207 protein-coding genes, 1 tRNA gene, 1 other RNA gene and 2 pseudogenes are annotated in these 230066 nt (G+C 62.4%); 101 read left to right on the top strand and 110 right to left on the bottom strand.

Annotated elements, in window-relative coordinates; translation table 11 throughout:
• Positions 1-229 precede the first annotated feature (229 nt).
• A complete protein-coding gene (locus tag VH564_RS17000; RefSeq protein WP_423341039.1) occupies positions 230-1576 on the top strand; it encodes an LLM class flavin-dependent oxidoreductase in 1347 nt (448 codons plus the stop codon).
• An 82-nt stretch (positions 1577-1658) separates the two neighbouring features.
• Positions 1659-2201 (top strand): carboxymuconolactone decarboxylase family protein, encoded by a 543-nt coding sequence (locus VH564_RS16995; protein WP_423341038.1) that lies wholly within the window; start codon positions 1659-1661, stop codon positions 2199-2201.
• A gap of 9 nt (positions 2202-2210) precedes the next feature.
• Here VH564_RS16995 and VH564_RS16990 read toward each other — a convergent pair whose 3' ends face one another.
• The gene (locus tag VH564_RS16990; RefSeq protein WP_423341037.1) at positions 2211-2639 is read right to left on the bottom strand and encodes an OsmC family protein; all 429 of its coding nucleotides are present in this window, start codon (positions 2637-2639) and stop codon (positions 2211-2213) included.
• Positions 2640-2796: 157 nt separating this feature from the next.
• Between VH564_RS16990 and VH564_RS16985 the strand changes: the two genes are divergently transcribed.
• The gene (locus tag VH564_RS16985; RefSeq protein ID WP_423341036.1) at positions 2797-4062 is read left to right on the top strand and encodes a glycerate kinase type-2 family protein; all 1266 of its coding nucleotides are present in this window, start codon (positions 2797-2799) and stop codon (positions 4060-4062) included.
• A gap of 563 nt (positions 4063-4625) precedes the next feature.
• A complete protein-coding gene (gene ggt / locus VH564_RS16980; protein ID WP_423341035.1) occupies positions 4626-6371 on the top strand; it encodes a gamma-glutamyltransferase in 1746 nt (581 codons plus the stop codon).
• Positions 6372-6460: 89 nt separating this feature from the next.
• On the opposite strand, the gene VH564_RS16975 is transcribed toward ggt, so the two are convergent.
• Positions 6461-7222 carry an SDR family NAD(P)-dependent oxidoreductase gene (locus tag VH564_RS16975; RefSeq protein ID WP_423341034.1) on the bottom strand — a complete coding sequence of 254 codons (762 nt, stop codon included), beginning with the start codon at positions 7220-7222 and terminating at the stop codon, positions 6461-6463.
• A gap of 98 nt (positions 7223-7320) precedes the next feature.
• On the opposite strand from VH564_RS16975, the gene VH564_RS16970 reads away from it, so the two are divergent.
• The 3 genes from VH564_RS16970 to VH564_RS16960 all read left to right on the top strand — a co-directional run bounded on the left by VH564_RS16970 (position 7321) and on the right by VH564_RS16960 (position 11669).
• Positions 7321-8214, top strand: a complete 894-nt coding sequence (locus tag VH564_RS16970) for a LysR family transcriptional regulator (protein ID WP_423341033.1) — start codon at positions 7321-7323, stop codon at positions 8212-8214.
• A gap of 353 nt (positions 8215-8567) precedes the next feature.
• Positions 8568-10016: an MFS transporter gene (locus VH564_RS16965; protein ID WP_423341032.1), complete on the top strand. Its 1449-nt coding sequence runs from the start codon at positions 8568-8570 to the stop codon at positions 10014-10016.
• A gap of 84 nt (positions 10017-10100) precedes the next feature.
• Positions 10101-11669 (top strand): VOC family protein, encoded by a 1569-nt coding sequence (locus VH564_RS16960; protein ID WP_423341031.1) that lies wholly within the window; start codon positions 10101-10103, stop codon positions 11667-11669.
• Between the two features lie 344 nt (positions 11670-12013).
• Here VH564_RS16960 and VH564_RS16955 read toward each other — a convergent pair whose 3' ends face one another.
• From VH564_RS16955 to VH564_RS16940, 4 genes are all read right to left on the bottom strand, one after another.
• Positions 12014-13045 carry a hydroxyacid dehydrogenase gene (locus VH564_RS16955; RefSeq protein WP_423341030.1) on the bottom strand — a complete coding sequence of 344 codons (1032 nt, stop codon included), beginning with the start codon at positions 13043-13045 and terminating at the stop codon, positions 12014-12016.
• Between the two features lie 126 nt (positions 13046-13171).
• Complete coding sequence (locus tag VH564_RS16950; protein WP_423341029.1) at positions 13172-14449, bottom strand: L-fuconate dehydratase; 1278 nt, start codon at positions 14447-14449, stop codon at positions 13172-13174.
• A gap of 222 nt (positions 14450-14671) precedes the next feature.
• The gene (locus VH564_RS16945; RefSeq protein WP_423341028.1) at positions 14672-15058 is read right to left on the bottom strand and encodes a hypothetical protein; all 387 of its coding nucleotides are present in this window, start codon (positions 15056-15058) and stop codon (positions 14672-14674) included.
• Positions 15059-15282: 224 nt separating this feature from the next.
• Positions 15283-15666, bottom strand: a complete 384-nt coding sequence (locus VH564_RS16940) for a DUF427 domain-containing protein (RefSeq protein ID WP_423341027.1) — start codon at positions 15664-15666, stop codon at positions 15283-15285.
• A 211-nt stretch (positions 15667-15877) separates the two neighbouring features.
• On the opposite strand from VH564_RS16940, the gene VH564_RS16935 reads away from it, so the two are divergent.
• Positions 15878-16189, top strand: a complete 312-nt coding sequence (locus VH564_RS16935) for a hypothetical protein (protein WP_423341026.1) — start codon at positions 15878-15880, stop codon at positions 16187-16189.
• A gap of 4 nt (positions 16190-16193) precedes the next feature.
• On the opposite strand, the gene VH564_RS16930 is transcribed toward VH564_RS16935, so the two are convergent.
• Positions 16194-16397: a hypothetical protein gene (locus VH564_RS16930; RefSeq protein WP_423341025.1), complete on the bottom strand. Its 204-nt coding sequence runs from the start codon at positions 16395-16397 to the stop codon at positions 16194-16196.
• 322 nt (positions 16398-16719) lie between these two features.
• On the opposite strand from VH564_RS16930, the gene VH564_RS16925 reads away from it, so the two are divergent.
• From VH564_RS16925 to VH564_RS16905, 5 genes are all read left to right on the top strand, one after another.
• Positions 16720-17625: a hypothetical protein gene (locus VH564_RS16925; protein WP_423341024.1), complete on the top strand. Its 906-nt coding sequence runs from the start codon at positions 16720-16722 to the stop codon at positions 17623-17625.
• A gap of 134 nt (positions 17626-17759) precedes the next feature.
• Complete coding sequence (locus VH564_RS16920; protein WP_423341023.1) at positions 17760-18272, top strand: (2Fe-2S)-binding protein; 513 nt, start codon at positions 17760-17762, stop codon at positions 18270-18272.
• Positions 18269-19285, top strand: coding sequence for an FAD binding domain-containing protein (locus VH564_RS16915; protein ID WP_423341022.1), 1017 nt, complete (start codon positions 18269-18271; stop codon positions 19283-19285). Before VH564_RS16920 ends, VH564_RS16915 begins: the two co-directional genes overlap by 4 nt.
• Complete coding sequence (locus VH564_RS16910; RefSeq protein WP_423341021.1) at positions 19282-21549, top strand: xanthine dehydrogenase family protein molybdopterin-binding subunit; 2268 nt, start codon at positions 19282-19284, stop codon at positions 21547-21549. Before VH564_RS16915 ends, VH564_RS16910 begins: the two co-directional genes overlap by 4 nt.
• A gap of 10 nt (positions 21550-21559) precedes the next feature.
• A complete protein-coding gene (locus VH564_RS16905; RefSeq protein WP_423341020.1) occupies positions 21560-22663 on the top strand; it encodes a catalase family protein in 1104 nt (367 codons plus the stop codon).
• Here VH564_RS16905 and VH564_RS16900 read toward each other — a convergent pair.
• The 4 genes from VH564_RS16900 to VH564_RS16885 all read right to left on the bottom strand — a co-directional run bounded on the left by VH564_RS16900 (position 22660) and on the right by VH564_RS16885 (position 26348).
• The gene (locus VH564_RS16900) at positions 22660-23946 is read right to left on the bottom strand and encodes a DUF763 domain-containing protein (RefSeq protein WP_423341019.1); all 1287 of its coding nucleotides are present in this window, start codon (positions 23944-23946) and stop codon (positions 22660-22662) included. The two genes, VH564_RS16905 and VH564_RS16900, sit on opposite strands and share 4 nt — an antisense overlap.
• Before the next feature lie 59 nt (positions 23947-24005).
• The gene (locus tag VH564_RS16895) at positions 24006-24503 is read right to left on the bottom strand and encodes a GAF domain-containing protein (RefSeq protein WP_423341018.1); all 498 of its coding nucleotides are present in this window, start codon (positions 24501-24503) and stop codon (positions 24006-24008) included.
• A 149-nt stretch (positions 24504-24652) separates the two neighbouring features.
• Positions 24653-25753 (bottom strand): hypothetical protein, encoded by a 1101-nt coding sequence (locus tag VH564_RS16890; RefSeq protein WP_423341017.1) that lies wholly within the window; start codon positions 25751-25753, stop codon positions 24653-24655.
• A 124-nt stretch (positions 25754-25877) separates the two neighbouring features.
• The gene (locus VH564_RS16885) at positions 25878-26348 is read right to left on the bottom strand and encodes an NUDIX hydrolase (protein ID WP_423341016.1); all 471 of its coding nucleotides are present in this window, start codon (positions 26346-26348) and stop codon (positions 25878-25880) included.
• 178 nt (positions 26349-26526) lie between these two features.
• On the opposite strand from VH564_RS16885, the gene VH564_RS16880 reads away from it, so the two are divergent.
• Complete coding sequence (locus VH564_RS16880; RefSeq protein ID WP_423341015.1) at positions 26527-29781, top strand: GH36-type glycosyl hydrolase domain-containing protein; 3255 nt, start codon at positions 26527-26529, stop codon at positions 29779-29781.
• 99 nt (positions 29782-29880) lie between these two features.
• On the opposite strand, the gene glmM is transcribed toward VH564_RS16880, so the two are convergent.
• From glmM to ybgC, 10 genes are all read right to left on the bottom strand, one after another.
• Positions 29881-31233, bottom strand: a complete 1353-nt coding sequence (glmM, locus tag VH564_RS16875) for a phosphoglucosamine mutase (protein ID WP_423341014.1) — start codon at positions 31231-31233, stop codon at positions 29881-29883.
• Between the two features lie 206 nt (positions 31234-31439).
• Positions 31440-33383, bottom strand: coding sequence for an ATP-dependent zinc metalloprotease FtsH (gene ftsH, locus VH564_RS16870; RefSeq protein WP_423341013.1), 1944 nt, complete (start codon positions 33381-33383; stop codon positions 31440-31442).
• A 127-nt stretch (positions 33384-33510) separates the two neighbouring features.
• Positions 33511-34821, bottom strand: coding sequence for a tRNA lysidine(34) synthetase TilS (tilS, locus tag VH564_RS16865; protein WP_423341012.1), 1311 nt, complete (start codon positions 34819-34821; stop codon positions 33511-33513).
• 11 nt (positions 34822-34832) lie between these two features.
• Positions 34833-35828, bottom strand: a complete 996-nt coding sequence (gene ybgF / locus VH564_RS16860; protein WP_423341011.1) for a tol-pal system protein YbgF — start codon at positions 35826-35828, stop codon at positions 34833-34835.
• Between the two features lie 176 nt (positions 35829-36004).
• On the bottom strand, positions 36005-36544 hold the full coding sequence (pal, locus tag VH564_RS16855; RefSeq protein ID WP_423341010.1) for a peptidoglycan-associated lipoprotein Pal: 540 nt from the start codon (positions 36542-36544) through the stop codon (positions 36005-36007).
• A gap of 155 nt (positions 36545-36699) precedes the next feature.
• Positions 36700-38007: a Tol-Pal system beta propeller repeat protein TolB gene (tolB, locus tag VH564_RS16850; RefSeq protein ID WP_423341009.1), complete on the bottom strand. Its 1308-nt coding sequence runs from the start codon at positions 38005-38007 to the stop codon at positions 36700-36702.
• A gap of 21 nt (positions 38008-38028) precedes the next feature.
• Positions 38029-39228 carry a hypothetical protein gene (locus tag VH564_RS16845; RefSeq protein ID WP_423341008.1) on the bottom strand — a complete coding sequence of 400 codons (1200 nt, stop codon included), beginning with the start codon at positions 39226-39228 and terminating at the stop codon, positions 38029-38031.
• Between the two features lie 9 nt (positions 39229-39237).
• A complete protein-coding gene (gene tolR / locus VH564_RS16840; protein WP_423341007.1) occupies positions 39238-39702 on the bottom strand; it encodes a protein TolR in 465 nt (154 codons plus the stop codon).
• A gap of 21 nt (positions 39703-39723) precedes the next feature.
• Positions 39724-40443: a protein TolQ gene (gene tolQ, locus VH564_RS16835; protein ID WP_423341006.1), complete on the bottom strand. Its 720-nt coding sequence runs from the start codon at positions 40441-40443 to the stop codon at positions 39724-39726.
• 374 nt (positions 40444-40817) lie between these two features.
• Entirely contained in the window at positions 40818-41270 is a 453-nt protein-coding gene (ybgC, locus tag VH564_RS16830) for a tol-pal system-associated acyl-CoA thioesterase (protein ID WP_423341005.1), read from the bottom strand.
• 131 nt (positions 41271-41401) lie between these two features.
• Here ybgC and VH564_RS16825 point away from each other — a divergent pair, with 131 nt between their 5' ends.
• From VH564_RS16825 to VH564_RS16815, 3 genes are read left to right on the top strand one after another with little or no spacing between them, the layout of a single operon-like run.
• A complete protein-coding gene (locus tag VH564_RS16825) occupies positions 41402-42622 on the top strand; it encodes an NAD-dependent epimerase/dehydratase family protein (protein WP_423341004.1) in 1221 nt (406 codons plus the stop codon).
• On the top strand, positions 42619-43467 hold the full coding sequence (locus VH564_RS16820; protein WP_423341003.1) for a glycosyltransferase: 849 nt from the start codon (positions 42619-42621) through the stop codon (positions 43465-43467). The genes VH564_RS16825 and VH564_RS16820 overlap by 4 nt, the downstream gene beginning before the upstream one ends.
• Complete coding sequence (locus VH564_RS16815; RefSeq protein ID WP_423341002.1) at positions 43464-44393, top strand: NAD-dependent epimerase/dehydratase family protein; 930 nt, start codon at positions 43464-43466, stop codon at positions 44391-44393. Before VH564_RS16820 ends, VH564_RS16815 begins: the two co-directional genes overlap by 4 nt.
• A 31-nt stretch (positions 44394-44424) precedes the next feature.
• Here VH564_RS16815 and VH564_RS16810 read toward each other — a convergent pair whose 3' ends face one another.
• From VH564_RS16810 to ruvC, 7 genes are all read right to left on the bottom strand, one after another.
• Entirely contained in the window at positions 44425-44754 is a 330-nt protein-coding gene (locus VH564_RS16810; RefSeq protein ID WP_423341001.1) for a hypothetical protein, read from the bottom strand.
• Positions 44751-44969: a DUF2945 domain-containing protein gene (locus tag VH564_RS16805; RefSeq protein ID WP_423341000.1), complete on the bottom strand. Its 219-nt coding sequence runs from the start codon at positions 44967-44969 to the stop codon at positions 44751-44753. The genes VH564_RS16810 and VH564_RS16805 overlap by 4 nt, the downstream gene beginning before the upstream one ends.
• Positions 44970-45033: 64 nt before the next feature.
• Positions 45034-46074, bottom strand: coding sequence for a Holliday junction branch migration DNA helicase RuvB (gene ruvB, locus VH564_RS16800; protein ID WP_423340999.1), 1041 nt, complete (start codon positions 46072-46074; stop codon positions 45034-45036).
• Complete coding sequence (locus tag VH564_RS16795) at positions 46071-46475, bottom strand: PIN domain-containing protein (RefSeq protein ID WP_423340998.1); 405 nt, start codon at positions 46473-46475, stop codon at positions 46071-46073. The genes ruvB and VH564_RS16795 overlap by 4 nt, the downstream gene beginning before the upstream one ends.
• Positions 46472-46759, bottom strand: a complete 288-nt coding sequence (locus VH564_RS16790) for an AbrB/MazE/SpoVT family DNA-binding domain-containing protein (RefSeq protein WP_423340997.1) — start codon at positions 46757-46759, stop codon at positions 46472-46474. Before VH564_RS16790 ends, VH564_RS16795 begins: the two co-directional genes overlap by 4 nt.
• Positions 46760-46832: 73 nt before the next feature.
• On the bottom strand, positions 46833-47447 hold the full coding sequence (gene ruvA / locus VH564_RS16785) for a Holliday junction branch migration protein RuvA (protein ID WP_423340996.1): 615 nt from the start codon (positions 47445-47447) through the stop codon (positions 46833-46835).
• Positions 47448-47486: 39 nt separating this feature from the next.
• Positions 47487-48002, bottom strand: coding sequence for a crossover junction endodeoxyribonuclease RuvC (gene ruvC, locus VH564_RS16780; protein WP_423340995.1), 516 nt, complete (start codon positions 48000-48002; stop codon positions 47487-47489).
• 235 nt (positions 48003-48237) lie between these two features.
• On the opposite strand from ruvC, the gene VH564_RS16775 reads away from it, so the two are divergent.
• Positions 48238-50550, top strand: a complete 2313-nt coding sequence (locus tag VH564_RS16775) for a methyl-accepting chemotaxis protein (protein ID WP_423340994.1) — start codon at positions 48238-48240, stop codon at positions 50548-50550.
• Between the two features lie 334 nt (positions 50551-50884).
• Complete coding sequence (locus VH564_RS16770; RefSeq protein WP_423340993.1) at positions 50885-52948, top strand: FUSC family protein; 2064 nt, start codon at positions 50885-50887, stop codon at positions 52946-52948.
• Between the two features lie 133 nt (positions 52949-53081).
• Here the strand turns inward: VH564_RS16770 and VH564_RS16765 are convergent, their stop codons facing one another.
• Positions 53082-53828 carry a YebC/PmpR family DNA-binding transcriptional regulator gene (locus VH564_RS16765; protein WP_423340992.1) on the bottom strand — a complete coding sequence of 249 codons (747 nt, stop codon included), beginning with the start codon at positions 53826-53828 and terminating at the stop codon, positions 53082-53084.
• Between the two features lie 158 nt (positions 53829-53986).
• Between VH564_RS16765 and VH564_RS16760 the strand changes: the two genes are divergently transcribed.
• The gene (locus VH564_RS16760) at positions 53987-54490 is read left to right on the top strand and encodes a pyridoxamine 5'-phosphate oxidase family protein (RefSeq protein ID WP_423340991.1); all 504 of its coding nucleotides are present in this window, start codon (positions 53987-53989) and stop codon (positions 54488-54490) included.
• Positions 54491-54563: 73 nt separating this feature from the next.
• Here the strand turns inward: VH564_RS16760 and VH564_RS16755 are convergent, their stop codons facing one another.
• The 8 genes from VH564_RS16755 to VH564_RS16720 form a co-directional block, all read right to left on the bottom strand.
• On the bottom strand, positions 54564-55388 hold the full coding sequence (locus tag VH564_RS16755) for a TIGR00282 family metallophosphoesterase (RefSeq protein ID WP_423340990.1): 825 nt from the start codon (positions 55386-55388) through the stop codon (positions 54564-54566).
• The gene (locus VH564_RS16750) at positions 55385-55978 is read right to left on the bottom strand and encodes a 5-formyltetrahydrofolate cyclo-ligase (protein WP_423340989.1); all 594 of its coding nucleotides are present in this window, start codon (positions 55976-55978) and stop codon (positions 55385-55387) included. Before VH564_RS16750 ends, VH564_RS16755 begins: the two co-directional genes overlap by 4 nt.
• 26 nt (positions 55979-56004) lie before the next feature.
• Complete coding sequence (locus tag VH564_RS16745; RefSeq protein ID WP_423340988.1) at positions 56005-56673, bottom strand: HAD-IA family hydrolase; 669 nt, start codon at positions 56671-56673, stop codon at positions 56005-56007.
• Positions 56674-56822: 149 nt separating this feature from the next.
• Positions 56823-58202, bottom strand: coding sequence for a virulence factor (locus VH564_RS16740; RefSeq protein WP_423340987.1), 1380 nt, complete (start codon positions 58200-58202; stop codon positions 56823-56825).
• Positions 58199-60808, bottom strand: a complete 2610-nt coding sequence (mprF, locus tag VH564_RS16735) for a bifunctional lysylphosphatidylglycerol flippase/synthetase MprF (protein WP_423340986.1) — start codon at positions 60806-60808, stop codon at positions 58199-58201. Before mprF ends, VH564_RS16740 begins: the two co-directional genes overlap by 4 nt.
• 254 nt (positions 60809-61062) lie before the next feature.
• Positions 61063-61221, bottom strand: a non-coding RNA gene (ssrS, locus tag VH564_RS16730) — 6S RNA.
• 66 nt (positions 61222-61287) lie between these two features.
• Positions 61288-61665: a cell division protein ZapA gene (locus tag VH564_RS16725; protein ID WP_423340985.1), complete on the bottom strand. Its 378-nt coding sequence runs from the start codon at positions 61663-61665 to the stop codon at positions 61288-61290.
• Positions 61666-61717: 52 nt separating this feature from the next.
• Positions 61718-61993 (bottom strand): DUF4164 domain-containing protein, encoded by a 276-nt coding sequence (locus VH564_RS16720; protein ID WP_111222393.1) that lies wholly within the window; start codon positions 61991-61993, stop codon positions 61718-61720.
• Positions 61994-62382: 389 nt separating this feature from the next.
• Between VH564_RS16720 and tkt the strand changes: the two genes are divergently transcribed.
• The 5 genes from tkt (at position 62383) to VH564_RS16695 (ending at position 70430) form a co-directional block, all read left to right on the top strand.
• Complete coding sequence (gene tkt, locus VH564_RS16715) at positions 62383-64365, top strand: transketolase (protein ID WP_423340984.1); 1983 nt, start codon at positions 62383-62385, stop codon at positions 64363-64365.
• 74 nt (positions 64366-64439) lie between these two features.
• On the top strand, positions 64440-65450 hold the full coding sequence (gene gap / locus VH564_RS16710; protein WP_423340983.1) for a type I glyceraldehyde-3-phosphate dehydrogenase: 1011 nt from the start codon (positions 64440-64442) through the stop codon (positions 65448-65450).
• Between the two features lie 641 nt (positions 65451-66091).
• Entirely contained in the window at positions 66092-67942 is a 1851-nt protein-coding gene (locus VH564_RS16705; protein WP_423340982.1) for a potassium/proton antiporter, read from the top strand.
• 73 nt (positions 67943-68015) lie between these two features.
• Positions 68016-69218, top strand: a complete 1203-nt coding sequence (locus VH564_RS16700) for a phosphoglycerate kinase (protein ID WP_423340981.1) — start codon at positions 68016-68018, stop codon at positions 69216-69218.
• A gap of 315 nt (positions 69219-69533) precedes the next feature.
• Positions 69534-70430, top strand: coding sequence for a fructose bisphosphate aldolase (locus VH564_RS16695; protein WP_423340980.1), 897 nt, complete (start codon positions 69534-69536; stop codon positions 70428-70430).
• A 67-nt stretch (positions 70431-70497) separates the two neighbouring features.
• Here VH564_RS16695 and VH564_RS16690 read toward each other — a convergent pair whose 3' ends face one another.
• Complete coding sequence (locus tag VH564_RS16690) at positions 70498-70659, bottom strand: hypothetical protein (RefSeq protein WP_423340979.1); 162 nt, start codon at positions 70657-70659, stop codon at positions 70498-70500.
• Between the two features lie 157 nt (positions 70660-70816).
• Between VH564_RS16690 and VH564_RS16685 the strand changes: the two genes are divergently transcribed.
• The 3 genes from VH564_RS16685 (at position 70817) to VH564_RS16675 (ending at position 73185) form a co-directional block, all read left to right on the top strand.
• The gene (locus tag VH564_RS16685) at positions 70817-72094 is read left to right on the top strand and encodes an MFS transporter (RefSeq protein WP_423340978.1); all 1278 of its coding nucleotides are present in this window, start codon (positions 70817-70819) and stop codon (positions 72092-72094) included.
• Positions 72095-72106: 12 nt separating this feature from the next.
• The gene (locus tag VH564_RS16680; RefSeq protein WP_423340977.1) at positions 72107-72298 is read left to right on the top strand and encodes a DUF1192 domain-containing protein; all 192 of its coding nucleotides are present in this window, start codon (positions 72107-72109) and stop codon (positions 72296-72298) included.
• Between the two features lie 374 nt (positions 72299-72672).
• Positions 72673-73185, top strand: a complete 513-nt coding sequence (locus VH564_RS16675) for a DUF1465 family protein (RefSeq protein ID WP_423340976.1) — start codon at positions 72673-72675, stop codon at positions 73183-73185.
• 156 nt (positions 73186-73341) lie between these two features.
• On the opposite strand, the gene rpmE is transcribed toward VH564_RS16675, so the two are convergent.
• Positions 73342-73563 carry a 50S ribosomal protein L31 gene (gene rpmE / locus VH564_RS16670; protein WP_423340975.1) on the bottom strand — a complete coding sequence of 74 codons (222 nt, stop codon included), beginning with the start codon at positions 73561-73563 and terminating at the stop codon, positions 73342-73344.
• 192 nt (positions 73564-73755) lie between these two features.
• Between rpmE and VH564_RS16665 the strand changes: the two genes are divergently transcribed.
• Complete coding sequence (locus tag VH564_RS16665) at positions 73756-75558, top strand: ABC transporter transmembrane domain-containing protein (protein WP_423340974.1); 1803 nt, start codon at positions 73756-73758, stop codon at positions 75556-75558.
• A gap of 194 nt (positions 75559-75752) precedes the next feature.
• On the top strand, positions 75753-75941 hold the full coding sequence (locus VH564_RS16660) for a YegP family protein (protein WP_423340973.1): 189 nt from the start codon (positions 75753-75755) through the stop codon (positions 75939-75941).
• An 86-nt stretch (positions 75942-76027) separates the two neighbouring features.
• On the opposite strand, the gene VH564_RS16655 is transcribed toward VH564_RS16660, so the two are convergent.
• The 15 genes and pseudogenes from VH564_RS16655 to VH564_RS16585 form a co-directional block, all read right to left on the bottom strand.
• Positions 76028-77059, bottom strand: a complete 1032-nt coding sequence (locus VH564_RS16655; protein ID WP_423340972.1) for a peptidoglycan -binding protein — start codon at positions 77057-77059, stop codon at positions 76028-76030.
• A gap of 3 nt (positions 77060-77062) precedes the next feature.
• Positions 77063-78103, bottom strand: a complete 1041-nt coding sequence (locus tag VH564_RS16650; RefSeq protein ID WP_423340971.1) for a MotA/TolQ/ExbB proton channel family protein — start codon at positions 78101-78103, stop codon at positions 77063-77065.
• 133 nt (positions 78104-78236) lie between these two features.
• Positions 78237-79037: an inositol monophosphatase family protein gene (locus VH564_RS16645; protein ID WP_423340970.1), complete on the bottom strand. Its 801-nt coding sequence runs from the start codon at positions 79035-79037 to the stop codon at positions 78237-78239.
• Between the two features lie 226 nt (positions 79038-79263).
• Positions 79264-80358 carry a protein-glutamate methylesterase/protein-glutamine glutaminase gene (locus VH564_RS16640; RefSeq protein WP_423340969.1) on the bottom strand — a complete coding sequence of 365 codons (1095 nt, stop codon included), beginning with the start codon at positions 80356-80358 and terminating at the stop codon, positions 79264-79266.
• A gap of 15 nt (positions 80359-80373) precedes the next feature.
• Entirely contained in the window at positions 80374-81228 is an 855-nt protein-coding gene (locus VH564_RS16635; protein ID WP_423340968.1) for a CheR family methyltransferase, read from the bottom strand.
• An 11-nt stretch (positions 81229-81239) separates the two neighbouring features.
• Positions 81240-81734, bottom strand: a complete 495-nt coding sequence (locus VH564_RS16630) for a chemotaxis protein CheW (protein WP_423340967.1) — start codon at positions 81732-81734, stop codon at positions 81240-81242.
• Positions 81731-83533: a methyl-accepting chemotaxis protein gene (locus VH564_RS16625; protein ID WP_423340966.1), complete on the bottom strand. Its 1803-nt coding sequence runs from the start codon at positions 83531-83533 to the stop codon at positions 81731-81733. Before VH564_RS16625 ends, VH564_RS16630 begins: the two co-directional genes overlap by 4 nt.
• Before the next feature lie 140 nt (positions 83534-83673).
• On the bottom strand, positions 83674-85749 hold the full coding sequence (locus tag VH564_RS16620) for a HAMP domain-containing methyl-accepting chemotaxis protein (RefSeq protein ID WP_423340965.1): 2076 nt from the start codon (positions 85747-85749) through the stop codon (positions 83674-83676).
• Positions 85750-85944: 195 nt separating this feature from the next.
• A pseudogene (locus tag VH564_RS16615) lies at positions 85945-87297 on the bottom strand (methyl-accepting chemotaxis protein); the annotation flags it as partial.
• Positions 87298-87426: 129 nt separating this feature from the next.
• Positions 87427-87819: pseudogene (locus tag VH564_RS16610) on the bottom strand (MCP four helix bundle domain-containing protein); the annotation flags it as partial.
• Between the two features lie 589 nt (positions 87820-88408).
• Positions 88409-90103, bottom strand: coding sequence for a methyl-accepting chemotaxis protein (locus VH564_RS16605; protein WP_423340964.1), 1695 nt, complete (start codon positions 90101-90103; stop codon positions 88409-88411).
• A gap of 34 nt (positions 90104-90137) precedes the next feature.
• Positions 90138-90635 carry a chemotaxis protein CheW gene (locus tag VH564_RS16600; protein ID WP_423340963.1) on the bottom strand — a complete coding sequence of 166 codons (498 nt, stop codon included), beginning with the start codon at positions 90633-90635 and terminating at the stop codon, positions 90138-90140.
• Complete coding sequence (locus tag VH564_RS16595; protein ID WP_423340962.1) at positions 90632-92704, bottom strand: chemotaxis protein CheA; 2073 nt, start codon at positions 92702-92704, stop codon at positions 90632-90634. Before VH564_RS16595 ends, VH564_RS16600 begins: the two co-directional genes overlap by 4 nt.
• Positions 92701-93069: a response regulator gene (locus tag VH564_RS16590; protein ID WP_111222370.1), complete on the bottom strand. Its 369-nt coding sequence runs from the start codon at positions 93067-93069 to the stop codon at positions 92701-92703. The genes VH564_RS16595 and VH564_RS16590 overlap by 4 nt, the downstream gene beginning before the upstream one ends.
• Positions 93066-93395: a hypothetical protein gene (locus VH564_RS16585; protein ID WP_423340961.1), complete on the bottom strand. Its 330-nt coding sequence runs from the start codon at positions 93393-93395 to the stop codon at positions 93066-93068. Before VH564_RS16585 ends, VH564_RS16590 begins: the two co-directional genes overlap by 4 nt.
• A 351-nt stretch (positions 93396-93746) precedes the next feature.
• Here VH564_RS16585 and VH564_RS16580 point away from each other — a divergent pair, with 351 nt between their 5' ends.
• Positions 93747-95489: a chemotaxis protein gene (locus tag VH564_RS16580; RefSeq protein ID WP_423340960.1), complete on the top strand. Its 1743-nt coding sequence runs from the start codon at positions 93747-93749 to the stop codon at positions 95487-95489.
• A 16-nt stretch (positions 95490-95505) separates the two neighbouring features.
• On the opposite strand, the gene VH564_RS16575 is transcribed toward VH564_RS16580, so the two are convergent.
• The 3 genes from VH564_RS16575 to VH564_RS16565 form a co-directional block, all read right to left on the bottom strand.
• Positions 95506-96651 carry a tetratricopeptide repeat protein gene (locus VH564_RS16575; RefSeq protein ID WP_423340959.1) on the bottom strand — a complete coding sequence of 382 codons (1146 nt, stop codon included), beginning with the start codon at positions 96649-96651 and terminating at the stop codon, positions 95506-95508.
• 9 nt (positions 96652-96660) lie between these two features.
• Positions 96661-97314 (bottom strand): thiamine phosphate synthase, encoded by a 654-nt coding sequence (locus VH564_RS16570; protein WP_423340958.1) that lies wholly within the window; start codon positions 97312-97314, stop codon positions 96661-96663.
• 367 nt (positions 97315-97681) lie between these two features.
• Positions 97682-97855, bottom strand: coding sequence for a YdcH family protein (locus tag VH564_RS16565; RefSeq protein ID WP_142830648.1), 174 nt, complete (start codon positions 97853-97855; stop codon positions 97682-97684).
• Between the two features lie 232 nt (positions 97856-98087).
• Here VH564_RS16565 and VH564_RS16560 point away from each other — a divergent pair, with 232 nt between their 5' ends.
• The 6 genes from VH564_RS16560 to VH564_RS16535 all read left to right on the top strand — a co-directional run bounded on the left by VH564_RS16560 (position 98088) and on the right by VH564_RS16535 (position 101975).
• Positions 98088-98291 carry a YdcH family protein gene (locus VH564_RS16560; protein ID WP_423340957.1) on the top strand — a complete coding sequence of 68 codons (204 nt, stop codon included), beginning with the start codon at positions 98088-98090 and terminating at the stop codon, positions 98289-98291.
• Between the two features lie 14 nt (positions 98292-98305).
• The gene (gene purE / locus VH564_RS16555; RefSeq protein ID WP_423340956.1) at positions 98306-98800 is read left to right on the top strand and encodes a 5-(carboxyamino)imidazole ribonucleotide mutase; all 495 of its coding nucleotides are present in this window, start codon (positions 98306-98308) and stop codon (positions 98798-98800) included.
• On the top strand, positions 98797-99852 hold the full coding sequence (locus VH564_RS16550) for a 5-(carboxyamino)imidazole ribonucleotide synthase (RefSeq protein WP_423340955.1): 1056 nt from the start codon (positions 98797-98799) through the stop codon (positions 99850-99852). Before purE ends, VH564_RS16550 begins: the two co-directional genes overlap by 4 nt.
• A gap of 170 nt (positions 99853-100022) precedes the next feature.
• Positions 100023-100148: a type B 50S ribosomal protein L36 gene (gene ykgO / locus VH564_RS16545; protein ID WP_037069952.1), complete on the top strand. Its 126-nt coding sequence runs from the start codon at positions 100023-100025 to the stop codon at positions 100146-100148.
• A gap of 124 nt (positions 100149-100272) precedes the next feature.
• A complete protein-coding gene (locus tag VH564_RS16540) occupies positions 100273-100878 on the top strand; it encodes a hypothetical protein (protein ID WP_423341091.1) in 606 nt (201 codons plus the stop codon).
• 83 nt (positions 100879-100961) lie between these two features.
• Entirely contained in the window at positions 100962-101975 is a 1014-nt protein-coding gene (locus tag VH564_RS16535; protein WP_423340954.1) for an alpha/beta fold hydrolase, read from the top strand.
• Here the strand turns inward: VH564_RS16535 and VH564_RS16530 are convergent.
• Positions 101972-102904, bottom strand: a complete 933-nt coding sequence (locus tag VH564_RS16530; protein WP_423340953.1) for a LysR substrate-binding domain-containing protein — start codon at positions 102902-102904, stop codon at positions 101972-101974. The two genes, VH564_RS16535 and VH564_RS16530, sit on opposite strands and share 4 nt — an antisense overlap.
• 126 nt (positions 102905-103030) lie before the next feature.
• Here VH564_RS16530 and VH564_RS16525 point away from each other — a divergent pair, with 126 nt between their 5' ends.
• Positions 103031-103603 (top strand): DUF4865 family protein, encoded by a 573-nt coding sequence (locus tag VH564_RS16525; RefSeq protein ID WP_423340952.1) that lies wholly within the window; start codon positions 103031-103033, stop codon positions 103601-103603.
• A 112-nt stretch (positions 103604-103715) separates the two neighbouring features.
• Positions 103716-104684, top strand: coding sequence for a threonine ammonia-lyase (locus VH564_RS16520; protein WP_423340951.1), 969 nt, complete (start codon positions 103716-103718; stop codon positions 104682-104684).
• A 361-nt stretch (positions 104685-105045) separates the two neighbouring features.
• On the opposite strand, the gene VH564_RS16515 is transcribed toward VH564_RS16520, so the two are convergent.
• The 4 genes from VH564_RS16515 to VH564_RS16500 all read right to left on the bottom strand — a co-directional run bounded on the left by VH564_RS16515 (position 105046) and on the right by VH564_RS16500 (position 109246).
• Positions 105046-106371: a PQQ-dependent sugar dehydrogenase gene (locus VH564_RS16515; RefSeq protein ID WP_423341090.1), complete on the bottom strand. Its 1326-nt coding sequence runs from the start codon at positions 106369-106371 to the stop codon at positions 105046-105048.
• A gap of 11 nt (positions 106372-106382) precedes the next feature.
• Positions 106383-106829 (bottom strand): DUF2231 domain-containing protein, encoded by a 447-nt coding sequence (locus tag VH564_RS16510; protein WP_423340950.1) that lies wholly within the window; start codon positions 106827-106829, stop codon positions 106383-106385.
• Positions 106830-107245: 416 nt separating this feature from the next.
• Positions 107246-107620 carry an outer membrane lipoprotein Omp10 gene (omp10, locus tag VH564_RS16505; RefSeq protein ID WP_423340949.1) on the bottom strand — a complete coding sequence of 125 codons (375 nt, stop codon included), beginning with the start codon at positions 107618-107620 and terminating at the stop codon, positions 107246-107248.
• Between the two features lie 174 nt (positions 107621-107794).
• Positions 107795-109246 carry a homospermidine synthase gene (locus VH564_RS16500; protein WP_423340948.1) on the bottom strand — a complete coding sequence of 484 codons (1452 nt, stop codon included), beginning with the start codon at positions 109244-109246 and terminating at the stop codon, positions 107795-107797.
• Positions 109247-109483: 237 nt separating this feature from the next.
• On the opposite strand from VH564_RS16500, the gene VH564_RS16495 reads away from it, so the two are divergent.
• Both VH564_RS16495 and VH564_RS16490 read left to right on the top strand, forming a co-directional pair.
• Complete coding sequence (locus VH564_RS16495; RefSeq protein ID WP_423340947.1) at positions 109484-109768, top strand: CopG family ribbon-helix-helix protein; 285 nt, start codon at positions 109484-109486, stop codon at positions 109766-109768.
• Positions 109765-110058, top strand: coding sequence for a type II toxin-antitoxin system RelE/ParE family toxin (locus VH564_RS16490; RefSeq protein WP_423340946.1), 294 nt, complete (start codon positions 109765-109767; stop codon positions 110056-110058). Before VH564_RS16495 ends, VH564_RS16490 begins: the two co-directional genes overlap by 4 nt.
• Positions 110059-110060: 2 nt before the next feature.
• Here VH564_RS16490 and VH564_RS16485 read toward each other — a convergent pair whose 3' ends face one another.
• From VH564_RS16485 to VH564_RS16470, 4 genes are all read right to left on the bottom strand, one after another.
• Positions 110061-110345: a YciI family protein gene (locus tag VH564_RS16485; RefSeq protein ID WP_423340945.1), complete on the bottom strand. Its 285-nt coding sequence runs from the start codon at positions 110343-110345 to the stop codon at positions 110061-110063.
• A 139-nt stretch (positions 110346-110484) separates the two neighbouring features.
• The gene (locus VH564_RS16480; RefSeq protein WP_423340944.1) at positions 110485-111129 is read right to left on the bottom strand and encodes an aminotransferase class IV family protein; all 645 of its coding nucleotides are present in this window, start codon (positions 111127-111129) and stop codon (positions 110485-110487) included.
• The gene (locus VH564_RS16475; RefSeq protein ID WP_423340943.1) at positions 111114-112271 is read right to left on the bottom strand and encodes an aminodeoxychorismate synthase component I; all 1158 of its coding nucleotides are present in this window, start codon (positions 112269-112271) and stop codon (positions 111114-111116) included. Before VH564_RS16475 ends, VH564_RS16480 begins: the two co-directional genes overlap by 16 nt.
• A 17-nt stretch (positions 112272-112288) precedes the next feature.
• A complete protein-coding gene (locus VH564_RS16470; RefSeq protein WP_423340942.1) occupies positions 112289-114145 on the bottom strand; it encodes a M3 family oligoendopeptidase in 1857 nt (618 codons plus the stop codon).
• 214 nt (positions 114146-114359) lie between these two features.
• On the opposite strand from VH564_RS16470, the gene VH564_RS16465 reads away from it, so the two are divergent.
• Positions 114360-115940, top strand: a complete 1581-nt coding sequence (locus tag VH564_RS16465; RefSeq protein WP_423340941.1) for a sigma-54-dependent transcriptional regulator — start codon at positions 114360-114362, stop codon at positions 115938-115940.
• Positions 115941-116115: 175 nt separating this feature from the next.
• On the top strand, positions 116116-118068 hold the full coding sequence (locus VH564_RS16460) for a DUF882 domain-containing protein (protein ID WP_423340940.1): 1953 nt from the start codon (positions 116116-116118) through the stop codon (positions 118066-118068).
• Between the two features lie 110 nt (positions 118069-118178).
• Here the strand turns inward: VH564_RS16460 and VH564_RS16455 are convergent, their stop codons facing one another.
• The 3 genes from VH564_RS16455 to VH564_RS16445 form a co-directional block, all read right to left on the bottom strand.
• On the bottom strand, positions 118179-118433 hold the full coding sequence (locus tag VH564_RS16455) for a DUF2312 domain-containing protein (RefSeq protein ID WP_111222345.1): 255 nt from the start codon (positions 118431-118433) through the stop codon (positions 118179-118181).
• Between the two features lie 165 nt (positions 118434-118598).
• Positions 118599-118904, bottom strand: coding sequence for a DUF1244 domain-containing protein (locus VH564_RS16450; protein ID WP_423340939.1), 306 nt, complete (start codon positions 118902-118904; stop codon positions 118599-118601).
• 10 nt (positions 118905-118914) lie between these two features.
• Entirely contained in the window at positions 118915-119703 is a 789-nt protein-coding gene (locus tag VH564_RS16445; RefSeq protein WP_423340938.1) for an N-formylglutamate amidohydrolase, read from the bottom strand.
• A gap of 198 nt (positions 119704-119901) precedes the next feature.
• Between VH564_RS16445 and VH564_RS16440 the strand changes: the two genes are divergently transcribed.
• The 4 genes from VH564_RS16440 to hemH all read left to right on the top strand — a co-directional run bounded on the left by VH564_RS16440 (position 119902) and on the right by hemH (position 125217).
• Complete coding sequence (locus VH564_RS16440; protein WP_423340937.1) at positions 119902-120387, top strand: DUF1036 domain-containing protein; 486 nt, start codon at positions 119902-119904, stop codon at positions 120385-120387.
• Positions 120387-121826: a pyruvate kinase gene (gene pyk, locus VH564_RS16435; RefSeq protein WP_423340936.1), complete on the top strand. Its 1440-nt coding sequence runs from the start codon at positions 120387-120389 to the stop codon at positions 121824-121826. Before VH564_RS16440 ends, pyk begins: the two co-directional genes overlap by 1 nt.
• A 209-nt stretch (positions 121827-122035) precedes the next feature.
• Positions 122036-124057, top strand: coding sequence for a 5'-nucleotidase C-terminal domain-containing protein (locus tag VH564_RS16430; protein WP_423340935.1), 2022 nt, complete (start codon positions 122036-122038; stop codon positions 124055-124057).
• A 125-nt stretch (positions 124058-124182) separates the two neighbouring features.
• Positions 124183-125217, top strand: a complete 1035-nt coding sequence (hemH, locus tag VH564_RS16425; RefSeq protein WP_423340934.1) for a ferrochelatase — start codon at positions 124183-124185, stop codon at positions 125215-125217.
• A gap of 6 nt (positions 125218-125223) precedes the next feature.
• On the opposite strand, the gene queE is transcribed toward hemH, so the two are convergent.
• The 3 genes from queE to queC are packed head-to-tail and all read right to left on the bottom strand — an operon-like array spanning position 125224 to position 127029.
• On the bottom strand, positions 125224-125964 hold the full coding sequence (queE, locus tag VH564_RS16420) for a 7-carboxy-7-deazaguanine synthase QueE (protein WP_423340933.1): 741 nt from the start codon (positions 125962-125964) through the stop codon (positions 125224-125226).
• Entirely contained in the window at positions 125961-126317 is a 357-nt protein-coding gene (queD, locus tag VH564_RS16415; RefSeq protein ID WP_423340932.1) for a 6-carboxytetrahydropterin synthase QueD, read from the bottom strand. The genes queE and queD overlap by 4 nt, the downstream gene beginning before the upstream one ends.
• Positions 126318-126321: 4 nt before the next feature.
• The gene (gene queC, locus VH564_RS16410) at positions 126322-127029 is read right to left on the bottom strand and encodes a 7-cyano-7-deazaguanine synthase QueC (RefSeq protein ID WP_423340931.1); all 708 of its coding nucleotides are present in this window, start codon (positions 127027-127029) and stop codon (positions 126322-126324) included.
• Between the two features lie 190 nt (positions 127030-127219).
• Between queC and VH564_RS16405 the strand changes: the two genes are divergently transcribed.
• Positions 127220-128239: an SPFH domain-containing protein gene (locus VH564_RS16405; protein WP_423340930.1), complete on the top strand. Its 1020-nt coding sequence runs from the start codon at positions 127220-127222 to the stop codon at positions 128237-128239.
• A 3-nt stretch (positions 128240-128242) separates the two neighbouring features.
• A complete protein-coding gene (locus VH564_RS16400) occupies positions 128243-128701 on the top strand; it encodes an NfeD family protein (protein ID WP_423340929.1) in 459 nt (152 codons plus the stop codon).
• Here VH564_RS16400 and VH564_RS16395 read toward each other — a convergent pair whose 3' ends face one another.
• Positions 128702-129697 carry a KpsF/GutQ family sugar-phosphate isomerase gene (locus VH564_RS16395; RefSeq protein WP_423340928.1) on the bottom strand — a complete coding sequence of 332 codons (996 nt, stop codon included), beginning with the start codon at positions 129695-129697 and terminating at the stop codon, positions 128702-128704. It lies immediately after the preceding gene.
• A gap of 170 nt (positions 129698-129867) precedes the next feature.
• Here VH564_RS16395 and VH564_RS16390 point away from each other — a divergent pair, with 170 nt between their 5' ends.
• Positions 129868-131382 carry an outer membrane beta-barrel protein gene (locus VH564_RS16390; RefSeq protein WP_423340927.1) on the top strand — a complete coding sequence of 505 codons (1515 nt, stop codon included), beginning with the start codon at positions 129868-129870 and terminating at the stop codon, positions 131380-131382.
• Positions 131383-131436: 54 nt separating this feature from the next.
• Here the strand turns inward: VH564_RS16390 and galU are convergent, their stop codons facing one another.
• The gene (gene galU / locus VH564_RS16385) at positions 131437-132324 is read right to left on the bottom strand and encodes a UTP--glucose-1-phosphate uridylyltransferase GalU (protein ID WP_423340926.1); all 888 of its coding nucleotides are present in this window, start codon (positions 132322-132324) and stop codon (positions 131437-131439) included.
• Between the two features lie 199 nt (positions 132325-132523).
• On the opposite strand from galU, the gene VH564_RS16380 reads away from it, so the two are divergent.
• Together VH564_RS16380 and VH564_RS16375 are read left to right on the top strand one after the other, a co-directional pair.
• Complete coding sequence (locus VH564_RS16380) at positions 132524-133747, top strand: lytic murein transglycosylase (RefSeq protein WP_423340925.1); 1224 nt, start codon at positions 132524-132526, stop codon at positions 133745-133747.
• A 28-nt stretch (positions 133748-133775) separates the two neighbouring features.
• Positions 133776-135005, top strand: coding sequence for a DUF459 domain-containing protein (locus VH564_RS16375; RefSeq protein WP_423340924.1), 1230 nt, complete (start codon positions 133776-133778; stop codon positions 135003-135005).
• 73 nt (positions 135006-135078) lie between these two features.
• Here VH564_RS16375 and VH564_RS16370 read toward each other — a convergent pair whose 3' ends face one another.
• From VH564_RS16370 to gltB, 5 genes are all read right to left on the bottom strand, one after another.
• Positions 135079-135651, bottom strand: a complete 573-nt coding sequence (locus tag VH564_RS16370; protein WP_423340923.1) for a nucleoside 2-deoxyribosyltransferase — start codon at positions 135649-135651, stop codon at positions 135079-135081.
• A gap of 72 nt (positions 135652-135723) precedes the next feature.
• Positions 135724-137178 (bottom strand): glutamate synthase subunit beta, encoded by a 1455-nt coding sequence (locus VH564_RS16365; RefSeq protein ID WP_423340922.1) that lies wholly within the window; start codon positions 137176-137178, stop codon positions 135724-135726.
• Positions 137179-137210: 32 nt separating this feature from the next.
• Positions 137211-137606, bottom strand: a complete 396-nt coding sequence (locus tag VH564_RS16360; RefSeq protein WP_423340921.1) for a PIN domain-containing protein — start codon at positions 137604-137606, stop codon at positions 137211-137213.
• A 2-nt stretch (positions 137607-137608) separates the two neighbouring features.
• A complete protein-coding gene (locus VH564_RS16355) occupies positions 137609-137863 on the bottom strand; it encodes an antitoxin (RefSeq protein ID WP_423340920.1) in 255 nt (84 codons plus the stop codon).
• Between the two features lie 61 nt (positions 137864-137924).
• Entirely contained in the window at positions 137925-142649 is a 4725-nt protein-coding gene (gene gltB / locus VH564_RS16350; protein ID WP_423340919.1) for a glutamate synthase large subunit, read from the bottom strand.
• 523 nt (positions 142650-143172) lie between these two features.
• On the opposite strand from gltB, the gene VH564_RS16345 reads away from it, so the two are divergent.
• The gene (locus tag VH564_RS16345; RefSeq protein WP_423340918.1) at positions 143173-144219 is read left to right on the top strand and encodes a threonine aldolase family protein; all 1047 of its coding nucleotides are present in this window, start codon (positions 143173-143175) and stop codon (positions 144217-144219) included.
• A gap of 33 nt (positions 144220-144252) precedes the next feature.
• Here the strand turns inward: VH564_RS16345 and VH564_RS16340 are convergent, their stop codons facing one another.
• Positions 144253-145110, bottom strand: coding sequence for a LysR substrate-binding domain-containing protein (locus VH564_RS16340; protein WP_423340917.1), 858 nt, complete (start codon positions 145108-145110; stop codon positions 144253-144255).
• Between the two features lie 97 nt (positions 145111-145207).
• On the opposite strand from VH564_RS16340, the gene VH564_RS16335 reads away from it, so the two are divergent.
• Entirely contained in the window at positions 145208-146242 is a 1035-nt protein-coding gene (locus VH564_RS16335) for a bile acid:sodium symporter family protein (RefSeq protein ID WP_423340916.1), read from the top strand.
• A gap of 79 nt (positions 146243-146321) precedes the next feature.
• Here VH564_RS16335 and VH564_RS16330 read toward each other — a convergent pair whose 3' ends face one another.
• Positions 146322-146786, bottom strand: coding sequence for an Hsp20 family protein (locus tag VH564_RS16330; RefSeq protein ID WP_423340915.1), 465 nt, complete (start codon positions 146784-146786; stop codon positions 146322-146324).
• Between the two features lie 391 nt (positions 146787-147177).
• On the opposite strand from VH564_RS16330, the gene VH564_RS16325 reads away from it, so the two are divergent.
• Positions 147178-148155, top strand: coding sequence for an alpha/beta fold hydrolase (locus VH564_RS16325; RefSeq protein ID WP_423340914.1), 978 nt, complete (start codon positions 147178-147180; stop codon positions 148153-148155).
• 17 nt (positions 148156-148172) lie between these two features.
• Here the strand turns inward: VH564_RS16325 and hisN are convergent, their stop codons facing one another.
• Together hisN and VH564_RS16315 are read right to left on the bottom strand one after the other, a co-directional pair.
• Complete coding sequence (hisN, locus tag VH564_RS16320; RefSeq protein ID WP_423340913.1) at positions 148173-148946, bottom strand: histidinol-phosphatase; 774 nt, start codon at positions 148944-148946, stop codon at positions 148173-148175.
• Positions 148947-149193: 247 nt separating this feature from the next.
• Positions 149194-150078, bottom strand: coding sequence for an N-formylglutamate amidohydrolase (locus tag VH564_RS16315; RefSeq protein WP_423340912.1), 885 nt, complete (start codon positions 150076-150078; stop codon positions 149194-149196).
• A gap of 183 nt (positions 150079-150261) precedes the next feature.
• Here VH564_RS16315 and cpdR1 point away from each other — a divergent pair, with 183 nt between their 5' ends.
• From cpdR1 to VH564_RS16285, 6 genes are all read left to right on the top strand, one after another.
• Positions 150262-150624 (top strand): response regulator CpdR1, encoded by a 363-nt coding sequence (gene cpdR1 / locus VH564_RS16310; protein ID WP_111162680.1) that lies wholly within the window; start codon positions 150262-150264, stop codon positions 150622-150624.
• A gap of 83 nt (positions 150625-150707) precedes the next feature.
• Positions 150708-150782, top strand: a tRNA-Val gene (locus tag VH564_RS16305).
• 759 nt (positions 150783-151541) lie between these two features.
• Entirely contained in the window at positions 151542-153914 is a 2373-nt protein-coding gene (locus VH564_RS16300; RefSeq protein ID WP_423340911.1) for a beta strand repeat-containing protein, read from the top strand.
• A 205-nt stretch (positions 153915-154119) separates the two neighbouring features.
• The gene (locus VH564_RS16295; RefSeq protein WP_423340910.1) at positions 154120-156165 is read left to right on the top strand and encodes a glycosyl transferase; all 2046 of its coding nucleotides are present in this window, start codon (positions 154120-154122) and stop codon (positions 156163-156165) included.
• A 99-nt stretch (positions 156166-156264) separates the two neighbouring features.
• Complete coding sequence (locus VH564_RS16290) at positions 156265-157041, top strand: hypothetical protein (RefSeq protein WP_423340909.1); 777 nt, start codon at positions 156265-156267, stop codon at positions 157039-157041.
• A gap of 181 nt (positions 157042-157222) precedes the next feature.
• On the top strand, positions 157223-157471 hold the full coding sequence (locus VH564_RS16285) for a hypothetical protein (protein WP_423340908.1): 249 nt from the start codon (positions 157223-157225) through the stop codon (positions 157469-157471).
• A 68-nt stretch (positions 157472-157539) separates the two neighbouring features.
• Here VH564_RS16285 and VH564_RS16280 read toward each other — a convergent pair whose 3' ends face one another.
• A complete protein-coding gene (locus VH564_RS16280; protein WP_423340907.1) occupies positions 157540-157851 on the bottom strand; it encodes a hypothetical protein in 312 nt (103 codons plus the stop codon).
• Between the two features lie 357 nt (positions 157852-158208).
• Here VH564_RS16280 and VH564_RS16275 point away from each other — a divergent pair, with 357 nt between their 5' ends.
• From VH564_RS16275 to VH564_RS16265, 3 genes are all read left to right on the top strand, one after another.
• Entirely contained in the window at positions 158209-158451 is a 243-nt protein-coding gene (locus VH564_RS16275) for a hypothetical protein (protein WP_423340906.1), read from the top strand.
• 10 nt (positions 158452-158461) lie between these two features.
• Positions 158462-158677 carry a hypothetical protein gene (locus VH564_RS16270; protein ID WP_423340905.1) on the top strand — a complete coding sequence of 72 codons (216 nt, stop codon included), beginning with the start codon at positions 158462-158464 and terminating at the stop codon, positions 158675-158677.
• A gap of 183 nt (positions 158678-158860) precedes the next feature.
• Positions 158861-159340 carry a hypothetical protein gene (locus VH564_RS16265; protein ID WP_423340904.1) on the top strand — a complete coding sequence of 160 codons (480 nt, stop codon included), beginning with the start codon at positions 158861-158863 and terminating at the stop codon, positions 159338-159340.
• 27 nt (positions 159341-159367) lie between these two features.
• Here the strand turns inward: VH564_RS16265 and VH564_RS16260 are convergent, their stop codons facing one another.
• Positions 159368-159607 carry a hypothetical protein gene (locus tag VH564_RS16260; RefSeq protein ID WP_423340903.1) on the bottom strand — a complete coding sequence of 80 codons (240 nt, stop codon included), beginning with the start codon at positions 159605-159607 and terminating at the stop codon, positions 159368-159370.
• 320 nt (positions 159608-159927) lie between these two features.
• Here VH564_RS16260 and VH564_RS16255 point away from each other — a divergent pair, with 320 nt between their 5' ends.
• The 15 genes from VH564_RS16255 to VH564_RS16185 all read left to right on the top strand — a co-directional run bounded on the left by VH564_RS16255 (position 159928) and on the right by VH564_RS16185 (position 183045).
• Positions 159928-161022 carry a DUF475 domain-containing protein gene (locus tag VH564_RS16255; protein ID WP_423340902.1) on the top strand — a complete coding sequence of 365 codons (1095 nt, stop codon included), beginning with the start codon at positions 159928-159930 and terminating at the stop codon, positions 161020-161022.
• 255 nt (positions 161023-161277) lie between these two features.
• Positions 161278-162705 carry a mannose-1-phosphate guanylyltransferase/mannose-6-phosphate isomerase gene (locus tag VH564_RS16250; protein WP_423340901.1) on the top strand — a complete coding sequence of 476 codons (1428 nt, stop codon included), beginning with the start codon at positions 161278-161280 and terminating at the stop codon, positions 162703-162705.
• Positions 162706-162854: 149 nt separating this feature from the next.
• Positions 162855-166175: a DUF2126 domain-containing protein gene (locus VH564_RS16245; protein WP_423340900.1), complete on the top strand. Its 3321-nt coding sequence runs from the start codon at positions 162855-162857 to the stop codon at positions 166173-166175.
• A gap of 12 nt (positions 166176-166187) precedes the next feature.
• Positions 166188-168605 carry a circularly permuted type 2 ATP-grasp protein gene (locus tag VH564_RS16240; protein WP_423340899.1) on the top strand — a complete coding sequence of 806 codons (2418 nt, stop codon included), beginning with the start codon at positions 166188-166190 and terminating at the stop codon, positions 168603-168605.
• 3 nt (positions 168606-168608) lie between these two features.
• Positions 168609-169487 carry a transglutaminase family protein gene (locus tag VH564_RS16235; protein WP_423340898.1) on the top strand — a complete coding sequence of 293 codons (879 nt, stop codon included), beginning with the start codon at positions 168609-168611 and terminating at the stop codon, positions 169485-169487.
• Between the two features lie 119 nt (positions 169488-169606).
• Positions 169607-170833 carry a pilus assembly protein TadG-related protein gene (locus VH564_RS16230; protein WP_423340897.1) on the top strand — a complete coding sequence of 409 codons (1227 nt, stop codon included), beginning with the start codon at positions 169607-169609 and terminating at the stop codon, positions 170831-170833.
• A 284-nt stretch (positions 170834-171117) separates the two neighbouring features.
• Positions 171118-173577 (top strand): glycogen/starch/alpha-glucan phosphorylase, encoded by a 2460-nt coding sequence (locus VH564_RS16225; RefSeq protein WP_423340896.1) that lies wholly within the window; start codon positions 171118-171120, stop codon positions 173575-173577.
• Positions 173577-175784, top strand: a complete 2208-nt coding sequence (gene glgB / locus VH564_RS16220; protein ID WP_423340895.1) for a 1,4-alpha-glucan branching protein GlgB — start codon at positions 173577-173579, stop codon at positions 175782-175784. Before VH564_RS16225 ends, glgB begins: the two co-directional genes overlap by 1 nt.
• Before the next feature lie 21 nt (positions 175785-175805).
• Positions 175806-177068, top strand: coding sequence for a glucose-1-phosphate adenylyltransferase (gene glgC, locus VH564_RS16215; protein ID WP_423340894.1), 1263 nt, complete (start codon positions 175806-175808; stop codon positions 177066-177068).
• Between the two features lie 4 nt (positions 177069-177072).
• Positions 177073-178515 carry a glycogen synthase GlgA gene (glgA, locus tag VH564_RS16210; protein ID WP_423340893.1) on the top strand — a complete coding sequence of 481 codons (1443 nt, stop codon included), beginning with the start codon at positions 177073-177075 and terminating at the stop codon, positions 178513-178515.
• Positions 178516-178519: 4 nt separating this feature from the next.
• A complete protein-coding gene (locus VH564_RS16205; protein ID WP_423340892.1) occupies positions 178520-180151 on the top strand; it encodes an alpha-D-glucose phosphate-specific phosphoglucomutase in 1632 nt (543 codons plus the stop codon).
• Positions 180152-180159: 8 nt separating this feature from the next.
• Positions 180160-182127 (top strand): glycogen debranching protein GlgX, encoded by a 1968-nt coding sequence (gene glgX / locus VH564_RS16200; RefSeq protein WP_423340891.1) that lies wholly within the window; start codon positions 180160-180162, stop codon positions 182125-182127.
• A gap of 75 nt (positions 182128-182202) precedes the next feature.
• Positions 182203-182694, top strand: a complete 492-nt coding sequence (locus VH564_RS16195) for a MaoC family dehydratase (RefSeq protein ID WP_423340890.1) — start codon at positions 182203-182205, stop codon at positions 182692-182694.
• Entirely contained in the window at positions 182687-182923 is a 237-nt protein-coding gene (locus tag VH564_RS16190) for a hypothetical protein (RefSeq protein WP_423340889.1), read from the top strand. Before VH564_RS16195 ends, VH564_RS16190 begins: the two co-directional genes overlap by 8 nt.
• Positions 182920-183045 (top strand): hypothetical protein, encoded by a 126-nt coding sequence (locus VH564_RS16185; protein WP_423340888.1) that lies wholly within the window; start codon positions 182920-182922, stop codon positions 183043-183045. The genes VH564_RS16190 and VH564_RS16185 overlap by 4 nt, the downstream gene beginning before the upstream one ends.
• A 12-nt stretch (positions 183046-183057) precedes the next feature.
• Here the strand turns inward: VH564_RS16185 and VH564_RS16180 are convergent, their stop codons facing one another.
• From VH564_RS16180 to VH564_RS16145, 8 genes are all read right to left on the bottom strand, one after another.
• Positions 183058-183468, bottom strand: a complete 411-nt coding sequence (locus VH564_RS16180; RefSeq protein ID WP_423340887.1) for a GFA family protein — start codon at positions 183466-183468, stop codon at positions 183058-183060.
• Between the two features lie 17 nt (positions 183469-183485).
• Positions 183486-183965: an SRPBCC family protein gene (locus VH564_RS16175; protein ID WP_423340886.1), complete on the bottom strand. Its 480-nt coding sequence runs from the start codon at positions 183963-183965 to the stop codon at positions 183486-183488.
• Positions 183962-184291, bottom strand: coding sequence for an ArsR/SmtB family transcription factor (locus VH564_RS16170; RefSeq protein WP_423340885.1), 330 nt, complete (start codon positions 184289-184291; stop codon positions 183962-183964). The genes VH564_RS16175 and VH564_RS16170 overlap by 4 nt, the downstream gene beginning before the upstream one ends.
• A gap of 155 nt (positions 184292-184446) precedes the next feature.
• The gene (locus VH564_RS16165; protein WP_423340884.1) at positions 184447-184995 is read right to left on the bottom strand and encodes a sarcosine oxidase subunit gamma; all 549 of its coding nucleotides are present in this window, start codon (positions 184993-184995) and stop codon (positions 184447-184449) included.
• Positions 184988-187981, bottom strand: coding sequence for a sarcosine oxidase subunit alpha (locus tag VH564_RS16160; RefSeq protein WP_423340883.1), 2994 nt, complete (start codon positions 187979-187981; stop codon positions 184988-184990). Before VH564_RS16160 ends, VH564_RS16165 begins: the two co-directional genes overlap by 8 nt.
• Complete coding sequence (locus tag VH564_RS16155) at positions 187978-188319, bottom strand: sarcosine oxidase subunit delta (RefSeq protein ID WP_423340882.1); 342 nt, start codon at positions 188317-188319, stop codon at positions 187978-187980. Before VH564_RS16155 ends, VH564_RS16160 begins: the two co-directional genes overlap by 4 nt.
• Positions 188320-188554: 235 nt before the next feature.
• Positions 188555-189808, bottom strand: coding sequence for a sarcosine oxidase subunit beta family protein (locus VH564_RS16150; RefSeq protein WP_423340881.1), 1254 nt, complete (start codon positions 189806-189808; stop codon positions 188555-188557).
• Between the two features lie 298 nt (positions 189809-190106).
• Positions 190107-190982, bottom strand: coding sequence for a helix-turn-helix domain-containing protein (locus tag VH564_RS16145; RefSeq protein WP_423340880.1), 876 nt, complete (start codon positions 190980-190982; stop codon positions 190107-190109).
• Between the two features lie 107 nt (positions 190983-191089).
• Between VH564_RS16145 and VH564_RS16140 the strand changes: the two genes are divergently transcribed.
• Complete coding sequence (locus VH564_RS16140) at positions 191090-191863, top strand: SDR family oxidoreductase (RefSeq protein WP_423340879.1); 774 nt, start codon at positions 191090-191092, stop codon at positions 191861-191863.
• A gap of 191 nt (positions 191864-192054) precedes the next feature.
• Here the strand turns inward: VH564_RS16140 and VH564_RS16135 are convergent, their stop codons facing one another.
• Positions 192055-193641, bottom strand: coding sequence for an adenylate/guanylate cyclase domain-containing protein (locus tag VH564_RS16135; RefSeq protein ID WP_423340878.1), 1587 nt, complete (start codon positions 193639-193641; stop codon positions 192055-192057).
• 111 nt (positions 193642-193752) lie between these two features.
• On the bottom strand, positions 193753-194298 hold the full coding sequence (locus tag VH564_RS16130; RefSeq protein WP_423340877.1) for a Pycsar system effector family protein: 546 nt from the start codon (positions 194296-194298) through the stop codon (positions 193753-193755).
• A gap of 218 nt (positions 194299-194516) precedes the next feature.
• On the opposite strand from VH564_RS16130, the gene rpsU reads away from it, so the two are divergent.
• The 3 genes from rpsU (at position 194517) to VH564_RS16115 (ending at position 197012) form a co-directional block, all read left to right on the top strand.
• A complete protein-coding gene (rpsU, locus tag VH564_RS16125; RefSeq protein WP_423341089.1) occupies positions 194517-194777 on the top strand; it encodes a 30S ribosomal protein S21 in 261 nt (86 codons plus the stop codon).
• Between the two features lie 190 nt (positions 194778-194967).
• Entirely contained in the window at positions 194968-195774 is an 807-nt protein-coding gene (locus VH564_RS16120; protein WP_423340876.1) for a tetratricopeptide repeat protein, read from the top strand.
• 110 nt (positions 195775-195884) lie between these two features.
• Positions 195885-197012 carry an NAD(P)/FAD-dependent oxidoreductase gene (locus VH564_RS16115; protein ID WP_423340875.1) on the top strand — a complete coding sequence of 376 codons (1128 nt, stop codon included), beginning with the start codon at positions 195885-195887 and terminating at the stop codon, positions 197010-197012.
• A gap of 56 nt (positions 197013-197068) precedes the next feature.
• Here VH564_RS16115 and VH564_RS16110 read toward each other — a convergent pair whose 3' ends face one another.
• From VH564_RS16110 to VH564_RS16095, 4 genes are all read right to left on the bottom strand, one after another.
• Complete coding sequence (locus tag VH564_RS16110) at positions 197069-197293, bottom strand: aa3-type cytochrome c oxidase subunit IV (RefSeq protein WP_423340874.1); 225 nt, start codon at positions 197291-197293, stop codon at positions 197069-197071.
• Positions 197294-197447: 154 nt separating this feature from the next.
• Positions 197448-198224, bottom strand: a complete 777-nt coding sequence (locus tag VH564_RS16105) for an N-acyl amino acid synthase FeeM domain-containing protein (protein ID WP_423340873.1) — start codon at positions 198222-198224, stop codon at positions 197448-197450.
• A 177-nt stretch (positions 198225-198401) separates the two neighbouring features.
• Positions 198402-200714 (bottom strand): putative bifunctional diguanylate cyclase/phosphodiesterase, encoded by a 2313-nt coding sequence (locus tag VH564_RS16100; RefSeq protein WP_423340872.1) that lies wholly within the window; start codon positions 200712-200714, stop codon positions 198402-198404.
• A gap of 182 nt (positions 200715-200896) precedes the next feature.
• Positions 200897-202000, bottom strand: coding sequence for a TRAP transporter substrate-binding protein (locus VH564_RS16095; RefSeq protein WP_423340871.1), 1104 nt, complete (start codon positions 201998-202000; stop codon positions 200897-200899).
• A 193-nt stretch (positions 202001-202193) separates the two neighbouring features.
• Here VH564_RS16095 and VH564_RS16090 point away from each other — a divergent pair, with 193 nt between their 5' ends.
• Entirely contained in the window at positions 202194-202949 is a 756-nt protein-coding gene (locus tag VH564_RS16090; RefSeq protein ID WP_423340870.1) for a gamma-glutamyl-gamma-aminobutyrate hydrolase family protein, read from the top strand.
• A gap of 7 nt (positions 202950-202956) precedes the next feature.
• On the opposite strand, the gene VH564_RS16085 is transcribed toward VH564_RS16090, so the two are convergent.
• From VH564_RS16085 to VH564_RS16075, 3 genes are all read right to left on the bottom strand, one after another.
• Positions 202957-203916 (bottom strand): 2-hydroxyacid dehydrogenase, encoded by a 960-nt coding sequence (locus VH564_RS16085; protein ID WP_423340869.1) that lies wholly within the window; start codon positions 203914-203916, stop codon positions 202957-202959.
• Positions 203917-203935: 19 nt separating this feature from the next.
• The gene (locus VH564_RS16080) at positions 203936-204958 is read right to left on the bottom strand and encodes a LacI family DNA-binding transcriptional regulator (protein WP_423340868.1); all 1023 of its coding nucleotides are present in this window, start codon (positions 204956-204958) and stop codon (positions 203936-203938) included.
• A gap of 91 nt (positions 204959-205049) precedes the next feature.
• Complete coding sequence (locus VH564_RS16075) at positions 205050-205565, bottom strand: MarR family winged helix-turn-helix transcriptional regulator (RefSeq protein WP_423340867.1); 516 nt, start codon at positions 205563-205565, stop codon at positions 205050-205052.
• Between the two features lie 84 nt (positions 205566-205649).
• Between VH564_RS16075 and VH564_RS16070 the strand changes: the two genes are divergently transcribed.
• From VH564_RS16070 to VH564_RS16050, 5 genes are all read left to right on the top strand, one after another.
• A complete protein-coding gene (locus VH564_RS16070) occupies positions 205650-206441 on the top strand; it encodes a creatininase family protein (protein WP_423340866.1) in 792 nt (263 codons plus the stop codon).
• A 71-nt stretch (positions 206442-206512) separates the two neighbouring features.
• Positions 206513-206782: a type II toxin-antitoxin system prevent-host-death family antitoxin gene (locus VH564_RS16065; RefSeq protein WP_423340865.1), complete on the top strand. Its 270-nt coding sequence runs from the start codon at positions 206513-206515 to the stop codon at positions 206780-206782.
• A complete protein-coding gene (locus VH564_RS16060; protein WP_423340864.1) occupies positions 206779-207168 on the top strand; it encodes a type II toxin-antitoxin system VapC family toxin in 390 nt (129 codons plus the stop codon). Before VH564_RS16065 ends, VH564_RS16060 begins: the two co-directional genes overlap by 4 nt.
• A gap of 112 nt (positions 207169-207280) precedes the next feature.
• On the top strand, positions 207281-208399 hold the full coding sequence (locus tag VH564_RS16055) for a CobW family GTP-binding protein (RefSeq protein ID WP_423340863.1): 1119 nt from the start codon (positions 207281-207283) through the stop codon (positions 208397-208399).
• A complete protein-coding gene (locus VH564_RS16050; protein ID WP_423340862.1) occupies positions 208399-209388 on the top strand; it encodes a WD40 repeat domain-containing protein in 990 nt (329 codons plus the stop codon). Before VH564_RS16055 ends, VH564_RS16050 begins: the two co-directional genes overlap by 1 nt.
• 607 nt (positions 209389-209995) lie before the next feature.
• Here VH564_RS16050 and VH564_RS16045 read toward each other — a convergent pair.
• Positions 209996-210586, bottom strand: coding sequence for a GNAT family N-acetyltransferase (locus VH564_RS16045; protein WP_423340861.1), 591 nt, complete (start codon positions 210584-210586; stop codon positions 209996-209998).
• 96 nt (positions 210587-210682) lie between these two features.
• Complete coding sequence (gene odc2 / locus VH564_RS16040) at positions 210683-211816, bottom strand: ornithine/lysine decarboxylase (protein WP_423340860.1); 1134 nt, start codon at positions 211814-211816, stop codon at positions 210683-210685.
• A gap of 551 nt (positions 211817-212367) precedes the next feature.
• On the opposite strand from odc2, the gene VH564_RS16035 reads away from it, so the two are divergent.
• The 5 genes from VH564_RS16035 to VH564_RS16015 all read left to right on the top strand — a co-directional run bounded on the left by VH564_RS16035 (position 212368) and on the right by VH564_RS16015 (position 215643).
• A complete protein-coding gene (locus VH564_RS16035) occupies positions 212368-212589 on the top strand; it encodes a hypothetical protein (RefSeq protein ID WP_423340859.1) in 222 nt (73 codons plus the stop codon).
• Complete coding sequence (locus tag VH564_RS16030; protein WP_423340858.1) at positions 212586-212915, top strand: type II toxin-antitoxin system PemK/MazF family toxin; 330 nt, start codon at positions 212586-212588, stop codon at positions 212913-212915. The genes VH564_RS16035 and VH564_RS16030 overlap by 4 nt, the downstream gene beginning before the upstream one ends.
• Positions 212916-212936: 21 nt before the next feature.
• Positions 212937-213830 carry a LysR family transcriptional regulator gene (locus VH564_RS16025; protein ID WP_423340857.1) on the top strand — a complete coding sequence of 298 codons (894 nt, stop codon included), beginning with the start codon at positions 212937-212939 and terminating at the stop codon, positions 213828-213830.
• 92 nt (positions 213831-213922) lie between these two features.
• Entirely contained in the window at positions 213923-214567 is a 645-nt protein-coding gene (locus tag VH564_RS16020; RefSeq protein WP_423340856.1) for a DUF1007 family protein, read from the top strand.
• On the top strand, positions 214561-215643 hold the full coding sequence (locus VH564_RS16015) for a nickel/cobalt transporter (RefSeq protein WP_423340855.1): 1083 nt from the start codon (positions 214561-214563) through the stop codon (positions 215641-215643). Before VH564_RS16020 ends, VH564_RS16015 begins: the two co-directional genes overlap by 7 nt.
• A gap of 5 nt (positions 215644-215648) precedes the next feature.
• Here VH564_RS16015 and VH564_RS16010 read toward each other — a convergent pair whose 3' ends face one another.
• Together VH564_RS16010 and VH564_RS16005 are read right to left on the bottom strand one after the other, a co-directional pair.
• Entirely contained in the window at positions 215649-215864 is a 216-nt protein-coding gene (locus VH564_RS16010) for a hypothetical protein (protein ID WP_423340854.1), read from the bottom strand.
• A gap of 97 nt (positions 215865-215961) precedes the next feature.
• Entirely contained in the window at positions 215962-216600 is a 639-nt protein-coding gene (locus VH564_RS16005) for a 2-dehydro-3-deoxy-phosphogluconate aldolase (protein ID WP_423340853.1), read from the bottom strand.
• 154 nt (positions 216601-216754) lie between these two features.
• Between VH564_RS16005 and VH564_RS16000 the strand changes: the two genes are divergently transcribed.
• Positions 216755-217228 carry a CYTH domain-containing protein gene (locus VH564_RS16000; protein ID WP_423340852.1) on the top strand — a complete coding sequence of 158 codons (474 nt, stop codon included), beginning with the start codon at positions 216755-216757 and terminating at the stop codon, positions 217226-217228.
• Positions 217229-217305: 77 nt separating this feature from the next.
• The gene (locus tag VH564_RS15995) at positions 217306-218244 is read left to right on the top strand and encodes a rhodanese-related sulfurtransferase (RefSeq protein ID WP_423340851.1); all 939 of its coding nucleotides are present in this window, start codon (positions 217306-217308) and stop codon (positions 218242-218244) included.
• 35 nt (positions 218245-218279) lie between these two features.
• On the opposite strand, the gene VH564_RS15990 is transcribed toward VH564_RS15995, so the two are convergent.
• Both VH564_RS15990 and VH564_RS15985 read right to left on the bottom strand, forming a co-directional pair.
• Positions 218280-220493, bottom strand: coding sequence for a bifunctional diguanylate cyclase/phosphodiesterase (locus VH564_RS15990; RefSeq protein WP_423340850.1), 2214 nt, complete (start codon positions 220491-220493; stop codon positions 218280-218282).
• 154 nt (positions 220494-220647) lie between these two features.
• Complete coding sequence (locus VH564_RS15985; protein WP_423340849.1) at positions 220648-222021, bottom strand: GH1 family beta-glucosidase; 1374 nt, start codon at positions 222019-222021, stop codon at positions 220648-220650.
• A gap of 317 nt (positions 222022-222338) precedes the next feature.
• On the opposite strand from VH564_RS15985, the gene VH564_RS15980 reads away from it, so the two are divergent.
• The 3 genes from VH564_RS15980 to VH564_RS15970 all read left to right on the top strand — a co-directional run bounded on the left by VH564_RS15980 (position 222339) and on the right by VH564_RS15970 (position 226092).
• Positions 222339-224225: a heavy metal translocating P-type ATPase gene (locus VH564_RS15980; protein ID WP_423340848.1), complete on the top strand. Its 1887-nt coding sequence runs from the start codon at positions 222339-222341 to the stop codon at positions 224223-224225.
• A gap of 182 nt (positions 224226-224407) precedes the next feature.
• Positions 224408-225367, top strand: a complete 960-nt coding sequence (locus VH564_RS15975) for an acetylxylan esterase (RefSeq protein ID WP_423340847.1) — start codon at positions 224408-224410, stop codon at positions 225365-225367.
• Positions 225364-226092: an esterase family protein gene (locus VH564_RS15970; protein WP_423340846.1), complete on the top strand. Its 729-nt coding sequence runs from the start codon at positions 225364-225366 to the stop codon at positions 226090-226092. The genes VH564_RS15975 and VH564_RS15970 overlap by 4 nt, the downstream gene beginning before the upstream one ends.
• Before the next feature lie 73 nt (positions 226093-226165).
• Here the strand turns inward: VH564_RS15970 and VH564_RS15965 are convergent, their stop codons facing one another.
• Entirely contained in the window at positions 226166-227353 is a 1188-nt protein-coding gene (locus VH564_RS15965) for a Gfo/Idh/MocA family protein (RefSeq protein WP_423340845.1), read from the bottom strand.
• Between the two features lie 216 nt (positions 227354-227569).
• Positions 227570-228622, bottom strand: a complete 1053-nt coding sequence (locus VH564_RS15960; protein ID WP_423340844.1) for a sugar phosphate isomerase/epimerase family protein — start codon at positions 228620-228622, stop codon at positions 227570-227572.
• 419 nt (positions 228623-229041) lie between these two features.
• On the opposite strand from VH564_RS15960, the gene VH564_RS15955 reads away from it, so the two are divergent.
• Positions 229042-229833: an aldolase gene (locus VH564_RS15955; protein WP_423340843.1), complete on the top strand. Its 792-nt coding sequence runs from the start codon at positions 229042-229044 to the stop codon at positions 229831-229833.
• 147 nt (positions 229834-229980) lie between these two features.
• A partial coding sequence (locus tag VH564_RS15950) for a transposase (protein ID WP_423341088.1) occupies positions 229981-230066 on the top strand: 86 nt, incomplete at its 3' end.

The following is a 230066-nucleotide window of genomic DNA, read 5'->3' as shown; positions in this document are numbered from 1 at the left end:
AGGTTGTCTATTCCCAATCTCCCGCGTCGGGAAGCATCGACGAGAAAAATCTTGGGGCGCCAGGGTGCCCCGACATTTGGCGCGATGGAAGACCCTTGCCCTCCAACCGCTTTGCGCCCTCCACAAAATCATCGCCGAGGTCTTTGAATGCCTCTAAACCATCCCTACCTCAGGATGTGATTTGCTGCACCGCGACAGGCGGCGCCCCGTGATTGAGAAGGAATTCCCCATGGCCGGCCAGAAGCAATTGAAGCTCGGGGCCTTCATGCGCCCTGTCAGCCTGCACACGGGCGCGTGGCGTTACCCGGGCGCTTATCCCGACGCGAATTTCAATTTCAAGCATATCAAGAGCTTCGCGCAGAAGCTGGAAGCGGCGAAATTCGATGCCTTCTTCATGGCCGATCATCTGGCCGTCCTCAACATGCCGATCGAAGCGCTGAAGCGCAGCCACACCGTCACATCCTTCGAACCATTCACCCTGCTTTCAGCCCTGGCTGCGGTCACCGATAGGATCGGCCTTGTCGCCACGGCCTCGACAACGTTCGAGCAGCCCTACCACATCGCCCGCCGCTTCGCCTCGCTCGATCATATCAGCGACGGCCGCGCCGGCTGGAACATCGTCACCACATCCAACCCCGACGCCGCCCTGAACTTCGGGCTCGAGGACCATGTCGACCACGACGAGAGATACCGCCGCGCGCGGGAATTCTACGATGTCGTCACCGGCCTCTGGGATAGCTTTGCCGACGATGCCTTCATTCGTGATACCGAGAGCGGCATCTTCTTCGATCCTGAAAAAATGCATGTTCTCGACCACAAGGGCGACAGCCTCTCTGTCCGCGGCCCTCTGAATATCGCCCGCACGCCGCAGGGTTGGCCGGTCATCGTCCAGGCCGGCCAGTCGGAGCCCGGCAAGCAGCTGGCCGCCGAGACCGCCGAAGTGGTGTTCGCCGCGCCGCGCGACCTCGAAACGGCAAAGCTGCTCTATGCCGACATCAAGCGCCGCATGCCCGGTGTCGGGCGCGACCCGGACCATCTGAAGATCCTGCCGGCCGCCTTTGTCGTTGTCGGCGACAGCGTCGAGGAGGCCCGCGCCAAGCGCGCCAGGCTCGACAGTCTCGTTCATTACGACAGCGCCATCGCTTCCCTGTCGATCTCGCTCGGCCACGATGCCTCGAAGTTCGATCCCGATGCACCGCTCCCGGAAGTCCCGGAGACCAACGCCAGCAAAAGCGGCCGCGAGCAGGTGATCCGCATGGCCCGAAAGGAAAACCTCACGGTCCGCCAGCTCGCCCAGCGCCTGGGCGGTTACGGCGGGCTGGCCTTCGTCGGCACGCCCCAGACGATCGCTGACGAGATGGAAACCTGGCTTTCCGAGGAAGGCTCGGATGGCTTCAACGTGGTCTTCCCCTTTCTGCCGCAGGGGCTCAACGATGTCGCCGACCGGCTGGTGCCGGAGCTGCAAAGGCGCGGCCTGTTCCGCAAGGAATACGAGGGAACGACGTTGCGGGAAAACCTGGGTCTGCCGCGCCCGGAAAACCGCTTCTTCCCGGCCGTCTCCACGGCCGCCGAGTGAAGCTTGGGACTTGAAAAGCCTACCAAGTGACAAGGCCGCTGAAATCGTTCAAGAGACGGCAGTCCCTTCGAAAGCAAAGCCGATGAGCCATCTCTCCCACTTCAACTACGCCACCGCATCCGACGAGGCCCGCGCCGAGCACGACCGCGAGGTCTCCCTGCGCGGCCGGATGACCAACATGAAGCGCACCCTGCTGCACGCGCCGGTCGCCCACAGGATCTATGCCGAATGGTTCACGCTGCGCGAAGAACTGCGCCCCGCTCTCGACGATCGCGCCGTGTGGCTGTTCTGCCAGGCGATTTCGATCGAATGCCGGTCGATCATCCCGGTCGGCTTCTTCCGCCGCGCGCTGATCAACGCCGGCCTGACGCCCGAGACAGTCGAGCCGACTGCCGATGAGGCCCTGTTGATCGCTTTCGGCACGGCGATGGTGGCGGACTCCAACGCCGTACCGGACGATCTATGGGCAAGGCTCAAGGCACGCTACGACGAACCGACGCTGGTCAACCTCGTTGCTTTCGCCGGCATCATGATCGCGACCGCCATCTTCAACAATGTGATCAAGATCGACGTTGACCCGGAGCTGGGCCCGTTTCTCGAAGGCTACACGCTTCCGCCGCGCTGACCCCTGGCCTTAACCGACGACGGTCGTCTCAAAATTCGGGTTGCCGCGAATCGTGTTGCTGATCGTGCAGATCTCGTTTTCGGCGGCATGGGCTATGGCTTTGCGGGTTTCCTCGTCGAGATCGCCCTTGATGGCGAGCACGATGTTGAAAGTCTCGACCCGGGAAACGCCGCCCGCAGCCTTCGTCCCGGTCACGTCCGCCGTGACTTCCGTCAGCTTGTCGAGCACGCCCATCTTGGCGGCGGCCATACGGGCGCTGAGCACCAGACAAGCCGAAAGCGAGGCGTAGAGGAGATCGAGCGGATTGAAGCCGGCCTGCGACGGAGCCGTCACGACGCCGATCTCGCCACCGGTGACCGAGGTCACCTGCGGAAATCCGCTCCGCCCGAGTACCGCTTGCGCGCCCGTCTGCCGTTCCTTGCCCTTTAGCTCAACCATTGCGAATATCCCTGCGTCATGACCGTCACTCTCTGAGCAACACATAGGTGCTTTGGGCACGGGAAACAATTGCTCCTGCACCGCTCGCGGGAGCCGTCGGGCTTGCAAGCCGGCAGTCATTGCGCCATGCCTTTAACAACGATCCCAGGCAGACAAGATGACCGTCACCGATCCGCGTGCCTTTCTCACCCGTCTTTTCAATGCGGCCGTCGCGGCCGCCGATCCGCTTGAAGGAATCCGCCGCCACCTGCCGTCTCGGCCGCGGGGTCGGACGATCGTCGTCGGCGCTGGCAAGGGTTCGGCGCAGATGGCGGCAGCGCTGGAAAGCTGCTGGGACGGGCCCGTGGAGGGACTGGTGGTCACCCGCTACGGCTTCGCGGTGCCCTGCCGACACATCGAGATCATCGAAGCATCGCATCCGGTGCCCGATGACGCAGGACTGACTGCCTCAATGCGGCTGTTGCAGCTGGTGGGCGACCTGACGGCGGACGACCTGGTCATCGCACTGGTTTCCGGCGGCGGATCGGCGCTGCTGCCGGCACCGGCTGATGGCCTGACACTGGCCGACGAAATCGTCGTCAATCGGGCGCTGCTCGCCTCCGGCGCGCCCATCTCGGCGATGAACACCATCCGCAAACATCTCTCGGCGATCAAGGGCGGCAGGCTTGCGCTCGCTGCCTACCCCGCCCGCGTGGTGACATTCGTCGTCTCCGACATTCCCGGAGACAACCCCTCTCTTGTCGCCTCGGGCCCGACCATCGCCGGCGCCGGCAACCGCGCGGAGGCGCTCGAACTGGTCCGGCTCTACGGGCTAGACCTGCCGCCGGGCGTCATGCGCCATATTGCCAGCAGCAAGGCTGATGCCCCCGCGCCGGACGATCCGCGTTTTGCCCGTAACGACGTCCATCTGATCGCCTCTGCCGGCGTATCCCTCGAGGCAGCAGCGGAGGCGGCCCGCACCGCCGGTATCGAGGCGGCCATTCTATCGGATGCCATCGAAGGCGAGGCCCGCGAGGCGGCGCATGTGCACGCGGCCATCGCCCGCGAAATCGCACTCCGCGACCGGCCGTTCCGAAAGCCTGTCGTGCTTCTGTCGGGTGGCGAAACGACCGTGACGGTATCGGGCAAGGGCAAGGGCGGGCGCAACACGGAATTCCTGCTTTCCCTGGCAGTCGACATCGATGGGGTCGCTGAAATCGACGCGCTTGCGGCAGACACCGACGGGATCGATGGCAGCGAGGACAATGCCGGCGCGTTTGCCAATGGCAGCAGCGTGGCACGCATGCGCAAGGCGGGCATCAGCCCGGCCGATCAGCTGCGCAACAACGATGCCTGGTCAGCCTTTCACGCGATTGACGATCTCTTTGTCCCGGGCCCGACCGGCACCAATGTCAACGATTTCCGCGCCATCCTTATCCGCTGAGCCGCAGGGGCTCAGGACCGGGAGCAGGCTTCGCACCGCCCATAGGCTGCTGCCGTCGATGCCCAGCGATAGAATGGGGTGTGGCAGCCGACGCACTCGATCTTTGTAACGGGGCTCTTCTTGGCAATGGGGCGCGCAAGAAATGCCAGGCGATTTTCTGTCTTCCACTGCTCAAGCCTGGCGACGATCATGCCGTCCTCCCGCTAAACGCGTTCCTGTCGTGCAAGTAGAGTGGCGCAAGACAAGAATAATACGAGAGCCAAAGCCCTCTACACAGGATATTTTCAAACATCACAGCTAATAAATAATAAAACTATAATAAATAGCCCGTGAATTTTCGCTGCTCGGCGCGAAGGGGATCTCAAGCTTTGCCGATCCGAGGACAATTCGCCCGCCGACCGCATGCCAACCGCTGTTTCCCACAGGTTAAACTTCGGCGCGACTCAGCTGCCTCAACGATCTGCGAGAAGAAACATGACCGTTTCTCCAGGCTGTAAATGCCTCTGGACATTGGCGTCCTCAGAGGGCCTCATTGCAACGCGTTAAAATCCGGAGGAGCGACCATGCCGCTGACCGCCAAGCGTTCGACACTGATCCTGCTATCCATTTCCCTAGGCCTTCTGGCGCTGTCGCCGGCCAATGCCGCCTCGCCCCAGCCGGTCGAGGCCGACCACGGCATGGTGGTCACCGCCCAACACCTGGCGACCGATGTCGGTGTGAATGTCCTCAAGAGCGGCGGCAATGCCGTGGATGCGGCCGTTGCGGTCGGTTACGCGCTGGCAGTGGTCTATCCGACGGCCGGCAATATCGGCGGCGGCGGGTTCATGACCATACGACTGAAGGACGGCAAGACCACCTTCCTTGACTTCCGCGAGCGGGCGCCGATTGCCGCCACCAAGACCATGTATCTCGACGCCAAGGGCAATGTCGTCAAAGGTGCCAGCACCGATGGCTACCTCGCCGTCGGCGTGCCGGGTTCGGTGATGGGCCTGGAGACGGCTCGCGAAAAATACGGCACGAAATCTCGCGATGAACTGATGGGCCCGGCGATCCGCTACGCCCAGGAGGGCTTTACCCTCGACCAGGGAGATGTCGTCGAACTCGGTGACGGTCGAAAGCGCCTTTCGCGCGATCCGGCAGCAGCGGCAATCTTCGTCAAAGAGGGCGACAAGCCCTTTGCCGTCGGCGACCAGCTGCGGCAACCGGATCTCGCCGAGACGCTGTCTGCGATCGCTGAGAACGGCCCCGACGGCTTCTACAAGGGACGCACCGCCGATGCCATCGTCAAGGCCAGCCAGGACAAGGGCGGCGTCCTCGCCAAGGCGGACTTCGAGCAGTACAAGGTCCGCGAATTGCCGCCGGTCACCTGCAATTATCGTGGCTTCGAGATCATCTCCTCGCCCCCGCCCTCCTCGGGCGGCGTCATCATCTGCGAAATCCTGAACGTGCTCGAAGGCTATCCACTCTCCTACCTCGGCTATGGATCGGCCGAGACGGTGCACCTGATGGTCGAGGCGATGCGGCAAGCCTATGTCGACCGCAACGCGGCGCTGGGCGATCCTGATTTCGTCGAAAATCCCGTCGCAAAGCTGCTCGACAAGGGCTACGCCAGCCAGATCCGCAGCAGCATCGACCCCTACCATGCCGGCGTCTCGAAAGACCTGATGCCGAAGGGATTTGGCGAGAGCCACGAGACGACCCATTATTCGATCATCGACAACGACGGCAACGCTGTCGCCGTCACCTACACTTTGAACGGCTCGTTCGGCGCCGGCGTCGTCGCACCCGGCACCGGTGTACTACTCAACAACGAGATGGACGACTTCACCTCCAAGCCCGGCGTACCAAACCTCTACGGCCTGGTGCAGGGCGAGGCCAACGCGATCCAGCCGAAGAAGACGCCGCTGTCGTCGATGAGCCCGACGATCATCGCCAAGGATGGCAAGCCCTTCATGGTGATCGGCAGCCCCGGCGGCGCCCGCATCATCACGATCACGCTGGAGACGATCGTCAATGTCATCGACTTCGGCATGGACATCCGCCAGGCGATCGATGCGCCGCGCATCCACCATCAATGGCTCCCGGACAAGGTTTTCACCGAGCCCTACGCGCTGTCGCCTGATACGATGCGGCTGCTGACGGGTATGGGCTACAATGTCGCCGTCGACAAGGACTGGCCGATCTGGGGCAAGGCAGCCGGCATCATGGTGGGCGGCAAGAGCTTGGCCGAGATCGCCGCCGGCGGCGGTGCACGCTACAACGGCGCCATGGACAGCCGTGCCGGCTCGGGGACGGCGGCAGGGTACTGAGCCCAATTTTCAGCGCTCCGTAGATCCTTCGCAGGACGCGCCAATGCCCGCGAAGACTGGCGGACCAATCCTCGCGAGCATACAGTCCGCTAGAAGCGAACACCGCCCAGGGTGAAACCACCATCGACGGTAATTTCCTGTCCCGTCACGAAGGCGGCATCGTCGGACAGCAGCCACGCGACTGTCCCCGCGATATCTTCCGATCTTCCATTGCGGCGAAGCGGGGTGTGGTTAGCCAGGCGCTCGGCAAACACTGGGTCGATGACATCGTCAGCCATCGGCGTGAGGATGATGCCTGGATTGATGGCATTGACGCGGATGTTGCGAGGACCCTGCTCGACCGCGAGCGTGCGCATCATCGCCAGCAGCGCCCCCTTGGTGCTGGCATAGGCTCCGGCGCCCGGCATGACACCGCCCGAGGTCCAGGAGGCGTTGATGAGAATGCTGCCATTTTCCAGAAATGGCAGGCAGGCCTTTATCGTCAGGAATGTGCCGCGCAAATTCGTGTCGATCAGCGCATCGAGTTCGTCAGCCGTCGTTTCGGCCAGAGGCTTGAAATCGCCCAGCACCCCAGCATTGGCAAACAAGGCATCCAGCTTTCCGAACCGCTCGACGCTGGCCTGAACCGCCGACTGAACCGCCTCGCTGTCCGAGATGTCGCAAGCGATCGCCATGGCCGTTCCGCCTGCGGCTTCGATCTCTGAGCGAAGCGTGTCGATCGGGTCAGGTCGACGCCCAAGAAGCACAACCTGTCCGCCTTCCTCGACGAGGCGTAGAGCCGCGGCCCGCCCCATACCCGTTCCGGCTCCTGTGATGAAGATGGTCTTTCCCGTATATCTGTTCTGCATCATGTCGTGCTCCTTGCTACAGCGTCACGACGGGTGTAGTTCCGCAACCTGAGAACGATAATCACTAAAATTACTGATCCATCTGAAAGCAAAAGTATCGAATGGGCCTCTTTCGTTCCATGCAGGTGTTCGTGGCGACCGTGCAGGAGGGCTCGACGAGCGCCGCTTCGAGCCGGCTGGGTATATCGCCGGCCATGGTGGGACAGCATGTCGCGAGCCTGGAGGAACGGCTGGGAACGCGCCTTCTGAACAGGACCACGCGGCGCCAAAGCCTGACGGATTTCGGCAAGACCTATGTCGAGCAGTGCCGTGACATCCTGGAGCGTGTGGCCATTGCCGAGCAGGATGCCGAGGCGGCGCAGGCGGAACCTCGTGGCCAGCTGAAGATCACGGCGCCGACGACGTTCGGCACCGAAGTGCTGATGCCGGCCTTGCAGCGCTACCGCGCGCTTGCACCCGAGGTGACGCTGGATATCACCTTGACGGATCGCAATGTCGATATTGTCGACGAGGGCTTCGACATTGCCTTCCGCATCGGCGAACTTCCCGACAGCCGCCTGATCGCCCGTCGTCTCGCGCCCTACAGGATGATGATTTGCGCCGCACCGGCATACCTGTCGCAACGCGGCCACCCCGACCATCCCGCTGACCTTGCCAATCACGAGGCCATCGGCTTCACCCCGGCAGCACGCTCGCCATGGAAACTGGCGAAGGGCAACGAAGAGGTCGAGGTCTCGCCGCAGATAGCGATCACCGTCAATAGCGGACAGGCCGTCCGAACGGCCGCGCGTGCCGGCCTTGGCGTGATCATGCAACCTGCCATGCTGGTTGGCTCGGACATCAAGGCGGGACTTCTCGTGCAGCTCTTTGCCGACTGGCATCTGCGTGAGAGGTCCATGTCACTCATCTATCATCGTGATCGGCGCATGACGCCCCGGCTTCGCAGCATCATCGCCTTTGCCATTTCAGAATTCGGCACGGCATCAGACGAATAGAAAATAGCCCGGCGCGAATCACGTTTGTCGGCGGTGCCAGGCGGACAGTTGATTGAAGAGGTTGCGGCCGAGGACGCGGCCATCAGGCGTTGGAAGGCTTCAGAGCTTGGCGGAGCCTTCGTCATTCGCTGGCGCGCGAGCCTGCCCGCAGACATCAGCTGAAACAAATTTGCTCCAACCCTTCCAATAAGTCTGCCTTTCTATTCAAGCGTACCGGATCTGCGGAATTGCGTATGGTCATAAAGCACAACGGGGCGTATACCGACCCGATCACGTCCGGCGCTTGCGCCGAAATCAGATTTGCGGGTCTGTCCTTCGGGCTCCCACCGCATCACCGAGGGCGATAACCGACGATGTCGGATCAGACCTACCCGTCCGCCTCCCGGCCGGCGGCGCCAAATTTTCGGACAATTGCACTGATCGTCGCCAGTTCGATGTTCATGGAACAGCTTGATGCCACCGTCCTGGCAACGGCCCTGCCGACCATGGCACGCGACTTCAACGTCGGCCCGCCGGCCATGAGCATCGCGCTGACCTCCTATCTCCTCAGCCTGGCAATCTTCATTCCGGCCAGCGGCAAGATCGCCGACCGGTTCGGCTCACGCACCGTGTTCCGCAGCGCCATTGCCGTCTTCGTGTTCGGCTCCATCCTCTGCGCCCAGGCGCCGACCCTCTCCTTCCTCGTCGTCGCGCGACTGATCCAGGGCATCGGCGGGGCGATGATGATGCCGGTCGGGCGCCTGGTGCTGATGCGCAGCGTCGACCGCAAGGATCTGGTCTCGGCGATGTCCTGGCTGCTGGTGCCGGCGCTGATCGGCCCGATCGTCGGGCCGCCCGTCGGCGGTATGTTCGTTACCTATCTCGACTGGCGCTGGATCTTCTACATCAACGTGCCGATCGGCATTCTCGGCTTCATCCTCGTCAGCATCTTCATCGAGGACGTCAAGGGACCGTCGAACGGGCCCTTCGATCTCTCCGGCTTCATCCTATCAGGCATTTCGCTGGGCTCTCTGCTGTTCGGCTTCGAGATGTCGAGCCGTTCGGGCGAAGGCATGATGGCCATCATGCTGATTGCGATCGGCGTGGTCTTCGGCATTGCCTACCTGCGCCATGCCAAAAAACATCCGTCGCCGATCATGGATTTTTCGCTGATGCGCGTGCCGAGCTTCGGCGCCTCCGTCATCGCCGGCTCGCTCACCCGCATCACCCAGGGCGCACAGCCCTTCCTCATTCCGCTGATGCTGCAGCTCGGCTTCGGCATGTCGGCGGCAGCGGCTGGACGCATCGTCATCGCCACGGCCATCGGCTCCATGGCCATGAAGGCGCTGCAATCGCGGGTGCTGAAACGTTTCGGCTTCCGCAACAGCCTGATGGTATTCGGCGTCATCGGCACGCTCGGCTATGCCACCTGCGCCGCCTTCCGGCCGGATTGGCCGATATCGCTGATCTTCGTCATCCTGATGCTCTGCGGTTTCTTCATGTCGTTCCAGTTCACCGCCTACAACACGATCGCCTATGACGAGATCAGCCGCGACCGGATGAGCGCAGCGACCAGCTTCTACACGACCTTCCAGCAGCTGATGCTGTCGCTCGGCATCTGCGTGGCGGCGCTGGCGCTGCATGGCTCGATGTTCGTCCAGGACCACGCGCAGGCCGAACTCAACGATTTCTCCGTCGCTTTCATCGTCGTCACCCTGATCTCGCTCAGCGCGACGTTCTGGAACATGCGGTTTTCGAAGACCGCAGGGGCCGAGATGAGCGGCTACAAGGGCAAGCCGACCGCTTCGATCAGCGAACACTGAGTGTTCGCCCGATGCATTGATGATTATACGGCTTCCAGTTTAGATGCGCTGACGTCACGAAGCGCATACATCCCTGGAGCAGACATGGTCGCCGGTATCCACCACATCACGCTGATAACCCGCAAGGTCCAGGCTAACGTCGATTTCTACGCCGGCTTCCTCGGGCTGCGTCTCGTCAAGCGCACCGGCGGCTTCGAGGATGCGACGCAGCTGCATCTGTTTTACGGCGATGCAGCCGGCTCCCCGGGCTCGCTGGTCACCTTTCTCGTCTGGGAGGACGGCTCGCCGGGCCGGGCGGGCTATGGGCAGACCGGCGAAGTCTCGCTCGCAATCGACCCCTTGAGCATCGGCTTCTGGCTGACGCGGTCCCTCACCTTCGGCCTCAAGGTCGAAGGCCCGATGGACGAATTCGGCGAACCCGTGCTGCGGCTGAAGGACCCGGACGGGGTGATCGTCAAGCTGGTCGGCAGCAACCTGCAGGCCGCATCCCCTTGGTCCAGCGACGGCATCCCGGCCGAACACGCCATCCGCCGCCTGCGCGGCGCGACGCTCTTTACCGAGAAGCCCGAGGAGAGTTCGGCCTTCCTCGAAAAACATTTCGGCTACCGTCTGCAGGCAAGCGCAGGCACGATCCATCGCATGGTGTCGGAGCCAGGCGACATCATCGACGTCAGGGATGCCGGCGGCTTCTGGTCGAGCGCGCCGGGCACCGGCACCGTCGACCACGTCGCCTTCCGGGCGGATGGCGATGCCGAACTGCAAGCCGTGCTCGGAAGCCTCAGCGATGACGAGTCCGGGCCGATCAACGTGCATGACCGAAAATACTTCCGCTCGCTCTACGTCCGCGAGCCGAGCGGCATCCTGTTCGAACTCGCCACCGATGCACCCGGCATGCTGATCGACGAGGATCCGACATCGCTCGGCACGAAGCTGTTCCTGCCGGCTGGCAACGCCGAGCGGGAGCGCGAACTGACGCTGCTGATGCCGCAATTCTCGATGCCGGGCGAGCCGAGGGTGATCTACCGCGACCTGCCCTTCGTCCACCGCTTCTACACGCCCGACGATACCGACGGCAGCGTGATCGTGCTGTTGCACGGCTCCGGTGCCAACGAAACCAGCCTCCTGCCGATGGCCAACAGAATCGCGCCCCGCGCCACGCTGCTTGCACTCCGGGGGCGCGCTGAAGAGGATGGCTTGCCGCGCTGGTTCCTGCGCCTCACGCCCTTTACCTTCGTTCAGAGCGATATCGTCAGCGAAGCGGAAGCCTTCGCCGCCTTCATCGAAGGTGCCGCGCAGGCCTATGGCCTCGACCCGGCCAAGATCATCTATCTCGGCTATTCGAACGGCGCCAACCTCGTCAACGCCATGCTATCGCTGCACCCGCACCTGATCCGACGGGCCGTGCTGCTGCGCTCGATGCCGGTCCTCGAAGAGCGCCCGCCGGCCGATATGGCGGATGCCGCCGTGCTGATGATCTCGGGCGAGTTCGACGACTATGGCCGCTATGCCGAGACGCTGCGCAGTGAGCTTGCCGCCGCTGGTGCCAGTGTCGACCTCAGGATCGTGCCGCATGGTCATGAGTTGAGCGATGACGATGTGAGGATCGTGCAGGACTGGCTGGATACCCATCAAGCCGTGGACGAGACGGTCTGAGGCACCGCCGAATCAGGTCGTCCGGCGCGAGACGCCCCCCTCTGTCGGCGACGCCGACATCTCCCCCACAAGGGGGGAGATAAGCCGCAGGCTTTTGGGGCTGCCTTACAAGAAATCCGAGCAAACTTTGGGGCCTCAACGGTCCGCAGCTGGCGCCGCTACCAATCTCCCCCTTCTGGGGGAGATGAGCCGCAGGCTTTCGGGCCGCCTTACAAGAATCTGAGCAAGCTTGGTGCCTCAATGGTCCGCGGCTGGCGCCGCAGCCAATCTCCCCCCTTGTGGGGGAGATGTCACGAAGTGACAGAGGGGGGCGAACTTGCACCGGCGTTTGAGACCAGCCTGTACTAGTTCTTCGTCACCGGCTTCGATCGCATGCGGGAAACCGTTTCACGCTCGGCCCGCTTGCAGCGCATCGGCGGCAGGCCACGGTCCATCAGGTCCATGTCCTCGATCACCATGTCGCCCATCTTCTTGAAGGCGCTGTCCAGCGCGCCTGCGCGGTGGGCCGAGCGGATGAAGCCTTTGAGGCTGCGCACCGGGTGGTCCTTGGCCAGCGGCTCCTCCGGATAGACATCGCTTGCCGCCACGATATGGCCCGAGGCGACGGCTGCCATCAGGGCGTCGAAATCGACGACATCGGCGCGGCTGAGGAGGATGAAGGCCGCCCCCTTACGCATGCCAGCAAAGGCTTCGGCGCCGAGGAAACCCTTGTTCTCGCTGGTGACTGCAGCAACCACGAAGACGAAATCGCTGTTCGACAACACATCCTCGAGGCTGGCCGGCTGCACGCCGCTATCTTCCAGGATCGAGCGCGGCATCCACGGATCGTAGACCTTGACCTTCGCCCGGAAGCCGCCGAGGACCCTATTCAGCGCCTTGCCGAGATCGCCGAAGCCGATGATACCGATATCCGAACCGCCGAGTTGGCGTGCGCCGGCATTGCCGTCGCCGCCCCAGAGTTCCGTGCCGTCGCGAAAGGCGACATCCGCATCGACGATGCCGCGCGCGAGGCTGAGGGCAAAGCCGAGACCGATCTCGGCCACCGGCTCTGCAAACACCTGCCCCGTCGTCACAACGTGGATGCCGCGCTGGAACAGCACGTCGTAGGGCATGTTGTTCATCAGGTTGCTCTCGACATTGAGGATGCAACGCAGCTGCGGCATCCGGTCGAGCGTTTCGCGGGAGAGCGGCGGCTGGCCGATGATGTAGCGCGCCCGGCCGAGGATCTCGTCGCCAAGCCCGGCAATGTCATCCGGATCTGCCTCGACGATCTCGTAGGTCGCCTTGAGATGGGCCAGTGCGTCGGGCGTGAAGATCAGTTCGAGCGTGCGCGGCTCGGGCGCGCTGATGGCCAGCGGCCGGTCGGTCATGGGCATGCAGTCTCCTTCGTCCTGCGCCGCTCCCCGGGCGCATTTCGGCGCAACATGGCAATTTAGAACAGAAACAGCAATGGGCCGCGAACGCTCCTCTCGTCCACGGCCCGCCGCAGGCATGAAGCAGGTTCAGCCGCGGAAAGTGTAGGTTTCGATCGACTCCGCCTTCATCTCGATCGAAAAGCCCGGCATGCTCGGCGGCATGTAGGCCGCCTCCTTGATAACGCAGGGATCGAGGAAATGTTCGTGCAGATGGTCGACATATTCGATCACACGACCATCCTTGGTGCCGGACACGGCGATATAATCGATCATCGACAAGTGCTGGACATATTCGCAGAGGCCAACGCCGCCGGCATGCGGCCAGACCGGCAGATTGTACTTGGCCGCTACCAATAGCACGGCCAGCACCTCGTTGAGGCCGCCCATGCGGCAGGAATCGATCTGCACGATGTCGATCGCGCCCTCGGCGATGAACTGCTTGAACATGATGCGGTTCTGGCACATCTCGCCGGTCGCCACCTTCACCGGCGCGACCGCCTGGCGGATCTTGCGATGGCCGGCGACATCGTCGGGACTGGTCGGTTCCTCGATGAAGAACGGCTTGGCGAAGGCGAGCTTGTTGACCCAGTCGATGGCCTCGCCGACCTCCCAGACCTGGTTGGCGTCGATCATCAGATAGCGGTCCGGGCCGATCACCTCGCGGGCGATCGTCAGGCGGCGGATGTCGTCCTCGAGGTCGCGGCCGACCTTCATCTTCACATGGTTGAAGCCGGCATCGATCGCCTCCTGGCAGAGACGCCGCAGCTTGTCGTCGTCATAGCCGAGCCAGCCGGCCGAGGTCGTGTAGCAGGCATAGCCGTCCTTCTCGAGGGTGGCGATACGCTCGGCCTTGCCCGCCTCCGCCTTGCGCAGGATGGCCACCGCCTCGTCGCGTGTCAGCACATCGGTCATGTAGCGATAGTCGACGATATCGGCGATCTCTTCGGCATCCATCTCGCTGACCAGCCGCCAGACGGGCTTGCCGGCCTGCTTGGCGAGCAAATCCCAGACCGCGTTGACAACGGCGCCAGTAGCCAGATGCATGGCGCCCTTTTCCGGGCCGATCCAGCGCAGCTGGCTGTCGCTGGTCAGGTGCCGCCAGTATTTGCCGGGATTGTCGAGCACGGCTGCAAGCTCGGTGCCAATAACCAGATGCGCCATGGCCTTGATCGCCATGCAGCAGATCTCGTTGCCACGACCGATGGTGAAGGTCAGCCCGTGGCCGGAGAGACCCGGCTCGTCTGTATCGAGAATGACATAGGCCGCCGAATAGTCGGGATCCGGGTTCATCGCATCGGAGCCGTCGAGGCTGAGCGAGGTCGGGAAGCGGATGTCGAATACGCGGAGATCGGTGATGCGCGTCATGGCGGCAAATCCTCGGCAAAATAGCTGTGTCGGACAAGAACCCGGCGGGCAACGTAGGAGAGCGCCATGCCAAATTCTTCTTATGTGAAGATTATTTTCACATATGGATCTTTCACGCAAGAGTGTGGCAGGGCCTCGCGCTCCCCAACGGCGCAAATTGCAGGCAAGAAAAAACCGCCGGCTTTCGCAAACCGGCGGCTTCTTCATGTCTCTATGACCGCTTTACCGGTCGGACAGGTCTTCCCGCTGCCGTTCGGCGGCGGCGGCAACCAGCATCGCGGTATCATTGGCGAGCAGGCGCTTGCGCACCAGAACGCCCATCACGCGGGCGGCCGTGGAAAAGGTCATCGTATCGAGCGGCCCCTCGCCTTCCCAAGGCTTGGTCAGTCGCTCGGTAACCGCGCCGAGCAGATTGCTCGGCATGATATCGGTGCAACCCCGCATCGCCTCGAAGGCGGCGCTGATCGGAAAAATCCGGCCTTCCAAGGTGACCAGCGGCTCGGAGCTGTCGGCGCCCCATTCCTCGAAAGCGTGGACGGCTTCTCGGAAAAGCTGCTGCAGGGTGATCGGTGCATGCCCATCATGAAGGGCTGGAAGTACATTGGTCATGGCTGTCTCCTTTTTTGGAAGTCCGAAGTCTTCCGGTAAGGCCGGCAACATGGGAAACAAGACGGGTTCCCGTTGGCCAACTAACACGACTGAGTCTATAGATTAATCCAAATTAAGAAAGCCCCCGAGGGGATTTCCTGGATTTCAATTTATTTTCAATCACATGCACCGACAGCGTCGACCGCCAGACGTTAACGCTCGGATCACAAGTTTCCCGCATAGCTTCAGGTCGGAGGGGTCACCGTGATCGCATCGACGCGGTTCGGGTAGAAGGCCATGTACTCCGCAATGCCCGCCACGGCATCATAGGGTGTCTCATAGGTCCAGATGGCATTGATCGAGCGTTCGCCGCCGCTGGGAATGCTGTAGTAGGAACAATCACCCTTATAGGGACAGTAGCTGGAATGGTCGGTGCGCTGCAGCAGCGTCATGTCGACATCGGCACGGGGGATGTAGAGCACCGGCGGATAAGAGGACTCGCGTAAAAGAACAGCGTTGCGGCTATCGGCGACGGTCTTCCCACCGACTGTCACCACAACATGGCTCGTGGATTTCCCGATGGATATCGGATGGTCTGGGCCGGGGATCTTGATGGTCTTGTCAGGCATGTCTGCTCCTCCTCGGCGCAAGCGCGCCATGATGCTCCCATCGGATATAGGGTGGCGCGGGGCGGTCGCAACCGCCTGGCCAGATCGTGTCGGCCGCAAGCTTGGTTACGCATTAAGGTTTACGCGTGAAGTCGCTGGAGCGACGTCGCCGGCTAGGTTAGGTCATCCCTCAAACGGCAGCAATGACTGCAGCCGCTGAGGGGGCGACGCCATGTTGATTTCGTTTCGCGAGGCGGCCGATCTCGGCTTTCAGCTGATGATGGCCGTCGCCTCCGTCGCCGGCGGCATGGCCATTGCCGAGGTTGCCACCAAACCACGCCTGATGCAAAGCACGACGATAGACATCAGCCGGCCGACGCTTTGGGCCTCCAACCCGACTTACGTCGATCGCCAGAGCCCCTTGCTACCGATAACCAATATGTCGGTCGAAACTGCCTCTCAGACTGCCGTCGGCACCTGTTCCGACGCCATTGGCCTGCGCATCGCCTGCGATCTCCTCGCCACAGGTCCTCGCCGCTCCTGACCAGCTATCCGTCGAGCAGCGATTTGAGTTCGACAGGATCGCGAATGCCAAACTCGTACCAGTCGACCAGCGATCGCCCGGCAATCTGGGCTTCGCTGCTCTTCAGGTCGATCGACTTGCCTGCGCACCAGCTCTTCAGAACCGACTGCAGCATGTCGACGTCGCTGGATTGGATGCCTTCCTTCGGCCAGTCCGTCGTCCCCGTCATCGCGCGTCCCCTGCTCCTGGCATCTGGAGCAAAACTCTAGCCGCATCTGCCGCAATTTCAACAAAATTGCGAGCGCGCGCCTTTCATCCTACAAATTTCCCTGTACCACGCGCCCGCCAATTTTTCGGCGATACCGGAACCAATCCCAACATTGCAAGTTTTGCCACCGGTTGATCGCGTCAAAATTGCGGCGACTGAATATCAATTTAGGCCGGCGTTCCGGCAGGAGGTTATTATGGGTCGTGGTATTTTGTTGTGGTTGCTCGGTATTCCGATCCCGCTGATCATCATCATCCTTCTATTTCTTCGATAGGAGCGCTCGATGACAATTCCAACATCGGGCTACACAGCGGACGCGCCGGTGGAATCGTCCACTTCGGCTGTCAGCTGGGCGCCGATCATCGCCGGAGCGGTTACCGCCACGGCGATCACGCTGATCCTGCTGATGGTGGGCTCTGGCCTCGGTCTGACGATGGTGTCGCCCTGGTCGAATGAAAGCAGCTCGGCGGCGACCGTCGGTGTGACGGCTGCCATCTGGCTTATCGTCGTGCAATGGCTGTCGGCAGGCGTCGGCGGATACCTGACCGGTCGTCTGCGCACGAAGTGGACAGGCGTCCACACCTACGAGGTGTTCTTTCGTGACACTGCGCATGGCTTTCTGTCGTGGGCCTTGGCCACCATCGTGGTTGCGGGCCTGCTGAGTTCGGCCGTGACCTCGGTCATTGGCGCCGGTGCGCAAGCAACGGCAACAATCGCCGGTGGCGCAGCCACGGCGGGTGCCGCAGCTGCAAACACGTCCGGCTCCGCGAGCGGCTTCTCGCCCGCCTACTATACGGACGCTCTCCTGCGCCCCACGGCGCCCCAGACCGCTCCGGCTGGTGACAGCAACGAGAATGTCTCGGCCCAGGTGTCGCGTATCCTTGCAACTGGTGCTGCGGAAGGTGAGATCTCACCTGACGATCGCACCTATCTCCAGCAGGTCGTCGCTTCGCGCGCCGGTCTCTCGGAAGCCGATGCCAAGGCTCGGGTCGACACCGTGCTGAAGCGAATCGACGATGCCAAGGTCGCCGCCCAGCAGGCTGCGGACAAGGCACGCAAGAGCGCCTCGGTCGTTGCCCTTCTCGGCGCCCTCTCGCTCCTGGTCGGCGCCTTCATCGCCGGTGTGTCGGGTGCTGTCGGTGGTCGTCAGAGAGACGAAGACGAAGAGCGCATCGCTCTTCAGCGCTGATCCAAAGGCGATTGCTCGATCCAAGGCGGCTCTCTCGGGGGCCGCTTTTTCGTGGCGCCGGCTGCCGGCCCTACATCTCGAAGGGAACAATTAGCGATCTTTCAGGTTTGGATTCTGTTCTTTGAGAGGTCCCCATGCAAGACAATCCACCGCATCTATCCACCCCGACCGTTCCGGTCGCACTCACCATCAACGGCGAAAAGCACCAGCTCGACGTGGCGCCCTGGACCACACTGGTCGACCTGCTGCGCGAGGACCTGCACCTCACCGGCACGAAGAAAGGTTGCGACCACGGCCAATGTGGCGCCTGCACGGTTCTGATCGACGGTGTCCGCCTCAACGCCTGCCTCATCCTTGCCGTCACCCGCGACGGCGCCGAGATCACCACCATCGAAGGCCTCGGCCAACCGGACAATCTACATCCTATGCAGCGCGCTTTCGTGGAAAACGATGCCCTGCAGTGTGGTTACTGCACCCCCGGCCAGATCTGTTCCGCCGTCGGTCTTGTCAGCGAAGGCAAGGCCAGCAACCGCGCCGAGGTGCGCGAGCAGATGAGCGGCAACATCTGTCGCTGCGGCGCCTATACCAACATCGCCGATGCCGTCGAAGACGTGCTGTTTGCCGAACACCGGGAGGCCGCAGAATGAAGCGCTTCGATTACATCAAGCCCGCCACCGTGAGCGAAGCCGTCTCTGCCCTGGCGGCGAATTCTGGCGCGCAGCTGATTGCCGGCGGCACCAACATCGTTGACCTGATGAAATACGATGTCGTCGCACCTTCCGTGCTCGTCGATATCAATGGTCTTGCCCTGAAGGACATCGAGGCGCTGCCGAACGGTGGCTTCCGCATCGGCGCCTTGGCAACGAACAGCGCCATCGCCTATCACGAAGGCATCCAGCAGCAGTATCCGCTGCTTTCCAGCGCCATCCTCGCCGGCGCGTCGCCCCAGTTGCGCAATGCCGCCACCGCCGGCGGCAATCTGCTGCAGCGGACGCGCTGCTATTATTTTTATGACCCGTCGACACCCTGCAACAAGCGCGAGCCGGGCAGCGGCTGTTCCGCCATCGGCGGCGTCAACCGCATCCACGCCATTTTGGGTGCGAGCGAAGCCTGCGTCGCCACCCATCCGTCCGACATGTGCGTGGGGCTTGCTGCCCTCGACGCCGTGGTCGAAGTCACAGGCCCGGACGGCAAGCGCGAGATTGCCTTCGCCGATTTCCATCGCCTCCCTGGCGATATGCCGGAGAAGGACAACACGCTGAAGCCAGCCGAAATGGTCACGGCGATCCGCATCGAAAGCCAGCCAGGCACCCGTCACCATACCTACCTCAAACTGCGCGACCGGCTTTCCTATGCGTTTGCCTTGGTCTCGGTCGCCGTTTCGCTCGACATGGACGGTGACGTGGTGACCGCAGCGCGCGTTGCTCTCGGCGGCGTCGCCCATAAGCCGTGGCGAAACGCCGAGGCGGAGGCAGCCCTGGTCGGCCGTTCTCCCTCTGAGAGCGATTTCGAGACCTTCGCTGCCACGCTGCTCGCTCCGGCCAAGGGCCAGGGCGCCAACGATTTCAAAATTCCGCTAGCCCGCAAGGCGATCGTGCGCGCTCTCCGGCAAGCCGTTGCCGGCACACCGCAGGTCCAGTCCGTAAAGGCAATCGCATGAAAGAGAGCCCCTTGAACCCCGACAACCGCCACATCGGCAACCCCGTCCCACGTGTCGACGCTGGCCTTAAGGTCACCGGCCAGGCGCATTACAGCGCCGAGTACCATGAAGCAGGCTTGCTGCACGGCGCCGTCGTGCTGAGCACCATCGCCGTTGGCCGCATCGTCAGTATCGACACCTCAGCTGCCAAGGCCTTTCCAGGCGTCGTCGAAGTCTTCACCCATGAAAACCGCATGGATGTCGCCTCTTCCGACAAGAAGTGGCAGGACGAGACGGCTGCCCCTGGGCATCCGTTCCGGCCACTCGATTCGGACAAGATCCTCTTCGACGGTCAACCGGTTGCCTTTGTGGTCGCCGATCGCTTCGAGGCGGCCCGCGATGCGGCGGCGCTCGTCAAGGTCCATTACGAGGCGTCCGAGCCACACACGGATATCGCTGTCGAGCGCTCCAACAGCTATGTGCCGCCGACCAAGCGTAACGGCATCGCGCCGCCGCCCGAGCCCCGCGGCAAGGCGGAAGAGGCCTATGCCTCCGCGCCCTTCAAGATCTCGGCCGATTATGCCCATGAGGGCGAGCATCACAACCCGATGGAAATGTTTGCGACCACGGTGCTGTGGGAGAACGAGAAGCAGCTGACCATCTACGACAAGACACAGGGCTCGCAGAACTCCCAGAATTTCGTCTGCAATGTCTTCGGGCTGAAGCAGGACGACGTGCGGGTAATCAATGCCTTCGTCGGCGGCGCCTTCGGATCGGGCCTTCGCCCGCGTCACCAGCTGTTCCTCGCCGTCATGGCGAGCTTGCAGCTGAAGCGGTCGGTGCGGCTGGAGCTGACGCGGCGCGAGATGTTCTATCTGAGCTACCGGCCGCTGATGCTGCAGACGGTGTCGCTTGCCGCCGACGCCAACGGCCAGCTGGCCTCGGTGATGCACGATGTCGTCTCGGCGACCTCGCAGTTCGAGGATTATCAGGAAGTCGTCGTCAACTGGTCGGGCCTTGCCTACCGCTGCGACAATGTCCGCTTGAACTACGAACTGACCAAGCTCGACACGGCGACGCCCGGCGACATGCGCGCCCCTGGCGCGGCCTCCGGCCTCTACGCGCTGGAATCGGCCATGGACGAACTCGCCTATGAGGTCGGGATCGACCCGCTCGAACTCCGAACCCGCAACTTCATCCATTTCGACCAGAACGAGGACAAGCAGCTGACCAGCAAGGCTTTGCATGCCTGCTATCGTCAGGGTGCCGAACGCTTCGGTTGGGCAAACCGCCAGATGCAGCCCGGCTCCATGCGTGATGGCAATGAGCTGGTCGGCTGGGGCATGGCGACCGGCTACTGGGACGCGATGGTCAAGCAGGCCGAAGCCAAGGTGCGCTTCAGCAGCAACGGCCAGATCGTCGTCGAGGCGGCGGCCAGCGATATCGGCACCGGGACTTACACGATCCTGACACAGATCGCCGCCGAAGCCTTCGATGTGCCGCTCGAGCAGGTGACCGTTCAGATCGGTGATTCGTCCCTGCCGACAACCTCTGTCGAGGGCGGCTCCTGGACTGCCGCCTCCACCGGCTCCGCAGTCCAACTGGGGTGTCAGGCGATCGTCGAACAGATGCTGAAGCTCGCGCAGAAGGCAAAGGAATCGCCGCTCGACGATGCCAAGGTTGCAGACGTGACCATCCGCGCCGGTCGACTGGTCCTGAAAATCGACGAAAGCCGAGGTGTAGCGATTGCCGATATCCTGTCCGCCAACGATCTCTCGTCGCTCGAAGCCAAGGGTACCGCTGCGCCCGACACGGCGCAGATGAAGAAGTTCATCAGCTACACCCACTCGGCTGTGTTCGTAGAGGTCAAGGTCGATGCGGAACTGGGGGTCGTTCGCGTAACCCGGGTCGTCAGCGCCATTGCCGCCGGCAAGATCCTCAACCCAAAGACTGCCCGCAGCCAAATCCTCGGTGGCGTCGTCATGGGCATCGGCATGGCACTGCATGAAGAAGGCATGTGGGACCACCGCAGCGGCCGGATCATGAACCACAACCTCGCCGAATATCACGTGCCCGCCCACGCCGACATCCACGACATCGAGGTAATCTTCGTCGACGAGCAGGACGACATGGCAAGCCCCCTCGGCATCAAGGGGCTCGGAGAAATCGGCCTGGTCGGGGTCAGCGCGGCGATTGCCAACGCCATCTTCCATGCCACCGGCAAGCGCCAGCGCCACCTGCCGATCACCATCGACAAGATCATCGACCAGTCGATGGCAGCCTGAGGACGACGACATGACAAAGAACCCACCGATGAACCCGCAGCTTTACCGCGACGATCTCGAAACCGTCGAGATCGACGAGCCTGAGACCGCGCGCGCGCTTTCAGAGACCATGCTGTCGATCGCCCAAAAGACCTATCGCGATGGCGGCCACGCCATCCGCAGCGTCCACGCCAAAAGCCACGGCCTGCTGGAAGGCGAATTCCGCGTGCTCGACGGCCTGCCGCCGACGCTGGCACAGGGGCTGTTTGCCAAGACCGGCACCTACAAGGCCTTCGCCCGGCTGTCGACTACGCCGGGCGACATCCTGCACGACAGCGTATCGACGCCGCGTGGCCTGGCGCTGAAGATCGTCGACGTCGAGGGAGAGCGGCTCAACGCGGAAGACGACAGCGCGTCGCAAGACTTTTTGATGGTCAACGGCAAGCAGTTCAACGCATCCAGCGCCAAGGCATTTTTGCTGAACCTGAAGGGACTGGCGGCCACCACGGACCGCGCCGAAGGCTTGAAGGAAGTGGCATCCAAGGTCCTTCGCGGCGTCGAAAGCGTGATCGAGGCCTTCGGAAGCAAGAGTGCTTCGATCATGGCGCTCGGCGGCCATCCGGAGACCAACATACTCGGCGAGAGCTTTTTCGCCCAGCTGCCGCTGCGCTACGGCGATTATGTTGCCAAGTTCGCGCTCGTTCCGCAGTCGGAAGAACTGAAGGCCCTGACGGGTCAGGAGCTGGATCTCAACCACAACCCCGATGGGCTGCGCGAGGCGGTCTCCGATTACTTCCGCAGCAAAACCGCCGTCTGGGAATTCCAGGTGCAGCTCTGTTCGGATGTGGAAGAAATGTCCGTCGAGGATGCAGCATCCACGTGGGACGAGGAAAAGAGCCCCTTCATCACGGTCGCGACCTTGACCGTAGCGCCGCAGCCGTCCTGGAACAGGGAGCGGGAACGCGAGATCAACGACGGCATGTCCTTCCGCCCATGGAACGGGCTCGCCGCCCACCGCCCGCTTGGCAGCATCATGCGCATGCGCAAGCTCGCCTATGCGCAAGGTGCCGCCTTCCGCTCGCAACGCAACCCGACCCCTGTGGAAGAGCCGACTGAAAAGCTGGTATCGGCCTAAGACCTGGCCTTGCGGTCTTCTGGCCGGCTGTCCGCATCCCCAATCCCGTCTTCGGCTGGCTCCCAGCCGAAGACACTGCGCCCGCCCCACTCCGCCGACTGGCGGAATTCCCCGGCAACGATCTCCTTGAGGTCCGGCCCGGTGACATAACGTTCCAGGCGCCGTGTCTGGTCGTCCAGCCGCTTCAGCGCCTGCATCTCCTCGTCCAGCCCGAGCCGCCCCTTCCTGACCGCCGACTTCATCACGTTGATCGTCTCGTCATAGACCTTCAGCGGCACCGGAAACGGATGCCGGTCCTTGCCGCCATGGGCGAGCGAAAAGCGTGCGGGGTCGGAGAAACGGCAGGGCGCGCCGTGCACCACCTCCGCCACCATGGCGAGCGCCCGAACGGTGCGCGCGCCGACACCGGGCACCAGCAACAATTGCGAAAAATCCTGAGGTCCACGGTCCGCCGCCGCCGCGATGGCGCCATGCAGGCGCCGCATATTGACGTCCTCCTGACGAACGTCGTGATGGGCCGGCATGATCAGGTGCGGCAGCGTCAGCTGGTCAGAAGGCTTGGCCGGTGACAGCCGAGCCTCGAGATCGATCACTTCGCGCAGGATGCGGTCGGGCCCGAGCGAGGCAAGCAGGTCGAGCTGGCCATTGCGCGACAGATCGGCGCGTCGATCCGCAAGGTTGACGATCTCGCCGAGACTATGTCCCTCGATTGCGGCGTGGGGCGAATCGACGAAGCTCTCCAATCCCGCCGATTGCCAATGATAGCGTCGGGCCTGGCGAATATCGCCGTTCATGCCCTGCTGCACCACCACCCACTTGCCGTCGTCGGTGACAATGAAGCCGTGCAGGTAAAGATCGAAGCCATCCTGGAGAGCGGCGCTATCGACCTTGGCCACCAGCCGGCTGGTGGTGGCAAGTGCTGCACCATCGATGCCGACGCGATGGCCGATGGCCATGAGCTCATCCGGCGTCCTGCGCGATTGGGCGCCGCGACCGCCGCAGACATGGATGCCCAACTCTCCGGCCATCGGCGTCAGGCCGCGCTTCAGGGCGCCGATGACGCTGGTGGTGATGCCCGAGGAATGCCAGTCCATGCCCATCACGGCGCCGAAGGACTGGAACCAGAAGGGATGCGCCAGCCGGCTCATGAACTCGTCGCGACCATAATGCTGGATGATCGCCTCCGTGATCAAAGCCCCCAGCCGCGTCATGCGCTGCCCGAGCCACGCCGGTACCCGGCCGCCATGCAGCGGCAGATCGGCGCTTCCAGCTCTTTTCGTCATCGCGGCACTCCCCTCCGATCCCCCTTCATCTACCGAAACAACAGCAAACGCCAGGCGCCTCAGGCATCCCAGGCCGAGGCGGCGATGAAGGTTTGGGCCAAGGCTTCCACACCCGCCTGATCGTCGAGGTCGAAACGGCCGGGAAGCGGGCTGTCGAGGTCGAGGACGCCGAACACCTGGCCATCGCGGGTCAGCGGCACAACAAGCTCGGAGCGCGACGCCGCATCGCAGGCGATATGCCCCGGAAATGCGTGGACGTCCTCGACAAGCATGGTCTCGGCCCTTTCCACCGCCGCGCCGCAAACACCGCGCCCGACCGCGATGCGTACGCAGGCCGGCTTGCCCTGGAACGGCCCGAGCAAAAGCTCTTCCTCCGACTGCAAGAAGTAAAAGCCCGCCCAGTTGATATCGGGCAGCATCTGGAAGATCAGCGCGGAGGTATTGGCCGCATTGGCGATCGCATCGCTCTCGCCTGCAAGCAGTCCGTCCAGTTGCGCCTGCAAGGCACGGTAAAATTCCGGCTTGTCGCCATGGACTATCGTGGTTTCCTGAAACATCGCCTGATCCTGTCTTTCGGACCCAGTCGTCTGGGTCATGTTATCCGATTCTTGCCATCCGGGCCTCGTTGTCCGGCACGTGCCGCCGGGCGGCATCGCATGGTGCACGAGGGACGCAATCTTGTCGCCCAGCGTTGGCCAGGCTGCGCTCATGCCGATGACGCAGAGCGCTGCAATGTCGAGCCCCGCGGTCGGCGCGGCCTCAGCAGTCGCCAGAACCAGCGCACGACGCGGTAGACAACGAACAGCGCCGCCAGCATCCACGTCAGGCCCGCAAGGATCCAGCCGGAAGCGCTGGCGAGAAGCCCCACCGTCGTCAGTGCGGCGCCGCCGACCAGCACCAGGGCGCCGCGAAAGCGCGGTCCGAAGCCTTCGGCCAGCCGCCGAAGGCGCGAAATATCGCCGGGGCTGTCGGCAAGCTTCAACACGTCGTGGGTGGCGCGATAGCCAGCACCCTTCGAAAGCGCGCCGAGATCCGCCGCAGTCGTCGTCAGCGCAGCAAGCGGCTTGGCCCGAACCGCGCGGGTCAATGCCAGCCGCGCGGCGCCAAGCTTTCCGGCTGAGGCGAGGTCGACGGTCTCCCGGAGCGCACCGCCGTCTATCAGGTCGGCAGCAACAGTCGTCATCGCCCGGCGAAACGGCGGCCGCAGAATGTCTGCCTTGTCGGCTGCCTTCAACGCCGTGACCCCGACCCGCGCCGGCGACGTCATCCCGAAGCTCGCGATTGTCACGCCGGTTATTACGAGGCCCGCGGCGGCGAGGCCTATCGTCAACGCACTGTACGGCTCGCCATTGATATAGGCGCTGCCCTCATGGACGAGATCGCGCGCGTCGCTGATGCCCGTGAGGTCGGCGGTAACAGCTCCGGCAAGGGCTTCCGGGCTCCGGGCATCGCCGCCGCCAAGCCCGCTCCAGGCTTCCCGCAGGCTGCGCCCGGCATTGAACCCCTGGGCCGCCGCTACACGCTGGCGAAGCTCGGCCGGGATGATGATATCTCTACTGTCGGCAAGCGCCACCAGGCTCGCCGCAAGATCCGGATCATCGAGGACGAGCGCCTTGTCGATGGCGGCAGCATAAGTATCCGCCGGTACGCCGCGCAGCCTGTAGGAGACGATTTCGGCAGCGCTGGCACCCGGCCGCAGGACGCCGACCCCCTCGACCGCCCGGGGCACGACAACGACACCCGCCGCCAGCGCGCAGGCCAGCAGCACGGAGATCGAGAATCGCGAAGCGGACAAAAGCAAAGCCATGACACCCCGTTGGCGGCGGCACCGGTTGAATGTTACTGATATAGGGATCGCGCCGGCAAACGCAAAGGTCGGGCTGCCGACGATCCCATCCACGAAGCGAGCAAACCGCCGTCTCCGTCGGCCCCTACGCCCGAGCGGCCAGCCCCAACCTGGCCAACGCGCTCTTCAGCCCTTTTGGATAGAGCTCGGGATAGCCGGGGCGATCGAGTTCGTCCGGGTGGTACCAGCGCGCGACATTTCGCGTGCCGTCGCTTTCGTGGAAGACGATCTCGTCCCCCGCCATCTGTTCCCCGAGCGGAAATTCGACTTCGAAGACGAACATCACCTCATGACCGGGGCTGCCGCCGAACGTGTAGAGATTTTCGAAGATCAGTGGTCCGCTGACGATTTCGATCTCCACCCCGAGTTCTTCCCTGAACTCCCGGGCCAATGCCGCCTCGGACAGCTCTCCGAATTCCACACTGCCGCCGAGCGGGCGAACGCCGGAAATCCCTCCTTCGCCATCGGGAACGTCTGCCGCAAGAAGACGCCCGTCGCGCCAAACGAGACCGATGGCCTTCACGCTGATGGGCTTGTGTGGATCCGATGTGCTCATGGGCCATACGCTAGAAGACGAGACCAACCGCTGCAAGTGGGTGAAAACTGACATCTCGCCAGCAACGACGGTCTGCGGGAACCCGCCATTGCAAGGCATTGCCCGATCTCGCAGATTTCAGTGCCCTTCCGGCCCGGCTTGTGATGTAGTCCGCAAACGGCAATCAGCGAGAACCACCATGGCATCCGACACAGACCGCAGTTTCCAGACATCCCGCCGCGACGACCTCGGGCTGCTCACGATCAGCAACCCCGCCGGACTCGCGGTCTCCGCGCTTCCGAACGGCACACTGTTTGCCATAGAGCACACGGACGCGAATGGCGTGCAGGTGATGATCAATCAGGTGCAGGGCTCGCCGCTATCGGGCGGCATCGGCCGGCTTTACGCAAGGGTCGGCGGCGATGCGCCGTTCGTGGCCGAGATCGTCGGGCCAAAGGCAGCCGTCAATTTCGGCAGCGGAGAAGGTGTCTTGTCCTGGGTGGGCGAGACCCACGGGGTCCGCCACGAGGTCCGTCTCGAGCTGCATCCGAGCGAACCGATCTGGCTCTGGCGCGTCACTTTGGAAAATGCGCGCGCCGCCCCGGTCGAGGCCGACCTGGTTCTGGTCCAGGATGTCGGTCTCGGCGACCGTGGCTTCCTGATGAACAGCGAAGCCTATGCCTCGCAATATGTCGATCATCACATCGCCAGGCACCAGGACCTCGGCACCATCGTCATGAACCGCCAGAACCTCAAGCAGGGCGCCGGCCACAATCCATGGCTGGCGCAGGGCTGCCTCGAGGGTATCGCTGCCTTTGCAACAGATGCGATCCAGCTTGTCGCCAGCGACAGGCCGGACGGCCAGCTGGTAGCTCCCTTCGGCACGGACCTGCCGAGCGAACGGCGCCAGCACGAAGTCGCCTGCCCTGCTCTGCAATCGCCGCCGCTGTCGCTCGCACCTTCCGCTAACGGCACCGTCACCTTCTTCGGCCTGTTCGTTCCGGATCATCCGGAGGCGTCGAGCGATGTCGATCTCGACCGGCTGTCCCTCTTGGCCAACCCGATGGCCGCGACCGGCCCTGTCATCGGCGCACCAGTCGTCCGCAGCCTGGTACAGGATACGCCCCTGCTGGTGGCCCTCCCCCTCGACGACATGGCCATTGCCGGTCTCTACCCCGAAAGGACACTGGAGGAACGGGTCGATGGGGCGCTGTTGTCCTTTTTCGTGCCCGGCGGCTTCCAGAACCGTCACGTCGTGCTGCGGGAAAAAGAACTCCGCGTTCAGCGCCGCCATGGCGCGATCCTGCGCAGCGGCCAGAGCATGATGCTGGATGAAAACACGCTGGCCGCGACTTGCTGGATGCAGGGCATCTTCGCCGCCCAGCTGACCATCGGCAACACCTCCTTCCACAAGCTCTTCTCGGTCTCCCGCGATCCCTACAATCTGACCCGCAGCAGCGGCTTGCGGATCATGGTCGACGTCGGCGCCGGCTGGCAGCTGCTCGGCGTGCCCTCGGCCTTCGACATGGGCCTCAGCGACTGCCGCTGGATCTACCGGCTGGCCGACCGCACCATCACCGTCTCGACCATCGCCTCCGGCGACGATCCGGCCATGCAGTGGCGGGTTACGGTCGACGGCCCGGCCTGCCGTTTCCTCGCCTTCGGTCAGGTGACGCTGGGCGAGCGCGAATATGAGACGAGCGGCCGCATCACTGTGGATGCCGACGCCCGGCAGATAACTCTGCAGCCTGACCCGAACTGGCTCTGGGGACAACGCTACCCGCAGGCGAGCTACAAGCTGGTGAGCGCCACGCCCGCCTCCGTCGAGGCCCTCGGCGGCGATGAGTTGCTCTTTGCCGACGGTATCGCCCGGAACGGCCCCTTCGTCGCTCTGCGGTCGACGGAAACCACGTCGCTGACCTTCTCCGTCGTCGGGTCGATGCTCGATACCAATGCCGCCACCGCCTTGGCCTCGCGTTACCAGGCGGGTGTCTCCGACGCAGAGATGCTGGAACCGGCCGACCGCTTCTGGCAAAGGGCAACGCGCGGCCTCGCCATCAGCGGTACCGGCCCTGATCTGGCCGCCCATGCGGCGATCCTCCCGTGGATGGCCCATGATGCGATCGTCCACATGAGCGTACCGCACGGGCTGGAGCAATATACCGGTGCTGCCTGGGGCACGCGCGACGCCTGCCAGGGGCCGATCGAGTTCCTGCTCTCCTACGAGCATGACGCGGAGGCCAAGCAGGTGCTGAAGATCATCTTCGGCGAGCAGTTTCGCGATCGGGGTGACTGGCCGCAATGGTTCATGTTCGAACCCTACGCCAATATCCGCTCCAGCGAGGCTCATGGCGACATCGTCGTCTGGCCGCTGAAGGCGCTGTGCGACTACATCGAAGCCACGGGCGATATCGGCTTCCTCCACGAAACCACCGCCTGGCGGGACGACCAGACGATGGAGCGTACGCCTGAGAAGGCTACCATCGCCGACCATGTCGAGAAGCTGCTGGCAACCGTACGCTCGCGCTTCATCCCAGGCACCAGCCTGATCCGTTATGGAGAAGGCGACTGGAACGACTCGCTGCAGCCCGCCGATCCGCATCTGCGGGACTGGATGGTGAGCAGCTGGACTGTCGCCCTGCTCTACGAGCAGATCGTCCGCTATGCCGCCATCATGAACGACACCGGCAGGATCGGCGAAGCCCACAGGCTGCAGCGCACCGCCGCCGCGATGCACGACGATTTCAACCGACTGCTGGTCCGCGACGGCATCGTTGCCGGCTACGCGATCTTCGATCCATCCCATGATGGCGTCGAATTGCTGCTGCATCCCGAGGACCAGCGCACCGGCCTGCACTATTCGCTGATCTCGATGACCCAGCCGATGCTGGGCGGATTGTTCACGAGCGATCAGCGGCACGCCCATATGTCGTTGATCCGCGACCACCTGCTCTACCCCGACGGCACCCGCCTGATGGAGAAGCCCGCCACCTATTCCGGCGGGCCGGAAAAGCTGTTCCGCCGTGCCGAATCCTCGTCCTTCTTCGGTCGCGAGATAGGCCTGATGTATGTCCACGCCCATTTGCGCTATTGCGAGACATTGGCGCTGGACGACAATGCCGAGGGCCTCTGGCAGGCCCTGTCGCTGGCCAATCCCATTACGGTAACAGACCATTTGGCGCATGCATCGCTCAGGCAGCGCAACACCTATTTCAGCAGCAGCGATGCGGCCTTCCATGACCGCTATCGGGCGGCAAGTGAATGGGAGAGGATCAAGGCCGGTGACATCGCCGTCGACGGCGGCTGGCGCATCTATTCCAGCGGTCCGGGTCTTTACACCAAGAGCCTGCTGCAGAATGTCTTCGGGTTCAAGCGGCAGTCCGGCAGACGCAGCCGGAAATCTCTGGTGCCATCGTCGGTCGAGGTCGCGGGGCTGGTCAGGGACGACATGTGACAAGGCCACGGCCTTGGATTGATCGGCGAGCCGCTCGCCGATAGCCGTCTGGAGCCCCGGCAGTCGATAAACCGACCTGCCGGGGTCTGCTCCGATATTCTAGGCCGCGGTACGGACGTTGGAGATCACGCCGATCAGGTCGTTGACGATACGCTCCACCTGGATGCGGTCGTCTCCTTCGGCCATGACGCGGATCAAGGGCTCGGTGCCGGAGGGACGAATAACGAGACGTCCGTTGCGCGAAAGTTCACTTTCCGCATCGGCGATGGCCTGTCGAACCTCGATGTTCTCGAGCGGCCGGCCGCCGGTGATGCGGACATTGCGCAGCAGCTGAGGCACCGGCTCGAAACGACGGCAGACTTCGCTCACCGGCTTGCCGGAGCGCTTGGCGCAGGCGAGAATCTGCAGCGCCGCGACCAGACCGTCGCCCGTTGTGCCGTAGTCAGACAAGACGATATGACCGGACTGTTCGCCGCCGACGTTGAAGTCGTGCTGGCGCATATGCTCGACGACGTAGCGGTCGCCGACCTGCGTGCGGGCAAGCTCAAGCTTTCTGTCGGTGAGAAAACGTTCAAGCCCGAGATTGGACATCACGGTCGCGACAATGCCATTGCCGCGCAGGCGCTGGGTATCGGCCCAGCTCTCGGCGATGACAGCCATCAACTGATCGCCATCGACGACGGTGCCGTTCTCGTCGACGATGATGACGCGGTCGGCATCGCCATCCAGCGCGATGCCGATATCGGCCCGCACTTCATCGACCTTCTTCTGCAGCGCGACCGGGCTGGTTGAGCCGCAGTTGAGATTGATGTTCACACCATCGGGCTCGTTGCCGATCGTCACCACCTCGGCGCCGAGCTCCCAGAGCACAGCCGGTGCCACCTTGTAGGCGGCCCCATTGGCGCAATCGATGGCGACGCGCAGGCCCTGCAGCGTCACATCGCGCGGCAGCGTCCGCTTGGCATGCTCGATATAGCGATCGTGGACGCCATCGATACGCTTGGCGCGACCGATGTCGGCGGCTTTCGCCAGTTGCGAGCTGAGATCCTGGTCGAGCAGATCCTCGATCTGCATTTCCAGGTCATCCGAGAGCTTGTAGCCGTCCGGACCGAACAACTTGATGCCGTTGTCTTCATAGGGATTGTGGGAGGCCGAGATCATCACGCCGATATCGGCGCGCAGCGACCGCGTCAGCATGGCAACGGCAGGGGTCGGGATCGGGCCCAAGACGAAGGCATCGATACCGGCAGCAGTGAAGCCGGCGACGAGCGCGTTTTCGAGCATGTAGCCGGACAGCCGCGTATCCTTGCCGATGACGACGCGGTGGCGATGGTTGCCGCGACGGAAGATCGTACCAACGGCAATACCAACCCGCATCGCAAGGTCAGGCGTCATCGGAAAAACGTTGGACTGGCCCCGGATCCCGTCCGTGCCGAAATAACGACGCTTCATATTTTCTCCCGCAACTTAAGCGCCTTCAACAGAGGCGCGCCCCGAACCCATGGATCGGCGGGGCATCGAATTAGACGCTACTGCCACAGATCGTTGCCATCATCACGTCAATTAACGCAAATAGCGATTACATCCCGTGACCGATGGTAAAAAGGCCGGCTCCCGCATAACGGGAACCGGCCTTTTGTTGTTTGATCTCGATCAACTTAGTGCGGCTGCGGCTCCAGACCGCCCTCGGACTCGTCGCCCTTGGCGCCCAGCGAGCCGTCCTTCTTGGTGCCGGTCTTGGGCACGGCAGAACCCCGGTTCGGCGGCGTATCGTCGCCCATGTCGCGGGCTGGCTTTTCGCCGCGGATCAAAGCCTTGATCTCCTCGCCGCTCAGTGTCTCGTATTCGAGCAGCCCTTCGGCAACGATGATAAACGCATCGTGCTGTTCGGTCAGGATCGTGCGGGCCTGGGTATAGGCTTCGTCGATCAGGCGGCGCACTTCGTTGTCGATCTTCTGGGCTGTCGCTTCGGAGACGTTCTTCGACTGCGAGACGGAATGACCGAGGAAGACCTCCTGCTGGTTTTCACCATAGGCAACCTGGCCGAGCTGGTCGGAGAAGCCCCACTGCGTCACCATGGCACGGGCAAGTTTGGTGGCCTGCTCGATGTCCGACGAGGCGCCAGAGGTGATGTTTTCCTTGCCGAAGGTCAGCTCTTCCGCGACGCGACCACCCATCATGATGCAGAGACGCGAAATCATCCACGTATAACTCATCGAATAGCGATCGCCTTCGGGAAGCTGCATGACCATGCCGAGGGCGCGGCCACGCGGGATGATCGTTGCCTTGTGCAGCGGATCGGCGATGGCGACATAGAGGGCCGTCATCGCATGTCCGGCTTCGTGGTAGGCGGTCAGCTTCTTTTCGGCTTCGGTCATGGCGGACGAGCGACGCTCGGCACCCATCATGATCTTGTCCTTGGCGTCTTCGAATTCCGCCATGGTGACCATGCGCTTGTTGCGCCGGGCTGCCATCAGGGCCGCCTCGTTGACGAGGTTCATCAGATCGGCACCCGAGAAGCCGGGCGTACCGCGCGCCAGAACCTTCAGGTCGACATTCGGCGCCAGCGGCACGTTACGGGCATGCACCTTGAGGATGCGCTCGCGGCCGATGATATCAGGGTTCGGCACGACGACCTGGCGGTCGAAACGGCCCGGACGCAGCAGCGCCGGATCGAGCACGTCGGGACGGTTGGTCGCGGCGATGAGGATGATGCCTTCGTTGGCTTCGAAACCATCCATTTCGACCAGCAGCTGGTTCAGCGTCTGCTCGCGTTCATCGTTACCGCCGCCAAGACCGGCGCCACGATGGCGACCGACGGCGTCGATTTCGTCGATGAAGATGATGCAAGGCGCATTCTTCTTGGCCTGCTCGAACATGTCGCGCACGCGGCTCGCACCGACGCCGACGAACATTTCGACGAAGTCGGAACCGGAAATCGTGAAGAACGGTACATTGGCTTCGCCGGCGATGGCGCGCGCCAGAAGCGTCTTACCGGTACCGGGAGGGCCGACCAGCAGCACGCCGCGCGGAATGCGACCGCCGAGGCGCTGGAACTTCTGCGGGTCGCGCAGGAATTCGACGATTTCCTCGAGATCCTGCTTGGCTTCATCGACGCCGGCAACGTCATCGAACGTCACGCGACCATGCGCTTCCGTCAACAGCTTGGCCTTCGATTTGCCAAAGCCCATCGCGCCGCGTGAGCCGCCTTGCATCTGGCGCATGAAGAACAGCCAGACACCAAGGATCAGCAGCATCGGCAAAAGCGTACCGAGATAGCTGAGGAAGCTGGAGGAGCCATCCGATTCAGGACGCGCAGACACCACGACGTTCTTCGCCTGCAGCTTGTCGAGCAAGCCGCTGTCGATCACTGGAGAGTAGGTCTGGAAGGCTGCGCCGTTCTCGACATAGGTGCCGACGACGCGGTTGCCGGTGATGACGGCGTCGCGGACGCGACCGGAATCGACCTCGCGGAGAAATTGCGAATAGGGAATATCCCGAGAACTCGTCTGCGATGGCGAGGTCTGGAACATGCTGAACAGAGCGATCAACAACAGAGCGATGATCGCCCAGAGAGCGAAATTACGAAAATTAGGGTTCATTGAACTCCCCAGGGACTGAAACAGCCCGGCCTTTTGGCGACTGCTTTACTTGGCTGCTAACATAGGGTTACGCTTGGCCGTTGCCAAGGCAGCGCGAGCGGTCCTATGCGTTTTCCGTCAATAACTGTTAAAGCGGCGGCGACAAATACGGCGATCTTCCGAAAGAACTTGCCAGCCGATCGGCCAAATCCAGCGCGGATCGGGTGAGAAACCGGTCAAACGGCGCCAGCCGCGGCATGATTTCAACTTTCTCACGCTCATTCTGCTCAATGTCTCCTTCGAAACGAACCGCCGGCGCAGCAGCCGCTGCGCGCATCGCCGCTCCATTTGGGACATCGGTGGGAAAATCGCGGCTCGATGAACCGCCGGCTGCGACGATTTGGACGGGGTAGCGGCTGCCATTGGCCACGTCGAAGCGTCCGTCCCAGACCCCTGCCGCACCAGGCGCAAGCGCCAACGCCCTGATATTGCGGCTTTCGCGCATCAAATAAAGGCCATCACGCCTGAGGTCGAAGACCACGCCGCCGGCCGTCCGTCGACCCGGCTTGCCTTCGCCGATGAAAGCCAGAACCCGCTTCAATCTGTCCATCCCCAGGCCGAAAGGCTGCCCACCGAGCGAGGCCGCCAGATAGGAGAGGCCGCGACGGAACACCGGCGAACCGACATCGATGCCGCGTGGATCGATACGGGCAAGCACAGCTTCGTGGACATGGACCGACCGGCCGACCCAGTACGCCGCTTCCGCCGACAAGCTGTCCGCTCCCTCACCACCAATGTTGGGCAAGACTTTTGCCTGCGCGTCAGCCAGTGACTCGCGCACGCGCACGCGCTCATAGTGAAGATCCTCGTTGCTCGGATCATCGATCCACCCGACGACTCGATCAGACAGGAAGGCACGGATGTCGCGGCGGAGGCAGGCAAGGAACGGCCTGACAACCCAGATGCGCCGGTCGAACAGAACCGCATCGGCAATGCCGCCCGAAGCCTCCGCCTGCCCCTGCGGCAACCGAGCGCGTCGCATCGCCAGCGTCTCCAGCTGGTCATCGAAAGTATGCCCGGTGACGATGAGGTTCGCACCAACGGACGCAGCCGCATCGGCGAGACGATCGTAGCGCGCCTCGCGTGCGGCGGCCATCAGGCCGCTGCGGGGCTTGTCCCCCTCCCAGCGCGATGTTCGGTGTGGAATTCCGAGGCGGATACAGAGTTCGCCGACCGCCCTCGCCTCCTCTGCCGATTCGGGGCGCAAGGCGTGGTCGACGGTGACGGCAGACAGTCTATGTAGAAGGAGACCGGAGGCGATTGCATCGGCAAGCGCCAGCAGGAGCCCGGTCGAGTCGCTGCCGCCGGAAATCGCGACGAGAATATGCGAGGGGGTGCGGAGCGATCCGAGAAAACGGTTAGCGGCCGCCTGCGGCATCTCGATCTGAGCGGCGGCCATGGTCGCGCCAATCAGCAGGCGAGACGTTTTTCTTCGCTGGCGACCTTGGTGACGACAGGCTTGGAAGCCTTCGGGTACTTCTTGGTCACCTCGTGCAGCGTTGCACAGGCGGTGTCCTTGTTGTCGAGGGCGGCCAGCGACATGCCGAGCTTCAGCAGCATCTCCGGCGCCTTCTCGGACGTGCCGTATTTCTTGTAGGCGTTAACGAAAGTGGTTGCCGCGTCATTGTACTTACCCTGCGAGTACAAGGCCTCACCAAGCCAGAAATTGGCATCGGCCGAGCGGGCGCTTTCGGGATAGCTGCCGAGATACTGACGGAATTCCTTTTCGGCAACGGCATAATCGCCCGACAAGACGTGGCCGTAGGCGGCCTTGTAAGTGTCGCCCTCGTTGCCGAGCGAAGCGGTGTTCGCTCCGGCCGAAGGAGCAGGTCCGGAGCCGACATCGTTGGAATTCACCGCGCCGCCGATCGGCTGGCCGTTCTGGTCGAACTGGATGGAGCCCAGTTGCGACGGTGGCTGGCCGAGGCCGCTCGAGGCCGCCCGGTTGGCATCCGCCCCCTGCGGCGTCTCGATGACCTTGGCAATATCGTCGGACTGGCCCGCTGCCGACGTATCGGCCTCGCTCTTCTTGATCGTGCCGGCCGGCGCGGGCACGGCACCGCCGCTCTTCTTTTCCAGCATCTGGAAGCGGAGCTCGTTGTCGGCCTGCGCCTTGCGGATGGTCTCCTGCATCTGCAGAAGCTGATAGCTCATTTCTTCGATACGGCCGTTCAGCTGCCGCATCTGGTCTTCGGCCTGCTGCAGACGAATCTCGGCATCGCCGCTCTGAACCATGATCGGGCGTTGCGTCTGCTCCGGCTGCCCGGACAGCGGCGCTGGCGGCACCTGCTCGGAGCGATCCCGTTCGCCCAGATGAAGGCCGAACAGGTTCAACGCAAAAGCGTCGCGTTCCGTGCCGACCAGGGTCGCCAGACCGAGCATGCCGGCAACGACGAATTTCTTCATGGATGTCATCCCGTCTCTCTGATTCTTGTACCAAGCGGCACGCCAGAGGATTTTAACACTTGCTTCCAAAAAGCAACGGAGTTCGTCCAAAGTGTGGTCAAAAATTCCCCGATGCAACCAAAACGAAGAAGGCGGCCCGGAGGCCGCCTTCAAAATCCAGTGATCGACCTGGCTGATCAGGAGCCGGCGCCGTTGAGAACGGTGACCGCACGGCGGTTCTGCGACCAGCACGAGATATCGTCGCAGACGGCGACCGGACGTTCCTTGCCGTAGGAAATCGTCTTCATGCGACGTGCAGGCACGCCCTTGGAGACCAGATAGTCCTTGGTGGAAGCCGCACGACGAGCGCCCAGAGCAAGGTTGTATTCGCGCGTGCCGCGTTCGTCGGCATGGCCTTCGACCGTGATGGCATAGTTCGGATAGCGAGCGAGCCACTGGGCCTGACGGTCGAGCGTCTGGGCCGCGTCGGCGCGGATCGAGGTCGAGTCCGTGTCGAAGAAGATGCGGTCGCCGACGTTGACGGTGAAGTCCTGAGCCGAACCCGGGGTCGCGGAACTGCCATTGGCACCGTTGAGGCCAAGGTCACCTGCGTTGTTCGGCAGGTTCTTCTTGGAGGCGCAGCCTGCCAATGCGAGGCCCATGACGAGGGCAAGCATGATCGGGTTGCGGGCGAAGCTCTGCATGCGGCTTGTGGCCGAATTGTCAATACGGCTCATGGCCGGTCTCTCCTTACGACATTATTACGGTTGCCAGACTGTAACCGCACGCGGTTAATGCTCTTTCAACGGTTATGGTTAATTTTGTCTTATAGCGTCCCGCCGCATGAAGTCACAGGACTTTTTGCGGCGGTAGGTTGCAGGCGTGTCCTGGGCTATTCCATCAGCGGCGACCAGGCCGGGTCGGACGCAAAGGACGGTGTCTTGATCTTCTGCTCGTTGTAGCCGGTCAGATCGATCGAGTAGAGCTGCGGGCCGCTCGAGCCTGCAGGCTCGCGGAAGAACATGATGACGCGGCCGTTCGGTGCCCAGGTCGGGCCCTCGTTGTGGAAGCCTGAGGTCAGCAGGCGGTCGCCCGAGCCGTCGGTCTTCATCACGCCGATGCCGAAGGTGCCGCCCGACTGCTTGGTGTAGGCAATCAGATCGCCGCGCGGCGACCAGACCGGCGTCGAATAGGAGCCATCACCGAAAGAAATGCGGTGCTGGTTCGAGCCGTCGGCATTCATCACATAGATCTGCTGCTTGCCGCCACGGTCGCTTTCGAAGGCGATCTGGGTGCCGTCAGGCGAGTAGGAAGGCGACGTGTCGATGGCGGCCGTCGAGGTCAGGCGGGTGGTCGTGCGCGAACGCAGGTCCATGGTGTAGATGTTGGCATTGCCTTCCTGCTGCAGCGACAGCACGACGCGCTGGCCATCCGGCGAGAAGCGTGGAGCAAAGGTCATGCCCGGGAAGTTGCCGACCACTTCGCGCTGACCGGTGGCAATGTTGAGCAGGTAGACCCGCGGCTGCTGGTTGGCAAACGACATGTAGGTCACTTCCTGCTTGTTCGGCGAGAAGCGCGGCGTCAGCACCAGGTCGCTGCCATCGGTCAGCATGCGGGTGTTGAAACCGTCCTGGTCCATGATGGCCAGCTGGTTCTTGCGGGCGGTTTTTGGTCCACTTTCGGAAACGAAGACGACGCGGGTGTCGAAGTAGCCCTTTTCACCGGTGATCTTCTCGTAGATCGCATCGGCGATGATATGGGCGACGCGGCGCCAGTTCTCCGGCTGGGTGTAGAACTGCTGTCCGGTCATCTGGGTGCCGGCAAACGAATCCCACAGGCGGAACTCGGCGCGCAGCCGGCCGTCGGGCTGCTGCGTGACGCGGCCGGTGACCAGCGCCTGCGCATTGATCGACTTCCAGGACGCGAACTGCGGTGCCGCGTCGGGATTGGTGATCTTCTCGATGAAGGCCGCCTTGTCGATCGGCGCGAAAAGCCCCGAACGCTTCAGGTCGGCGGCGACGACGGCGGAGATCTGGGCTCCGAGGTCACCGTTCGAGATGAAATCCGTGATGGCGATCGGCAAGGGCTGCACATTGCCCTTGTTGATGTTGATTTCCACCAGGGCGTAGGCCGGCGAGATGTAGGAGGCCATCAGGCCACCCATCACCAGCATCAGACGAACGAGAGAACGCATTTTCATGTGTACACAGCCTTTCAGCATTTATAGTCCCAGGTCGCTGGGGTCGAAGTTGACGATAACTTCGTTCCAGGCGTCGTATTTATCGCGTGGTAGATTTTTGAACGGAGACGACATCAGAACCGCCCGGGTCGCGCTGCCGGACAGGGCCTGCTGGCTCGAGGCCGAGCCGCCCGTCACCTGAACATCAGGTTCACCGATGATCGTACCGGATTCGTCGAGCTTCATATGAACCCGGATGACCATCCCGGCAACGCCGGACATACCGGCCGGAACCGACCAGTTATTCTGGATCTGGCTGCGCAAGGCATCGATCTCGCTCTGGCTCAGCTTCGCGCCATTCGAAGGCTTGTCCGTTCCAAGCGCTGCCTGCTGCTGCTGGCGCTTCGCGCCGCCGCCAGTGGCCTGCTGCTTGTTCAACAGGGCGGAGATTTCGTCGGCATCGAAGTCGCTGTCCTTGGAGGACGCGGCCTTGGCCATCTCGCGCTTCTTGTCATCCTTCTTCTTGTCGGTGTCGGAGGACTTGTCCGCCGTCTGCACCGGCTTTTCAGCAGGCTTCTCGACAGGCTTCGGATCCGGCTTCTTCTCAGGCGGCTTTTCAACCGGCTTCTCGACAACCTTGGGCGGCTCCGGCTTCAACTGCGGCACGGGAACGTTATCCGGCGTCGCCTGATCGCTCGGCGCCAGCTCGGCCTTGTCCTGCGTCGGCGTGGGTGTCGGGGGCGTCGGCGTCGGCGTCGGAGTGGGCGCTGGCGTGGGTGTCGGAGTTGGCACCGGCGTCGGTGTAGGCGTCGGAGGCTTCGGCGCTTCCGTCGGTGTCGGGGGCGGCGCGGTGTCTGTCTCTTCCTTCTCGACCGACTTCACGTCGTTGGGCGTCGGATCGACCTTCGGCGTAGGGGCCTCGACTTTCTTCGGGGCACCGGTCGACTGATTTTCGGTGGGTTTGGGAACAGGCTTCGGCGCCGACTTCAGGTCGACATCGTTCTCGCCGGCATTCTGCGCATTGGCAATTTCGGTCTGCTTTGTCGTCGGCTTCGGCGCCGCCTTGTCCTTCTGCGGCGCCTTCTTGTCACCCGTCTGCGTCATGGAGACATCAGTCACGATCTCGACGGGGGTCGATTCATCGGGCGTAACCTCGAAGGATTTCGGGGCGCCAATGGTCACCAGCGCCCAGACGAGGACCAGGCCGTGAACAACCGCCGATGTGACAATGCTGGCCTTCATGGATTGGGTTTACTTCGTCTTTTCTTGCTGGGTTACCAGACCGATGTTCTTAAAACCTGCAGACGATATGCGCGCCATGACCTTCATCACGGTCCCATAGCCAGCGGCACTGTCGCCGCGCACGTAGATCCGCTCGTTGTAGCCGGTCTTGGCGATCGCCTGCAGTTTCGGCACGATGTCGTCGAGCGCGATCGGGCTCTCCTGCATGAAGATGTCGCCGGCCGGATTGACCGAGACGGTGATCGGCTGCGTGTCCGAGTTCATTTCCTTGGCTGCCGTTTCCGGCAGGTCGATCGGCACGCCGACCGTCAGCATCGGGGCTGCGACCATGAAGATGATCAACAGCACGAGCATGACGTCGACCAGCGGCGTCACGTTGATTTCCGAGATCGGTCCACCGCGGCCATGACCGCCGCGACGGCTGCCGCGACGACCACCGCCGCCACCGCCACCGCCTCCACCTGACATTCCCATAAGCTTACTCCGGTTCCGTCGTTACTGGGCGGCCGCGCGCGGCTGCAGCTTCTCATCGATCTGGCGCGAAAGAATGGCGGAGAATTCATCCGCGAAACCTTCCATGCGTCCGGACAGCTTGCCGGCATCGGCGGAGAACTTGTTGTAGGCGATAACCGCCGGGATAGCGGCGACCAGGCCGATGGCCGTTGCCAGCAGCGCTTCCGCGATACCCGGCGCCACGACGGCGAGATTGGTGGATTTCGAACCGGCGATCGCCTGGAACGATGTCATGATGCCGACGACGGTCCCGAACAGGCCGATGAACGGGCCGGCCGAGCCGATGGTGGCGAGCGAGCCCAGGCGAGCGCCAAGATGTTCCGATTCCCGCGCCAGCGTCACGTCCATGGCCCGGTCGATACGCATCTGCAGGCCGATCGGCGAGCGCGCACCGCGCTCGAAGGACTTCTTCCATTCCCGCATGGCGGAGACGAAGATGGCGCTAAGGCCGGTATTGTTCCGCTCCGACAGCGTCCGGTAGAGCTCTTCGAGCGACTGGCCGGACCAGAACACCTGCTCGAACTGGTCGAACTGGCGCCGCGCACGGCTAAAGCTCAAATACTTGTCGATGACGATTGCCCAGGTCCAAACGGATGCCGCGATCAATCCGAGCATCACCAGCTTGACGACAAGGCCGGCCTCCAAGAAGAGTGACAGGAGGCTCACATTCGTCGTCGCTGCAGCCAATCCAACTTGTTCCATCTGATCCAAATTCCCCGAATCCAAACGCCCGGCGCAAGACCGGGCGGCAAAAAAATGATCGCACAAGAAATGTATGGCAGCTGCCGCTGAACGCCCTGGTCAAGCTTTCAAGCCTACACCTGCCTTCTTGCCGTCAAATTTGGTCAAAGGAAGGCGTGCATCGCACAATCTCCGACCATAATATTAAGACACTATTATGGTTAAGAGATCGTTAGTGTCGGCAAGAACGATAATTTTGTGCAGGCCTGCGGGATGGAGGCTCTCGACGAAGGCGTCACCGGCAGCGGACAGACTGATCCTCTGCGGCGCAGCAATTCCTTCTCATAATTGTCAGGTTTTCACAAGCGCCCAATTTCCGGTCCTCGCTATCGACGTCAGGGCGTGGAGGCTTGCAGCAATTGCGCCGCCAAGGCTTCCGGAAGCCGACGTGGTCGACCGCTGGCATTGATGACCGCGATGATCACCTTGGCGGCGATCAACAGCGTCTCGTCGCGGCGGATCTCCTGGACCAGCACCATCTTGGCGCCGCCCGCTCTTTCAGTCACCGTCCGGATCGTCAGGACATCGTCCATCCGGGCCGGCGCCTTGAAGTCGATTTCCATCCGATGGACGACAAAGACCAGCCCTTCTTCATCAGCCGAAATCAGCTCACGCTGCTCGACCCCGAGGCAACGCAGGTAGTCGGTGCGCCCCCGTTCGAGGAAATGCAGGTAGCGCGCATGATAGACCAGCCCGGAAAAATCCGTATCTTCGTAATAGACCCGCTGCAGCAGCCGATGGCTGCCCTCGACCAGCTCCCCGGCGATGAAAAAGGGACCGTTTGTCATCAAAAGCTCCAAAACCTGTGGAGAGCCTGTTTGGCGCAAGTCGGTTAGGCAGGCAAGCATTGAACAATTGTCATACTGCCTAATTATCGAATGGAGGCTGGTCGGCGACCGGCAAAGAAGGAGACACTGTCATGAAGATTGCGATCATGGGCGGCGATGGGTTCATCGGATGGCCGACATCGCTGCATCTGTCGGATGCCGGTCATGACGTCCATATCCTCGACAACCTGTCCCGCCGCTGGATCGACACGGAACTCGGCGTCCAGTCGCTGACGCCGATGGATTCGATCCAGGAGCGCACGCGCATCTGGCACGCGGAGACCGGCCGCCGGATTCATTTCAATCTGATCGATCTTGCCAAGGACTACGAGCTCCTCAAGAAATGGCTGGCCGAGCACCGCCCTGACGCGATCGTACATTTCGCCGAGCAGCGCGCTGCCCCCTATTCGATGAAGAGCGACCGTCACAAGAATTACACCATCAACAACAATGTCAGCGCGACGCACAATCTGCTGAACGCCCTGACCGAGTTGAACCTCGACGCCCACCTCGTCCACCTCGGCACCATGGGCGTCTACGGCTATTCGACCGTTGGCGCCGCCATTCCGGAAGGCTATCTTCCGGTCGGGATCGAGACGGTCGATGGCCGTACGGTGAGCCAGGAAATCCTCTATCCCGCCAATCCCGGCTCGATCTACCATATGACGAAGTGCCTGGATCAGTTGCTGTTCCAGTTCTATGCCAAGAACGACGGCCTGCGGATCACCGATCTGCACCAGGGCATCGTCTGGGGCACCCACACCGAACAGACCCGCCGCCACGAGCAGCTGATCAACCGTTTCGACTATGACGGCGACTATGGCACGGTTCTCAACCGCTTCCTGATCCAGGGCGCCATCGGCTATCCGTTGACGGTACACGGCACCGGCGGCCAGACCCGCGCCTTCATCCACATCCAGGATTCCGTCCGCTGCATCGAGCTTGCCCTGAAGAACCCGCCGGCCCGCAATTCGAAGGTGGAAATCTTCAACCAGATGACCGAAACGCACCGTGTGCGCGATCTCGCAGAGATGATCGCCGGGATGGCAGGCGGAGACATCGCCTGGCTGCCCAATCCGCGCAAGGAAGCACCGGAAAACGACCTCGTCGTCAGGAACGAGAAATTCCTCGGCCTTGGCCTCGAGCCGACGACGCTGAAGGCCGGCCTGCTTGGCGAGATCGTCGACGTCGCCCGCAAATATGCCTACCGTGTCGACCGCACCCGCGTGCCGGCGGTCTCCGCCTGGACCAAGGACCTGGCGACCAAGGTGAACCATGACCCGGAAGGCAAGCGTCTAAAGTCTGTGTCGTGAACGCCGGCAGGGCGGATGTCGCTGCCGCTGCTCGCCCGAACGCCTTCGTAACGCTCGTCACCAACGCGGATTACGTATTGGGGGCGACGGCGCTCGTCCATTCGCTGAGACGGACCGAAACCAGGGCCGACATCGTCGTCATGCATACCGGCGCAGTGACCGACGGCGAGCTTCAGCCGCTTGCAGCGCTTGGCTGCCGTTTGTTGCCGGTCGAGCACCTGCCGCTTTCGGACGAATTCAACACGCGCCATGAGCGCCGTAACCTGCATGCAACTGCCCCCTTCACCAAGGGTCGCAAGCCAGCCTTCCACTCGCCGCTCGACAACTTCTGCAAGCTGCGGCTCTGGCAGCTGACCGAGTACCGTCGTTGCGTGTTCATCGATGCCGATGCGCTGGTGCTGAAGCCTGTCGACAAGCTGTTCGACTATCCCGAGTTCTCGGCCGCGCCCAACGTCTATGAAAGCCTTGCCGATTTCACGCGCCTGAACTCCGGCGTCTTTGTCGCCAGTCCGTCGCTTGAGACTTTCGACGCGATGCTGCAGCGCCTCGATCAGCCAGACATCTTCTGGAAACGCACCGACCAGACCTTCCTGGAAACGTTTTTCCCGGATTGGCACGGCTTACCTGTCTATATAAACATGTTACAATATGTCTGGTTTACCATGCCCTTGCTTTGGGACTGGCCCAGCATTTCGATCCTGCATTACCAATATGAAAAGCCCTGGGAACCGAATCATCCGAAGGCCGAGGCATTGGCGCCGTTGATCGACCTCTGGCACCGGTTCTACCAGGACCTCGACATTCCAGACATTGCTACGCTCGCAAACCCGAAAGTGACGGCATGAAAGTACTGGTATCGGGCGGCACCGGTCTCGTCGGTCGCTATATCGTTGAGGAACTTCTGGCAGAAGGCTATGCGGTCTCTGTCGGCGGCCGGCATCAGCCGGAACCGGGTCTATTCTCCAAGCCGGTCGGCTTCGTGCCGCTGCGGCTCGACCCCAACGAAAACCAGGCTCACGCTTTCGACGACGCCTATTTCTTCATCCATGCCGGCTTCAGTCATGTCCCGGGACGCTACCGTGGCGGCGAAGGCGACGACCCCGCCACCTTCCAGCGCCTCAACCTCGATGGCTCGGTGAAACTGTTCGAGACGGCGCAGCGATCCGGCATCCGTCGCTGCCTTTTCCTGTCGTCCCGGGCCGTCTATGGCGACCGCGCGGCAGGCGAAGTCCTGCGCGAGGACACCGAGGCCGGCCCGAACACGCTTTACGGGCGGGTCAAGCTCGACGCGGAGCATGCACTCTCGGCGCTCAACGCACCCGGCTTTACCGTGGCCAGCCTGCGCCTCACCGGCGTCTACGGCGACCTCCGGCCAAACAAATGGACCGATCTCTTTGCGAATTATCTCGCTGGCAAGCCGGTGCCGTCGCGTGCCGGTACGGAGGTACACGGCAGAGATGTCGGCCAGGCCATCCGGATGATGCTGGAAGCGGAGACGTCGCGGATCGCCGACGGCGTGTTCAACGTCTCGGACCTACTGACGGAAACGCACGAGATCCTGTCCATTCTCCAAAAGGTTACCGGCAGCCCGCATGCGCTGCCTGCGCGCGCACCCCTCAACGTCGTCAGCCGGATGGACACCACGCGGATCGAAGCGCTCGGCTGGCGCGGCGGCGGCCGTGCCTTGCTTGAGGCGACGGTGGAGGGGCTGGCCCGGGGCCTGCACACCCCTTCCGCAAGGGAGGCGCAACACCTGTCTCGCCCGGGCTGATCCGGCAGCACCGGTCAACGATTTGCGGGTCTCAGGCTTTGTCGGATTTGTCGCGCCGGCCCTGCGCCCAGTCGCGCCCGGCGTCGCCGCCCCACAACAGCCAGGCAATATAGCCCGCCGAAGGGTTGCTTTCATCGCCAAAATTCTTCGCGCGCTTGTCGACATTGTGGCGGGCGAAATAACGCACCATGCGTTTGATCGTATCGTCGGACAGCGCCCGCTGGTTGCTAAGGTCGCGTGCCCGGGCGACGCCGATCGCTGTTCCGCCGCGGTGGAACGCCTCCCGTAGCTTCAGGCCCTTCTCGGCCGCCGCCGCGACGGCTTTCGGCGGAACATGTCCCTTGCCGGACGCGGTAGTCATGAAACGTGCTTCAGTTCGGAGTGGCTCTTCAGGACGCGGCCACCATCGTCCTGCTCGATGAGATAGGCAGGCTCTTCTGTGCTTGCCTTGCGCTTGATAACCGAGCCCTCGATGGTGCGCTCGACATCCTCGGTGAAGCTCTCCTTCACCTTGCCGCTACCGGTCCCCTTCCCCCACTTCCATTCGACCTTCGTTCCGACCCGAAATTTCTGCATTCCACACTCCTTTCGAAGAGATGGAAATGCCGAAACGCGAGCCGTTGTTCCCTCGAATGGGCGCTCATTCCTCTTCCTGGAAGAGCCGGAATTGAGCCGCTTCCAGATCCTTCGGCGGCTGCAGATCCAGATGACGCCAGGCGATCGGGGTCAGCACGCGGCCGCGCGGCGTCCGCTGGATAAAGCCCTGCTGGATCATGTAGGGCTCGATGATATCCTCGATGGCATCGCGCGGCTCCGACAGGCCGGCGGCGATGGTCTCGATGCCCACGGGCCCACCACCGAAATTGACGGCGATCATGTTGAGGTAGCGCTTGTCGAGCTGGTCGAGGCCGAGATTATCGACGAGCAGCCGCGTCAGTGCCTCGTCGGCGATCTGGCGGGTGACCGATTCGGCGCGTGCCACCTCGGCGAAGTCGCGCACCCGGCGCAGCAGCCGGCCGGCAATGCGCGGCGTGCCGCGCGCGCGCCGGGCGATTTCCCGCGCGCCGTCGTCGGCGATCGGCAGCCCCATCAGCCTTGCGCCGCGCCGCACGATTAACTCGAGTTCTTCCACGGTGTAGAAATTGAGCCGGACGGGAATGCCGAAGCGGTCGCGCAACGGCGTCGTCAGCAGCCCGAGGCGGGTGGTGGCCGCCACCAGCGTGAACTTGGCGAGATCGATCTTCACCGAGCGCGCAGCCGGTCCCTCGCCGATGATCAGGTCGAGCTGGAAATCCTCCATCGCCGGATAGAGAATTTCCTCCACTGCCGGGCTCAAACGATGGATCTCGTCGATGAACAACACGTCGCGATCTTCGAGGTTTGTCAGCAGCGCCGCGAGATCCCCGGCCTTGGCAATGACGGGACCCGAGGTGGAACGGAAATTGACGCCAAGTTCCTTGGCCATGATCTGCGCCAGCGTCGTCTTGCCGAGGCCCGGCGGACCGACGAACAGAACGTGATCGAGTGCCTCGCCCCGGTTCTTGGCCGCCTCGATGAACACCTTGAGATTGGCGCGGGCATCCGCCTGGCCGGTGAATTCGTCGAGCGACTGCGGCCGCAGCGTCGTATCCAGGTCTTCGCCACGCTTCTCCGGCGTGATCAGGCGGGCGGGGTCGGTCATGCGAGCAGTTCCATTCCTGGGGCGCGGGATGCGGCCTTCCTGTCGAACGTCTTGGTCGACCGGCAACCGGCCTCCTCCGAGCGAAACGTGATCAGCGCATCTGCGAAATCGATGTTCTCAGCAGAGACGACGCGCAAGGCCCTGATGATCAGATGGTGCGATTCGAACTCCAGGCCACGCACTTGCAGCAGCTTATCGACGGTCCGGACAACATCCTGACGGGAAAATCCCAGTCCGGAACGCAGCGCCCAATCGAGTTCGACAACCGTCAATAAAGAGACAAAGCCCGTGTAGTCCCTGCCCAGCCCCTCGGCAAATTCAAGCGCCAAACGGCGCTGGTGTGGATCGTCATTCGTCAGAAGGCGGATGACGACGTTGGTATCCAGACCGAACACTGTCATGCCGCGACATCCGAGCTTTCGTCATCGCTTGTCTCGAAGACGCTGGCACCGGCAGCGGCGACTGCGGCAGCATCGATATCGGCAATCGCCGAGGGTCCTTTCGGCGGGTCGCCGAGATAGCCGGCGAGGTCCTTGAGGTCGATCGTCTTCGCAGTCATAATCACCTGACCATCGATCACGCTGTAAACCAGCTGGTCACCAGGTCGCAAATTGAGTGCCTCACGCATTCCCTTCGGGATGGTCACCTGCCCCTTGCCAGACAGCCTTGCTTCCCAGATGGTCATCGGAAATCTCTCGCCTCTCCAGAGATGAGGAAAATAGCATGGGGTTCCGACGAAATCAAAAATGTCGGAATCCTCACTTCGACAGTTCCCGCAACCCCAACCGGATCAGCTTGGCACTGTCTGCCCCCTCCCCAGCCGTCTTCATCGCAGCGGCAACGGCATTGGCGGCCTGGTCGCGGGAATAGCCGAGATTGGTGAGCGCCGACACCGCATCCGAGACCGGTGCCGCGGCGACGCCCTCGCCGATCTCCTGCTTGAACCCGATATTCAGAGCCTCGCCGGCGAAGGACGGGGCTTTGTTCTTCAACTCCAACACCATCCGCATCGCCACTTTCGGGCCGACGCCCGGTGCCCGCGAAATGACCGTCTTGTCCTGCAGCGCGATGGCATTGGCAAGTTCCGCAGTGCTCAGCGTCGAAAGCACGGCCAGTGCGACCTTGGCACCCACGCCCTGGACGCTCTGCAGCAGGATGAACCACTCCCGCTCCATGACGGTAAGGAAGCCGAACAGCTTGAGCTGGTCCTCGCGCACATAGGTCTCGATGAACAGCACGCAGGCTTCGCCCACACCGCCGAGCTTGGCGAGCGTGCGGCTCGAACAGTAGGCGACGTAACAGACGCCATGAACATCGACCAGCGCATAGTCTTCGCCGATTTCCTCGATAGTGCCTTTGAGTTTGCCGATCATCGAATATCCGTAGGGTTGATCTCAGTCAGATGGCAGATGTCAGCCGGCGGCGAGCAGTGCCTGGCGCATACGGTTGCCGCCCCGATTATGGGCGTGGCAGATGGCAATCGCCAGCGCGTCGGCGGCGTCGTTGCCCTTGAACTCTGCCTTCGGCATCAGGATCTTCAGCATCATGTGGATTTGCTGCTTCTCACCGTGGCCGACGCCGATGACGGCCTTCTTGACCGCATTCGGCGCGTATTCGGCGACGGGAAGTCCGGCGCGAGCCGGCACCAGCATGGCGATGCCGCGCGCCTGGCCGAGCTTCAACGTCGCAACGGCATCCTTGTTGACGAATGTCTGCTCGACCGCTGCTTCATGCGGCTGATGGCCGTGGACCACATCCGACAGGCCGTCGTGCAGCTGGCACAGCCGAGAGGCCAGATCCATGTCACCATCGGACAGCACCGTGCCCGAGGCAACGAATCGAAGTGAGTTGCCAAGCACGTCGATGATGCCCCAGCCCATGCGGCGCAGGCCAGGGTCGATGCCGATGATACGAATCGTGTTCTGCATGGTGTCCAACCTAACGTTCATCGTGGCTCTGTGCCAGAAAAATGTGAACAAAGCAAAAACATCGTTGCAATCCTCGCGGGTCTTTACGGGCAGTTAAGCCATTTAGAGGAATCGTCGACAGAATAGCCGAAGCGACTGGTCCGCCCCCGGCAGAACGACATGTGCTTACTCTTCGACCCGTTTTTTCTCCGCATCGTTTCAACCTCAGGTGAAGCGAGAGTTCAGAGGTTCTGTCATGACTCGGTTCAAATCGTTGTCCTTCAAGGTGATCGCCACGTTCCTGCTGCTGACCCTTGCGTCCGTCGCGGTGCTGGACGGGCTCGCCTATATGGCCAGCAACCGCATGTCGGAGGAACAGGCTCTTCAGGCGAAGAAAAGCGTGCTGGTGTTCCGCGGCGACATGCTGAAGGACCAGTTGCAGCAGATCGGCACACAGGCCGATTCCATCGCCCGGATCGAGGCGATCCAGATGTCCATTACCAGCCTGCGCAGTGGCTGGAAGACGATCGAAAAGACATCGGGCGATGCCCGCGCCGAGCTGCAGAAAGCATTCGTCACGCAAAACCCTAATCCCGCCGATCAGAGGGAGAAGCTGCTGAAGCCGACGGGACCAAGCGGCTTCTACTATTCCAGCCATGAAACGGCGCAGACGGAAATCAGCCGCGATCTCCAGGGCTCGCCCTTCAGCGACCTGTTGATCGCCGACATGGATGGTGCCGTCATCTACTCCTACAAGAAGGGACCTGCCTTCGCCGAGAACTTGAAGTCTCCAGCCTGGAGCGCCTCGAGCCTGGGGCAGGTCTATGCCAAGGCCGTCGACAATGCGGCAAAAGCAACAAACGACGTGGCGCCGTCGGCTTTCTCCGGCCTCAACGTCGATCCGGCCACCAAAGAAGGCGCCACTTATTTCGCCGTCCCCTTCATCAAGCTCGGCGTACCGAAGGGCATCATCATATTTCAGGTGCGCGACGACATGCTTGCCGCCGTCCTGTCGAAGGGCAACCCGCAGGGAAGTTCGGCGCGGTCCGTGGTCGTCTCTGAAGATGGGTCTGTCCTCGGCGTCGACGAAGCCGGCCATCTCGTGACGATCGATGGCGCCGCCTATGGCTTTGCCGCAGCGGCGCTCACCCAGAATGATATCAGCGTTGCCGATCTGCAGCGCCCCGACGGCGCCGCGCGCGCCTATGCGCGGCCGATCGTCTTTGGCGACAAGCATTTTCTCGTCGTCGAAAGCGTGCTGAAAAGCGAGTTGAACGCCGGGTCTGTCAGCATTGCCATTCTGCTGACGCTCATCGGGCTCGGCGTCCTGGTGCTGGTGGCGCTGGCGACGGGGCTTGTGATGAAGCTGCTGTTTTCGCCGCTTGCCCGCCTGGCGGCCGTCACCCGCGATGTCGCCGACGGCAAGCTCGACAGCGAAATCAGCAGCCAGACCCGCAGCGACGAGATCGGCATCATGGCCAAGGCGCTGGCGCGTTTCCGCCAGTCCTTGCTCGACCAGCGGCTACTCGAGGCAGCCAGCGCCGAGGCGCAGAAAAGCGCCGAAGCCGACCGCCGTGCGCGACTTGCCGAGCGCGATGCTGAAGCTCGCACGCTGCAGGAGGTCGTCGATAGCCTCGACGAAGGCCTTCGTCACCTCGCTACCGGCGATCTGGCCTACCGGATCGACACAGCCTTCCCCGCCGACCTCGAGGGGTTGCGGATCAATTTCAACAGGGCCTTGGCCACACTCAGCGAAACCATGAGCGCAATCGGCGGCAACTCGATGGCTGTCCATTCGGGTTCGGCGGAAATGCGCACGGGTGCAACCGAGCTGGCCGGACGCACCGAACGCCAGGCCGCTTCGATCACCGAGACTGCCAGCGCCATTTCGGCCATGATGGACGCGGTGCGCGCCCAGATCTCGCGCGCCGAGCAGGCCGAGCGTATCGCCAGCAATGCCCAGACGGAAACCCAGGGTTCCGGCCGCATCATGCGCGAGACGATCGCCGCGATGGAAGCCATCCAGGGCTCGTCGCGTCACATCAACCAGATCATCAGCGTCATCGACGGCATTGCCTTCCAGACCAACCTTCTGGCGCTCAACGCGGGCGTCGAGGCGGCACGCGCCGGCGAAGCCGGCAAGGGCTTTGCGGTCGTCGCCCATGAAGTGCGCGAACTGGCGCAGCGTTCGTCGAGCGCCGCCAAGGAGATTGCCGGACTGCTGTCGAAGTCGACGCAAGAGGTCGAGAGCGGCGTCGCATTGGTGGAGCGCGCCGGCGTGGCACTCGATGGCATCAGCGCCCATGTCGAGAGCATCAACGGCCAAATCCGCGAGATGAAGCGCTCGACCCATGACGAGGCTGAAACGCTGCGTCAGATCAACCTCGCGGTCGCCGAACTCGATTCCATGACCCAGCAAAATGCGGCGATGGTCGAGGAGACGACGGCCGCCATTCACCGTTTGGCTTCGGAGGCCGGCGAGATGGACGAGCGTCTCGGCAAGTTCAAGCTGGTCGAGCCCACGCACCAGCACACTGCGGAAATCCACATCTTGCATCGCCGCCGCTAGGGCGACATGGCTGTCGGAGAGTTTGCGGGAGAGCTAAGCCTCTCCCGTGGCCGAAGACTGTAGCTCGCGTCACCGCGGCGTAGTCATGTGCCGGCCGGCCCTCCCCGTTATCTCCAGCTCGCATACGTTCGGCATTCCGACGTGCAGATGATCTCGTCTTGGCGCTCACTGATGCAGCCCAGGCGCTCCTCAGGCCTTGACATTTTACCACGTCAACTAGATCATTAGCATACTATCTAAATCATGATCCAGTGACCTTTCCACTCTTTGAATGGGCAAGTGGCACGCTTCCATCGACCGGAAAACAATCCCCACCCGACGAGTTCCAGAAACAATGACATTGCCTTCGCGCGCTGAGTGGTTGTTCTCGATCAAGGCGTTCATTGCTGCCATGCTGGCACTTTACATCGCGCTTGCCTTCGACCTGCCGCGCCCCTACTGGGCGATGGCTGCCGTCTATGTGGTCGCTAATCCCCTGGCCGGCGCGACCGCATCCAAGGCGATCTACCGGGCGCTGGGCACGATCATCGGCGGCACCGCCGCCATCGTCTTCCTGCCGCTGTTCGTCAATGCGCCCATTCTCTTCGCGCTGGTGGTTGCGCTCTGGACCGGCACGCTGCTCTACATCTCGCTGCTCGACCGCACACCCCGCAGCTATGTCTTCATGCTGGCCGGATACACTCTGCCGCTGATCGCCCTTCCCCTGGTCGACAGCCCCGCCAATGTCTTCGACACGGCAGTCGCCCGCTCGGAGGAGATCATCCTCGGCATCACCTGCGCCAGCCTCGTCAGCGCCATCGTCTTTCCCACCAGCGTCGGTGCCGTACTTTCGGCACGCATTGCCGACTGGACCCGCGATGCGCGTCAGTGGGGATTGGAGATCCTCTCCCGTAGCCTGGCGACTCCAGACGCGCCGCTGATGCGCCAGAAGCTGGCGAGCGACCTCTCCGCCCTCGACCTGATGCTGACCCAGATCGCCTATGATGCCGGCGCCCGCGACGTCACCAGCCAGGCGCGACGGCTGCGCGGCCGCCTTTTGATGCTGCTGCCGACGCTCTCATCGCTGGCGGACCGCCTGCACGCCCTGCGGCGCCTCGACCCCGCCATCCGCTCCGACGTGGAAATCCTTCTCGACGACATGTCGGCCTGGATCACGACGGAGCCCTATCATGGCACCATCCGCGACACGAGCCTTCTACGCCTTCGCATCGAGGCACTGAAGACCGTCGCCGTCTCGTCGCTCTGGGGCAGGATGATCCGCGTCAGCGCGCTGGCGCGACTGGAGGATCTGCTCGACCTGACCGAGGATTGCGATTCACTCCGCGTACAGATCGAAAGCGGCAAGGTCGACCGGAGCTGGAAGGGCCGCTTCCGCTTCGCGCTGCCAAAGCAGGTCATCCGCCATCTCGACTATCCCTGGCTAGCCTTTTCGGCCGGCGTCGTGGTGCTTGGCACCTTCGTTGCGATCTGCCTGTGGATTTTCAGCGGCTGGGGCAGCGGCGCGGGATTTGCCACGATGTTTGCGGTCGCCTGTTCGTTCTTCGCTGGCATCGACCGGCCTGCACCTTTCATCAAGCTGATGTTCATCTGGACCTTCACCAGCCTGATCGGCGCCGGCACCTACCTTTTCATCCTCTTGCCCATGGTCAACGACTACTGGAGCCTGGTTCTCGTCTTCGCCGGCCCCTTCCTGTTCATCGGCCTGATGATCCCAAGGCCGCAGTACAACATCATCGCCATGTTGCTGACCGTCAACATGGCATCCTACGTCGCCCTGTCGGACCGGTTTGCAGCGGACTTTGCCACCTTCACGAACGAAGGGCTCGGCGCGCTGCTCGGCGTCGGCTTCGCCATGACCTGGACGCTCATCATGCGACCTTTCGGTGAAGAACTGGCAGCGCTGCGCCTGGCAAGGCGCGGATGGGCGGATATTGCCAGCGCTGCCCGCGGCACCGGCTACGACCGCGACATACTGGTGGGGCGGATGCTAGACCGGCTGGGCCAGCTGGTCCCTAGACTGGCGAAGATGGACGGTCACGAACTCACCCGCCTCGACGGGCTGGCCGAAGTGCGCATTGGCTTCAACATACTTGATCTGAAACGGGAGCGTCTTGCTCTGGCGCCTGCGCACGGCGAGCGCCTCTTGGCCGTGCTCGCGGAGACGGCAGCCTTCTACGAGGCCCGCATGCGCGGCGGCATCGCGGTCGAGCCATCGGACGACCTGCGCGCGGCCATCGACACGGCGATCGTGGCTCTGGCGGTCGACGATATAGAGAAGGCGGAAGCCGCTCTCAACGCCCTGGTCGGTCTGCGCCGCGTCCTCTTCCCGAACGCCGACCCCCCGCCTGAAGTGACCTCCGACGAGCAGGGCCCGGCCCTGTTGCACGCTGCTGAATGACGGCACCCGGCGTAGTACATCACGAGCTCTCGCAAGCGCGGCCGAGATGCGGGCCACAATGCCCTGGAAACAAGAACACCCACCGTCCGCAGGGAAACGATGGGTGTTTTGTCAAATTGGCTCAAGCGAAACCTCAGGCCGAGAGCTTGGCCATGACCTCGTCGGAAACTTCGAAGTTCGAATAGACGGCCTGGACGTCGTCATCGTCTTCCAGGCTGTCGATCAGCTTCATCACCGACACGGCCTTTTCTTCGTCGACCGGCACGGTGTTCTGCGCCTTCCAGACGATCTTGACCGTTTCCGCTTCGCCGAGCGTTGCTTCCAGCGCCTTGGAAACCTCGTTGAGGGCTTCGAAACCGCAAATGATGGTGTGGCCGTCTTCGTCCGTCACCACATCATCGGCGCCGGCCTCGATGGCGGCTTCCATGACCTTGTCGGCATCGCCGGCGGAAAGCTTGTAGGTGATCTCGCCAACGTGGTCGAAGGAGAAGGACACAGAGCCGGTTTCGCCGAGCGCTCCACCAGCCTTGGTGAAGGTGGAACGAACGTTGGAAGCGGTGCGGTTGCGATTGTCGGTCAGGGCCTCGACGATCACGGCCGTGCCACCGGGACCGTATCCCTCGTAACGGATCTGCTCGTAATTCTCGCCGTCGCTTCCCGATGCCTTCTTGATGGCACGGTCGATATTGTCCTTCGGCATCGACTGCGCCTTGGCGTTCTGGATGGCGAGCCGCAGGGCCGCATTCATGGACGGGTCGGGCAGTCCGGCCTTGGCAGCGACGGTGATTTCGCGCGCCAGCTTGGAGAACATTTTCGAGCGCACGGAATCCTGACGACCCTTGCGGTGCATGATGTTTTTAAACTGTGAATGGCCAGCCATGGCACCCCTGCTCAGTCTTTTGTTGGGAATGGCGCCTTATAGGTGCGAAGCCGCAGGCATTCAAGCGAAAAGCCTTGCCCGCAACGTTGCCGCATCAAGGAACAAAGCCGGGCCACCTCACGTTCATAGACGCATTACAAAAACGAGAAGGATTGCTTATGGCCAGCTTCAGCGAAGCGAAGGAACATCCGGCACAGCAACTGTGGGATCAGGTCAATACGGTCCATGCCGGCATGCTCGGCATCGAGGGTGTCGACATGCATTTGCAGCCCATGGCGCCGCACGCCGATCCGACGACCAACACCATCTGGTTCTACACCAAGACCGATGCCGACATCGTCCGTAGCATCAAATCCGGAGCGCGCGCGCGGTTCTGCCTTGTTGGCAAGGACCACGATTACCATGCCAGCCTCGCCGGCAAGATCGAGGTGCGCGCCGACCAGTCGAAGATCGACGAATATTGGAGCTCAGTGACGGCGGCCTGGTATGTTGACGGCAAGAAGGATCCGAGCCTGACGATGCTCGCCATGCACGTCGACGACGCGGAACTCTGGATTTCGACCGGCAGCAAGGTGAAGTTCGGCTGGGAGATCGCCAAGGCCAATCTCGACGACGAGAAAATGCCCGACGTCGGCGTCAAGCGTCACCTGCAGTTCGCCTGATCGAATGCGCCGGGCGGCTTGGCTGCCCGGCTATGACTTTGAGTACAGCGACGTCATTTCAGGACGAGCCGCTTTAGCTCCAGAAGGACGGGATCGTTTCGGAGAGCCGCGGGCCGATGCGCAGCGGCGCGATCTTTTCCGCCAGACCTGTCGCGTCCGAAATCTCGACACCAACGCCACAAATCGTCGCCGGCCCGGAGGCGGCCTCGAAGCGGCCTTTCGGCATCTTCGAAATGAACCGGTTGAGCGGCTCCTCCTTCTCCATGCCCAGCGAAGAATCGTAATCGCCGCACATACCGGCGTCTGACATATAGGCAGTGCCGCCGTTGAGGATCTGCGCGTCGGCGGTCGGCACATGGGTATGCGTTCCCACGACGAAACTCGCGCGCCCGTCGACGAAATGTCCGAAGCACTGTTTCTCGCTGGTGGCTTCGGCATGGAAATCGAAGATGATCGCGTCGGCCTGCTCCTTCAGCGGACAGGCCGCGAGAATCGCCTCGGCCGACTTGAAGGGGTCGTCGAGCTCGGGATGCATGAACACCCGGCCCATGATGTTGGCAACCAGCACACGCGCGCCGTTGCGGGCGTAGTAGAGGCCGGAACCGCGACCGGGCGTGCCGGCGGGATAATTGGCGGGGCGCAGGAACTGGTCGTGGCGACCGGCAAAGGAAACGGCTTCCTTCTGGTCCCAGACGTGATTGCCCGTCGTCACCACGTCGGCACCGGCATTGATCGTCTCGAGGAAGATTTCCTCGGTGATACCGAAGCCGCCGGCGGCATTCTCGCCGTTGACGATGACGAAATCGAGTTTCAGGTCGGACACCAGACCCGGCAGGCGGTCCCAGACGCCGACGCGCCCGGTCTTGCCGACCATATCACCCAGAAATAGCAGTCTCATTCCACGTCGGCCTCCGGCGAAAAGATGCGCAGGCCGCTTTCAGTCAAAATCGCATCCAGGCGGACATCGTGCGGCTCGGCGGCTACTGATGGCACTTCTTGGCAATCGAAAGCAATGCCGATCAGGCGCCGTGCCAGGCCTTTCTGTCGTAAAAGCGCAATCGCCCTGTCATAATAGCCGCCGCCATAGCCGATCCGCTGACCGGCCGCATCGAATGCCGCCAATGGCACCAGCAGCGTCTCCGGTTCGAGCAGCGCCGCATCCTCGGACGGACCGAGCGTTCCGAAGCTGCCTGGGACGAGCACGGTGGCGTCATTAAGCTCGCGAAAGACGATTGTCTCCCTGTCGAGCACCACTGGCACGCAGATCCGCGCGCCGCGTCCCCGCAGGACGTCCATCAGCGGCCGGATGTCAGCCTCCGAGCGGATCGGCAAAAAGCCGGAGATGACGGCACCCGGTAGCGCTGCGATTGTCGCCGCGCCCAGTGCGGCCATCGCCTCGCACTTCTCTTTCCGCAGATCGGACGGCATGGCATCACGAACCGCCAACCGCTGCTTGCGAAGCTGCCCCTTCATCTCGGCCGATGCCATGTCATTCACCTCGCGGTGGCGCATTTTCAGGTGCGGACGATCGAAAGCCGCCCGTTCGAACCGATATGCGCGCGGACGTTGTCGTAGTTTGCAATCGTCGTATGCGGCGTCTCCACCGGATGGCTGTGGGTGGCGGTGATCACCATGATGTCCGATCCCGCCGCCTCGCCCGCCTTGATGCCGGCTGGAACGTCCTCGAAGACCAGGCAATCGGCGGTGTTGACGCCCAGCCGTTCGGCACCGAGAATATAGCATTGCGGGTTCGGCTTGCCGACCTTGACGTCCTCAGCGGTAACGATGAAGCGCGGCATCATGATGCCGGCTTCCGCCAGCCGGGCCTTGGCCAAGGCGATCGGCGAAGAGGTGACGATTGCCCAGCGGTCGAGCGGCAGAGAGGCCAGAAAATCGATGGCGCCCGAAATCGCCATGACGCCGGCCACATCCTCGATTTCCGCCTTCTCGATGGCGGCGGCCTCGGCGGCCGGATCAATCCCCGGCAGGTTCAAATTGCGGATCGTGTCGATGCCGCGGGCGCCATGCATCGTCGGCAGGAATTTCTCGACGTCGAGGCCTTGGCGTGCAGCCCAGGCGCCCCAGACGCGCTCCGCCGACACGGTCGAGTTCATGATCGTGCCGTCCATGTCGAACAGGAAGGCGGCATAGCTCTTATCGAAGACGGAAGACTGTGCAGACAAGGCATATCTCTTTCGGTTGGCGGAAGATGGCGAGCGCGGCTGGCCGCCGCGCGACAATGGCCTTCCGAAGTACCGTCCAAGGCTGCAAGATGCAAATGGTCAGTCACGCGCGGGACCGCCGATGAAACGTCGGCCCCGCGCTGATGTTCCTATTCGCCGAGCCGGCTCTTCAACCCGTCGATGATCTTCTTCGACAAGGTCTCGTAGTCGTCGTCGAAATGATGGCCGCCGGCCATGGCGACAACTTCCGCGCCGGTGCCCTTGAGATCCGGGCAGGCGACGTCTTCGTCGTCATCCGAGCCATAGACGCACTGAACGATCTTCGGATTGATCTTCTTCAAATCCTTGAGCGGATCGCCGCCCTTGCCCTCGCTGCTGGCGCCCAACCAGCCCATGACCGAGATCACGTAATCGACCTTGCGCGACAGAGACAGCAGCGACATCTGCACGACCTGCTCACGCTGTTTTGGCTTCAGCAGATTGTAGCTCGCCGGAATGACATCGGCGCCGAAGGAATAGCCGATCAGCACGACATGCTGCACCTTGTAGTGCTTGGTGTAGTAATCGATGATGCGACCAAGGTCGTCAGCGGTTTCCTGCGGCTTCCGCTCCGACCAGAAATAATGCAGCGTGTCGACGCCGACAACCGGAATACCCTGATCCTGCAGATAGGAGCCGACCTCCTTGTCGATGTCGCGCCAGCCACCGTCGCCGGAATAGATGATGGCGATCGTATCTTCGGTCGGCTTCGTGTCGAGCACGTTGATCGGCAGTCCGAGCGGCGATTTCTCGGCGCTCAGCGCCTGCACCAGCTGGACCAGCGTGTTGCTCAAGGTCGTCATCGCGTCGTCGGTTGAATCGCGGATCTCGATTTCCGGGTGATCCTTCTGCATCGCCTCGACATGGTCGCGACCATCCTTGGGCGCGGCGGGCGTGAAGCTGGCGATGATCGGATCCGGCAGCGCGCCGTCCATCAGCCCGATGACGAGGTTGTCGCCAACCTTGACCTTTTCGGCGGGTGTGCAGAGATCCTTTTTGAGCGCGATGCCAGCAGCGGGATCGACGGCCAGCGTCTGGGACACCGTGGCGTCGGGCGTCTGCGCGGCGATCGCCAAAGCCATGGTCCCGCCAGCACCGACGCCGGCAATGATCGGCAGCTCGTAGGCGCTGTCGGCAACAGAACGCTGCACCTGCTGGCTGAGCGACTCGATGTCGGAGACCATGTAGATACAGCCGTCGTTCTGGCTGACGTCATAATCGTTGAGCGATTTCAGGAGGGACGGGTAGTCGATGCCGATGACCATCGAGCCCTTGGCAAGCAGGGTCTGCGCGACGGCATTTTCCTTGTCGCCCCAGCCGCCGATGTCGGAAATCAGCACCACCTCGCCCACCACCTTGCCCGTCGGCACCATGATGTGCGGCGAAGGAATAATGCCCGTGTCGTATTTCTTGTCGGACTCCTCGGCCTTGGCGATCCCGACGGTCATCAGGGTCGCGAGCGCGAAGGACATTGCGTATTTCAAAATCATTTCCTGACGACTCCTCTTAGTCCGCCGCCGATCAGGAACGTCGCGTCCATGAGCGCTATCATCGGACTGACCCCTCCCGACACCGCAAGGTAGCGCGGTTGCCAATCGGGGTGAAATTTTGCTTTGAAGGCCCGAAGACCCTTGAAGTTGTAATACCGTTCGCCGTGGTCGAAGACCGTCCCGCCGATCCGGTCCCAGACCGGCGCCGATTCGCGTTTCGACATGCCGGAAAGCGGCGCCATGCCCAAGTTAAAGCGCTGAAATCCGGCATTCCTAAGATGCTCGAGAATCTGCACGAAGAGAAAGTCCATCGCCCCCTTGGGCGCGTCCGGCGAGAAGCGCATCAGGTCGATCGAACCCTCCTCGTGCGTATCCGTCACAAGTATATTAGCAAACGCCACGATACGCCCGTCTTTTTTCAGGACGCCGACCGGCTGCGAGAGGATATATTCCGGGTCGAAGGCTCCGAGTGAAAAGCCCTTTTCCTTGGCATTGTGATCGTCCAGCCAGGCCTTCGACACCGAAGCGAGTTCATCGATGACGGTGGGGACATGCTGCGGTTCTATCACCGCGAATTCCAACCCGTCACGAACGGCGCGGCTTGCCGTCTGGCGCAGGTTCGCCCACTTGCCGCCCTTCAGTTCGAAGCTGTTGAGATTGACGACGGCGAGTTCGCCGAGCTTGTAGGCCCGCATGCCGGCATCGGCGCAAAACGACAGCAGGGCCGGCGATATCTGGTAGAAGACCGAGCGACAGCCGGCCGAGCGGGCGGACTCGACAAAGCGCCAGACGAGGTCGGCCAAGGCATGCCGGGGCCCGATCGGATCAAACAGGGCGATCCAGGAGCGGCCGCGCTTGCCGTACATGATGAAGGCATCGCCCTTTTCGGAAAACATGATGCTCTTGTCGCGCATCCGCACCAGATTGGCGTCGGCGACGCCATGCGCCTGGACGATCGCCACGGCGCGCTCGACGTCGTCATCCGATACCGGCTCCAGCCGCGAGGTGGCGGGACGCAGCAGGCTGAACACGGCGATGCCGGAGGCAACGATGCAAAGGCCCAGCACGGCACGAAGGCCGCGCGGCGCTTCGTCGGCGAACTCGAACTGCCACCAGAGCTGGTTGCTGTAGGCGACGTCGCGATAGACGAAGAACAGGATGACGATGGCGCAGATGCAGATGACCGCGATGGCCATCAGCCATCCGGCCGTCAGCGCCTGGTTGACCAGCGATGCCGGCCGATTGAACAGCTTGCGGCTGACGAACAGGCCGAAGATGAAAAAGAGTAGAAAAGCCGCCTCGACGAGCGCGATCGCCTTCAGAAGCGACAGCGTCACCGCAGCAACCGCGCAGAACACAGAGACCCACCAGGCGCCATCCAGCCGCTGGCCAAGACCGCGCGCGGCGACCACCATGGCGAGACCGACGAGGCTCGACAGAAAATGTGCGCCTTCGACGACCGGCAGCGCCAGGTAATCCGAGAGGAATTCGAGGTTCTCATCGGGCGTGGGCGTCACGCTCGAAAAGATCAGCATGACGCCGAGCAGCAGCGCGAAGGTCGACAGCAGCTGCGGCATCAGCCGGCCGCCGACGCGCCGCACGCTCGAGGCTGCCGGGTGATCGACGAAACGGCGCAGTTCGGTGCCCGCGACCACCATGATGGCGATCAGCAACGGGATGACGTGGTAGATGACCCGGTAGAGCACCAGCGAGCCAAGCACGGCATCGACATTGACCGCACTGCCGAGCGAGGCGACGATGACCGTCTCGAACACGCCAAGACCGGCCGGAACATGGCTGAGAACGCCGAGCCCGACAGCGATCGCGTAGACAGCCAGGAAGGTCGGCCAGCCGATCGAGGATTCCGGCAGCAGGACGTAGAGCACCGTGGCGGAAGCGGCGATATCGAAGGCGGTGACGAGGAACTGCCGAGACCAGGTGCGCGAATCCGGCAGTCGCAGGGTGAAGTTGAAGATCGAAATGACCCGGCCGCCACGACCGAGATACATCAAAGCGGCGAGCAGCAGCAGGATGACGCCGGCCACGCCGCGCAGCACGAAACTGTCGACCCCGATCAGCGGCCCCATCTCGTCGGCGATGATCATCAGCGCAATGGAGCCGACGGCGGCAAGGCCGAGGCCGAACGACAACGTCACGAAAGCCACCACGCGGCCGATGTCCTCAGGCGTCAGTCCCATGCGGGAATAGGCGCGATAGCGGATGGCACCGGCACTGAGCGCGCCAAACCCGGCGGTGTTGCCCACCGCATAGGCGCTGAAGGCGGTCAGCGCCACATGCGGGAAAGGTACCTTTTTACCGATGAACTCTAGCGCATTGGTGTCGTAGAAGATCAGGGAGAAAAAGCTCAAGCCCGTGAACAGCAGCGCCAGCAGGATCGCCCGCACCGAGGTGTCGCTCAGCGCCAGCACGATATCGTCGTAGCGCACTTCCGTCGTCAGATGGAAGATCGCATAGGCCACGAGGCCGAACACGGCAACGCTGCCCAGCGCCAGCAATTGCGTGCGGTAGCGGCGCAGGGTCGACATGAACCAACCGCGTTCCTCGGTGTCTTCCTCGGCTGGTTCCAAATCGATCGGAGTCGACATAAATATACCTGTGTGAATTGGTCGCTTCTGCGCTCCGCTTAGCAGAACTGCGTTAACGCGAATATCTTCTATTCGCCTGTTGTACGCAGATTCTTTTAAGCACGCCCTGTGGGAGCGTCACATCGATCCGAATTCAGGCATTTTTGGCGCAGCGCAATGATCCGCGCTAGGTTTATTACGGGAAATGTTCGTCTTGGCCATCAGGCCCCAACTCAACGAGGGCGGTCCAGGACATCGTCGCCCGAAGGCGAAAAGTGCGATCCACGACGACCGGTGGTTTTTTACGATCCTGGGTGCCTACAAACGTAGGTGGGCGCCATATGTCCAAGCCCACGGGCCTGGCCAGGGACAGCTCCCTTTGGATCGAGTATGGCCCCAGGGATTGTGGTACCTGCCGGGAAGCGCAGACCGCAACTCAATATATAAGCCGGTTTGCCTTGGCGCACCAGTGGCATCGACGGAGAATTAATTGCCTTGCGTCAATGCGTCTCTGCGCCGGGTTTGGCAACCAGCTTGTCGGTGATGCCGCGAATGCTGCTGGCGACCTCGTCGAGAACACCGGCCAGCACTTCCTCGCTTCTGGCATTGGCAGCCAGCGCAGTGTCGCGATTGCCACGCAGAGCCTCAAGCTCGGCTTCGAGCCCGCTGACCTTGCGGGTCAGGTCGGCCACCTCGTCCATGATCATGATGCCGGCCATGACCGTGACCCTGAGATCGCCGATCTCGCCGAACTGCTCCTTGAGGTGGCTGACGTAGCGGTCGAAGCGGGTGGCGAGATCCGTGAGGTGCGCTTCCTGCCCCTCCTCGCAGGCCATGCGGTAGGCCTTGCCGTCGATCGTTACCGTTACCTGCGCCATACGATATTCCGTCCTGTCTTGCCCGTTCCGCCGCGTTCCGTGGAAATCCGTCTCAGCGATCGAGCACGGCCCTGATCGTTTCCATGGCGGTGACCAGTCGGCGTGACACCTCGCGGTTCACTTCCTCCAGCCGGTTGGCGCGAAACTCCGCCTGATCGAGCTCCTGCGCCAGCCGCGAGCGGTCGGCGTGGGTCCGGCGCACCTCGGCGTCGATCTCGCTGCGCTCGCGCTCCCGCTCGAAGCGCACATCCACCGCATTGTCCAGCGCTGCCAGCGCCTGACGCAGTGACGTGATGGCCGCGTCCACTGTCTTGCCTGTAGGCATCATGTCTTCCCGGTTCCCCGCGCAGTGCTCCGAATCGCCATATCCGCGCACTGGCCTGATCCGGAACAGTATTCAACTCGGCAACTGTGCGTCAATAAAGGCTTGCATGCGGCAAGGCCGCTAAACTGTGGATGACACCCGACTTTTCCGCAAACCGATGCGCCAATCACGACAAGTCGTCTTTTGTACAAAGCAAAAGGCAAATGTTAAATATTTGCGACGGAGGCCCGGTTTGGGCCGCGGATTTATTGACTTGCTCGCCCCAACTGCTATGTCTCGACCGCCTGAGGCAGACTGCGATCCAGGGTTCCCAAGATCTCTCCATCGTGGCGCCTTCCAACCGGTGGTCCCTCCTCTCGAGCCCGAGACCATCCCAAACCTGCGGAACGACCATGATCTCTCGCGAAAAACACGACCGGATGGCAAACGCGATCCGTTTCCTTGCCATGGATGCCGTTGAGAAGGCCAATTCCGGCCATCCCGGCCTGCCGATGGGCATGGCAGACGTCGCCACCGTGCTCTTCTCAAAATATCTGAAGTTCGATCCGAAATCGCCCCATTGGCCAAACCGCGACCGCTTCGTGCTGTCGGCCGGTCACGGCTCGATGCTGCTCTATTCGCTTCTGTACCTGACCGGCTATGAAGACATGTCGATCGAGGATCTGAAGAACTTCCGCCAGCTCGGCTCCAAGACCGCCGGCCATCCCGAATACGGTCATGCCACCGGCATCGAGACGACCACTGGTCCGCTCGGCCAGGGCATTGCCAATGCTGTCGGCATGGCAATCGCCGAACGCAAGCTCGCCGTCGAGTTCGGCACCGAGCTGCAGGACCACCACACCTACGTCATGTGCGGCGACGGCTGCCTGATGGAGGGCATCAGCCATGAAGCCATCGCGCTCGCCGGCCACCTGAAGCTCAACAAGCTCATCCTGTTCTGGGACAACAACTCGATCACCATCGACGGCGCCGTATCGCTGTCGGACTCGACCGATCAGATCGCCCGCTTCAAGGCTGTTCACTGGAACACCATCGAAGTCGACGGCCATGAGCCGGACCAGATCTCCGCTGCTATCGAAGCTGCCCAGACGTCCGACCGCCCGACCCTGATCGCCTGCAAGACGATCATCGGCTTCGGCGCACCGCACAAGCAGGGCACCCACAAGGTCCACGGCTCGCCGCTCGGCGCCGAGGAAATCGCCGCCACCCGCAAGGCGCTGAACTGGGATGCAGAGCCCTTCGTCATTCCCGCCGACGTTCTCGACGCCTGGCGCGAAAGCGGCAAGCGCGCCGTTCCCGACATGAAGGACTGGCAGTCGCGCCTGGCTGCTGCAGAAGCTGCCAAGAAGGCCGAATTCAACCGCCGTTTCGCCGGCGAATTGCCTGCAGGCTTCGACGCCGCTATCAGCGACTACAAGAAGAAGCTGGCCGAGACCAAGGCAAGCGTTGCGACCCGCAAGGCATCGGAAGATGTGCTTGAAGTCATCAACGGCTTCCTGCCGGAGACGCTCGGCGGCTCCGCCGACCTGACGCCGTCGAACAACACCAAGACCAGCCAGATGGTCTCCATCACGCCGACGGATTTCGCCGGTCGCTACATGCACTGGGGCATCCGCGAGCACGGCATGGCGTCTGCCATGAACGGCATCGCGCTGCACGGCGGCCTGATCCCTTACGGCGGCGGCTTCATGATCTTCTCGGACTACTGCCGTCCGCCGATCCGCCTCGCCGCCCTGATGGGCATCCGCGTCATCCACGTTCTGACGCATGATTCCATCGGCGTCGGCGAAGACGGCCCGACCCACCAGCCGGTCGAGCAGATGGCGTCCTTGCGCGCCATCCCGAACCTGATGATGTTCCGCCCGGCCGATGCCACGGAAACGGCAGAATGCTGGCAGATCGCGCTGAAGACCAAGGACCGCCCGTCGGGCCTCGCCCTCACCCGCCAGAACATGGTCGCCGCCCGTCTGGAATACAGCGAGAAGAACCTCTGCGAATACGGCGCCTACAACCTCGCCGGTTCCGCCGATGCCAAGGTCACGATCTTCGCGTCGGGCTCCGAAGTCGAAATCGCCGTTGCCGCCCGCACCGCGCTCGAAGCCAAGGGCATCACGGTGCGCGTCGTCTCGGTTCCATCGACCGAACTGTTCTTCGAGCAGCCGGCTGAATACCAGAAGGAAATCCTCGGCAACTCGCCGGTCAAGATCGCTGTCGAAGCCGCCGTCCGCGAAGGCTGGGATGCCTTCATCGGACCGGAAGGCACGTTCATCGGCATGAAGGGTTTTGGCGCCTCCGGCCCGGCCAAGGAAGTCTACAAGCACTTCGGCATCACCACGGAAGCCGTCGTCGCTGCCGCCGAAGCCAAGCTCGCCTGATAAAAATACAGGGCGCTGCGGCGCCCTGCTTCTGCTTTGAATAGAAAAGTCCTGTCCGATTGGGAGAGACCACCATGACTGTTAAAGTTGCCATCAACGGCTTCGGCCGCATCGGCCGCAACATCCTGCGCGCCATCGTCGAATCCGGCCGCACCGACATCGAAGTCGTTGCCATCAACGACCTCGGCCCGGTCGAAACCAACGCCCACCTGCTGCGCTACGATTCCATCCACGGCAAGTTCCCGGCGTCAGTCAAGGTCGAGGGCGACACGATCGTCGTCGGCAACGGCAAGCCGATCAAGGTCACCGCGATCAAGGATCCGGCGTCCCTGCCGCACGGCGAACTCGGCGTCGACATCGCCATGGAATGCACCGGCATCTTCACGTCGCGCGACAAGGCTGCCCTGCATCTGGCAGCCGGCGCCAAGCGCGTCATCGTCTCGGCACCTGCCGACGGCGCTGACCTGACCGTCGTCTTCGGCGTCAACGACGACCAGCTGACCAAGGAACACCTGGTCATCTCGAACGCGTCGTGCACCACCAACTGCCTGGTTCCCGTCGTCAAGGTCCTGAACGATGCCATCGGCATCGACCACGGCTTCATGACCACCATCCACTCCTACACCGGCGACCAGCCGACGCTGGACACGATGCACAAGGACCTGTACCGCGCCCGCGCCGCAGCCCTCTCCATGATCCCGACCTCGACCGGCGCTGCCAAGGCCGTCGGCCTCGTGCTGCCGGAACTGAAGGGCAAGCTGGACGGCACCTCGATCCGCGTGCCCACCCCGAACGTCTCCGTCGTCGACTTCAAGTTCGTCGCCAAGCGCAACACCACGGTTGAAGAGATCAACCAGGTGATCAAGGCTGCCTCCGACGGCAAGCTGAAGGGCATCCTCGGCTACACCGACGAGCCGCTGGTTTCGCGCGACTTCAACCACGACAGCCACTCGTCGATCTTCGCCTTCGACCAGACCAAGGTCCTCGAAGGCAATTTCGTCCGCGTACTCAGCTGGTACGACAACGAATGGGGCTTCTCGAGCCGCATGTCCGACACGGCAGTTGCTTTCGCCAAGACCATCTAAGTCTCGGCTGATTTGCGTTTCAGAACGGCCCGGGAAACCGGGCCGTTTGCGTTTGCGACGAGCGATTTCCGCAGCACCATCTCTACGGCGCCCCCCTGTAGAGCCGCCGCCGCTCCGTCTGTTCTTGAGGCATATCATAGTACCTCCCCCTCATTCCTGTGCTCGTCACAGGAATCCAGCGCAGCGCGTCCGCGCTGCGGGAGACTCTGTCTTGCGGCAAGGGTCTTTTACCGCGCAGACGAGCGGTGCCTAGATTCCTGTGACGGGCACAGGAATGAGGGAGGTTGCGGGGGCTCCAGCCGCAGGAAGTCACCAAGACGTCTGGGCAGCAAGACGTCATAGATGCTTGAGAAGCTCCCTTTACTGCAGTCGAGGTATCCAGCTGCCGCGTCATTGGAGCCGGCAGAAGAATCTCCGCCTCATCTGCTAGACACCTGATTTTCTCACCATTTCGCCCCGCTCCGGTCCAGATTGCTCATTAGGTCTTGGACAGCGAATCTCGATGCCCTACACTTTGGCGCAATCAGTCGCGCTGGGGGATTCGGCGCCGGGCACGGGAGCGCAGGGAGGGCTCGCCGTCGCGGCTACGGGCTGACGTGGGGTGTCCGGCATCGGCCGGATGCGAGAAAAGGGAAGTGTCCGTGGAAGCATTTTATGTCGTCGTCCTGGTCTGCACCGTTCTCATTCTCATTGCCGCCTTCTCCAGCCTGCTTGCCTTCCGGTTCGGTGCACCGTTGCTGCTGCTCTTCCTCGTCATCGGCCTGCTGGCCGGCCAGGACGGCCTCGGCATCGCCTTCAGCAACAATTATCTGGCCTATATCCTCGGCTCGCTCGCTCTAGCCATCATCCTGTTCGACTCCGGCTTCGGCACATCCCTGTCGTCGTTCAAGGCGGCTGCCGTGCCGGCGCTGACGATCGCGTCGCTCGGCGTCATCATCACAGCCTCGATTTTCGGCGTCGCGGCGTCCTGGCTGCTCGGCTTCAGCTGGATGGAGGGCCTGCTGCTTGGCTCGATCGTCGCCTCGACAGACGCGGCGGCGGTGTTCTTCCTGCTGCGCATCGGCGGCATCAATATCCGCGACAAGGTCCGCTCGACGCTGGAAGTCGAATCCGGCACCAACGACCCGATGGCGATCTTCCTCACCATCGCGCTGGTGCAGGCGATCGGCAGCGGCGAAGGCGTTGGCGGCGTCAACATCGCCATGCTGGCCATGTTCGTCCAGCAGATGGGCCTCGGCGTCATCCTCGGCCTGCTCGGCGGCATGATGATCGTGCTCGTCGCCGGAAAGCTGGAGACAGACCGGGGGCTGACGCCGATCTTCGTGCTGGCGCTGGCGCTACTCGTCTTCTCCTTCACCGGCGCCGTCGGCGGCAGCGGCTTCCTCGCCGTCTACGTCGCCGGCATCTATGCCGGCAATCACAAGATGCCGGCGTCTGCCACCATCAAGCGCTTCCAGGACGGCATGACCTGGCTTGCACAGATCATCATGTTCCTCGTACTTGGCCTCTTGGCATCGCCGTCCGAGTTTCCGGCCATCGCCATTCCCGCCGTGCTGCTGGCGCTGGTGCTGATCTTTGTCGCCCGCCCGGTGGCCGTCTGGCTGTGTCTGCTGCCCTTCGACTACACCCAGCGCGAGACGGGCTTTCTCGCCTGGGTCGGCCTGCGCGGTGCCGTCTCGATCCTGCTCGCGATCATGCCCATCCTCGGCAACCTCGATTTCGGCCAGACCTACTTCAACGTCGCCTTTATCATCGTGCTCGTCTCGTTGATGATGCAGGGATGGACGATCAAGCCGGTGGCCAAAAAGCTCGGCCTGATCATCCCGCCACGCATTGGCGCCGTCGACAAGGTCGAGGTCGATCTGCCTGGCGCAGGCAACCACGAACTCCTGTCCTATCGCGTCGTCAAGGACAGTCCGGTCCTGCTCGGCGAGCGCATCCCGCGCTGGGCGATGCCGTCGCTCGTCGTGCGCGACGGCAAGTCGATGCGCTATCAATATGCGGGACGGCTCAGGGAAAACGATCTCGTCTACCTCTTCATCGCTCCGAGTTTCTCGCGTCTGCTCGACCGGCTCTTTGCAACGCGCGCGCCGGTCGATCCGGAAGATGCCGAATTCTTCGGCGCCTTCGCAATCTCGCCCCAACGGCACGCCGCCGATCTCGACGCGGCCTATGGGCCGGGCTTGCTTAATGACCATGAGAAGACCCTGACCATCGCCGAACTCATGCGCGTGCGGCTCGGCGGCAAGGCTGACTACGCCGACCGCGTCCGGCTGGGATCGCTGATCCTAATCGTTCGTGACCTCGACGAGAACGGCCATATCAAGGCCGTCGGCATGTCGCTCGAAGTGGTCGATTCCACCGATGCGCTGCCGCTTTTCATCAATATGCGGGAGATTGCACACCGCATCCGCGACGCGCTCCGACGCCGTCGTGCCAGGGCTGCAAAGGCGATTTCAAACGGTTCAGATAGCGACGAAAACCCCGGCTGACCGCCTTGCGTCTCCGACCATCCGTAGTATGGTCGGCGCAGCTTCCGACCATACCAATTTCCGGATATTTGCCATGCCAAGCTTCAAGACCCTTGACGATCTCACCGACATCACCGGCAAGCGCGTGCTTGTTCGCGTCGATCTCAACGTGCCGATGAAGGATGGACAGGTCAGCGACATCACGCGCATCGAGCGTGTTGCGCCCACCATTCTCGAGCTCTCCGGCAAGGGCGCCAAGGTCATCCTGATGGCCCATTTCGGTCGCCCGAAGGACGGCCCGACACCGGAATTCTCGCTGTCGCAGATTGTCTCCGCAGTGAAATCCGTTCTCGGCCACGACGTCCTGTTCGCCTCCGACGCAATCGGCGCGCCGGCAACGGACGCCATCGCCAAGATGAAGGACGGCGATATCCTGCTGCTCGAGAACACCCGCTTCCACAAGGGCGAGGAAAAGAACGATCCGGCTTTCACCCAGGCGCTGGCCGACAATGGCGATATCTACATCAACGATGCATTCTCGGCTGCCCACCGCGCCCATGCCTCGACCGAGGGCCTCGCCAAGCTGCTGCCCGCCTATGCCGGCCGCACCATGCAGGCCGAACTCGAAGCGCTCGAAAAGGGCCTTGGAAACCCGGTTCGCCCGGTCGTCGCCATCGTCGGTGGCGCCAAGGTGTCGAGCAAGATCGACCTCCTGATGAACCTCGTCAAGAAGGTCGACGCGCTGGTCATCGGCGGCGGCATGGCCAACACCTTCATCGCCGCCCGCGGCACGGAAGTCGGCAAGTCGCTGTGCGAGCACGACCTTGCCGATACGGCCCGCCAGATCATGCTCGAAGCCGCCCAGGCCGGCTGCACCATCGTGCTTCCCGAGGATGGCGTCGTCGCTCGCGAGTTCAAGGCGGGTGCGGACAATGAAGTCGTCATCATCGACAGCATTCCGTCTGACGCCATGGTGCTCGATGTCGGCCCGAAGACGGTCGAGCAGATCAACGCCTGGGTCGGCCGCGCCGAGACGCTTGTCTGGAACGGTCCGCTCGGCGCTTTCGAGATCACCCCTTTTGACGCAGCGACTGTCGCCGTTGCCAAGTTCGCTGCCGAATGCACGAAGTCCGGCAAGCTGACATCGGTCGCCGGCGGTGGCGACACCGTATCGGCCCTCAACCATGCCGGCGTCGTTGAAGACTTCACCTATGTCTCGACGGCCGGTGGCGCCTTCCTCGAATGGATGGAAGGCAAGGTTCTGCCAGGCGTCGCGGCACTGCAGGCCGCCAAATAAGCAAAGGCAACTTCCTTGCCGCTTTGAAGTTTTAATGACCGTGAAAGTGAAAGCTTTCGCGGTCTTTTCGTTGGTGCTAGTCTTCCCTGTGAAATTACAAACGATTGAAACCAATTCAATCGTTTCAGTGGCTTAACCTAGGATTTGCCTTTCAAAATTCTTCTGATATCGCAGATCCAAGAGCGCGGAAGAGCATGAAAGGATGAATGTCTTGGCAGTGCCGCTCCCGTGACTGATCGGCTGGCGTCGCTTGGCGGTCGTGAACTGAAAGAACATCCGTGCGTGCGCGCGCGCTTTGAGGGACAGGAGTGAACTATGGTGGACGCGAAGATGTTGGACAGGATGAAAACGGCACCCGGATTCATCGCGGCGCTGGACCAGAGCGGCGGTTCGACGCCCGGGGCGCTGCGTCTCTACGGCATCTCGGAATCGGACTACCAGGGCGACGAGGAGATGTTCCGGCTGATGCATGCCATGCGTGTCCGCATCATGAGCGCGCCGGCCTTCAGTGGTGACAAGATCATCGCCGCGATCCTGTTCGAGCAGACCATGGACGGCGATGTCGAAGGTCAGGCCGTTCCTTCCTATCTCTGGGAAAAGCGCGGCGTCGTGCCCCTCCTCAAGGTCGACAAGGGCCTGCTGGCGGAGGAAAACGGCGTCCAGCGGATGAAGCCGATGCCCGATCTCGACGCGCTCCTCATCCGCGGGCGCGAAAAGGGAATTTTCGGCACAAAGATGCGCTCGGTAATCGCCAACGCCGACCAGGTCGGGATTGCCGCCGTCGTGCAGCAGCAGTTCGAAATCGCCCACCAGATCAACGCCCAGGGCCTCCTGCCGATCATCGAGCCTGAAGTCTCCATCAAGAGCTCGACCAAGGCCGAGGCCGAAGCCATCCTGCGCGACGAGATCGCAAAGCAGCTCGACAAGCTGCCGTCAGGCGAAACCGTCATGCTGAAGCTGACGATCCCGACGGTCGCCGATTTCTACGCCCCCCTGATCTCCCACAAATCCGTGGTGCGAACCGTAGCACTTTCCGGCGGTTACAGCCGCGTCGATGCCTGCGAGAAGCTCAGCCATAACCATGGCATGATCGCCAGCTTCTCACGCGCGCTGACGGAAAATCTCCGCGTCACGATGAGCGACGCCGAGTTCGACGCGAGCCTGACCGAGACGATCAACGAGATCTACGACGCCAGCGTCAACAAGGCCTGATCAGGCTTTCGACAATGATCCGGCTGGAGCTGCGGCCGGATCATTGGTCCCAACAAACGGGGCCGATTTAGAATACTTCTCGGAAGATCAGCGCCACCGACCAGATGGCGAAGGCTGCAATGGCGATTTTCCAGAAATCTCCGCGCCGCCTGAGCCCCGGTAATCCGAGCGGCCTGATCAGATGCACGATCATCGCCAGGATCAGCAGCAGGCCTATCAATTTCGACATAGAATTTCCTATTGTACGGTATCGGTCATAGGCCGGACATTTTTCTCGGCCAACAGGGCTACCACCTGGCGGACGGAATGGCTGCGCGCCCGACATTCTGAGCCCGTTTCGACCCGTCTTATCTGATTTTTAAGCCTGAACAGCTGAGAATGCTGCCATGAAAAGAAATCTTTTACCCGTCCTTGCCCTGCTGTTCGGCACCCTCTTCCTTTTCATGGGCAATGGGCTTCACAGCCTCTTGCTGCCGGTGCGCGGCACCGCAGAGGGCTATGCGACAACCACGCTCGGCCTGCTTGGCACCACCTGGGCAACCGGCTTCGTCCTCGGCTGCCTCACCGCGCCGAAGATTGTCCGTCGTGTCGGCCATGTCCGCGCCTTCTCAGGCTTCGTCTCCGTCATCGCCATCATCGCCTTGCTGACCGGTCTGATCATCGACTCCACCTGGTGGGTGATCCTGCGCGCCGTCACCGGCTTCTGCACCGCGGGCACCTCGATGATCATCGAAAGCTGGCTGAATGAGCGGGCCACCAACGAGAGCCGCGGCGCAATCTTCTCGCTTTATATCGGCATTACCCTGATGGGGGCCGTCGGCGGCCAGATGATGATCCCCTTCGGCGACATCCACACGCCGATGCTCTTCATGGTCTGCGGCATCTGCTATTGCATCGCGATGCTGCCGACGACGCTATCCAACGCGGCGTCTCCCAAGCCGCTGAAGGCGATCAAGCTCGACCTGCGGGCGCTCTACCGCAATTCGCCGGTCTCCTGCATCGGAATTCTCCTGGTCGGCATCGCCAACGGCGCCTATGGGACGCTGGGTGCAGTCTTCGGCGCAAGCGCCGGACTGTCCGAAGGCAACATCGCCATCATGATGAGTTCGACGATCTTCGCCGGCGCGATCATGCAGCTACCGGCCGGTCGCCTCTCCGACCGTATCGACCGCCGATACGTATTGGCGATCATGGCCATGATCGCGGCCATCGACGGCCTGCTTCTGTTCCTCTTCCAGCCCACCACGCCCTACCTGCTGATCAGCCTGGTGATCGTCTATGGCGCGGCGGCCAATACGCTCTACCCGATCACCGTGGCGCACGCCAACGACTTTGCCTCGCCCGAGGACTACGTCAAGGTGTCGGGCGGACTGCTGCTGCTCTACGGAATAGGCACCATCATCGGCCCGACCCTGAGCGGCCCGATCATGTCCGACATAGGCCCCTATTCGCTGTTCCTGATCACGGCTGTCGCCCATGTGGCGATCAGCAGCTATTCGATGTTCCGCAGTCGGCAGCGCGCCGCCATCCCGGCCGGCGATCGCGACGCCTATACCAACATGCCCTCCGCCAATGCGCAGATGATCACGCCGGAGAGCATGTCGATGGCGAACCCCACGGACATTGCTTCCGAACCGGATGATCCTGCCGTAAACTACGGGTAAAGGAGATCACGCATGAGCCTGTTCGAAGACGACCGTCCCAAGAAGCCCAGCGCCCACGAGATCGGCAGCGACCTCAGCCTGCTGTCCGTCGATGAACTGAAATCGCGCATTGCGCTCTTGCAGGCGGAGATCGAAAGGCTGACTGCCGCATGCGAGAGCAAGGCGTCCGGCCGAAAGGCTGCCGAAGGCTTGTTTCGCTCTTGAAAAAGGGCACTAATACGGGTTCCGGCACCGCCCGAAGTACAGTTTCGAGACAATTTAACGAAATATTAAGCTTTATCATTCATTACTGTGGACATCCGGACCTTGTCCGGACTCAGACAGTTTCTCCGCTTGGCGAATTGGTCTGATTTTTCTCCCTGTTTTACCTTGAGAGCCGCTTTTGCGGCTCTTTTTTTCGCTCCAGCCCTCCAGAAGGGTGACGAAGCTGTGGAGATTAACCTTCTATTAAGAATCGCCTTGCGAATTTAGGGTAAAACCACCATGTTAAGGTCAATAAGCGCCGCCTAATCGAAACCTTTTGCGACATGTCGGCGTTACCTAAGCAAAACTGACTGTCTGCAACAGGGACTAATCTGATGTCTGAACTCGGATTGAACACTATAAGCTTCGCAGGCCGTGCCGCTTCGTCGTCGCAGTTCAAGACACTCTATGCGGAGGGCATGTCGCTCGTCGAAGAGACGGCGGCCTATCTCGATGGCAACGGTCGCGCCGCTTCGAAGGTTCTGCCGCGCATGGCATCGGTCCTTTACGCAGCGGAATCCATGCGTCTCACGACCCGCCTGATGCAGATGGCATCGTGGCTGCTTCTCCAGCGCGCCGTCAACAATGGCGAGATGTCCCGCGATCAGGTGCTGACCGAGAAGAACAAGGTCCGTCTCGACGGTTTCAACGTGGACAAGACGGCTCCGGGCTGGGGTGACCTGCCGGAATCGTTCCGCGACCTCGTCGAGCGCTCGCTGCGTCTTCAGAACCGCGTCGCCCTGCTCGATCGCGAAATCTACCGTCCTTCGGAAGTGATCGTCCCCGACAACCAGAACAGCGTCAAGGCGCAGCTCAGCCTGCTGCAGACTGCTTTCGGCGTAAACTGATCGAACAGTTTCCGTCTCTTTCAACCGGCCGCGCCTCGCGCGGCCGGTTTTCGTTTGCCTTGCGGGCAACCGGTCGCGATGCCCAGGCACCACAAGCCGCGACGCAAAAAAGCCCGGAAAACCCGGGCTTCTTCAGAACAACGATGGAGACCAGGCTTAGACGCCGAGGCCGCCGAAACGCTTGTTGAACTTCGAGATACGGCCGCCGCGGTCCATCATCTGCTGGTTACCGCCGGTCCAGGCCGGGTGCGACTTGGAGTCGATTTCGAGGTTCATCGTGGCGCCTTCAGAACCCCAGGTCGAACGGGTTTCATACTCGGTGCCATCGGTCATGACGACCTTGATGGTGTGGTAGTCGGGATGGATGCTTGCCTTCATAACAATATTCCTGCCATGCCAGGGTCCATTTGTCGCAAGCCATTGCAGCGACCGACCCGATTGAATAAATGAAGCCGCAGACGATGGCGGCTACGGCTTCCAATTACGATGCGGTGCCTATACATCAAGGCCAAGCAGATAACAAGGGCCCAAAGGGCCTAGCGCCTGGCTTTCCCAGGGATAGGAGACGACGTGTCAGAAACGGGAGAAGCGAGCACCAAGCCGCGCAAATCCATTCGACCGCTCGGCCGTCTCCTGCCTTACCTCGCACGCTACCGCTCCCTGGTAACGGGTGCCATCATTGCCCTTGCGCTGGCGGCCCTGACGTCGCTCGCCCTGCCGCTTGCAGTCCGCCGCCTGATCGACCACGGGTTCACCCAAAGCGATGGAAGCTTCATCAACAGCTACTTCGTGATGCTGATGGTCATGGCCGTCGTCCTCGCCCTCTCCAGTGCCCTGCGCTATTACTTCGTCATCACCATCGGCGAGCGCATCGTCTCCGATCTCCGCCGCGAGGTCTTCGACCATGTGACGCGCCTCTCCCCTTCCTTCTTCGATGTCAATCAGTCCGGCGAGATCATGTCGCGGCTGACGGCCGATACCACGCAGATCAAGTCCGCCGTCGGCGCCACGGCCTCGGTGGCATTGCGCAACATCATCCTCTGTCTCGGCGCCATTGGCATGATGATCTTCACCAGCCCGAAGCTGTCAAGCATCGTGCTGATCGCCATTCCACTGGTGGTCTTCCCGCTGGTTGCCTTCGGCCGCAATGTTCGCAAGCGCTCGCGTGCCGCACAGGACATGCTGGCTGATGCCTCCGCCTATGCCAACGAGACGATCGGCGCCACCCGCACCGTCCAGGCCTTCAACGGCGAAAACGCAGCTGCCGCCCGCTACGGCCTTGCGGTCGAAAACGCCTACCAGGCGGCCCGCTCGGCCGTAAAGTCCCGCGCTGTGCTGACCGGCTTTGCCATCACCATGATTTTCGGCAGCGTCGTCGCGGTCCTGTGGGTCGGCGCCCAGAACGTGCTGACCGGCACCATGTCGCCGGGAACGCTCAGCCAGTTCCTGCTCTACTCGGTAATCTCGGCCGGCTCGCTGGGCGCGCTCTCCGAAGTCTGGGGCGAACTCTCCCAGGCGGCCGGTGCCGCCGACCGCATCGGCGAGCTGCTGTCGGAGGTCTCGCCGATCGCCGAGCCCGTCACGCCCCTGCCCCTGCCGAAGCCGCCGCTCGGCCGCGTCGAATTTTCCGACGTCCATTTCGCCTACCCCTCGCGGCCAGGCAAATCGGCGCTGCACGGCCTGTCGCTCGCAGTGAGACCCGGCGAGACGGTCGCCATCGTCGGCCCCTCGGGCGCCGGCAAGAGCACGATCTTTTCGCTGATCCTGCGCTTCTACGATCCCCAGAGCGGCACCGTCGCCATTGACGGCGTCGATGCCCGCCGGCTGTCGCTGGAGGCGCTGCGCGAGCACGTCGCCATCGTGCCGCAGGACGTCACCATCTTTGCAGCCTCCATTCACGACAACATCGCGTTCAGCCGCCCGGGTGCGACGCGCCAGGAGGTCAGGGCAGCCGCCATCGCCGCCCAGGCCGACGAGTTCATCAACCGCCTGGACAACGGCTACGACACGCCCACGGGTGAGCGCGGCGTAACCCTGTCCGGCGGCCAGCGCCAGCGTATCGCCATCGCCCGGGCCGTCCTCAAGAACGCCCCAATCCTGCTGCTCGACGAAGCGACGTCGGCGCTCGATGCCGAGAGCGAGATGCTGGTCCAGAAAGCTCTCGACGGGCTGATGGAAGGCCGCACCACCATCGTCATCGCCCACCGACTTGCGACCGTGCTGAAGGCCGACCGCATCCTGGTTCTCGACAACGGCCGCATCGTCGAGGAAGGCACCCACCAGAGCCTCGTCCACCAGGGTGGCATCTACGCCAAGCTTGCCCGCCTGCAGTTCGATGCGGGTGTCGAGGAACGCATGATGCTGGTGAAGTAGCCGCTGCCGCTGCCGGACATTCCGAACCGCTGAAGCCGGTATCCCGATGGTCGCCGCATCAATCCTGTCAGCGCACGCGGCGCGATAGATTAGCATTTTGTTGCCGCGTGGCTTGACAGTCTTCGATCTTTCAGGCGCCATTGTCAGGCGCTAGGGCGCTATGAACAAAGCGAATTTTGAGGGAGATGGATACGATGTACAAGTTCGAAGTTTATAAGGACAAGGCCGGCGAGTTCCGGTTCCGGTTCAAGGCGTCCAACGGCGAATCCATGTTCTCGTCGGAAGGTTACAAGGCAAAGGCATCGGCCATGCACGCTATCGAATCGATCAAGAAGAACGCACCCGGCGCCGATATCGACGATCAGACGACGGCAACGGTCTGAAGCCTCTCATCCAGCAAAGAGAAGAGCCGGCGCTGACGTGCCGGCTCTTTTGATTTGTGACGGTGCAGGACAGCGTGCTGAGACAGCTATTTCTCGGTCAGCTTCAGCTCGATGCGGCGGTTCGTCGCCCGCGCCTCCGGCGTATCGCCGGGCGCGATCGGCTGGAACTCGCCAAAACCGGCAGCCACCAGCCGGTCTGCCGGTACACCCTGCGAGATCAGGTACTTGACGACGGCAATGGCACGCGCCGAGGACAGCGCCCAGTTGTCGGCATACTTACCGTTGCCAGATAGCGGCACATTGTCCGTGTGCCCGTCGACCCGCAGCACCCAGTTGATCTCGGGCGGAATCTCCTTGGCAACCTCGATCAGCGCCGTCGCGAGCTTGGTCATTTCCTGCAGGCCCTGCGGGTTGAGATCGGAGCCACCGGAGGGGAAAAGCACCTCCGACTGGAAGACGAAACGGTCGCCGACGACGCGAATGCCCTCGCGGTCGGAGAGAATTTCCCTGAGCCGCCCGAAGAAGTCGGAGCGATAGCGATTGAGCTCCTGCACCTTCTGGGCCAGCGCCACATTCAGGCGGCGGCCGAGATCGGCGATCTTCACCTGAGATGTCTCGTCCTTGGCTTCCGATACTTGCAGCGCCGATTCGACGGCCGCGATCTGGTTGCGCAAGGCAGCGATCTGCTGGTTCAAGAGATCGATCTGGCTCATCGCCCGGCTGCTGGCCTGCTTCTGGTCATCGAGCTGCTGTGAAAGACTGCCGATCTTGGCCTGCGACGCCTCTGTGCTGCCTGAACCCGCCGCCAGCAACGTCTGTAACCGCGACCGCTCGCTTTGCGCTGACGCAAGCGATGCCTGCAGATTGGCAACCGAATCCTCGAGATCCTGCTTGCCGCTCTTTTCCAGCGCCAGCAGCTGCGTCAGCTCGTTGATCTGGCCGTTCAATCGGGCCAGAACTTCGTCACGGCCGCTCAGCTGGCGGCTGAGGATGAACTGGCCGATGACGAAGACCGTCAGCAGGAACATGATCGCCATCAGCAGCGTCGACAATGCATCGACGAAGCCCGGCCAGTAGTCTACCGAACGCTCGCGGCGTCGGTTGCGGGAGAGCGCCATCGGCTACTTGCTCCCGGTCTTTTCGATGCTGCCGATCCGGTCCGACAGGCGGTCGAGCGTACGACGCATCGACTTCGCCTCTTCCTGCTGCGCCTCGATCCAGTCGCGCAGCATCTGCTGTTCGTTGCGCATGTTCTTGACGAGGCCCTGGATGCCCTCGGCGAGATTGGACATCGCGGCAACCGACCGCTGGCCGCTGCCCCCCTCCTCGGCGATCAGGCGCATCTGCTCCGACAGGGCCCGCACGTCGTCCGAAGAAGCACCACTGATACCTTCGACGACGCGCGAGACGTCGGAGCCGACATCGGTGACCGACGAAAGCCAGTTTTCAAGTTCGGTATAGAAGCGGTTCTGCGCTCGGCCCGCCTGCAGGTCGAGGAAGCCGAGAATGAGCGAGCCGGAAAGACCGAGCAGCGAGGAGGAAAACGCCGTTCCCATGCCGACCAGCGGGGCTGCCAGGCTTTCCTTCAGCGCGCCCAGAATATTGCCGCCTTCGGCGACATCGAGCGACTGGATGACCTTGTTGATCGAGCCGATCGTGCCGATCAGGCCCCAGAAGGTACCGAGCAAGCCGAGGAACACCAGGAGACCGATCAGATAGCGCGAGATATCGCGCGATTCGTCGAGCCGCGAGGCAATGGAATCGAGAATGGAACGAAGGGTCCCCGTCGATAGCGCCGTCGACTTGCGGCTGCCGAGCAGCGCGCGCATGGGCGCCAGCAATTTCGGGTTAAGGTCGACCTTGTCGGCATCGCCGACCACCCGGAAGGAATTGAACCAGCGCACTTCCGGCCGCAGCGACAGCACGTGGTTGAAGACGAGGATGATGCCAACGGCGAGAACGCCGAGAATAAGGCCGTTGAGGCCCGGATTGTGCATGAAGGCTTCCTGACCCTGGCGGAACAGGATGGCGGCAATGAAGCCGACGATGATCAGGAAAAGGATCATCGTCCAAAAGAATGCCATTGGGCTGGAGAGCTTGTAGTCGCGGCTCTGCATCGGATCGTCATTCGAACCGAGATCCGACAATTTCACGTTTTTCATGAGTACCTCAGCCACCGCATTTCACCGCAGCAGAAGACTAGAGCATCATTGCGCCGAATTGAAGGGTGCGCGCGCACAAAGCTGTGCGCCGCAAAAGAGAGTTTGGACGGAAGAGTCTGGGGCCAGACGCGGCTCAGCGCGTCGGGATCGGACGCTTGACGACCTCGATCAACGCCTTCTGGATATACTCGTTGCCGCAGACGACGGTACCCTTGCCAAGCATGTCGTTGCCGCCGTCGGCGTCGGAGAGGAAGCCGCCGGCCTCGCGGATCAGAAGAATACCAGCCGCAACGTCCCAGGGCGAAAGGCCAACCTGCCACATGCCGTCGAAACGGCCGGCTGCCACATAGGCGAGATCGAGCGCAGCGGAACCAACGCTACGCACGCCGGCCACTTCGCTCATGACGTGGCGCAGCTCGACCAGAAACTTGCCGTGGTTGCCACGACCGAGATGCGGAATGCCGCAGGTGACGACGCAATCCGACAGCACGCGACGACCGGCGACCCGCAGGCGGCGATCGTTGAGGAAGGCACCGCCGCCACGCTCGGCGGTATAGAGCTCATCGGTGCCCGGATTGAAGATGACGCCGGCGACGATCTCGCCGTTGCGCTCCAGACCGATCGAAACCGCAAACAGCGGAATGCCGTGTAGGAAGTTGGTCGTGCCATCGAGCGGGTCGACGATCCAGCGGTGCGCGCCGTCGGTGCCGATGATTTCTTCGCTTTCCTCGCCGAGGAAGCCATAGGTCGGACGCGCCTTCATCAGCTCTTCGCGGATGATCTTTTCAGCCTTGAAATCCGCCTGCGAGACGAAGTCGCCGGGGCCCTTGACCGAGACCTGCAGGTTCTGCACCTCGCCGAAATCGCGGCTCAGCGACTTGCCGGCCTTGAGGGCGGCCTGGACCATGACATTGAGAAGAGCTGAGCGGGCCATATGGCTATTCCTTGAAACACGAAAGACGCCTTCCGGACCCGGATCAGGGTCCCGGCTGAGCGGGATCGGCGGCGCGAAAAAGATTGGCGGCCTCAAGACCACAAAAACGCGCGCATTTCAAGGGGACAGCCGCATAGCTGCCCTGCGCACGGTGTGATCGTTGATTTCACCCCTTTCCACCTTGATGCATCGGCAACGCCGCCGCCGAGGAGGCGCCGAGTGCCAGCTAGAATTTCTGTTGGGTCATCAGGATTTCGCGGGCGAGTTGGTCGAGCGGCAGGATGCGGTCGACACCGCCATGGGCGATCGCCTCCTTCGGCATGCCGAAGACGACGCAGCTCGCCTCATCCTGGGCGACGGTATAGGCGCCCGCCTGCTTCATCTCCAGCATACCGCGCGCCCCGTCATCGCCCATTCCCGTCATGATGATGCCCATGGCGTTCGAACCCGCCGCTCTTGCTGCCGATCGAAACAGCACGTCGACGGAGGGCCTGTGGCGAGAGACCAGCGGCCCCTCCTTCACCGATACGGAATAGCGCGCACCTTGGCGCTCCAGAAGCATATGGTGGTCGCCGGGTGCGATCAGCACATGGCCACGCAGCACGGCATCCCCATCCACGGCCTCCTTGACCTCCACCTCGCACAGGCCGTTGAGCCGCTTGGCGAAAGCTGCGGTAAACTTTTCCGGCATGTGCTGGACGATGACCATGCCTGGCGAATTGGCCGGCAGTGCTTCGAGCAGCGCCCGCAATGCCTCGGTGCCGCCTGTGGAGGCGCCGACGCAGACGACCATCTCGGTGGTCTTGGCCATCGGCCGACCGCTCGGCGGCGGCAACATCACGTCGGCGGTAAGCTTTGCGGCAGGCGCGCCGACGCGGGCCGCACTGGCTTCGATCGCCCGCTTGCTACCCGGGATTCGCGCATGCGAGGCAGCCTTGACGACTTCCCTTATCCGCATGCCTTCCTCGGCCAGATAGTCGGCGGCACCGATCCTCGGCTTGAGAATGACGTCGACCGCGCCGGCCTCCAGTGCCTGCAGCAATGTCTCCGATCCCGCTTCCGTGAGCGACGAGCACATGACGACCGGGATCGGCCGCTGCAACATCAGCTTACGCAGAAAGGTGATCCCATCCATGCGAGGCATCTCGACGTCGAGGGTGATGACGTCGGGTATCTCCTCCTGGATCTTGCGTGCTGCGGCGAAGGGATCGGTCGCCGCCCCCATGACCTCGATTTCGGGGTCCTCGGACAGGATCGTGGTCAGGGTCTGCCGGACGCTGGCGGAGTCATCTATGATCAGGACGCGGATTTTTTTTGGCATGCCGTTTCCGTGGGGTTAGAGGCGCTTGAAGACGGTGTTGGAGACCTGCTTGAGCGGCACGTCGATCCCGGTTATCGATTCCGAATGGCCGATGAACAGATAGCCGCCTGGCTGCAGGCATTCGCAGAGCCTGGAAATAACCTCTGCCTGTGTCGTCTTGTCGAAATAAATCAGGACATTGCGGCAGAAGATGATGTGCATGGGGCCGCCGACGCCATAGGACTTGTCCATCAGGTTCATCCGCCCGAATCCGACGCGCGACCGCAATCGCGGCACGATGCGCACATCGCGTCTCTCCTTCTGCTTTGACAGCATCACGTATTTCCGACGAAGATCGGCCGGAACGGGGTCCATCATATTATCCGGATAGATGCCGAGCTTTGCCGCCTCCAGCACGTCTGTGCTGAGATCGGTTGCCAGGATCGTGTAACTGACCCTGGGCATCTTTTCGACGAACTCCGACAGCACCATCGCCATGGTGTAAGGCTCGGCCCCGGTCGAACAGGCCGAACTCCACACCCGCAGGCGCGTTTCCCCCTGGCGCACCAGATCTGGTAAGGCAACGGTTTCCAGATATTCGAAGTGCTTCGGCTCGCGGAAGAAGTCGGTCTTGTTCGTCGTCACCGCATCGATCAGATGTACCGTCTCGGTCTCGAGGCCGTCTCCTTCGAACAGAAAGTCGCAATAATCGTCGAACGACAGGATCCCCGTTGCCCGCAGGCGCCGCCGGAGGCGACCTTCGAGCATCGTCTGCTTCGTGGACGGCATCTTGATGCCGCTATAGTCGTAGATGAAAACAGCAAGCTTCTCGAAGTTGCGTTTGCTGATGTGATCGCCGAAGGCCTGGCCTTCCTGTTGCGCTACTGCCATGCGATGTCCACTCATGCGGCCTGGCCGGCCCGCGGGGCGAGGATTGCGGTATCCTCGCGCGACAGCAGCTGCCCGAGATCGACGATGACGACGAAGCCGTCCTCGCGGCGAACCACGCCGGCGATATAATCGGACCGCCAGCGGACGCCGATGTCCGGCGCCGCCTCGATCTGGTCCCGCTGGAACGGCGTGACCTCGAACACCCGATCGGCGACAAGCCCGAGCGTCAGGGTCTTGGAAGCGATCGGGATGTCGAGAACCAGCACGCGGGTATGCGGCGTCGGGATGGTCTTCGAAAGCCCGAGCTTCAGACGCAGGTCGATGGTCGGGACGCCCTGCCCGCGCACGTCGCGCAGGCCGAGCAGGTAGTCGGGGCCGTTCGGGATCTTGAAGGCCTCGGCATAGTCGAGGATTTCGCGAACGACCTCAACCGGTACGGCAAAGACTTCCTCGCCCAGGCTGAAGGTAACGAATTGAGATTCGTGAGATGAGCTAGCCATGTTCATGCGCTTTCCTTGAAGTCCATGTCGCCTTCGTCCGGGCCGCCCATGGAGAGATCGAGTGCGTAGCCTTTCAGCCGTGCCTGTTGTGCAGCAACCGTGTTCGCGGGCTTGCTCGCCGGGGCCCGGCGAGCAGCAGCGGTCGGCTTACGGGCGGGTGCCGCAACCTTCGGAGCTTGTACGACCTTGCGGACACCGCCATCGACCTTGAAGAAGGAGATCGAGGTCTGCAGCTCCTCGGCCTGGGCAGCCAGTTCTTCCGAGGTTGCCGACATCTGCTCGGAGGCGCCGGCATTCTGCTGGGTGACCTTGTCGAGCTGCTGGATCGCCTCGTTGATCTGTGAGGCACCAATGTCCTGCTCGCGGCAGGCCGCGCTGATTTCGGAGATCAGTTCGGCCGTCTTGCGGATATCCGGCACCAGGCGGCCGAGCATCTCACCGGCATCGGAGGCTGCCTTGACCGTGTCGCCCGACATCGCGCTGATTTCTGCGGCAGCAGACTGGCTGCGTTCCGCCAGCTTGCGGACTTCCGAAGCGACGACGGCAAAGCCCTTGCCATGTTCGCCGGCGCGAGCCGCCTCGACAGCCGCGTTCAAGGCGAGCAGATCGGTCTGACGGGCGATTTCCTGGACGATGCCGATCTTCTCGGCAATCGTGCGCATGGCGCTGACGGCGCGGGTCACGGCCTCGCCCGATGCTTCGGCATCCTTGGCCGACTGGCGGGCGATCTTTTCGGTCTGGGCCGCGTTGTCGGCGTTCTGCTTGATGTTGGCGGCCATCTCTTCCATCGAAGCCGAAGCTTCCTCGGCGGAGCTCGCCTGTTCGGTCGCGCCCTGCGATACCTGTTCGGAACTGGCCGAGAGTTCCTGGCTGCCGGCCGAAACATTGTCGGCGGCAGACAGAGCGTCGGCAACGACGCCGCGCAGCCGCTCGGTCATGCTCTTGAGCGAGATGCCAAGCGTGTCCTTCTCCGAGAGCGGCGTGACGTTGACCGTCAGGTCACCATTGGCGATCTGATCGGCAACGGCTGCGGTGTTGCGCAGGTTGCTGGTCATGAGATTGATCTTGGCCACCAGGTCCCTGATTTCGTCGTTGGACTTGATCTCGACATCCGTATCGAGATCACCCAAGGCGACGGCATCGGCGGCGACACCGACCTTACGCAGGCCGCTGCTGATACCGAGCGCAATCCAGATGGCCGCGATGATCGCGATTGCCGTCGCGACACCGGCGACCGCAAGCAAGGTAAAGCGCGTCGTCGAATACAATGCATCGTTGTCCGCGTCCGCCTTGGCCATGCCCTTCTTCTGGATATCGACCAGCTTGGCCAGGCTCTCGGTTACCTTTGCCGCAAGCTGGCGAACCTGGCTATTGGAGAGCGTGATCGCGTCTTCAATCTTGCCGCTGGCGCGCAGCGATGACAGAGGGGCCGCGGCATCCTGGACGGCTTTGACACCGGCTGTGACGGCCTCCCAATAGGGCTTTCCTTCAGGACTTGCGATGGCGAGCCCGGCGTTGGACAGATCCATCACCTCGACGAGATTTTTGTCAAAGCCCTTGAAGTACCCTTCTGCCAGCGTATCGTCGCGCTCAAGCAGGGCGTTCTTCTGAGACCGAACGGCCTCGGACATCTTTCCGGAAATCGTTAGAGCGTATTCCAGCCGCTTGACAGGCCCCGCGACCATGTCGCCGCTCGACTGGTTGAGTGTGGCAAGGCTCATCGTGCTGTAAATCGCAGTCCCGATCAACATCATGATCATTAGGCCAAAGGCCAAGGCAAGTTTGAATTTGATAGTAAAGCGCATCGTCAGATTCCCCTCAGAACTGTGAAAATTACCCCGTAGCAAGACCGTTGCATCCGATCTTCTACACACCGAATTCTCGGTGGAGACGCCATGATCATCCTGGCGCTTCAGGCCCCGCCGGTGAGGCGGGGCCAGGCTTTTCAGCCGGTCTGCCTAAAATCGTTGTCGCCCTCGTCGGGACCGCCCATCGACATGTCCAAGGCAAAGCCTTGAGCACGCGCCATCTGGGCGGAGACCGACTGGCTGGACGACGGCTTGGCCCTTTGTGCCTTTACAGGTGCTGAACGCTGTCCCTGGGCGGACGCAGCTGCTGGACGCGGGCTCTGGACGTGCGCCTTGCGGCTGGCGTTCGCCCGCGCGGCGGTCGTTTCGATCTTGAAGAACGAGATCGAGGTCTGCAGCTCTTCCGCCTGGGCAGCGAGCTCTTCGGAGGTCGCCGACATCTGCTCGGAAGCACCTGCATTCTGCTGGGTGACCTTGTCGAGCTGCTGGATCGCCTCGTTGATCTGAGAAGCACCGACGTCCTGCTCGCGGCAGGCGGCGCTGATTTCCGAGATCAGTTCGGCGGTCTTGCGGATATCCGGCACCAGGCGACCGAGCATGTCGCCAGCCTCGGCAGCCGCCTTGACGGTATCGCCCGACATCGAGCCGATTTCGGCCGCGGCCGACTGGCTGCGTTCGGCGAGCTTGCGGACTTCGGAGGCGACGACCGCGAAACCCTTTCCATGTTCGCCTGCTCGCGCCGCCTCGACGGCCGCGTTCAAGGCCAACAAGTCCGTCTGGCGGGCGATTTCCTGGACGATGCCGATCTTCTCGGCGATCGTGCGCATGGCGCTGACGGCGCGGGTGACCGCATCGCCCGATGCCTCTGCATCCTTGGCCGACTGGCGGGCGATCTTTTCGGTCTGGGCGGCGTTGTCGGCGTTCTGCTTGATGTTGGCAGCCATCTCTTCCATGGCGGCGGAGGCCTCTTCGGCGGATGCTGCCTGCTCGGTCGCACCCTGAGACACCTGTTCGGCGCTGGCGGACAGTTCCTGGCTGCCAGAGGAGACGTTGTCGGCGGCAGAAATCGCGTCGGCAACGACACCGCGCAGGCGTTCGACCATCTGCTGCAGAGCGATGCCGAGGGTGTCGCGGTTCGACAAAGGCATCGGCGAAACCGTCAGGTCGCCTTCGGCAATCTGGCGGGCCACATCCGAGGTTGCCCGCAGATTGGTGATCATGCTCTGCATCGCCACGCCGAGAACGTCCTTCTCGGACAAAGGCTGGGCCGTGCTCGAAAGATCGCCTTCCGCGATCTGACGGGCGACATCCGACGTGCCCCTGAGATTGGTGATCATGCCCTGCATCGCCATGCCGAGCACATCCTTGTCCGAGAGCTTCTGCGCCGTGACAGACAGGTCGCCTTCCGCAATCTTGCTGGCAACGGCTGCCGTGTTTCGCAGATTGAGCGTCATCCGCCCCATCGAATTCACCAGGTCACGAATTTCGTCGTTGCTCTTGTGTTCGATGTTTTGCTCGAGATCGCCAATGCTGACGGCATCCGCGAGGTTGACCGCACGCTTGAGACCGCGGGAGATGTTGAGCAGGATCCAGAGCGCTGAGGCCGTGGACACCAGGATCAGGCCGATCGTCATCGCGATGAGAAGGTTGCGAGAGCTTGCATACTGGTCGTTTGTGGCGGAGTCCGTTTCAGAAACGTTGCCCGTCACGGTCGCATTCAGCTTTTCCAGCACATTCAGAAGCTGGACAGTGATCTGCTGGCCCTCGCCCATCGAGATCGTCCCAGCCTGGGTGTTGGATTCGTTCGTGTTTTCCTTGGCAAGCACGATGACACGATCCTGCATCGGGACCCATTTCGCATAAAGGTCCGCGAACTGGGCCATGCCGCTGCGGATATCGGGATCCGGAGATGCGGCAAGGCGCTGTTGTAGCGACTTTATCAAATCACGCTGCTGCGAGGTCTCTTCGACGTAACCGGCAATCTTGGCCGGGTCGGTGTTGATGATGGCATCCTTTTCGGACCGTATCGAGCGCAGAACCGCGTCCGAGAGCGCGCCGGAGTCGCGCAGATTGGTCACCGGTCCCGCCACCATCTCGGAAATGTCGGTGTTAAGCGATGAAAGGTTGTAGATCGACAGTCCGGCCATGGCGCAGGTGAGCAGCACGATGAAGGCAAAGACCAGACTGAGTTTTAGTTTGATGGTGAGGCGCATCGCGGACTCCAAGCCGTTGGTTTCGTTACAATCGCCGGCCCAAAAGCGTGAGCCCGCGTATCGATTTGTCTCAAGAGCTTGTCATCTACTCCCGCGTCAGCGGCTTGCCGCCATCACGCATCCAACGATTGCATCCGTTGGTTCAGTTCATGCCGGGGCCGCATCCGTGGCCCCGGACGATGTCAGATGCTGGCGTCAGGCGCTTTCGCGGAAATCGTCGTCATCGGCGTCCGGTCCGCCCAGGGACAGATCGAGCGCAAAACCCTGCGCCCGAGCCTGCTGTGCAGCAACGCCCTGAGCTGCCCGCGCGGAAGACGACATGGCCTTTCGCGCCGGCATTGAAGATTGTTTCGCTGGAACTCGGGCCGACGTCTTCCTTGACGTCCCGCTCCGGGCACTCGTCGTCTCGACCTTGAAGAACGCGATGGAGGTCTGCAGCTCTTCCGCCTGCGCGGCCAGTTCTTCCGACGTGGCAGACATCTGCTCCGAGGCGCCGGCATTCTGCTGGGTCACCTTGTCGAGCTGCTGTATTGCCTCGTTGATCTGAGAAGCACCGACATCCTGCTCGCGGCAGGCGGCGCTGATTTCCGAGATCAGTTCTGCGGTCTTGCGGATGTCGGGCACCAGGCGCCCGAGCATTTCCCCGGCTTCGGCTGCTGCCTTGACGGTATCGCCCGACATCGAGCTGATTTCCGTGGCGGCGGACTGGCTGCGTTCGGCAAGCTTGCGGACTTCCGAAGCGACGACCGCAAAGCCCTTGCCATGTTCGCCGGCGCGAGCCGCCTCGACGGCCGCATTCAAGGCCAGCAGATCGGTCTGGCGGGCAATCTCCTGGACGATGCCGATCTTCTCGGCAATCGTGCGCATCGCACCGACGGCGCGGGTCACGGCTTCACCAGACGCTTCGGCATCCTTGGCCGACTGGCGGGCAATTTTTTCCGTCTGGGCTGCGTTGTCAGCGTTCTGTTTGATGTTGGCGGCCATCTCTTCCATCGAGGCTGAAGCTTCCTCGGCGGATGCCGCCTGCTCGGACGCCCCTTGCGAAACCTGTTCGGCGCTGGCGGAGAGCTCTTGGCTGCCGGAGGAGACGTTGTCGGCAGCGGAAATGGCATCGGCAACGACACCACGCAGGCGTTCGACCATCTGCTGCAGGGCGATGCCGAGGGAATCCCGTTCGGACAGCGGCTTCGGGGAGACCGTGAGGTCACCCTCGGCGATCTGACGGGCAACGTCGGAGGTCGCTCTGAGGTTGGTGATCATGCTCTGCATCGCCAGTCCGAGCGTATCCTTATCTGACAGCGGCTGCGCCGTCACCGACAGGTCGCCCTCCGCGATCTTAGAGGCGATAGCCGCCGTGTCTCTCAGGTTGCCGGACATCCGGGTCATCGAGGCAACGAGGTCGCGGATTTCGTCGTTGCTCTTGTGTTCGATCTGCTGGTTGAGATCGCCCAGGCTGACGGCATCGGCGAGGCTGACGGCGCGCTTAAGACCGCGCGATATGTTGAGCAGGATCCAGGTGGCAGAGGCCAGGGCCAGGACGATCAGGCCGATGGTCATCGAGACAAGCAGATTGCGCGAGGTCATGTACTGTAGATTGGTCGCCGCATCCGTCTCCGCGACGTTGCCCGTTACGGTATCGTTAAGCTTCGTCAGAAGCTGAAGCATCTGGTCGGTAAGCTGCTGGCTTTCTCCCATGGAGATCGCGCCGGCCTTGGTGTTGGATTCAGGCGTGTTCTGGATCGCAAGCGCTGTGACCTGATCCTGGAGCGGCACCCATTTTGCGTTGAGATCGGAGATCTCTGCGACATGGGTGCGAATTTCTGGGTCCGACGACGCGCTGAGCCGCTGCAGCAACGTCTTGATCGCCTCGCGCTGCTGCGTGATCGTATTGACATAGGTGGTTATCTTGGATGGATCGGTGTTGATGATCGCATCCTTTTCGGACCGCACCGATCGCAGCACGGCTTCTGCAAGTTCTCCCACTTCGCGCAAGTCGACGACCGGTCCTTTCACCATGTCGGTAATGTCGTTGTTCAGGGCGGACAGGTTGTTGATCGACAGTCCGGCCATCGCGCAGGTGAGCAGCACGACAAACCCGAAGACCAGGCCTAGCTTAACTTTAATAGTAAAACGCATTATGGAGACTCCAAGCGGGTTGTATTGGTCGGGACAAGCCTGCGATCAAAGTCCAAAGAGGACCGCTAAAATTGCAATAGGTGAAAAGAGCCTGACATCTACTCTCGCGACGATCGGCCTGAGGCCTCTCACGCATCCAACGGACATTCGTTGGCATGGCCCGTCCGGGAGGTTGTCCGCCCGGCTAGGCTGGTCGCTCGACTGACATGACTAAACGCATGTCGGGATCTGGAGCGGCCCGAAAGTGAAGTGGTCTGGCGCGCAGCCATGGGCGGTCATCGCTATGGCGCGGGAAATTGCTTGGCTGTTAAGTGTAAGCTGATCTTAGAGCCCATGGTCATGCCTCCTGGCATCGGCGAAATTGGATCCGGTGGCAGGCGGCATAAGCTGCGCTGGCACCAAGCAAATTTAACAAGAGCGATCCATTCACCCCTCGTCGACGGTCTCTCCGACGACGAAACCAGCGCGTACACACGGTGGCCGTGGTCCGGCGGCCTCGACGGCCGCCGGTATCATTTGTCGATCAGGCGCTTTCGCGGAAATCCGCGTCGTCTGCGTCCGGACCGCCCATCGACATATCGAGAGCGAAGCCCTTGGCACGTGCCTGCTGAGCAGCCACGCTGTTGGTCTGCCTTGCGGCCGGAGCCGGGCGGCGGACATTGACAGGTGTAACCGAAGCCTTGGCGGCCGGCTTGGGTGACGCCTTGCGGACCGGCTTGTGGGCGATGGTATCGACCCGGAAGAAGGCGATCGATGCCTGCAGCTCTTCCGCCTGGGCAGCCAGTTCTTCCGACGTCGCCGACATCTGCTCCGAGGCGCCGGCATTCTGCTGGGTGACCTTGTCGAGCTGCTGGATCGCTTCGTTGATCTGCGAGGCGCCGATATCCTGCTCGCGGCAGGCCGCGCTGATTTCCGAGACCAGTTCTGCCGTCTTGCGGATGTCCGGCACCAGGCGGCCGAGCATTTCCCCGGCTTCTGCAGCTGCCTTGACGGTATCGCCCGACATCGAGCTGATTTCGGCGGCGGCAGACTGGCTGCGCTCAGCCAGCTTGCGGACTTCCGATGCGACGACCGCAAAGCCCTTGCCATGTTCGCCGGCACGAGCCGCCTCGACGGCTGCATTCAGGGCCAAGAGGTCGGTCTGGCGCGCGATTTCCTGCACGATTCCAATCTTCTCGGCGATCGTACGCATGGCACTGACGGCGCGGGTCACGGCTTCGCCCGAGGCTTCGGCGTCCTTGGCCGACTGGCGGGCAATCTTCTCGGTCTGCGCTGCGTTATCGGCATTCTGCTTGATGTTCGAAGCCATCTGCTCCATCGAGGCGGACGCTTCTTCTGCCGACGCGGCCTGCTCGGTTGCGCCCTGCGAGACCTGCTCCGAACTTGCTGACAACTCCTGGCTGCCGGCGGAGACGTTGTCGGAAGCCGAAAGCGCATCGCCGACCACACCCCGGAGACGGTCGATCATGACATTGACGTTTCCAAGCATCTCGCCGATTTCATCGCGCGCGGTAATCTCGGCCGTCTTCGTCAGATCACCTTCTGCGACATCGCGGACTACGGCATTGGCGCGGGCCAGGCCCTTGCCGATGGTGCTGGCGATCCAGTAGGCAGTGATCGCAGCGATCAGCACGGCAGCGGCGGCGATCGATATCATCAACGTCCGGATATGGGCATATTGCACGTCTGTATCGTCGTCGGCGAACTTCATCTTGGCCTTCTCGTCGACCAGCTTGGCCTCGAGGCTGGTGCTGATGGCGTTGGTCACCTTGCGGGCTTCGCCAACGGAAACGGCATAGGCACCCTCCTTGTCGCCAGTCTTCAGCAGATCGCGGATCTGGTCATCGGCCTGGATCAACGAGCGTGCCTGGCCTTCCACTTCACCCCACGCAGCACGGGCCTCTTCCGGCAGGATCTTGTTCAGCCCATCGAAATTTTCGGTCAGACGGCTGCGAGCCTGATCGCCGCCCACGATGGCAGCCTTGGTATCGTCGGCGGTGCGTGCCAGCAGCAGGTTCTTTTGCTGACGGATGATCTGCAACAGTTCAACGTCGACTTGCTGGGCATATTCGAGCCGTGCGGCCGGGCCCTGCAGCACATCGCTGATCGTATCGTTGAAATTCCCGAGGCTGATGATCGCATAACCGGCGGTGCCGACCAGCAGCAGGATGATGAAAGTAAAGGCCCCCACCAATTTGGCCTTGATTGTCAGTCTCATAGTTGAGTTCCCCTATTTCGTCGAGTACCGCCGGTCAGGCAGCGAGCGGCCTATCGCGGCGTGTCGCGAAAATGGCCTGCAGGTTTGGAAGGATGATGAATTCACCGCCGCGCTTGACGAGGCAGCTGATGTAGTCCGGGCGCCACCGCATGCCCACACTGGGCGGCGCTTCGCTGGAGGCTTTCGCCAGCGTGGTGACTTCATTCACCTTATCCGTACGCAATCCGACCAGTGTCGGTTCGTCCTGTATCGTCAGTGCGATGACAACGATGCGGCTGTCTATCGTGGGCGGCGCGGCTTCCATGCCGAAGGCAAGGCGGAGGTCTGCCAGAGGTATGACCTTGCCGCGAAAATTGATCACGCTGGCAACGAAAGGCTGGCTTCCCGGCACTGCGGTTTCCGGCAGGAGATCGAGAATTTCCTGCACCATCGCCGCTTCGAGGGCGAAGGTCTCGCCGTTGAGATCGAAAGTCAGAACTTCGAGTTCTTCGGCATCGTTCCAATGATTGTCGTTCTGAAGTGACTGGCTCATCCTGCTGCGCGCAATTGCGCCTCCTGTTGCTGACCGGCGGCGACCAGATGGACGACGTCGAGAATAAGCGCGACGTTGCCGTCACCGAGGATCGTCGCACCCGAAAATGTCGCGACATCCTGGTGAAGCTTCGACATGGACTTGATGACAGTCTGGTGGTCGCCAATGATCTGGTCGACGACCAGGCCGACCCGCTCTGTGCCGGTCGAGATGACCACCACCTTCTGATGGACGTCCGGCTTGGTGCCCGTGCGGAAGAGTTCGCGCAGCCGCAGAAACGGCACCAGGCTATCACGCAGCGAGATGAAGCTGCGTCCACGCGAGCGCAGATCTTCTTCCAGCGACAGCTCGAGGCATTCTTCGACAGCCGAAAGCGGGATCACATAGCGGCCGCTGCCGACCCGGACGAGCAGGCCGTCGATGATGGCGAGCGTCAGTGGGATGCGAAGCGAGACTTCCGAGCCCCGGCCGTCATTGCTGGTGACGTCGATCGCACCACGCAGGGCCTCGACCGTCTTCTTGACCACGTCCATCCCGACGCCGCGGCCGGAAAGATTGGTGATCTGTGCCGCGGTGGAAAAGCCCGGCGCAAAGATCAGCTGCAGCAGGTCGCTGTCCGACAAGACCTGGCCGGGCTGGATGAGCCCCGAGCTCTCGGCCTTGGCGCGAACGCGCTGGCGGTTGATGCCACGGCCATCGTCGCGGATCGAGATGATCACTTCGCCGCCGGACTGGCGGGCCGACAGCGTCACGGTGCCACCTTCGGACTTGCCGGCAGCCAGTCTTTCAGCCGGCGGCTCGAGGCCGTGGTCGATCGAATTGCGCACCAGGTGCACAAGCGGATCGGCCAGGCGTTCGATGACCGTCTTGTCGACTTCGGTCGTCTCGCCTTCCGTGACCAGCTCGATGACCTTGCCGGTCTCGCGGGCCAAGTCGTGGGTCAGGCGGCGGAAGCGGCTGAACAGGGTCGCGACCGGCACCATGCGCAGCACCATCATCGTATCGCGCAATTCGCCCGACAAACGTTCGATCTCTTCGGACACGGAGCGAAGCGCAAGATCGGAGCTCGAACTCGCCAACTGGCGCAGGCGCGACTGGGCGATCACCAGTTCGCCGACCCGATCCATCAGCTCGTCCAGTCTTTCCGCCGGAACGCGCACGCTTTCCGACGTCTTGGCCGGACGGGCGTCTGCCGGCACCGGCGCCGTGGCCGCTTCGCTACGGGCGGGCGCTGTTTCGGATACGGCGACAGGCGGGGCGACGACCGGAGCAGCCACAGCGGCGGCAACAGGCGCAGCAGCGACCGGCGCTTCCTCGACAGCGATGGCACCCGGTGCAACTTCGGTCAGCGTCTCGACCTCAAGCTGCATGTCGTCCATGACGAAGATGAACACGTCATCGATAGCCGAGCGCGGCTGATCGGAAGTCAGAAGCACCTCCCAGGAGAGATGCAGTTCCGTCGGCACCAGAATGTCGAGCGGCGGGATGGCTGCAGTATTGGCAACGATGGTGCATTCACCGAGTTCGCGCAATTCGTCCAGCAGGCCGAGTGGGTTGGTGCCGTTGATCATGGCATTGTGCGGCAGGCTGAAGCGGATGCGCCAGCGGTTTAGGGCCTTGGAAGGCATCACGGCTGGGGCTGCAGCTGGTGTCGCGATTTGTGCCGCCGCAATCGGCATGGCGGAGGCCGCCGGGCTGCCGTCGACAGCGGCGCGCAACACCGCAAGGAGGCGTTCGCCCGCAGCCTGGTGGTCGCCGTTCGGTGTCTCGACGAGGGCCCGCATGTGATCCTGCGCCGCCAAGACCGCCGCAACCAACTCGGCCGTCGCCGGTACCTCGCCCTTGCGGACGCGATCGAAGGCGGTTTCGCAGTGGTGGGTGAAGGCCGCGAGCGCATCGAAGCCGAACATGGCCCCGGAGCCCTTCAACGTGTGCAGGCCGCGAAACACCGCGTCGATCTGCGCCTTGTCGTCAAGCCTGTGCGTTAGGTCGAGAAGGCCGCTTTCGATCTGCTCGAAGACTTCGGCAGCTTCGACACGAAAGACGGCGACTGGATCGAGTGTGTTCATCTGCCGAGCACCTTGCGGGTTATCTTGATAAGGTTTTCAGGGTCGAAGGGCTTGGTCAGCCAACCGGTGGCGCCGGCCGCCTTGGCACGCGCCTTCAGGTCGGCATCCGATTCCGTGGTCAGGAAGATGATCGGTACGCCCATATGTTCAGGCAGCTTGCGCAGTTCCTCGATCATCGTCAGCCCATCCATGACAGGCATGTTGAGGTCCGTGATGATGAGGTCGAAAGCGCCGCCCTTTGCCTTGGCCAGTCCATCAGAGCCATCGACGGCTTCGGTGACCGTATAGCCGGCGTTGGAAAGGGAGATTTTGGTGGTCATTCGAATGCTGGCGGAGTCGTCAACCGTTAAAATGTTCGCAGTCATACCTGTACCTCACTATGTAACCAGAACGCCGCATCTTCCGCGGACTGTGAATCGATGAAGCCACCCCGCTTCAAGACCTTCAAAACCGAACCCGTCGCAGGTTGCGCCAGGTGCAATGTCTTGCCTGCAGCCCGCGCATCCATGCGCGCTGCTTCGACCAGCTGGACGAAGCTCAGATCGACCTCGGCATCCGATGGAATATCAAGCGTTAAATCGGAGCCTTCCGCCATGCGCAGAGAAATCTCGCTGTGTACTTCTGATATATTCTTGATCATCAAAGAACTAGGAAGCTGCACAACGCAGTTATACTCGGTATCTGCTGACAAGATCGCCTCCTGTATCGATAAGTATTAACTCGTCAGTAGAGGAATCTCATGGCAGCCTTAACAGGCCGTAAACCCGGGTTGCACCGGAACACAATTACAGCGAGTCCCGGAGGTACGATTTCTTACCTGGCAGAAATTGTGGCGAAAAATAGATAAACGGATAAATGTGAGTTCATTCAAAACTTTAGGATGCAGTGAGTCAAATGCGCACGTCATTGCCGACCAATCGTTAACGTTAGTAGGCGATAGGGGTCGCTACAACGCAGACGAGTCGTCGAAATTTACCGGAACTTTCCGACCTTGAGTCTAACTTCTGTCTCAAGACGAGGCGATCCAAGTAAAGGAACAACGATGGCAAGTGGAACAGCTCTGGCGCATGGCAATCTCCGGATGCCGGCGACCGACGTCCGTGACACCTTGGAGACAGCCCGAACGCAAGTGGAATCGCGCTTCCTGGAAGGCGGCGCGGTCCTTGTTTCGGTGCTGGAGGTCATCAACCAGCTCATGGCGTCGCTCGACCGGCTCACCAAGTCGCTCGACAGCGAGGGATCGACCGACACGACCGCCGACCTTCTGCAGACCGTCCGGACCCTGGTCGACCTGCCCCAGTTGGAGACGCGGCGCCAGGAAAATTTCGCCGTCCTCTCTAATGCCGGCGCCGCCCTCAGCACCCATGTGGCCGACATGCAGGAGACGATGCGGTACCTGCGGACCTTCGCGATCACCGTCAAGATTACCGGGGCTGGCATCGCCGAGTTCGGCGGCTTCGCTCAGGAAATCCTCGAGCGCATTCAGTCGGGCACCAACGAGGTCAACGGTTTTGCCGACCAGCTGACATCACTCGAACGCGACCTGAAGGTGGCGATGAACGTCGGCGCCAAGACCGCCAAGGGATATGAGATAACCATCCCCAAGGTCGTTGCGGCCTTGGAGGAGGATGCAAAGACGATCGCGGGCCACCGCAAGGACCTCGCGGCGATCGCAAGCCAGGTCAGTGCCATCGCCCGTGGCGTGCAGAACAAGGTGGCCTCCACCCTTTCAGCGCTGCAGATCGGCGATATCACCCGCCAGCGCATCGAGCATGTGCAAAGTGCCTTCACCTTCCTGGAAGAATTCTTCGCCAGCGACGAAGGTCGCGCTTTGAGCAGCAACGCCCGCTCGCGCATCGAGAACCTCATCCACCATCTGACGGCGGCCCAGATGCGCGACATGGTCGAGGACTTTCAGCGAGAATCCCGCAATGTCGTCCAGACGATCACCAGCTTCAGCCACGACACGCAGGAAATCCTCAAGTTGCGGGATGAAATGAACGGTGCCGGCGAAGAGACCGACGGCAATTTCATGCGGGCCCTGGAAGACAGCGTCTCCACCGCGCTCGTCATCGTCAAGGATGTCGAGACGGCCAGATTGCACACAAATCGCATCAGCCAGTCGACACTCGACACGACGTCGAACCTTTTGAAGAGCATTGCCAGTATTCGCGCGGTCAAGACCGACATCCACTACATGGCGCTCAACACCAACCTGCGCTGCAGCCGCATGGGTGAAGAAGGCCGCTCGATCAACGTCATCACGGCCGAACTCCGGATTTTCGCCGCCAAGCTCGATGATTCAGCCGACTGCCTTGTGACCGGCCTCGGCCACCTGGAAACAGCCGGCAACGGCGTCGCCTCGACCCATGAAGCAGCCGCAGGCCGTCTGGACAAACGCCTGGCGGACGCGGTCGGAAACATCCGCGCCGGCGCCAACCTGATGGACCAGGAATTGGCCATCCTGTCCGAGCATGGTCGGGAGGTCGCCACCAAGATCAGCCTGTCGCTGAGCAAGCTCGATTTCCAGAACGACCTGGGAGAGACCCTCGCCAGTTGCGCCGACACCCTCAGCGAGCTGGCAGGTCCGCACCAGTCCGAGGCCGGCGATCTCGCCGACATCATCGCGCCGCTCGCCGCCCGTATCATGAAAGTCTATACGATGGCACAGGAGCGAAACGTCCACAGCGACATTCTGCCAGCCCCGACAGGCGCAACCCTGCATGCCGTGGAAACCGTGGCGGCCACAAGCGACGAAGACCTGTTCGAGGACGCGTTGTTCTAAGCGGAAATACCGCTCCCTAGCGGGCGCGGCGGAACTTGTTGGCAGCGTCGATCGCCGCCTTCTGCTGGTCGTCCTCGATGCCGAGATAGAAGTCCTCGAGCTCCGGATCCTTGAGGCCGGCCCTGCGCGAAATGACGTACCACTTGGCGGCTTCGACCGGATCCTGCGGCGTGCCCAGCGCATTGATATAAAGGTGGGCGAGCTTGTTTTGCGCCACCACGTTGCCGCGATAGGCGGCAACCTTCATCCACTTGAAGCCTTCCTCGAGGTTGGCCTTGCCGCCGATACCGTTGACCAGCCAGATTCCCATGTCGAGCTGGGCGGTGTCGAAGCCGGCGTTGGCGGCGCGTGCCAGCCACAGCCGAGCCTGCTGCTTCTTCTCGGCCGGGACGCTCTCGAGACTGATGTAGATCTGCGAAACTGCATATTGCGCATCGGCGATGCCCTGCGCGGCAGATTTTTCGTAATAGGGCAGCGCCATCTCCAGCCCTTTGACGCCGGCATTGTCGGCGGTCAGGCTCTGGCCCCAGTTGAACTGCGCCGTGGGCTCGCCGGCATCGGCCGCCTTCTTCATCCACTGGTCCGCCGACTTGCGGTCGCGGGGCACGTCGCGCCCTTCCATTTGCGCGAGGGCAAACTTGAACATGGCCGTCGGATTGCCGCCCTCTGCCGCCTTGCCGTACCAGAAGGCGGCGTTCTTCGGATCGCGGCGGACGCCAAGGCCCTGCGACAGCAATTCGGCGATCAAGGTTTGCGCCGCCGGATCGCCAAGCTGCGCGCGCGGAAGTGCCTTCTGGAAGGCCGTCAGATAGAAGCCGCGCTGAAAGGCGCCATAGGCTTCGTCGACAACGCCGGTATAGGGCTTTTCCGCCGGCAGCGCCGGCAGGCCGACACCCATCCGATCGAGCACGCCGATGCCGCCGGAAGGTTTCGGCTCTTCGGCGTTGGGCTGCAAAGGCTTTACGGCCCCCCCCTTCTTGAAAGGCTCGGGTTTCGGCTCGTTCGATGGCTCGATATGATCGGTGCGAAAGCTGCCGACATTGGGAGAGTTGGCAACACCGTCAGCCGCGCTCTGCGCGCTCGCCGACAAGGGAAGCGCGGCAAATCCGGTGAGGAAAGCCATGAACAGCATGGACGGATGATAGCGGGGCGAAAGCGACATGGATTGCTATCAATCTTCAAACCGTGGCGCTTTTTCGTCCAGCAGAGCATTCACGGCGGAAACTACCGAGGATACAGCGGCCGGGTCGGCAAAGACGGCCGATCTCAGCGCCACGAATTCGACGCCGGAAAGCGCCACGTCGAGCGCCGAGTTCGGGTCGGTCCCACCCATGACGATGCAGGGGATCTCGATCATCGATGCCCACCACTCGCCGAGATCGACATTCTTCGGATGCGCCTCGGGCTTGAAATCTCCGTCGAGCTTGCCGAAGAAGACGTAGTCTGGTCTCAACTCGCCGATTTCGAGAGCCGTGTGGCGGTCCTTGGCGATACCGCCGCCGACCATGAAGCTCGCCGACTGCTTCTCCATCGCCTCGGTAAACTCATCGATACCGCCCGCGACATGCAGACCGTCGGCCTTGGCACGGGCCGCAACGCGGCTATCGCCGGCGATCAGCGCCGCCGCACCGGCAGCCTGCACCACCGGCACCAGCTTTTCCGCCGATTTCTGGAAGTCGAATTCGTTCATCCCATATTGCGGGATGATCACCGAGGCGACATCGCCTCCCTCAAGGGCTTTTGCGACGAGCGCGTGCTGTTCGGCAACATCGGCCATATCGGGCACGATCAGCACCAGACGGCAACGGCTTGGGGGCAAGGTCATGCAGGATTCCTATTCGGCGCATCCAACCGGAAGACAACGTCCGGCACTTCGACCTGTGAGTAAATCCGTTGGCGCCGACTGACAAGGGGAGTTCGCCGGAAAACGATAGCACCGTCAGCCGGGCTAAATAACAAAACCCAGCCGAAGCAGGCTGGGTTTCGAAAACGACCGACTGGAACGATTGGTCAAAACAAAAGCGACCTGCCGCTTAGAACCGAATGTCGGCGCCAACTCCCACTCCTCACGAACGAAGTCGGCGCGACACTATGCCAGTTCTGTGTTCGGTGCCGCATCCCGGGAGGCGCAGGCCGTCTGCCTGAAGTCCACGGAACGTTTGCGCGAAACGCGGCAACCGTGTCTTGCTAACTCAATGTACCGATGTGGCGATACGCTGGATCTGGTCTTTGATTTTCAGCTTCATTCGCTTGATGTCCGCAATTTCACGGTCATCCACGGAAGGGGAAGTCATTGCGGAGTGCAACTTCTCTTCGAGGGCGACATGCTTTTTCTGGAGCGATTCAAGATGAGCTTGAACAGTCATTTGACCTTCCTTCTGCTTGCCTTCCCCAGCCATCCATCGCTGGAGTTCTAGGCTTTAACGACAATAGTGTGACATACTAATTCATCAATGTCGAAGGCCAAAAAGTGACTTGTAAGCGGCAAATTCATGGTCAAGGATAACTTCCCGTTACCGTTATTTGGTGATAGGAGCTTGCGCAATTCACCCGTGGCATCCAAAGGATTCCGCGTGATTACGACTGGGGACGAACACCATGCCCGATCAGGACCAGGCCGATGTCAGGCTCATCGTGGCGCGACTGCGCCAGGAACATGAGGATTTCGACGCTGCCATCAACGCGATGATCGAAGTGGGATGCGATCAGCTGCGCGTGCAGCGGATGAAAAAGAAGAAGCTGGTCATCAAGGACAAGCTGACCAAGCTGGAAGACCAGATCATTCCGGATATCACAGCTTGAAGGGACGCGTTGCCATGACAGAAAGACCGCCTGTCGCCATCATCATGGGCAGTCAGTCCGACTGGGAAACCATGAAGAACGCGGCCGACACGCTGGAAGCGCTCGACATTACCTATGACGCGCGAATCATCTCCGCCCATCGCACGCCGGACCGGCTGGTGCGCTTTGCCAAGGGCGCGCGCGACGAAGGCTTCAAGATCATCATCGCCGGCGCCGGCGGCGCGGCTCACCTTCCCGGCATGGCAGCCTCGATGACCTCGCTGCCGGTCTTCGGCGTGCCCGTGCAGTCGAAGGCGATGTCCGGCCAGGACAGTCTTCTGTCGATCGTCCAGATGCCTGCCGGCATTCCGGTCGGCACCCTCGCCATCGGTCGCGCCGGCGCCGTCAATGCGGCTCTGCTGGCAGCCGCCGTGCTTGCCCTCAGCGACGACGATATCGCCGACCGACTGGAAGAATGGCGGGCGGCCCAGAGCGCTGCCGTGGCTGAATACCCGATGGATGACCTATGACGGCAAGAACGATCGGCATCATCGGCGGCGGCCAGCTCGGCCGCATGCTCGCCATGGCCGCAGCACGGCTGAACTTCCAGACCATCATCCTTGAGCCGCAGGCCGATTGCCCGGCGGCACAGGTGGCGAACCGCCAGATCATTGCTGCCTATGACGACCCGGCAGCACTGGCGGAGCTGGCCTCCGCCTGCGATGTCGTGACCTACGAATTCGAAAACGTCCCCGTGTCTGCCGCCGAACTGCTGGCGCGCAGCGTCGCCGTCTACCCGCCGCCGAAAGCGCTCGAGATGGCGCAGGACCGGCTGACGGAAAAGCAGTTCCTCAACGAATGCGGCGTCCCGACGGCGCGCTTCCATGCCGTCGACAGCCAGGCGGACCTCGACGCGGGCATTGCCGATTTCGGCGGCCAGGGCGTGCTGAAGACGCGCCGGCTCGGCTATGACGGCAAGGGACAGCGCGTCTACCGCTCGCTCGCAGACAGCACGGAGGGTGGTTATGCCGCACTGGGCAACGTCCCCCTGATTCTCGAGAGCTTCGTGCCCTTCGAGCGCGAAATCTCGATCATCGCTGCCCGCAATCCGGAAGGATCGATCAGGAGCTACGACCCGGCTGAGAACGTCCATCGCGCCGGCATCCTGCACACTTCCACCCTGCCCGCCAACCTGTGGCCAGACACGGCGGCGGCGGCGGCCTCGGCAGCGGAAACCATCCTCACCGCACTCGACTACGTCGGCGTCATCGGCATCGAGTTCTTCGTGCTGCCGGACGGTGGCCTGATCGCCAACGAAATGGCGCCGCGCGTGCACAATTCCGGCCACTGGACGGAGGCGGCCTGCGTCATCTCGCAGTTCGAGCAACATATCCGCGCCGTTGCCGGACTGCCGCTCGGCAATCCCGCCCGCCACGCAGCGTGCGTCATGCAGAACCTGATCGGCGACGACATTCACTCGGTGCCGGACTGGCTGGCCCGCGACAACACCCTTGTTCATCTCTACGGTAAGACAGAAGCCCGGCCCGGTCGCAAGATGGGTCATGTCACGACCCTTCTTTAGTCCGGGAGGGGCCGATTGCGACGGGAAAAACCCCGGATAGTCGGTTGACACGGCCGAAGCGACACGGTATTTGCTCCCCACCCTAAAAGAGCGCGCCACGAGCGCGCTTTTGATTGTTAAAAGATACGGGCGAATGTGACATTCCCCCTAAAACCTCGCGGATCGAAAAAATGAAGATCAAGAATTCGCTCAAGTCGCTCAAGGCTCGTCACCGCGACAACCGTCTCGTCCGTCGCAAGGGCCGCGTCTACATCATCAACAAGCTGAACCCACGCTTCAAGGCTCGTCAGGGCTGATTGACGCGATGCGGTTTGCTTGCCCATTGCGCTGCGGATCTCGCGCGCATGGGACAAAGACCGGATTTCGGTCGGCATGACGCGCAAGCAAATTCGTTTTGATATCCGGCGCTGGCGGGCTACTATGCCCGCCATGCTCGTTTTTGCCTTGCGCCTTTTTATTCCGCTGATGCTCGCAATTGTCGCGCCACAAGTGGCTGCGGCCGAAGACACACGGATTGTCGAGCAGCAGGACCCGGCAGCGTCCCCGGAAAAGCGCCTCGACGCGCTGTTCACCGCGCTCCGCCGCCAGCACGATCCCGACCAGGCCGCCTCCATCGCCAATCAGATTAAGATCGAATGGTCGCAATCCGGCAGCGCGACGGTCGATCTCTTGATGCAATGGGCCGGCAAGGCCATCGCCGAGAAGCGCAACGCCGCGGCATTCGATTTTCTCGATCAGGTCATCGCCCTGCAGCCGCGCTATGTCGACGGCTGGAATCAGCGCGCGACGCTGAACTACGCGCTCGGCGACTACAACAAATCCATGGCCGATATCGAACAGGTGCTGCGCATAGAACCCCGCCATTTCGGGGCGCTTGCCGGCATGGCCGCGATCTTCAGCGAAAACGGCAAGGACCAGCAGGCGCTGGAAATCTGGCAGCGATTCCTCGCCATCTACCCCGCCAGCCGCGCCGCCCAGCAGCAGGTCGATCAACTGACCGAGAAACTGGCCGGCACGCGGACGTGACAGGCAACCGATTTGCTCCCCGGAACGTATGAAGGCAATAAGCCCGGCGATCCGACGTCGGGCATCCCACGGGTCGCCTGTCGATGCTGATTGTCCTTATCCTGCTGGCCTCGCTCATTGCGCTCGCCTTCGCCTATACAGCCGCAAAAGTCCGCACCATCGAGAAGCGATACCCGAACATCGGCACCCTGACCGACATCGGCGGCATGCGAATCAATGCGCTTTACCTTCCCCGCCCTCCGGGCGCCGACCTGCCGCCGCTCGTCTTCATCCACGGCGCCAGCGGCAATCTGCGCGACCAGATGCATGCCTTCAGAGACCCCCTCGAGGGCCGTGCCGAAATGCTCTTCGTCGACCGCCCCGGCCACGGCTATTCCGAACGCGGCGGCCCGGACAATGGGTTCCCCTCGGGACAAGCCGATGCCATCGCGGCGCTGATGGACAGGCTTGGGATCGGCCCGGCCATCATCGTCGGCCACTCCTTCGGCGGCGCGATTGCCGCCGCCTTCGCCGTCCGCCACCCGCAGAAGACAGCCGCCCTGCTGTTCCTCGCCCCCGCCACCCACCCCTGGCCCGGCGGCGTCGATTGGCACTATACGCTGGCCGCGATGCCGGTCATCGGTTGGCTGTTCGCCAACCTGCTGGTGATTCCTGCCGGCCTGAGGAAGCTGGAGCGCGGCACCGTCGGCGTTTTCAGCCCGGACCCGAGGCCCGACGGCTACGTCGAGAAAACCGCACCGGCCCTGGTGCTGCGCCCGACCGTCTTCCGCAACAACGCCCGCGACGTCGTCAACCTGCTCGGCTACGTCACCCGCGAAGCCCCGCGCTACCGCGAGATCACGGCTCCCACCGTCATCATAACCGGCGACCGCGACGACGTGGTGCTGGCCGAACTGCACTCGATCGGCCTCGAGCGCGACATCACAGGCGCCGAACTGATCACCATCCACAACCTCGGCCACAAGCCCGATTACATCGCCAACGACGTCGCCATAGCAGCGATTGAGCAGCTGGCTGGGATGCCGCAGGACTTGCGGGAGATGGGGCGACAGGCGGAGATGCGGATTGCCCATATGCTGGAAAAATCGGAACCTTAACTTCCTCCGATCGTAAGCTCCTTTTCGTCCGTGCCGTGCCTGATGGCCGCAAGCGACGGATGCAAGGCTTCCAGGATGATTTTGGCCAGGCGCTCTGTCGCGGGGCTTTGTTTCGACGCCGCCCGGTGCAGAAGGAGTTCGAGGCTTGGCAAGGGTGGCAGGCCGAGTTCGCCTGATGACAAAGGCCGCACCGTCGCGGGCAGGCCAAGCGGCGTGCGCACGGTGATCCCCAGCCCCGCCGCCGTCGCAGCCCACAAACCGCTGAGACTGGGACTGACGAATGCAATGCGCCAGCCGACTCCGGCTTGTTCAAGCGACTTCGTGGCCGCAGAGCGCAACAGACAGGGCGCCTCCAGCGTCGCAAGCGGCATCGGCTCAACGCTGTCGGTCGTCCAGCCGACACGCCCCTCACGCGGCCCCACCCAGCACATTGGCACCGCGCCCACCAGCGTGCAGTGATCCGTGCGATCGCCATTGCCCCAGGCCAGCGCCAGATCCAGCTGCCCCGATCTCACCCGCTCCATCAATTCCGCGTTGCGCACCACCCGTGCCTCTATCCTCACCTTCGGATGGGCGCGGGCGAAGCGTCCGAGCACCTCAGGCAGCAGCGCCTCGCCAAAATCCTCCTGCAGGCCAAGCCGCACCCAGCCCTCGAGCTCAACACCCTGGACCGCCGTCAACGCCTCGTCGTTGAGCGTCAGCAAACGCTGCGCATAGACGAACATCGTCTCGCCGGCTTCCGTCAGCGCCAGTCCACGACCCGCCTTGCGAAAGATTGGCCGCCCCACCTGGTCCTCGAGCTTCTTGATCTGGGCACTGACGGCGGAAGTCGACCGACCGACATGGTCAGCCGCCCTCGCGAGCGTGCCGAGCTTTATGCCGGCGACGAAGCTTCTGAGGACGTCGAGGTCGAAAACGGTCGTACCCATGGCATCATCCAGTTTTTCAGGAATGTCGGCGCAGTTATATCTGATTATCGGGACAATGAAACTCTGCGATAAAGGTGCAAAGTTCACCCACAGCCAGCAAGTACCCGACAACACCGGATAAATCCAATGATCGCCATGCAGTACAGCTTCCCCCTCCCCGCCGACTACGACATGGACATCGTCGATGCCAGGATCCGCGACAAGGGTCCTCTGCTCGACGACTTCCCGGGCCTCGTCTTCAAGGCCTATCTGACCGCCCGCAAAGGCGATCCGGTGACGGGATCGCGCGACAATCTCTATGCGCCCTTCTATGTCTGGCAGGACGGCGGCGGCCTGAACGACTTTCTCTGCGGCCCGGGCTTTGCCGGAGTCAGCGCGGCCTTCGGCCGACCACAGGTGAAGACCTGGATTTCTTGGCAGACGGCAATCGCCAAGGATATCCGTGAGGCCCGCTTCGCCACCAGAGATGTGACCGACATCGGCCCCGGTGCGGATCTCGGCGTAGCGCGCGCGCAAAACAGCGCAGCGGCCCTGGCCGATACCGAAACCGGCGGTGCCCTCGCCTCGGTCTCCGCCTGCGATCCCACGGGCTGGAAGCGGCTCCGCTTTCGCCTGTGGAAGGACCTGCCCCAGCAGGCGCTGGACGCTGGCACCCTCGCCTATCGCCTCGGGCACCTGTCGCTACCGGAGCACGGATGAAACCATAGTCCTTCTGTCAGCGCGAAATTCTGTCACCGGGACAATGTCGTTGTTTTGCGCGACAGGCGAACGAACTATGCAGGAGGTGCTCTTCCTTCAACAGAGGTCACCCATGGTCGATATCGCAATGATCGAAGCTGCCCGCGTCCGGCTGTCCGGCAGGGCGCGGCGGACGCCGCTGCTGTCTTCGCCCTTCCTCGACGAAATCGCCGGGCGGCGTCTGTTCGTCAAGGCCGAGTGCCTGCAGCACACCGGCTCCTTCAAGTTTCGCGGCGGCTGGTCGGCGATCTCGGCGCTCGAGCCGGAGGCCCGCAGCCGTGGGGTCATCGCCTTCTCCTCCGGCAACCATGCCCAGGGCGTCGCCCTTGCCGCCCGCATGCATGGCATTCCCTGCGTCATCATCATGCCGTCGGATGCCCCGAAGCTGAAGATCGACAACACCCGCGCCTTCGGTGGCGAGGTCGTGCTCTATGACCGGGCCAGCGGCAATCGCGACGAGATCGGCGCGCGGCTCTCGGCGGAGCGCGGCCTGACGCTGATCCGGCCCTACGACGAACCCATGGTTATCGCCGGACAGGCGACGACCGGCCTCGAGATCGCCGACCAGGCCCGCGAGGAAAATATAGAAGCTGCCGACGTGCTGGTACCCTGCGGCGGCGGCGGCCTGACCTCCGGCATCGCCCTGGCGCTGGAAGCGCGGGCGCCATCGATGCGGGTCCGGCCCTGCGAACCCCAGGGCTTCGACGACGCAACCCGCTCGCTTGCCTCAGGCCAGATCGAGCGCAACGCAACCCTCCAGGGCTCTGTCTGCGACGCGATCATTACGCCGCAACCCGGCACCATCACCTTCCCGATCATGCAGCGCCTCTGCGGCCCGGGCCTGGTGGTCTCCGACGACGAAGCCATGGAAGCCGTGGCGCTTGCCTTCACCCGCCTCAAGCTGGTGGTCGAGCCCGGCGGCGCGGTCGCCCTCGCCGCAGCTCTGTTCCGCCGTGACGAAATTGCCGGCGATACCGTGATCGCAGTCGCCTCCGGCGGCAATGTCGATGACGAGGTCTTCCTGCGTTCGCTGAACCGCTGACCGGCGTGCCCATCGCCATGCCCGCAAACGTAGCGAAGCCCGATGTTTGTCGCACCGGCCCCGCAACTGCTGACAAAGGTATTACCAAACAACTCCGCAGGTCACTTGGAAAATTGATCCGGTTGCGAAACTCCCCTCATCCTCGCCCTTATGGCGGGGATCTAGCCAGCTCAAGTCCTTGAGCTGAAAGAGTCTTTTGACCCGACAGACGTCGTTTCGCTGGATTCCCGCCACAAGGGCGAGGATGAGGGAGAACGGGGTATCGCTCTCGTCAAACAAGCCTCTTTAGAATTTGTCAGCAGTCTAAGAAGCCCGATGCTTTTCAGCACCGGGCCCCGCAATGTATAAACGCACAATCCGCCTACTTGGCCGACACACGCCAGAGGGAATTGCCGGCATCGTCGGCAATCAGCAGGCCGCCGGTCTTGTCGACTGCCAAGCCGACCGGGCGGCCGCGTGTCTTGTCGTCCGCACCCATGAAGCCGGTGACGACGTCCTGCGGCTTGCCGTTGGGGCGACCGTCGGCGAAGGGAATGAAGACCACCTTGTAGCCGTTGAAGGTCTTGCGGTTCCAGCTGCCATGCTCGCCCACGAAAGCGCCGCCCTGATAGGCCGCCGGCAGGTTACTGCCGGTGTAGAACACCATGCCGAGCGGTGCGACGTGCGAGCTCAGCGCGTAATCGGGAATGACAGCCTTCTCGACCAGGTCGGGCCGCTGCGGCATGACGCGGGGATCGACGTTCTGGCCGTAATAGCTGTAGGGCCAGCCATAGAAGGCGCCGTCCTTCACCGAGGTCATGTAGTCAGGCACCAGGTTCGGGCCGAGCTCGTCGCGCTCGTTGATGACGGCCCACAGCGCTTGGGTCTGCGGCTCGAAAGTCAGCCCGTTCGGGTTGCGCAGGCCCGTTGCGAAGAGGCGCGAACGGCCTGTTTCCCGGTCGACTTCCCAGATCGCAGCGCGGTCCTTTTCGGCCCCGATGCCATTCTCGGTGATGTTGCTGTTGGAGCCGACGCCGACATAGAGGAGTTTGCCGTCAGCGCTGGCAACCATGCTCTTCGTCCAGTGATGGTCGATCGGGCCGCCCGGCAGGTCGACGAGTTTCACACCCGGCTCGGTGATCTTCGTAGCGCCCGGCGTATAGGGAAACCGCATGATCGCATCTGTATTGGCGACGTAGAGATCGTTGCCGACCAACGCCACGCCGAAGGGCGAATTCAGCTTATCGAGGAACACCTCGCGGACTTCAGCGACACCGTCGCCGTCCGCATCGCGCAACAGCGTGATGCGATTGCTGGCTTCCTGCGGCGGGCTTGCCGTTGCGAAGGATTGGACCCAGCCCATGATGAGGTCCTTGGGGCGCTTGATCGAGGCTGCCGGCGGCGCGACGGATTCCACCACCAGGACGTCACCGTTCGGAAGCACATAAGGCTGGCGCGGATGCACGAGGCCGGACGCCATCGCCTGAATTTTCATGCCCTCGGGCACGGTCGGCGTCTCATCCTTCTTCCAGCCGACGACAGGGGCGATATGCATCGGCGGCACGAGGTACTGGGACTGGGCCGGCAGCGGCGGATTGGCGCCGATTTCGTTGGTCGGCTCGGGCTCGTCGCCGCAGCTGGCAAGCACGAGCATCGAGGAGCCTGCCAGCGCCAGGGCGAGCGAGCGGCGGATAGTCACGGGGGACATCATGGTACGGTTCATTCGACGACTCCAAGGTCACGACGATAGACCGCAGCGCGGCCCATCACTCCACCCAGGATCAGAACGACAAGGGTTGCGGCAGAAAGGACGAGGCCCATCGGAACCACCGAGGTCCAGGCATCCCGGCTATGGATCAGCGCATTGAAGAAGGCGATGACGAGGCCAACGCCGTTGCCAAGCACATAGACGACCGAAAGCCTGTTGACGCCAACGAGGCGGCCGATGAAGAAATCGACGAGGCAGAGGATCGCTGCCACCACGCCGACAACCAGGCCGGCGGTCAGGAGCCAGGCCGAAAAATCGGCCCACATGATCTCTGCGGTCCGGAAGTAGGTGATGTCGGTAATCATCGTGCCGATGAAGCAGGCGACCGCGAAATGCCAGAGGGGAAGGAAGAGCGGCGGCCTGACCAGCCGCACGGGGTACATAATGGGATCAGTCATGGTTTTCTCTCATTGCCGGCAAATTGCCATAATCACCCAACCTGAGAGAGCGCCTTTCGTTCCAATTTTCCTGCCGGATGCCTGGTGCCCACAACGCAAAAAGCTCCCGCCAGGGGAGCTTTTGAGACTGCTGATAAACCCTGAAGAAGCTTGTTAGACGAGAGCAGTATCCTAAGCTCCCTCATCCCTGCCCTTGTGGCGGGGATCCAGCGACACGACATCTGTCGTGTCAAAAGACCCTTTCAGCTCATGGACTTGAGCTGAAAGGGTCTCCGCCACAAGGGCGAGGAAGAGGGGCGTTTGGTAACCGGCTCAATTTCTAAAGTGACCTGCAGAGGTGTTGGAGAATACCTCTGTCAGCCGACCCAAAGCTCCCTGTCGGGAGCTGCTCGCCATATGTGCCGAACGATGTTCCGTCAGCCGCGGCGCGTGAGAGAGAACTGCGAACCGCTATCGGACGTGCAGTTCAGCTGGTTGGAATTGACCAACGCGCAATTGACCTTCGACGTCGTCTTGCGAACCAGCGACGTCATGTTGATCTCGACGAGACCCGGGGCTGTGTTGGTGTAGGTGCCGGACGCCAGCAGCTGGTTGGAATCCGTCGTGCGGGTGGAGAAGCCGCCGCCCTGGAAGGTCGAGATGATGCCGTTCGGATCGGCCCAGGTTCCGTCGACGGTCTGCGGCGCCTGGCGGGTCGCCACCTGCATGGGCATCTGGCGCGGACCCTGATCCATACAGGATGCGAGCGACAAGGCCGAGACTAGGAGGGCAAGGCTTGCTTTGATCTTCATGGTACTTCCCCGAAATTCAGAATCGGCATCTGCCGCACACTTTGGAAAAAGATGGAGCGGCACCCCCTTGAAAGCAAGGCTCGGATTCCGTCTCCGTGGATTTATCCTTCAGGCGTAACAAAAATGCCCGCACGGTCGGTGCGGGCATTTGCAGATGCTAATCAGGCAGTCTTATCAACGAACGAGAACGTTCTTGAACTGCCAGGGATCGTTGGTGTCGATGTCCTCAGGAAACAGGCCGGGACGACCGGTGAGCGGCGTCCAGTCCGTGTAGTGGCCTTCGACCGGGCCGAGGTACGGCATCTGCACTTCGAGGCAGCGCTTGTAATCGATCTCGTCGGCTTCAACGATGCCGGCGGTCGGATTTTCCAGCGCCCAGACCATGCCGGCGAGAACGGCCGAAGTCACCTGCAGGCCGGTGGCGTTCTGATACGGCGCGATGCGGCGGGTTTCTTCCAGCGACAGGCGCGAGCCGAACCAGTAGGCGTTCTTGTCGTGGCCATAGAGCAGCACGCCGAGTTCGTCGACGCCGTCGACCAGCTCGTTCTCGTCGAGAACGTGCATGACCGGCTGGGCATTGCCGCCGTTGCCGAACATCTCATGCAGCGACAGGACAGCGTCGTTGGCCGGATGATAGGCATAGTGGCAGGTCGGACGGTAGGAGACGTCGCCGTCCTTGTCTTTCACCGTGAAGTAGTCGGCGATCGAGATCGACTCGTTGTGGGTGACGAGGAAGCCGTACTGCGGGCCGGGCGTCGGGCACCAGGTGCGGACGCGGGTGTTGGCGCCGGGCTGCTCGAGGTAGATGGCCGCCTGGCAGCCCTTCTTGTGCTTCTTGGCGTTCTTCGGCATCCATTCTTCATGGGTGCCCCAGCCGAGTTCGGCCGGCTGCAGGCCTTCCGAGATGAAGCCTTCGACCGACCAGGTGTTCCAGAAGACGTCCATTGGCTTCGGGTTCTTGGTCAGCTGGGTGTCGCGTTCGGCAATGTGGATGCCCTTGACGCCGACCTTCTTCATCAGCTTCGCCCAGCCTTCGCGGTCGTGCTGATCGGGCTCGTCGAACTTGATGTCGAGATCGTTGGCGAGATTGACGAGGCCCTGCTTGACGAACCAGGACACCATGCCCGGATTGGCGCCGCAGGTGGAAACAGCCGTGGTGCCGCCCGGGTTCTTCTTCTTCTCGTGGCGAACGGTTTCGCGCAGCGCGTAGTTGGTGCGGTCAGCGTTCTTCATGTTCTTGTCGAAATAGAAGCCGAGCCATGGCTCGACGACGGTGTCGATGTAGAGAACATCGAGCTTGCGGCAGAGCTTCATCAGGTCGAGCGAGCCGGTGTCGACCGACAGGTTGACGCAGAAGCCCTGGCCTTCGCCTTCGGTCAGAAGCGGCTTCAGCAGCTCCTTGTAGTTTTCCTTGGTGACGTATTCCTTGATGTGACGGATGCCGTGCTCGGCAAGAATGGCCATGTCGCCTTCGTGTTCACGCGGGTCGATGACAACCATCCGGCTCTTGTCGAATTTGAAGTGGCGCTCGATCAGGGGCAGCGTGCCGCGGCCGATGGAGCCAAAGCCGATCATCACGATCGGGCCGGTTATTTCGGCATATACCGGGTAGTTTTCTTGCTTCATTCTTTTTCTCCTTCAAAGAGCGAAGGCTCTCCGATGTGCATCATTCATCAATAGGTGTGCTTGACGGCGGGGTGAAGGGCTCTAATCACAAAAACCTGTCACAATAAAGGGTCGACGCGTTCATATCATCTATCCGTGCCAGTGCCACCACATCTAATCACCGCACAAAATTCCGGCCATGTTGCCGAACGATCTGCCGTTTGTTAAACTCCGATTTAGGGGTTTGGAGAGCGGATCATGTCGGACAATACGGTATTCGTACATCTTTCGGATGACACGAAACGGCGACTTGATCGCCTTTCTCAAGCAACCGATCGCTCGGCCACCTCGATCACTGCCGAGGCGCTTGAGGCATATCTGGCCCAACAGGAATGGCAGATCGCGGCCATCGATGACGCGATCCGCCTTGCCGAGAGCGGCGAATTTGTTTCCCATGAGGCGATGAAAAGCTGGCTGACCTCCTGGGGGACTGCGGAAGAAACTTCAGCGCCGAGGCCGCTCACTCGCAAGACAGCGCAGTGAACGTCGTTTGGGCCGAAGCCGCCGTCGCGGATCTGGTTGCCATTCGCCTCTTCATCGCTGATCACAATCCCCAAGCGGCCAGTTCTGTCGCGGCAAGACTATTGCGTGCCGTGGATCTCTTAAGAGATCGACCACGCCTTGGCTTTGGCACACATGTTGAAGATGTCCGGAGACTGATAGTCAACCAGTCGCCATACTCGATCATCTATCGCATCGCTGGGAACGATTTGCAGATCATCGAGATCTTCGACGGGCGCAAGTTTGCGCCTCGAACCAATATAAAGGGCTGACCCTACCGCTTCAGTAGTTCGAGTCCCTCGACCGTCCTTGTCAGACCGATCTCGGTGATCTCATAGCTCGCGACGCCATGCAGGGTGAAGGGATCGGCCGCCGCATAGGCCTCGATCTCGCTCCGATCGCCGATGGCAAGGATCACGCCGCCGGTGCGCGGCACCTTGCGGCCGGAGGCGAGGAAAGAACCCTTGTCATAACCTTCCGCCACCCAGGCCATATGCGCCTCCATGACCTTATCGGCTTCTTCGTTGCTCTTCAGATAGGTCAGGGAGAGGATGAACATGAAGCCCTTTCGGCGTTTGGATCGGATGCTGCAAGAAAGAATGCATAGTGCAAAAATGCCAGGCGACGCAATTCCTTCTGAGGCTCGGACATCGAACGTTGCCGGCGGGTCCTGAACTCTCGCCGCTCCGCCTCGCGTTTCACTCGTCAGCGACGAGCACCGCAGGGATCAAGCCGCGCAGGGAGTTGCCGACAAGCAGCTTCCCGTTGGCGAGATCGGCGAGCGCCAGCCGACCGGTCCGCGCCTTGCGCGCGCAAATCAACTCGTTCCGCAACACACCGGCCAATAGGCCGCAGGCAATCGGCGGCGTGCGCAGGAGGCCTGAACCGTCGTCGACGAAGACAGAGGTAATCGCCCCCTCGCAGACCTCATCACTTTCGTTGAGCAGAAGAACCTCGTCGGCCTCGGTCGAGCTGAACTCGGCACGAGCGCGCTCATAGACCGCGCGAAGGGTGGTTTTGGCACGAAGCAGCGTGTCGCCGGAATCAAGGCGCGTCTGCGCAACGCGCACCCGCCAGACCGTGCCCTCGGCGAGCGGCACGAAGTCTGCCCTGGTGACGGCGATCCGGCCGGCGCGATCGAAGGTCAGGCGGACCCGCTGCGGGCCGATGGTGTCGGCAACGGCATCGGCAAGGCGTGCGGCAACGTCTTTCGGGTGCGGAAAGCCCAGCCGTCGGGCCGAGCGCTCGAGCCGGGCCAGATGCAGGCGCAATCGGATGAAACCGGCACCGGGGTCATAGCGCAGGGTCTCGATCAGCGAAAAATCCGCTACCGGACGATCCATGCATCCCCCACGGCAAACCGCGCCTTCAGCAGACACTCCTCGTATTCGGCCTCGGCGGTCGAATCGAAGACGATGCCGCCGCCGATGTTGAAGGTCGCCCTGAAATCGGCAAACAGCGTGATGGTCCGGATCGCCACGGAGAAGCGCATGGCGCCGGAGGGCGCAATCATGCCGATGGCGCCGCAATAGGCGTCGCGCGGGCCGGCCTCCAGCCCGTGCAGGATCTCCATCGCCCACAGCTTCGGCGCGCCGGTGACCGAGCCGCAGGGAAACAGCGCGGCAAAGACGTCCCGGATGGAGAGATCCGGCAGCAGCTTTGCCTGCACGTGGCTCACCATCTGGTGGACGGTCGGATAGGTCTCGATGTCGAACAGTTTCGGAACCTCGACGCTGCCCGTCTCCGAAATCAGCGAGATGTCGTTGCGTAGCAGATCGACGATCATCCGGTTTTCGGCCTGGGTCTTGCCGTCGCTGCGCATCGCCTCGATGATGTCGGCGTCTTCCGAAGGCGAAGCGCCGCGCGGCGCGGTGCCCTTCATCGGATGGGTTTCGATCCAGCCGTGGTCATCGACCCGGAAGAACAGTTCCGGCGAGCGCGAGAGAATGACCGGCCCGCCGAGATCGACCAGCGCCCCGTATCGGACCGGCTGGCGCTCGATCAGCGACCAGAAGGCGGCACGTGGATCGCCGTTCCAGCGCGCCGTAACCGGCGTAGTGAGATTGCCCTGGTAGCAATCGCCCTTGCGGATATGCTGGTGCAGGCGATCGAAGCGGGCTTTGTAGGCCGCAAAATCCCAGGCGGCCCTCGCCTCCGTCAGGAAGGCCTCGTTCTCCATGCGCTGGAGCGGCTGCGAAAGCGGATGGTCCGCCGCGGCCGGACCATCGAAGACACCGAAGACCATCAACGGCGTCTGGCGACCCTCATCGATCAGCGGCGCCAGCCTGCCTTCGAAGGCATAGCCGGCCTCATAGGCCATATACCCCGCCAGCCACCGGCCCGCCGCCTTCTCCCGCTCCATCCGGTCGAGACCGGCGAGCACCTCGGCGGCCGTATGGGCGACGATGATGTCGACCGGCTCGGCAAACAGCATCACCTCGCCGGTCGTGTCGTCGCGAAACAGGATGGAGGGTTCGTGGGCCATGCAGGCTTTGGTGCCTCCTACTCCGCGTCGAGCGCCTCGAGTTCGTCGATCAGCCCCTCGATCATCGAAAGCCCCCTCGCCCAGAACGATGGATCCGTGGCATCGAGGCCGAACGGCTTCAGCAGCTCGGAATGATGCTTGGTGCCGCCGGCCTTCAGAAGCTCGAAATACTTGTCCTGGAAGCCCGGTTCGGCCTTCTGGTAGACGGCATAGAGCGAGTTCACCAGGCAATCGCCAAAGGCATAGGCATAGACGTAGAAGGGCGAATGGATGAAGTGCGGGATGTAGGTCCAGTAGGTCTCGTAGCCCTCGGAAATGCGGATCGCCGGCCCGAGGCTTTCCTCTTGCACCGACAGCCAGAGCGCACCGATATCCTCCGACGTCAGCTCGCCGTCCTTGCGCGCGGTGTGCAGCTTGCGCTCGAATTCGTAGAAGGCGATCTGGCGCACGACCGTGTTGATCATGTCCTCGACCTTCTGGGCGAGCATCGCCTTGCGCTCGCGCTTGTCCGTGGTCTTTTCCAAGAGCGCCCGGAAGGTCAGCATCTCGCCGAAGACGGAGGCGGTTTCGGCAAGCGTCAGCGGCGTCTGGCACATCAACGCGCCCTGACCGCCGGCCAGCACCTGGTGCACGCCGTGGCCGAGCTCATGGGCGAGCGTCATCACGTCGCGCGGCTTGCCGAGGTAATTGACCAGCACGTAGGGGTGGGCGGAGGGAACGGTCGGATGGGCAAAGGCGCCGGGTGCCTTGCCGGCCCGTGCCGGTGCGTCGATCCACTGCTCATCGAAGAAGCGGCGGGCAATGGCCGCCATCTCGGGGGCGAAGTCGTTATAGGCCGACAGCACCGTTTCCTTGGCGTCGCCCCAGGGGATCAGCGCATTCGATGTTTCCGGCAGCGGCGCGTTGCGATCCCAGAAATCCATCTGCTCCATGCCGAGCCACTTGGCCTTCATCTTGTAATAGCGGTGCGACAGCCGCGGATAGGCATCCCGCACGGCAGCAGCCAGCGCGTCGACCACCTCGCGCTCGACCCGGTTGGCCAGATGCCGCGAATCGGCGATGTCCTTGAACCCGCGCCAGCGGTCGGAAATATCCTTGTCCTTGGCGAGCGTGTTGGTGATCAGCGTGAAGACCCGCAGATTGGCCTTGAAGGTCTTGGTCAGTGCCATCGCCGCCTTTTTGCGCACGGCGGTGTCGGGGTCCTGCAGAAGGTTCAGCGTCATCTCGAGCGCCAGCATCTCGCCATCAACCTCGAAGCGCAGCTCGGCCATCGTCTCGTCGAACAGCCGATTGAAGGCGGCGGACGAGGTCATCGATTTTTCGAGGAACAGCTGCTCCAGCTTGTCGTCGAGCTGGTAGGGCTTGTCCTGCCGGAGGTCGACAAGCCATGGGCGATAGTGGCCGGCCAGCGGATCGTTCTGCATGCAGGCGTCGATCAGCACGTCGTCGAGCCGGTTGAGTTCCAGCGCGAAAAACAGCAGGTGCGAACTGTATTCCGTGAGCTTCGCCTGCACGTCGCCATAGAGCTTGCCGTTGGCCGGGCTGCTGGTGTCGGAGAAATAGGTGAGGCCGGCAAACGAGGCGATCCGCCCCATCAGGTCGTCCAGCGCTTCGTATTCGCGCAGCGCAGCGCCGATGCCGGCATCGCCGGTGGCCATGGCGGCGGTGCCGAGCTTGCCCTTCCACTTCTCGGCAAAGGCGACCGACAGCGTCGCGGCCTTTTCCAGGTCGCCGATAAAGGCCGGGGATGTCGCCGAGGGGTAGAGATCGCCAAGCTTCCAGACCGGCAGATCGCCGAGCGCTGCTTCGGCATTGGCTTTAACACCGACATCAGCCGAAAGGTTAAGACGGGCGTGGAGGGAATGGCGGCTCATGGGCAGTTATCCTCTGCTTTTCCTGGTCTGGCACATCATCTGCCGTGTCTAATGGGCCGGGACGATGGCGGCAAGGCGATTTTGGCGCCTAAATCAGGCGGCTGTCGGCAGCGGCGCTGATCGTCCAATGATTAAAATGCGTTTATTTCTCAAAACTGGATGTTCAATCCTGTCTGGCAAGGTCGCGTGAAGTTTCGCATGAAGTGAGGCACTCATGACCATACATAATGACGCCAAGGTCGGCGCCCAGATTCTAATCGTCGAGGACGACCCCGTTCAGCGCCGGCTGTTGAAGAACGCCGTCGAGCGGCATGGCTATGCCACGCTGCTGGCCGAGAACGGTCGGGTCGGGCTCGAAGTGCTGAAAGAGAACAGCGGCCGCGTCAACGTCATCGTGCTCGATCTGATGATGCCGGAGATGGGGGGGCTCGAATTCCTGGCGGCTCTGCACGAAATGGGCACCGACGTTCCCGTCATCGTCCAGACTGGTCAGGGCGGCATCGAAACCGTGGTGCAGGCGATGCGCGCCGGCGCCTTCGATTTCGTCGTCAAGCCGGTTTCACCCGAACGCATCGCCAGCGCTATCTCGGGCGCTCTCAAGCTCGACCATCGTGAGGCCAAGGCGCGTGCCGGTCGCAAGATGCGCTCCGGCACCATCGGCTTGGACGACATCATCTCCGCCAGCCCCGCCATGCTGCGGATCATCGACCTTGCCCAGCGCGCCGCGCAGTCGACCATTCCGGTCGTGCTCGAGGGCGAATCGGGCGTCGGCAAGGAACTGGTCGCCCGCGCCATCCAGTCGGTCAGCGACCGCTCCACCAAACCGTTCATCACCGTCAACTGCGGCGCCATTCCACACAATCTGGTCGAGAGCATTCTCTTCGGCCACGAAAAGGGTGCCTTCACCGGCGCCACCGAACGGCACATCGGCAAGTTCATGGAAGCCGACGGCGGCACCCTGTTCCTCGACGAGGTCGGCGATCTGCCGGTCGAGGTTCAGGTCAAGCTGCTGCGCGCCGTCCAACAGGGCGAAATCGAAACGATCGGCGCCCGCGTTCCCCACAAAGTCAACGTCCGCCTGATCTCGGCCACCAACAAGGACCTCATCGAAGAAGTGAAGGCCGGCCGGTTCCGCGAGGACCTCTACTACCGCCTCAACGTCTTCCCGATCACCATACCGGCCCTGCGCCGCCGTAAGGAAGACATCCCGCATCTGGTGCGCGTCTTCGTCGAGCGGTTTTCGGCCGAGCAGAAGGTCGGTCACACGCTCGGCATCAGCGCCGGAGCAATGGCCCTGCTGACGGCCTACGACTGGCCGGGCAACATCCGCCAGCTGGAAAACGCGATCTTCCGGGCGGTGGTACTGGCCCACGGCACCGACCTCGTCGAGGCCGACTTCCCGCAGATCGCCGCACAACTTCCGGGTTACCTCACCTCCGAGCAAATGGCTTCGGGCGGCATCATTCGCCGGGCGATGGGCGAAGGCGGACTGTCGCTGGTCGGCGGCAGCGAGACCGATTTCGACCGGGACCAAGAGGCCGAATCATCGGCACCGCATCATCATGAAACGGCGGAATTCTCCATTCCGGACAATCAGATCGCCAGTACTGGCCCCTCGGGCGAGGTCCGCAAACTGGCCGATGTCGAGGAAGAGCTGATTCGTTTCGCGCTAAAATTCTATCACGGCCAGATGAGCCAAGTCGCGCGGAAGCTGGGTATCGGCCGCTCCACACTCTACCGAAAGCTGAAGGATTACGGGATCGATCCAGACGATCCCCAGAAAAACGCCGCATGATCGATTTCTTAACGTTCGAGCAAGCATATTTGGTTACTGGTCGTAAAGCTCTTGTTAGTGCATCGTTCACTATGTAAGAAGTGGTTGAACATGTGTGGCATTTTTGCCATCGTGTGACCGCAATTGACAGACATTTGGAACGTGATGCGGCATTTGCTGTCGGACGGGGATCGACTTGCAGAAACTGAATGGAAATAACAAGCTCAACAGCTTGACCTGGCGTACCGTGTGCTCGCGGATCTGCATGAAGACGGCCAAGGCTCTAGCCATTGGCGCCGTTGCCATCGCGGTCTCGACGCCGGTCTTTGTCGGGGGTCCATCTCAGGCCGAGGGCGAGACGCGCAGCCTGAAAATCTACTACGTCCACACCGGCGAAAAGGCCGTCATCACCTACAAGCGCAACGGCAAGTTCGACCCCCGTGGTCTGGAACAGCTGAACCGCATCCTGCGCGACTGGCGCAAGAATCAGCCGACCAAGATGAACCCGCGCCTCTTCGACCTCATCTGGGAAGTCTACCGCGAAAGCGGCTCGCATGAATTCATCAACGTCGTCTGCGGTTTCCGCTCGCCCGACACCAACGAGATGCTGCGCACCCGCAACGCCCATACCGGCGTCGCGAAGAAGAGCCAGCATATGCTCGGCAACGCGATGGACTTCTACATTCCCGACGTCAAGCTGACAAAACTGCGCGAACTCGGCATGAAACTGCAGACCGGCGGCGTCGGCTATTATCCAACCTCAGGCTCGCCTTTCGTCCATATGGACGTAGGCGGCGTGCGTGCCTGGCCGCGCATGGATCGCCAGGATCTGGTCCGCCTGTTCCCGAACGGCAAGACCATGCACATCCCGGCCGATGGCAAGCCATTGCCCGGCTATGAACAGGCGGTTGCCGACTACAAGCGCCGCATGTCCTCCGACGACATCCAGATCGCCAGCGCGTCTCCGACCAAGCATCGCGGCTTCTTTGCGACGCTGTTTGGCGGCGGTGGAGCCGACGAGGCCGAAGACAATTCCGATTCGGAGAGCACGCCGACCGCTACGGCCACGGCAACAGCATCTCCGCGCCAGCAGGCTCCGGCCGTGGTCCAGCCGTCGGATGACGACGCGCCGCAGACGGCGGTTGCAAGCCTTAACGCCCCGATCCCGGCCGTTCGCCCCTCCTTCGGCACGACCGCCGGCAGCGAAGTGGCCTCCGCCCTGGTTTCGCCAAGTCGCAATCCCGCCCAGGATGCCCTGGCTGCAGCCCTGCCCGCCAATGGCGCGGCCTCCGGCTCGCAGTATACCGACCTGAGTTCGTTCAGCGTGCCGACGCCGTCGCTGCTCGGCCAGCGCCGCGCCCCTGGCGATGCCGAAATGCTGACCGCATCGTCTCACCCGATGAATTCACAGGCTGACTCGCCGCTGACCTCCGTGCCGGTTCCTGTCGAGCGTCCGGCCGTGGCTGAAAACCTCCTTGCATCCGCCCAGTCGGATACCGAAGCCGAGGATGATGCGGCCGATCAGGGCGCGCTTTCGCCCTCCGTCGTCGCCGCCCTCGATCAGCGTCGTTCCGACGAGGACATGCTGAAGGCACTGGCCGCAACGCCGATGCCGCCGGCAGCCCAGGCGATTGCCGCCGTGACGCCGCAGGTTGTTCCCACCGCCACCCCGCAGGTCGTGCCGATGCAGCGTCCTGCTCAGCGCCAGACACCGGCCTCCGTGCCGATGGAGATGGCAGCACTGGTCCCGCCGACAAAGATTGCCCCGGCGACGAGCGGTGTGCGCTTCTACGACGCGTTTGAGGTCCCAACCGCCGCCGAAAACAACATCGCCGCCGGCATACCGACCAAGGGCGGACGCCCGAGCAAGCAGGACGCCGTCGTGGCAACAGCCGGGCGCGCCACCGTCCGCACCGAGCCCAAGCTGACCGAAAAGATGGTCGAGCACTGGGCATTGAGCAACGCCCGCCTCGAAACCGTCGGCCGCGCCGTCAAGGCCCCGCGCTTCGTCAGCCAGCAGCTGCGCGCCCAGCCGACCACCGTCTATACCGAAGGCTTCAAGCAGCAGACTGCCGCGATCGATCCGGAACGCTTCAACGGCTCCGCGGTCAACTTCCTGCCGGTCAAGAAATTCGACACGCTGCAATAGCCGAACGATTGCCTGAACAAAAAATCCCGCCGGAGCGATCCGGCGGGATTTTTGTTTGGGTCGTTCGCAGGCAGCGTGCCGCCGGCCGTTCCGCCGGCGGCAACGACCGATTATTCCATGCCCAGGGCAGCCATGTAGGTCTGCAGGATGGTTTCTTCTTCCATGCGCTCGTTGGCATCCTTCTTGCGCAGGCGGATGATGGTGCGGATGGCCTTGGTGTCGTAACCGCGGCCCTTGGCTTCGCCCATGACGTCCTTGATGTCGCCGCTGATGGCGGCCTTTTCTTCTTCCAGACGCTCGATGCGCTCGATGAACTGCTTCAGTTCGGCAGCCGCGACCGGCTCTGCGCCCATTACTTCACTCATGGATCTCTTTCCTCAATAGACAGACAAGGGGCCGTAAAACGCAAGGCGCTGGCCGGCAACCGTGTCGACGGCAGGGGCCGCTCGTTGGACGGACGGATTGGTTTGATCGGGGCATGACGTGCCGCGAACGGCGCTGGAGGTCAAGCCGATTTGCTAAAGCTTGATCTATTCTTTTGGCTTGTTGGTTTCAAAAGCGGCTTTTTGCACAGGCGTCGCCTCCGTCTGGTGGAGGCTCTGCCACGCGTCATAGGGCATGCCGTAGATGATCTCGCGCGACTGATCCTTTGTGAGCGGCACCCCGGCTTCGCCGGCCGCCTCCCCATACCATTTCGACAGGCAGTTGCGGCAGAAGCCGGCGAGGTTCATCAGGTCGATGTTCTGGACGTCGCCGCGTTCGCGCAGGTGGCCGACCAGACGACGGAAGGCAGCCGCCTCGAACTCGGTCTGCTGTTCCTGGCTGAGTTCGGTCATCATGTTCTCCTTATGCATAGGGGCCGGTGCGCGACGGGAAGATCTGGTAACGGTGCAGCGCGGGGTCAGCGTTCATGGCAGCAAAGATGGGCGCCAGCCGGTCAGCCCATTCGGCCACGCCGGCAGCATCACCGATCAGATCCTGGCGGACTTCGAGCAGCGTGTGCGGGATGCCCGTAACCATACAATGGCGATAGAGCGTGTCGCCGCGAAGGGCACCGTCATAGGGCTCGTTGTCGCCGACGACCAGTCCCTCGGCACGCAGCATCGACAGCAATGGCAGCACGGCGCGATCATCGGTATCCCAGAGCACCGCTGCATGCCATGGCCGGGGCACGCCCTTCCAGGCCGGCGTATAGGAGTGCAGCGACAGCACCAGTGGTGCCTTACCGCTTGCCGCAGCGACGCTGGCGATGGTTTCGCCGACCGCCTGGTGGTAGGGCCGGTGATAGCTGGCGATGCGGTTGTCCCACTCGGCGGCCGAGATCGGATGGTTGCCGGGAATGATGGCGCCATCGGAGATCTTCATGATCAGCGTCGGGTCATCCTCGCCGCGGTTCGGGTCGATGAGCAGTCGCGAAAAGCCGCCGAGCACAGCCGGCACGCCAAGCCTTGCGGAAAGGCTTCGGCAGAGGCTCTCGACACCGATGTCATAAGCGATGTGGCGCTCGAAGGCCGCGGCCGGTAGGCCGAGCTGATCGTAACGGGGCGGCAGTCGATTCATCGCGTGATCGCCGAGGATCACCATGCCGCTGTCACGATTGCCGTCTAGGATTTCGTAAGCCTTGAAGTCATCCATGCGCGATTACTGCCGGCCTCATTTCAGTCCGCTGCTTGATCGCATGCGGGACGGTATGGCGCAAGGTTCGCATCCGATCGCGGCGGCAATAGGGTCGCCGATGACAAAGGCGTGAACGAATATAATCGATTAGCATTGCGTTGACATTCCGGGGACGGCAGCGCAAGAAGACGGGAGAACGAATAATCATGGAGCCCATTGGAAGCAGTGTCCAGCCAAGTCGCGCCCAGTTTCGTTAAGCGGTCCAGACCGCTCGTCAAGCTTGCCCTTTTTGCCCTGGCCGCAGCCTCGCCATTTGTCCTGCCGAACGTTGCGCTCGCAGATTTCCGCGTTTGCAACGGCACGCAAAACCTCGTCGGCGTCGCCATCGGCTATCGCGCCAAGCAGGGTTGGGTGACGGAAGGATGGTGGCAGGTCCCGGCCACCACATGCGCCACGCTGATCGAAGGTCCGTTGCAGTCGCGTTACTACTATCTCTACGCCGAGGATGCTGCCCGTGGCGGCCGCTGGACCGGCAATGTTGAAATGTGCGTGGCTGAAAACGAGTTCAAGATCGAGGGCGTCAAGGACTGCTATGCCCGCGGTCACCAGAAAATGGGATTCAAGGAATACGACACGGGGAGGCAGGCGAGCTGGATGGTTCAGTTGTCCGATACCCCGGGAAGCCAAGAAAGCCAGAATTGATGAAACGCAATAGAAACGTCAAAATCCTCGCCACCCTCGGTCCCGCTTCTTCTGACGAAGCGATGATCCAGAAGCTGCACGAAGCAGGCGCCGATCTGTTCCGCATCAACATGAGCCATTCCAGCCATGAGATGATGCGCACCCTGGTCTCGCGCATCCGCGCCGTCGAAGCCCGCTGCGGCCGGCCGATCGGCATCCTCGCCGACCTGCAGGGCCCGAAGCTGCGCGTCGGCAAGTTCGCCGACACCAAGGTCACGCTCGTCCCCGGCCAGACGTTCACGCTCGACGGCAACGACACGCCGGGCGACAACACCCGCGTCTTCCTGCCGCATCCGGAAATCCTGGAATCGGTCAAGGCCGGCGACCGCCTGCTGATCGACGACGGCAAGCTCTACCTGCGCGCCGAAGCCTGCGACGGCAAGACGATCGTCACCAAGGTCGTGTCTGGCACCACCATTTCCGACCGCAAGGGTGTCAGCCTGCCTGATACCATTCTGACGGCTGGCGTTCTGACCGACAAGGACCGCCTCGACCTCGACGCCGTTCTCGCCGTCAACGATGTCGATTGGGTTGCCCTCTCCTTCATCCAGCGCCCGGAAGACCTGACCGAAGTGCGCAAGATCGCCGGCGGTCGTGTTGGCCTGATGTCGAAGATCGAAAAGCCCCAGGCTCTGGAGCGGATCGACGAGATCATCGAACTCTCCGACGCCCTGATGGTTGCCCGTGGCGACCTCGGCGTCGAAATGCCGCTCGAAGCCGTTCCCGGCATCCAGAAGCAGCTCATCCGCGCCTGCCGCAAGGCCGGCAAGCCTGTGGTCGTCGCCACCCAGATGCTGGAATCGATGATCTCGGCCCCGGTTCCGACCCGCGCCGAAGTATCCGACGTCGCCACCGCCGTCTTCGAAGGCGCCGATGCCGTCATGCTGTCGGCCGAATCCGCCTCCGGCGACTATCCGGTCGAAGCCGTCTCCACCATGGCCTCGATCGCCCGCACCATCGAGCGCGAGCCGCATTATCCGGGCATCATCTACGCCCAGCGCCCGCAGCCGGAAGCAACCGGCGCCGACGCTATTTCGCTGGCCGCCCGCCAGATCGCCGAAACGCTGAAGCTGACCGCCATCGTCTGCTACACGTCATCGGGCGGTACGGGCCTGCGCACCTCGCGCGAACGCCCGAACGTGCCGATCCTGGCGCTCTCGCCGAGCGTCCAGACGGCTCGCCGCCTGTCCGTCGTCTGGGGACTGCATTGCGTCGTCACCCACGATGCGACCGACCTCGACGATATGGTCAACCGCGCCTGCCGCATCGTTGTCGGCGAGGAATTTGGCAAGCCAGGCGACCGCATCATCATCTCGGCCGGTGTACCGCTCGGCACGCCCGGCGCCACCAACATGCTGCGCCTGGCCTATATCGGCTCGGACGGCCAGGGCGGCGTCTGATTGTCAGTTTCTGGTTAATGAAAAGCCCGCTGCCTTTACCCGAGGCGGCGGGCTTTTTGCATGGGCGCGACCGATAGACGTCGAAGGTGCCGCGTGCTGGGAGGTTGCACCCGGGCGCGAACACCATCATTGTACGTCTGCCATGAAGTGGCTCTAGGAGAGACGGTTGGGCTGCCGCGCAGTGCGCCTTTGCCAAACAGGAGAGAGAGATGAGGAAAATCGCCAGGTTCGGTCTGTTGACCGTCACGCTGATGTCGCTCAGCGCCGGCACGGCCTTTGCCGACTATCAGCTCAACATTCTGCACATCAACGATTTCCACTCCCGCGACGAATCGATCAACAAATTCGACGCCACCTGCTCTGCCGACGAGGAGAGCAAGAAGGAATGCTTCGGCGGGGCAGCCAGGCTGAAGACGGAAATCGACCTCCGCCGCAGGGCGCTTGAAGGCCAGAACGTCATCCTGCTTGACGCCGGCGACAATTTCCAGGGCTCCCTGTTCTACACCACCTACAAGGGCCAGGCCGAAGTCGAACTGCTGAACGCCATGAAATTCGACGCCATGACGGTCGGCAACCACGAATTCGACGACGGCGAGAGCGCGCTCGCGCCCTTCCTCGACAAGGTCCAGTTCCCCGTCCTCGGCGCCAACCTCGTGATCGATTCCGAATCCAAGCTCGGCGACCGCATCAAGAAATCGGTCGTTCTCGACATCGGCGGCCAGAAGATCGGCATCGTCGGGGCTGTCACGACGGAGACGCCGGCGCTCGCCTCGCCCGGCCCCCATGTCAAGGTCACCGACGACGTCCAGGCGATCAATGCCGAGGTCGACATGCTGAAGTCCCAAGGCGTCAACAAGATCATCGCGCTGACCCATGTCGGCTATCACCGTGACGTGGACGCCATCGCCAAGATCCCCGGCGTCGACGTCGTTGTCGGCGGCCATTCGCACACGCTGCTGTCGAACACAGATCCCAAGGCGGAAGGCCCCTACCCCACGATGGTCGACAATCCGGCCGGCTACAAGGTCCCCGTGGTGACCGCTGCGTCCTACAGCCGCTACCTCGGCGATATCGCCGTCACCTTCGACGACAACGGCGTGGTCAAGGAAGCCAAGGGCGACCCGATCCTGCTGGATTCGTCCGTAACCCCTGATCCGGCCATGCTCGCCCGCGTCGAGGAATTGGCCAAGCCAATTGCCGAGATGCGCAAGAAGGTCATCGGCAAATCTGAAGGCCCGATCGAGGGCGCGCGCGAAGTCTGCCGGGCACAGGAGTGCTCGATGGGCAATCTCGTCGCCGACGCGATTCTCGACCGCACCAAGGCGCAAGGCATCAGCATCGCCATCCAGAACGGCGGCGGCCTGCGCGCCTCGATGCCGTCAGGCAATCTCACGACGGGCGATGTCCTGACCGTGCTGCCGTTCCAGAACACCGTCGCCACCTTCCAGCTCACCGGCGCCGATGTCGTCGCTGCTCTGGAAAATGGTCTCAGCCAGATCGCCGACGGCGCCGGACGCTTTCCGCAGGTCTCGGGCATGAAGTACACCTTCGACAAGACCAAGCCGCCCGGCAGCCGCGTCGTCTCGGTCGAAGTCAAGGAAGGCGACGCCTTCGTGCCGCTCGATCCGAAGAAGACCTACGGCGTCGTTTCCAACAACTACATGCGCTCCGGCGGCGATGGCTACACCGTGTTTTCCACCAAGGGCCAGAATGCCTATGACTTCGGCCCCGACCTCGAGCAGGTGGTCGCCGACTATCTCGCCGCCCACAATCCCTACAAGCCCTACCTCGACGGCCGCGTGACGCAGGTGGCCGCAGCAGCCTCCGGCGCCCAGCCGGATGTGGTCAAGCCCACCGAGACGCAGATCGCTCCCTCGGGCGAAAAGCCGGCTGAAAAGCCGACCGTAGCAACCGCGCCCACGCCTGCTCCGATCACGCCGCCGCCGGCAGCATCGACCACAGCAGCTCCGGCAGCCCCTGCGCCCTCGGCGGCCCCAACGCCCCCGGCAGCAACGCCACCCGCGGCCTCGACGCAGGCGACAACCGCGTCTGCTCCCGCTGCCGCCAAAACGCCGACCACCCATGTCATCGTCGCCGGCGACACGCTCTGGGATCTGGCCCGGACGTTCTATGGCGACGGGGCAGACTGGCGGAAACTCGCAGCCGCCAACCCGCATGTCAGCCCGCGCCGGTTGCTGGTCGGACGCGAATTGCAGGTTCCGGCCAAATAGGACAATTGGTCTCACGTTAATCGCCGGCCCGGGCTTTTCCGGACCGGCTTTTGTTTCTACGAGATCTGAACCGTTGGCCCGGCCTTGCGTAGAACGGTGATAGATTTGAAAGATTGGACATTGCCATGACGATAAACGTTTCCGCCCTCCCGGCAGGCCACCCGACAATCGCGATCGGCAAGGTGGGCGTTCTGATCGTCAATCTCGGAACACCGGATGGCACCGACTTCAAGTCCATGCGCCGCTATCTGCGCGAGTTCCTGATGGACCGGCGCGTCATCGAGTGGGCACGATGGAAGTGGTACCCGATCCTGTTCGGCATCGTGCTGAATGTCCGTCCGGGCAAGGTCGGCAAGGCCTATGAGCAAATCTGGAACCGGGATCTCGATGAGAGCTATCTGCGCACCTACACGCGCAACCAGTCGGATCGCCTCAACGAAGCATTGAAGGACCTGCCCAACGTCGTCGTCGACTGGGGCATGCGCTATGGCCAGCCATCGATCGCGTCGCGCATCGACGCGCTGAAGGCCGCCGGCTGCGACCGTATCCTGCTCTTCCCGCTCTATCCGCAATATGCTGCCGCCACGACTGCGACCGTCAACGACAAGGCCTTCGAGACGCTCCTGAAGATGCGCTGGCAGCCGGCGCTACGCACCGTGCCGCCTTACCACGACGACCCCGCCTATATCGAGGCGCTGGCCAATTCCGTGACAAACCATCTGGCGACGCTGGACTGGGAGCCGGAAATCATCATCACCTCGTTCCACGGCATCCCGATGTCCTACTTCAAGAAGGGCGACCCCTACCACTGCGCCTGCATGAAGACGGCGCGGCTGCTGCGCGAACGCCTCGGCTTCTCCAAGGAGAAGCTGATGATCACCTTCCAGTCGCGCTTCGGCCCCGAGGAATGGCTGCAACCCTATACCGACAAGACGGTCGAGCGGCTGGCCAAGGAAGGCGTCAAGCGGATCGCCGTGATGAACCCAGGCTTCGTCTCGGATTGTCTTGAAACGCTCGAGGAAATCGCCGGCGAAGCGAAGGAGATCTTCGAACACGCCGGTGGCGAGAAGTTTTCCCACATCCCATGCCTGAACGACAGCGCCGACGGCATTGACGTTCTGGAAAAGGTCATCCGCCGCGAGTTGCAGGGCTGGGTCTGAGACCTCTCAGACCCCGCGCCGGTTGCCCCAGAGGATGACATGGAGCTGCGGCAGCACGCGGGCGGCAAACCAGCCGTCCGCCGTCACCTTGTCGATCAGCCACAGCATCCGGTCGTTGATGCCGTCGAGATCGATGGCGGCATCCACTTCCGTGCCCCCGGGCGGCGTATGATTGCCGGGCTGGAGATAGACCGGCAGATGCGGATGGCGAGCTGCAGCGTCTCTTGCATAGGCATAGTCCGCATCGTCGAAGACCACGAATTTCAACACAGTCGCCGGCCGGCCAGCCGCAGCATCGAGACAGAGCTGCAAAGCATCCCAGTCCGTGTCCATCATGCCGCTCGACGGCGGCTTGGGGCTGAGGACCAACACATCGAGGTCGGCAAACCAGGGCTTGGCGACAGAGCCCTGCGTCTCCAGCGCGAAGCGATAGCCTTCGGCCTGTCCACGCGCGATCAAGGGTCCGAGCGGCTGGATGGCGGGATTGCCGCCCGACAGTGATACCGTCAACGGCCGATTGCCCGAGAGTCTAGTGACTTTCCCCCAGATATCGTCGACCGACATCGCCGCCCAGGTATCGCGGAAGGCGCTGTCGACCGCATGAAGGCTGTCGCACCAGGAACATCGGTAATCGCAGCCGCCGGTGCGAACGAAAACTGTGGGCAAGCCGATCAGCACGCCCTCGCCGTGGATCGTCGGCCCGAAGATCTCGCTGATGCGGATCGGTGTTTCGGCGTCGCGGGTCATGGCCGGTATTCCGCCCAGGTCTTCGGCGTCTCGCTGACCCGCACCGCCGAGGTCTCCGGCAGGATCGCCCGGCACCAGTCGAAGAAATGCTTCGCCAGGCATTCCGATGTTACTGCGTCATGGCCAAGCACGTCGTTCAGGTGGCGATGGTCAAAGTTATCGTCGATGTACCGCTTCAGCGGCTCGAGCTCATGATAGTCGCGCACGAAGCCGTCGTCGTTGAGAACGGGCGACGAGAGCTCGACCACGACGATATAGTTGTGGCCGTGCAGGCGGGCGCACTGGTGGTTTGCAGGCAGCCGCGTCAGCTGGTGCGAGGCCGAGAAGTGGAATTCCTTGGTGATGCGAAACAAGGGGTTACACCTCCGTCGCGCGGAAGCTATTCGTGGCACCGACCCAGAAATCCGGATCCGCGTATTCGGTGGGATCATCCACCCCGGCAAGCGCAAAGGCTTCGCGCCGCTCGACACAGGTGCCGCAGCGCCCGCAATGACGCTCGCCGCCCTTGTAGCAGGACCACGTCTCGGCAAAGGGCGTGCCGTGCCTGACGCCGTCGGTGACGATATCGGCCTTGGAGATCGTCACATAGGGTGCCAGCAAGGTGACCTCGGCATAGCCGTCGAGCGCTTCCGTCTGCATCCGCTGGAAGCTGTCGATAAAGCTGGGCCGGCAATCCGGATAGATGAAGTGATCGCCGCCATGCACGGCGACGGCTACGGCATCGGCCTTGCGGGCCGCCGCGACGCCGAAGGCAATGGCCAGCATGATGGCATTGCGGTTGGGGACGATGGTCGATTTCATCGTCTCCTCGGCATAGTGGCCATCGGGAACGGCGATGTCGTCGGTCAGCGCCGAGCCGGTCAGGTGGCGGCCGATGCCGCTGATGTCGATGATCTCGTGCCAGACGCCGAGCCTCGTGGCGCATGCGGCGGCAAAATTGAGTTCTTTCTTGTGCCTCTGACCGTAGTCGAAGGAGAGAAGGCCGAGAAGAGATCCCTCTGCGGCCGTTCTGTAGGCAAGCGAAACGGAATCCAGTCCGCCGGAGCAGACGACGATGGTTTTCATATCAGGTGTCCTTGTTTTTACCGGGTAGGCTGCGACCGGTTAGTTCGGAGTGGTTCTCTAGGGCAAACTGCGCCAGCTGAAAACGCCTTTTTTACCTGATGTCGCAAATCGGACGGCGCAACTCTTTGTGTATGGGTGTGATTCCGCGCCCGGCTAGGCTACTGTGCGTTGAATGAGTAGGGAGATTTTGATGGTTTTGGGTGGATTTGATATCGTTGTGATCGTCTTCGTGGTGCTTGTCGTCATGGTGCTCTTTGCCGGCATCAAGACGGTTCCGCAGGGATATCGCTACACGATCGAGCGTTTCGGCCGCTACACCCGCACCTTGGAGCCGGGTCTGAACCTGATCCTGCCCTTTGTCGAGCGGATCGGTACCAGGATGAACGTCATGGAGCAGGTGCTGGCGGTGCCGACCCAGGAGGTCATCACCAAGGACAATGCCAGCGTGTCTGCCGACGCCGTCTGCTTCTATCAGATCCTGAACGCCGCCCAGGCAGCCTATCAGGTCTCCAACCTCGAAAACGCCATCCTCAACCTGACGATGACCAACATCCGCTCGGTCATGGGCTCGATGGACCTCGACGAACTGCTGTCGAACCGCGAGATCATCAACGACAAGCTCCTGCGCGTCGTCGACGAGGCCGTCGGTCCCTGGGGCATCAAGGTCACCCGCGTCGAGATCAAGGATATCCAGCCACCACGCGATCTGGTCGACGCCATGGGCCGGCAGATGAAGGCCGAGCGCGAAAAGCGCGCCCAGGTGCTGGAAGCCGAAGGTTCGCGCAACGCCCAGATCCTGCGCGCCGAAGGCGCCAAGCAATCCGCCATCCTGCAGGCCGAGGGTCAGCGCGAAGCTGCCTTCCGCAATGCCGAGGCCCGCGAACGCATGGCCGAGGCCGAAGCCAAGGCGACCATGATGGTATCGGAGGCGATCGCCGCCGGTGACGTCCAGGCCATCAACTACTTCGTCGCCCAGAAATACACCGAAGCGCTGACAGCGATCGGTTCGGCATCGAACTCCAAGGTCGTGCTGATGCCGATCGAGGCCTCATCCATCCTTGGTTCGCTCGGCGGCATCGGCGCCATTGCCCGCGAAGTCTTCGGCGGCGAGGCCGCGAACGCCGGCCCTGCTCAGCCACCGCGCACACGCACAGCGCCGGCCCGCACGACACCGCTAGTCAACCCGCTGAACCCGCCGCAGGAGAGCTGATCGATGCTCAGCGATCTGATCCTCCAACTCGGTCCCTGGAGCTGGTGGGTGCTCGGGCTTCTGCTTTTGGGCGCCGAGCTGCTGGTACCTGGCGTCTTTCTCGTCTGGGTCGGACTTGCGGCGATTATCGTTGGCGCGGCCTCGCTTGGCCTCTGGGAAGAGGCCTTCTGGAGCTGGCAGCTGCAGATGCTGCTGTTTGCCGTTCTCGCGGTCGCCGCGGCATTGCTTGGCCGGCGCTATTTCTACAAGAACAGGAACGCCACGGACGAGCCGTTTCTCAACCAACGCTCCGCAAGCCTCGTCGGCCGCACGACCGTGCTGCACGAACCGATCAGCGAGGGTCGAGGTCGCGTCCGCATCGACGATACCTACTGGTCGGTCATCGGGCCAGACCTGCCGACGGGAACGCGGGTGAAAATCATTGCCAGCGATAGTCGCCAGCTGACGGTCGAGGCCGCCTGATCAGGCGACGCCGATCCTCAAGAGATCGTGGAAATGCACAAGCCCGATCGGCCGGCGGTCCTCGTCGACGACAAGCAGCGCCGAGATGTTGTTGTTGTTGAGCACGGCCATGGCGCCGGTCGCAAGCGTGGTGGCCCGAACTGTCTTCGGGTTGCTCGTCATGATATCATCGACATTGAGTTCGCCGAGACTGCGATCGAGATTGCGGGCGATATCGCCATCGGTGACGATGCCGCAAAGACGTCCCTCGTCATCCAGCACGCCGACGCAGCCGAAGCGCATTTTCGACAGCTTGCCGATTGCCTGAGGCAGGGGGGTGCCCTGCGCCACCAGAGGAACACGCTCGCCGGTATGCATGATGTCGGCAACATGGGTGAGGCTAGCCCCCAGTTTTCCGCCGGGATGGAAGACGTGAAAATCGGTCGCGGTAAAGCCGCGGGCTTCCATCAACGCCACGGCCAATGCATCGCCGATAGCCAGTTGCAGCAGCGTCGATGTCGTCGGCGCCAGGCCGTGCGGGCAAGCTTCCTGCTCCTTCGGCAGCAGTAGAACAACATCGGCTTCGCGGCCGAGCGAAGACGTCAACCCGGAGGTAATGGCAATCAACGGCACGGAGAAGCGGCGGCAATAGGTGAGGATGCCCTTGAGCTCGGCGGTTTCCCCCCCCCACGACATGGCGATGATGACATCGTCGTGGGCGATCATGCCGAGATCGCCGTGGTTGGCTTCAGCCGAATGAACGAAAAAAGCCGGCGTGCCGGTCGAGGCCAGCGTCGCCGCGAGTTTCGCGCCGATGTGGCCACTCTTGCCGACGCCCGTCACGATGACACGGCCGGTGATATCGCCGATCAGCGCGACCGCACGGGCGAAAGGCTCCGCCAAGGAGCCCGCCATCGCGCGCTCGAGTGCCTCAAGGCCTCGTCGCTCGGTTTCGATTGTCCGCATGGCGGATTCAATGGCGCCGTTCTCGACCAGATTCATAGCTCTCTTGTTCATGGCAACGGGTTAACGCTTTTTCAGAAATCTGTCCATGCGGGAATGGCGGAGGCCTTTACCAGCCCACAAACAAGCGCCCTGAAAGGGCCGCCGGCCGTTTCGAAACGAAGCGTTAACCACATGCCTTTACGGTGGGTTAACGATTTTTGAGCTGCCGGACACGGGATCGCATGGCAAGAGGCAAACACAGGGCAGCGGACCATTCGCTCCGTCTGACGGCATATGCCGTTTCAGCGGCGATCGGCTGCGGCGTCCTCATGGCGCCAGCTCTCGTGTCGGCCCAGGCGCTGAACGCCGCAGTGGCGGCGACAACCGGCCCGACCGCCGACCCCAACACGCCGACCGCTCCCGTGGCGCCGACCGGCGGCGAGCCCGCTTCGGTCAACGCGGCCGCCAGCAGCACTGGCAACGACGACGATTCCCGGCCCAACCCTCGTCTGACCTTCGACCCCCTCGTCAGCTTGCGGACGGGCTCGATCCTCGACGACGATATCGGCCGCGTCAACATGCGCGACAGCGGCCTGAACAGCCTGAAGACCCGTCCGAAGGTCTCCGACGAAGATGGGCTTGGCATCAGGCTTGGAACCTTCGTCCTGCGCCCTTCCGTCAACCAATCCTTCAACGTCGAAACCAACAAGGGCGGCGGCACCAACGATCACAGGACCTTCCTGCAGACGGATTTCGAGAATACCCTGACCTCGGACTGGGACCGGCACCAGCTGACGGTGACCGGCAACGGCATCTGGCAGCGCAATCTCAGCGGCAATGGCGAGGAGCAGCCGAGCATCAACATCGGCGCCGACCTGCGCCTCGATCTTTCCGACCAGACAACCGCACACCTGACCGGCGGCTACAAGTTCTTCCGCGAGGACACGGACGACCCCAACGCGCTGAGCGGCGCGTCGAAGCAATCCGGTGTCAACGAACTGGACCTCGGCGCGTCGATCGAGCGCGACTTCGGCCTGCTGCGCGGAACGACCGCCGTGACGCTCGCGCGCACCGTCTACTCCGACGCCACTCTCACCGACGGATCGGTGGTTTCGCTCAGCGATCGAAACCAGACGGCCGGGACCTGGCGTGGCCGCATCGGTTACGAGTTGTCTCCGGCGCTGATTCCCTTCCTCGAAGTCCAGCTCGGCAAGACACTCTATGACGACGAGCGCGACAGCGCCGGCTATGAACGGTCGAACAACAGCTACGGTGCCCGGACAGGGGTGCAGTTCGATATGGGAGAAAAGCTGAGGGGCGAGCTCGGGATCGGCTACCAGCACACTTCCTTCGACGACGCGCGGCTCGCTTCGATCGATTCGCCCACCCTCGACGGCAGCATTGCCTGGTCGCCGCAGCGGGGAACGGATGTCGGCCTCGGCTTCTCGACGTTGGTGCAGCCGTCGACTACGGCAGGTGAAAGCGGCTATGTTGCCTACCAGCTGACCGGCACCCTCGCCCACCAGTTGCGCGACGACCTGACCGCCAAACTGACCGGCGGCACGACGTGGCGGGATTACACGAGCAGCGGGACGGTCAGCGACCAGACGGTCTATGACGCGGCACTCGGCTTTACCTGGGGATTGAACCGCTATCTCGATATGACCAGCAATGTCGGCTATGAGCTGACGACGCAAAAAACCGGCGACGATACGCGCCAGTTTCGCGCGGGGCTTGGCCTGACGGTCAAGCGGTAAGGGATTCTCGAAGTGAACACCGCCCGCCCTGACAGGCGAGCGGCGATGTCCGGTCTATTTCAACGCGGCGAGCAGCGACCTGAAGCCGTCTTCGACAGTCGGGCGAATGTCGGCGCGCGACAGGGCGAAGGCGACGTTGGCTAGGATGAAACCATCCTTGGCGCCGCAGTCGTAGGTTTCGCCCTTGAAGTGGTAGCCAGCGAAATCCTGCTGCTTGGCAAGCTTCAGCATGCCGTCTGTCAGCTGGATTTCGTTGCCGGAGCCCCGCTCCTGATGCTCGAGAATCTGGAAGATCTCCGGCTGCAGGATGTAGCGGCCGTTGATGAAGAAGTTCGAGGGCGCGGTGCCCTGCGGTGGCTTCTCGACCATTTCCGTCACGCGGAAGCCGTTGCCGATGCTATCGCCGACGCCGACGATGCCGTACTTGTGGGTCTGGTCCGGCGCGCATTCCTCGACGCCGATAACATTGCCGCCGCTCTGCTCATACAGCTCGATCATGCTCTTCATGCAGCCGACGTCGGATTGCATGACCATGTCGGGCAGCAGCAGCGCGAATGGCTCGTCGCCGACGATCTCGCGGGCGCACCAGACGGCATGTCCGAGGCCCAGCGGCTCCTGCTGGCGGGTGAAACTCGCTGTGCCGGCGATCGGCAACAGGTTGCTCAGCAGCGTCAGTTCGGCATTCTTATTGCGCTGACGCAGGGTCTGCTCGAGTTCGAACTGGATGTCGAAATAGTCTTCGATAACGTGCTTGCTGCGTCCGGTGACGAAAACGAAATGTTCGATCCCGGCTTCCATGGCCTCATCCACGACGTACTGGATGACAGGCTTATCGACGACGGTCAGCATTTCTTTCGGCACCGCCTTGGTTGCCGGCAGGAAACGGGTTCCAAGGCCAGCGACCGGAAACACTGCTTTGCGTACTTTTTTGTGCAGTCCCACACTTACCTCCTGGGCGATCCGCCCGTAGTTGATCAGGCAACCAAGGCCAACGCTATTCCAAAATTGCTAGGGTTTGGCAATGGGTGACGACGGCCTCGTTGCATGGTAAAGATTTTGTTGACTTTGTTTGTCTAAACTTAAGCTTGGCCTAAGCGGCGCAGTGCCGTTACGAGCCATCATGATGACGGACACGGCTTCAATGACCCAAGCTCGCAAACACTCCTTTTCTAGCCTTGCCCTGGCGATATCGCTGGGCGTATGCGCCGGCCTTGCGCCACACAACGCACTGGCAGACGCAGGGTTCCGGAAATGGATATCCGGCTTCTACGACACAGCCGCAAAAAGCGGCATCAGCAAGGCCACCTACCAAAGAGCCTTCGCTGGGGTGAACGACCCCGATCCGACCGTACTCGAAAAAGCGGGTTCGCAGGCCGAGTTCACGACGCAAATTTGGGACTATATGGACTCTCGCGTCAACCCCTATACCGTTGACGTCGGCCGTAAGATGGCTGCTAAATACGGCTCGACCTTGCGCAACATCGAAAGGCAATTCGGTGTAGACCGTAATATCCTGTTGGCAATCTGGTCGATGGAATCGAATTACGGGGCGGTTCTGGAGAAGGACGAGCGCCTTCACTATGTGCCCCGCGCGCTGGCCACGCTGGCCTATGCCGATCGCAAGCGTTCCAAGTACGCCCGCACCCAGTTGATCGCCGCGCTGAAGATCCTGCAGAACGGCGAGGTCTCCGCCGACAACCTGACAGGCTCCTGGGCGGGAGCAATGGGCCACACCCAATTCATCCCAACCAGCTATCTGCTCTACGCCGTCGATGAGGATGGCAACGGTCGTCGCGATATCTGGAATTCGGTCCCGGACGCACTTGCGACCTCGGCCAATCTGCTCGCGAAGAACGGCTGGCAGACGGGCAAGACCTGGGGCTACGAGGTCGTCGTGCCGAAGGGTGGCAGCGCCCAGGCCGGCAAGACCCACACCTTGAAAGAATGGGCGGCGCTCGGATTTATCCGTCCGAACGGCAAGGCTTTCCGCCTGTCGACGGAGCGCGCCCAGCTGAAAATGCCGGGCGGCGCCAACGGCCCAGGCTTCCTGATGGCCGGCAACTTCTTCACCATCAAGCGCTACAATGCCGCCGACAGCTATGCGATTGCAGTGGGCCTCCTTGCCGACGAAATCGCCGGCTATGGCGGCATGCAGCAATCATGGCCGCGGCCATCGGGCTCGCTCGACGTCAAGCAGAAGTTCGAACTGCAGACACGCCTGAAGGCCCTCGGCTACTACGACGGCGCTGTCGACGGAAACTTCGGATCGGGTTCGAAGGCGGCAATCGCGGCGGTACAGGGGCGGCTCGGCCTCGGCGCCGATGGTGAGCCATCGATGGAACTTCTGAAGGCGCTGCGCCGATAGGCGTCGCACCGCTCGAACGATGGCAGACATGACCGTGGAGACGGAGCTGGAAACGATCCGCACGAACCGGTTGCGAAGGACATCGGGCGATGTCGGCAGGCGCATGGGCGCGGCGATCATGGCCTGCTGTCTCCTGCTTTTTCTCACGGCGACGGCTCAGGCGCAGCAGCGCTACGAGCGGCGCTCGATCATGGAATTCCTCTTCGGTCGACAGGCGGCTCCGGAGCGACCGGCGCCGCGCGATGCCGCCCCTCGGACGCCGCGACGGGCGGCCCACCCTCCCAAACGTGCTGCAAGGCCCGTCACCAAGGCCGCTACCCTGGCGCCGGACACACCTGCGGCGGCTGAAAAACTGCCCGATGCGAAAACCGTTCTGGTCGTCGGCGACTTCCTTGCCAATGGCCTGGGCGATGGTTTGAAGGAGGCCTTTGCCACCTCCCCCGGCGTCAGTATCCAGACGCGCGGCAATGTCGCCTCCGGGCTGGTGCGGGCGGACTATTACAACTGGCCGGCGCAACTGCCGAAGATGCTGGATGATCTGAAGCCGGCCATCGTCGTCGTAACGCTGGGGGCCAACGACCGGCAGACGATGACGGCCCCCGGCCTCAACGAAAAGTTCGGCAGCGATACCTGGACGCTTGCCTATGAAGAGCGGGTGCAAGCCTTCGCCAAACTGGTCACCGGCCGCCACATCCCCCTTCTCTGGATCGGGCTGCCGCCCTTCGGTTCGAGCGACATGACGGCCGATGCGGTCAGGCTCAATCAACTCTACCAGAGCCAGGTCGAAAGCACCGGCGGTGAATTCGTCGATCTCTGGGGTGGCTTCACGGACGAGGACGGCAAGTTCATCGTTACCGGCTCCGACATCAACGGACAGCAGGTGCGTCTGCGAACCGCCGATGACGTCAACATGACGGATGCGGGCCGCCGCAAGATGGCCTTCTATGCCGAAAAGCCGATCCGCCGCCTGCTCGGCGATCAGGCCAGCCCGGACATTGTCCGTCTGGACACCTCGACATCAGTCGATCCCAATGCCGCGCCCCCTGCCGAACCGGTCACCCCGGAGGCACTGACCCCGCCCATCAGCCTGTCCGATCCGGAACTGGACGGCGGCTCGGCGCTTCTCGGCAATGCACCCCCGCCGCCTTCGACGACGCCCACGCCACGCGACTTGTTGGTCGAAAAAGGCGAAGTTGCCCCGCCCCCGGCGGGCCGCGTCGACGACTTCCGGCTGCCGGCAAAAGCGTCCACCCCCTGAAATGCGAAAGGGCCGCCCAAGCGACCCTTCTCTCTGCTCCGGCCCACGCAATGAGCGCGGCAGAACACTGACTTCAGGCCGCAGAGCGTTTCGCCAGCACCGAGAGGCATGTTTCGAAGGCCGTCAGGTCTGAGTAGAGCCGGTCGGCATCGGCTGCATGGACGGCAATATGCCCACCGCGCCGCTCGATGCCGCCGTGCAGCATCAGGTTCTCGATCATGTCGAAATCTTCGAGCGACAGCCCGTCCGGGCCGCGCTTGCGTCCGTCTGCCCCTTCGCTGATATCACCGGCGTAAAATTCGCGGGTTCTGACGAAGTGGTTGGCGGTCATGTTGGTATAGGCGGCGACCAGCTTGCCCTGCGCGCACATATATCCCAGTTCGAAAGCGGTGCCGACATCGGCGGCAATGCCGCGAAACGGTGTCAGGTTGGCGATCACGCCATCCGCCCGGTTCATCATGTCCTCGTCGACAGCACTGATCTTGAGGCCGAATTCATGGCGGGTCGGCGCTGGCTCGATCGAGACATCGCCGGGGCAGATCGGCTCGAAGCCATAGGCGCGGGCCATGTCTGCCTTGGCATCGAGGACTTCGCGGGCGTTGGGGAGAAAGACCTCGGGGCCGGCCAGGTAGAGTTTCAGGGACATGGCTCGCTTTCCGATAAAGTGCTGACAAAAAGAGAACAGCCCGGCGAACCGGGCTGTGATTGAGACGATGGATCAGGCCGGAAGCACGGTGCTTCCCATTAGCGCCTCGTCGATGGCACGCGCCGCCTGGCGGCCTTCGCGGATCGCCCAGACCACCAGCGACTGGCCGCGCCTGACATCGCCGGCCGTCCAGAACTTGTCGACCGAAGTCCGGTAGTCCTTGTCGTTGGCAACGACGTTGGTCGAGCCACGGCGGTCGGTGTTGATGGTCAGCTTGCCTTCCAGCTCCTTCATCGGGCCGGCAGCGAAGGGGCCGCGGAAGCCGATGGCGATGAAGGCGAGATCGGCGCGGATGACGAATTCCGTCCCAGCGATCGGCTTGCGCTTGTCGTCGACTTCGCAGCACTTGACGCCGGTGAGCACGCCGTCTTCGCCAACGAACTCCAGCGTCGCGACCTGGAATTCGCGCACCGCACCCTCAGCCTGGCTGGAGGACGTGCGCATCTTGGTCGCCCAGAACGGCCAGACGGCCAGCTTGTCTTCCTTCTCGGGCGGCTGCGGGCGGATATCGAGCTGCGACACGCGGACTGCACCCTGGCGGAAGGCGGTGCCGACGCAGTCCGACGCCGTATCGCCGCCACCGACGACAACGACATGCTTGCCGCCGGCAAGGATCGGATCGGACGGCCAGCCGACGCTGTCGATGTTCTCGCGGCCGACCCGGCGGTTCTGCTGCACCAGATAGGGCATGGCATCGTGGACGCCGAACAGCTCGGTGCCGGGAACGCCGCTTTCGCGCGGGGTCTCGGAACCGCCGCAATAAAGCACGGCATCGTGCTCGGCGAGCAGCTGCTCGACGGGCAGGTCGACGCCGACATTGGCACCGTAATGGAACGTCACGCCTTCGCCACTCATCTGCTCGACGCGGCGGTCGATGAAGTTCTTCTCCATCTTGAAGTCCGGAATACCGTAGCGCAGCAGGCCGCCGGCCTTGGATTCGCGTTCATAAACATGGACGTCATGGCCGGCGCGGCCGAGCTGCTGGGCGGCGGCAAGGCCTGCCGGACCGGAACCGATGATCGCCACCTTCTTGCCGGTGTGGACGGTCGCCGGCTGCGGCCGGATGAAGCCCAGCTCATAGGCCTTGTCGGCGATCGCCTGTTCGACGGTCTTGATGGCAACCGGCGCATCCTCGAGGTTCAGCGTGCAGGCTTCCTCGCAAGGCGCGGGGCAGACGCGGCCGGTGAATTCCGGGAAGTTGTTGGTCGAATGGAGGTTGCGGATCGCCTCTTCCCAGTTGTTGTTATAGACGAGGTCGTTCCAATCGGGGATCTGGTTGTGCACCGGGCAACCGGTCGGGCCATGGCAATAGGGAATGCCACAGTCCATGCAGCGGGCAGCCTGTTTCTGGACTTCGGGATCCGACATCGGGATCGTGAATTCACGGAAATGACGGATGCGATCAGACGCCGGCTGATACTTGCCGACCTGCCGGTCAATTTCCAGAAAGCCTGTAACCTTACCCATACCTAAGTCTTCCCTTGCCCTCATGACTGCGTTCAGAGCAGCCAGTTTTCAACTTTCAATCCCGGCACGCGGGAAAATGCTCTATCATCCGTGACGACAACCGCATCGAGCACCAGCGCGTGGGCGGCTATCAGCATGTCGATCTGGCCCATTCCGATCCCCGCTTTCTCAAGCTCGCTGCGGAGAGCCGCATAGGCCAGGTCAGCTGGCGTGGACCAATCCTCCACCCTAAGGTGCTGTAAAATAGCCTCTGCGGCTATCTTCTGTCGCAAGACACCGCTCTTCGTGTAGCCGAAGCGAACTTCAGCTTGCACTAGAACGCTCGTTGATAGTTGGCCCGACTGGAAAACTCTCATGCGATCGGCTGCCTTGCCAGTCGGCTGCCGCATGACATTCGAAATGATATTCGTATCGATAAGATACGTCATTCCTACTTTTCCAAATCAACCGGTTCCGGCGGATAATCCTCAATATCAGGAAAATCCAGAGGTTCCTGCTCGGCGAGCCAATCAAGAACCTCCGCCAGTGACTTCTTCTCGATCTTCGGGCGCAAATAAATGACGCCGTTGTGATCCTGTGAGATCAGCAGGCTCTCACCGTTGACATCAAAATCTGCCGGTATGCGCACTGCGCGACTGCGTCCATTGCGGAATATGCTGACTTCTCTTTCTCCAAAAGCTGGCATCCGCTTACTCCTCAAATTTGTAATATGACACCGTCATACCACATGGTGCAGCACGCAACAATCACTCCGCCGCGACACCCATCCGGCTGCGCTCCATCTCCTCCAGCGCCCGGCGGTATTCGACCGGCATCACCTTGCGGAACTTCGGACGATATTCCGTCCAGTTGTCGAGGATCAGCTTGGCGCGGGTGGAGCCGGTGTAGTGCAGGTGGTTGGAGATCAGCTGGTAGAGCCGCTCCTCGTCATGGCGGGTCATGTCGCCGGATACGTCGACGCGGCCCTTGTGCATGAGGTCGCCACCGTGATGGTGCAGCTTTTCGAGCATGTCGTCCTCTTCCGGAACCGGCTCGAGCTCGACCATCGCCATGTTGCAGCGCTTGGCGAAATCGCCGGTCTGGTCGAGCACGTAGGCAACACCGCCCGACATGCCGGCTGCGAAGTTACGGCCGGTTTCACCGAGCACGACGACGACACCGCCGGTCATGTATTCGCAGCCATGGTCACCGACGCCTTCGACGACGGCGATTGCCCCGGAGTTGCGTACGGCGAACCGCTCGCCGGCGATGCCGCGGAAATAGCATTCGCCTTCGGTGGCGCCGTAGAGCACCGTGTTGCCGACGATGATCGATTCCTCGGCGATGATCTGCGAGTTTTCCGGCGGACGGATGATGATGCGGCCGCCCGAAAGGCCTTTGCCGACATAGTCGTTGCCGTCACCGATCAGGTTGAAAGTGACGCCATGCGCGAGGAACGCGCCGAAGGACTGGCCGGCCGTGCCGCGCAGCGTGACGCTGATCGTATCGTCCTTGAGCCCCTTGTGACGGTAGCGCTTGGCGACTTCGCCGGACAGCATGGCACCCGCCGAACGGTCGACGTTCTTGATGCCGACCTCGAAGGCGACAGGCGTCTTAGACGTCAGCGCCGGCATCGCCTGCTCGATCAGCTGGCGATCGAGGATGTCGTCGATCGGGTGCTTCTGGCGGGCCGTCCAGTAGGTGGCCTCCTTCGGCGCGTCGACCTTGTGGAAGATGCGCGAGAAATCGAGGCCTTCGGACTTCCAGTGGGCCAGCATCTCGTTCTTCTCGAGCAGTTCCGAAGCGCCGATGATCTCATCGAGCTTGGAGACGCCGAGCGAGGCGAGGATTTCGCGCACTTCTTCGGCGACGAAGAAGAAGTAGTTGATGACATGCTCCGGAGCACCCTTGAAGCGCTTGCGCAGAACAGGGTCCTGCGTGGCGACGCCCACCGGACAGGTGTTGAGGTGGCACTTGCGCATCATGATGCAGCCGGCCGCAATCAGCGGCGCGGTGGCAAAGCCGAATTCGTCGGCGCCGAGCAGTGCCCCGACGATGACGTCGCGGCCGGTCTTCAGGCCACCATCGACCTGCAGGGCGACGCGCGAGCGCAGTCCGTTCAGCACCAGCGTCTGCTGGGTTTCGGCGAGGCCGATTTCCCAAGGGGAGCCGGCATGCTTCAGCGAGGTCAGCGGCGAAGCGCCGGTGCCGCCGTCGAAGCCGGAGATGGTGATGTGGTCGGCGCGGGCCTTGGCAACGCCGGCGGCAACCGTGCCGACGCCGACTTCAGACACCAGCTTGACCGAGACATCGGCTTCCGGGTTGACGTTCTTCAGGTCGTAGATCAGCTGCGCCAGATCTTCGATCGAATAGATGTCATGGTGCGGCGGCGGCGAGATCAGGCCGACGCCGGGCGTGGAGTGGCGGGTCTTGGCAACCGTCGCATCGACCTTGTGGCCGGGCAGCTGGCCGCCCTCGCCGGGCTTGGCACCCTGCGCCACCTTGATCTGCAGCATATCGGCATTGACCAGATACTCCGCCGTGACGCCAAAGCGGCCGGAGGCGATCTGCTTGATGGCCGAGCGTTCCGGGTTGGCCGAACCGTCGCGCAGCGGGAAATAGCGATCGCTTTCTTCGCCGCCCTCCCCAGTGTTCGACTTGCCGCCGATCCGGTTCATGGCGATGGCAAGCGTCGTGTGCGCCTCGCGCGAAATCGAGCCGAACGACATGGCGCCGGTCGAGAAACGCTTGACGATATCGATGGCCGGTTCGACCTGATCGATCGAGATCGGCTCGCGACCGAGCGCTTCGGCACCCTTGATGGTGAACAGGCCGCGGATGGTGTTCATCCTGAGGTCGGACTGGTTGACCATCTCGGCGAACTCGCGATAGCGATCCTCGGCATTGCCGCGCACGGCATGCTGCAGCGAGGCGATCGCATCCGGGGTCCAGGCATGGGCTTCGCCGCGCATGCGGTAGGCATATTCGCCACCGATATCGAGCGTCGTTGCCAGGATCGGGTCCTTGCCGAAGGCTGCCCGGTGACGCGCGACGGTTTCCTCGGCAATGGCCTCGAGGCCGACGCCTTCGATCATCGTCGCAGTGCCGAAGAAATACTTGTCGACGAGCGTCTGCTGCAGTCCGATGGCGTCGAAAATCTGCCCGCCGCAGTAGGACTGGTAGGTCGAGATGCCCATCTTCGACATGACCTTGAGGATGCCCTTGCCGACCGCCTTGATGAAGCGGGTGACGATTTCGCTGGCATCGACCTCCTTCGGGAATTCGCCCTTGGAGTGCATGTCGAGCAGCGTGTCGAAGGCGAGATAGGGGTTGATCGCCTCGGCACCGTAGCCGGCGAGCAGGCAGAAGTGATGGATCTCGCGCGGCTCGCCGGTTTCGACGACGAGGCCGACCGACGTGCGCAGACCCTTGCGGATCAGGTGATGGTGGACGGCAGCCGTTGCCAGCAGCGCCGGAATGGCGATGCGGTCCGGGCCCATCTGCCGGTCGGAAAGGACGATGATGTTGTAACCGCCCTTGACGGCTGCCTCGGCGCGCTCGCACAGCCGCTCGAGCATGTCTTCCATGCCGTCGGCGCCGCGCTCGACATCATAGGTGAAGTCGAGTGTCTTGGTGTCGAAACGGTCTTCCGTGTGGCCGATCGAGCGGATCTTTTCGAGATCGCCGTTGGTGAGGATCGGTTGGCGGACTTCCAGGCGCTTGGCCTTGGCAGCGCCCTCGTGGTCGAGCAGGTTCGGCCGCGGTCCGATGAAGGACACGAGGCTCATCACCAGCTCCTCGCGGATCGGATCGATCGGCGGGTTGGTGACCTGCGCGAAGTTCTGCTTGAAATAGGTGTAGAGAAGCTTCGACTTCGAGGACATTGCCGAGATCGGCGTGTCCGTGCCCATCGAGCCGATCGCTTCCTGGCCTGTCGTTGCCATCGGCGACATCAGTATCTTGGTGTCTTCCAGCGTGTAGCCGAAGGCCTGCTGGCGATCGAGCAGCGACACGTCGCGGCGCAGCGCCCGCGGTTCGACAGGCTTCAGCTCCTCGAGGATGAGCTGGGTGCGGTCGAGCCACTTGCGATAGGGATGCTTGGTCGAAAGCTCCGACTTCACTTCGTCGTCGGAGACGATGCGGCCCTTGTCCATGTCGATCAGCAGCATCTTGCCCGGCTGCAGGCGCCACTTCTGGATGATGTTCTCTTCCGGCACCGGCAGCACGCCGGCTTCCGATGCCATGATGACGCGGTCGTCGTTGGTGACGAGATAGCGTGCCGGCCGCAGACCGTTGCGGTCGAGGGTCGCGCCGATTTGCGTGCCATCGGTGAAGGCAACGGCAGCCGGGCCGTCCCATGGCTCCATCAGGGCGGCATGATATTCGTAGAATGCCTTGCGATCCGGCGCCATCGACTGGTTGCCGGCCCAGGCCTCCGGGATCAGCATCATCACGGCATGCGCCATGGAATAGCCGCCGCGCAGGAGGAACTCGAGCGCGTTGTCGAAGCAGGCGGTGTCGGACTGGCCTTCATAAGAGATCGGCCACAGCTTGGAGATGTCATCGCCGAACAGCGGCGACGACACGGAAGCCTGGCGGGCCGCCATCCAGTTGACGTTGGAGCGCAGCGTGTTGATCTCGCCGTTATGGGCGACCATCCGGTAGGGATGGGCGAGCTTCCACGACGGGAACGTGTTGGTCGAGAAGCGCTGGTGGACCAGGGCGACAGCCGATTCGAAACGCGGATCGGCGAGGTCCTTGTAGTAGGCGCCGACCTGGTAGGCGAGGAACATGCCCTTGTAGACGATGGTCTTCGACGACAGCGATACCGGATAGAAGCCGCTCTCCTCGCCTTCATACTCCGCGTAGATGCGGTTGGAGATGACCTTGCGCAGCGTGAACAGCCGGCGCTCGAACTCGTCGTGGCTGGCGGCATCGCGGCCAGCGCCGATGAACACCTGCACATGGTGCGGTTCCGTGGCGGCGATATGTTCGGCCTTCGACAACGACGAATTGTCGACCGGCACATCGCGGAAGCCGAGCAGGACCTGGCCCTCTTCCGATATCACGTCCTGCACGGTCTTCCTGAAATGGGCGATCAGGGTTTCGTCCCGGGGCAGGAAGAAATGACCGACGCCGTACTCGCCGGCGGCCGGCAGGGTCACGCCCTGCAGCGCCATTTCCTCGCGGAAGAAGCGGTCTGGAATCTGCACCAGGATACCGGCACCATCGCCCATCAAAGGGTCGGCGCCGACGGCACCGCGATGCGTCAGGTTCTCGAGGATGAACAACCCGTCCTTGACGATCTGGTGCGACTTCTGGCCCTTCATATGGGCGACGAAGCCGACGCCGCAGGCATCGTGCTCGTTGCGCGGATCGTAGAGGCCCTGTTTGCGCGGAAGACCGGACACGAATTTGGCCTTGGTGACCGTGGTTTCAGCCGTAACGGCTGCGGTCTGAACCATGGGCATGGATGGCGTTTCGTTCGTCATCGTCGTTCTCCTCACAAACCCCGCGCCGCGGGCGTCCCTTCGTCCCGCGCGCCCATTATATGGACGCCGCGCGACAGCGCTGTTGCATGTTAAAAGATCCGGCCGCAGACATTGCCCAGGAGGCAGCAGTTCGTCAGCGTTCCCACCGGTCACAGTTCTGGCCGCACCATCGAGAAAGATGTGCGGTATGAAAACTATAACGTCAAATCCGAGCTTCGCTAGGATTTTTGGTGCGTTGCGGCCCTAAAGACCGAGATAGGACAGCAACCCTGTCCTATTTCATCAGTTCTATGCCAGAAAGCAAAAAGGTTAGCAAGAGCTGAAAGCGAAAAAATCGGCGTAAGATTGCCGCAGGCGCTATTTTGACGAAAGAAAATTTCCTTTAGAAATGAAATTTGTCGCCTTGATTGCGTAGTGTCGCTAGTTGAGGGTGCATCGCGGCACTACGATTGATCCCTCCGGCCAATCCCTTAATCTCGGGCAAACGCCTTCCAGTCCTTCCTCCATCTGCGGTAGATTTCACATGTTCTTTGCTTCCGACAACTGGGCCGGTGCCCACCCTTCCGTCAACGAGCGCTTGTCGAAGGAATCGACCCGTTTTGCCGCCGCCTATGGCACGAGCGCGCTCGACAAGGCGATCGAGGTGCGATTCAACGAGGTTTTCGAGCGCGAGGTCGCGGTTTTCTTCGTTGCGACAGGCACCGCCGCCAACTCCCTGTCGCTGGCCAGCATCGCCCGTCCCGGCGGCCTGACCTTCTGCCACACCGAGGCGCACATCATCGAGGATGAATGCGGCGCACCCGACTTCTTCTCCGGCATGCGCATGGTCGGCGTCGATGGTCCGGAGGGCAAGATGCTGCCCGAAAACCTCGTCGAGCGCATCGGTCGCTATCCCCAGGACGCCGTCCACCACGGTCGGGCCGCCGCCGTCAGCATGACCCAGGCGACCGAGGTCGGCACCATCTACAGCCTCGACGAGATCTCTGCCATTTCCGACATCGCCAAGGCCAACGGCCTGCCGCTGCACATGGACGGCGCACGATTCGCCAATGCGCTGGTATCGCTCGGCTGCTCGCCGGCCGAGATGACCTGGAAACGCGGCGTCGACGTGCTCTCCTTCGGCGGCACCAAGAACGGCTGCTGGTGCGCCGAGGCGATCGTCTTCTTCGATCCCGATCTCGCCAAGGATTTCGCCTTCCTGCGCAAGCGCACCGCCCAGCTGTTCTCCAAGTCCCGCTTCATCGCAGCCCAGTTCGAGGCCTACCTGCAGGACGACCTGTGGCTCGATCTTGCTCGCCACGCCAACACGATGGCCGACCGGCTGCGCTCCGGCATCGCGCACGCCGCCGGCGCCAGGCTCGCCTGGTCGACGACCTCGAACGAGGTCTTTGCCGTCGTCGCCAAGACGGCCATCGAAAAGGCACGCGAAGGCGGCGCCCAGTTCTACGACTGGCCCATCGCCGATAGCGCCCGGCATCTGGTCGGCACCGACGAAGGCCTGATTCGCCTGGTCACCAGCTTCGCCACGAGCGACACCGACGTCAACGACCTCCTAGCCTGCATTGGGTGAATGCGACGGAGCGCCCTCGAGGCGCTCCGCTTCCTATCCAGCCCGCAAATTCCGCACCTTGGCGAGGATATCGTCCGACAGCGCCTTGACCACCATCTGGTCCGCACCCTTGCGCGGCACGAGCACGAATTCGACGTCTTCCAGCACCGGCAGCCAGCCGGGGGCGATTTCGTGGAGGCCTGAGGGTGCCATGCTGCGCGGCTGGACGAGCACGCCCATCCCGGCGCGCGCCGCCGCTGTGAGGCCGCTGAGACTGCCGCAGGTGCAGACGATCCGCCAGGGCACCTGCTGGCGGCGCAGCGCTTCGAGCGCCACGGCCCGGGTGACGCTCGGCGCCGGGAAGGCGATCAGCGGCAGCGGCGCGCTCGAGGCCCTGATCCTCGCCGGATCACGGGCGAGCCAGATCAGCGGCTCGCGATAGACCAGCGTGCCGCGCGTATCGCCCAGCCGGCGCTTGGCGAGCACCAGGTCCAACGCGCCATTGTCCTGCATCTCGTAGAGGGCGCCGCTCAATGCCACCGTCAGCTCCAGATCGACGGATGGATGCAGCCGGACGAACTCCTCGAGAACGTCGGGCAGCTGGCTGGTGACGAAATCCTCCGACACGCCAAGACGCAGACTGCCGCGCAGGCTGTTGTCGGCAAACATCGAGCGCATCTCCCCCTCGATCGACAGCAATGTGCGGGCATGGCCAAGCAGCGCCTCACCATCGCCGGTCAGGACGACGCGATGGGTGTCGCGGGCCAGCAGCTTGCGACCGACAGCACTCTCGAGCCGCTGGATATGCTGGCTGACGGTCGACTGGCCGAGCCCGAGGCGCTCGGCCGCCAGCGTGAAGCTGCCCATCTGCCCGACGGTCACGAAGCTCTGCAATTGCACCAGATCCAGCACAGCGATGATCCTCTTTTACGATAACTGTTATTTCTTGCATCGCATATCGCGATAAGGCAAGTGTTGCTGACCCCTTAGATGATTTAGGACTGGCCCGATGCGCCGATTTTTGCCTGACACCTTCACCATGCTGCTGGTACTGACCGTGCTGACGGCGTCTGTCTTTCCCGTCCACGGCGTTGCGGCCGGCTATTTCAGCATTGCCACCAATATTGCCATCGGCCTGCTGTTCTTCCTGCATGGCGCCCGCCTGTCGCGCGATGTCGTCATTGCCGGGGCGCTCCACTGGCGCCTGCACATAGTGATCCTGCTGACGAGCTTCGTCATCTTCCCGCTGCTGGGCCTCGCGATGGGCTTCCTGGTTCCGGAGATCCTGCCGCAGACGCTCTACACCGGGATTCTCTTCCTCACCGTGCTGCCGTCGACGGTGCAGTCGTCGATTGCCTTCACCTCGATTGCCGGCGGCAACGTGCCCGCCGCCATCTGTGCCGCGTCCGCCTCCAACATCTTCGGCATGTTCCTGACGCCCCTGCTGGTCGGCCTGCTGTTTACGGTCGGCGGTCACGGTGGTGGTGGGTTCTCTTGGACCGTGCTGCAACAGATCGCCCTGCAGCTGCTGGCGCCCTTCATCCTCGGCCAGCTGCTGCAGCCATGGATCGGTGACTGGATACGCGCCAAGAAGAAGATCCTGATGCCGGTCGACCGCGGCTCGATCCTGATGGTCGTCTACTCGGCCTTCAGCGCGGCTGTCATCGAAGGCCTGTGGCACACCTTCTCCATCGGCGACATCCTCACCGTCATCATCGCCAACATGCTGCTGCTCACCGTCGTCCTCTGCATCACCATGTTCGGCAGCCGGCTGCTCGGCTTCTCGCGCGCCGACGAGATCACCATCACCTTCTGCGGCTCGAAGAAGAGCCTGGCCAGCGGCGTGCCGATGGCCAGCGTCATCTTCGCCGGCTCGCCGATCGGCGCCATCGTTCTACCGCTGATGCTGTTCCACCAGATCCAGCTGATGGCCTGCGCCGTCATCGCCCAGAAATACGCCGACGCCGCAAACCGCGCCACCGCGCGAAAGGAAGCCGAGGCAAAGCGCCTGCAGGATACCGCCGACGCAACTACTCCCGCCTGATAGGGCTTTCCACCAACATCAGACGCAAAAAAGGCGGCGCCCGATCGGACGCCGCCTTCTTGATGGGAATGCGAAACGCTTAGCTAATATGCGCTTCAATCGACTTCGGCGCTTCGACGGGCTCGGCGGCAATGGCGATCTTGCGCGGCTTCATCGCTTCCGGAATGTTGCGCAGCAGATCGATGTGCAGCAGGCCGTTCTTCAGCGAGGCCGACTGGACCTCGACGTGATCGGCAAGCTGGAAGCGGCGCTCGAAAGCCCGCTTGGCGATGCCGCGGTAGAGATATTCGCTGCCCTCAGTAACGTCATCGCTCTTCTCGCCCTTGACGGTCAGCACATGGGCGTGGGCCTCGAGGCTGAGTTCCGTTTCATCGAAGCCGGCAACCGCCATGGTGATGCGATAGGTCGCCTCGCCGGTGCGTTCGATGTTGTAGGGCGGGTAGGTCTGCGCCTGGTCCGGCTGCGACAGGGTGTCGAGCATGGTGAACAGACGGTCGAAACCGACGGTGGAGCGATAAAGGGGGGAAAAATCAACGTGACGCATGGTGTCCTCCTGTGAGCGACGATTGCGGTTCATGTGCCCCGCAGGCCCCGTTCTGGCGGCCCTGGGACGGTTCGACGGACCCTTTCGGCGTCCGTGAAATGAAGATGGGAACGGCGTTTGGCGAGTTCAAGAGCTGTATCGTTGCCGCGGCTGAAACCGCTGAACCCCGGATGAACGACCGGTTCGGCATCCGTTCAGCCCGTCGCCATTAGACAGATCTCATCGGATGACTGTCCGTGACTGGAGTGTATCGTCCCTTCGTCTTCAGTCAGCTCGGCCGGCCGGCGGGCCCCTCGATTTTCCCGCCAGGCCGGCCATTTTTTCTGCTCGACGGTTATACTTATGCGGCATCCTTCGGCTATGATGCGCGGATCAAGCGAGGCCTGACGTCGTGACGGATTCCATTCTCTTTTCGACACCCGACAATCCGGTCCCCGAAAACCGGACAGAGGGATATTTCACCACCCATGACGGCCACAAGCTGCGCTATGCCATCTTCCGCAGCAGCCAGCCCGTCACCCGGGGCACCGTCGTGCTCATGCACGGCCGCAACGAATTCATCGAGAAATATTTCGAGACAATCCGCGAGCTGACCGAGAGGGGCCTCTGGGTCGCCACCTTCGACCTGCGCGGCCAGGGCGGATCCGGTCGGCTGCTCCGTCATCCGAACCGTGGGCATGTGCGGCAGTTTTCCGATTACGAGCGCGACCTCGAGGATTTCCTGGAACAGGTCGTCCTGCCCGATACCCGTCTGCCCTTCTATCTCGTCGCCCATTCGACCGGCGCGTTGATTGCGTTATCGGCGGCTCCAAGGCTGAACGGCCGCATCGAGCGTATGGTGCTGACCGCGCCTTTCGTCGGCCTTACCGGCCAGGGCGCCTCGCCGCGCACCATTCGCCTGCTGGCCAATGCATTCTGCGCCATCGGCCTCGGCGCCTTTTCGCTCAATCGAAAGTTCAAGGACCGGCCGTTTTCCACCAATCTCCTGACATCGGACGAAACGCGCTTTGAGCGTAATCGGGCAATTGCTGCCGCCCGTCCCGATCTGGCGCTGGGGCCGCCTTCGGCCCGCTGGCTGCAGCAGGCGTTTTTGACAATCGACCGCGTGTCGCAGCCGGATCATCTGTTCTCGATCGCCATTCCGACGCTGCTGCTTGCCCCCACCCGCGACGGCATCATTCCCTTCGCAGAGCAGGAGCGTCTGTCGCGGTCGTTCCGCGCCGCCCAGCTGGTTCCGATTGCGGGTGCGAGGCACGAGGTCTTTCAGGAGAAGGATGTCTATCGCGGCGCCGCCATGGCTGCCATCCACGCCTTCATCCCCGGCAGCGACGCCGAGGCCAGCAACGAGATGGTCGGCGCCGGCCTCTGACAGGCCAAACGGGCAGTCTAGCGCGAAAGGATCGCCAGTGCCTGCTCGTGCACGGCGCGGCTGCCGGCGGCGATGATCGAGCCGCCCTGCTCCGGCCGACCGCCGTCCCAGGTGGTGATGATGCCACCGGCCTGCTCGATGACAGGGATGATGCCGCCGACATCATAGGGCTTCAGCACGTTTTCGACCACGAGATCGACATGGCCGGCTGCGAGAAGCGCATAGGCATAGCAGTCGGTACCGTAGCGGAACAGCCGAACCTGCTCTTCGATCTCGCGGTATTTCGTCATCTCCTCGCCGGCAAACAGATGCGGCGACGTGGTGAACAGGATGGCCTTCGACAGGCTGCCGCAATCGCGCACCTTGAGCGTCCGGTCGCCGCCGGGGCCCGTATAGTGCGACGATTGCCCGTCGGCGAAATAGCGCTCGCCGGTAAACGGCTGGTCGATCAGCCCCATCACCGCCCGGCCGTTTCGATAAAGCCCGATCAACGTCCCCCAGACAGGCACCCCCGAGATGAAGGCGCGGGTACCGTCGATCGGGTCGATCACCCAGATATATTCGCGGTCGAGGCCGATATTGCCGTGCTCTTCGCCGAGGATGCCGTGGTCGGGAAATCGCTCTGTGATCAACGCGCGAATCGCCGCTTCCGCCGCCCGGTCACCCTCGGTCACGGGATCGAAGCCCACCGTTTCCTTGTTGACGACGTCGATCCCGGCGCGGAATCTCGGCAGGGTTTCGGCCTTGGCTGCTTCGGCCAACTGGAAGAAAAAGCTGCGGTCTGGGAGCATGGCTAAATCCAATGGAATGGAGACAGGCTTTCATAGCCACGAAAACAGCTAATGCAAACGCAGAAAAAGACCTGAAGAGAAAGCCCGTTTTATAGGCAGTCGAAAAATCTGCTTGACGTTTGTGCATTGCGATATTAGTTTCGGCCTACAGTCATCTGACTGTAGATGCCCTTCTTGGGTGTTTCCTCCCTAGACTCAGCCGCCTTCGGGCGGTTTTTTTTCGACGTTTTGGGGGTATGCGAAGCCGCTATTCTGCGGCGAGCGCCCGGTCCTGCCCGTACTTGGCGACATGATCCGCCATCTGCCGCATGAACGATGTGATGGCAGCCGTCATCAGGCCGAAATCGGCCCGTTTTTCCAAGGTTGCCTCATCGACGTAGAGCGCGCGATTGACCTCGACCTGCAGCGCATGCAGCCCGCGTGACGGACGGCCGTAATGCTCGGTAATGAAGCCGCCGGCATAGGGCTTGTTGCGCACGGCGTGGAAACCGAGGCCATCGAGAATATCCATCGCCGCATCCGAAAGATCGGCGGACGCGCTGGCGCCGTAGCGATCGCCGATGATGAAGTCCGGCCGCACATGACTGCCGGGGATCCGGATATTGCCCGGCATGGAGTGACAGTCCATCAGCACGCCGAAGCCGAACTGGAGATGGGTGCGGGCCATCAGCCGGCGCAATGCGGCATGATAGGGTTTGTAAATCGTCTCGATCCGCTGGAGCGCATCGGCGACCGGTACGCGGCTGGCATAGATTTCCATATTCTCGGCAACGATTCGCGGAATCGTGCCCAGGCCGCCGGCGACTCGCACCGAATTGATATTCGCATAAGACGGCAACGCCCCATCGAACATGCGCGGATCGAGCTCATAGGGCTCCCGGTTAACGTCGATATAGGCGCGCGGAAAATTGGCCAGCAGCAAAGGCGCGCCCAGATCGCTCGCGGCCGAGAACAATTCATCGACATAATGATCCTCGGAACGCCGGATGGCTGCGCCACGAAGTCGAGATTGGGCTATGAATTCAGGCGGATAGATGCGGCCGCTGTGGGGCGACGAATAGACAAAGGGGATGCTTTGCGACACCGGCTCCAGTATCTCGAAAATCTCGAAACTTCCAATGTCTGCGGGCATCCACGTCTTTACCATGTCAACAACTTGTCGCATGTGTATGTTGCCAGTTGCTCACCCCCAAGTCCATACTATGTATGAACTTCAATATGACCGTCGACACCGCATTCATGGCTTGTTTACGGCGCACGGCTAAGATGGACGGCTGATTAGCCGCGAGAGATGACAGTGATTGACGGTCCAGTAATGACTCAGAAAATTTTGCTTGCAGAAGACGACAACGACATGCGTCGGTTCCTGGTGAAGGCGCTTGAAAAGGCCGGATACAAGGTGTCGTCCTTCGACAATGGCGCAAGCGCCTATGACCGGTTGCGCGAAGAGCCCTTTTCGCTGCTCTTGACCGATATCGTCATGCCGGAGATGGACGGCATCGAGCTGGCGCGCCGCGCCACCGAACTCGATCCTGACCTCAAGGTGATGTTCATCACCGGCTTTGCAGCCGTTGCGCTCAACCCCGATTCGAAGGCACCGAAGGACGCCAAGGTCCTTTCGAAGCCTTTTCACCTGCGCGAGCTTGTGGACGAAGTGAATAAACTCCTTGCCGCATAGGCGATCTCGTCGGCGCGGTCATAAAACTTTAAAAAGGCCATTGACGGCCCCAGGGTTTTTTGATTTATGCGCCGACATCGGATGGGCGTATAGCTCAGCGGGAGAGCACTACGTTGACATCGTAGGGGTCACAGGTTCAATCCCTGTTACGCCCACCATCCTTTTTCAAGGGCTTAGCGAGAAATCGCTGAGCCCTTTGTCATTTTGCCATTGCGTGATTGTGCTTCGCTTGCGCGCTGCCGTCCAAGATCTTGCCAACAGCGCGGACTCGCCCGGCTTGACCTTTCGCCGCCAAGCCAAACGGCGCCCAAACCTTCGATGCCCGTGAATTTCAGCCCGCTGGCTTCCATCTCTGCTGATTTTATTTATGCTGTGACAACGCTCGACTAGCGAAAAGCTCTCGATGCTGAATTGCAGTTGCAAGCAATAGTGATACACGCAGTAGCAACTGGCTATAATTAACTATAAACAATAGCAGCTAAACATCTGGAATCATTTTTCATCATTGAGTATTGGTCGCAGAACCCCGGCGGTTCTCGATTGCTGGAGAAAATCGCAGCAACCGGGCCCACGAAGATTTTCCGTTAAATGAAAATTTACAACTTTTCCCCTACACACTTGTACATCGCGCCATTGCTAATGAAGAATCAGTGTCGCAGATGGTCTGAAGACAGATTTCGGCAAAGCGCTGCCTTGCTTAGGCGAAGCGATTTTGTCCGTGGCGTGGGGATCAGGGCTGTAACGGCCTTTGACGCATGATGCTCTCCTAACGTGTTGGCTCATACGAGCCATGTTCTGCGTAACATTCTTTTCTCCTACCAGTCCTGGACGGTCGATGCCGATGATGGCGAACGACCGTGCTGCCGGCTCCGGGAGAATGATGTCTTGCATTCCGTTAACCCGAGGGGCACGTTTCCATGACTTCCATCATCTCTTCCTTGTCTGCGACGCAGATCCAGAATCTTTCGACAGACACCATCTCCAAGCTCAAGACCACCGACATCGCAGCGCTGAACTCGACCCAGATCAAGGCTCTGAGCTCCTCCCAGCTCGCCGCCGTGACCACCGAGGACATGCAGGCCTTCAGCTCGACCCAGCTCAGCAGCATCTCGGCCGCAGCCGTCGTCGGCTTGAGCGCCGCCCAGCTCGGCATCCTCTCCTCCGTGCAGGAAGCCGGACTGAGCTCGACCGCCATCGCCGCCCTGACAACCCAGCAGGTCGCCGATCTCACCACCAGCAACGCCGTCGCGCTGACTTACGGGCAGATCGCAGCCCTCGGCACGAAGATCTCGGCGCTGACCACCGATGACGTCGCCCTGCTCTCGACCGGCCAGATTGCCGCGATGACGACAGCCCAGGTCGGCGCCCTGACCTCTGAACAGCTTGAGGCCCTGACGACGACCGAAGTCGCCGCCCTCAGCACAAAGCAGATTGCCGCTCTCGACTCGAACGACATCGCGGCTCTCTCTTCTGACAACATCCTCGCCCTCTCCAGCGGCGCACTTGCTGCCATCACCACCAAGGCTCTCGCCGGTCTCTCCAGCGGCAATCTTGCTCTCCTCACCTCCGACAAGATCGGTGCCCTGACGAGCGGCCAGATCGCGGCCCTCTCGACCGACCAGATCGCAGCCCTGACGACAGACCAGACGCCTGGCCTGAAGAGCACGCAGATCGCCGCTCTCTCGACCAAGCAGATCGTGGCTTTGTCCACCGGTGACATCGCTCTCCTCTCCAGCAGCCAGATCGGTGCACTCACCACCGCCCAGGTTGGCGCCCTGACCTCCGACCAGCTCTCTGCCCTGACCACGACGGAAGTTTCCGCCCTGAGCAGCAAGCAGATCGCAGCGCTGGACTCCAGCGACATCGCAGCCCTGTCTTCCGATGACATTCTGGCTCTCTCCACCGGCTCCCTGGCTGCCATCACCACCAAGGCTATCGCCGGCCTGTCCAGCGAGAACCTTGCTCTCCTCAGCTCCGATAAGATCGGTTCGCTGACGAGCGGTCAGATGGCTGCTCTCTCGACCGACCAGATCGCTGCCCTGACGACCGACCAGACGCCTGGCCTGAAGAGCACGCARATCGCCGCTCTCTCGACCAAGCAGATCGTCGCKCTCTCCACCGGTGACATCGCTCTTCTCTCCAGCACCCAGATCGGTGCCCTGACCTCCGCTCAGGTCGGCGCACTCACCTCCGAACAGCTTGGCGCTCTGACGACGACCGAAGTCGCCGCTCTCAGCAGCAAGCAGGTTGCAGCCCTGGAATCGAACGATGTTGCAGCCCTCTCCTCGGATAACATCCTGGCCCTGACCAGCGGTGCGCTCGCTGCCATCACCACCAAGGCTATCGCCGGCCTCTCCAGCGGCAATCTTGCTCTCCTCAGCTCCGACAAGATCGGTGCCCTGACGAGCGGCCAGATGGCAGCTCTGAGCACCGACCAGATCGCAGCGCTCACCACCGACCAGACGCCTGGCCTGAAGAGCACRCAGATCGCCGCTCTCTCGACCAAGCAGATYRYCGCTCTCTCCACYGGTGAYATCGCTCTCCTGACGACMACTCAGATCGGCGCACTCACCACCGCCCAGGTTGGCGCTCTGACCTCCGACCAGCTGGCTGCCCTGACGACGACTGAAGTCGCCGCCCTCARCASCAAGCAGATCGCAGCSCTGGAATCGAACGACATCGCAGCGCTCTCCTCGGACGATATCCTCGCCCTCTCGAGCGGTGCCCTGGCTTCGATCGCCACCAAGGCCCTTGCTGGTCTCTCCAGCGAGAACCTTGCCCTCCTCAGCTCCGACAAGATCGGTTCGCTGACGAGCGGTCAGATTGCAGCCCTGGGTACCGACCAGATCGCCGCCTTGACGACCGACCAGACGCCTGGCCTGAAGAGCACGCAGATTGCGGCCCTGACGACCAAGCAGATCGCCGCCCTGACGACCGCGGATATCGCCCTCCTGAACAGCACCCAGCTGGGCGCCCTGAGCTCCACTCAGATCGCCGCCCTGACAACCGAACAGGTCGAGGCACTGACCTCGACGGAAGTCTCGCAGCTCAGCAGCAAGCAGATCGCCGCCTTCGGCTCTGAAGACATCGCGGTGATGTCGACGGACGACATCGCAGCCCTGACGAGCTCTGGACTGGCAGCCATCAGCACCAAGGCGCTGGCCGGCCTCTCGACGGACGACATCGCGGCATTAAGCTCCGCCAAGCTGTCCGCCCTGACCACGGCGCAGATCCAGTCGCTGACCACCACGCAGGTTGACGCGGTCATCGCCGCCTACAACGCAGTGTAACCAATACGGCGCGGCGCAGCCGCCCCGACGAAACCGAGACGCCGCGCAAGAAATTGCGCGGCGTCTTTTTGCGTGGCGGCACGAGACGAATATTTAATTTTGGCTAAATTAGAGGAACTCGGGCCAACAGCCAGACGCAAGCTAGTCCAGGTAGCAAAGACGGAAGCGTTTTACGCGTCGGCTAACACTTTGTCGCAGGATCGTCATGACCATCAATATCGCGCCGACCTCGGCTCAATCCACGTTGCTCGTCAATGCGCTTGAGCGGTCAAGAAACCAGCAACTAGCCCTGGGCGACCTGTTCAACATCGCCAGCATTCTGGGCGCCAGCGCGCAACCGGCCGAGTCTGCCGAACTCTACAAGGGCTGGATCGCCTTCAACGGCGCTCATCCGCTGCTGCACCTCGCCTATTTCAACTTCGCCGTCGCCGCCAACCAGATCGGCGACAAGGCCGGCGCTATCAACGCCTTTCGTGCCTGCCTGAAGCTCGATCCACGCTTTGGCCCCGCCCACATCAACCTCGGGCGCACCCTCGAAGATTGCGGCCTGATCAACCAGGCCGTCGAACAGTGGCGCAGCTTTGCCGACCTGACCTCCGACATAACCGCAGAGCGCCTGAGCCACAGGACCATGACGCTGAAGCATATGGGCCGTGTGCTCGAGGGCGTCAGCCGAATGGAGGAAGCCGAGCAGGTGCTCTGGCAGGCGATGGAACTGCAGCCCGACAAGACCGACGCCGGCCAACACTGGACATCGCTGCGCCAGCGCCAGTGTAAATGGCCGGTTCTGGTTCCCTCCGATCATGTCTCGGCCCGACAGCTGGTGGATGCGATTTCGCCGCTCACTCTCGGGTGCTACGCGGACGACCCGCTGTTCCAGCTCGCCAAGGCCCACCGCTACAACAAAGCCCTGATCGGCCGGCCGGATCTCAGTGACATCAAGCAGAAATCAGTTCGCACCAAGTCCGGCACCGGCGAGCGCCTGCGCGTCGGCTACGTCTCCTCGGATCTGCGCGACCATGCTGTGGGCTTTGCGCTCCGCGAAGTGCTGGAACTGCACGACAAGAGCAGCGTCGAGGTTTTTGCCTATTACTGCGGCGAAGGCCGCAGCAACGACGCAACCCAGGAGCGGATCAGAAATGCCGTCGACCACTGGCGCGACATCAACACGCTCAGCGACAGCGAGGCGGCAAAACGCATCGCGGCCGACGACATCGATATCCTGATCGACGTCAACGGCTACACAAAGCATGCCCGGACCAACATCTTCACCTACCGTCCTGCCCCTGTCATCGTCAATTTCTGCGGCTATCCCGGCTCGCTCGCCAGCCCCTTCCACCAGTACATCATCGCTGACGAACACATCATTCCGCCGGCAAACGAGATCTACTATACGGAAAAGGTGTTGCGTATCGCCTGCAACCAGCCGATCGACCGCAAGCGGCTGATCGCCGAACGTCCCACCCGGGCGGCCGCCGGCCTGCCTGAGGACGCCTTCGTCTTCGCCTGCTTCAACGGCATGCAGAAGATCACGGCGAACTGCTTCGGCCGCTGGATGACGATCCTGAAGGAGACGCCCGGCAGCGTGCTCTGGCTGCTTGCCGACGACGATGGCGTCAATCGCCGTCTGCGCGAGGAAGCGGAAAAGAGCGGTGTTGCCGCCGATCGCCTGATCTTCGCGCCGAAAGCCCCCAATCCGCACCACCTCGCGCGCATCGGCCTCGCCGACCTCTTCCTCGACACCTTCCCCTACGGCGCCCACTCCACGGCAGCGGATGCGATCACCGTCGGGCTGCCGATCCTGACCGTCTCCGGCAAGACCTTCGCCTCGCGCTTCTGCGGCAGCATCGTTGCCGCCGCTGGCCTCTCGGACCTGATCTGCGGCGGCCCGGATGACTATGTCAGCCGCGCCATCGCCTTTGCAAAAGATCCGCAAAGCCTGCTCGCAGTCAAGGAATCGCTGCAAAGCCAGCGGGAAACCAGCGTCCTGCGGGATATTCCCGGCTTGGCGCGCCGCCTCGAGGAGCTTTACTGGCAGATGCAGGGCGAAGCCGAACGCGGCGAAATGCCGGTGCCCGACCTGCGCAATCTCGACCTCTACTACGAGATCGGCGCCGAGCTCGTGCTGGCGGACATCGAATTCGAGGACGAGATCGCCTATCGCGGCCGCTATCTGGAGAAGCTTGCCCAATGGCACGCCCAAGCCCCCATCGCGCCGGACAGCCGCTTGTGGAAAAAGCCGAACGGCTAGCTGCCGGCGGCTTCTCTGACCCGACTGCAGTGAACAATTGTTGAAACAACCTCTCGCCCCGAATGGATGCGCTGAGAGGTTCTAGAGGAGGCATCGCCAGTGAATTCCGTCGTCTTGGCCAGGTACAACGAGTCTCTGGATTGGATTTTAGACATCCCGGATGATTTCGACATCGTGATTTACAACAAGGGCGAGCCGATCGACCACCCCGACGTCATCCGCCGCGCGGCTGAGATCATCGATCGGCCGAATGTCGGGCGGGAATCTGAGACCTATCTCCATCACATGATGACGAAGGTCGGCGACGACCAGGGCTTCACGGTCTACTCCCAGGGCGACCCCCATACGCACAGCCCCGATTTCATCAAGCTGCTGCAGAACTGGCGCGACTGGAAGAAGGTCCAGCCGCTATCCTGGTGCTGGATCGAGGAGCAGAACATTCCGCCGGCGACGCTTCTGGCGGATTACCAAAGCCAGCTGGGCGGCCGCCTGCGCGTGCGACCCGAACGCTTCTCCCTCTCCGCCTGGGGCGCAACGGAATTCGTCGATGCGGGCGCAAACGGCATGGGCATGGTCTACCGCATTCTTCACGGCCTGCCGGACGGCGGCAACATCGCCGCCCACTTCCTGCGGAAATGCAAACTCGACGAACTCGCCGACAAGGCAGATCGCCATTCCCTCGGCGTCTTCTCCTATGGCGCCATCTTCGCCGCCCGCAACGATACGGTGGCCGCGGTGCCAAAAGAATCCCTGAAGCTCGCCAGTGACTTTTCCACGGCTGGCGTGGTCGCGCATGGCTACATCCTCGAGCGTATGTGGCTGCACCTGTTCGGCACCGAGTTCGTTCTGGCAAAGAACATGCCGGCACGCCTCTAGCCGCCTGCCATTTCACCGTGAAAATCGAGGGTCCAGCGGGAAACCGCTGGGCTTTCTGCTTGACGGAACAAGCATCGCGCGACATGCGGATGGGCACGCCCGCCGGCAACAAATGCCGGCTCCAAGCTTGACGATTGCCGCCGCGCCGCCAGATAGCTGTTAAATCAGATCGAGGAATTCAATGACAGCCGACCTAGACCAGGCAATGACCGAGTTCGTCCGCACGGCCGCCATGCATGTGTTGGAGATCGATGCCGAGGACCGCGACGACTACATCAACGGCCTGCACGAAAGCTGGGTGAGCATTGGCCTGCAGACCGGCATGGATGACGCTGCCGCCCACGAGAACGCCGATCTTCTGGCGGACAATACCCGCGAAATGGTCCTTGCAATCGAGCGCAGCGGTGGCGCCGGCGGCGGCACGGCCTGAGCGCCTATCCATCTTGCGCGCCCGGATGACGGCGGCGGGCAACATCGTTACAAGCCGCCGGTGTCCGATTACCTGTCTATGAAGTGATCGAGACCGAGCGTGATCGGCAGGGCGGAATAGACGCCGCGGTCGATGAAGTCGTTGCGGGCCAGGCAGCTACGCAACGCGATCAGATGAATGTAGCTCTTCTCGTCAGGCGAGCCGCGGTCGGGATCGCTGGCTTCGATGTTGCACTTATAGGCCGCCCGGTCGAACTTCGCGGCCAGCGTCGGGGTCTGGTCGACAGGACCGCCGAAATAATACTGGTATTCGCTCGGGCTTGCAGCAGCCGAAACACAGGCAAGGCTTAGTGCCAGTCCCAATCCAAGCAAAATCTTCATGTGGTTCTCTCTGTCACGACCGAACGCTGCGGTCATCCTGCTGCCGAATGCTCACCGCGCAACTTTGTTCCATTGCGAGGGGTCCGCGACTGGTGATAGTAAGCCCGGAACAAGGAGTTGTCCATGTCGCGCACGATCGTCTTTACCATCATCCTGATCATGGCCGTGCTGTCGATCATCGGCAGCCTGCTGGGCTCGGCGCGTCTGCTCGGCTGGTACTGAATAAAGGCGCACCTCCGCGTTTATGACGGATGCTTGACGAACCCTCTCCGATAAGGGGAACATCAGCGACCCCACCCGCGTTGCCTCGACACTCGTGAGTGTCGCAACTCAAGCCGTACAGTCGAGGAGCCATTCATGCCCGGATTTCGCAAGATGATCGTCGTTACCGCCTTCGACCGCGATGAAGCCGGTGCGTTCAGTCCCGCCTTCGGGCCTCAGCAGATGGAAACCGAAGAGGCGGCGATCTACACGGCCCAGACGCTGATCAACGATCACGTCGGCGTGGTTGCCTGGAGCCGAGAGGCCAATCCCGCCGTCGGCGAGGAAGGCCCCACAATCATCCTCTACCAGCACGGACAAATCCCCGAATTCGATTGAGAGGCACGCCATGACGACCCTGCCCACAGCGCTGGAGAAAGCCCTCGAACGGTTCACGGCCGACAAGGAGATCAGTCGCGACGCGGCAATCGCCTCGATCCTCGAAGAATGGCTACGGGCCAACCACTACCTGGACGAAGCCAAGACGGATGCCGAGGGCGACGTCGAGGAAACGGTGCAATATCCCGAATTTATGGAAGATGCGTCTGGTGGCGCCGGCGGCTAGGCGCTTCCTTGCGGGTGAGAGGCATCATCTCCGGCGCGAATGCTTGGCTGCGGGCAGGCCTTTTCATTTCCCATTCATCTCGCTGCCTTTAAGCGGAGCGAACTTGCGCCATATGGTTGGCGTAACGGCCGCCTCGGTTCCATCGGGATCCGGAAGTGCGGCAACGAAATTCGGAGAATATCTATGCGGACGGCAAGATTGGCACTGGCACTAACTTTGATCGCGGCTCCGGCCTTTGCAGCATCGCCAGCGCCGCAGACATTTCCTGGCGGCCCTGGCGCAATCGTGCTTGCGGGCAAGTGCACGAAGCTGGTCGTGGGCAAGCTCGATGCCTCGAAGAACTGCAAGGCGGAACTTGCGAGCGTCACGGCGCCGAACGGCACCGTGACCTTCATCTTTACCTCGGAAGGCAAGATGCTGGGTTTTGCGGGTGACGGCAAGACGATCAAGCCAGCTGCCAACGGCAACGTGCGCCTGTCGCTGAACCAGGTCGTCTCCGGCGCGGGCAAGACCATGACCGGCGAGGTCAAGGCAGCCGGAACCTGCACCTTCGGCAATCCCTATGCCGGCAAGGCGATCTTCATCGAATGCTCGGCCGAATCGAAGGACTCGAAGTTCACCGGCAGCTTTCGCACTGTTGGCGACCAGCCTTCAAAAAAGTAGTTCGCACATCCTTCGGCGGCGATCGGCCTAGCTTCTCCTCGTCCGAGGGGCAACGCCGGCATCGCCGGCATGGCGCCTTGCAAGGCTGTTGCCGCTGATATCGGCCGGCACATACATGTCGGCGTTGGCGGCAGGCGCAAGCGTCAGATCCACATTGTGGGGCGGCATGACCTGTGCCTTCCGCAAATCATTGGGGCGCCCGAATTTACGCGCAGGCTGGGCAATCGCTTTTCCGTCTCTTCCGTGCGGGATATGGTATTCCATCATTGCGTCCTCCTCGGGAGCTCCACTCTCCCGCATGACAAACCATATAGCGATGGTTTGGTTCCCGCCCTTGACGCCGGCGGCAATCTGATTACCTATGAGACGCATCGCGGAACAAGGACATCTCCCGCGAACAACACTGGTGCCGGGCCCCTCTGGCGAGAGTTTTACGGCGCTCTCGTGATGTCGGTACCGCCTGCAGATAAGCCGGCGGATTTTTCCCCAATGACGACGTTGCCCTTGCATAGACTGCCTGCCCTCTCCGGCACGCGGTTCCTTCCCCTGCCCACTGCTTCCACACCGACCGACGCGCAGGTGCGGCCATGAACGGCTCCTCCTCCGGCAGCCCGGTTCTCGCCTATTTCAAATGGGCCATCATCGTCACCGTCGTCGGCCTGATCGGCGGCGGCTTCCTCGGCTGGAACATGACCGGCACGCTCAGCGGCATGGCGACGGTCTTTTTCATCTGCGCCGTTCTTGCCGTTCTGGAGATCTCGCTGTCGTTCGACAACGCCATCGTCAACGCCAACAAGCTGAAGCAGATGACGCCCGTCTGGCAGAAGCGGTTCCTGACCTGGGGCATCATCATTGCCGTCTTCGGCATGCGGATCGTTTTCCCGCTGGCCATCGTTGCCATCGCCGGCAATATCGGCCCGATCGCGGCGCTGCGGCTGGCTGCGGTTGAACCGGCCGCCTATGCAAGGATCATGCAGGACGCCCATCTGCCGATCGCGGCCTTCGGCGGCAGCTTCCTGATGATGGTCGGGCTGACCTACTTCTTTAACCAGGAAAAGGACGTCCACTGGATCGTCTTCCTGGAGAAGGCAATGGCGCGCTTTGCGACCATCAAGGGCGTGGAGATATCGCTCGTTCTGATCGTCATGCTGATCTTCGCCTCGCTGCTCGATGGCGACGATGCAACACGCTTCATGTACGCCGCGATCTATGGCCTCCTGGCCTTCCTCCTGGTCGAGGTGCTGGGCGGGCTGCTCGATGCCTCGCAGAGAACCATGAGCGAAGCGGCGCGCGGCGGCGTGGGCGCATTCATCTATCTCGAGGTGCTCGACGCCAGCTTCTCCTTCGACGGCGTCATCGGTGCCTTCGCCTTGACGCAGAACCTGTTCGTCATCGCCATCGGCCTCGGCATCGGTGCCATGTATGTCCGCTCGATGACCATCATGCTGGTCGAAAAGGGCACGCTTGCCGAATACCGCTATCTCGAACACGGCGCTTTCTACGCCATTCTCATCCTGGCAGTGATCATGTTCGTACAGACGCTGACGCATATCCCCGAGGTTATTACCGGTCTGGGCGGCGCCACCCTCATAGGCATCTCCTTCTGGTCCTCGGTGCGCTACAACAGGCGCCAGGTAAAGCGCTCAGAGGATGCGGCGCCCGTTTCCAGCCACGGCAGATGACACCGGAAAACCGGAGCATAGTAGGATCGTCGTCCACCATGGTTGATGTTCGCCTTAACCCTGCCTTTGATTTGAGGACATAATTTCGAAACAAAGGTTTGGAGAAACAGAAATCGTCGCTAAAATCACGGCGATTTTACCGGCGGTGACGCGGCTACCGCTGCATCGCCGGACGCGCCGAGGGTGATGCCGCCAACATTGTTGCGGCGTCTGCCTGCCAAATCCATCGACGAGTGTTTAAAGAGGATCGACTCCATGGCAGCAAAAATCGTCCCAGTCATCATGGCTGGCGGCAAGGGAACTCGCTTGTGGCCACTATCGCGCGCCACTGCTCCAAAACAGTTCATCCAGTTTGTTGGTGACCAGACGCTGTTCCAGAACACCCTTTCCCGGGTTTCCGACAAGGAACTGTACGAAGCGCCGATCATCGTCACCAACGAGGAGTTCCGCTTCCTCGTCGCAGAACAGGCCCGCGAACTGGGACTGGAATTGGCCGCTGTCCTGCTCGAGCCAGTGGCCCGCAACACGGCCCCGGCGGTCGCAGCAGCTGCCACGCTTGCCAACGATCTGTTCGGCAAGGACACCATCATCCAGGTTCTCGCCTCCGACCACGAAATCACCGCAGATGCCACCTATTTCGATTGCATCCGCATCGCCCGCGCCACGGCGGCAGAAGGCAAACTCGTCACCTTCGGCATAACCCCGACGGAAGCTGCCACCGGCTATGGCTATATCGAAGTCGGCAAGGCGCTGGCGTCAGGCGCCCATGCGGTCAAGCGCTTCGTCGAAAAGCCCCCTGTCGACAAGGCCGAAGCGATGCTCGCCGCCGGCGGCTTCTACTGGAATTCCGGCATCTTCGTCTTCCCGGTTGCGCAGTTGCTGGCCGAGATGAACGAATACGCTCCCGATGTGGTCAAGGCCGCCAGGGAAGCCCTTGCCAAGGGCGTGCGCGATCTCGACTTCACCCGTCTCGACAGCGAAGCCTTCTCCAAGAGCCCCGACATTTCCATCGACTATGCCGTCATGGAAAAGACCTCGAACGCCGCAGTGGTCCCCTCTTCCTTCCTGTGGTCGGATCTCGGCAGCTGGGATTCGGTCTGGAAGGTCGGCAAACAGGACGAGAACGGCAACGTTTCGGCCGGCGACACGACGCTGATCAACACCAAAAACTCTCTCGTCATGACCCACGGCACCCATCTCGCCGTGCAGGGCCTCGAAAATGTCGCCGTCATCGCCAGCGAGGATGCGGTCTATGTCGGCCATCTCAAGGACAGCCAGGACGTCGGCAAGCTGGTCAAGCTGCTCGCCGGCCACAAGAAGACCGCGACGCTCACCGAAACCCATCCGACCTCATACCGTCCCTGGGGCGGCTACACCTCGCTGATCAAAAGCGACCGCTTCCAGGTGAAGCGGATCTTCGTCACACCAGGCAAGAAACTGTCGCTGCAGAAGCATCACCACCGCTCCGAGCACTGGATTGTCGTCAAGGGCACAGCCGAAGTGACCATCGGCGACAAGGTGCAGATCGTGCGTGAAAACGAATCCGTCTACATTCCGCTCGGCGAAACCCATCGCATGGCCAATCCGGGCAAGATCCTACTCGAACTGATCGAAGTGCAGACCGGCTCCTATTTCGGCGAGGACGATATCATCCGCCTCAATGATGAATTCGGACGCACCTGAGGCATAGGCCTTCAACAAGACCAGCGGCGGGCAAAGGCCCGCCGTTTGCATTTTAGCACCGGGATATGGACCTGCCCGGTCATTCGCCTTGCTTTCTTCCGTTGCATTGCACACTATCCCTGCGGGAACAGCTGGCAGAAGAAAAAAATATGTCCATCAAAGCAAGTATCTACCACCTGACGCACTACAAGTATGACACGCCGGTCCGGCTCGGGCCGCAGATCATCCGGTTGAAGCCGGCCTCGCATTCGAAGACCCGCGTCATCAGCCATTCGCTGAAGATTTCGCCGGAAAATCACTTCGTCAATCTGCAGCAGGACCCCTACGGCAACTATCTCGCCCGCTATGTCTTCCCCGACCCGGTCACCGAATTCAAGATCGAGGTCGATCTCGTTGCCGACATGACGGTCTACAATCCCTTCGATTTCTTCGTCGAGGAATCGGCGCAGATGTGGCCCTTCGACTATCCGGAGGATCTGCGCGACGACCTGAAGATCTACATGCAGCCGGAGCCTATGAGCGAGGCGCTGGCGACCTTCATGGCGACCATCGACCGCTCGCCGACAGGCACCACGAATTTCGTCGTCGACCTCAATGCCCGGCTGCAGCGCGCCATCAACTACGTCATCCGCATGGAGCCCGGCGTGCAGACGCCGGAGGAAACGCTGGTGTCGGCGCTCGGCTCCTGCCGCGACACGAGCTGGCTGCTGGTCGAAGTGCTGCGCAACCTCGGCTTTGCCGCCCGTTTCGTCTCCGGCTACCTCATCCAGCTCGCACCCGACCTCAAGGCGCTCGACGGCCCCTCGGGCACGGAAGTCGACTTCACCGATCTTCACGCCTGGTGCGAAGTCTATCTGCCCGGCGCCGGCTGGATCGGCCTCGACCCGACCTCCGGCCTGTTGACCGGCGAAAGCCATATCCCGCTGGCAGCCACGCCGCACTACCGCAATGCCGCGCCGATCTCCGGTGCCATCTTCGGCCAGGCCAACACCGAATTCGACTTCGCCATGACGGTGACCCGCGTCGCCGAGCATCCGCGCATCACCAAGCCGTTTTCCGAAGAGTCCTGGGAAGCACTCAACGCGCTCGGCGAAACCGTCGACAAGGTCCTTATCGAGCATGACGTTCGCCTGACCATGGGCGGCGAGCCGACCTTCGTGTCGATCGACGACCTGCAGGGCGAGGAATGGAACACCGCCGCCGTCGGCCCGACCAAGCGCGATCTCGCCGACAAGCTGATCCGCAAGCTGCGCGAACGCTTTGCCCCCGGCGGCTTCCTGCATTATGGCCAGGGCAAGTGGTATCCGGGCGAAAGCCTGCCGCGCTGGACCTTCTCGCTCTACTGGCGCAAGGACGGTCGGCCGATCTGGCAGAACCCGGCTTTGATCGCCGCCGAGGGCGCCGACACGGGCGTCAAGGCCGAGGATGCCGGCAACCTGCTCACTACCATCGCCCGCGAACTGGCGATCGAGCCCGAGATGGTGCTGCCGGCCTATGAGGATCCGGCCGAATGGATCATCAAGGAAGGCAGCCTGCCGGAGAATGTCGATCCGTCGAACTCGAAGCTGAAGGACCCGGAGGAGCGCAGCCGCATCGCCCGCGTTTTCGAGCGCGGCCTGACGGTGGCAACGGGCTACATCCTCCCGGTCCAGGCCTGGAACGCCAAGGCCAGCGGCCAGCGCTGGATCAGCGAGAAATGGAAAACCCGCCGCGGCAAGATCTTCCTCGTGCCCGGCGACAGCCCCGTCGGCTATCGCCTGCCGCTCGGCACCCTCCCCTACGTGCCGCCATCGAGCTATCCCTACATCCACGAGGCAGATCCCTCGATCCCCCGTAAGCCGCTGCCTGACGTCGTGGTGCCGGCGGGCCGCGCCATGCCGGAAGCCTCCTTCCAGACCGACGACAGCAGCCAGGCCCGTGTCGAGCAGACCATCGGCGAGATCGGCGGCGCGGTGCGCACCGCCATGTCGGTGGAGCCGCGCGATGGCCGCCTCTGCGTCTTCATGCCGCCGGTCGAGCGCATCGAGGACTATCTCGAGCTGATCGCCGCGGCCGAAAATGCCGCCGCCGAGCTCAACCTGCCGATCCATATCGAAGGCTATCCGCCGCCCCACGACGAGCGCATCAATGTCATCCGCGTCGCGCCCGATCCGGGTGTCATCGAGGTCAACATCCATCCGGCCGCCAGCTGGCAGGAATGCGTCGCTATCACCACGACGGTCTACGAGGAAGCCCGCCAGACGCGGCTCGGCACCGACAAGTTCCTGATCGACGGCCGCCACACCGGCACCGGCGGTGGCAACCACGTCGTCGTCGGCGGCAAGAACCCGGCCGACAGCCCCTTCCTCCGCCGCCCGGATCTGCTGAAGAGCCTGGTGCTGCACTGGCAGCGCCACCCGTCTATGTCCTATCTGTTCTCCGGCCTGTTCATCGGCCCGACCAGCCAGGCACCGCGCTTCGACGAAGCCCGTCACGACAGCCTCTACGAACTCGAGATCGCCATGGCCCAGGTGCCAGCGCCCGGCATGGGCGAGCCGCCTTTGCCGTGGCTGGTCGACCGCCTGTTCCGCAACATGCTGATCGACGTCACCGGCAACACCCACCGCTCGGAAATCTGCATCGACAAGCTGTTTTCGCCTGACGGCCCGACCGGCCGCCTTGGGCTCGTCGAATTCCGCGGTTTCGAAATGCCGCCGAATGCCCGCATGTCGCTTGCCCAGCAATTGCTGGTGCGCGCCCTCATCGCCCGCTTCTGGAAGGCGCCGATCGACGGCCGGCTGGTGCGCTGGGGGACCTCGCTGCACGACCGCTTCATGCTGCCGCACTACATCTGGCAGGATTTTCTCGACGTGCTCGCCGACCTCAAGACCCACGGCTTCGATCTCAGGCCGGAGTGGTTTAAGGCGCAGCTCGAATTCCGCTTCCCCTTCTCGGGCGAGGTCGAATACGAGGGCAACAAGCTCGAACTGCGTCAGGCGCTCGAGCCCTGGCACGTCATGGGCGAGGAAGGGGCCATCGGCGGCACCGTGCGTTTCGTCGACTCCTCGGTGGAGCGGCTGCAGGTCAAGCTGGAAAGCAACAATCCGGAGCGCTACACCGTCGCCTGCAACGGCCGGGCTGTGCCGCTGACGCCGGCCGGTGTGGCCGGCGTCTCGGTAGCCGGGGTCCGCTTCAAGGCCTGGCATCCGGCCTCCGGGCTGCACCCGGTGCTGCCCGTCAACACGCCGCTGACCTTCGACATCTACGACACATGGTCGAACCGCTCGATCGGCGGCTGCATCTATCATGTTGCCCATCCCGGCGGCCGCAACTATGAGACATTTCCGGTCAACAACAACGAAGCGGAAGCAAGGCGTCTTGCCCGTTTCGAACCCTGGGGCCACACGGCCGGCAGCTATCCTCTGCAGCCGGAATTGACATCGCCGGAATTCCCGCTGACGCTCGACCTCCGACGTCCGCGCGGCATCTGAACCGAGAACAGCATGGCCAAGAAACCGGCAACAGCGCGCAAGCAAAAGACGAAGGCTGGCATCGAGGTCGATCCGGCCTTCGCCTACGCGGCTATGCCGGGCGTTGCAGACGAGATGGTCGACAAATCGGGCGCCGTTCGTCCGGTCTGGCAAAAATTCCTGGCCGGCCTCAGCCGCATGTCCGAAAAGGAACTGCACGAGCGCTTTGCCCGCGCCGACCGCTACTTGCGCGACGCCGGCGTGTTCTACCGCGATTATGGTTCGAAAGGCGTCAGCGAGCGCAACTGGCCTATCTCCCATATCCCGGTCCTGATCGACGAGCGCGAATGGCAGACGCTTTCCGAAGGCCTGGTGCAACGCGCCGACCTCTTGGAAAAGGTCATCGCCGATATCTATGGCGACAACACGCTGGTCAAGGAAGGCTTTCTGCCCCCGGCGCTGGTCGGCTCCAATCCGGAATTCCTGCGGCCGCTGGTTGGTGTGAAGCCGGCGGGCGGCCACTACCTGCACTTCCTCGCCTTCGAGATCGGCCGTGGACCCGACGGCAACTGGTGGGTGCTGGCCGACCGCACGCAGGCACCATCAGGCGCTGGTTTCGCGCTCGAGACCCGCGTCGCCACCACCCGCGCCTTCTCCGATCTCTACGCCGAAACCAGCGTGCACCGGCTCGCCTCCTTCTTCGGCGCTTTCCGCGACACGCTGCAGGGCATGAAGCAGGGTGGCGACGGCAGAATCGCCGTTCTGTCGCCAGGCCCCGCCAACGAGACCTATTACGAACACGCCTACATCGCCCGCTACCTCGGCTTCATGCTGCTCGAGGGCGAAGACCTGACTGTGGTCAATAACCAGGTCATGGTGCGAACAGTTGCCGGCCTGAAACCGATCAGCGTCCTCTGGCGCCGTCTCGATTCCAACTATGCCGATCCGCTGGAGCTGGAACAGCACTCCCATATCGGCACGCCTGGCCTCGTCGAGGCCCTGCGCTCGCAATCCGTGACCATCGTCAATGCGCTCGGTTCCGGCGTGCTAGAAACGCGGGCGCTGTTGGCCTTCATGCCGACCATTTCGCGGCACCTGCTGGGCGAAGAACTGAAGCTGCCATCGATTGCCACCTGGTGGTGCGGCCAGAAGGCCGAACGCGCCCAGGTCGCCCGCAACATCGAGAAGATGGTGATCGGTCCGGCCTATTCCCGCCTGCCCTTCTTCGACGACAACGGCCAGTCCGTGCTCGGCTCGACCCTGCGGGCCACGGCGAAGGAATCGATTGCCGACTGGCTGAAGAGCGACGGCCGGAAGCTGGTCGGCCAGGAGGTCGTCACCCTGTCGACGACCCCCGCCTGGATCAACGGCAAGCTGGTGCCGCGGCCGATGAGCCTGCGCGTATTTGCTGCCCGCACGGAAACCGGCTGGAAGATCATGCCCGGCGGCTTTGCCCGCATCGGCAGCGGCGATGATGTCGCCGCCATCGCCATGCAGTCGGGCGGATCAGCCGCCGACGTCTGGATTCTCAGCGACAAGCCGGTCGAACGCCGCACACTGCTGCCGGCCGAGGAAAGCTTCACCCGCAACATGCCCGGCAGCCTGCCGAGCCGCGCCGCCGACAACCTGTTCTGGCTTGGCCGCTACATTGAGCGGGCCGAAGGGGCGCTGCGCATCCTGCGCGCCTGGCACGGCCGCTTTGCCGAATCCGCCGATCCCGACCAGCCGCTGCTGGCCGACGTCAGCGACTATCTCGGCATCGTCGACATCGACACCAAGGAAGCGGTCCCAGAGACGCTGCTGCGCAACATCGAAAGCGCGGTCTATTCGGCCAGCAACATTCGCGACCGCTTTTCGCCGGACGGCTGGCTCGCCTTGAACGATCTCGCCAAGACGGCACGGCGCTTCAAGGAGCACGTGAAAGCCGGCGATGACGCCAGCCATGCGATGACCATCCTGTTGCGCAAGCTGGCAGGCTTTGCCGGCCTGGTGCACGAAAACATGTACCGATTTACGGGCTGGCGGTTCCTGTCGCTCGGCCGCTACATCGAGCGCGGCCTGTTCATGACCCGCGTGCTCGGCCACATGTCCGGCCCAGACGCGCCGGACGGCTCGCTCGACATGCTGCTCGAGATCGGCGACAGCGTCATGACCCATCGCCGCCGCTACAACGTCAACACAGCGCGATTGACGGTCACCGACCTCCTGGCCCTCGACCCGCTCAATCCGCGATCGATCCTGTTCCAGCTGAACGAAATCCACCGCGAGGTGGCGCAACTGCCGGGCGCCACCGTCAACGGCCAGATGTCGCCCTTCTGCCGCGAGGCATTACGACTGCAATCCGGCTTGGCGGTGATGACCCCGGAAACCATGAGCGGCGACGTCTACCAGCGGTTCGAGCGTGAGCTCGAGCACCTGTCCGACCTCCTGGCGCACACCTATCTGGGATAGACGATGCAATATGACCTGTCGCTCAAAATGGGCTACACCTACCAGATCCCGGCCTCGAACGCCCGCCACATGCTGCGGCTTCTGCCGCTGTCCCTGCCTGGCCGCCAGCGGCTGGTGGCGGGCTCGCTGACCGTATCGCCGGTTCCCGAAGAGCAGCGGCACTTCACCGACTTCTTCCTGCACCCCACGACCTCGCTGCTGGTCCGAAAGCCGCATGAAAAATTCGAGATCCGCATGAAGGCGCGCGTCCATGTCGAGATGGTGCCGACCACCGCCGACTTCTCGCCGCTGCTGGAAGATCTCGCCGATGAAATCGCCGATTGCTGGTCGGTGGGCGCCCTGTCGCCCCATCATTTCCTCAGCGCCAGCCCGCGTCTGCCGGACAGTGCCGAGATCGCCGGCTATGCCCGACCCTGGGCTTCAAGCAAGTTGACCGTCCTGCAGATCGCCCGCGCCATGTGCTCGAAGATCTACGAAGACTTCACCTATGACGGCAAGGCGACCAACGTCGACACCACGCCGGACCAGGCCTTCAAGCTGAAGCGCGGGGTCTGCCAGGATTTCTCGCATATCATGATCATTGCGCTGCGCAGCCTCGGCATCCCGGCCGGCTATGTCAGTGGCTTCCTGCGCACCATCCCGCCGCCCGGCAAGGCGCGGCTCGAGGGCGCCGACGCGATGCACGCCTGGGTGCGGGTCTGGTGCGGCGAGACCGTCGGCTGGATCGAGCTCGACCCGACCAACGACATTCCTGCCAGCACCGATCACATCGTCGTTGCCTACGGGCGCGACTACTCGGATGTTGCCCCTGTCATCGGTGTGCTGAAGAGCTACGGCAGCCAGAAAATCGATCAGGCGGTCGACGTCATCCCGCTCGGCTGATTTCCCAAAGCTGGAATAACCGGCCGGATCGTTCAAATGCAACCCATTGCGTGAACGCGATAGAAACGTGTTCTACCTAAGTGTGCCCCCAGTTGTGGGGCAATTTCTAGGTGAACATGATGAGCACCGATTTCATACAAAATCTTGGTATACGCCGCCTTTTTAACGACCGCGGCGGCAACTTCGGTATCTTGACCGCTATCGCGATACCCGTGCTCTTTGCAGGCGGCGGCGTTGCCGTCGATGTGTCCAGCATGCTTCTGTCCAAGAACCAGTTGCAAAACGCCACCGACGCTGCGGCCTTGGCCACTGCCAGCGCCTTGGCCGACGGCACCACAACCACAGCGAATGCGCAGGCATTCGGCGCCGACTTCGTTGCCGGCCAGATGGCGAATTTCCTCGGCTCTGACGCAACGACTGTCGCCGCTTTGAAAAGCGGCACGAGCGTCACCGTTAACCAGACGACCGATGCAGCGACTGGAGGTAAGACCTACGCGGTTTCCGTCAAGGGCGGCTATCCTCAGGAGGTCAATGGCATGACCCATTTGCTGGGTTGGGAAAAGGTCACGATCGCAGCGTCCAGCTCGACGTCGAGCAACAGCGCAACCGTATCGACCGGGCAGGCACTGTCGATGTTCCTCGCTCTCGACCGGTCCGGCTCGATGTCCTGGCCAACCAGCACCAAGGATAAAACGCAATCCTTTTGCTGGAACTACTTTGAGGCCAACTGGCCGAACCCCACCTATTCGAGCCCATGCTACATCAGCAAGATAGCAGCGCTTAAGCAGGCGGCCGACGTGCTGTTCGACCAACTTGATAAATCCGACCCTAAGAAGGTTCTCGTTCGCCTCGGGGGTCTCACCTATACGGACACGACCGATACCGGCAATCCGGAGCCGCAGGCATGGGGAAGCGCCTTCATGCGCAAGTACGTCGACAAGATCGACGATGTGCCGACCGGAGGAACGGATGCCAGCGGACCGATGGCACGCGCCTACACCACGCTCACCTCGAACACCGAAGCATCGGCGCAATCGCAGCAGGGCAACAAGACATTTGCCAAATACATCGTGCTGATGACCGACGGCGAAAACACCGGCCATAGCAATACATGGAACCAGTCTCTCGATACGGCAACGCTGGGCAGCTGCAAAAGCGCCCGCAACGCTGGCGTGACGATCTACAGCGTGGCCTTCATGGCGCCCATCAACGGCCAGAACATGCTGAAATCATGCGCGGGAAACGCAGCCAACTACTATGAGGCAAATGACATGACGAGCCTGGTCGCCGCATTCAAGTCCATCGGGCAAAAGGCTTCCGACCAGACGGTTCGCATGACGCAATAAAGCCGCGCCGCCTTCCCCGGCGGTCGACCCCCAACCAACAGCCCGCTCCGACCTTCGGAGCGGGTTTTCTTTTGCCATCGACCCACCATTTGCTATCGAAGTGGGCGCTTTGGCAATGGCAGGTGTCGCTATGGATCACGCTCTCCGGCTATTTTCCAATTCCGCGATATTCCTTTGTTGCAACTGCTCTATATCGGTGCATAAACTGAAGGCCGAGACGCGACTGGAAAAGATTTCTTCAGCATTAACACCCTGATTACAAATCAAAAATGGCGAGACCACCCATGAACACGATTTCCAAGGCCTCACTCCCCGCGCCCGCCCCACGCAGTTCCCGTCCGGAGATCCTGGCCGAAGAAATCATCGAACGCCTGACTTACCGCATCGGCAAGGATGCCAAGGTCGCCAAACCGCACGACTGGCTGACCGCGACCATCCTGGTGGTGCGTGACCGCATCATCGACCGTTGGATGGAATCCACCCGCAAGACCTACGCGTCCGGCGCCAAGCGGGTCTACTATCTGTCGCTGGAATTCCTCATCGGCCGGCTGATGCGCGATGCGATCTCCAATCTCGAGCTGATGGAAGAAATCACGGCCGCCCTCACCTCGCTCGGCGTCGACGTCAACGTCATCGCCGGGCTCGAGCCCGACGCCGCGCTCGGCAATGGCGGTCTCGGCCGACTTGCCGCCTGCTTCATGGAATCGATGGCGACGGTCGATGTCCCGGCCTACGGCTACGGCATTCGCTACGTCCACGGCCTGTTCCGCCAGCAGATGGCCGATGGCTGGCAGGTGGAGCTGCCGGAAACCTGGCTCGCCCATGGCAACCCTTGGGAATTCGAGCGTCGCGAGAGCGCCTATGAAATCGGCTACGGCGGCGCCGTCGAGGTCGTCGGCAGCCAGGAAGACACGCCACGCTTCGTCTGGAAGCCGGCCGAGCGGGTCATTGCCGCCGCCTTCGACACGCCCGTCGTCGGCTGGCGCGGCAAGCGCGTCAACACGCTGCGCCTCTGGGCAGCCCAGCCGATCGACCCGATCCTGCTCGACGCCTTCAACGCCGGCGACCACATCGGCGCGCTGCGCGAGAGCAACAAGGCCGAGAGCCTGACCCGCGTGCTCTATCCGGCCGACGGCACGCCCGCCGGCCAGGAACTGCGGCTCCGCCAGGAGTTCTTCTTCTGCTCAGCCTCGCTGCAGGATATCATCCGTCGCCATCTTCAGCAGTACGACGACCTGACGTCGCTGTCCGACAAGGTGGCGATCCAGCTCAACGACACACATCCGGCGGTGTCCGTCCCCGAACTGATGCGGCTTCTGATCGACGTCCACGGCTTCCAGTTCGACGCGGCCTGGGACATCACCTGCAAGACCTTCTCCTACACCAACCACACGCTGCTGCCGGAAGCGCTGGAAAGCTGGCCCGTGCCGCTGTTCGAGCGGCTGCTGCCGCGTCACATGCAGATCGTCTATGCGATCAACACCAAGGTGCTGCTCGAAGCCCGCAAGGCTCACAATTTCAGCGACACGGAAATCCGCAGCGTCTCGCTGATCGACGAGAGCGGCGACCGTCGCCTGCGCATGGGCAATCTCGCCTTCATCGGCTCGCATTCGATCAACGGCGTCTCGGCGTTGCACACCGAGCTGATGAAGACCACGGTGTTTGCCGACCTCAACAAGCTCTATCCAGATCGCATCAACAACAAGACCAACGGCATCACCCCGCGCCGTTGGCTGATGCAGTGCAATCCCGGCCTGACCAGCCTGATCCGCGAGACCATCGGCGACGATTTCATGGATGACGCCGAAAAGCTGAAGCCGCTCGACGCCTTTGCCGGCGATGCCGCCTTCCAGGAGAGGTTCGCAAAGATCAAGCGCGACAACAAGGGACGGCTTGCCAATCTGGTCGCCGGCCGCATGGGCATCAAGCTCGATCCGAGCGCCATGTTCGACATCCAGATCAAGCGCATCCACGAATACAAGCGCCAGCTGCTCAACATCGTCGAGACCGTGGCACTCTACGACCAGATCCGCTCGCATCCGGAACTGGATTGGCAGCCCCGCGTCAAACTGTTCGCCGGCAAGGCCGCGCCGAGCTATCACAACGCCAAGCTGATCATCAAGCTGATCAACGATGTCGCCAAGGTGATCAACAACGACCCCTCGGTGCGCGGCCTGCTCAAGGTGGTGTTCATCCCGAACTACAATGTCTCGCTCGCCGAAGTCATGGTCCCGGCCGCCGATCTCTCCGAACAGATCTCGACCGCCGGCATGGAGGCGTCCGGCACCGGCAACATGAAGTTCGGTCTCAACGGTGCGCTGACCATCGGCACGCTTGATGGCGCCAACGTCGAAATGCGCGACAATGTCGGCGCCGACAACATCGTCATCTTCGGCCTGACCGCCGAGGAAGTCGCCAAGGTGCGGACCGATGGCCACAACCCGCGCCAGCTGATCGAGCAGTCCCGCGAACTGGCGCAGGCGCTGGCGGCAATCTCCTCGGGCGTCTTCTCGCCGGATGACCGGAACCGCTATACCGACCTGATCGAAGGCATCTATGCGCATGACTGGTTCATGGTCGCGGCCGACTTCGACAGCTATGCGGCAGCTCAGCGCGACGTCGACCTTTTGTGGGCCGACAAGGCAACCTGGTACAACAAGACCATCTGCAATACCGCGCGCATGGGTTGGTTTTCATCCGACCGGACCATCCGGCAGTATGCGGATGAGATCTGGAGAGCTTGATGAAGAAACCAAAAGCTGGCGCTGACGGCACGGCCTCCAAAAACGTATCGGCCGACACCATCGCCGCTATACTGAATGCCAGCCATGCCGACCCCTTCTCAGTGCTTGGCGTTCAGCAGACCGACGAAGGGTATGTCGTCCGCTGCTTCGTCCCCGGCGCGGAAGCGGTCACCGCCACCGCGCTCGACGGCACCGTCATCGGCGAACTCGCCATGCTGGACCCGGCCGGGTTCTTTGCAGGCCCGGTGACGATCTCCAAGCTGCAGCCGGTGCGCTATCGCGCCCGGCGCGACGATGCCGAGTGGGCGGTCACCGACCCCTATTCCTTCGGTCCGGTGCTCGGGCCGATGGACGACTACTATGCCCGCGAGGGTTCCGACCTCCGGCTGTTCGACAAGATGGGCGCCCATCCGCTGAAGCATGAAGGCGTGCACGGCTTCCATTTCGCCGTCTGGGCCCCGAACGCGCGGCGTGTTTCCGTCGTCGGCGACTTCAACGGCTGGGATGGCCGCCGCCATGTCATGCGCTTTCGCAGCGACAGCGGCATCTGGGAAATCTTCGCCCCGGATGTGCGCCCCGGCGTCGCCTACAAGTTCGAAATCATCGGCGGCGATGGCGAATTGCAGCCGCTGAAAGCCGACCCCTATGCGCGGCGGGCAGAAATGCGGCCGAAGAACGCCTCGGTCACCACGCTGGAGCTTGTCCAGGAGTGGGAGGATGAGGCCCATCGCAAGCATTGGTCGGAGGCCGACCAGCGCCGCCAGCCGATCTCCATCTACGAGGTGCATGCCGGCTCCTGGCAGCGCAACGACGACGGCACCATGCTCTCCTGGGACGAGATGGCCTCGCGGCTGATCCCCTATGTCGTCGACATGGGCTTTACCCATATCGAATTCCTGCCGATCACCGAGCACCCCTATGATCCGTCCTGGGGCTACCAGACGACCGGCCTCTACGCGCCGACCGCCCGTTTCGGCGAGCCCGAAGGCTTTGCCCGCTTCGTCAACGGTGCCCACAAGGTCGGCGTCAGCGTCATCCTCGACTGGGTACCGGCACATTTCCCGACCGACGCCCACGGCCTCCGGCATTTCGACGGCACGTCGCTTTACGAGCACGCCGATCCGCGCCAGGGCTTCCACCCGGACTGGAACACCGCGATCTACAATTTCGGTCGTACCGAGGTCGTGTCCTACCTGCTCAACAACGCCGTCTACTGGGCCGAAAAGTTCCACCTCGACGGCCTGCGCGTCGATGCCGTCGCCTCGATGCTCTACCTCGACTATTCGCGCAAGCACGGGGAATGGGTGCCGAACGAATATGGCGGCAACGAGAACCTCGAGGCCGTCCGCTTCCTCCAGGAGATGAACAAGCGGCTCTACGGCAGCCATCCCGGCGTCATGTCGATCGCCGAGGAATCGACCTCCTGGCCGAAGGTCTCGGCCCCTGTCCACGAAGGCGGCCTCGGCTTCGGCTTCAAGTGGAACATGGGCTTCATGCACGACACGCTGAGCTATCTCGCCCGCGAGCCCGTGCACCGCAAACATCACCACAGCGAACTGACCTTCGGGCTGATCTATGCCTATTCGGAAAACTTCGTGCTGCCGATCTCCCATGACGAAGTCGTGCACGGCAAGGGCTCGATGATCGCCAAGATGGCGGGCGACGACTGGCAGAAATTCGCCAACCTGCGCGCCTTCTACGGCTTCATGTGGGGCTATCCCGGCAAGAAGCTGCTGTTCATGGGCCAGGAATTCGCCCAGTGGAGCGAGTGGAGCGAGGAGCGCGCGCTCGACTGGAACCTGCTGCAGTACCGCATGCACGAAGGCATGCGCCGGCTGGTGCGCGACCTCAACTTCACCTACCGCAGCAAGCCGTCGCTGCATGCGCGCGACTGTGAGGGCGACGGTTTCGAATGGCTTGTCGTCGATGACGATACCAATTCCGTCTATGCCTGGCTGCGCAAGGCACCGGGTGAAAAGCCGATCGCCGTCATCACCAACTTCACACCCGTCTTCCGCGAGAACTATGCCCTGCCCCTGCCGGCCGAAGGCCGGTGGCGGGAAATCCTCAATACCGACGCCGACATCTATGGCGGCAGCGGCAAGGGGAACGGAGGCAGGGTCCAAGCCGTTAATGCCGGGGGAAGCATCATGGCGAATATCACCCTGCCGCCATTGGCGACGATCCTGCTGGAACCGGAATTTTAAGATATCGATTGGGAGGAAAAAATGGTCGAAAAACGTATTCAGCCCCTGGCCCGTGACGCCATGGCCTATGTCCTCGCAGGTGGCCGGGGAAGCCGCCTGAAGGAACTCACGGACCGCCGCGCCAAGCCTGCCGTGTATTTCGGCGGCAAGGCCCGCATCATCGATTTCGCGCTTTCCAATGCGTTGAACTCGGGCATCCGCCGCATCGGCGTCGCGACCCAGTACAAGGCGCATTCGCTGATCCGCCACATGCAGCGCGGCTGGAACTTCTTCCGCCCCGAACGCAACGAAAGCTTCGACATCCTGCCGGCCAGCCAGCGCGTCTCCGAGACGCAGTGGTATGAAGGCACGGCAGACGCCGTCTTCCAGAACATCGACATCATCCAGGACTATGGCGTCGAGTACATGGTCATTCTCGCCGGCGACCACGTCTACAAGATGGACTATGAATACATGCTGCAGCAGCATGTCGATTCAGGCGCCGACGTCACCATCGGCTGCCTCGAAGTGCCGCGCATGGAAGCCGTCGGCTTCGGCGTCGTCCATGTCGACGAACATGACCGCATCATCGATTTCGTCGAGAAGCCCTCGGACCCACCGGCGATCCCCGGCAAGCCGGAAAGCTCATTCGCCTCGATGGGCATCTATGTCTTCCATACCAAATTCCTGATCGAGGAACTCCGCCGCGACGCCGCCGATCCGAATTCCAGCCGCGACTTCGGCAAGGACATCATTCCTTACATCGTCAAGAACGGTAAAGCCGTCGCCCATCGCTTCGCCCAGTCCTGCGTTCGTTCCGACTTCGAGAACGAGCCCTACTGGCGCGACGTCGGTACCATCGACGCATACTGGCAGGCCAATGTCGACCTGACCGCGATCGTTCCGGAACTGGATATCTACGACAAGAGCTGGCCGATCTGGACCTATGCCGAGATCAACCCGCCGGCGAAATTCGTGCATGACGACGAAGATCGTCGCGGCTCGGCCGTCTCGTCGCTGGTGGCAGGCGACTGCATTATCTCGGGCGCGACCCTGTCGAACAGCCTGCTGTTCACCGGTGTCAGGGCCAACTCCTACTCGCGGCTCGAAGGCGCAGTCGTGCTGCCGAGCGTCAAGATCGGTCGCCGCGCGCAGCTGACGAACGTCGTCATCGACCATGGCGTCACCATTCCCGAGGGACTGGTGGTGGGCGAGGACTTCGAGCTCGATGCAAAGCGGTTCCGACGGAGTGAGGGCGGCATCTGCCTGATCACCCAATCGATGATCGATAGATTGGATATTTAAGCATATGAAAGTCCTTTCGGTCGCGTCCGAAGTCTTCCCCTTGATCAAGACAGGAGGCCTGGCCGACGTGGCCGGCGCCTTGCCCGGCGCACTGGCCGGTTACGGCGTCGACACCAAGACGCTGCTTCCCGGCTACCGCAAGGTGATGAGCAGCCTTCAGGCGCCCGTCGTCCGCCACGTCTTCGCGGATCTGCTGGGGGCGCCCGCGACGCTGCTGGAGGCAGAACACCACGGCCTGTCGGTCCTGGTGCTCGACGCGCCTGCCTATTTCGATCGTGCCGGCGGCCCCTATGTCGATGCAGCCGGCACGGATCATCCCGACAATTGGCATCGCTTTGCGGCGCTGTCGCTCGCCGGCGCTGAAATCGCCGCCGGCGTCCTGCCCGACTGGAAGCCGGATCTCGTCCATGTCCACGATTGGCAGGCGGCGATGGTGCCCGTCTACATGCGCTACGGCGAAGCACCGGAAGTGCCGAGCATCGTCACCATCCACAACATCGCCTTCCAGGGCCAGTTCGGTGCGGATATTTTCCCGACGCTGAAGCTGCCGCGTCACGCCTTCTCCATGGAAGGCGTCGAATATTACGGCGACGTCTGCTTCCTCAAGGGCGGCCTGCAGGCGGCGCATGCGATCACCACCGTCAGCCCTTCCTATGCCGAGGAAATCCTGACCCCTGAATTCGGCATGGGCCTCGAGGGTGTCATCGCCAGCCGCCAGGCCCATTTGCACGGCATCGTCAACGGCATCGATTCGGACGTCTGGAACCCGGACACGGACACCATGATCGCCCGCACCTTCAGCCTGACGAAGCTTGCCAAGCGCGACGAGAACCGCCACGCCATCATCGACCATTTCGGTCTCGACACCGACGATGCGCCGATCTTCTGCATCATCAGCCGCCTGACCTGGCAGAAGGGCATGGACCTCGTCGCCTCGACGATCGACCAGATCGTCGGCATGGGGGCCAAGCTTGCCATTCTGGGTGCCGGCGATGCGCCGCTCGAGGGCGCACTTCTCGCCGCGACCGCAGCCAATCCCGGCCGCGTCGGCATGGCCGTCGGCTACAACGAGCCCATGTCGCACCTCATGCAGGCCGGCTGCGACGGCATCATCATCCCTTCCCGTTTCGAACCCTGCGGCCTGACGCAGCTCTATGGATTGCGCTACGGCTGCGTGCCGATTGTCGCCCGCACCGGCGGCCTCAACGACACCGTCATCGACGCCAACCACGCCGCATTGCAGGCAAAAGTCGCGACCGGCGTGCAGTTTGCGCCTGTTACGGAAGAGGGTCTTCTGCAGGCCGTTCGGCGCGCCATCCGGCTGTTCGAGGATCGAAAACTCTGGACGCAGATGCAAAAGCAGGGCATGAAATCCGACGTATCCTGGGGAAAGAGCGCAGAACGCTACGCCGCCCTTTATTCCAGCCTCGTCTCGAAAGGCAACTAACCCGATGATCAAAGCGGTTCCGACCACCCCCTATCTTGACCAGAAACCCGGCACCTCCGGCCTGCGCAAGAAAGTCCCGGAATTCCAGCAGCCGAACTATGCCGAGAACTTCATCCAGTCGATTTTCGATTCGCTGGAAGGCTTTCAGGGCAAGATCCTGGTCATCGGCGGCGACGGCCGCTATTACAATCGCGACGTCATCCAGAAGGCCATCAAGATGGCCGCAGCCAACGGTTTCGGCAAGGTTATGGTCGGCAAGGCCGGCATCCTGTCGACACCTGCCGCCTCGCATGTCATCCGCAAGTACAAGGCGTTCGGCGGCATCATCCTCTCGGCCAGCCATAATCCCGGCGGCCCCACCGAAGACTTCGGCATCAAGTACAACACCGGCAATGGCGGTCCGGCACCTGAGAAGATCACCGACGCGATCTTCGAGCGCACCAAGGTCATCGACAGCTACAAGATCGCCGATTTCCCCGACGTCAACCTCGACCGCATCGGCAAGGAAGAAATGCCGGGCGGCATGATCGTCTCGGTCATCGATTCCGTCGAAGACTACGCGGCATTGATGGAAGAGCTGTTCGACTTCGGCGCCATCCGCAACCTCATCAGCCTCGGTTTCCGCATCTGCTTCGACGCCATGAGCGCCGTCACCGGCCCCTATGCCAAGGAAATCCTCGAGAACCGCCTCGGCGCGCCATTGGGTTCCGTGCGCAACTTCAAGCCGCTTCCCGACTTCGGCGGTCATCACCCGGACCCGAACCTCGCCAACTGCCATGAACTCTACGAAGAGATGATGAGCGACGATGCCCCCGATTTCGGCGCCGCCTCCGACGGCGACGGCGACCGCAACCTGATCATCGGCAAGGGCGCCTATGTCACTCCCTCCGACAGTCTTGCGATCCTCGCTGCCAACGCCAACCTTGCGCCCGGCTATTCGCACGGCATCGTCGGCATCGCCCGCTCGATGCCAACCTCGGGTGCTGCGGATCGCGTCGCCGAAAAGCGCGGCATCGGCATGTATGAGACGCCGACCGGCTGGAAATTCTTCGGCAACCTGCTCGACGCCGGCATGGCGACGATCTGCGGCGAGGAAAGCTCAGGCACCGGCTCCAACCACGTCCGCGAGAAGGACGGCCTCTGGGCGGTTCTCCTCTGGCTCAACATCCTGGCGGTGCGCGGCGAAAGCGTCGCCGACATCATGAGCCAGCATTGGGCGACCTACGGCCGCAACTATTATTCGCGCCACGATTATGAAGGCGTCGACACCGATGCCGCCAACGGGCTCGTCGATGCCCTGCGCGAAAAGCTGCCGACGCTTCCCGGCACCAAGATCGGCGACCTCACCGTCACCTCGGCGGACGACTTCTCTTACAATGATCCGGTCGACAAGTCGGTCAGCAACCACCAGGGCATCCGCATCCTCTTCGAGGGCGGCTCGCGCATCGTCTTCCGGCTCTCGGGCACGGGAACCTCGGGCGCCACCCTGCGGCTCTACATCGAACGCTACGAGCCGGATTCGACCCGTCACAACATCGAGACCCAGGCGGCGCTGGCCGACCTTATCGCGGCCGCACAGTCCGTCGCCGACATCAGCGGCCGCACCGGTCGTCCCGCACCAACCGTCATCACCTGATCCGGCGGATGGCGGGAAAACTGCAGCAGGGCGGCGTCGTCCTCACCAAGGAAGGCGCCGAGTTTGCGGTCTGGTCCCGCCACGCGTCACTGTTGGAGCTTTGCCTCTATGACGCCGCAGGCATCGAGACGTCACGCCTGCCGATGACGGCAGACGGCGACGTTCACCGCCTGTTCGTGCCAGGCCTCACCGAGGGCGCGCGCTACGGCTACCGCGCCCACGGCAGCTACGCCCCGGACGACGGCCTGTGGTTCGATCCGTCTAAGCTTCTCGCCGATCCCTATGCCCAAATCTTCGACCGTCCCTTCGTCTACGATGCCAGGCTCGGCATTTTCGGCGAGGAGACGCAGTCGCTGATGCCGAAGGCAATCGTCACCGCCGATATCACCGCATCTCGCGCGCCGCCGCGCTTTGCCCCCGGCGGCCTGATCTACGAAGTCGCGGTCAAGCCGTTCACCATCCTTCACCCCGAGGTGCCACAGGCGCAACGCGGCACGGTTGCCGCCCTCGCCCACCCCGCCGTCATCGCCCACCTGAAGCATATCGGCGTCGATGCCGTCGAACTGATGCCGATCACCGCCTGGATCGACGAGCGGCACCTGCCGCCGCTCGGGCTCACCAATGGCTGGGGCTACAATCCGGTCTCGTTCATGGCGCTTGACCCCCGCCTGGTGCCGGGCGGCATGACAGAACTGCGCGACACGGTGGCGACGCTGCATGCCGAGGGCATCGCCGTCATCCTCGACCTCGTTTTCAACCATACCGGCGAAAGCGACCGCTATGGCAGCACGCTGTCGCTGCGCGGCCTCGACAACCTGTCCTTCTACCGCCATGTCGAAAACAGGCCCGGCGAACTCGTCAACGACACCGGCACTGGCAACACCGTCGCCTGCGACCACCCCTATATCCGCCAGCTGATCATCGACAGCCTCCGTCACTTCGTGCTGCAGGCGGGTGTCGACGGTTTCCGCTTCGACCTGGCGCCGATCATCGGACGCACCGCACAGGGTTTCCAGGCCGATGGCGGCACGCTCAGTGCGCTGCTCGCAGACGACGTGCTCGCCGACCGGATCATGATCGCCGAACCCTGGGACATCGGCCCGGGCGGCTACCAGCTCGGCAACTTTCCCGCCCCCTTCCTCGAATGGAACGACCGCGCGCGCGACCAGACCCGCCGCTACTGGCGCGGCGACCATGGCATGACAGGCGACCTTGCAACCCTGCTCTCCGGCTCGGCGCCGCTGTTCGAGCGCGATGGACGCGGCCAGACCCGCAGCGTCAACTTCCTCGCCGCCCATGACGGCTTCACGCTGATGGACCTCGTCTCCAACAACCACAAGCACAACGAGGCCAACGGCGAAGACAATCGCGACGGCCACAGCGACAATCTCTCCTGGAACAACGGTACCGAGGGCCAGACCGACGATAGCGATATCCTTGCCCGCCGCCGCACGGACGTCATGGCGCTGCTCTCGACGCTGTTCGCCACGCGCGGCACGATCATGCTCACCGCCGGCGATGAGGCAGGCCGCTCGCAGCGCGGCAACAACAATGCCTATTGCCAGGACAACGCCATCACCTGGGTCGACTGGGCGTCCCTCGACTGGGAACTGGTTGACCACACCGCATTTCTCTCCCGGCTGCGAAAACGTTTCGCGATCTTTACCGAAATGGACTTCCTGACCGAGACGGACGTCAGTTGGCTGTCGCAGGACGCGGTCCCGATGACGGTCGAGCAATGGCAGACACCGGAGATGTCGACGCTGACGATGGTGCTGAGCACCGTGGATCGTCTCGATGGCGGCGCGGCGCGGCTTGCCGTACTGATCAACCGGACGCAGGAGACGCGCGACTTTGCGCTGCCGTCAGTCGATGCCGCCTCCTGGAGGGAACTGTCGGCAGGCGGCGAAACACCGGTGGCGGGGCATATTTCAGTGTCCGCACGGACCGTCCGTTTTTTCGTCCAGAGCCTGTAAACCTGCGAATTCATGTCGCTTTTGGTCCACGGGCAATGTAGATCTTGATCTCGGATCCCGATCGAAGGAAAGACCATGCCACGCGAGATCTCCCTATCGGACGTCAAGGATATCGTCGGCACCGAAGTCGGGCTGTCGGCCTGGATAGCCGTCGACCAGACGATGATCGATGCTTTTGCCGATGCCACCCAGGATCACCAGTTCATCCATGTCGATCCGGAACGCGCCCGCGCCGAGACCCCGTTCGGCGGCACCATTGCTCACGGCTTCCTGACGCTGTCGCTCCTGTCGGCGATGAACTACGACTGCCTGCCGAAAATCCGCGAGCAGACGATGGGCATCAACTACGGCTTCGAAAAAGTCCGCTTCATGTCGCCGGTCAAGCCCGGCAACCGCATCCGCGGCCATTTCATCCTCACCGAAGCCCGCTTCCGCGGCGCCGGCATGATCATGCTGACCTACGAGGTGACCGTCGAAATCGAGGACGAACGCAAGCCCGCCCTGACAGCCACCTGGATCACCATCACCCAGTTCGACCCGAAGGACCGGCCTGAGGACCATGAGTGACGTGATCCGGAACGAGCGGGCAAAGCTGATCGCCAATGCCTTCGATCGCGCCTCGACGGCGTGTTTTACCGTAGGCATAGCGACGCCTATTGCCGGCATGGTCTACAACATCACCAGTTCCGGCACCTTGACGCCGTTACGCCTGGCACTGTCTCTCCTGGGTTGGCTTTTCCTCGCTTTTCTCCTACACGACTTAGCAAGACGCAGCCTCAGGAGCCTACGCACATGAGCTTGTGGTTTTTCGTATCCTTCGTCATGCCGGCCTCGATTGGCCTCGCCGCCTATCTCTACGTTCTCTGGAACGAGCACCAGGACCGCAAACATGACAACCACCCCAAGCCGGGCGAGTAGCTTTGCAAGCCCTCACCTCGGCGGCATCTTGTCATAGGTCGGCAATGCCGGATCGAGGTGGTCCCAACCATGCCCAGCCGCTGTCCAGCACACGAACTGCGGCTGATAGCGGCTGGGATCGTCGAGGCTTGCCGGCGTAATGGCGAAGACATCCGGATTGTCTGGGAATGTCATGTAGACCGGAGAGCCGCATATGGGACAGAAGGAGCGCCTTTTGACTGTTCCACCGTCGCCGACCATCTGCCATCGCGAGGCCTCACCGGTGACGGTCACATCAGCCGAGAAGAATGTCAGGTGCGATTGATGCCCGGTGCCGCTATCGCGCTGACATTGCCGGCATTGGCAATCGAGCATCACCGGCTCGCCTGAGATTTGGTAGCGAATTGCCCCGCAGGCGCAGCCGCCGGTGTAAGACCTGTCCATGTTCCCCTCCCGTTGTTTCAATGGGTCGTGTCCGGAGCAACCTCCTCCGTGACGACGGTGTTGAGCCTTCCGATCACCTTCTTCCAGCCCTCGCTCATGCTGCCGTAGGCAACTTCGTTCTTCGGAAGCCGGAAGCCTGAATGGACGAGCCGCAGGCGCGTACCGGACTCGGTCTTCGCAAGGGTGAAGACGACCACCGTCTCGAGCATTGCCCCATAGCCGACATTGCCCTCGTCGCCGCTCTTCCAGGCATAGGAAAGTCTCTCCTCAGCCATGGCCTCCAGCACTTCGCAGCGGATCGTGCCGTCCCATGCCCCGGCGGGTCTGGTTTGAAAGGTAAAATGCGTGCCGACGACGGCCGAAAAACCCTGTGGCGCCATCAGCCATCGGGCGATCAGCGCGCCTGACGTCAGCGCTGTCCAGATCACCGCTGGAGAATGGGGAAAAACCTCGTCGACGACAATGGCGTCGGCGTCTGTGTCGATGCTCTGCTTCATGGATCGATTTCCTTCAACAGGGTCCTGAGATCTGCAAAACGTTCTGTCCAGAAGACGCCGTAATGGCTCATCCAGTCTACCAGCGGCTTTAAGGCCTCCGGCTGAGCCCGGTAATAGACGTTGCGGCCTTCGGGGCGCTCACTGACGAGCCCCGCCTGCTTCAGGGACTTCAGATGCTGCGAAATCGCACCCTGCGTGACGGTGCTCGCCCGCGTCAGTTCAACGACGGTGACCTCGTGGGCATTGACAATATGCTCGAACACCGCCCGGCGGGTGGGATCGGCAAGCGCGCGCATGACGGCAGTTACGGTTTCAGCTTCGATCATGCAAAACAAATAGCCGACACTAATCAATTAGTCAATACTATTTAATTCGAATGCAGCTTCAACAGCGAGGGCGTATGTCGCACGGACAGCGGCGATCGGAACAAAAAATCCCCGCACAAGGCGGGGATGATGATTTCAGCGACGCAGTTCCGGTCTCAGTGTGCTGCATCTTCCGAAGCTTCGGCCAGCAACCCGAAGACATACTCCGAAAACGACCGCCAGCATTCGACCCGAAACGTGTCGGCCTCGACGCGCGAAAGCACGATCTCGACCTTGCCGAACAGTGTCCGCGAGCAGGCGCCGACCGGGAAGGCGGACAGCGACAAATCCTGCGGGCAGCCGGCCGACAGGCAGGCTTCGACGTCGGGACCGGAGACGATGATGCCGATATTGCGGTGCGAGACATCGGCGGCCGAATGCAGCACGCCGGAGCCTGCCGCCACCGCGACCAGATCGACCGCGTCTTGATCGATGACGAGCCATTCGTCCGGGCCGAGCCACAGCGCGACGCGGCTGCCGGACTGGGCGGACGTCTTCGGCGCGGTCGGCAGCGTCAGTCCGAGAGCCGTGGAGAGCGCCGCCATCGAGGCCTCGGGCGCACGCAGCGAGATCCGGCTGGCGGGTGCTGCCGGTGTCAGGCGGACGCCGGCGGAGCCGCCGTGGCGACCAGTGAGCGGCGATGTGCGAGTGGACTGATCAGCCATGGATGCGGCCTCCTTCCTTGTCAAAGAACACCATATCGGTGACTTCGACTGTTATCGTCTTGTCCGGCATGGGCACGTAGAGCGTCTTGCCCATCCGCTCGCGGCCACCGGCCACCAGCGCGAAGGCGATCGAACGTCCGCAATTTTCCGACCAGTAGGCCGAGGTGACGTGACCGAGCATGGTCATCGGCTTCGGCTCATTGGGATCGGCGACGATCTGCGCCCCCTCCTCCAGCACGATAGTCGGATCCTTGGTGATCAGCCCGACCAGCTGCTTGCGGCCCTGCTTGACGAGATCCGGCCGCTTCAGGCCACGAATGCCGACGAAATCGGCCTTCTTCTTGGAGACGGCCCAGCCGAGCCCGGCATCGTCAGGCGTGACGGTGCCGTCGGTGTCCTGGCCGACGATGATGTAGCCCTTTTCGGCGCGCAGGATGTGCATCGTCTCCGTGCCGTAGGCGCAGGCGCCCAGCGTCTCCGCCCGGGCCCAGACCTGTTCCAGCACAGACTTCGCATAATCAGCCGGCACGTTGATTTCGTAGCCGACATCGCCGGTGAACGACACGCGGAACAGCCGTGTCGGCACGCCGCAGAACTTGCCTTCGGCCACGCTCATATGCGGGAAGGCCTCGTTCGACAGATCGATGCCCTCGACGAAGGGCTCGATGATCTCGCGCGCTTTCGGACCCTGCACGGCGATGACGGCCCATTGTTCCGTCGTCGATGTCAGCCAGACCTTGAGGTGCGGAAACTCCGTCTGCAGATAGTCTTCCATGTGGTGCATGACGCGCGGCGCGCCGCCGGTCGTCGTCGTCACGTGGAAGCGGTCCTCGGCCAGACGGCCGACGACGCCGTCGTCATAGACGAAGCCGTCTTCGCGCAGCATGATGCCGTAGCGGCAGCGGCCGGGCTTCAGCGTGTCCCAGGCGTTGGTATAGATCAGGTTGAGGAACTCGGCCGCATCGGGACCGACCACCTCGATCTTCCCCAGCGTCGAGGCGTCGAAGATGCCGGCCACTTCGCGCACCGTCCGGCATTCGCGGTTGACCGCCTGGTGCATGGTCTCGCCGGCGCGCGGATAGAACCAGGCACGCTTCCAGTTGCCGACATCCTCGAAGATGGCGCCATGCGCCTCCTCCCAGCCGTGCATCGGCGTCTTGCGGGCCGGATCGAAGTGATCGCCGCGCGAATGGCCGACCAGCGTGCCGTAGGTGACCGGCGTATACGGCGCGCGAAAGGTGGTGAGACCCACCTGCGGGATATCGCGGTCGAGCACTTCGGCGGCAATGGCGAGGCCATGCATGTTCGACAGCTTGCCCTGGTCGGATGCCATGCCGTTGGTCGTAAAACGCTTGATATGCTCGATCGAGTGCATGCCCTCGCGCACCGCAAGCCGGATATCCTTGGCGCAGACATCGTGCTGGAAGTCGACAAAGGCCTTGGCGCTGGTATCGGGACCCGCGCCTTCGGCAGCGCCAACCATGCCGCCGGTCCATTCGAAGGCCTGTTCGCCTGACAGCAGGATCTTGCCTTCGCCAGTGGCGCCGGTGGCACGTGCCATCAGCTCGCCGGCAGCAAGCGCCTCCTCGATGGTCTGCTGCAACCCGTCGGTGCCGTTGCAGGCGCCGATCGACAGGCAGTCCTGGGCATAGGTGCCGGGCAGGAAGCGCTGCCCTTCGGCATCGAACTTCAGCTTGCCTCGCGATTGCGAGAACATGTGGACGGACGGCGTCCAGCCGGCCGACATCAGCAGCGCATCGATCGCGATCTTGCGATTGGCACCGCCGCCGTTGCGCGCAACCGTCATCGACGACACGCGCAGCTTGCCTGATGTGTCGATGACCGCATGGCCGGCCAGCACCTCGATGCCGAGACGGCGGGCTTCCGCCAGCACCGCCTCGCCGGGCCGCGTGCGGCAATCGACGATGGCGGCAACCGAGACGCCCGCCTTCTTCAGGTCGAAGGCGGCCTCATAGGCCGAATCATGGGCCGTGTAGACGCCGACCCGGGCGCCGACAGCGACGCCGTAGTGGTTGAGATACTCCCGGGCGGCAGACGCCAGCATGATGCCGGGACGGTCGTTGTTCGGGAACACCATGTGCCGCTCGATGGCACCGGTGGCAAGGATCACCCGCTTGGCGCGGACCTGGATCAGCCGCTCGCGCGGCAGTTTCTTGCCCGGATGCGCCATATGGTCGGTGACGCGCTCGGCCAGCGCCACGAAATTGTGGTTGTAATAACCGAAGGCGGTGGTGCGGGTCAGCACCTCGACATTGGGCATGGCCTTCAGCCGGGCAGCGACGGACTGGGCCCAGTCATAGCCGTCGACGCCGTCGATCCGGACGGAGGCATCGAAATGCAGCGCGCCGCCGGCGGTTGCCTGCTCGTCGCAGAGCATCACCTTGGCGCCGGCTTCGGCTGCAGCCAGCGCTGCCGACAGGCCGGCGATGCCGCCGCCGACGACGAGCACGTCGCAATGGGCAAAGCGGCTGGCATAGTGGTCGGGGTCGGCTTCGGTCGGCGACGTGCCGAGACCCGCAGCGCGGCGGATCATCGGTTCATAGACGCGGGCCCAGGCGGCGCGTGGCCACATGAAGGTCTTGTAGTAGAAGCCGGCCGCAAGGAACGGCGACAGCAGGTTGTTGATGCCACCGATGTCGAAGCCGAGCGACGGCCAGCGGTTCTGCGACTGCACCTTCATGCCGTCGAACACTTCCTGGACACTGGCCCGGACATTGGGCTGGCGTCGGGCGCTGTCGCGCGAGATGTCGAGCAGCGCATTCGGCTCTTCGGCGCCCGACGACAGGATGCCGCGCGGCCGGTGATACTTGAACGAGCGGCCGACCAGGTGCACACCGTTGGCGAGCAGCGCCGAGGCGGCGGTGTCGCCCTCGAGCGCGGTGTAGGTCTTGCCGTCGAAGGTGAAGCGGGCGGTCTTGGCAGGGGTCAGGCGACCGGCGCCCGGGATGCGATTGGCGCCGCTCATCGGGCGTCTCCTTCCGTCGCTTCATAGGTTTCGACGGGTGCGTTGGTCACCACGGTGGCGTCGATATCGGGCTTCGGTTCGCCGGCCTTGTAGGTCTGCACGAACTTGTCGCTGACAGTATCGCGGGCCGCATTGAAGAAGCGCCCGCAGCCGTGCATGTGGCGCCAGCGCTCGAAGATCAGTCCCTTCGGATTGTCGCGCAGGAAGAAGAACTCCTCGAACGCCTCGTCGGAAATGGCTGAAATGTCGGAAGGACGAACGATATGCGCGTCGCCGCAGTTGCGGAACTCGAGTTCCGAACGCTCTTCGCGGCAATAGGGGCAATAGATCAGCAGCATGGGGAACTCCCGGCCGGGTGGGCATGTCGGATGTGATGCGTGGCGGCAGGATGGAGAGTGGCGCGGATGCGGCGGCCTACCCCCCTCTGTCCCTTCGGGACATCTCCCCCACAAGGGGGGAGATCACCATCGACGCCGGTTTTCTTAAGGGAAATGAATGATCTCCCCCCTTGTGGGGGAGATGTCACCGAAGGTGACAGAGGGGGGTGGCTCCGAACTCGAGACATCGTTGCCATCAATGCGCCACCGCCGCGGCCGCCGCCTCGTCGATCAGCCTACCCGACCGGAAACGGTCCAGCGCCAGGCCGGCCGAGAACTTGTGCGGCTCGTCGCGGGCGATCAGGTGGGCGAAGAGGTTGGCCGAGCCCGGCGTCGCCTTGAAGCCGCCCGTGCCCCAGCCGCAATTGACGTAGAGCCCCGGCACCGGCGTCTTCGACTGGATGGCCGAGCGATCCGGCGTGTTGTCGACGATGCCGCCCCAGGAGCGCATCATCTTGACCCTGCGGAACATCGGGAACAGCTCGCAGATCGCATCCAGCGTGTGGGTGATGATCTGCAGGCCGCCGGTCTGGGAATAGGAATTGTACTGGTCGGTGCCGGCGCCGATCACCAGCTCGCCCTTGTCGGACTGGGAGATATAGGCATGCACGGTGTTCGACATGACGACGCAGGGAAAGATCGGCTTCATCGGCTCGGACACCAGCGCCTGCAGCGGCGTCGAGTGCAGCGGCACGCGCACGTCGGCCATCTTCATGACCGTCGAGGTGTGGCCGGCAGCGGACACGCCGATCTTCTTGGCGCCGATGAAACCGCGCGTCGTGTCGACGCCGGTGACCTCACCGTTCGGGCCGCGGCGGATGCCGGTGACTTCGCAATTCTGGATGATGTGAACGCCGCGGTCGGCAGCGGCGCGGGCATAGCCCCAGGCAACGGCATCGTGGCGGGCGGTGCCGCCGCGGCGCTGCAGGGCAGCCCCGTTGATCGGATAGCGGGCACTGGCCGAGATATCGAGCGGCGGACAGAAGGCCTTGGCCTGCTCCGGCGTCATCCACTCGTTGTCGATACCATAGAGCCGGTTGGCATGGATATGGCGCTTGAAGGACTGCTGGTCATGGACATTGTGCGACAGCATCATCACGCCGCGCGGCGAATACATGACGTTGTAGTTCAGCTCCTGGCTCAGCCCTTCCCAAAGCTTCAGCGAGTGCTCGTAGATGTGCATGCTCTCTTCGTAGAGATAGTTCGAGCGGATGATGGTCGTGTTGCGGCCGGTATTGCCACCGCCGAGCCAGCCCTTCTCGATGACCGCGACATTGGTGATGCCGTGCTCCCTGGCGAGATAATAGGCCGCCCCCAGCCCATGCCCGCCGGCGCCGATGATGACGACATCGTATTCCTTGCGCGGCTCGGGCGAGGTCCACTGGGCATCCCAGCCCTTGTGCCCGCGCAACGCCTCGCGCGCTACGGCAAAAACCGAGTATTTCCGCATTCGCACTTTACTCCTTGGGGAAGAGCCCTTCCGATGGGCCATACAAATCGCAAATCGAAAACCGACACAACGGTTCTTTTGCGACGCATTCGCCCTTTGCGTCGACACGCCGCAGGTGGGGTGAGGTTTGGTGGGGATTTTGGACGGAGTGGGGATGTGCGGACAGCGGTCGTCTGGCTGGAGAAAAGGCCACACAGCTTTTGCGGCATGCTGCGGGTGCGGCATCCCGGCTCGCGACGTCGATCAGGAATACCTCATGAAACGACGAAGCGCTCGCGCCAGACCGATCACGCGAAGTCTACACCCGCAGCGCGCCGGGGGTCAGGCCGTCTTCGCGGCGCATGATGGCCGTGAGATGGCTTTGGCTGGAGAAGCCGCAGGTAAGCGCGATCTCGGCGAGCGGCAGCGGCCCGTTGACGATCAGCGCGCGGGCTTCGTCGAGGCGCAGGCGGGTGAAATATTGGTGCGGGCTGGTGCCCGTCCGGCGCCGGAAGGAGCGCAGCAGCTGGCTTGAGGAGAGCCCGACCAGAACAGCCAGGTCTTCGAGCCTGACGCCGTCCGTGAGATGCGCCTGCATGTGATCGCGGAGCTGACGGAACTGCCGGTCCGACAGACCGCCCAGATTCTTCTGGGGCCGGGCCACGCCATATTGGCGGATCAGGTGAATACCGAGCAGGTTGAGGAGCGAATCGAGCTCGAGGCCGACCATCGTGCCATGCGTGCCCGCACGCAGCTCGTCGCGCAGCATGCCGCCGAGCAGCCCGACACGGCGGTCGACGACCGGCAAGGCGTCCGCGACGACGGTAGCGGCCGGTAGATCGAGGTCGGACTGGGCGAGGTCATCGAGCCATGGCTGCGACAGCGAGAATGCCGCCACCTCCTTTGGCTCATGCCAGCGCGCCCAATAGTCAGCGCCTGCCGGAACGATCTCACAGCACCCGCTCGCAGCCGAAGCAGTGCGGATCCGCGTGCCGCCGAGGCGCGATTCGCGGTTGCTGAAGGGTTTGAAGGACAAAAGCACGAGATGATGGGGGATCGATTGGCTGATTTCGCCCGGGTTCCGCCGGTTCCATGCCGCCGTCCCGACATCCGAGCGGACGAGCCGGCCCCAGTTCGGAACAGGCCTGTCGGCGGTGGCGACATGGGGCGCTTCGGGCGGAATGGCATCTGACATGTCTGTTCCCCGTCCACAGTGCGGATTTACTAACAACGATGCGTGTATCCTGAAAGCCGCACCCCTTCATGTCGCCTATTCCTTGCTCATCAACAAGGAGAAAGACAATGACAACCAACGACATGAACAAAAACATCGATGGCAAGATTGCGGTGGTGATGGGTGCAACGCGCAACCAGGGTCGCGCCTATGCCGTCATGCTGGCGCGCAACGGCTGCCGCGGCGTGGCCGTCCACTACCACGGCGAAGCCTCCCGCGGCGAAGCGGAAGAGACCGCCGCCGAGATCAGGCATCACGGTGCCGAAGCGCTTCTGTTCAGCGCCGACCTGACCGAGGTCGCCGACGTGGTGAAATTGTTCGACGCGGTCGACCAGACGTTCGGCCAGCTCGACATCGTGGTGAACACGGTCGGCAAGGTGGTCAAGAAGCCCTTCATTGATATCACCGAGGCCGAGTTCGACCAGAGCTTCGCGATCAACAGCAAGGCGGCGTTCTTCTGCATGCAGGAAGCCGCCAAGCGGATCGCCGACAACGGCCGGATCATCAACATCGGCACGACGCTGCAAGCGGCAACGACCGGGCTCTACGCCATCTACGCCGGCTCCAAGGCGCCGCTCGAACACTTCACGCGCGCCCTTGCCAAGGAAATCGGCCACCGGGGCGTCACGGTCAACACGGTCGCACCCGGCCCGCTCAACACCTCCTTCTTCTACCCGGTCGAGAGCGCGGAATCGAAGGCGTTTCTCTCCGGCATGAGCCCCCAGAACCGCCTCGGCGAGATCGACGAGATCACGCCATTGATCGAGTTCCTGGTCGGCCCGGGCGGCGGCTGGGTGACAGCCCAGACGCTCTTCATCAACGGCGGCTTCATCGCCCGCTAAGCCGAGGATAGATTTCCGCCGACCCCATCTCGAACAAGGCCGATGACCCGTCTAACCGGGCCATCGGTTGCCCGTTTTTTGGAGAGGGCACCAAGCGAAGGTCTACTCCATCTTGCAGCCGTTGACGACCGAAGGCCGGCCGATGTGCAGCGCCTCCGACGGATCGCCCAAGGCCCAGAAGGAACGCCGCATCACCGCAGACGCCCGAAAAGATGAACGGATGCGCTGCGGCCCCGCAGGTCCTGGATCCCAAAATCCATGAAATCAGCCGCGACAGACCGGCTTCCTTCGCCCTTCAGGCTATCCATCACGCTCCCCGTGACCAGGATCGATGCATCGAGAGATCGGCATTTGCCCTCGACGCGGCTCGCAATATTGACCGTGTCGCCGAGGACCGCGAATTCCAGTCGCTGCTCGCTGCCGATATCGCCGACGATGACGTGGCCGGCATGGATTCCGATGGCGATCTGAATGGCATCCTGACCGCTGCGCCCGGATCGTTCGTTCCAGTCCGAAACCGCCTGCTGCATGGCCATCGCGCAAAGCACCGCATTGGTGCTGTCGCGCGGCCCCTGCTGCGGCGAGCCGAATACCGCCATCAGGCCGTCGCCGAGAAACTTGTCGATCGTACCGCCATGGGCAAACACCTGCTCGCTGAGGATCCCGAGCAGGGTGCGCAATGTGTCGATAACGGTGCGTGGCCAGTTCTCGGCGCAGAATGCCGTGAAGCCGACCATATCGACGAAGAGGACGGTTGCCGGCTGATAGCTGTCGTTCTTCAGCGGCGTGTCGATGGCGATCATGTGCTCGACCAGTTGCGGCGAGAAGAAACGCGCCAGGTTTGCCCGATCGCGCTCGGCGGCGCGCATGCGTTCTTCCGACCGGTAGCGCTCCGTAAGATCGCGGATGAAGCTCGCGTGAAGAACCTCGTCACCGAGATCCACCTGCACGACCGCTATTTCCATCGGGAATTCCGACCCGTCGGCACGTAGGGCAACCATCTCCCTCCTTCCGTTCGTCGTTTGCAAATTCCTGCTTGTTGTCGCCGCCCGAAAGCCTCGGTCATGTCCCTGGCGCAGTCTCTCGGGGATGATGAAATCAGCGATGGGCTTGCCGATCACGTCCTCTCGTGATCGGCGGAAGATCGCTTCCGCCGCCGGATTGAAATCCCGGGCGATGCCTTTGCCATCGAGGACGATGATGGCATCCAGCGCAACATCCGTCATGGCGGCCCGCAGCTTCTCCTGGCGGTTATATCGTCCGGCGGCATCCTCCTGCGTTGCGGACGCTCCGATGAGGGCGGCCGTGGTCTGCAACAGATGGATTTCCGCCGGCACCCACTCACGCTCGGCCACACAGTCGTCGAAGCCGAGATGCCCCCACCAGGACCCGTTCACATGGATCGGCATCGACATGTAGGATTTGATCTTCTGATAGTCGAAATCCTCCCGCAAGATGCCGGTGAGGTCGCGGGTATGGCCGAAGATCAGCTCACCGCGTCGACGGCGCTCGATCCAGGTGTCGAACACCGGATCGTAGTCCTGGATGATCTCGCGCGTGTAGCGAACGGAAGATGCCAGCCTGTCGAGGCCGGGCGCGGCCCAGTCGTGAAAACAGCTGTGCGTCAGCACGCCATCCGCTGTCTGCCCCACTTCAAAGAGATAGACCCGACTGACGTTTGCGGCGCGTCCGAGACGGCCGAGCAACACGTCTATGCCGCCACGCCAGTTCTTCGCCTGCGCCATCGTGGTTGCCGCAAGCGCAATCTCTTCCAACATTATGCTGTGCGAGACGCCATTCCCCATGCCACATCGTGTCACAAATATTGGAAAACACAACTTGGAAGTGCGTCAAGACATGACAGGAAAGATCGGGCGAACCGCGATCCTTCAAAAGGATATTCGCATCGCGACATAGGACAGCGCAGCCACGAGAAGCCCGCGAAACGCCACACCGACCCACCAGGATTTCTTTCCAGCGATAAGCGCCAAAACATCGGCATTCTCGATATACTGGTCGAAGAGATATCCCCGGTCTCCCGTTTGCGCGGCCCCTCGGAGGATCTCCCGATGCTGCTTCCAGCCACGCCAGTAAAGCGACGTCGATTTTGGAATGTGGCGGGGAATGACCACCATGATGGCGCCGACAAAGGCGACGATGGAGGCGAGCGCGAAACAGACCTCTTCGACCGCGCCGACGTTAAGGCTGCGTGTGAATTGACCGATCGAGATCGCAGCGTTGCGATCCGTCGTCGTCGCCAGAAAAGCCAGCATGATCGTGAAGATATAGGCTGCCTTCTGGTCGGATGATTTTATCTGCTCGTGAAACGAGTCGTTGATTTTGATGACGTGATCGAGATGACTGGCGGATACATGAATTGCGAAAGTGGGTGCTGACGATATTCGAATGTCGTCTGTATCCGCAGCTGACGTCATGGCCCTCTCCCCCAAACTCATGGGCCTACTCATAGCATCAACCGGCATCCGACAAAACAACCTTGCAGAGCAGCCGATACAAGCGCCATCCCCTCATTTTCCCGACCCCTCCGCCATCCCCCAATCTGGACTTCCGCCCCCCGATCTGCTATCCCCCACGACCAGTCGCCCGGCCGCAAGCCGGGCGGACGACATAATTTTGCCGTCAAGGTCGGTGACTGGGATCGACGGGTTGGCGGGGTGCAATCGAACCGGGGAACGGTGTTCTCGTGCAGGTACTTGTCCGCGACAACAATGTCGATCAGGCGCTCAGGGCGCTGAAGAAGAAGATGCAGCGCGAGGGCATCTTTCGCGAAATGCAGATGCGCGGCTTCTACGAGAAACCCTCGGAAAAGCGCGTCCGCGAAAAGGCCGAGGCTATCAGGCGCGCACGAAAATTGGCCCGCAAGAAGGCGGAGCGCGAAGGAAAGACCGCATAGCCGTTATTTGGACGTTTTCGAATGTATCTGTGGCGGGGCGAATCATTCGCCGCCGCCCCAATCTAGTTTATGAACTCATCTCTCGGGATAGCCCGATCTGACCGCATGGAAAGCGAAATCCGGAATGGCATTTATGACGCATGAACAGTCCCGAACCCCGATCCGGTCCGCTTCTGTTTCACGGGCCGGGATGGCGGGATTGCCGCTGCTGGCGCTGGCCGCAGCCCTTGGCCTGGCCGGATGCCAGACCACCTCGACCGATGCCGTCATTCGCATCGACAAGGCCCAGGGCTCGCAGGAAAACATCTCCTCGCTGAGCTCGGTCATCGCCACCAATCCATCGGATCCGGAAGGCTACAACGTGCGCGGATCGGCCTATGGTCGCGCCGGTGAATTCTCCAAGTCGCTCGCCGACTTCAACCAGGCGATCCAGCTCAATCCGAAGTTCTACCAGGCCTATGCCAACCGCGCGCTGGTCTACCGCAACATGGGCAAGCAGGCGGAAGCGGCTGCCGATTATTCCGCAGCGCTGTCGATCAACCCGAACTACGACGTCGCCTATATCGGTCGCGGCAATATCTATCGCCTCGCCGGCCAGGACGACCAGGCCTTCAACGACTTTTCCAAGGCCATCCAGCTCGGCACCACCGATGGGCGCGCCTATCACGGCCGCGGCCTGATCTTCCAGAAGCGCGGCAACCAGGAAAAGGCCATCGACGATTTCTCGAAGGCGATCTCGCTGTCGCCGAACTCGCCCGAGCCCTACAACGGCCGTGGCATTTCCTATATCGCCAACAAGGATCTCGACAACGCCTTTGCCGACTTCAACCACGCCATCGACCTTGACAACAAGGTGGCGGAATCCTGGTCGAACCAGGCGCTGGTCTACGAACAGCGCGGCGACAAGGCCAAGGCCCAGAAATCCTACCAGCATGCCCTCAACCTCGACCCGCGCTTCCAGCCGGCCAAGGACGGGCTTTCGCGCCTGCGCGGCTAAGTTTTGAGGCCCGGCGTCGCCAGCGCCGGGCATCCTCCTTTTCGCAAGGCCGCGCTGCGGGTCCGCTGCGGCCGCTTGTCGTGATCCGCCTCAGACACGGGATGCTCCACTTGCTCGACTCCGCTGCCCCACAGGTCCCCGCCTCTCCCACCGTCATCGTCATCGGCGCCGGCATCATCGGCGCCTCCATCGCCTGGCATCTGGCCCGGCGCGGCGCGGCCGTGACCGTTGTCGCCACGAGGACAGGCGGCGAGGCGACGCCCAATTCCTTCGCCTGGATCAATGCCAGCTGGGGCAACCCGGAGTTCTACTATCGCCTGCGCCTGCGGTCGATGCGCGAATGGGCCAGGCTCGCCGAGGACCTGCCAGCGCTGCCGCTGCAATGGAGCGGCGGCCTCTGCTGGGATCTGCCCGTCGGCCAGCTCGAGGCCTATGCCGTCGAGCATGGCGGCTGGGGCTACGACCTGCGCCCGGTCGATCGCGCGAAAAGCCTCACGATCGAGCCGAACCTTGCCGAGCCGCCGGAATTTGCGCTTTTCGCAGCAGAGGAAGGCGCGGTCGAGCCGGTGGTGGCGGCCAAGCTGATGCTGGGCGATGCCTTTCGCCTCGGGGCAACGCTGCTGCCCGATGTCGTCGTCGAGGGCTTGGTCGAGGAGAGCGGCCGCATCGTCGGGGTCAGGACATCGGACGCCACGCTGCGGGCCGACCATGTGGTGCTTGCGGCCGGCAGCGGCTCGCTGGCCATCGCCACGACCGCCGGCCTCGACCTACCGATGTCGTCGCCACCGGGCCTCATCGTCCACTCCCGGCCGCATGCGAAAATCCTGAACGGCCTCGTCATCGCCCCGCATCTGCACATGCGCCAGACGAGCGAAGGCCGGGTCATTGCCGGCAGCGATTTCGGCGGCAGCGATCCGGGTGCCGATCCGCAAGGCGTGGCGGACGACCTTTTCTCGGCAATGAAGGCCATGCTGCGCAACGGCGACGTGCTGGAGCTCGAAACCTTCACCGTCGGCCACCGCCCGACCCCCGTCGACGGCTTTCCGATCATCGGCGCCGTCGATCAGGCCCCCGGCCTTTATCTGGCGGTGATGCATTCCGGCGTGACGCTGGCGCCGCTGGTGGGTCTGCTTGCCGCCAATGAAATCATCGGCGGCACGCCAGATGCCTCGCTCGCACCGCTGCGCTTCAGCCGTTTCGCTTCGGGAAATGCTAGACTGACGCACGGCCGCGCCTAGCCATCTGCCGGAAACGCGGCAACGACCGACCGGACAATTTGTTGTCGTCCTGCGACCTATCGTGTCATGGCAAAGCCGGCGACGGCCAGCACCAGGAATATCAGCACGCTGGCGATCAGTCCGATATGGCCGAAGAAGCCGGCCGCCATGGCGATCAGCAACGCCCCGACGAAGACGCTCAGCCATTTGGCGCCGTTCAGGAACAGGGTGTAGGTCTTCTCGTGCTCGCGGTAGTCCATCGGCGCACCGGTTTCCGCTGGACCTGTCGGATGTTCTGCCATGCTTGTTCTCCCCTCGATCGGCATGCCGGCGATAGGTTGCCGGCGAATGTCACTCCTCCGCCACTGCAACGCGCTGCATCGCCGGTGGCCTCCTCACCGAAGGGTCTCACAAAGCAATCAAAGAGGCAATCCGCAACCAGCCTCGTGTCGGGGATCAGACGGTCCCCGGGAAGATGCCTTGCGCTGCCGCCTGGCTGGCAGCCTGTGCAGCCGCAGCCAGGCGTGCGGTCGGCAGGATCGTCAGCGGCGAGGAGCCGATGCCATCTGCGCGTCTGAACATCATTCGCCGCTCATGCGGCTGCGACACGAAGAACGGGAACCGCGCATACAAGGCCGCCCGCACCTCCCGCGTCCGGGTTGCCATCAGCGTCAGCGGAATGTTGTACTTGCCGACACCGTCCTGCGCCGGCACCACCGTATCGGCGTAGAACACACGCTTGTAGAAGGGCGCATGCTGGGGGCTCACAAGTTGCAGCACCCGGTCCGCATCGAAGTAATCCGCCGCCATCGAGGCGATCCTGAGCGTCAGGTAAGGCAGCGCCGGCATTTCGCCGATGATCTCCGGATCGGCGGCGAAGCGCACGGGGTCGATCAGCGTCATGCCGCTATCGAGAAAGGCATCGATTTCCTTCGGATACATGTCGCGGGTGATACTCACGCGATGCTCCGGCGTCACGTGATGGATGCGCACCGTGCTGATCAGCCGCTCCTCGAAATAGACCCCGAAAATATAGGCATGATCGTCGAAATCGACGGGGTCGATCAGCCTGGCCTCGTTCAGTGTCAGGATGTTGGCAAGCTTGTAGGCCCGATACCGCATGCGAGCCACCTCCTCCATGTCCTCCTGGCTCTCAACGCGCCGGTACTCCACACGGTCGAGAATTTCGAGAAGCTTGCCGGAAAAACTGCTTTTCACAATTTCATTTTGCATTACGCGAACAGCCTCAAATTCTTAATGAGACATTAATGCGCGACGGCATGGAACCGCACAATGAAGGATTAAAAATTTAATAAAAAAGTTTTCATTAAGGTTAACGCCTGCAAAATTCGTCATCAATATCAATTATATAAGCATTAAAGCTTGTAAAAATATCCGACTTAAGGAAAATTAAATAGTCCCGACGGTGGCGTCGACCTCGGCCAGCTTGCGTTTCGCATCGAGACTTGCGGTCAAAGCCAGCAGGCCCTCGTTGGTCACCGGCTTTGAAAAAACATAGCCCTGCACGAAGTCCGCGCAGTGATACTTGTTGATCAGCAGCAGCTGCTCCCGGGTCTCGACGCCTTCCACGACGATCTCGAGGCCGAGTTCGCGCGACAGGTTGACAGTCCCCCGCAGCAATTTCAGGCGACGCTCGTCCTCGGTGATCGCGCGCACGAAGGATCGGTCGATCTTGACGACATCGACCGGCAGCGTATCGAGGTAGGACAAGCTTGAGAAGCCGGTCCCGAAATCGTCGATGGCGATGGTGATGCCCATGCGGCGCAACTCGCCGAGAATGGCGCTGACCGTCGTCACCTCGTTGATGAGACAGCTTTCCGTCACCTCCAGATGCAGGCGCGATGCCGCCAGACCGGAGTTTTTCAGCGCCTCGGCGACGACGGTGACAATGTTGACGTCGCGCAGATCCTGGACGGAAAGATTGACCGACACGGAAATCGTCTCGGGCCAGGTCATGCAATCGCGGCATGCCTGGTTGAGGACGTGCCGGGTGATGCCGGAGACGATGCCCATCTCCTCGGCAATCTGGATGAAGACATCTGGCGGAACCATGCCCTTGTCCGGATGGTTCCAGCGCGACAGCGCCTCGCAGCAATCGATGAAGCTCCCGTCCGGTACGAACATCGGTTGATAGACAGCATGCAGATGGCCCTGCTCGACCGCTTCTCGCAGGTCGTCCTTGAGCTTCTGGCGCTCCAGATAGCGCGCATCCATTTCCGCTTCGAAGGCCGAGCATGTGCCCTTGGCGCGTGACTTCACTTCGAAAAGAGCAAGATCCACCTTGATCTGCCACTCCTCCGGGCGGAAATCCTGGCTCTCGATAACCACGTAGCCGGCGCTGGCAGAAATGCGGAAGGTCGTGTCATCGATCGTGTAGTCGCCGCCGATGGCGCCGTGCAGCACGCACATGCGCTTTCCGAGATCGGGTTGCTGGTCCTCGTTCGGAAAGAACAGCACGAACTGATCGCCCATCAGTCGCGCGACCAGCGCCTGCCCTGCGGCCCGCTGCTGGATCCGCGCGGCGATCTCCACGAGCAGATGGTCGCCGACGATATGTCCCTTCATGTCGTTGACATGTTTGAAATCGTCGATATCGACAACCATGAACCCGACCGCCCCGGCTTTGGCGCGGGACTGAAGACTGTCCTTGACGCGGTCGATGAAGTGCTCGCGGTTCGGCAGACCTGTCAGCGAGTCGTAGCGCACCATATGCAGGATCTTGCGCTCAGCTCCGATCCGGGCGGTCACATCCTCGAAGATCAGGATGACAACGCCATCGCCACGACGGCTGGCCGAAAATTCCAGAAACAGGTTGTCGTTAAACTGGATCAGCGTTCTCGACAGCGATCCGTCGACCAACTGCGCCAGCTGCCGCTGGATCAATCCCGGCAACGAGCCGTCGATGAAGGCATTCCGGACGCCATAGCGCAACACGACATCCAGTTCGCAATCCTTCAGCTGCTCCTGGTTGGTAAGATGCAGCAGCTCACAAGCCTTGCGGTTGACGACCAGGATTCGGTTTTTCGAATCCAGCATGAACAGGCCATGCGTCATGTTGTTGAGAGCGGTGTCGAAGCGGTCGTTGATAAGTGAGATTTCGCGCGCGGCGATGACATTCTTGTAAAGGAATTCGCGCACACCGTTGGCCATCGACCGCGTCGTCAGCACAAAGGGAATGAGCGTCAGCGACAGCAGCACCATGTAAGGGTCGAACAGGAATAGAAAGCCAAGGCTGATCGGCAGCGAAGCGGAGATGGTCTGCAGATTGACGGCCTTCGGCGAACCGAAATTGCGGCCGACGACGGAGACCATCGAAGCCAGGGTAACGGCCACGCAGGCGATCTCGGCAAACGTATCCTGCAGCACCAACACGGCAAAGCCGCTGCCCAGGCCGAGCAGCGTCGTCGTCGACACGCCGCCATAGAGATAACGACGTTCCCACTGCGCGATGTCGTCCCGGCTCATCGCCGCCTTGTCGGCCACGTCGAAGCGGTGGAACCAGTAGATGCGATAGGCACAGACAAGGCAGAATATGGCGGTCAGATAGAGATAAAAATGCGATCCGGATTTTGAAAACACGGCAGCATAAGTCATGATCTGCACGATCATGCCGGTGAAAAGCGTCTGGCGGTTTCCAAACAGTGAACTGACGAATGACAGGTAGACATCTGTCGGAACGCCGTTCGGGTCTTGAGGCTTCATCCACAGTTCCCCTGATACGCCGGGGACCTTAGGTCAAACCCCTTAAAAATTAATTGCTCCCGCGGCCCCAAGCTTCAGCCAACAAAGCAGCGTCCGCCTTAACATGACCATATATTAAATTAAATTTTTAATGAAAATCGGCTGTCGTGAAATAAATCCGTCGGAAACAAAGATTATCTACGTCAAAGCTTGCCCGCTCTTTGCTGGATCATCATGAAGGTGTCGTAAGTGTACTCGGAAAGTTGCATCCAGAGATAGGCATCCTTCTTATAGGCAACCTGATCGTCGTAGATCTTCTTGAAGTAAGCGTTCGACTTCGAGAGATCGGCGTAGATTGCCATCGCCGCCTGGAAGCAGGCTTCCATGATCTCCTGGCTGAAGGGCCGCAACGTCACGCCCTGGTCGACAACCGCCTTTAGAGCCTGCGGGTTCTTGACATCGTACTTGGCCAGCATGTTGGAATTGGCAAAGGCGCAAGCATCGGCCAACACCGTCTGGTAGCTCTTCGGCAGGTTATTCCACTTCTCCAGATTGAAAAGCGCATGGATGACCGCGCCTCCCTCCCACCAGCCCGGATAGTAGTAATACTTGGCAACCTTTTGGAAGCCGAGTTTCAAATCATCATAAGGCCCGACCCATTCGCAGGCATCGAGCGTCCCCTTTTCGAGAGCCGCATAGATGTCGCCGGCAGCGAGATCCTGCTGCGGCACGACGCCGATCTTGGATATGACCTTGCCCGCCAAGCCGGAAATCCGCATCTTCAATCCACGCAGGTCGTCGAGCGTGTTGATCTCCTTGCGGAACCAGCCACCCATCTGCACGCCGGTGTTTCCGGCCGGCAGGCCGTAGAGGCCCTGCGTCGCGTAGAATTCGTTCATCAGCGCATTGCCGTTGCCCTGGTAGTACCAGGCGTTGCTCAGCCGCGCGTTCAGCCCAAAGGGCAGCGACGTGCCGATGGCGTAGGTCGGGTCCTTATTCCAGAAATAGTAGGAGCAGGTATGGGCCGCGTCGACCGTACCGGCACTGACCGCATCGGCCGCCTGCATGCCCGGCACGATTTCGCCGGCCTCGAAGGTCTGGATGGTGAAGTTGCCGTCGGTCGCATCGGACACCCGCCCGGCGATATCGTCGATACCGCCATAGATCGTGTCCAGGCTTTTGGGAAAGGACGACGTCATCCGCCAGGTGACCTTGGGGCTCTGCTGCGCTATCGCCGGCGCGGCCAGCGCGCTCGAGGCAGCGGCGCCCATGAAACCCGCTTTTGCGATGAACGATCGGCGATCCATCAACATCCTCCCACGATTGCAGATCCGCAGAAGGGCAACACCTTTCCGCATGCACAAGATTGCCAAGACCTAACCATTTCGCCCTTCCCGTTTCAACCCTCGGGATGTCTGCGGCACACCGCGAATCTTGACTTCCCTAGCATTCTGCGGTCCTAACCATCCTATAAATCGGGCATTTTTACCGGAGCCTTGCATGACAAAGCCGATCGTCGCCATTCCCGCCGATTTCCGTCTCTTCGAGGGCAGCGGCTGGCATGCGGTCCAGAGCCAATATGTCCGCGCCGCGCTGAATGCTGCGGGGGTGATGGCGCTGATCGTGCCGGCCGTGGAAGAAGGTTATGACACCGATGCCATTCTGGACCGCGTGGATGGCGTTCTTGTCTCGGGCGCCGCCAGCAACGTTCACCCCTCGCTCTACGGCGTCGAGGCAACCGAGGAGCATGGCCCCTTCGATCCCGCCCGCGACGCAACCTCGCTGCCGCTGATCCGCCACGCCATTGATCGTGGCATGCCGCTCTTGGCCATCTGCCGCGGCATCCAGGAACTCAACGTCGCCCTCGGCGGCACGCTCGACAGCGAGATCCAGGAACAGCCCGGCCGCGACGACCATCGCAAGCCGCCGGTTCCCGAGCGCGACGCCATGTATGCCATCCGCCAGACGGTGAAGATCAAGGAGGGGTCCTGCATTGCCCGCTATCTCGGCAGCCAGGATATCCAGGTAAACTCGCTGCACCGCCAGGCGATCGCCACGCCGGCGCGCCGCCTGCAGGTCGAGGCCACGGCACCGGACGGCACGGTGGAGGCCGTCTCAGTCATCGACGCCAAGGGCTTTGCCGTCGGCGTCCAGTGGCATCCGGAATATTGGGCAGAGACCGACGCACCGTCGCGCCAGCTGTTCGAAGCCTATGGGGACGCCGTGCGCGCCTATGTAGCGACGCGCACGAAATAGCTCCGCCCTATCGCTTCAGCGGCGTCTCCGGCACCGGCGTGATCGCATGACCGCTGTCGAGCCAGCGGATGATGTTATTGGCGACCAGATCGGCCATCGCGTGGCGGGTCGGCACCGTCGAAGAGCCGATATGCGGCAGCAAGGTCGCGTTGGGGAGAGCCAGCAGCACTTGCGGAACATGCGGCTCGTCGTAGAACACGTCGAGACCTGCCGCGCCCAGCGTGCCGTCGCCCAGTGTCGCGATCAGGTCGTCCTCATCGACCGACCAGCCGCGACCGACATTGATCAAAACCCCCTGCGGCCCGAGAGCCCGCATGATCTCCGCATCGATGACCTTGTGGGTGGCAGCCGTCTTCGGCACGATCGCAATCAGCGTGTCGACCGCGGAGGCCATGTCTTTCAGCGTCGGATAATAGTCATAATCGACGTCCGGGTGCCGCGTGCGCGTATGGTAGCTGATCTTCACCTTGAACGGCTGCAGCCTGTTGGCGATCTCCTTACCGATGCGACCCAGCCCGAAAATCCCCACATGCCGGCCCGTCAGCGAGAACGGCGTCAACGGATAGGGCCCGCCGGCCCAGTTTCCGGCCCGCAGCCATTGCTCGGCCTTGGCGAATTGTCGGACTGTATTCAGCAGCAGGCCGATGGTGGTGTCGGCAACCTCGTCATTGAGGACGTCGGGTGTGTTGGTGACGATAACGCGGCGCGCCACCGCGTGGGCGATGTCGACGCCGTCATAACCGACGCCGAAATTGGCAATCAGCTGGAGATGCGGCAACTGATCCATCCAGGCGGAGTTGAAACTGCCGGAGGAGGCCGCGGCCCGGATGCGCTCGGCTGTCGCCGGTTCGATCCGCAACCGCTCGCTGCGCTCGACAAGAACCACCTCGAACCGCTCTGCGAGCGCTTCGGCGACATGCGGATGGACATCGGAAAGAACGAGGACGGCGGGACGTGTGTCTGGCATGAAACTCTCTCGGTGATCGTCAGGGACGCGGACGATAGGGCTCTGTCGACTGGCGGATGCGCATCTCAGGCTTGATGAGATGGATGCCGTCGGGTTCGTGGCTGCCGGACAGCCTATCCAAAAGCGCACGCGCCGCAAGCCTGCCGACCTCGGCCTGGCCGTTCCAGACCGTCGTCAGCGCCGGCGTCGCAATCGCTGCCTCCTCAAGATCGTCATAGCCGGTGACCGAAATATCCTTGCCCGGCACCAGCCCGGCGCGTGCGATGCCGTTCATCAGGCCGATCGCCACCAGATCGTTCCAGCAGACGGCAGCCGTCGGCTTCTGCGGCAACGACAGGAAATGCACGGCCGCCTCGAAGCCACCCTGCTTGGAGCGCGGCCCGGGGATGCGCAGGTCCGGATCGACCTCGATGCCAGCCTTGCGCAGCGCGTTGACATAGCCATGGTAGCGGTCGCGGCCGGTCGATGTCTGGTCCGTGCCACCGATCATGGCGATGGACCGATGCCCAAGACCGATCAGATGGTTCGTGGCCAGCGAAATCCCATAGCTGTCGTCGCCCCGGAAGGTCGGCAGCCCCAGCGCTTCCATCGAGCGGGCAACGAGAATGGCCGGCATGCCGTTCTCTTCGGCCAGCGCCAGGTCCTCGACCGGTGTGCCGATTGCCGGCGACATGATGACGCCGTCGCCGCCCAACTGCAGCAGCGTCTCGATGAAGGTCCTCTGCTTCTCGACCGAATCATAGTGATTGGAGAGAATGAAGGTGTGGCGGCTACGATCGAGTTCGGTCTCGATTGCCTTGAGGATCTCGCCGTAGAACGGATTCATGATATCGTGCACGACGACACCGATGATGCCCGAGCGCGAGGTGCGCAGGCTGGCGGCACGGCGGTTGTAGATATAGCCGAGCGCCCGCGCCTGGTCCTTGATCCGCTCGCGCGTCGTTACCGCCACCAGCGGGCTGTCGCGCAGGGCGAGCGACACCGTCGCTGTCGAGATTCCGAGCGTTCCGGCGATTGTCGATAGCTTTATCTTCTGGACCACGTATCTCCCCCAGCCGCCGTCCACGGCACCGAGGGTTTAAACTATTTAGTTCACGACTAAAATCAACGTAATTATGCCGATTTATTTGAAATCACTCATCGGATTGGATGTATTCCTCGGGCGAACCAGCCAGTAGATTGCTGTCGATCGCCTTGAGCAGCCGAACCGCCGTCCGGATCTCCTTCTCCGAGAAACCCCGGGTCGCGAGCGCGTCACAGGCCTGGATGGACGCATTGATCCGCTCCACCGTGTTGCGCCCCGTTTCGGTCAGATAGACCTTGGTCAGCCGCGCATCTTCGGCATCGGTGCGGCGCTCGACGAAGCCTTGCGCTTCCATCCGGCCGATGGTGCGGGTGATCGTCGGGGCCTTGACGCCGAGCTTGTTGGCAAGGCCTCCGGCGGGAAGACCGTCCTCCTCGGCCAGCGCCAGAATGACCCCATCCTGGCCGGCATAGAGGCCGCTGTCGCCGAGATTGCGGGTGATGGTGGTCCGCATCGAACGAGCCGCCTGGGTCAGGGCCGGCGAGAGATCGGCGAGCGTGTACTCCGCCTGATCCTTCTTTTTGATTGTCTTGGTCTTCTTGCCGTCCTTGTTCTTCTTCGCCATCTTGCGTCTGCCGTCTTTCCGCTTGTGCCGCACCGGGATATGACATCGCAAAGGACGTTGACATAAACAAGGGGCAGGCCGCACATGACGCGACCGTCATTTCGCTTTGCAGACAATGATGCCGCCTTGCAGCCGGCCGATCGCGCCGACTGGATCGCCATCCTGCCGCTCGGCGCCCACGAGCAGCACGGCCCGCACCTGCCCTTCGAGACCGACACGCTCATCGCCACCGGCATCGTCGAGCACCTCGGCAAGCGACTTACCACCGACCTCCCCGTCACGGTGCTCCCGGTCGAGCCGGTCGGCTATTCGCCCGAACACCTGCATTTCGCCGGCACCCGGTCGCTCGCCTACGCCGATGCCATCGAGCGCTGGCTCGGCATCGCCGCCGACCTCCATGCGCTCGGCATCCGCAAGCTCATCATGCTCAACGCCCATGGCGGCAACGCGCCGCTGATGACCATCGTCGCCACGGAAGCCCGCGTTCGCTTCAACATGCTGGCGGTCGCCACCAGCTGGACGCGCTTCGGCGTGCCTGATGGCATGATCGCACCCGAGGCCAAGGCGATGGACATCCATGCCGGCGACATCGAGACATCGGTTATGCTGGCCCTCCATCCCGACAAGGTGGACATGGAGAAAGCCGCTAATTTCCCCTCCCGTCAGTCCGAGTTTGCCACGCGCTTCCGCCACCTCCGCGCCTACGGCCCGCATGCCTTCGGCTGGACGATGGCCGACCTCAACAGAGACGGCGCGGCAGGAAATGCCAGCGCCGCCACGGCGGAAAAGGGCGAGGCACTGATCGATCATGCGGTCGGCGGATTGATCGAGCTACTAGGCGATGTAGACGCTTTTAACCTCCGCGATCTGCGCTGACCGAAGCTTGATTTGCACGCGGAGATCGCCCATATTGCCTTAAGGTTGCATCGCCGAGACAGGAGGCGGATATGCGCATTTCCATTGCCGAAGCCGAAGGCCAGCTGACCGAGCTGGTACGGCTTGTTTCCGAGGGCGAAGAGGTGCTGCTGACCCAGGTCGATGGCCCTGCCGTCAGGCTTGAGTTGGTGCCGGAAATGCAGCCATCCCTTACGCCTGAAGAAAGATCGGCATTCATAGCTCGGCTTCAAGCGGAAATCCGAAGCAAGAAGCTTCCGTCCGGACCGGATGCGGCCCGCAGCCAGGACTTTCTCTACGACGAATTCGGTCTGCCGAAGTGATCGTTATCGATACTTCGGCACTAATCGCCATGTTGTTGCTTGAGCCGGCGGCACCAGCTTGTAGCGCCGTTTTCGAGCGCGAAACCAAAATCTTGATTTCTGCTGGGACCGTTGTGGAAGCACTGATCGTCGCGAGACGGCGCGACATCTCAGAACAGATGGTGGAACTACTGGCTTCGCCGGTCATCACCATCGTCGACGTCGATGCAAATCTCGCGCGACTGGCCGGAGAAGCGTTTTACCGTTGGGGCAAGAGCATCGATCCCGCCTCTCTCAACTTCGGCGACTGCTTCGCCTACGCCACCGCCAGGGAATTCGGCTGCCCCCTGCTCTACATCGGCAACGACTTTGCCCGCACCGATATCCCGTCCGCCATCGCGCCGTGACGTGAATGTGATTCTATTACAACAAAAGCCTTTGAACTGTCGGAGCCAGATCCTTATATGGTGACCGACCCAATTCTCGCCCTTGCGGCCCCCTCCATTGCTAGAGGCTCCCATGACCGACGCAGTCGCCCTAAAGCCAATCCCCGTCACCGTATTGACCGGCTATCTCGGCGCCGGCAAGACGACGTTGCTGAACCGCATCCTGTCGGAAAGCCACGGCAAGAAATACGCCGTCATCGTCAACGAGTTCGGCGAGATCGGCATCGACAATGATCTGATCGTCGAATCCGACGAAGAAATCTATGAAATGAACAATGGCTGCGTCTGCTGCACCGTGCGCGGCGACCTGATCCGAGTCGTCGAGGGCCTGATGCGCCGTCCGGGCCGCTTCGACGGCATCATCGTCGAGACCACCGGTCTTGCCGATCCGGTGCCGGTCGCCCAGACCTTCTTCATGGACGACGACGTCCGCACCAAGACCGAACTCGATGCCGTCGTGGCCCTGGTCGACGCCAAGCACCTGCCGTTGCGACTGAAGGACAGCCGCGAAGCCGAAGACCAGATCGCCTTTGCCGATGTCGTCGTCATCAACAAGACCGACCTCGTCTCACCGGCCGAACTCGCCCAGATCGAGGACGTCGTGCGCGCCATCAACCCGGCCGCCCGCGTCTACAAGACCAGCCGCTCCGGCGTCGATCTCTCCCATGTTCTGAACCAGGGCGCCTTTAACCTGGAGCGGGCCCTGGAAAACGATCCGCACTTCCTCACCGCCGGCGACGACCACGTCTGCGGCCCAGACTGCGACCACGACCACGGTCACGATCATCACCACCATGACCATGACCACGCGCATCACGGCCATGACCATCATCACGATCACGGCCACCATGGCCACGACCACCACAATCACGGCCCATCGCCGATCCATGACGTGACCGTCCAGTCGGTCTCGCTGCGCGGCGGCGAGATGATTGCCGACCGCTTCTTTCCGTGGATCCAGAAGATCACCCAGACGGAAGGCCCGAACATCCTCCGCCTCAAGGGCATCATCGCCTTCAAGGGCGACGAGGAGCGCTACGTCATCCAGGGCGTCCACATGATCATCGAGGGCGATCACCAGCGCGCCTGGAAGGAAGGCGAAGTCCATGAGAGCCGCCTCGTCTTCATCGGCCGCGAGCTTGACCGCGAGAAGCTGGAAGCCAGCTTCAAGGCCTGCCAGGCGGCCGTCTGATGCCGACCGTCGCACCTGTTGATATCGACGGCCACGTCCTGGCCGTCGAATTTCTGAACGATGTTCCCTATTTCGTCGGCGCCGCCGGCACCATCCACCGCTTCGAAGGCGGCGAGAGGGTGACGGAGGCCGGCCAGGGCCTGCTCACCTGCGTGCGCGACGGTTACAGCGAAAGCTTGATCGTCGGCGGCGAGGACGGCAAGGTTCAGCGGATTGCCGCCGATGGCAGCATTTCGCTGATCGCCGAAGCCCCTCGCAAGTGGATCACGCAAGTGGCCTCCGGCCCGCAGGGCGCGGTTGCCTATGCCCATGGCAAGACGACCTTCGTCGCGCTTTCCGATGGCAGCACCAAGGAATTTACCGAGGAACGCACCGTCGAGGGCATCGCATTTGCGCCGAAGGGCCTGCGCATTGCCGTTGCCCGCTATAACGGCGTGACGTTGCACTGGGTCGGCACATCTGGCGCTCCCGTCAATCTCGAATGGAAAGGCGCCCATAACGGCGTCACCTTCTCGCCGGATGGCCAGTTCGTCGTCACGACGATGCAGGAAAATGCCCTGCACGGCTGGAAGCTCGACCCCAAGGCCGGAACGGACGCCCGCCACATGCGGATGACCGGCTACCCCGCCAAGGTGAAGTCGCTATCCTGGTCCGCCAAGGGCAAGTGGCTCGCCTCGTCAGGGGCACCGGCAGCCATCGTCTGGCCCTTCCAGGGCAAGGACGGCCCGATGGGCAAGGCGCCGCTCGAACTCGGCAGCCGCGCCAACATCATGGCGACCTGCGTCCGCTTCCATCCGGCCGAAGACATCGTCGCCATCGGCTTCATCGACGGCATGATTCTCGCCGTGCGGGTCGCCGACAGCAAGGAGGCGCTGCTGCGCCGTCCCGGAAATGGTGCGATCACCTCGTTGAGCTGGGGCAAGTCCGGCAAGACCCTGGCCTTCGCCTCGGCCGCCGGCGATTGCGGGATTGTCGACATCGCGGCGTAGCTGGTCGCTGCCGCGTCTGGCGGTGGCGTCCCCAAACGTCACCCACGCCGATTCCGCGTCCGCCGCAGGGCGCGGCAAGACGGAAGATGGGAATGGCAGGCAGCGTTAGGCTTCTGTAAATATTTCAGGTCGTTGCTGCCTTTCAATAGACTCGCGACTTCAGAGGTTTGATTGAACGGGCCCATTCGTCCGCACCAATCAGACCCGATCGCAATACCCTGATGCATCACGATCATCGCAGTCCACCATCATTGAACGCCGGATCTCGATCCGTTGGACGTTTCCGGTTCGCGACCCGGCGTCCCAGTCCAATGACGGCTGCAGAATAACTCTGGTCTCGGAGCGAGGGGATGAAATTCCCAGCCTAAAATGGCAAGCCCTTGAAAAGACTGGCGTGTCAAAAACAGTTCGCGAAATTCATCCCCATCGCCCAAAACCGTGTTATGGGCCGGCCGAATGGTAGGGAACCCGGCCCCAGCGGATGCGTCATCCGCGTGTGGTGAAGCTCACGCAGCGAGGATCCAAAACGCCGCTGCACCGCTCCGTCCAGAGAGCGATGCCAAGTGCGAAAAGCGCCGACCGAAGCCAGCGCCCGTTATCGAGAAAATCAGGCCGCGCGGCGAAGCGGCAGCTGGGTCAGCTTGCGGCCGCTGGCGACCAGCATGCCGGCAGCGCCTTCGAGCCAGGCGTCCTTAAGCTCCAGCCCCAGGAAGCGATGGCGCTCGAACGGGCCGGGCATGACAAGGTGACGAGCCTTGTCGGCAAAGAAGCCGAAGCGCTCGTAATAGGCGGGGTCGCCGACCAACAGGATGGCCCCATGGCCGCGCTGCTTGGCTTCCAGGATGGCGGCACGCATCAAGGCCGCGCCGATGCCCTTGCCTTCGTGATCCGCATCGACGGCGAGCGGGCCGAGCAGCAGCGCGTCGACGGCCTGCGTCTCGCGGTTGACGCCGGCTTCGACGTTCCACAGACGGACGGTGCCGATGACGTGACCGTTGCGGTCGCGCGCCACCAGGGCCAGGCCTTCAGCCGGAATGCAGCCGCGACGCAGTTTTTCCGAAGACTTCTTCGTGCGACCTTCGCCCATGGCGCGGTTCAAAAGGTTTTCTCGGGCGACGACGTCGCCGGCATTTTCGTAGTCGATTGCGAATGTGGACGGCGCAAAGAATGCGCGTACAGAATCAAGAACAGCGGCCATGTCGGCCTCCCGTACCCAATACCGTTATGAGCGGCGGTGAATGAAAATTGTGAAGGTGCCGCCCCGGTTGGCTACGGGGCTGGCGACGTCGGACCTTTAGATGACGTAGGACTTCAGCGGGTCAAACCCGTTGAAAGCCACGGCCGAGTAGGTCGTCGTATAGGCGCCGGTGCCTTCGATGAACACCTCGTCGCCGATCGTCAGGGACAATGGCAGCGGATAGAGGTTCTTCTCGTAGAGCACGTCGGCCGAATCGCAGGTCGGGCCGGCGATGATGCAGGGCTCCATTTCGTCGCCGTCCCGCTCGGTGCGGATCGGGTAGCGAATGGCTTCGTCCATCGTTTCGGCGAGACCGCCGAACTTGCCGATGTCGAGGAACACCCAGCGAGCGTCGTCATTGTCCGACTTCTTCGAGATCAGCACGACTTCCGCCTTGATGACGCCGGCGTTGCCGACCATGCCGCGGCCTGGCTCGATGATCGTCTTCGGGATCTGGTTGCCGAAGTGATCGCGCAGGCTCTGGTTGATCGCCTTGCCATAGGCTTCGGCAGCCGGAACGTCGCGCAGATACTTGGTCGGGAAACCACCGCCCATGTTGACCATCTGCAGGTGGATGCCCTGCTTGGCAAGCGACACGAAGACGCGCTTGGCATCGGCAAGAGCCGAATCCCAGGCATCGACCTTGGTCATCTGCGAACCGACGTGGAACGACACGCCATAGGACTCGAGGCCGAGCTGGTGGGCGTAGACGAGCACGTCGACGGCCATCTGCGGTACGCAGCCGAACTTGCGCGACAGCGGCCATTCGGCGCCTTCGCCGTCCGTCAGAACGCGGCAGAACACGCGGGCGCCGGGAGCGGCACGGGCCATCTTCTCGACTTCTTCATGGCTATCGACCGCAAAGAGGCTGACGCCGAGCGCATGCGCACGGGCGATGTCGCGTTCCTTCTTGATCGTGTTGCCGAACGAGATGCGGGCAGCCGTAGCACCGGCGTCCAGCGCCATTTCGACTTCGGCGACGGACGCGCAGTCGAAATTGGAGCCCATGGAAGCGAGAAGCTTCAGGACTTCCGGAGCAGGGTTCGCCTTGACGGCATAGTAGATCGAGCTGTCCGGCATGGCGTGACGGAAAGCATGGAAATTGTCGCGGACCACGTCGAGGTCGAGCACGAGGCAGGGACCGTCGGGACGTCGGGTTGCGAGGAAGTCGCGGATGCGCTGGGTGGTCATATGGGTAGTCCCTTCAATTCCAGGCTCCGGAGCTCACGCCGGAGGACAAAGGGCATACGGCAATCCGCGCTAGGACCCAGCCGGTGGAGACCCCGGATCCTTGGCGAACGCACGATGCTCAATCAGTAAACCAACGCCATAGATCGGCATAGGTTCGGCTTTGTCTGCCATGGATTGGAGGGGATTCCCTACCGCACTTCCGGCAATGATGGTGTGCCTCTTCAGTAACCCCGGCTGATGGAAAGCCGGAAGAGAACAAAAAGGCCCGCACCGTCGTTGCTTCAGATGTCCTCGCATTTCTCGGAAGGCCGAGATAGCGACTGGAGGGGTTAATTCCAGGTACCTTACCGTATCCTCACCAATTAGAGGACCAGCGGACACCCATGGGCACGTGCGACTTTGGGCTGACCGGGAGATAAGAACATTCGCTGTAACAATCAAGAATTTTTTTGATGCCGGCCAAAAAAAGTGGACGGCGGCGGCAAAGCACCCTCAGGTTGCAGCAAGGCGCGAAAAACGTTACATTCCCCAGGCCCGAATGGAGAGCCGCCATGACCGCTGCTACGGCAGGACTGATGAAGGATTGGGACGAGCTGCGGGCCGATCTCACCCGCAAGGCGCGGGAAGCGGGCATCAACCCGCACGACCCGGAATTTCTGAAGCGGATCGCCCAGCAGATCGCTGCCCTCGACCCTGAGGAAGAGGAAGATGCGATGCGGTGGATCGAGGCTGTCTCAATCTTCAACGATGAGGAGTGGACCGGGGACGTGTGAGGCGGGGTGATATTTTCGCGGTAATCCTCACCGGGGACTACGGCAAGCCACGCCCGGCCATCATTGTCCAATCCGACTTACTCGCCGGGCAGGTCGGCTCCGTAATCGTCTGCCCACTGACGTCATTCGAGGGTCCCACCCCCAATTTCCGCTTCGATCTCGAGCCCGACGCAACCAACGGTTTGCGCGTCTTGTCCCAGGCCATGGTCGAAAAGCCGATCACCATCATGCAACGCCGCGTCGGCCAGAAAATAGGTCGCTTGAACGATGCCGACTTGAGAAAACTTGACACCATCCTGGGATTCGTCATGGGTCTATCCGGCTGACGAACAGGACACCCGCGATAAATGGACACCCTTACCCGCATACGCGCCTTCATCGACGTCGTCGAAGCCGAGGGTTTTTCGGCCGCCGCTCGCAAGACCGGGCGCTCCAAGGCGCTGCTGTCGAAATATGTGCGGGAGCTGGAGGACGAACTGGGCGCGCTGCTGCTCAACCGCACCACCCGACAGTTCTCGATGACCGAGGCCGGCCATACCTATTTTCGCACGGCTTCCGACATCCTCAAGGAAATCGACAATCTCGCAGACCTCGTGCGCGAGAACAACCAGCAGCTTAAGGGCCGGCTGAAGATCTCTGTACCGCGCACCTTCATGGATGCCGATGTCGGCCAGTCGCTGATCGATTTTGCCAAGGAAAATCCCAATCTTTCGCTGGAGATCGCCGCCGAGGACCGCTTCGTCGACCTGATCGAGGAAGGCTTCGACGTCGCCGTGCGCGTCACCAAGCTCGAGGATTCCGGCATGATCGCCCGCAAGATATCGGATTTCCGCGTCCACATCTGCGCCACCCAGGATTTTGTCGAGCGGCACGGCCCGCTCGATCACCCAAGCGATCTCGCCCGCATTCCCTTCATCATCGACACCAACAACCGCGCCCAGGGAACCATCCGCTTCTGCAACCCCGACAGCACCTGGTTCAATGTTTCGGTCAACGGCCCGATCGAGGTCAACAGCCCGCATGCGACATTGCGCGCCGCCCTGGCGGGCATCGGCGTCGCCATCATCCCCGATTTCATCGCGCACAAGAGCATTGAAAACGGCGATCTGGTCACCCTGTTCAACGACTACGTGCCGACTGACCGCGGCATCTACGCCGTCTATCCGCACCGTCGTTACCTGCCGGCCAAGGTGCGCATCTTCGTCGATTACCTGCACAACTGGTTCCGCAAGAACGGCTAAAGCGGCAAGGCTACTGCTTGCGGTCCCAATTCTGTCTCATTTTTTCTCACACTGGCACCATCAGTGACGACAAAGCGCAGCGCCGAGAGTTCATGAAGAAAACCACCCTCCCTTTGGCTCTCGCGCTGGCGATGGCGCCCGCTGCGGCTTTCGCCCATCCGCACATCTTCGTCCAGGCGCGGCTTGAAGTGGTGGCCGGGCCGGATGGCAACATCAAGGAACTCCAGAATGTCTGGCGTTTCGACGAGGTGTTCTCTTCGTCCGTGATGATGGACTTCGACAAGAACGGCAATCTGAAGCTCGATCCGGACGAGCTCCAGGCAGTCGGCGCCACGGTGCGGGATTCGCTGGCCGACTACGATTACTATGTGAACATGTCGTTGAACGGAAAGGTGATCAAGGTGCTGAAACCTGATGTCATCCACGTCGATTACAAGGACGGCCAGCTGTTGATGTTCTTCAAGGTTGCGCCGGCCGAGCCCATGCCGATGAAGGGCAACCGCCTGTCCTTCGGCATCTATGATCCGACGCTCTACACCTCGATTGATTTTCCGACAGACGGCGATCTTGTGACCCTCGGCGATGGCTTCAAGTCCTGCACCTCCAAGGTCGTGCGACCGGATCCCGACCAGGTGATTGCCGAGAACAAGACCTCGTTGACAGACGCATTCTTTAATGACCCGACCGGCACCACCATGTCGAAACTCTTCGCCACACGGATCGACACCCAATGCTGAGCCGCCGTCACGTCGCCCTTGCCTCGCTTGCGCTAGCCGCCATGATCGGCGCCACGAGCCTTGCGCATGCCACCGGCTCGCCGCTCGGCATCGGCACAGCCGAACCGAGCTTCCAGCCGATCGGCGGCCCGCTTGCCCCGATATTCCTCTATGTCAACTATGAGCAGCAAGCCTTCTATCGGGCGCTGACCCAGTCCCTTTCCGCGATGCGCCAGGACCCTTGGCATTTGTGGACGCTGATTGGCCTTTCCTTCGCCTACGGTATCTTCCACGCCGCAGGCCCCGGCCATGGCAAGGCGGTGATCTCCTCCTACATGGTCGCCAACGAGATCGAGTTGAAGCGTGGTATCGCCATCTCCTTCATCTCCGCCTTCGTCCAGGGCCTCGTTGCCGTACTGGTGGTCGCCGCCGCCTATTTCGTGCTGCGCGGCAGCGGCATCACCATGACCCAGGCGACCAACACAATGGAGATCGCCTCCTTCGTCATGGTCATCCTGTTCGGCGGCTGGCTGCTGTTCCGCAAGCTGCGCTCGATGATCCGCGCCATGCCGGCGCGGCGTGCAGTCATTGCGACGTCAGCCGGCCCGATCAGCGTCGCGCTGTTCGACAGCGGCTCTTACGCAAGAAGCGATACCGCAGCCACGCCTGCTGGAACGTTCAACTGCGACGCGCCGTCACCCGCCGGCGCCGGCGTTGTGTGCGAGGATTGCGGCCGGTCGCACCTGCCTGATCCGTCACTGCTGCAGGCCGAGAATTTCAATGTCCGTGAGGCATGGTCGGCGGTGGTTGCGGTCGGCCTGCGGCCCTGCTCCGGCGCGCTGCTGGTCATGACCTTCGCCCTGCTGAACGGCCTGCTGCTCGGCGGCGTGCTGTCGGTGATCGCCATGTCGCTTGGCACCGCCATCACCGTATCGCTGCTGGCGATCCTCTCGGTCGGCGCCAAGGGCCTGGCGGTGCGCCTGGCCGGACCCGGCTCCCGGAAGGCGACCTGGGTCGGCAACGGCATAGAGATCATGGGCGCCGTGCTCGTTATTCTGGCGGGCGTCGTCCTGCTCGGCGCCTCGCTGCAGACCTGAGGCTATCAGGGGCGATGCCGCCGCTGGTAGCGCGCCCTTAGCCAGAAGATCAGGAAGAAGCAGAGAATGACGCAGGCGCCAAAACCGGTCGCCAGCCAGGGCGAGAACGTGCCCAGCCACAGGACGATGTTCGGCATCAGATAGAGCACCGTGCCGGCACCCAGCAGGATGATCGCAGCGGCAATCGCGGACGATCGATTTTCCGACTTCTTACCGGTCAAGCGGTGTATCCTTTGAATGCGCCGACCATGACGCAGCGCTTCTTGAGCCGATCAGTGGCCGACCGCCGTCTGGCGGCCCGGCCTTTTTGTCGATGGATCAGGCCTTCAGGGCTGCGGCTTCCGCCGCCAGCTTGGTGATGCCGGCCCAATCGCCAGCGGCGATCAGCTCCTTCGGCGCGACCCAGGAACCGCCGACGCAGATGACGTTGGGCAGCGACAGGTAGTCGCGAGCATTCTTCAGCGACACGCCGCCAGTCGGACAGAACATCGTTCCGGCCAGAGGCGACGACAGCGCCTTGAGGTAGGCCGCACCGCCCGCCTGTTCGGCAGGGAAGAACTTCAGCACCTGGTACCCCTCTTCGCGGAGCGCCATCACTTCGCTGGCTGTCGCGGCTCCGGGAAGCAACGGCACGCTCGACTGGCGGGCAACATCGAGAAGCTCCTGCGTGGTCCCCGGGCTGACGATGAACTTCGAACCCGCCTCGACAGCCGCCTCCCAATGGGCGACGTTCAGGATAGTCCCTGCACCGACCTCGGCGCCCTCGACCTCGTCGGCCACCGCACGCACCGCATCGAGAGCCGCAGGCGTGCGCATGGTGATCTCGATCGCCTTCAGCCCGCCGGCAACAAGCGCCCGGGCCAGCAGCACAGCCGACTTGACGTCATCGACGATCAGCACCGGAACGACCGGCGCAAATCGCAGGATGGAAAGAAGCTTTTCGGTTTTTTCACCCATCGCCGGCACTCCTGGAAAGGTTTGATTTTACGACTTCGATAACCTTCATCGGAAGCCTTGTCGAGACAAAAGCGGGAACGTCTTGCCCGGTAGGAAATCTCGATGACATTGTTTATCTTACCGCATCGCATGCTCGTGGGGACGCCTGAAACGAATGGCCAAAGAAATCGAACGGAAATTCCTCGTCCAGGACGATGCCTGGCGGAACTCCGTGATTGAAGAGATTCGCATTCGTCAGGCCTATATCGCGTCGATGGATGATCGATCCATCCGCGTGAGACTGGCCAACGACACAACCGCGACGCTGACCGTCAAGATCGGCAGGGACATGGTGCGCGACGAGTTCGAATACGCCATCCCGGTCGCAGATGCCGAGCAGTTGCTTTCGGCAGCCGTTGGCGTGGAGATCGCCAAGACGCGCCATAGGGTGCCCTACAAGGGCTTCATCTGGGAAGTCGATGTCTTCGACGGTCTCCTTCAAGGGTTGACCGTCGCCGAGGTGGAGATGCGGCGTGTGGACGACGAACCCGATCTGCCGGAGTGGCTGGGCGAGGAAGTCACCGGCCAGCACCGCTACTCCAACCAGGCGCTCGCCATGCGCTTCGAATCGGAAGATCCGGACCTCTAGCCGACGACGGCGGCATCCGGCCATCACCCGCGCAAATGAAGATTGCGTCGGGAAGCGAGAGGCTGTATTTCGATCCCATGACCGACATTGCCTCAACCACGCCCCTGGGCGGAAGCCCCTTCCTGGTGGCCGCGCTCTATCATTTCGCGGATTTTTCGCGCTTCGCCTCCCTTCGCGAGCCGCTTCAGGCGCTCTGCGAAGAACAGGGCGTCAAGGGCACGTTGTTGCTTGCTCACGAGGGCATCAACGGCACGATTGCCGGCACCGATGCCGCGATTGCCAGGGTCCTTGCCTTCCTGCGTGGGCTGCCGGAGTTTGCCGGCCTGGAGCACAAGGAAAGCCGCGCCTCCAAGATGCCCTTCGTGCGCATGAAGGTGAAGCTGAAGAAGGAAATCGTTACCATGGGCGTCGAGGACATCGACCCCAACACGATCGTCGGCACCTATGTCGCGCCCAAGGACTGGAACAGCCTGATTTCCGATCCGGACACCATCCTGATCGACACGCGCAACGACTACGAGACGGCGATCGGCGTCTTCAAAGGCGCGCTCGACCCGAAGACCAAGACCTTTCGCGAGTTTCCGGAATGGGTGCGGCAGAACACCGGGCTGCACAACAAGCCGAAAATCGCCATGTACTGCACCGGCGGCATCCGCTGCGAAAAGGCGACGGCCTACATGAAGCAGCAGGGCTTCGACGAGGTCTACCATCTGAAGGGTGGTATTCTCAAATATCTCGAGGAAGTACCGGAGGCGGAAAGCCTCTGGGAAGGCGCCTGCTTCGTCTTTGACGAACGGGTTTCGGTCGAGCACGGATTGAAGGAAGGCGAGCACAAGCTCTGCCACGCCTGCCGTACGCCGATCACCGCCGAGGAGATCACGTCGCCCTTCTACGAGGCCGGCGTTTCCTGCAGCCAGTGCTACGAGGCGAGGAGCGAGAGCGACCGCGAGCGTTTCCGCGAGCGCCAGCGGCAGATCGAGCTCGCCCGCAAGACGGGCCGCGCGCACCGCGGCTAGCGCGCGCGCACCGCGGTGCGCGCCTCCGGCACCCTTCAAGAGGCGATGCGGCGGTCGTCCTGCTCGTTTCGGCGAAGCTGCGCCTGATAGCGTCGGGTCAATTCTGCCGCGGTCATCGGCTTGCCATGGAAATAGCCCTGCAACTCGTCACAGCCGAACAGGCGCACGGCGACGCCTTGCTCCTCGGTCTCGATACCCTCGGCGGTGACGGGGATATCCAGCGAGCGCGCCAGCGCCACGGTTGCCTGCAGCATGTCGCGCGCGCCCTTGCTCTCGAGCACGCCCATCGTCAGCGACTTGTCGATCTTGATGCGGTCGAAGCCGAACTGCCTGAGATAGCCGATCGATGAAAATCCGGACCCAAAATCGTCCAGCGCCACTTTGACGCCCAGCGCCTTCAGCCGTTCGATAGCGGCCCGGATCCGCTTCGGGTTCTGGATGATGTAGCCTTCCGTTATCTCGAGCGTCACCCGCGCCGGCTCGATCTCGGTCTCCTTCAGCACGGCATGGACGTAGTCGGCAAAGGCCGGGTTGCGGAACTGGCTCGGCGAGACGTTGACCGCGACGCGAAGCCCTGGCCAGCCCATGGCCGCCTCGCAGGCGCGCCTGAGCACCAGCAGCCCCAGCCCCTCGATCAGGCCACTGGTTTCCGCCACGGCCACGAAGACTTCTGGCGATATCTGGCCATAGCCGGGACGATCCCAGCGCGCCAATGCCTCGACGCCGATCATCTCGTGGGTGGTGGCATCGACCAGCGGCTGATAGGCGACGTCGAGTGTTTCGTTCTCGATGGCGAAGCGCAGATCGATCTCCATGGCATTGCGGCCTTCACGGTCGCTGTCCATGTCGCTGTCGTAGCAGACCATGCGCGCCCGCCCGGTCTCCTTGGCCTTGTACATCGCCAGATCAGCCCGGCGCACCATTTCCTCGCGGCCGACACGGCCTTCCGGCGACATGGCGATACCGATGCTGGCGCCGACAACGATGACCCGCAGGCCGATCTCAAGCGGCTCGGACAGGAAGTCGAGCACCTGTTCGGCAAGGCCCAGCGCCAAGCCCTCGTTCAGCTCCGTGGCCGGAAAGGCGATGGCAAACTCGTCGCCGCCAAGCCGGGCGAGCGTGGCGCTGTCAGGCACCAGCACTTTCAGCCCGGCCGCAACCGCGCGGATCAGCTGGTCCCCTGTCCCATGGCCGTAGGAATCGTTGATTTCCTTGAACCCGTCGAGATCGAGATAGAGTAGCAGCACGTTGGTGCGCTGCGCCTTGGCGTTCTCGATCATTTCGTCGACGCGAACGCGCATGCCCTCGCGATTGAGCAGCCCCGAGAGCCGGTCGCGCAAGGCCGCCTCCCGTGCATCCGCCTCTTCCGCCCGCAGGCGCTTGTTGGCGAGCGATCCGAGGATGAGCAGCACGACGAAGAACAGACCGACGAGACCCAGCGCGCCCACCACCAAGGGCCGCGCCTGCTGGTAGCTCATGTCACCGGGACCGCGGGGCAGCCAGACCATCTTGCCGAGCGTGGCACCGAGCGGATCGACAACAGGCACCGCCAACCGCGCCGGATGATCCGGCGCCACGAATTTCAGGCCTCGGACGACATAATTCTCCGCCATCGTCTGGACCTTGGCATCGTCGAGATGGCGCACGAAAATGAGATAGCGTCGCTGGCCCGCAGGAACCGAAAGGGCGCCTGATTTCTGACGCACCAGGGCAACGCCGACGGCCGCCGGTCCGCTCTTGGTACCGACGAAGCCGATGGCCTCCGGCGCCTTGCCCTCGGCAGCCGATCGCGCTGTTTTCAGGAGGGACCAGAGAGATGGATTGAAGATCGCATTCAGCGGATCCTCTACCGGCTTGCCCTCGCGATATTCGAGAATGGGCTTGCCCGCATCGTCGACGACGATCGCCATATCGAACAAGCTGCTATTGGCCGACATTTCGCCGTAGTTGCTGACCAGCCAATCCATGCCGTCGGCTGCATAGGTGAATTTGGCCGCATCGTCCCAGGCGGCATAGTCGTTGAGCGTCGCTCCGAGCTGGGCCTGAAAGGTTTTCAGCGCGCCGGCCGTGGTTTCGAAGGAGCGCTCGTCATCCAGCCTGTTGGAGTAGTCGGCCACGCGGGACACGGCGGTCAGCACCATCAGCGTCACGACTGCGACCACGATCGCAAAGGAGAGCAACACCGCAACCACGATCGGTTGGCGGCCAAGCTCAATATCCCTCTGAAACAGCTTTGAAAATGCGCCCATTCGGCACTCCTTGGCGCGGAATATGCCTAACAGGTCTTCAAGAACCGTTAAGGAAACTTATATCAGGGGTCGCGAAGATGCGCTCTTACAACCACGTCATCCCTCTTGCCGCATGCGCCGCTCGGAAGCCATGGCGGTCCGGGTATGGCGCAGGTCATTTCGCCGTATGATTGCCCTTGGGAAACTGCGCAGCGAGCTCCGAGTACCACTTCCCACTATTCTTGACGGTGCGCACCTGCGTCTCGTAGTCGACATGGACCAGGCCGAACCGCATGCGATAGCCCTCCGCCCACTCGAAATTGTCCATCAGGCTCCAGGCAAAGTAGCCGCGCATCGGGTAGCCGTCCTTGATGAGGTCGGCGACGACGTTGAGATGGTCAACGTAGTAGTCGAGCCGAGGCTGATCGTCGACCACGCCGTCGACGACACCCATGTTGTAGGCAGCACCGTTCTCGGTGATGTAGCATTCCGGAAGTTCGTAGCGCCGGTAGAGATCCTCGATCAGATGCTTGAGGCCGGGCGCATAGACTTCCCAGCCGATATCCGTCTTGACGTCGCTTGCCGGCGGCGCTTCCGTCGTCCAGGGGAAGTCCCCTGTCTTCTCAGCATCGTCGAAGACGCGGTCCGGCTTGTAGTAGTTGATGCCGACCCAATCGAGCTTCTGACTGATCAGCGCCATATCGCCATCGGCAACCGGGGGCATGCGGTCGCCGAGCGCCGAGAGGAAGGCTTCGGGATACGCGCCCTTGAAGACCGGATCGAAGAAAGCGCCGTTGTGGAACTCGTGGGCGCGCTCGACGGCAGCCTGGTCGGCCGCAGCATCCGAACCCGCGATGATCGAGGCGGCGTTGAGCACGAGGCCGACCGGCACCTTCGGCGCCTCCGAGCGGATCGCCTCGACGCCAAGGCCGTGGGCAAGATTGATGTGGTGCATGGCGGCCAGCGCCGCCTCCATGTTGCGCTCGCCCGGCGCGTGGACGCCGTAGAGATGGCTGAGCCAGACGATGCACCAGGGCTCGTTGAACGTCGCAACCGAATCCAGCCGGTCGCCGAGCCGCGCCATGACCGTCTTGGCGTAGCGCTGATAGGCGTAGGCGGTCGAGCGCGCCGTCCAGCCGCCGTCGCCCATCAGCGACAACGGCAGGTCCCAGTGATAGAGCGTCGCGAAAGTCTTGATGCCGCGCGCCTTGCAGCCATCGACCAGCCGGTCGTAGAAATCCAGCCCCTTCTCGTTGATCGGCCCGACGCCTTCAGGCACGATACGCGGCCAGGCAATCGAGAAACGATAGGCCTCGACGCCCATCTCCTTGATCAGATCGAGATCCTGCTCCAGGCGATTATAGTGGTCGCAGGCGACGTCGCCATTGTCGCGCTGGAAGACCCGGCCCGGCATGTTGCAAAACGCATCCCAGATCGACGCCTTGCGCCCATCCGCCTTGGTGGCGCCCTCGATCTGGAAGGCCGCGGTGGCGACGCCAAAAGTGAAATCGCCGGGGAACCGCGCGGCCAGGGTTTTCGGATCGATCATGGGATTTTCCGTTTCGATGAGGCTGTTTGCGGGCGATTTAGACCGAGGATGGGCCTGTTGTACAGCCTGCACATGGCAGGACGGTAACGTTGCAGATTTGCGCACACGCGAACATCGGCCGACGCCGCTGCCGCAGCGACCAGGCCCTTGCTTGATACAGGTCAACTCAGCCTGCCGTTTAGCTGATAACTTTGAGGACAGTTCCTGCTCTCGCTTTCCCCCGGAGAATGCCGGGCCACCGACAAGGACGCCGATCGCAGGATCAGGACCCATGTCGGGATTGCGGCCGAAAGGCCCTTTTTTGCGAGAGAAAAGCTATGGCCCGTGACAATGCAGACCGCTTGCAGTTCTCCCTGCTCTTCCTCGCCATTCTTGCTCTGGCGCTCGGGCTAGCCCTTCATGCCGCCGGTCGACCGGACGCGGCGATATTCGCGTGGCAAGCCGGCGTTCTGCCGGTTCTTGCGGCACTGCTTCTTGAAATTTTCAGCAGTGTTCGAAAAGGCGAAGTCGGATTGGACATCGTGGCCGCGCTCTCCATGACGGCAGCGCTTCTTTTTGGTGAAACGCTTGCCGCTGCGGTGGTTGCGGTAATGTATTCGGGCGGCACGGTTCTCGAACGCTTTGCAGAAGGACGCGCCCGCCAGGAAATGAGCGCGCTACTGTCCCGCGTTCCCAGAACCGCGACGCGCCACGCCAATGGCGGACTGGCGGACGTTCCGCTCGATCTGATCGAACCCGGCGACCTGCTTCTGATTCACCAGGGCGGGATCGTCCCTGTTGACGGCGACGTCGAGAGTCCGCAGGCGATCCTCGATAAATCGGCGCTTACAGGCGAATCCATGCCTGTCCGGGTGGACAGGGGACAGGAAGCGATGAGCGGATCGACCAATGCCGGGCCGCCCTTCGACCTGCGCGTAAGGCATCGCGCCGCCGACAGCACCTATGCCGGCATCGTGCGACTGGTCGAGGCGGCGCAGGCGTCCAAGGCACCCATGGCAAGGCTTGCCGACCGCTATTCGCTGGGCTTCCTGGCTGTCACGCTCGTCTTGTCGACGCTTGCGTGGTGGTTCACGGGCGATCCCATCCGGGCCGTCGCGGTCCTTGTCGTGGCAACGCCGTGCCCGCTCATACTGGCGGTGCCGGTCGCTCTCGTGGCTGGCCTCTCCCGCGCCGCCCATTTTGGCGTTCTCGTCAAGGGAGCAAAGCCGCTCGAGGCCCTGGCAGGGGTAAGCACATTGGTCCTCGACAAGACGGGGACGCTGACGGACGGACGCCCGCAGGTCGTTTCGATAGAACCGCAGAACGGGATGTCGGAGGACGAAATCCTTTACTTCGCAGGCGCCCTCGAGCAGGCGTCGAGACATCCGATGGCGCGCGCCATCGTGGCGGCGGCGCGGCGTCAAACGCTCATGCTGCCTGTGCCGGAGCATGTTTTCGAGCGCGCGGGGGAAGGCGTTTCCGGGACGATAGACGGTCGATCGGTATGCGTGGGCGGCGTTGCATTCGTCCGCGAGCAGATCGGCCTCACGTCGGCCCCGAGCCCGATCCTGAATATCGGAACCGTTGTGGTCGCCCTTGCCATCGACGGCAGGATGGCCGGTTACATCACGATGGCGGATGCCTTGCGGTCGGGAACGGCCGAACTCATTGCAAACCTGCGCCGGGTGGGCATCGGCCGCATCCTGCTGGCTACAGGCGACCGGCAGGCGGTGGCGCAAGCCGTGACCGCCGGTCTTGGCCTGGACGCCGTCTGTTCAGATCTGTCGCCTGACCAGAAGGTCCGTCTGATCCTCAGCGAGCGTGAAAGCGGAACCGTCATGATGGTCGGCGACGGTGTCAACGATGCACCGGCCCTTGCCGCCGCCGACATCGGCGTTGCCATGGGTGCACGGGGCGCCGCGGCCTCGGCCGAGGCCGCCGACGTCGTTCTGCTGGTCGATCATCTGGATCGCCTGCTGCCGGGCATCGAGATTGCTCAGTCCGCACGCCACATCGCAATGGAGAGCGTGATCGCCGGCATCGGCATGTCTGTGGCGGGCATGATTGCCGCCGCACTCGGTTACCTCTCCCCCGTGCAAGGCGCCGTGCTGCAGGAAATCATCGATGTGGCGGTCATCCTGAACACCCTGCGCGCATTGCGGATCGACCCGAGGATCGGGGAGCCCATGAGGACGGCAGTGCCGGCGGACGTGGTTCGGGCGTGACAGTCCTGCGACCGGTTGCGGCCGCCCGCTCGCCGATCACGACGCGCGGATATCGCGCAGACCGTTGGATGCAACCCTCCCCTCTCCAGAAGCGCTGGCTCACGGAGCAGCCTTTGCCCTTACCGTTGCGGCCTCGACAACGAAAGCTTGCATCCCCCGCCGTTCCGCAGGAAAACCCTGCCATGAGCATTCCGACGACACATCCCTTCGCCTTCGATCCCACCTATGGCATGACCGAGGGAGACCTCCTGGCGATCCGGCCGCCTCAGGCGCCGCCTGAATTCGACGACTTCTGGAAGGGCCGGTATCGCCGCGCCCTCGCCGTCGATCCGAAACCGGCACTGCGCCGGAGCAAATCCGCCCATCCGGACTGGCATGTGCTTGACATCACCTACGCCTCAACAGGCGGGTTTCCGATCGGCGGATGGCTGCTCTTGCCGCGCGCAGGGTCGATCCGTCGCGGCCTCGTCGTCGGCCATGGCTATGGCGGCCGCGACCAGCCGGATTTCGACCTGCCGGTGAGCGAGACGGCGCTGCTGTTTCCCTGTTTTCGCGGCCTGTCGCGCAGCGCCCGCCCGCCGATCCCGTCCGATCCCTCGGGCCATGTGCTCCAGGACATCGACCGCCCCGACGACTACATCATCGGCGGCTGCGTCGAGGATCTGTGGCTGGCCGTGTCGGCGCTGTTGGCGCTCTATCCCTGGCTCTCCGGCCATATCGGCTATAGCGGCATCAGCTTCGGCGGCGGCATAGGCGCACTCGCCATTCCCTTCGACCAACGGATCGCTCGGGGACATCTCGTCGTCCCGACCTTCGGCGACCGCAAGGCATGGCTGACGCTGCCGACGGTGGGTAGCGCCAACGCGGCGCAGGCCTACGCCGCGACCCATCCGACTGTCTACGAAACGCTGCGCCTGTTCGATGCCGCTGTTGCCGCCCAGAGGATCACCGTGCCGATGCTGACGGCGGTTGCCCGCTTCGACCCCGCCGTGGCGCCGCCTTGCCAGTTCGCTGTCGCCAATGCGTTGCCAAAATATAATGAAACCTTCATCCTCAATGCCGGTCATTTCGACTATGATGGGAGTGCGGCGCAGGCAGCCGTGCTGCGCGACAAAGTGAGACAGTTCTTCAAGGACCTATGAACCGCGAATATTTGCGCTGGTACAGCCCGCGCCTCGATCGAGACATGGAATTGCTGGTGTTCGGTCACGCCGGCGCGAAGGTCTTGATGTTTCCGACGCGCGACGGCCGGTTCTGGGAATATGAGACGCTCGGGCTGGTCGATAGCATCCGCGACAAGCTGGAGGCAGGCCAGTTGCAGCTCTACTGCATCGAGGGGCTGGCCTCGGAAAGCTTCTACCGTCGCGACCGCCACCCGGCCGAGCGCCTCCACCGCCACGCCGCGCTCGAAGACTACATCCTCCACGAAGTACTGCCCTTGATGGCGAACAAGAACCCGCACGACTGCACGGTCGTCCACGGCTGCAGTCTCGGTGCCTTCCAGGCGGCCAACCTCGTCTTCCGCCACCCGCATCTGTTCCGCAAGCTGGTGGCCTTCTCCGGCCGCTACGACCTGACCCTCTCGGTCGAATCCTTCGGCGACCTCTTCGACGGCTACTACGACGATACGGTCTATTACAACACGCCGCTGCATTTCCTGCCGGGCATGGGCAACGACTGGCGGCTGGACAGGCTGCGCCAGGTCGAGATCGTGCTGACGATCGGCAATGACGACCCCTTCCTCGACAACAACCGTCTGCTCAGCCGGATTTTGGCCGAAAAGCAGGTCGGCCATCAGCTGCACATCTGGGACGGCCGCGCCCACCGCGGCAGCGCCTGGCGCCAGATGGCACCGCTCTATATCTAGGGACGAGCGAGCCGAACCTATCGATCCAATGGCTTAGGACGGCCGGGGACGCTCCCGGCCGAAGCCGACAATCTTACAGTTTCACCCAGGCACCATTGCGCTTGGACGAGGCGACGCAGGCATCGACGAAGGCGACGCCTTTCACCCCGTCATCGACGGTTGGATAGAGCACGGCACTGTCGACCGCCTTGCCGCTCTTGGCGGCGTTGATGGCCTGGGCCGCCTCGGTGTAGATGGTGGCAAAGGCTTCCAGATAGCCCTCGGGATGGCCGGCCGGGATGCGCGAGACGCGGGTGGCGGCCGCGCCGGCGCCGGCACCATTGCGGGTGATCAGCCGCTTCGGCTCGCCGAACGGCGTGTACCAGAGATAGTTCGGATCGGCCTGCACCCATTCAAGACCGCCTTTGGTGCCGTAGACGCGCACCTTCAGGCCGTTCTCGTGGCCGGGCGCCACCTGGCTGCACCAAAGCATGCCCTTGGCCGCCTTTTCCGCGCCCCGCGCCCGGAAGCGCAGCATCACATGGGCGTTGTCATCGAGCGGACGGCCTTCGACGAAGCTGTCGAGATCCGCGGCCAGGCTGTCGACCTCGAGGCCGGTGACGAAGCAGGCGAGATTATAGGCATGGGTGCCGATGTCGCCGGTCGAGCCGCCTGCCCCGGACTGGGCCGGGTCGGTGCGCCAGACCGCCTGCTTGGCGCCGCTCTGCTCGACCGCCTCCGTCAGCCAGTCCTGCGGATATTCGACCTGCACGACGCGGATGTCGCCGAGTTCGCCATTGGCGACCATTTCGCGCGCCTGGCGCACCATCGGATAGCCGGTATAGTTATGGGTGAGCACGAACAGCGCGCCGCTCTCGTCGGCGATCTTCTTCAATTTCTTGGCGTCGGCCAGATTGGACGTCAGCGGCTTGTCGCAGATGACATGGATGCCGCGCCGCAAAAATTCCTTGGCAGCGTCGTAATGCACATGGTTGGGCGTGACGATCGACACCGCCTCGATGCCGTTCTTCAGCTTCGCCTCGCGGATCGCCATATCGCGGTAGCTGGCATAGGTGCGCGAGGGATCGAGACCGAGATCGAGCCCCGAGGCCATCGCCTTCTCCGCCGTCGACGACAGCGCGCCTGCCACCAGCTCGAACTGGTCGTCGATGCGCGCCGCGATCCGGTGCACCGCCCCGATAAACGCGCCGGCACCGCCGCCGACCATGCCGAGCCGAATGCGCGGCGCCCGGGCTTCCTGCTTTGAACCTTCGATTGCCATGGGTATCCTCCTCCAAATTGGCTTTTGTCTCTGTAGAGGCTCGCCCCCTCTGTCACCTCCGGTGACATCTCCCCCACAAGGGGGGAGATCATTCATTTCCCCAACGCTGTCCGAAAATGTCAGGGACGCTTCGAAGTCGCGGCCAATCTCCCCCCTTGTGGGGGAGATGTCGGCATCGCCGACAGAGGGGGGTAGTCTCCGCACAGATGATGCGAATTATAGCCCCAGCATCCGCCGGTTGGCCGCGTCGTCCGTGCCGCCGGCGGCGAAATCGTCGAAGGCGTGCTCCGTGACGCGAATGATGTGCGCCTTGACGAACTCGGCGCCTTCGCGCGCGCCGTCTTCGGGATGCTTCAGCGCGCATTCCCATTCGACCACGGCCCAGCCGTCGAAATCATTGGCCGTCAGCTTCGAGAAGATGGCACCGAAATCCACCTGGCCGTCGCCCGGCGAGCGGAAGCGGCCGGCGCGGTCGACCCAGCTCTGGTAGCCGCCATAGACGCCTTGGCGACCGGTCGGGTTGAACTCGGCATCCTTGACGTGGAACATCTTGATGCGGTCTTTATAGATGTCGATATTGTCGAGATAATCCAGGCATTGCAGGATGTAGTGCGAGGGATCGTAGAGCATGTTGGCGCGCGGATGGTTCTTCACCCGCTCGAGGAACATCTCGAAGGTGACGCCGTCATGCAGGTCTTCGCCCGGATGGATCTCGTAGCAGACATCGACGCCGTTCTCGTCGGCATGGTCGAGGATCGGCGTCCAGCGCTTGGCCAGCTCCTCGAAGGCGGTCTCGACCAGACCGGCCGGCCGCTGCGGCCAGGGATACATATAGGGCCAGGCCAGTGCGCCGGAGAAGGTGGCATGCGCCTTGATGCCGAGATGTTTCGACGCCGTCAGCGCCATCTTGACCTGCTCGACGGCCCACTCCTGCCGCGCCTTCGGATTGCCGCGCACCTCAGGCGCCGCAAAACCGTCGAAAGCTTCGTCATAGGCCGGATGCACCGCCACCAGCTGGCCCTGGAGATGGGTCGACAACTCCGTCACCTCGACGCCGTTCTGGCGCGCCACGCCGGCGAACTCGTCGCAATAGTCCTTGGAGCTGGCAGCCTTTTTCAGGTCGATCAGCTGGCCGGCCCAGGTCGGCACCTGGACGCCGAGATAGCCGACATCGGCCGCCCATTTGGTGATGGAATCCCACGAGTTGAAGGGGGCTGCATCGCCTGCGAACTGGCCGAGAAACAGGCCCGGGCCCTTGATGGTTTTCATGTCAGATTCCTCCCTTAACAGATACCGTAAACGTTTCCAATGCGGTTTTCCATGCCTTCTTACATGGACGGGCTCCTCAACCCCACCGCTGAGACTTCGGCCACTAGGCTCGAAGTCGACGTGCAACGAACTAATCACGGGCGTCAGGCAATCGCAAGACGTACGTACCGCATTTGTGGACCCTTGGCGTTTTATGTCCACGCACCGGGCGAAAGCTGGCCACTTGCCCGGCCAATTTTCGGAGAACAACCGGTGTATTTCCACGTCATTGAACGACCTGACCTTGTCGCGACGCAAGAACTCGGCTTTGCTGCGAACTGGGCACCGGCCGCAGGCCAACCGCATGCCCGGCAGGCTGGCGGCGTAGCCCGGCGCCTCCCGGTATCGTCGACAGGACATACGTGAACAAAGAGGCTCTGATGGCACACGAACTGAACATCCCAGAGGGCGCACCGGCGATCCTGCGCAACGCCTCGCTGGACACCGAGGAAATCTGGCAGGCCCGTGCCGATCTTGCCGCCTGTCTCAGGATGGCGGCGCGCCTCGGCCTCGAGGAAGGCATCTGCAACCATTTTTCCGCCGTCGTTCCCGGTCATCCCGACCTGTTCCTGGTCAACCGCCTCGGCTGGGCCTTCCAGGAAGCCACGGCCTCGTCGCTGCTGATCTGCGATTTCGACGGCCATGTGGTTGCTGGCGACGGCGTGCCGGAGGCAACCGCCTTCTTCATTCACGCGCGTCTGCACAAGATGCTGCCCCGCGTCGGCGCCGCCTTCCACACCCATATGCCGAATGCCACGGCGCTGAGCATGGTCGAGGGCGAGCCACTCGTCTGGGCCGGCCAGACGGCGCTCAAATTCTACGGCCGCACCGGCGTCGACGAGCACTATAACGGGTTGGCGCTGGATGAGCGCGAAGGCGACCGCATCGCCGCGACGCTCGGCGACAACGACATCCTGTTCATGAAGAACCACGGCGTCATGGTCTGCGCGCCCAATATCGCCGAAGCCTGGGACGACCTCTACTATCTCGAGCGCGCCGCCGAAGTGCAGCTCAAAGCCATGAGCACCGGCTGCCGCCTGCTGGCCGTCCCCGCCGACATCGCGTCCGCCGCCGCCCGCCAGATGCGCGAAGGCGATCCGGAAAGCGCGAGAATGCACCTCGAGAGCATCCGGCGGGTGCTGGACAAGCAGGAGACGGATTATCGCGGGTAGTTCGCTGGTTGGATGGGATGGTCTGTTCTGCGGAATTAGGTAGCAATTGCCACCAGTTCCGTTTCTCTGGGTTTGAAGGGCCTTGACCTTGCCCCGCCGAATTAATCCATTTTGAAGTAAGCTCTGGCCCATTGAGAGGACCAGAGGATGAAGCGCAACCGTTTTACAGACGAACAGATCATCGGCATTTTGAAGGAGCATGAGGCAGGCACACCTGTCTCTGAGCTTTGCCG

The sequence above is a fragment of the Rhizobium sp. HT1-10 genome, assembly GCF_049472505.1.
Classification (GTDB): Bacteria; Pseudomonadota; Alphaproteobacteria; order Rhizobiales; family Rhizobiaceae; genus Rhizobium.
Note: the sequence above shows the minus strand (reverse complement) of the source record. Positions and strands in the feature narration are given on the sequence as shown.

Bases quoted from the DNA above. Each gene is read 5' to 3' on its own strand.
- glgA (WP_423340893.1), top strand. From the start codon at position 177,073: ATGAAAGTCCTTTCGGTCGCGTCCGAAGTCTTCCCCTTGATCAAGACA.
- VH564_RS15955 (WP_423340843.1), top strand. From the start codon at position 229,042: ATGGCACACGAACTGAACATCCCAGAGGGCGCACCGGCGATCCTGCGC.
- VH564_RS16525 (WP_423340952.1), top strand. From the start codon at position 103,031: ATGATCGCCATGCAGTACAGCTTCCCCCTCCCCGCCGACTACGACATG.
- VH564_RS16960 (WP_423341031.1), top strand. From the start codon at position 10,101: ATGGTCGCCGGTATCCACCACATCACGCTGATAACCCGCAAGGTCCAG.
- VH564_RS16100 (WP_423340872.1), bottom strand. From the start codon at position 200,714: ATGAAGCCTCAAGACCCGAACGGCGTTCCGACAGATGTCTACCTGTCA.
- VH564_RS16070 (WP_423340866.1), top strand. From the start codon at position 205,650: ATGACGCGACCGTCATTTCGCTTTGCAGACAATGATGCCGCCTTGCAG.
- VH564_RS16095 (WP_423340871.1), bottom strand. From the start codon at position 202,000: ATGGATCGCCGATCGTTCATCGCAAAAGCGGGTTTCATGGGCGCCGCT.
- cpdR1 (WP_111162680.1), top strand. From the start codon at position 150,262: ATGACTCAGAAAATTTTGCTTGCAGAAGACGACAACGACATGCGTCGG.
- VH564_RS16905 (WP_423341020.1), top strand. From the start codon at position 21,560: ATGACAAAGAACCCACCGATGAACCCGCAGCTTTACCGCGACGATCTC.
- VH564_RS16550 (WP_423340955.1), top strand. From the start codon at position 98,797: ATGACGGCAAGAACGATCGGCATCATCGGCGGCGGCCAGCTCGGCCGC.
- VH564_RS16400 (WP_423340929.1), top strand. From the start codon at position 128,243: ATGCTCAGCGATCTGATCCTCCAACTCGGTCCCTGGAGCTGGTGGGTG.
- VH564_RS16655 (WP_423340972.1), bottom strand. From the start codon at position 77,059: ATGGCGCTCTCCCGCAACCGACGCCGCGAGCGTTCGGTAGACTACTGG.
- VH564_RS16570 (WP_423340958.1), bottom strand. From the start codon at position 97,314: ATGACCTTGCCCCCAAGCCGTTGCCGTCTGGTGCTGATCGTGCCCGAT.
- VH564_RS16130 (WP_423340877.1), bottom strand. From the start codon at position 194,298: ATGACGTCAGCTGCGGATACAGACGACATTCGAATATCGTCAGCACCC.
- VH564_RS16965 (WP_423341032.1), top strand. From the start codon at position 8,568: ATGTCGGATCAGACCTACCCGTCCGCCTCCCGGCCGGCGGCGCCAAAT.
- VH564_RS16885 (WP_423341016.1), bottom strand. From the start codon at position 26,348: ATGAGCACATCGGATCCACACAAGCCCATCAGCGTGAAGGCCATCGGT.
- mprF (WP_423340986.1), bottom strand. From the start codon at position 60,808: ATGTCGACTCCGATCGATTTGGAACCAGCCGAGGAAGACACCGAGGAA.
- VH564_RS15965 (WP_423340845.1), bottom strand. From the start codon at position 227,353: ATGGCAATCGAAGGTTCAAAGCAGGAAGCCCGGGCGCCGCGCATTCGG.
- tolR (WP_423341007.1), bottom strand. From the start codon at position 39,702: ATGGGAATGTCAGGTGGAGGCGGTGGCGGTGGCGGCGGTGGTCGTCGC.
- VH564_RS16480 (WP_423340944.1), bottom strand. From the start codon at position 111,129: ATGGATCGTCCGGTAGCGGATTTTTCGCTGATCGAGACCCTGCGCTAT.
- ftsH (WP_423341013.1), bottom strand. From the start codon at position 33,383: ATGAACCCTAATTTTCGTAATTTCGCTCTCTGGGCGATCATCGCTCTG.
- VH564_RS16535 (WP_423340954.1), top strand. From the start codon at position 100,962: ATGCTGATTGTCCTTATCCTGCTGGCCTCGCTCATTGCGCTCGCCTTC.
- VH564_RS16925 (WP_423341024.1), top strand. From the start codon at position 16,720: ATGACAATTCCAACATCGGGCTACACAGCGGACGCGCCGGTGGAATCG.
- VH564_RS16365 (WP_423340922.1), bottom strand. From the start codon at position 137,178: ATGGGTAAGGTTACAGGCTTTCTGGAAATTGACCGGCAGGTCGGCAAG.
- VH564_RS16395 (WP_423340928.1), bottom strand. From the start codon at position 129,697: ATGAACAAGAGAGCTATGAATCTGGTCGAGAACGGCGCCATTGAATCC.
- VH564_RS16645 (WP_423340970.1), bottom strand. From the start codon at position 79,037: ATGGCCCGCTCAGCTCTTCTCAATGTCATGGTCCAGGCCGCCCTCAAG.
- VH564_RS16825 (WP_423341004.1), top strand. From the start codon at position 41,402: ATGAAGATTGCGATCATGGGCGGCGATGGGTTCATCGGATGGCCGACA.
- VH564_RS16075 (WP_423340867.1), bottom strand. From the start codon at position 205,565: ATGGCGAAGAAGAACAAGGACGGCAAGAAGACCAAGACAATCAAAAAG.
- VH564_RS16285 (WP_423340908.1), top strand. From the start codon at position 157,223: ATGACAGCCGACCTAGACCAGGCAATGACCGAGTTCGTCCGCACGGCC.
- VH564_RS16930 (WP_423341025.1), bottom strand. From the start codon at position 16,397: ATGACGGGGACGACGGACTGGCCGAAGGAAGGCATCCAATCCAGCGAC.
- VH564_RS15985 (WP_423340849.1), bottom strand. From the start codon at position 222,021: ATGATCGATCCGAAAACCCTGGCCGCGCGGTTCCCCGGCGATTTCACT.
- VH564_RS16760 (WP_423340991.1), top strand. From the start codon at position 53,987: ATGGCCAGCTTCAGCGAAGCGAAGGAACATCCGGCACAGCAACTGTGG.
- VH564_RS16635 (WP_423340968.1), bottom strand. From the start codon at position 81,228: ATGGCAGTAGCGCAACAGGAAGGCCAGGCCTTCGGCGATCACATCAGC.
- VH564_RS16345 (WP_423340918.1), top strand. From the start codon at position 143,173: ATGTTCTTTGCTTCCGACAACTGGGCCGGTGCCCACCCTTCCGTCAAC.
- VH564_RS16360 (WP_423340921.1), bottom strand. From the start codon at position 137,606: ATGACGTATCTTATCGATACGAATATCATTTCGAATGTCATGCGGCAG.
- glgB (WP_423340895.1), top strand. From the start codon at position 173,577: ATGAAGAAACCAAAAGCTGGCGCTGACGGCACGGCCTCCAAAAACGTA.
- VH564_RS16805 (WP_423341000.1), bottom strand. From the start codon at position 44,969: ATGCAGAAATTTCGGGTCGGAACGAAGGTCGAATGGAAGTGGGGGAAG.
- rpmE (WP_423340975.1), bottom strand. From the start codon at position 73,563: ATGAAGGCAAGCATCCATCCCGACTACCACACCATCAAGGTCGTCATG.
- VH564_RS16260 (WP_423340903.1), bottom strand. From the start codon at position 159,607: ATGATGGAATACCATATCCCGCACGGAAGAGACGGAAAAGCGATTGCC.
- VH564_RS16110 (WP_423340874.1), bottom strand. From the start codon at position 197,293: ATGGCAGAACATCCGACAGGTCCAGCGGAAACCGGTGCGCCGATGGAC.
- VH564_RS16035 (WP_423340859.1), top strand. From the start codon at position 212,368: ATGACCGCTGCTACGGCAGGACTGATGAAGGATTGGGACGAGCTGCGG.
- VH564_RS16155 (WP_423340882.1), bottom strand. From the start codon at position 188,319: ATGCTGCTGATCTATTGCCCCTATTGCCGCGAAGAGCGTTCGGAACTC.
- VH564_RS16265 (WP_423340904.1), top strand. From the start codon at position 158,861: ATGCGGACGGCAAGATTGGCACTGGCACTAACTTTGATCGCGGCTCCG.
- VH564_RS15975 (WP_423340847.1), top strand. From the start codon at position 224,408: ATGAGCATTCCGACGACACATCCCTTCGCCTTCGATCCCACCTATGGC.
- VH564_RS16375 (WP_423340924.1), top strand. From the start codon at position 133,776: ATGACCGTGGAGACGGAGCTGGAAACGATCCGCACGAACCGGTTGCGA.
- VH564_RS16050 (WP_423340862.1), top strand. From the start codon at position 208,399: ATGCCGACCGTCGCACCTGTTGATATCGACGGCCACGTCCTGGCCGTC.
- VH564_RS15990 (WP_423340850.1), bottom strand. From the start codon at position 220,493: ATGGGCGCATTTTCAAAGCTGTTTCAGAGGGATATTGAGCTTGGCCGC.
- VH564_RS16540 (WP_423341091.1), top strand. From the start codon at position 100,273: ATGCCCGCCATGCTCGTTTTTGCCTTGCGCCTTTTTATTCCGCTGATG.
- VH564_RS15960 (WP_423340844.1), bottom strand. From the start codon at position 228,622: ATGAAAACCATCAAGGGCCCGGGCCTGTTTCTCGGCCAGTTCGCAGGC.
- VH564_RS16755 (WP_423340990.1), bottom strand. From the start codon at position 55,388: ATGAGACTGCTATTTCTGGGTGATATGGTCGGCAAGACCGGGCGCGTC.
- tolQ (WP_423341006.1), bottom strand. From the start codon at position 40,443: ATGGAACAAGTTGGATTGGCTGCAGCGACGACGAATGTGAGCCTCCTG.
- VH564_RS16580 (WP_423340960.1), top strand. From the start codon at position 93,747: ATGGCAAGTGGAACAGCTCTGGCGCATGGCAATCTCCGGATGCCGGCG.
- VH564_RS16845 (WP_423341008.1), bottom strand. From the start codon at position 39,228: ATGAAGGCCAGCATTGTCACATCGGCGGTTGTTCACGGCCTGGTCCTC.
- VH564_RS16880 (WP_423341015.1), top strand. From the start codon at position 26,527: ATGGCATCCGACACAGACCGCAGTTTCCAGACATCCCGCCGCGACGAC.
- VH564_RS16720 (WP_111222393.1), bottom strand. From the start codon at position 61,993: ATGATGCCTACAGGCAAGACAGTGGACGCGGCCATCACGTCACTGCGT.
- VH564_RS16380 (WP_423340925.1), top strand. From the start codon at position 132,524: ATGACCCAAGCTCGCAAACACTCCTTTTCTAGCCTTGCCCTGGCGATA.
- VH564_RS16910 (WP_423341021.1), top strand. From the start codon at position 19,282: ATGAAAGAGAGCCCCTTGAACCCCGACAACCGCCACATCGGCAACCCC.
- omp10 (WP_423340949.1), bottom strand. From the start codon at position 107,620: ATGAAGATCAAAGCAAGCCTTGCCCTCCTAGTCTCGGCCTTGTCGCTC.
- VH564_RS16955 (WP_423341030.1), bottom strand. From the start codon at position 13,045: ATGCCCATGACCGACCGGCCGCTGGCCATCAGCGCGCCCGAGCCGCGC.
- VH564_RS16950 (WP_423341029.1), bottom strand. From the start codon at position 14,449: ATGACGCGCATCACCGATCTCCGCGTATTCGACATCCGCTTCCCGACC.
- VH564_RS15970 (WP_423340846.1), top strand. From the start codon at position 225,364: ATGAACCGCGAATATTTGCGCTGGTACAGCCCGCGCCTCGATCGAGAC.
- VH564_RS16475 (WP_423340943.1), bottom strand. From the start codon at position 112,271: ATGGCCCACGAACCCTCCATCCTGTTTCGCGACGACACGACCGGCGAG.
- VH564_RS15995 (WP_423340851.1), top strand. From the start codon at position 217,306: ATGACCGACATTGCCTCAACCACGCCCCTGGGCGGAAGCCCCTTCCTG.
- VH564_RS16235 (WP_423340898.1), top strand. From the start codon at position 168,609: ATGCAATATGACCTGTCGCTCAAAATGGGCTACACCTACCAGATCCCG.
- VH564_RS16695 (WP_423340980.1), top strand. From the start codon at position 69,534: ATGGTGGACGCGAAGATGTTGGACAGGATGAAAACGGCACCCGGATTC.
- VH564_RS16255 (WP_423340902.1), top strand. From the start codon at position 159,928: ATGAACGGCTCCTCCTCCGGCAGCCCGGTTCTCGCCTATTTCAAATGG.
- VH564_RS16740 (WP_423340987.1), bottom strand. From the start codon at position 58,202: ATGATTTTGAAATACGCAATGTCCTTCGCGCTCGCGACCCTGATGACC.
- VH564_RS16005 (WP_423340853.1), bottom strand. From the start codon at position 216,600: ATGGGTGAAAAAACCGAAAAGCTTCTTTCCATCCTGCGATTTGCGCCG.
- VH564_RS16790 (WP_423340997.1), bottom strand. From the start codon at position 46,759: ATGACCATCTGGGAAGCAAGGCTGTCTGGCAAGGGGCAGGTGACCATC.
- ggt (WP_423341035.1), top strand. From the start codon at position 4,626: ATGCCGCTGACCGCCAAGCGTTCGACACTGATCCTGCTATCCATTTCC.
- VH564_RS16250 (WP_423340901.1), top strand. From the start codon at position 161,278: ATGGCAGCAAAAATCGTCCCAGTCATCATGGCTGGCGGCAAGGGAACT.
- VH564_RS16430 (WP_423340935.1), top strand. From the start codon at position 122,036: ATGAGGAAAATCGCCAGGTTCGGTCTGTTGACCGTCACGCTGATGTCG.
- VH564_RS17000 (WP_423341039.1), top strand. From the start codon at position 230: ATGGCCGGCCAGAAGCAATTGAAGCTCGGGGCCTTCATGCGCCCTGTC.
- VH564_RS16335 (WP_423340916.1), top strand. From the start codon at position 145,208: ATGCGCCGATTTTTGCCTGACACCTTCACCATGCTGCTGGTACTGACC.
- VH564_RS16920 (WP_423341023.1), top strand. From the start codon at position 17,760: ATGCAAGACAATCCACCGCATCTATCCACCCCGACCGTTCCGGTCGCA.
- VH564_RS16970 (WP_423341033.1), top strand. From the start codon at position 7,321: ATGGGCCTCTTTCGTTCCATGCAGGTGTTCGTGGCGACCGTGCAGGAG.
- VH564_RS16245 (WP_423340900.1), top strand. From the start codon at position 162,855: ATGTCCATCAAAGCAAGTATCTACCACCTGACGCACTACAAGTATGAC.
- VH564_RS16770 (WP_423340993.1), top strand. From the start codon at position 50,885: ATGACATTGCCTTCGCGCGCTGAGTGGTTGTTCTCGATCAAGGCGTTC.
- VH564_RS16750 (WP_423340989.1), bottom strand. From the start codon at position 55,978: ATGGCATCGGCCGAGATGAAGGGGCAGCTTCGCAAGCAGCGGTTGGCG.
- glgX (WP_423340891.1), top strand. From the start codon at position 180,160: ATGGCGGGAAAACTGCAGCAGGGCGGCGTCGTCCTCACCAAGGAAGGC.
- VH564_RS16630 (WP_423340967.1), bottom strand. From the start codon at position 81,734: ATGAACATGGCTAGCTCATCTCACGAATCTCAATTCGTTACCTTCAGC.
- VH564_RS16390 (WP_423340927.1), top strand. From the start codon at position 129,868: ATGGCAAGAGGCAAACACAGGGCAGCGGACCATTCGCTCCGTCTGACG.
- purE (WP_423340956.1), top strand. From the start codon at position 98,306: ATGACAGAAAGACCGCCTGTCGCCATCATCATGGGCAGTCAGTCCGAC.
- queE (WP_423340933.1), bottom strand. From the start codon at position 125,964: ATGACCCGCGACGCCGAAACACCGATCCGCATCAGCGAGATCTTCGGG.
- VH564_RS16175 (WP_423340886.1), bottom strand. From the start codon at position 183,965: ATGAAGCAGAGCATCGACACAGACGCCGACGCCATTGTCGTCGACGAG.
- VH564_RS16700 (WP_423340981.1), top strand. From the start codon at position 68,016: ATGCCAAGCTTCAAGACCCTTGACGATCTCACCGACATCACCGGCAAG.
- tkt (WP_423340984.1), top strand. From the start codon at position 62,383: ATGATCTCTCGCGAAAAACACGACCGGATGGCAAACGCGATCCGTTTC.
- VH564_RS16205 (WP_423340892.1), top strand. From the start codon at position 178,520: ATGATCAAAGCGGTTCCGACCACCCCCTATCTTGACCAGAAACCCGGC.
- VH564_RS16055 (WP_423340863.1), top strand. From the start codon at position 207,281: ATGACCGACGCAGTCGCCCTAAAGCCAATCCCCGTCACCGTATTGACC.
- VH564_RS16725 (WP_423340985.1), bottom strand. From the start codon at position 61,665: ATGGCGCAGGTAACGGTAACGATCGACGGCAAGGCCTACCGCATGGCC.
- VH564_RS16640 (WP_423340969.1), bottom strand. From the start codon at position 80,358: ATGCCAAAAAAAATCCGCGTCCTGATCATAGATGACTCCGCCAGCGTC.
- VH564_RS16590 (WP_111222370.1), bottom strand. From the start codon at position 93,069: ATGACTGCGAACATTTTAACGGTTGACGACTCCGCCAGCATTCGAATG.
- VH564_RS16500 (WP_423340948.1), bottom strand. From the start codon at position 109,246: ATGAAGCAAGAAAACTACCCGGTATATGCCGAAATAACCGGCCCGATC.
- VH564_RS16455 (WP_111222345.1), bottom strand. From the start codon at position 118,433: ATGAGTGAAGTAATGGGCGCAGAGCCGGTCGCGGCTGCCGAACTGAAG.
- glmM (WP_423341014.1), bottom strand. From the start codon at position 31,233: ATGAAGCGTCGTTATTTCGGCACGGACGGGATCCGGGGCCAGTCCAAC.
- ruvB (WP_423340999.1), bottom strand. From the start codon at position 46,074: ATGACCGACCCCGCCCGCCTGATCACGCCGGAGAAGCGTGGCGAAGAC.
- VH564_RS16275 (WP_423340906.1), top strand. From the start codon at position 158,209: ATGCCCGGATTTCGCAAGATGATCGTCGTTACCGCCTTCGACCGCGAT.
- ruvC (WP_423340995.1), bottom strand. From the start codon at position 48,002: ATGCAGAACACGATTCGTATCATCGGCATCGACCCTGGCCTGCGCCGC.
- VH564_RS16465 (WP_423340941.1), top strand. From the start codon at position 114,360: ATGACCATACATAATGACGCCAAGGTCGGCGCCCAGATTCTAATCGTC.
- VH564_RS16025 (WP_423340857.1), top strand. From the start codon at position 212,937: ATGGACACCCTTACCCGCATACGCGCCTTCATCGACGTCGTCGAAGCC.
- VH564_RS16660 (WP_423340973.1), top strand. From the start codon at position 75,753: ATGTACAAGTTCGAAGTTTATAAGGACAAGGCCGGCGAGTTCCGGTTC.
- VH564_RS16330 (WP_423340915.1), bottom strand. From the start codon at position 146,786: ATGCGTCACGTTGATTTTTCCCCCCTTTATCGCTCCACCGTCGGTTTC.
- VH564_RS16470 (WP_423340942.1), bottom strand. From the start codon at position 114,145: ATGAGCCGCCATTCCCTCCACGCCCGTCTTAACCTTTCGGCTGATGTC.
- VH564_RS16650 (WP_423340971.1), bottom strand. From the start codon at position 78,103: ATGAAAAACGTGAAATTGTCGGATCTCGGTTCGAATGACGATCCGATG.
- VH564_RS16975 (WP_423341034.1), bottom strand. From the start codon at position 7,222: ATGATGCAGAACAGATATACGGGAAAGACCATCTTCATCACAGGAGCC.
- VH564_RS16190 (WP_423340889.1), top strand. From the start codon at position 182,687: ATGAGTGACGTGATCCGGAACGAGCGGGCAAAGCTGATCGCCAATGCC.
- VH564_RS16945 (WP_423341028.1), bottom strand. From the start codon at position 15,058: ATGACCAATGTACTTCCAGCCCTTCATGATGGGCATGCACCGATCACC.
- VH564_RS16045 (WP_423340861.1), bottom strand. From the start codon at position 210,586: ATGGCCGCTGTTCTTGATTCTGTACGCGCATTCTTTGCGCCGTCCACA.
- VH564_RS16680 (WP_423340977.1), top strand. From the start codon at position 72,107: ATGAGCCTGTTCGAAGACGACCGTCCCAAGAAGCCCAGCGCCCACGAG.
- VH564_RS16355 (WP_423340920.1), bottom strand. From the start codon at position 137,863: ATGCCAGCTTTTGGAGAAAGAGAAGTCAGCATATTCCGCAATGGACGC.
- VH564_RS16295 (WP_423340910.1), top strand. From the start codon at position 154,120: ATGACCATCAATATCGCGCCGACCTCGGCTCAATCCACGTTGCTCGTC.
- VH564_RS16270 (WP_423340905.1), top strand. From the start codon at position 158,462: ATGACGACCCTGCCCACAGCGCTGGAGAAAGCCCTCGAACGGTTCACG.
- VH564_RS16575 (WP_423340959.1), bottom strand. From the start codon at position 96,651: ATGTCGCTTTCGCCCCGCTATCATCCGTCCATGCTGTTCATGGCTTTC.
- VH564_RS16450 (WP_423340939.1), bottom strand. From the start codon at position 118,904: ATGACCGAACTCAGCCAGGAACAGCAGACCGAGTTCGAGGCGGCTGCC.
- pyk (WP_423340936.1), top strand. From the start codon at position 120,387: ATGAAACGCAATAGAAACGTCAAAATCCTCGCCACCCTCGGTCCCGCT.
- VH564_RS16685 (WP_423340978.1), top strand. From the start codon at position 70,817: ATGAAAAGAAATCTTTTACCCGTCCTTGCCCTGCTGTTCGGCACCCTC.
- VH564_RS16370 (WP_423340923.1), bottom strand. From the start codon at position 135,651: ATGTCCCTGAAACTCTACCTGGCCGGCCCCGAGGTCTTTCTCCCCAAC.
- VH564_RS16560 (WP_423340957.1), top strand. From the start codon at position 98,088: ATGCCCGATCAGGACCAGGCCGATGTCAGGCTCATCGTGGCGCGACTG.
- VH564_RS16315 (WP_423340912.1), bottom strand. From the start codon at position 150,078: ATGCCCGCAGACATTGGAAGTTTCGAGATTTTCGAGATACTGGAGCCG.
- VH564_RS16765 (WP_423340992.1), bottom strand. From the start codon at position 53,828: ATGGCTGGCCATTCACAGTTTAAAAACATCATGCACCGCAAGGGTCGT.
- VH564_RS16020 (WP_423340856.1), top strand. From the start codon at position 213,923: ATGAAGAAAACCACCCTCCCTTTGGCTCTCGCGCTGGCGATGGCGCCC.
- VH564_RS16225 (WP_423340896.1), top strand. From the start codon at position 171,118: ATGAACACGATTTCCAAGGCCTCACTCCCCGCGCCCGCCCCACGCAGT.
- VH564_RS16530 (WP_423340953.1), bottom strand. From the start codon at position 102,904: ATGGGTACGACCGTTTTCGACCTCGACGTCCTCAGAAGCTTCGTCGCC.
- VH564_RS16935 (WP_423341026.1), top strand. From the start codon at position 15,878: ATGTTGATTTCGTTTCGCGAGGCGGCCGATCTCGGCTTTCAGCTGATG.
- VH564_RS16445 (WP_423340938.1), bottom strand. From the start codon at position 119,703: ATGGATGACTTCAAGGCTTACGAAATCCTAGACGGCAATCGTGACAGC.
- VH564_RS16090 (WP_423340870.1), top strand. From the start codon at position 202,194: ATGACAAAGCCGATCGTCGCCATTCCCGCCGATTTCCGTCTCTTCGAG.
- VH564_RS16900 (WP_423341019.1), bottom strand. From the start codon at position 23,946: ATGACGAAAAGAGCTGGAAGCGCCGATCTGCCGCTGCATGGCGGCCGG.
- VH564_RS16775 (WP_423340994.1), top strand. From the start codon at position 48,238: ATGACTCGGTTCAAATCGTTGTCCTTCAAGGTGATCGCCACGTTCCTG.
- ybgF (WP_423341011.1), bottom strand. From the start codon at position 35,828: ATGAAGAAATTCGTCGTTGCCGGCATGCTCGGTCTGGCGACCCTGGTC.
- odc2 (WP_423340860.1), bottom strand. From the start codon at position 211,816: ATGACCACCCAGCGCATCCGCGACTTCCTCGCAACCCGACGTCCCGAC.
- VH564_RS16015 (WP_423340855.1), top strand. From the start codon at position 214,561: ATGCTGAGCCGCCGTCACGTCGCCCTTGCCTCGCTTGCGCTAGCCGCC.
- VH564_RS16625 (WP_423340966.1), bottom strand. From the start codon at position 83,533: ATGCGCTTTACTATCAAATTCAAACTTGCCTTGGCCTTTGGCCTAATG.
- VH564_RS16990 (WP_423341037.1), bottom strand. From the start codon at position 2,639: ATGGTTGAGCTAAAGGGCAAGGAACGGCAGACGGGCGCGCAAGCGGTA.
- VH564_RS16815 (WP_423341002.1), top strand. From the start codon at position 43,464: ATGAAAGTACTGGTATCGGGCGGCACCGGTCTCGTCGGTCGCTATATC.
- glgC (WP_423340894.1), top strand. From the start codon at position 175,806: ATGGTCGAAAAACGTATTCAGCCCCTGGCCCGTGACGCCATGGCCTAT.
- VH564_RS16195 (WP_423340890.1), top strand. From the start codon at position 182,203: ATGCCACGCGAGATCTCCCTATCGGACGTCAAGGATATCGTCGGCACC.
- VH564_RS16895 (WP_423341018.1), bottom strand. From the start codon at position 24,503: ATGTTTCAGGAAACCACGATAGTCCATGGCGACAAGCCGGAATTTTAC.
- VH564_RS16600 (WP_423340963.1), bottom strand. From the start codon at position 90,635: ATGAGCCAGTCACTTCAGAACGACAATCATTGGAACGATGCCGAAGAA.
- VH564_RS16520 (WP_423340951.1), top strand. From the start codon at position 103,716: ATGGTCGATATCGCAATGATCGAAGCTGCCCGCGTCCGGCTGTCCGGC.
- VH564_RS16405 (WP_423340930.1), top strand. From the start codon at position 127,220: ATGGTTTTGGGTGGATTTGATATCGTTGTGATCGTCTTCGTGGTGCTT.
- ruvA (WP_423340996.1), bottom strand. From the start codon at position 47,447: ATGATCGGCAAACTCAAAGGCACTATCGAGGAAATCGGCGAAGACTAT.
- VH564_RS16485 (WP_423340945.1), bottom strand. From the start codon at position 110,345: ATGTTCATCCTCTCCCTGACCTATCTGAAGAGCAACGAAGAAGCCGAT.
- VH564_RS16180 (WP_423340887.1), bottom strand. From the start codon at position 183,468: ATGGACAGGTCTTACACCGGCGGCTGCGCCTGCGGGGCAATTCGCTAC.
- VH564_RS16515 (WP_423341090.1), bottom strand. From the start codon at position 106,371: ATGTCCCCCGTGACTATCCGCCGCTCGCTCGCCCTGGCGCTGGCAGGC.
- VH564_RS16280 (WP_423340907.1), bottom strand. From the start codon at position 157,851: ATGAAGATTTTGCTTGGATTGGGACTGGCACTAAGCCTTGCCTGTGTT.
- VH564_RS16000 (WP_423340852.1), top strand. From the start codon at position 216,755: ATGGCCAAAGAAATCGAACGGAAATTCCTCGTCCAGGACGATGCCTGG.
- VH564_RS15980 (WP_423340848.1), top strand. From the start codon at position 222,339: ATGGCCCGTGACAATGCAGACCGCTTGCAGTTCTCCCTGCTCTTCCTC.
- VH564_RS16620 (WP_423340965.1), bottom strand. From the start codon at position 85,749: ATGCGCCTCACCATCAAACTAAAACTCAGTCTGGTCTTTGCCTTCATC.
- queC (WP_423340931.1), bottom strand. From the start codon at position 127,029: ATGAAAACCATCGTCGTCTGCTCCGGCGGACTGGATTCCGTTTCGCTT.
- VH564_RS16165 (WP_423340884.1), bottom strand. From the start codon at position 184,995: ATGGCTGATCAGTCCACTCGCACATCGCCGCTCACTGGTCGCCACGGC.
- VH564_RS16810 (WP_423341001.1), bottom strand. From the start codon at position 44,754: ATGACTACCGCGTCCGGCAAGGGACATGTTCCGCCGAAAGCCGTCGCG.
- VH564_RS16940 (WP_423341027.1), bottom strand. From the start codon at position 15,666: ATGCCTGACAAGACCATCAAGATCCCCGGCCCAGACCATCCGATATCC.
- VH564_RS16105 (WP_423340873.1), bottom strand. From the start codon at position 198,224: ATGCAAAATGAAATTGTGAAAAGCAGTTTTTCCGGCAAGCTTCTCGAA.
- pal (WP_423341010.1), bottom strand. From the start codon at position 36,544: ATGAGCCGTATTGACAATTCGGCCACAAGCCGCATGCAGAGCTTCGCC.
- VH564_RS16795 (WP_423340998.1), bottom strand. From the start codon at position 46,475: ATGACAGTGTTCGGTCTGGATACCAACGTCGTCATCCGCCTTCTGACG.
- VH564_RS16605 (WP_423340964.1), bottom strand. From the start codon at position 90,103: ATGAGACTGACAATCAAGGCCAAATTGGTGGGGGCCTTTACTTTCATC.
- VH564_RS16890 (WP_423341017.1), bottom strand. From the start codon at position 25,753: ATGGCTTTGCTTTTGTCCGCTTCGCGATTCTCGATCTCCGTGCTGCTG.
- VH564_RS16135 (WP_423340878.1), bottom strand. From the start codon at position 193,641: ATGTTGGAAGAGATTGCGCTTGCGGCAACCACGATGGCGCAGGCGAAG.
- VH564_RS16675 (WP_423340976.1), top strand. From the start codon at position 72,673: ATGTCTGAACTCGGATTGAACACTATAAGCTTCGCAGGCCGTGCCGCT.
- VH564_RS16120 (WP_423340876.1), top strand. From the start codon at position 194,968: ATGGCGGGATTGCCGCTGCTGGCGCTGGCCGCAGCCCTTGGCCTGGCC.
- ybgC (WP_423341005.1), bottom strand. From the start codon at position 41,270: ATGACAAACGGTCCCTTTTTCATCGCCGGGGAGCTGGTCGAGGGCAGC.
- VH564_RS16085 (WP_423340869.1), bottom strand. From the start codon at position 203,916: ATGCCAGACACACGTCCCGCCGTCCTCGTTCTTTCCGATGTCCATCCG.
- VH564_RS16160 (WP_423340883.1), bottom strand. From the start codon at position 187,981: ATGAGCGGCGCCAATCGCATCCCGGGCGCCGGTCGCCTGACCCCTGCC.
- VH564_RS16565 (WP_142830648.1), bottom strand. From the start codon at position 97,855: ATGACTGTTCAAGCTCATCTTGAATCGCTCCAGAAAAAGCATGTCGCC.
- hemH (WP_423340934.1), top strand. From the start codon at position 124,183: ATGACGATAAACGTTTCCGCCCTCCCGGCAGGCCACCCGACAATCGCG.
- VH564_RS16065 (WP_423340865.1), top strand. From the start codon at position 206,513: ATGCGCATTTCCATTGCCGAAGCCGAAGGCCAGCTGACCGAGCTGGTA.
- VH564_RS16185 (WP_423340888.1), top strand. From the start codon at position 182,920: ATGAGCTTGTGGTTTTTCGTATCCTTCGTCATGCCGGCCTCGATTGGC.
- gap (WP_423340983.1), top strand. From the start codon at position 64,440: ATGACTGTTAAAGTTGCCATCAACGGCTTCGGCCGCATCGGCCGCAAC.
- VH564_RS16145 (WP_423340880.1), bottom strand. From the start codon at position 190,982: ATGTCAGATGCCATTCCGCCCGAAGCGCCCCATGTCGCCACCGCCGAC.
- gltB (WP_423340919.1), bottom strand. From the start codon at position 142,649: ATGACGAACGAAACGCCATCCATGCCCATGGTTCAGACCGCAGCCGTT.
- VH564_RS16690 (WP_423340979.1), bottom strand. From the start codon at position 70,659: ATGTCGAAATTGATAGGCCTGCTGCTGATCCTGGCGATGATCGTGCAT.
- VH564_RS16230 (WP_423340897.1), top strand. From the start codon at position 169,607: ATGAGCACCGATTTCATACAAAATCTTGGTATACGCCGCCTTTTTAAC.
- VH564_RS16240 (WP_423340899.1), top strand. From the start codon at position 166,188: ATGGCCAAGAAACCGGCAACAGCGCGCAAGCAAAAGACGAAGGCTGGC.
- VH564_RS16150 (WP_423340881.1), bottom strand. From the start codon at position 189,808: ATGCGGAAATACTCGGTTTTTGCCGTAGCGCGCGAGGCGTTGCGCGGG.
- VH564_RS16140 (WP_423340879.1), top strand. From the start codon at position 191,090: ATGACAACCAACGACATGAACAAAAACATCGATGGCAAGATTGCGGTG.
- VH564_RS16495 (WP_423340947.1), top strand. From the start codon at position 109,484: ATGTCGGACAATACGGTATTCGTACATCTTTCGGATGACACGAAACGG.
- VH564_RS16595 (WP_423340962.1), bottom strand. From the start codon at position 92,704: ATGAACACACTCGATCCAGTCGCCGTCTTTCGTGTCGAAGCTGCCGAA.
- ykgO (WP_037069952.1), top strand. From the start codon at position 100,023: ATGAAGATCAAGAATTCGCTCAAGTCGCTCAAGGCTCGTCACCGCGAC.
- VH564_RS16915 (WP_423341022.1), top strand. From the start codon at position 18,269: ATGAAGCGCTTCGATTACATCAAGCCCGCCACCGTGAGCGAAGCCGTC.
- VH564_RS16995 (WP_423341038.1), top strand. From the start codon at position 1,659: ATGAGCCATCTCTCCCACTTCAACTACGCCACCGCATCCGACGAGGCC.
- tilS (WP_423341012.1), bottom strand. From the start codon at position 34,821: ATGGCCGCCGCTCAGATCGAGATGCCGCAGGCGGCCGCTAACCGTTTT.
- VH564_RS16170 (WP_423340885.1), bottom strand. From the start codon at position 184,291: ATGATCGAAGCTGAAACCGTAACTGCCGTCATGCGCGCGCTTGCCGAT.
- VH564_RS16985 (WP_423341036.1), top strand. From the start codon at position 2,797: ATGACCGTCACCGATCCGCGTGCCTTTCTCACCCGTCTTTTCAATGCG.
- tolB (WP_423341009.1), bottom strand. From the start codon at position 38,007: ATGAAAATGCGTTCTCTCGTTCGTCTGATGCTGGTGATGGGTGGCCTG.
- VH564_RS16510 (WP_423340950.1), bottom strand. From the start codon at position 106,829: ATGACTGATCCCATTATGTACCCCGTGCGGCTGGTCAGGCCGCCGCTC.
- hisN (WP_423340913.1), bottom strand. From the start codon at position 148,946: ATGCTCCCAGACCGCAGCTTTTTCTTCCAGTTGGCCGAAGCAGCCAAG.